The organism is Proteiniclasticum aestuarii, from assembly GCF_017368455.1.
In the GTDB taxonomy this organism is placed as follows: domain Bacteria; phylum Bacillota; class Clostridia; order Clostridiales; family Clostridiaceae; genus Proteiniclasticum; species Proteiniclasticum aestuarii.
Genome location: NZ_JAFNJU010000001.1, coordinates 230,685 through 461,370, shown reverse-complemented (window position 1 = coordinate 461,370; position 230,686 = coordinate 230,685). Strand labels below are relative to the sequence as shown.

Sequence of the window (230,686 nt, the reverse complement as noted above, 5' to 3'; positions counted from 1 at the left end):
ACAGGAGAATATTCAGGGAAGATATCTCCCGACGAAAATCACGAAAGTGGAAAAACAGGTTCTGATGGGCGAAATTCTTGCATAAATTAATGTCAGAATCATTCACTTTTTTACCGCTTAACGTGTATAATGGTTATAAATATAAACGGTAAAGGGGGGATAAGTTATGGATTGTCTGTTCTGCAGGATTATTGCCGGTGAAATACCATCTGACAAGGTGTATGAGGATGAAGATCTTTTTGCCTTCAGGGATATTGACCCGAAAGCACCCACGCATATCCTCGTGATTCCAAAAAAACATATTCAGTCTGTGAATGAGATAGACCAGAATAATGTAAATCTGATTTCAAAAGCCTATCTTGTGCTGAAAAAGCTGGCATTAGAAGAAGGGATTGCAGAGTCCGGATACCGTATTGTTGTCAATACCAATGAGGATGGCGGCCAGTCCGTCGGACATTTGCATTTCCATCTGCTGGGTGGAAGAAGTTTATCATGGCCACCAGGCTAAAACATTGACTGATGATTGATTTTATACTATAATTATCAGTGTGTTATTTTGCACTAAGGCTGATATTTATATTTTTAACTAGCGGAGGGAGGGATAATGAATGTCAGAAATCAAAGTTGGAGAAAATGAATCACTAGAGAATGCTCTTAGAAGATTCAAGAAGAAATGTGCCAGATCAGGAATTCTTGGTGAAGTAAGAAAGAGAGAACATTATGAAAAGCCAAGCGTGAAGAAGAAGCTTAAATCAGAAGCTGCGAGAAAGAGAAAGTTCAAATAGTAGCTATTGAAGAAGGTGTGATCATGACGATCAAGGAACAGATTCAGACTGACTGGAAGAATGCGCTGAAAAGTAAAGACAAAGAGAAGGCCAGTGTATTAAGCATGGCTAAGTCTGCTATACTTTATGCTGAAAAAGAATCAAAATCCGAGTTGTCTGAAGACAGAATCATAGAGATAATCGCCAGAGAAGTTAAAATGAGACGAGATGCTGCAGCGGAGTTTGAAAAAGGAAACAGAAGTGACCTGGTCGAACAAAGCAGATTTGAAATAGAAACTTTATTGAGTTATCTACCAAAGCAGTTAAAAGAAGAAGAAATAATTGAATTGGTTGAGAATACAGCTAAAGAAATAGGCGCAAATAACATGAAAGACATGGGGAAACTCATGGCAGCACTCAAACCGCTTACCACAGGTAAGGCAGACGGTAAACTTGTGAGCACTTTGGTGAAGAATTATTTAACGAAGTAGAATAAACTCATCTTGTATCCGAAAGGAGCAAGATGAGTTTTTTTCAGTGCCTGGAATCTGCCCTTTATTCTCTTCAGGAAAAAGGACCGAAATCCATGTATTGATATATATTACACAATAAAGTAAGATGAAGGTACGGATAAGGGGGAGAGTTCATGTGGAGAAAATATGGCTTGAATATTCTGGCGTTGATTATAGTACTGCTCATAAGAATCGTTATCGTTCCGTTTGCTTTGCCTAAAGAGTATGGAGCTTATCCAAGAATCATGTCGTATCAGATCCGTAGAGACTATCCGATGTATGACCTGGTCAATCTGAGAAACCTGGAAAGCGCGTCCAGTCGTTCAGGTTATTCCATGGAGACACTGATTGCCATTGATCTGCTGATGAAGAATGGCCTGGATCCGCTAAAAGCAATAGGTGGAATGGAAGAGGAGTTCAAAGAAATTCCGATGCCTGAAAACTTCAGAATGGATCTTTTATCTGATAGAATTTCTGAGATTCATGAAATCTATGACAGGTCGGTCAGGCTGATTTCAATATTGTTTGAGGTCACCATGGTGATCCTTTCGGCAACAATTTTCTATTATCTGCTTTTCTACATTGACTATCGAAGAAGGCAGAAGGGGAAAAGTCTGATGAGAGAATCCTATGAGCTGACTGGAAAAGAAAACAGAGTATAGAATAGGAAATCGGGTTATAATAGAGTGATGGTTATAACTCGTTTTTTTTATGTCGAGTGAAATGGAGGGACATTTATGAAAAATAAAGCGCTGATACTGAATCTGAAAGAGGATAAGTTTGGAGCAGAATATCTGGATGCGGACAGGAAACCGCTGGAAAAAGGAGAAGTGCGTGTGAAGACCGCTTTTTCAGGAATCAATTTCAAAGATCGTCTGGCTATGAAACCTGAAAGTAAGGTCGTACGGAAATATCCGATAGTGCCTGGAATTGATTTTTCAGGATATGTGGAAGAAACAGGCTCATCTCAGTTCGCTGTAGGAGATGAGGTTTTCGTCACAGGGCTGGGATATGGAACAGACCGGGATGGAGGGTTTTCCGAGTATGTGATCGTGAAGGAGGAGGATCTCTGCGTCGTTCCGGATGGATTGTCGCTGAAGGAAGTGATGCAGATCGGCACTGCAGGCTTTACAGCTGCATTGTCGGTGGATGCTGTTTCCAGAGGAGAGGCACTTACAAACCGGGAGATTCTAGTCACGGGAGGGACCGGTGGAGTCTCATCCTTTGCCATCATGCTTCTAAATAGCCTTGGAGCAAAGGTCACCGCAGCCACGAGAAGCCTTGACCATGAAGCTTATCTGAGGTCATTAGGCGCACATCATGTGATCTTGTTTGAGACTCTTCTCGAAAAGAGAAAGCCTCTATCCAAGGAAAGATGGGATGGGGTCATAGACGCCACGGGTGGTGAGGCTACAGGGAATCTGCTGACTGAAATTCGATACGGTGGTACTCTGGCGGTCAGCGGGAATCTGTCTGGTACTAAATTCAGTACAACAGTGTTTCCATTTATCCTGCGAGGAATCAGTCTTCAGGGAATAGATTCCGTTTATGTGACCAGAGAAAGAAAAATGGATCTGTTCAATAAGATGGCCCGGGAATGGAAAATGGAGAATCTGGACCGTGTCATTTATAAGGAAGTGGCATTTAAAGATCTGAAAGAGGAACTGCTTCGTGAATCCAATGGAACGGGGAGAGTTCTGGTGACCTTCAAGTAAGGTTCTTGTCAAATTGTAGCAATTCGTTCTGGAGTTTGATAAACTGATTATATGAAATAACATTCTGCATCGGGCTACTGATTCATCAGGGCCCTTCTGGAATGACTCTTTACTGTAAGGAGAAAATATGAAAATCGAAAGAATGAAGTGGTGGAGAAGAGGTTTATTCGCGTTATCCATCCTGATCACTTTTGGGATACTGGTAACCAGTATCGTGAATAAGAAATATGATTTGAAAGTGGGGGATATCGCCCCAGTGGATTTCAAAGCATCAGTGGATCTGGTGGATGAGATGACAACGGAAGCGCTGATAAGCGACGCTGTGGATTCTGTGCAGAACCAGTACAGACAGGAGCTCGAGGTCCGTAGAAGTGCACTGAAGGAAAATAATGATTTTTTCAACGGGATCATCAATGCGAGAAATCCGCTGGTGGAGACAGAAGAAATTGCTGAACTTCTTGCAAACCGGGGAACTTATGGCCTGACTTCTGCAGAATATCTTGCACTGCTCACTATAGACAATAGTGATCTGAGGTATGCCTTGAACACCATCAACAACAGCATCAATAAAATCTATGAGACTCCATTGGAGGAAGATGACGAGAGCAAAATCGAACGCTCCAGGGCTGAACTGATGGATGTCGTTGACAGCTTCAGTTTTAATGACACGGCTAAAGATGCCATTAAGCGCTTCGTAACGACTCTTGTGAAACCCAATTATTTCTTTGATCAGGAGGCTACTGAAAGTCTGAAAGAGGAAGCCAGAAATAGTGTGACGCCAGTCGTCATAAAGAAGAATCAGACCATCGTCAAGGAGGGGGATCCGGTCAATGCGAATCAGCTGGCAATCCTTTCGGAACTGGGTTATCTCAATGAAAGCGGATTCAATGCACTGCCTTTTGCAGGTCTTCTTGCTGCAGTGCTTGTGATACATAGTATCATTATCTATTATCTGAAGCGTTTCTACAAAGGTATTTATGAGGATCTCAAGAGAATCACCCTGATTTTTCTGCTTATGGGGCTGGTTCTGGCTTTGACGAGATTCATGGTCATCATCAATCCTTTCCTGGTGCCTTATACATTCCTGCCGATGCTGCTGACGATTCTGGTGAAGAAGAGAATCGGCCAGACACTGGCCCTATACAATGCGATCTTCATCAGCATCATCACCGGATTCAATGTTCAGGTGCTCATTATCCTGATGCTGACCTCTGTGCTGAGTGTAATCTTCATCAATAAAGTGGAAGAAAGAAATGACATCATCAAATCCAGTTTCTACATTGGTGTGGTCGCATTTCTTCTTTCCCTTGCCATGGGATTCCTTCTTTCCAATGCAGTGGCGGACACGTTCAGGAATTCGCTACTGGTTGCAAGCGGAGTTCTGCTTTCGGGCATTCTTGTCATCGGATTTCTGCCGCTTATTGAAAACACTTTCAATGTAGTCACGGAAATTAAGCTGCTGGAGCTTGCAAATCCCAATAATCCACTGCTCAAAAGGCTGCAGATGGAAGCGCCAGGCACGTATCATCACAGCATCATGGTAGGGAATCTGGCAGAAGCAGCTGCGGAGGAACTACATGCCAATAGCATTCTTCTGAGAGTGGCTGCCTATTATCATGATATCGGAAAACTATCGAGACCACAGTTTTTCAAGGAAAACCAGATCGGGTCCAAGAATCCCCATGACGAGATTACTCCGAATCTTTCCACGCTGATTATCATCAACCATGTGAAAATAGGGCTTGAGATGGCTGAAAAAGCGAAACTGCCGGAAGAAATCAAGGATCTCATTGCTCAGCACCACGGCACTACTTTAGTCAAGTACTTTTACCTGACCATGAAGAATAATGCGGAAGATCCAGACTCTGTCAAGGAAGAGGATTTCAGATATCCGGGTCCCAAGCCAAAGACCAGAGAAGCTGGTATCATGATGCTGGCGGACAGTGTGGAAGCGGCAGTCCGGAGTATTCCGGATCCCACTTCAGGCAAGGTGGAGGCTATGGTTTACAAGATATTCAAAGACAAGCTTGATGATGGACAACTTGATGAATGTGACATCACGTTCAGTGATGTATCAAGAATCAGAAAGAACTTTCTCAAGACATTCAGCTCGATCTATCATGAAAGAATAGAATATCCCGAAGACAAAAGAAAGAAACCGAACGAAAAAAAGACGGGTGAATGAAATGATCAATATTGAGAATGAACAGGATAAAGTTCATGTGAATGATGCGCTTCTGAAAGCCATCGATGATACAATAAACTACACGCTGAAAGATCAGAATGTTTCCTATGAATGTGATGTAAGTGTGCTTCTGGTGGATAATGAAACCATCAGAGACATCAACAGAGACAATAGAAATATTGATAAGGAGACGGATGTGCTTTCCTTTCCCATGATCGAATATGAAGAAGGGAAGACGTACAAGGATCTTTATGCAGACCATAAATTTGGTGTCGAATATTTTGATGGAGATGCACTGGTTCTCGGTGATGTGGTCCTGTCCATGGAAAAAGCGCTGGAGCAGGCTGAAGAGTTTGGTCACTCAGTGAAACGTGAAGCATGCTATCTTGTTGTGCACTCGGTTCTCCATTTATTGGGCTATGACCATATGAATGAGAAGGATAAGATCAGAATGAGAGCGGAAGAAGAAAAAATACTTCATGCACTGGATATAACAAGGGAGTAGGAAGGTGAACTTATGGATTTAAAGGGTCTACTTGATAGTTTCAACTATGCGATATCCGGGTTCATCTATGCTGTCCGCACCCAGAGAAATATGAAAATCCATATGGTGGCGGCCATACTCGTAATCATATTTTCACTCTTTACGAACATCACTAAAGTGGAACTTCTGCTGCTATGCATAGCCATCACCATGGTCATGTCTGCAGAGCTACTGAATACCGCCATAGAAAGTGCCATTGATGCAACAACGAATCACTATCATCCACTGGCGGAAATCGCAAAGAACGCTTCTGCTGCTGCTGTACTTTTAACCGCGGTAAATGCTGTCATCGTGGGATACTTCATCTTCTGGGAACAGATCACGACATTCACATTCAGAGGGGTGCAGCTCATAAAGCATTCTAGTCCCTATCTGGTGATTGTGGTTCTGATCATTGTGTCATTGTCTGTGATTCTCACGAAAGCGGTTGTGGGTGAAGGTACGCCACTGAAAGGGGGCATGCCTTCAGGACATGCTGCGGTTGCATTCAGTCTGGCAACAGTGATCAGCTATCTTTCTGATTCAACCATTGCAATCACACTAAGCTTTCTGATGGCGATCATCGTTGCGCAATCCCGTGTGGATTCAAAGGTGCATTCCCTGAAAGAAGTATTTGTAGGCGGACTCCTCGGATTTCTTGTAACCATACTGCTGTTCAGATTTTTCGGTTATTAGGAAAGCATCCAATGAGATATAAAATAATAAAAATGAGGGTTAAAAATGTATAAAGAATTAATTGAATCTGCTCTTGAAGCCAGAGAAAATGCATATGTACCATATTCGAATTTCAAAGTCGGTTCCGCGGTGCTCATGGAAGATGGATCCATATTCAGTGGATGCAACATCGAGAATGCTTCCTATGGAGCCACAAACTGTGCGGAAAGAACTGCGATCTTCAATGCGGTATCTCACGGTCATACAAAAATTAAAGCGCTTGCTGTTGTGGGAGATCCACATAACTTCACCTTTCCCTGCGGAATATGCCGACAGGTCATGGTGGAATTTGCAGAGAATAAAAATATTCCGATCATCATTATAAAGAACAAGGATGAATATGTGGTGGAAACCATGGAAGATATTCTGCCTGGTGCTTTCACTAAGATTGATCTGGATGCAGTAAAGGATGTTAAAAATGTTTAAATCAGGATTCATCACCGTGGTCGGAAGACCGAATGTAGGAAAGTCTACACTAATCAACCATCTTATGGGTGCAAAGCTTTCCATTGTATCCAATAAACCTCAGACGACAAGAAAGAATCTGAATGCCATCTATACGGATGAGGATGCTCAGATCATATTCGTGGATACACCGGGCATTCATAAAGCTCAGAACAAGCTGGGCGAGTATATGGTTCATGTGGCGAGAGAAAGCCTGAATCAGGTGGATCTGGTGATTTTCATCACCACAGCAACAGCTGGCGGGATTCACCCAGGGGATGCCAAAATCATGGAAGAACTGAAGGGCCTCAAGACGCCGGTGTTTCTACTGGTGAATAAGATCGATGAATTCGATCAGGATAAAGTGGCGAAAACTCTTGAAGCGTATGCGAAAGAAGTGGATTTCAAGGAGATCATTCCGATTTCCGCACTGAAGGGAAAGAATACGGAAAATATTCTGGATCTTGTGAAAGAACATCTTCCTGAGGGACCCATGTACTATCCGGAAGATATGGTAGCCGATGTCCATCTGAGATTCATGGCAGCTGAGACCATTCGAGAAAAAGCGCTGAAACTCCTCCAGCAGGAGATTCCGCACGGAATTGCTGTGGAGATTGTTTCCATGAAAGAAAAAGAGAACGGAAACTGGGATATTGAAGCAGATATCATATGCGAGAAGGATTCCCATAAAGGGATCATCATCGGCAAGGGTGGTCAGACCCTGAAAAGAATAGGCACCTGGGCCAGAGAAGATATGGAAGTCTATCTGGAAGGAAAAGTGAACCTCAAGACATTCGTCAAGGTCAGAAAAGAATGGAGAGACAATGACACACTCCTGAAGGAACTAGGTTATAAGGAATAATGCAGGTCAAAGTGAAAGGTGTTATTCTGAAGACCATGGACTATAAGGAAAAAGACAAGCTGATGTGGGTGTATACAGAAGAATTCGGGAAAATCTCTGTACTCTGCAAAGGGGTAAGGTCACAGAAAAGCAAGTTCCAGTCTCTGGTCCGACCGCTTCTATTTGGGGACTTTCTGGTCTACAAAGGGAAGTCGCTCTATAGCCTGAATGAAGGGAACATCATCAATTCCTTTTCGAAACTCTCCACCACACTGGAGCTTCTTACCTATGGGTCCTATTATGTGGAACTCGTAGACATTGTAAGCATAGATGGCGAGCCGCAAGCGACTCTATACAGAAATCTTGTAACAGCACTCTACCTTCTTGAGACCGATGCGCTGGATATGGAAGTGCTCACACTGGCCTATGAGATCAAACTCATAGGGCTTACAGGGTTTAGTGTGGGAAAAGAAATGGTTCCTTTTGAAATAAGTCAGGGGGCTGTAAAGACTGCAGAATTTCTGCAGAAGAGTGACTTTGCAAAAATTCATGTTCTCAAAGTGGATGAACGAATCAAGAAAGAGCTGCAGTCCGTGACTTCCTATATCATAAAAGAAAGCTATCAGAGGCGACCCAAGAGCTTGGATATGTTAAAATATATGTAATGAGCATTGCAATTATGAACAAGGAGGAATAACCCATGGAATCAAATCATGATTTACTCGCAAAAGTAGATGAAGTCAGAACACGGAAAAAGGTATCTTACGAAGAGGCGAAGAAAGCGCTGGAAGCTGCAAATTATGATACGCTGGATGCTGTGATCTATCTTGAAAACATGAAAGGTGAGAAGTACGAGGATCTGAAAGAATATAAAGACAAGACTTTCGACAGTATCAAGAGAACGAGCTCAGAGACCGTGGAGTTCTCGTATCAGGATAAGAAGTTCGATGCTCCACTACCGGTTGCGGTCATCGGAACGCTGCTTCTGGCAAGAAAGCCAAAATTACTTGCAGCGGCGGCGGCGGGAGTCCTCGCTTTTGGCGTGGATATCACGGTGAAGAAGGGAGAGAAGGAAACCAATCTGACGAAGCCTGTGAGAGAAAAAGTGAAGCATACGGCCAATGCCTTCGGACTTGAGAAAACGAAGATTTCAAGAAAAATTGAAGACCTTACGGAAAAGATTCATTTTAAAAAGGATCTGGAAGAGGAAGACGACTTAAAAGGATATTTTTCTCCTGATATCTACTAAGTTTTCATATTATTAATATTCCTATAAGACTTCTCTGTTATGATAGAGAAGTCTTATATTTTGTATTTTCTCATATTGAAGAAAACAGGTGTAATCGTATTCAATATTTGTACTAGGAATAATTAGTTAACAAACTAAAAACCATGTAGAAAGATTGTACAATTACATTAGTTCCTGTGATATAATATATGAGGATTTTGAATAGAATGATCTATTTTATCATGTGAACTCCCGGTTTTACCGGATTCAAAATATATGTGTCTAAGCATGAATTATTGAAAGTGAGGGAAATCTATGTCAAAGAAGTATGTATACCTTTTTAGCGAAGGTGACGCTACAATGAAAAACCTCCTCGGAGGAAAAGGTGCCAATCTGGCAGAAATGACAAACATCGGAATTCCAATACCAGCGGGATTCGTTGTTACAACTGAGGCTTGTAATAAATATTACGATGACAACAAGGTGATTACACAGGAAGTCATCGATGAAATCCATGCCACGATGGACAAGCTTGAAGAAATCACAGGCAAGTCTTTCGGTGGAAATGAAAACCCACTGCTTGTATCTGTGCGTTCAGGAGCGAGAGCCTCCATGCCTGGAATGATGGATACTGTTCTGAATCTGGGACTTACAGATAAAACTGTTGAAGTTCTGGCTAAAGAGACAGGAAATGAAAGATTCGCATACGATTCTTACAGAAGATTCATCATGATGTTTGCGGACGTGGTTATCGAAATTCCAAAGCATGAGTTTGAAGAAGTTCTTCATGCGATGAAGGAAGAAAAGGGTGTTGAACTTGATACTCAGCTTACTGCTGAAGATCTGAAGGAACTTGTTTTGAAATTCAAGGAACTTTACAAGAGCAAGCACGGTGAAGATTTCCCACAGGATGCAAGAGAACAGCTGATTGAAGCTGTAACTGCTGTATTCAGAAGCTGGGATAACCCAAGAGCCAATGTTTACAGAAGAATGAACGATATCCCTTCAAGATGGGGAACTGCAGTTAACGTTCAGGAAATGGTATTTGGTAACAAGGGTGAAACATCAGGGTCTGGTGTTGCGTTCTCAAGAAACCCTGCTACAGGAGAAAAGAAGATTTTTGCTGAGTATCTGATGAATGCACAGGGTGAAGACGTTGTTGCCGGTATCAGAACACCACAGCCAATTGAAGAACTTGATAAGCAGATGCCAGAAACTTACAAAGAGTTTGTTGACATTGTAAATAAACTAGAGAATCATTATCATGATATGCAGGATATGGAGTTCACCATCGAAGAAGGTAAGCTTTATTTCCTACAGACAAGAAATGGTAAGAGAACAGCCCAGGCTGCTCTTAGAATCGCTGTAGAAATGGAACAGGAAGGTCTTGTTTCAAAAGAACAGGCTATCCTTATGATGGATCCAAAGCAGCTTGACACACTTCTTCACCCTGCATTCGATGCGGAAGAAATGAAGAAGCATGAAGTGGTTGCAACGGGTCTTCCAGCTTCACCAGGAGCTGCTACAGGTAAGATCGCTTTCTCTGCCCTGGAAGCAAAGGAAAGAAACGAAGCTGGTGAGAAGGTAATTCTTGTAAGACAGGAAACTTCACCAGAAGATATCGAAGGTATGATCGCGGCAGAAGGTATCCTTACTGTTAGAGGTGGTATGACTTCCCATGCAGCTGTTGTTGCTAGAGGTATGGGTGCTTGCTGTGTAGCGGGTGCTGGTTCAATCAAGGTTGACGAAAAGAAGAAGACCATGACTGTCAATGGAAAAGTATATTCATCAGATGACTATATTTCTCTTGATGGTTCAACCGGTAATGTATATGAAGGCAAGATTGAAACTGTAGAACCAGAAATTTCCGGTCACTTCGGTACATTCATGTCCTGGGCTGATGAAATCAGATCCCTTAAGGTCAGAACCAATGCAGATACACCTCATGATGCGGCTCAGGCGGTTAAGTTTGGTGCTGAAGGTATCGGTCTGACAAGAACAGAGCATATGTTCTTTGCTGAAGATAGAATCTTCCCAATGAGACAGATGATCGTAGCCAGAACTGAAGAAGCCAGAAGAACAGCACTGGAGAAACTTCTTCCAATGCAGAAGAGTGACTTCAAGGGCATCTACAAGGCTATGGAAGGACATCCCGTAACCATCAGATTCCTGGATCCACCACTGCATGAATTCCTTCCAACTCAGGCAAAAGAAATCGAAGAACTGGCAGCAGAACTTAAGATTTCCGTAGATGAGTTAAATGGAGTAATCACAGATCTTCATGAATTCAACCCAATGATGGGACATAGAGGTTGCAGACTTGCGGTTTCTTACCCGGAAATTGCAGAAATGCAGACAAGAGCAGTAATTGAAGCTGCCATCGAAGTCAATGAAGAAATGGGCTGGAATATTGTTCCAGAAATCATGATTCCACTTGTTGGAGAAGTAAACGAGCTTAAGTTTGTCAAGAGCATCGTGAAAAAGACAGCGGATGCAATAATCGCTGAAAGAGGATCAGACCTTACTTACTTAGTCGGAACAATGATCGAAATTCCAAGAGCATGTGTAACAGCAGACGAAATTGCCAAGGAAGCAGATTTCTTCTCATTCGGAACAAACGACCTTACACAGATGTCCTTCGGATTCTCCAGAGATGATGCAGGAACATTCCTGAAGCATTATTACGAGAAGAAGATCTATGACTTTGATCCATTTGCAAAGCTTGACCAGACTGGTGTAGGTGAATTTGTGAAGATCGCAGTAGAAAAGGGCAGAGGCGTGAAGAACGCACTTAAGCTTGGTGTCTGTGGAGAACATGGTGGAGACCCATCATCCGTAAACTTCTTCCATGACAACGGTCTTGATTATGTTTCCTGCTCACCATTCAGAGTACCAGTTGCTAGATTAGCGGCTGCTCAGGCTGAAGTAAGAAACCCAAGAAAGAAATAGTATACCAATTATCGGTTAGCATAGGACGCTATGTGTAACAGATGAAAAGAATGAGGGCATCATCTTTATGATAAAGATGATGCCCTTATGTTTGTTGTAGATAGTTTCCAGAGTTCTCTTCCGAGTCTGAGTCGTTAAGTGGTTTGAAAGACAAATGAATCTATACTGTTTGATTCTCTGCATAGATCCGGCATAAGTAAACATTTACATTAACCGTTTTTATTTTGAAGATGTAACGGTTGCATACTTTTAGCCAGATCTGATCTTGTTTTTTCCTTAACAGGAGTCTTCTGACAGAATTTATTTCCTTATTATTATATGTCATTAAACAGTACATAGATAAGGAGGTTGAGAAGAAGGAGCATTGGAACGCCCAGGGTAAATTTAACATGCTTCGTCTTATGCCTCAATGCATACATTCCAACTAGTAAACCAATTGAGCCACCTAGAAAACCTAGAATCATTAAAGAGGACTCGGATACTCTCCATCTGTGCTTTCTTGCTTTGTTTTTATCAATATGCATAATGATAAGAGAAAATATATTGATGAACAGTATATATCCAAACAAGTAATTCATTATTATCAGCCTCCTGAAAACATTTGAGAGAATATGTATGTGCATATTTATATCAGTTTAATGAATAATAGTAGGTTTTTCAAGAATAAGCACCGATATTTGGTAAAGATCTTCATTTAAAAAAAGTATTTTATTGAAATCATCAGAAAAATATACTGTTATTTATCAATTAATACTGTATTGGTTCTGAATAATCGATAGAATTGTAATTAAGCACGGGTGGAATAAAGTTAATAATACCACATTTGTGAATATAGTATAAACAAAAAGTTTCTGTTTTTCATATGTTGTGGTAAAATAAGTGTAACCTTAATTGTTTAATTAAATTGAGCCTGATATATTACATTATTGAAAATGACAACTTTCGATAAGAGTGGTGGTAGGGGCTGATCGTTATTTGAAAAGTTAATATTTATGCCTGCAGAATCGAATTCGAATTTGCTAAAATTGTGCACAAGATATTTCCTCATCTTTATCTGATTGAGTGAAATGGGTGTACTGATTATGAAATCAATGATGAAAACGATATTATTTTAGTGCAAAATAAGGACATTATGAACTAAATTTAAAAATTAGTTGATAAATATGTCAATTTATAATAAAATGAATAATATCTTCAACAACTATTAACAAATCACAACATTCGGTTTTCAGTCGTTGGCAACAACGACTTAAAATAAAAGATTATTCAAGGAGGAAGAAAGAATGACAAAAAAGAGAATAGGCTTAATGCTTGCACTTACACTGGCAATGTCCGTTGTATTTACAGCATGTAGTCCTAAAGCAGAGGATCCTGCAGAGACACCTGCAGAAACTCCTGGACAAGAAGAACCTGCTGAAGGCGAAGAACCAACCGAAGAACCTGCTGCTGAACCATCAGGTACATTAAAAGTTGGTATCACTGAAGCGTCAGGTAACTTCAACCCACTTTATTATTCATCATCCTATGATGGATACGTAGTTGACCTGGTTTTCCAGGGATTATCTACACTGAACTTCGAAGGTGATGAATACGAGCCAGTAGTGGCTAAGGATTGGACTATCTCCGAAGATGGTAAGACAATCACATTCAACCTTAGAGAAGACGTAGTATTCTCAGACGGTACACCACTTACTGCTAACGACGTAGTATTCACATATAAGGTTCTAGCTGACCCATCCTACTCAGGTAGATACGGTTCAGTAGTAAAAGACCTTGAAGGTTACGAAGCATATTCAGCTGGTGAAACAGAAGAATTTGTTGGTGTTGTAGCTGAAGATGACTACACAGTAACATTCAATTTTGCTGATGGTAAGAGAACAAACTTTGCAAACACAACCATGTCCATCATGCCTGAAGCATATTATGGAGCTAACTTCACAGTTGGTGACACATCATCTATCGAAGCTTTATCAGCAGAACCTGTTGGATCAGGTCCTTACAAGCTTGATACCTATTCAGAAGCACAGTTCATTTTCTTAACAAGAAACGATAACTACAATGGCGAAGGCTACATGATCAAGGAAATCCTTCTTCAGTTCGTAGACCAGTCAACAGATATCGTTCAGCTTATGAACGGTGAAGTAGATTTACTTGCCGGTGTTATCGAACCTGCTAAGATCAAGGAAGCTAGAGACGGTGGATACTCCATCAACGAATATCCAAGATCAGGTTATGGATACATCAACTTTAATACAGAAGCAGGACCTACTGCTGAAGTTCCAGTTAGACAGGCTCTTACATATGCATTCGACACAGAAGCGTTTGTAAACAGCTACTACAAAGATCCTGATACAGGAATGGTTCTTGCAACTACACAGAACCACCCATTCTCACAGGTTTCATGGGTAATGAGTGATGAGCTGGTTGACTCACTGATCGACTACTCCTATGACATCGAAAAGGCTAAGTCAATTCTTGATGAAGCTGGCTGGGTAGTAAATGGCGATTTCAGAGAGAAAGATGGACAGGTTCTTGAACTTAACATCGCTGCAATGCCAGAACATGACATACTTGCTACTCTTATCCCAATGTGGGAAAAATCATGGGGCGAAGAACTTAACATTAAGCTTAACGTTTCATACCTAGAGTTCAACACAATTCTTGATTATGTAATCTACGATTCAGATGCTAATGTTGACAAGTGGAGCGTGTTCTTCCTGGCAACATCCATCACATCTGCTGACCCAGACTCCATCTATACTGAGTTCCACTCAAATGATGTAGGTACTGGTAAGGACAACACATCAAGATACAGCAATCCTGAAGTTGACAGACTTCTTGATGAAGCTAGAGCTATAATGGATCCAGAAGAAGCTAAGCCACTATACGCTGAAGTTGTTAAGATCCTGAACGAAGAAATGCCTAAGGTTGTTGTTTATGCTAACACATACTTCGATCTTTACAATCCAAAACTAAAGGATTTCAAAACAAGCTCACTATATGGTTGGGTAAAAGCTGTTAAGGATGCTTATATCGAAGAATAACAAGTGAATTCAATTTCATAAAAATTAAGGCAGTCTGATAAGGACTGCCTTTCTACTACTAAATATATAGGAGCTATGGGGAGTGAAATAATGTTAAAATATATAGCAAGGAGACTGCTGCATTTGATTCCTGTAATGATCGTTATATCCATAGCGATATACGGTATTATGGAACTCATGCCAGGGGACGCAGTTCAGGCCTATTTAGGTGTTGGATCTGGAGTTTCCGTTGAGCAGCAACAACAGATAAAAGAACAGCTTGGATTAGATGGTAATATTGTTGAAAGATATTTCAATTGGTTAGGTAGAACACTACAGGGAGACTTTGGTAGATCCATACTGAAGAGAGCACCAGTATCAGAAATCATTGGTGAGAGTGTCTGGAATACGTTCCTGATCAATTTCTTCGGAATGATCTTCGGATTTGGAATCTCTATACCGGTTGGTATTAAGTCAGCAGTAAATAAATACAGCAAATTCGATAACTTCTGGACGGTATTTTCACTACTTGGTGTTTCCATGCCATCCTTCTTCTTTGCGATGATTCTTATATTCTTTGTAGGTATACCTCTAGGACTGCCTCTGACGCTGATGCGTGATCCAATGAGTGTGGTAAGAGGATATCCAAGCCTGTGGGCTGAAATTGTAGATGTCGGCAGACATATGATCATGCCGCTCATCGTTCTTACAATCTCATCTCTTGCAAGTTTAACAAGATATGTAAGAAATGCAACACTAGAAGTAATCAATCAGGATTATATCCGTACTGCAAGATCAAAAGGTCTTTCAGAGAAGGTTGTAATTTACAAGCATGCATTCAGAAATGCTCTTTTACCTATTGTTACATTACTCGGCAGCTGGATTCCTTCATTATTCGGTGGTTCACTGATTCTCGAAACTATTTTCAAATGGCCAGGAATCGGGAATACACTCCATGAAGCTATTTTTAAGCAGGATACATCACTGGTAATGGCGATCAATATTTTCTACGCAATGCTTATGCTTGCTGGTAACTTACTGGCAGACATCAGTTACGCGCTTGTTGACCCTAGAGTCAAGGTTAGTTAGGAGGTTTTAATATGGAAGATAAGAAAAAGGCCTATGAAAAAACCCAAGCTACCAATATTGTAGGGCCATGGAGAATAGCTTGGGACCGATTCAGAAGAAATAAGACTGCCATGTTCGGTGGAATCTTATTCCTTATAATTGTACTGATGTGCATCTTTGTTCCGGTTTTTTCAAGATTCAGTATAAATGACTTTATCCTGGATCAGAAGAAACTCCCGCCTTCATCAGAATACTGGCTGGGAACAGATGAGCAGGGTAGAGATGTATTCCTGAGACTCTTCCTGGGTGGAAGAACATCACTCATGGTTGGAGCCATTGCTGCAGGATTTACTGTGGTTATAGGTGCTACCGTTGGTGGTATAGCTGGTTACTATGGTGGCTGGGTAGACAATCTGCTGATGAGATTCGCGGAAATCGTCTATTCCATTCCATTTACACCTACAGTTATTACAATTTCCGGTGCACTGATGTGGGTAGATTCAAAATACAAGATGTATCTTGTCATGTTCCTTATCGGTATTCTCAGCTGGCCAGGACTAGCTAGAATGGTCAGGGGACAGATCCTATCACTGAGAGAACAGGAATTCATGCAAGCTGCGGAGATTCTAGGTCTTTCTACCAGATCAAGAATCGCGAGACATCTCCTGCCAAACACATTTGCTTACATCATTGTAAGTGCAACACTGGGTATGGCTGGCGCTATTCTTACAGAAGCGAGCTTATCCTACCTGGGGCTTGGTGTAACACCACCAACACCTACTTGGGGTAACATGATTGAAAGAGCCAGAAATTCTGATGTATTCAGAAATATGCAGTGGCTCTGGGTACCACCCGGTATCATGATCATGCTGACAGTTTTAAGTATAAATCTGCTTGGAGAAGGGCTGAGAGATGCCGTTGATCCAAAGGAAATTAGGTAGGGTTGATTATGAAAAAAGTATTAGAAGTAAAGAACCTTAAAACACACTTCAACACAGATAAAGGTGTGGTTAAGGCTGTAGATGGTGTAACCTTCGACCTTACAGAAGGAAAGACACTTGGCGTAGTTGGTGAGTCAGGCTGTGGTAAGAGCATCACTGCGATGAGTGTAATGAGATTAATAGACAGAAACGGTAGTATTGTTGATGGTACCATCATGTATGATGGACGGGATCTGGCTAAGATAAAAATGGACGAGATGAGAAAAATCAGAGGAAATGACATATCCATCATTTTCCAGGAACCTATGACCTCATTGAACCCCGTATTCAGAATCGGCGATCAGATCGTAGAAGCCATTAAGCTTCACCAGGATTTATCAAAGGAAGAAGCCCATGACAAAGCTGTTAACATGCTGAAGCTCGTAGGAATTCCTCGTGCGGAGAGAGTGGTTTACGACTATCCTCATCAGCTATCCGGTGGTATGAGGCAGAGAGCCATGATTGCTATGGCCCTTGCCTGCGATCCTAAGATTCTGATTGCAGATGAACCAACAACTGCCCTGGATGTAACCATTCAGGCCCAGATTCTGGCACTGATGAACGACCTTAAGGAAAAGATGAATACAGCTATCATGCTGATCACTCATGATCTTGGTGTAGTTGCTCAGATGGCAGACGATGTCATCGTCATGTATTCTGGAAAAGTTGTGGAATCAGCTGAAGTCAAAGAACTGTATGCTAATCCTAAGCATCCGTACACACAGGGTCTTCTGGACTCCATTCCTGATGTCAAATCTGAGAAGAAGAGACTGAACAGTATTGAAGGTGTTGTACCTAATCCGATGGAACTTCCTAAGGGCTGCTATTTTGCACCAAGATGTAAGTTTGCCATGGACAAGTGCTGGGAACAGGAACCTGGTGTATATTTCATAGACAAAGAAAGAAATGGCGAGAACCATAAGGTGAAGTGTTTCTTGTATGAAGGAAATTAGGAGGGAAGTATGAACGAGAATAATAGAATTTTACTTGAAGTCAACGATGTAAAGAAATATTTCCCTGTTAAAGGTGGTCTCTTCACAAAGAAAACATATGTCAAAGCGGTTGATGGAGTCTCCTTTAAACTGAAAGAAGGGGAGACCATCGGGCTGGTTGGTGAATCAGGATGTGGTAAATCCACATTGGGAAGAACCATCGTGAGACTATATGAGCCAACAGCTGGAGATATCATATATCACGGCAAGGAGATCGATGGGGACATATCCACTTTAAAGGGGGATAAGCTGAAAGCGCTGAGACGCGAAATGCAGCTGATTTTTCAGGATCCATACAGCTCACTGAACCCAAGAATGAACGTAAGTAATATTGTTGGTGAGTCACTGCTTTCACATAATCTTGTGAAGCCAGGGGCAGAATACAAAGACAGAGTAATGGAAATCATAGAAATGTGTGGTCTTTCTCCATACCATATCTACAGATATCCACATCAGTTCTCTGGTGGACAGAGACAGAGAATCGGTATTGCTAGGGCACTTGCACTGAATCCTGATTTCGTTGTGGCTGATGAACCTGTATCCGCACTGGATGTATCCATTCAGTCACAGATTCTGAACCTCATGATGGATCTGCAGGAAAAGATGGGCTTATCCTATCTCTTCATTTCACATGACTTGAGTGTAGTTAAGCACATCAGTAATAGAATCGGTGTCATGTATCTTGGTTCACTGGTTGAACTGGCTGGTAAACATGAACTCTATGATACACCAGCTCACCCATATACAAGAGCCTTGCTGGCAGCTATACCAGTGCCAGATCCTACTCACTTAAGAAAAATGGAACCAATCATAGGAGAATTGCCAAGTAATATCAATACTCCACCAGGATGTAAGTTCCATACAAGATGTCCTTATGCTAAGGATATCTGTAAAGAGGAAATTCCTATACTTAGAGAGTATGATCCAGCAGGCCATCCAGAGCACTTTGTTGCATGTCATTTTGCTGGAGAAATATAACTAAAGTATTAACATGATCATATTCAAAGAAGGAGGGATAATAATGAATATTTTTGGAAACAAACATCGTTATGATGATGTAAAACCAGATATGGATGCTGATGTTGAACTGGAAAAGTTTGATGCCATGGCTCTTGCGATGGCAATGGCTTCCTATGTATTTCCAGTCATACTTGGAATCTTTGGATTCTTTGCCCTTCTGACCTGGATAGTATTCCGTTAATCACTGAGAAAGCACTTGTTGTAGCTTACTATGACAGGTGCTTTTTTTGTTGTAAATCATTCTGAAGAGAACTGGAATAATAAAGTATTTTGATAATATAATATAATTATGATATATAAAGAGAAACTGCAATTAAAGGGTTCGGGAAAGATTTGTAGAATAATATAAGTAGGAGGTGAAACCTTGACGATAAGAGAAAGAATTGAAAGAAATGAAGAACTCACCTTAATCAGGGAAGCGTGTTTTTCCAGAAATTCCAGGGGAAGAGAGCTATTTGAAGAACTGGATTCCTACAGAACATGTTTCATGCACGACCGCGATAGAATCATACATTCCAAATCATTCAGGAGACTGAAGCATAAAACTCAGGTTTATATCAAGACAACAGGAGACCATTATCGAACAAGGCTTACCCATACCCTGGAAGTTTCTCAGATTGCGCGAACCATAGCCAGAGGAATTGCTGTCAATGAAGATCTAGTGGAAGCAATCACCTTAGGACACGATATCGGTCATGTCGCATTTGCTCATAATGGGGAAGAAGTGCTGAATGAAAGATTGCCAGGTGGATTCAGGCATAATGAACAGTCTATACGCGTACTGAAAAAACTGGAGAAAGAAGGTAAGGGGCTAAATATAACTTATGAGGTACTAGATGGAATACTGCACCACAGTGGCCTAAAGAGTGGTGAGACTTCCAGCACACTGGAAGGACAGATAGCCCGATTCGCTGATAAAATTGCGTATGTGAATCATGATATTGATGATTCCATACGAGCTGGGCTGTTGAGGACAGAGGATCTGCCATCAGAATTTGTGGAAGTACTGGGAAAAACGCATAGCAGGAGAATTGATACATTGGTCAGGAATCTGGTGGATAAGACAAATGACAACATCCTTTCTGGACAACTGGTAGTTGCGCTACCGGATGATGTTTTTCAGGCACTCTATGGTCTAAGAGCATTTCTCTTCAAAAACATCTATAACGGAGAGCATCTCCGGGAAGAGAGAAATAAGGCGAAATTCGTTCTCGAAAAATTATTTGATTATTATATGGAACATGTTTCCGAAATGCCGGTTCTCTTCAAGAAAATTGCTTCTGAGGAGGGTACAGAGAGAGCGGTTGCTGATTACATCGCTGGGATGACTGATGATTATGCGATCATTCTATTCAATCAGATTTATGTACCAAAAATTGTTATCTACTGATCTTAATGGTATAATTAATGTTTGGACAATGGAAAAAAGGTGTGAAATAATTTGTATGTTGCAGAAGAGATAATTGAGAAAATCAAAGAAAGTAATGACATTGTTGATATTATCTCTGAGAGCGTTCCGCTGAAAAGAGTAGGACGGAATTATTGGGGACTGTGTCCATTCCATAATGAAAAAACACCCTCTTTCAGTGTAACCCGAGAGAAACAGCTCTTTAAATGTTTCGGTTGCGGAGAAGGTGGAAATGTCATTACGTTTGTGATGAAAAGCAAAAATCTCGAATTCAATGAGGCATTAAGGTTTTTAGCCGATCGAGCTAACATTACGCTTGAGGAAAGCGCAGAGAACAGGAAAAAGAATGAGAAGCTTGAAATGTATTTCAAGATGCATGTGGACGCTGCCAGATTTTTCTTCAGGAACCTTAAGGATTACAAGGAAATCAGAGATTACTTTTATAAAAGAGGCATTACGGATCAGACTATAAGATCATTCGGTCTTGGATTTGCGCTGAACTCATGGGATAGTCTGCTGAAATATCTCAAATCCATGAATTACAAGGAAGATGACATCGTAAGATGTGGCTTAGCCACAAAAAATGAGAAAGGAAAAGTGTATGACCGGTTTCGTAACAGGATCATTTTTCCAGTCTTTGATGTCAGAGGACGTGTTATTGCCTTTGGTGCTCGAGTCATGGATGACTCGAAGCCTAAATATCTTAACTCTCCAGAAACACCGATCTATAATAAGGGAACCCATCTTTATGGATTGAACTTTGCCAGAAAAAACAGCAAAGAAAAAAGCCTCATAATTGTAGAGGGATATATGGATTGTATCAGCTTGAATCAGGCTGGAGTGAAAAATGTGGTGGCGTCTTTGGGGACGGCATTAACGAAAATGCAGGCGCGACTGCTTAAAAGAAACTCAGAAGAAGTCTATATCTCATATGATGCAGATAATGCGGGTCAGGCGGCCACGGTCAGAGGATTGGATATTCTCAGTGCAGAGGGTATAGATGTGAAAGTCGTACAGATTCCGAAAGGAAAAGATCCGGATGATTACATACGTGCTGAAGGAGTGGAAAAGTTCCATGAACTGCTGAGTCATGCGCTGCCTTTAATTGATTATAAGATCCTGAAGGCCAAAGACGGACTGAACATAGGAGAAGATCAGGGTAGAATACATTATGCAAAACGGGTTGTATCAATTCTGAATAACCTGGATCCCATCGAGAAAGATGTGTATGTGCAGAAGGTAAGTGAAGACACCGGGATTTCAGAAAGTGCGCTGATGAGCCTTATGAAGGGTGATGAAGAAGCTGTTCGGATTATGGATACGTCTTCCATCGGGAAAGCTGTTCATATCGAATCTGCTCATGTAAAAGCGGAAAGAGCACTACTGAAGCTCCTGAGCGAGGGACCGTATCTGATTGAACGAATTCATCTTGATGATTTTGTTCTTCCAAGTCATAGAAAGATTTATGAAATCATCACAAAGTACGATGGACCGAAAGACAACATCAGATCTTTTGTGGAAAGTCACTGTAATGATATTGAAACCTCAAAAGAGTGGACAATCATCACGGAGCTTGTGGAGATACCAGATATTGATGTGGATATTCTGATTGATGATTTCATGAAGACAATCAAACATTATAAAGGGATATTAACGCAGAAGAAGCTTATGCTAGAAATCAGATCATTGGAAAAACAAGGGAGAACAGAAGAATCTCTTGAAATTGCGAAAAAACTGATTGAGCTTCAAAAGACTTTAGGGAGGTATTGAGATGGCAGCTAAAAAGAAAACAGCAAATGAAGATCTTACTGTAACAAAAGATATATTAGAAGAGGAGCATAAACCAGCAGTGAAAGAAAAAGAAGTCAAGACAACCAAAACAAGAAAGAAGCCGAAAGCGGACAAGGAAATCGTCGAAAGTGCTGAAGTGCTGGAAGAAACAGCAAAGGAAATCAAGGCACCGAAGACTAGAAAGAAGAAGAGTGTGGTTTCGAAGGAATCCATCAAAGACGAAGAAAATATGGACAATGAAGAAATTCTGGACGATGAGGATGGCGATATCAAAAAGGTTCATGACAAGGATTTCCAGATGTCAGTTGTCAGGAAATTAATCGAAAAGGGAAAGAAGACAGGTAGCATCGCTGAGAAAGAGATTCTAGATGAACTTCAGGAAATTGATCTTTCCCCAGAGCAGATCGATAAAATTTATGAGACCCTAGAAGCACTGAATATTGAAATCATCGGGGACGTTGAAGAAGAAGAGGAAGAAGAAGTGGATCTTTCTGTTCCAGAAGGGGTAGCCATTGACGATCCCGTTAGAATGTATTTAAAAGAAATCGGTAAAGTACCTCTGCTTACCTCAGAGCAGGAAGTAGCCCTTGCTAAGAGAATCGAAGCTGGTGATGAGCATGCAGCGAAAGAACTTGCAGAAGCGAATCTGAGACTGGTTGTATCGATCGCCAAGAGATATGTGGGTAGAGGGATGCTCTTCCTGGATCTGATTCAGGAAGGTAACCTGGGGCTGATCAAAGCGGTGGAAAAATTTGATTTCACCAAAGGGTTCAAGTTTTCAACTTATGCCACCTGGTGGATCAGGCAGGCGATTACAAGAGCCATAGCGGATCAGGCACGAACCATAAGAATTCCAGTGCATATGGTTGAGACCATCAACAAACTGATCAGAATCGAAAGACAGCTGCTTCAGGAACTGGGACGTGCACCTCAAGCTGAAGAAATTGCGGAAATCATGGAAATGCCACCTGAAAAGGTAAGAGAGATCATGAAGATTGCACAGGAACCTGTTTCCCTTGAAACACCGATCGGTGAGGAAGAGGACAGCCATCTTGGTGACTTCATACCAGATGATGATGCATTGGCACCGGCAGAAGCAGCAGCATTCACCATGCTGAAGGAGCAACTTATAAGTGTTCTGGATACGCTGACGCCAAGAGAAGAAAAAGTACTGAGGCTGAGATTCGGGTTAGATGACGGACGTTCCAGGACCCTTGAGGAAGTGGGAAAAGAGTTTAATGTGACCAGAGAGAGAATCAGACAGATTGAAGCAAAGGCATTAAGAAAACTGAGACATCCTTCAAGAAGCAAGAAGCTGAAAGATTATCTGGATTAAGATCGTATTCACACAATGAAGAAGGCGGAAGCACAAAAAAGTTGCATCTGCCTTCTTTTCGCAGTATAGAACAGGAGATTCAGAGAATGGATAAAGTTAATTTAAGATCTATGCATATTAGTATGATATAATTAGTTTGGGTGATGATCATGAAATTCAAACCAGAAAAAGCACAATTCATTAATAAGCTGAGTACCATAATGGTAGCGGTAATTATTGTCATGTCACTTATTCTGGGATTGAGTGAGAATATCCTGACGAAGAGTCTGATGATACTGCTTCTTATACTATTTCTGATTTACAGCACCTATTCACTGGTTTTTCTGAAAACCTTCTATTACAAAGTTGAAGACGGAATTCTTTCTATTGAGAGTCTGTTCAGATTCACCAATAAATATATCAGACTGCAGAATATCGAATTCTTCACGGAACGGATCACGCTGCTGAACCATAGTGGTATTGCAGGCATGCTGAGCAAGAGATTTTCCATCGGGAAAGGGTATATTAAAGGACTCGGAAAGGTGGATATGTACATCACCAGTTCAAAGAAAACAATATTCTTCGGCACAAAAACAGGAAACTATGCCATTTCTCCTGCCGATATGGCAGGGTTTTCAGCACTTCTGAAGAAAAACGGAATCAAAGAGGAATTTGTCATGCGAGATGTACTGGAAAAGGATCTTCAGGAAAGTGAGGACAGGCTGAAGCACTTTTTTCTGCTTAATGCTGTGATTGTGCTGATTCTCATCGAAGTACCTATTGCGCTTCTTTACCTGGGCCAGCTGCCTGAGTATGTGTCAATCAGTCAACTTGATACATCAATGCTCTCTTATGTTCCTGCGAACGTCTATGTGGATAGTACTATATCCTATGGTATCATGGCTTTCCTGCTCTCAGTTGTTGCATATATCCTATCCAGAGTATATTCGAAAATTGATAAGATTTATTACTATAGGGTCATGCTGATTCCACTGGTCATCACATTTCTCATGCTGTTGAATCTTGCAAATACCCTCATTCCAATTTTCCTGTAAATCAGTGTTATAATAAATGTGAGAGAAAGAAAAGGAGTTATCATGGATATCAGTTCAAGATTGATGAAGATCGTGGAAATGGTTCCAGTCAGCGACACAGTGGCAGACATTGGAACAGACCATGGATACGTGCTCATTGAGCTTCTAAAGCGAAAGAAGATAAGAAGGGGTATAGCATCGGATAATAAGGCAATGCCTCTGGAGAAGGCCAGGAGGAACGCTGCAGCAGAGAATGTTGCGCATCTCATGGATTTCCGATTAGGAAGCGGATTTGAGACGATGAAAAAAGGCGAAGCAAACGGAGCCGTTATTGCCGGTATGGGTGGAATCCTCATAAGTGAACTGCTGGAGAGTGCCGCCGAGGTTATAAGAGGGCTGGATTTTATTTTACTTCAGCCAGCACAGAACCCTGAAATACTCAGAAAATACCTCTATGAACATCACTATAAAGTCATTGAGGAGGAGCTGGTACGGGAAGATCGAAGGTATTATGAATATCTGATGGTGAAATATGATCCAACCCAATCACTTCGTCTGGGGAATCATCTGGATTATGTGGTAGGTGATCTGCTTCTCAGGAAGAAGCATCCAATACTGAAAGAATATCTTACCAGTAAGATCACCGAACTGGAAGAGATAAAAGATAAGATTCAGCTGACTTCGGAAAATGCTAAACGCAAGAGTCAAGAGATTGATCAAAAAATCAATGAGTTAAGGGGTGTACGAGATGGCAGTACTGGTTAAAGATTTTATGAAGCTGATTGAGTCCCATGCGCCGGTTTCCTATAAGGAAGAGTATGACAATGTTGGACTAATGGTTGGGGACAGCAGAGCAGAGATCAGAGGAATTCTTTTTTCAATGGATACAACGCTTGAAGTGATACAGGAAGCGAAGGAGAACGATGTGAACCTCATCGTATCCCATCATCCGTTGCTGTTCATGAAGCCTAAATCCATAACAACGAAGACCCTTCAGGGGAGAAAGATCATTGAACTTATAAAGAATGATATCAATGTCTATGCAGCTCATACAAATCTGGACTCGGTGAAGGATGGGATGAATGATACTATTGTGAGAATGTTTGACTATCTGGATTTCGATATCATCGAGCAGTGTCCTTTTGACTTCGATTCCGGCATAGGACGCATTGTCTATCTGAGAAGATCCGTCAAACTGTCGGATTTCATCAGTAAAACAAAGAGAGTGCTAGGTGTAGAAACCATACGTTATACAGGAAACCTTGATCAGCAGATCAGACGAGTGGCCATCATCAACGGAAGTGGTCAAAGCTATTTCAAAAAGGCCATTGCAGAGGGGGCTGATTGCATCCTGACAGGAGATACCACTTACCACAATGTTCAGGAACTGGAAGAAATGGGGATTGCAGTTGTGGACCCGGGACACTACCATTCTGAGAAACTGGTCTATTATACAATCATGGAACGCATGGCCAAGGAGTTCAAAGCTCATTGTGATGTTCCAGTATATTTCAGCAAGAAAGAAAAGGATCCCTATAATTTCATCTGATATACCTGAAAGAAGAAGAAGGGGAAGTCAGCCTCTTCTGCTTCGGTTTACAAAAAACATTTATTCTGCTATTATAAGTAAGCAAGTAAGTCAGATAATCGCTGCTGACAATTGTCAGGAGAGGAAAGTCCGAGCTTCGCAGAGCAGGGTGCTGGGTAACTCCCAGTGAGGGTGACCTTAAGGAAAGTGCAACAGAGAGATACCGCCTCATTTATGAGGTAAGGGTGGAAAGGTGAGGTAAGAGCTCACCAGCGCATTGGTGACTTTGCGGCTATGTAAACCCCACTTGATGCAAGGCCGAATAGAGGGACATACAGGGGCTGCTCGTCCCGTCCCCGGGTGCGCCGCTTGAGCCATGTAGAAATACATGGCCTAGACAGATGATTATCTAATACAGAACTCGGCTTATAGATTTGCTTGCACCATTGAAAACAGCTCTTTAGGGGGCTTTTTCTTTTGCCCTGAAATGGTATTTCCATCTTCGGGAAGTGATTAAAATGATTCTTGTCTTGGTTTTAGTAATTACTTTGTCATTCACGAATCTGACCTGAATAGTATAATGATTTTATACAAGCAGTAGATGAGGGGAGAGGATAGAATGAAAAAAGGGATATATCTGATACTTGTGATCACACTGATTGCTGTAGGATATCTGATCTGGAATGGCAATGGAGCATCACAGGATGAACCGGAAAATGAGAATCCCATAACAAATGTGGAGTTCAGCGAGGACCTTATTGTAGAAGAAATCACTTATGATTCAGAGAAGAAGAGCCTGAGATATGTGGTGAAGAACAATACCGGGGAGACCCTTGAATACGGTGCCATGTTCACCATCATGAAGAGAAGCGGGGATACCCTGATGGAAACGGATCTGACTGATGATCTGGCATTTGATATGGCACTTCGAACAGTTGGTGCAGGGGATACGTTCAGCGACGAAGTTCTTTTCAAATTGCTGGAGAAGCCGATGGATTCGGGAACATATTATATCATCAGAGAATATATGGATTCCAATGGGAATGAATACATACCGGAAATCTATTTCACGAAGACAGGAGAAGTGATTCAGCCAGGCAGGTAGGTACATAACTCTTCATAAAAGATGGAAAGCACTATACTCAGATCTAGCGAACTGAAGTATAGTGCTTTGTTTTGTCTGATTTATCTTCGGCTGGACCTGGCCATCCTTCTGTAAGTATGTCTTCTACCGCGCATGGTGATGGAGAGCCTCATGATGTTTTCGGGTGGTGTCATACCAGACCCCCCTGCATCTCCTGTGTGCTGGATATCCGCTCCTGCCATCTTGGACATCTGTGCTACGCTCTCTATGTAGGACTCTGTGGAGCCCTCCTGACTTGTTCCGATGGTAGTCATGGCAAGAGCTCCCTCATCATGAATCGCATCGATGAATCCTTTCACAAGATCCACGGTGAATCCTGGAACCGTTCCGGGTGCTGGAATGAGGATCACATCCGCACCAGCCGAAACAAAGCCTTTGATGGTTTCGAGATCATAGATGTTACCTGCACCGGCTCCATGCATTTTGCCGGCAACAATAAGCGTATCCTCACCAAGAATGCTTCGAGCTCGTCTGATTCCTTCCAGAATACCTTCGCTGGTGACACCGGTGCTGGGATTTGCAGTGATCACGATATAGTCAAACCCAAGTTCCGCCACCTTCTTGAGATTTTTCTCGCTGCAACGCAGTCCTTCCGGATAAGTGCTACCATCAGGAACAGGTTCCAGATTCACCCCGAGAAATCGTCCGATGATCTTCTTGAAATTCTGAATATAATCAGGGTTTTCTCTGTTCCTCTCTACGATTTCGCTCAGAGCTTTCGCATAGGTTGGGATTCCGTGGTAAGGACTCACTTTTTCATCATCATATCCGAAGATGAAAGGTGCATCAAAGTTAAATGTATTAAGGGTTATCATGTCTGCGCTGAAGGCTGCGGCCGCTTCGGGGTTGGAGATGCCATCCAGAAGGGGGAAGGTGCTGATGATGGTTTCACACATCAGTGTACGGCCTTCACTGTCACGAATCGCATCGATCAGATCGCTTCTTTTCATTCTGAAATAATCTTCATAGAACAGGTCAAACATTCTCATGGGTTATCCTCCTCAATCCTCTTTTCTTCATTCTATCATGAAGAAAAGAGATGGACCAATAGAAATAGCCGCTGTCTTATACTCAGATAAAACAGCGACCTGAAAATCGTTATAAACTTGTAAATTATAACTGAATTTAAGTTATAATCATTACAAAGTATAATTGATATTGTATAATAGAAGAAATTAGATGTATGCTTTCTTTCTGAATTCCATGGGGGTCATGTTTGTCAGCCTTTTAAATGTGATGGTGTAGTAATTCTGGTTGGTGAAACCTACAGACAATGCGATGTCCAGCACTGACTTATTGTCTTTAAGCAGCTGACGCTTACTTTTCTCGATACGGATCAGGTTGACATATTGTGTGAAGGTGACACCGGTCTCTTTTTTGAAAAGGGTGCAGAAATAGCTTTTATTCAAGTCCAGATGACTGATCAATTTGTCTAAAGTGATGTTTTCCTTGTAGTGAGCCTGGATATAGTTCATTGCACGTTTCACATTCAGACTGTAACATCCGGCACATCCCTTCTTAGGGCAAAGATCCATAGTCTGATTCAGCGGTGCCATGTAGAGGTTGTTTGAGTAACAGATATCCAGACTGTTGATCCGCTCCAGATCCTCCTGATTGTAAGGACCCATAATAATAAATCCATCTTTCAGTCGGGTTTTGTTGATGAAATAGGCAGTATAATTATATTCTTTCTGATTGGTTAAAGTCAGAGATGTGTAACTCGTATCGGATGGGTTACTCATTTTCTTTAATAATTTATTTATAATATCGTAATCTCCAAATCTATAGTGGTCTCCACCGCTATACTGGATCTTACCATCATGGCTATAGGCGCTTACAGCGATAAATGTGCTGGCATAGAAGTCCTCGGCCACTTCTCTGGGGTTTCTTTCAATGAACAATAATGGACCTCTCCTTTCATTTGCCCAAATATAGTTATAAAAAAACAAATACTGAGTTAGATAACTGTTCTTATTTTTGCTACTATAAATGAGAATGATTATCAATTTCGTCATGTTAAATTATAGCAATTAATGAAGAGAGGTGTCAAACATAATGGGAAACATTTCCGTTATAAGATATGAAGAATAAACATTTAATGATCACAGCAATTATCTTATCCGTTGTTTCCTTATTTATTGGCGCAAAGAATCTTTCTTTCGAACAACTGATACAAGGTGGCGAAATGGAGATGCTGGTTCTTCTGCTAAGCAGAGTACCCAGACTGATCAGCATACTTGTAACAGGGATGGCTTTAAGCGTATCCGGTCTCATCATGCAGCAGATCACAAGGAACAAATTCGTGTCGCCCAGTACTGCTGCGACCATGGATTCAGCAAGATTTGGTATCATGTTTTCCATGATTCTGCTCCCTGGTCTGCATGTCATGGGTAAGATGGCCATTGCGTTTACCTTTGCGCTGCTTGGAACGTTTCTTTTCATGTATATCTTGAGAAAGATCAAAGTCAAGAACGTAGTAATCATTCCACTAGTGGGTATTATGCTCGGGAATCTCATCGATTCCATTACGACATTTGTTGCCTATCGGTTTGATCTGATCCAGAATATCAACTCATGGCTTCAGGGAAGTTTTTCCATGGTCACCAAGGGAAGATATGAGATCATCTATATCACTATTCCTCTAGGGCTATTGGCCTATTTCTTTGCTAACAAGTTCACCATTGCAGGAATGGGGGAGGACTTCTCAAAGAATCTTGGCCTGAACTATAATCTAGTGGTCAATATCGGACTGACCATCGTATCGCTGATTTCCAGTGCGGTTCTGGTCACCATAGGAAGCATCCCTTTCATTGGGCTTATTGTACCAAACATTGTTTCTATGATCCGCGGCGACAATCTGAAGAACAGTCTGGGGACCACAGCGCTGCTTGGTGCAGTGTTTCTTCTGTTCAGTGACATCCTGGGAAGAATCATCATTTATCCCTACGAAATATCCATATCCCTGACAGTGGGTGTATTGGGAAGCATCATATTCATCTATCTGATTTTCAAGGGGGTAAGGAAATAGAATGAAAAAGAAAATCCTTCTTCTTGGGCTTCTTCTGATCATCGGGATTCTGCTGTTTCTTTTTCTGGGCTTGAATCCGAAAAGCGCCAGCTATGCGCTCTCCAGAAGGATTCCTAAGGTCATCGCCATTGTGCTTACTGGGAGTGCCATAGCATATGCTTCGCTGGTCTTTCAGACTGTGACGGAAAATCGTATCCTTACCCCTAGTGTGCTTGGATTGGATGCATTATACGTCTTCATACAGACAGTTATTATCTTTCTCGTGGGATCGGAATCGATGGCGAAAGCAGATGGGAGAGTCAGCTTCATTTTTTCCGTAGTGCTCATGGTCGGATTCAGTGTCGGAATTCTCGGATTCATATTAAAGAAAGTGAAAGGGAATATCTATCTTCTTCTTCTGGTGGGGATCATAACAGGAACACTGTTCAGAAGCGGATCTTCCTTCCTGCAGGTCATCATCGATCCGAATGAGTTTCTCATTCTTCAGGGAAGTCTTTTCGCCAGTTTCAACAACATCAACACGGAGGTTCTATTCCTCTCATCCCTGTTACTGGTTGGTGCCATGCTGTTCGGCATGACAAAATCCAGGGAGCTGGATGTATTGTCTCTTGGCAGAGACCATGCCATCAATCTGGGGATCCATCATAAGAACCTGGTCAATATGATCCTCGTGATTGTGGCCATCCTGATTTCGGTTTCCACCGCATTGGTAGGACCCATCACATTTCTGGGGATTCTGGTGACAAATCTTTCACGGGAGCTGATGAAGACCTATAAACACAAATATCTTCTCGCAGGGGCAATGCTCATCAGTTCCACTGCACTGGTCTATGGTCAGCTGCTGGTGGAAAGGGTATTTGCATTCAGTACCCCGATCAGCGTAATCATCAACTTCATCGGCGGATTGTATTTCATTTATCTGTTATTAAGGGAGAATCAGTTATGATCAGTGTAAGAAATCTAACAAAGCGATATGAATCAAAAGAAGTGGTTAAGGATGTCACACTGAATATCGAAAAAGGCGTGATCACCTCCTTCATAGGGCCAAACGGAGCGGGTAAAAGCACCCTGTTGTCCATGATCTCCAGATTGATGGAGTCCAGCGGAGGAGATGTGCAGATTGACGGGATATCTCTTGAAAGCTGGAAGTCCAAGGATCTTGCAAAGAAGGTTTCGATATTAAGGCAAAGTAACAGTCTCAATGTGAAACTCACAGTGAGAGAGCTCATCGCCTTCGGGAGATTTCCCTATTCCAAAGGGAATCTTACAGAAGAAGACAACAGGCACATCGATCAGGCTATTGACTATCTGAAACTCGAGGATATTGAAGACCGATACATCAATGAGTTATCCGGTGGTCAGAAACAGAGAGCCTACATTGCCATGGTCATCGCTCAGAATACAGAATATATCCTGCTGGATGAACCGCTTAATAATCTCGATATGAAGCATGCTGTGGAAATCATGAAGATTCTCAGAAATATCGTGGATGAACTGGGAAAGACGGTTGTCATCGTCATTCACGACATCAATTTCGCATCCGTATATTCGGATCGGATCGTAGCGCTTCAGGACGGTAAAATCAAATATCATGATGACACAGATAAAATCATCAATGCCAAGGTGCTGAGCGAAGTGTTTGACATGGAGTTCAATGTGCATCATCTTGGCGGTAAAAAAATCTGTACCTACTATCAGGAAGGTCTCTGTGATTGTGAAGACAAGAGCTGCATACATAAAGGGAATCACTTGACCATCGTTCAGTGAAATAAATCAAATTGTAGATGATAATAATTAACAACATAAAATAACAACAAGAGGTGTAATAATGACAAAGAGAAAGAATATCGTTTTATCTAGTATTTTAGTGACAGCGGCCATGGTTTTATCCGCCTGTGGAAGCACCGCGAAGGCAGATACACCAGAAACAGAACCATCTGAAACACCGGCAGCTGCAGAAGAGATGACCATCAGCCATGAGCTAGGAGAAGTAACTCTTCCAAAGAATCCAGAGAACGTCATTGTTTTTGACTATGGTCTGCTGGATCTGATGGATAATATGGACATCCAGGTGGCGGGACTGCCTATGGGTAACATTCCTTCGTTCCTGGAGAAATATAATGACGAGGACATCTATACCAACACCGGCACGTTGAAAGAACCGGATTTTGAAACGATCTATGAGATGGAACCGGATGTGATATTCATTTCAGGCAGAACTGCTGCAGCCTATGAAGAACTTTCAAAGATTGCTCCGACGGTTTATCTGACGGTCAGCAATGAAGATTACATGAGTTCTGTAGAAGCCAATGCAAAGCTGATTGGAGAACTTTTTGGGAAAGAGCAGATTGTGGAAGAAAAGCTGGCTGGTCTGAGTGAAAAAGTGGATCTGCTGAAGTCCAAGGTGGAAGAGCTAGATGATAATGCACTGATCATACTTGCAAATGATGGAGCATTAAGTTCCTACGGTTCTGTATCCAGGTTTGGCATTCTACATAATACCCTAGGATTCAAGGAGGCTGACACGAATATCGAAGGTTCCACCCATGGTCAGAGTGTGACATATGAGTACATTCTCGAAAAGAACCCGGATCATCTCTTTGTGGTTGACAGAGCAGCTGTAGTCGGTGGAGAAATTGATGCATCAACTTCCATGGAAAACGACATTATAAAGGAGACTGAAGCCTACAAAGAAGGCAGAATTCACTATCTCAATGCAGAAGTATGGTACATCACGTCCGGTGGGTTCACAGGAACGGAAATGATGCTTGAGGAAGTAGAAGCCATGCTTAACAAGTAAGAGCAAACATAGCGCTAGAATCTTTACCAATAGCCACCCTTAATGAACGGCCTGAAAAAAAGATCAGAATTTCTGATCTTTTTTTGAGCCTGAATAGGGAAATCATCTATTGATGATACTGATCACTAACCAGAAAGAAGTTCCCTTCTTAATGTTCATCTTAGGCAGGAGGTGAGTTGTTCTGATTTACTCTGAGCTCTATAGATAAATACAAATATATATTATAGCGATATATACAAAGGAAGATATTTAATCAGAATTGAACAATATGGAGTCAGCACATAAGAATACCCCACAGTAAATCACTGTGGGGGTATCTGTGGTTACATGAATTCCTTCAGGAAGCCTTTGATGACTTCTGTCTCAACAGGAAGATCCACTAAAGTGGATTCCTTCAGGAAGGAAACTTTTTCGGTGTAGCTTTGTCTGTCTTCTCTGAAAATGACACCAGTAGGGATTTTATCTCCCCATTCCATGGCCTTGGCGAAGGCGGCGACTTTATCGGTTGGATTATAGCCTGCATCCTCATCCAGATTATACACTCTCTTCTTATACCATGCGAAGGTATTCAATTTATTGAAGCTGACGCAAGGCTGAAGAATATCCACAAGAGCATAACCGTCATAATTGATGGCTTCCTTCATGATGCTCTTCAGATGCTCCTTGTCACCACTGAATGCTCTGGCAACAAATCCGCATCCCAGACCGATGGCTGCCACCATGGGATTGATGGGGATTGTGTTTACACCTTCCGGAGTGAAGTCAGTGACATGACCCAGATCTGAAGTAGGGGAGGACTGACCTTTTGTGAGCCCGTAGATCTGATTATCATGGACAAAATGCGTCATATTGACATTTCTTTTGATGTTATGGATGAAGTGGTTTCCCCCTTCTCCATAGGAGTCTCCATCACCGGTATCGATGATTACCGTCAATTCATGGTTTGCGATTTTAGCAGCCGCAGCTGGTGGGAGAGCACGGCCGTGCAGACCCTCAAATCCGTTTGCATTGATGTACTGTGGGGTCTTGGCTGCCTGACCGATTCCACCGACCACCAGTACTTTATGGGGTTCTTTTCCCATTTCCTCCATGGTTTCCTTCAAGGCTTCAAGAATTGCGAAGTCACCACATCCTGGACACCAGGCGGTCTCGAATGTTACAAATTCTTTCTTTTTCATCATGATAATACCTCCAAAACCTTGCTCTTGATTTCTGTTGCTGATAGTGGACGACCATCATATTTCAGGACAGAATGGTCCACTCTTATTCCGGTCACTTCACTGATGAGGTCCGCAAGCTGTCCGGTATAATTCTGTTCCACATTGACCAGTACTTTGGCTTTCGCCTGATATGCTCTGAGCAGCTTCTCTGGCAATGGCCAGATGTCACCAAATACCAGTGCACCGAATTTCTTATCACCGGTGGCATTTAGCAGATCAATGGCTTCTGAAAGCTGACTGTGAAGGCTTCCCCATCCAAGCAGAAGTACGTCGGCATCTTCCTCGCCCATGAAGTCTGGTTCAAGGAGCTCTTCTTTGAGAAGTTCGAGTTTCTTTGCTCTTTTTTCAACCATATTTATTCTGACGTCACTGGCTTCTGTGATATTCCCAGCCTCATCATGTTCATCACTGTCGGAATTCACCATGGTTCCTTCTACTTTACCGGGAACCAGTCTTGGAGATATTCCGTTTTCCGTCAGTTCATATCGCTTGTACTCTTTTCCATTTCGATAGATCTCTTCATCTGCCAGATGTCTTTCGATGGTGATTTTGTCCAGATCGAAAGGCGTAACAGTTCTTACGGCATCCGCCATATACTGGTCTCCGAGAAGTATGATCGGAATCTGATACTTATCCGCAAGGTTAAATGCTCTGGCTGTCTGGTAGAATGCATCTTCCGGATGTCTCAGAGCGATGACCATCTTGGGGAACTCTCCGTGAGAAGAATTGATGACGAACTTCAGGTCACTCTGTTCTGTTCTGGTAGGCAGACCTGTTGCTGGTCCGGGTCTCTGTATTTCAGCAATGACCAGAGGTGTTTCCGTGATTCCGGCCATACCTACTGCTTCCACCATCAAGGAGTATCCACCACCAGATGTTCCCGTCATGGCTCTTACGCCGGCATAGGAAGCGCCTATAGCCATATTGATTGCTGCAATCTCATCTTCAGCCTGCTCTACGACCACTTTTGCCGGGATGGACTTTTTCACAAGATAGCTCATGATGGATGTGGCAGGGGTCATAGGATAGGCACTGTAGAACTTCATGCCTGCAGCAAGTGCCCCTAGTGCTATGCTTTCATTGGCCTGCACAAGCATAGTAGGTTCTTTACTGGTTTCAGGTTCCTCATAGCGAGCTGTTTCCAGGTCGTGGCCTTTTTCAAAAGCCTCGATGTTCTGATTCACGACCTTTTCGTTGAACTTCTTGGATAAAATGTCCTCCAGATGCAGTACATCCATTCCATAGATTTTCAGCAGAGCTCCCAGTATGACACTAGACTGCACTTTCGGATTGCCCAGCTCTTTTGCGATTTTCTTTGCAGGAATGGTGATGAGCCTTTTGTCATCGGATCTGACATCCTCATCTGCGATGATGAATCCGTCCGGATTCAGTCTACCAATATGAAGATCTACAGTTTCCTGATTCAGAGCAATAATCCCATCCAGATCATCACGATGTGTTTTGACTTCATTTTCCGAGAAACGGATCTGGAAGAAGTTGTGTCCCCCACGCACACGAGACATGTAGTCCTGCAGTGTGAAAAGATGATAACCTCTTCTCTGAAGTATTTTCGATAAGTTTGAACTTAAGGTTTCCATGCCTTGACCGGCAGCTCCACCAATTAACAGGTTAAAATTCATATACTATTCACCTCTTATAATTATTATGCCTCAATTATAACAAAGCATTTGGCAATATCTGAGTAGACATGGAAGTTTCAATCTTTATACATGATTTGGAAACATGGTTCACTTTGTGTTAAAAGAAAACCTTTAGATTTAGACAAAACAGACCCGAAGAGTGATATATCATTGATAAATCCTGTCAAAAAATCATAAGTTTGATTAATCTATAAGAATAATTTATTAGATTGTGAAACAAGTCTTGTTGATGATGATTTTAAGGCTGGGTGATTTCATCAAGGAAATGGATCTGTACTAAAAATGAAAAATGTTATTTTCACAAGTATATAGCTGAAATTGAGTGTATAACAATCTGTTTTCAGCTGTTTGAGGAAGAGTAAAAACAAAGATGGCGATTTGTAACAACGAAAATAATACTAACAGTTCAAACTAAAACTGAATACCTGTTATCAAATACTGAATATCTGTTAATTAAAATACTTGCTTGTGTTGTAAACTATTACAGTACGCTTATTGAATAACTTCAGAAAAATGCTTATTATAGTAGTGTAGATTAAAATGTGGTTAGGAGGTTCGGAATTGGATAATTTAAAAAGAACAGCGTTGGCGGATGAATACCAGAAATATGACGGAAAAACCGTGGATTTCGCCGGATGGTTTATGCCTGTTGAATTCGAAGGGATTCTTAAAGAACATGAGGCTGTCAGAAATAATGTTGGATTATTTGATGTCTCCCATATGGGTGAAATCACGGTCAGAGGAAAGGATGCCCTTGCGTTTGTCAATTATCTCATTACAAATGATCTTGAGAAGATTGTAGACAATCAGGTACTTTATACGTATTTATGCAGAGAAGATGGTGGAGTGGTTGATGATATCCTTGTCTATCGATTCGGAAAAGAAGACATTCTGCTCGTAGTGAATGCATCCAACACAGAGAAGGACTTTGAATGGGTGAAAAGTAACAAAGGTGATTTCGATGTCGAAATTGAGAATATTTCAGATGAAACCGCTCAGCTTGCTATTCAGGGACCCAATGCGGAAGCGCTCTTGCAGGTACATACAGAAACAGATCTTTCTGAGATCAAGTTCTTCTTTGCAAAGAGAGATGTCATGATTGACGGGAAAAGATGTATGGTCTCGAGAACCGGATATACAGGAGAAGATGGATTTGAGATTTATCTCTCCAATGATGATGTAGTTGAGCTCTATACGAACCTGATCGAAGATGGAGCACTTCCCATCGGTCTAGGAGCAAGAGATACGCTGAGATTTGAAGCCAATCTTCCTCTATATGGAAATGAACTGAGTGATGACTGGACACCTGTGGAAGCCGGATACGGTTTCTTTGTTAAGGTGGACAAGGAGAACTTCATAGGAAAGGAAGTTCTGGCAAAGCAGAAGGCAGAAGGAGTTTCCAGAAAGATCGTCGGGTTTACCATGTCGGATAAGAAAATTCCAAGACATGGCTACAAAGTGTTCAAAGATGATAAGGAAATCGGTTTTGTCACAACGGGATACAAATCTCCTACCCTGGGAGAGATCATCGGTCTTGCCATGGTAGATGCTGAGTTTACAAAAATCGGCACGGAACTGGATATCCAGATCAGAAACAAAATGTCTAAAGCGACTGTGAGAAACAGAAAGTTTCTAGTAAAATAGTAGTAGAAAGAATTTAAATATAAAGGAGATAGAATTATGTCAACAGTATTAGAAGGATTATATTACACCAAGGACCATGAGTGGGTAAGAGTCGAAGGGGAGAAGGCTTATATCGGAATCACAGATCATGCACAGCATGCGTTAGGTTCCATTGTATATGTGGAGCTTCCTGAAGTAGGAGACGAGATCGAAATGGATGATAATCTGGGCGTTGTGGAATCTGTAAAAGCAGCATCTGATATCATCATGCCGGTATCTGGAGAAGTGGTTGAAATCAACGAGGATCTGGAAGACAATCCGGAGCTGATCAACGAAGCGCCATATGACAATCATCTGATCATTGTCACCTTAAAGGATGACAGCGAACTGGAAGGTCTATTAGGGAAAGAGGATTACGAAGCATTCATTTCTGAGGAGGAGTAAACATGCATCCATACCTGCCAAATACGGATGAAGATGTCAAGAAAATGCTTGATGTCATCGGACTGGAATCAACCGAGGAACTCTTCAAGAGTATACCGGAGAACCTTAAACTGAAAAAAGGTCTGGATCTTCCGAAGTCAAAATCGGAGATTGAGGTCAGAGGAATCATGAATGGAATCGCTGCCAAGAATCAGAGCATAGATGAACTTGTATGCTTTTTAGGAGCAGGTTCTTATGATCACTATATCCCTTCAGTCATCAGACACATCGTATCACGTTCGGAATTCTATACCGCATACACACCTTACCAGCCTGAGATCAGTCAGGGTACTCTGCAGAGTGTGTTTGAATATCAGAGTATGATGTGTTCGCTCACTGGCATGGATGTATCGAATGTTTCCATGTATGATGGCGCGACTTCAGCATCTGAAGCAGCGATCCTGGCATCCGTCCAGACAAAGAGAAGTAAAGTTCTGGTTTCTGAAACCCTCAACCCTGAGTATAAGGAAGTGCTGAAATCTTACATGCAGTTCAGATCTGTAGATGTGGAATTCATCGCAGAAAAAGATGGTGTGACAGATTATGAGGAGCTTAAATCGAAACTGGATAAGGATACAGCGGGGGTGATTCTCCAGTATCCGAATTTCTATGGTGTCGTGGAGAATGTCCGGGAGATGGAAGAAGCGATTCATGAGAACAAATCATTGCTTATCATGAGTGCAGACCCTATAGCGCTTGGTATGCTGAAGAGTCCAGGTGAACTGAAGGCGGATATCGTCGTTGGAGAAGGGCAAGCCCTTGGACAGAACCTCAATTTTGGTGGTCCAGTATTAGGCTTCATGGCAGCAACCACAAAGCTTATGAGAAAAATGCCGGGAAGAATCGTCGGAGAAACTGTAGACAGAGACGGAAAAAGAGCTTATGTGCTTACGCTACAGGCAAGAGAACAGCACATCAGAAGATACAAGGCGACATCAAATATCTGCTCAGACCAGACACTGAACTCCATAGCTGCAGCTGTATACATGGCTACATTAGGAAAGCAGGGCATGAAGGAAGTTGCTGTGCAGTCTTTCAAGAAAGCTCATTACACCTATGAAAAGCTCATGGAAACCGGGAAGTACAAGCCTGTATTCGATAAGCCGTTTTTCAAAGAGTTTGCAATCCGCTGCCCGAAGAGTGTGGAAGAAATCAATAACAAACTGAGAAAAGAAGGTATACTGGGTGGATTCGATCTAAGTAAAGTGAACGACAAATTAGAGAATACAATGCTTGTGGCGGTTACAGAAAACAGAACCATGGAAGACATTGAAAAGTTTGTTAGAATCATGGAGGAGATGTAATGACTTACAATAAATTAATATTTGAATTGTCAAAGCCAGGAAGAAAGTCTTATGCTCTGCCAGAAGATACACTCAAAGACATGAATATCACGGATTATATCGGTGAAGAATATCTGAGAGAGGATGAGCTTGATTTTCCAGAAGTCAGTGAGCTGGAGATCATCAGACACTATACGTTATTATCCAAGAAGAATTACTCCATTGATTCAGGGTTCTATCCATTAGGCTCCTGTACCATGAAGTACAATCCTAAAATCAATGAGGATGTGGCGGCAAATCCTAATTTCGCAAGACTTCATCCATTCCAGCCGGAAGATACCGTTCAGGGTGCGCTTGAAGTGATGTATTCAGTTCAGGAGACCATCAAAGAAATCTCCGGTATGGATGCGGTGACGCTGCAGCCCGCGGCTGGAGCGCACGGTGAACTCGTAGGGCTGATGCTCCTGAAGAAATATCATCAGATGAGAAACGATACAAAGAGAACCAAGATCATCGTGCCTGATTCCGCCCATGGAACCAATCCTGCTTCAGTAGCAGTTGCTGGGTTTGATGTAGTGGAAGTGGCTTCTAATAAAGATGGATCAGTGGATATCGATTCTCTTAAGTCCGTGCTGAGCGATGAGATTGCTGGACTTATGCTGACCAATCCGTCCACTTTGGGGCTTTTTGAGAAGCATATCAAGGAGATTGCCGACCTTGTTCATGAAGCAGGAGGACTGCTGTATTATGATGGAGCTAACATGAATGCCATCATGGGTATCGTAAGACCTGGAGATATGGGCTTTGATGTTCTTCATTACAATCTGCATAAGACCTTCTCTACACCACATGGTGGTGGAGGGCCAGGTTCAGGACCAGTGGCCTGCAAAGCGAACCTGATGGAATACCTGCCGGTTCCGGTTGTGAATATGGAGAATGGACGATATTATCTGGACTACAGCCTGAAAGATTCCATCGGAAAGGTGAAGAACTACTTCGGAAACTTCGGCGTGATTCTGAGAGCGTATGTATATATGCTGACCATGGGGTCAGACGGACTGAAAGCGGCATCCACCAATGCGGTGCTTAATGCCAATTATATGAAAGCAAGCCTGAAAGATCATTATAAAGTTGCAGTGGATGAGACATGCATGCATGAAGTCGTATTTGCAGGGTTAAAGAAAAAGTCCGAAACAGTTTCCACACTGGATGTGGCAAAGCGAATCATCGACTATGGCTATCATCCGCCAACCATGTATTTCCCACTGATTGTAGAGGGAGCGCTTATGGTTGAACCGACGGAAACGGAAAGCAAGGAAACGCTGGATGCTTACATTGAGGTTATGAAGCAAATTGCAAAGGAAGCGGAGGAAACACCGGAGCTTCTGAAAGATGCACCACATGACACTCCTGTCAGAAGGCTGGACGAAGCACTTGCGGCAAGACAGCTGGTTCTGCATTGGACAAAGGAGTAGATATGGCTGAAAAAGTGATTATTATGGGTGGAGGACCTGGCGGCTATGTGGCCGCCATCCGTCTTAATAACATGGGTTTTGAGACCACACTCATTGAAAAGAACCGTATCGGAGGAGTCTGTCTGAATATTGGATGCATTCCCACGAAAGCTCTTTATAAGAGTGCTGAAGTATATAATCAGTTCAGCAAACTGGAAAGCTATGGGCTGGATTTGGAAGGTACAGTAAAGCCGAATGCATCTAAAATCAGAGAACGAAAGAATGATATTGTGGATACCTTAGTCACAGGAATTGAAAAGCTGCTTAGTTCAGCGGGGGTAGAAGTGATTTATGGTGAAGCAAAGATTACTGGCCCAAATTCACTGGAAGTCAACGGTGAAATGATGGAATTTGATCGCCTGATCATTGCAACGGGTTCATCCTCCTTCATCCCTCCAATTAAAGGCGTGGATCAGGAAGGGGTGATCACCAGCACCGAACTGCTGGATTTCACCGAAATTCCAGAGGAACTTGTAATCGTTGGAGGTGGTGTCATTGGCATGGAGTTTGCAGGAATATTTGCGAGCTTTGCTACAAAGGTTACCGTGCTGGAAGCTTTACCTGGGATTCTCCCTGGCGTTGATGGCGAAATCGTCAAAAGACTGAAGCCTCTTCTGAAGAAGAAGTCCATAGATGTAAAGACATCCATGATGGTGAAGGAAATAGTTCAGGAAAACGGAAAGCTGAAAGTGATTTCAGAAGGAGCGAAAGGACCCGTAGAGGTTTATGGAGACCAGGTGCTTATCGCAACAGGTAGAAAAGCGAACGTGAAAGGAATCGGTCTGGAAGAAGCTGGAATTACCGTAGGTAGAAAAGGGATTGAAGTGGATGAAAACTTTGAGACCAACATCAAAGGGATCTACGCCATTGGTGATGTCAATGGGAAATGGCTTCTGGCCCATGCGGCTTCAGCACAGGGGGAGTTTGTGGCGGAGAAGATTGCCGGAGAACATCCTGTCATAGGCAAGTTTGTTCCCGGATGTGTATTCCTGTTTCCTGAAATCGCCAGTGTTGGTTATACAGAAGAACAGCTGAAAGAGGAGAACATCGAGTACCTGACCAGTAAATTCATGTTTGGAGCAAATGGAAAAGCACTGACCATGGGTGAAGGAGAAGGTCTGATCAAAGTTATTTCAGATCTCGATTACAAAATCATCGGTGTTCATATCATGGGACCTCACGCATCCGATCTTATTCATGAAGGGCTCATCGCCTGTGAAAAAGGTCTTGTCGCAGATGATTTCAAAGATCTTATCCATGCGCATCCCACATTACCTGAGGCGTTTTTTGAAAGTGTCATGGGGCTGAAGGGTGAAGCAGTACATATGGTTAAACCAAGGAGAAAGTAATGAGATATATTATCAGCGAGAACACAGACGCATACTTCAATCTGGCTTCAGAAGAGTATTTACTGAAGCATACGGATGAGGAGATATTTTATCTGTGGAGAAACGACAATGCGATTATTGTAGGCAAGAATCAGAACACCTTGTCTGAAATCAATGTGGATTATGTCAAAGAAAAGAATATTAAAGTGGTCAGAAGACTCACGGGTGGCGGTGCTGTGTACCACGACCTGGGAAATCTGAATTATACGTTCATTGAAAACAAGAAGAAGAATTTCAATGATTTCAGAGGGTTTTGCGAGCCGATAACGACTGCACTGAATGAAATGGGTGTAGAAGCGGAATTTTCCGGAAGAAATGATATGACCATCGAAGGAAAGAAGTTTTCAGGTACTGCACAGTGCAAGTACAAGGACAGAGTGATGCACCATGGTACTCTACTGTTTTCCTCAGAGAAGGCGGATATTTCAGGAGCGCTGAAACCAAGGGAAATCAAGTTCAGTGGAAAGAGCGTCAAATCTGTTTCCTCAAGAATCACGAATATCAGTGAACATCTGGAAGGGGATATGGACGTCATTGAGTTCAGAAATCGAGTCATGAAATCTGTAGCAGGAGGAATGGATCAGGTGACTACTTTTTCAGATCAAGAGGTTTCAGAAATCATCAGACTCCGAGATGAGAAATATGCCAAATGGGAATGGAATTACGGGCACAGTCCAAAATTTGAAATGACCAGAGAAGGAAGATTTCCAGGAGGAACCCTTGAAGTGACTCTTGAAGTCAAAAAAGGAGTGATAGAGAAAATCAGAATCTATGGCGACTTTTTCGGGACTAGGGATATTTCAGCACTGGAAAGTGCGCTAACAGGAGTTGCCCATAATGAAGAGGCGATAGGTAAAGTGTTTCAAAACCTTGATATTCATGATTACATGGTTAATATCACGAAGGAAGACCTTCTTGGGCTTCTTATCTAAAAGAATAAAGCGAAAAGGATTTAAGCCTGGCTTAAATCCTTTTCGCTTTATGTGACTATAATTGCTATTTAAAATGCTGTGTAGCGTATAATGTGGGGAGTTTTCTGTCATATTTCGCGAAGTACTGGTCTCCTTTTAGTACGCCTGCCCCCATTCTGGTCACCCTGGAATCGAGTATGTTGGCTCTGTGCCCTGGTGAGTTCATCCATTTTGCGACAATGAACTCGGCAGAATATTTACTGGTGTCGCTTGAGGCGAGCATATAAATGTTCTCTGCCACTGCGTATTTCGTTGTATGCGCGAAGTTGTTCGTCTCAAACATAAGTCTTGTGTGACTTCTGGATGACTGATACAGCGAATCATCCCAGACCAGATTATTCAGCCCGTTTTCTCTTCTGTACCTGTTCGTAACTGTAAGAATCTCTTTTTCCACCTGACTTAAATAGGTGAATGTCTTTGTTTCCTCAACAGGAGGAGCTACTGGAGCAGGAGATTCCTTAGGGGGTTCAGGTTCTTTAACGGGTTCTGGTACTGGAGACTCTTTTGGTGGAGTGGTTTCTTTAACGGGTTCTGGAGCAGGTTTGGAAGCTACGGTTTCAGCTGGTGCAGCAGCAGGCTTCTTTGCTGGAGCTGATGGTTTTTGTGTGGCGGGTTTTACTGGCGCTGCGGATGCCTGTACAGCTGATTTTGTGTCTGATGTATTTTCTTTTTTTGCAACAGATTCCTGTTCTTTCTGAGCGGCAGCCTCGGCTGCTAATCTCTTTCTGTTTTCGGCAATCGCTTTTCTTTCTTCAAGGTGCAGTTCACCATGGATGATTTTCATTTTATCTGCAAGATCGAATGAGAAACCATCCTCGTATCTGGTCAGAACCCTTGGTGCTGGAGTATAAGTGATGATGGATTTCTCTTCTGAAAGCTGCTCAGCATTGGTCATTACAACCTCTGGCTGCTGCTTCGGAAAGCTGTTCATTTCGTTCTGTTTGAACAGAAACGAGGTCGAAAACAGTGTTGATGTGGCTAGGAATAGTAGGATCAGTTTCTTCATTACTCACCTCATACTTTCATGATATTTTTAATATAGTAATTCCAATACGTGTGAATAATATCATAACTTTTCTCATTCTACAATTGTTTGAGAAAACTGAACTTTATTATGATGATTAACATAATTCCAGCTCAAAAAATAGTACAGCGGATAATATTCGCGTGTTTATTGATGCTAAGTGAATTAAAGTCGAATGCATAGAATAAAAATATGTGCAATTTAAAAATTCGTCAAAAATACAATGAAGTTCAATGCTGTTTTTAATGAAAATTGTAGAAAAATAAATTTAAATATGTGATAGAATGTTAACAAAGAACAGAATACAGGTTATAGTTAGACACAAAATTGAATGAAGATAATATAAAACCGCCGGAGACACCCGGCGGTTTTATATTTCAAGGAATATTTGTTTCATTGAACTTCACCACTAGAATGACAAACATGGTCAAGTACGATCTATAATGAATGAGTGATTACAAAAATTTTTTCTGGATGTCCATTTCTCTCTGTACTAGCCATGGATTAAAGTCGTGAGCAATGGAATCTTCAGTAATGAATCTGACAACTGCTTTAAATACTTTCTTCATTTGGAACCTCCATGATTTATTGTTTTATTTTTCTCTCATGTACATTATTGCAAATCTGTACATGCAAGTCAACAGCTAATTGTTAAATAATAATGCAGGAATTCCTGCAAATATTAATAATGTAAAGGAAGCTGATGACATCTGAGTAAAATAATATAGTTTTCTCTTATATTAAAGAAAAATAGATTATTGAGTGGAATTATTATGAGAATGAAACATGAAGGATTAATTTAATCGTTTACAAATACAAGTTTCTGAAAGTAAATATGCGTTTTCTGCAAGATGCTCGATGAAATCATCCGGTTTTCTGATACAATATTTACATCAGAGTGAGGAGGTAATTTATAATGAAAAAAATCGCATTAGCAGGAGGCTGTTTCTGGGGCGTAGATGAGTTTTTCTCCAGAAAAGAGGGTGTCTTATATACCAAGTCAGGATACTCGAATGGACAGGTGGAAAATCCAACCTACGAACAGGTGTGTTCCGGAACTACGGGGCATGCGGAGACCGTTTATATTGAATATGATGAAAATCAGATTACTTTGAAAGAAATTCTTGAGAAGTTTTTCAAGGTGATTGATCCGACATCCCTTAACAGACAAGGGAATGATAAAGGAACCCAATACAGAACAGGAATCTATTACATTGAAGAAGGCGACAAGGAAATAGCAGAAGAATTCATAAGAATGAAAGCTCCGAAGTATGATAAGCCTATTGTCGTGGAAGTGGAACCGATGAGAAACTTTTTTGACGCAGAAGAGTATCATCAGGATTACCTGAAGAAAAATCCTAGAGGTTATTGTCATATAGACTTGAGCATAGATTAATAAGAAAGCCATGAACGATATAAGTCGGTTCATGGCTTTCTTAAATGAGGTTACTGAAAATAGATGAGTGCTGAAACAAGTAATGAGGATATTATGATATTGTACATGACACTGATGCCTTTATAGGCAAGAACAAGTGAAAACAGACCTCCAATCAGGCCGATATAAAAGGATCCACCGACACTGAAAACACCGGGAACGATAAGTGTCCCTAATGCTGCCAGGGGAATGCTTGCCAGAAACCTGGAAAAATACTTGTTCCTGATTGCTTTTCGACTTAGAAATGCCGGTAGGATTCTAGGGATCTGAGTAGCCAGAGACATACCGAGAATCGCAAACACATAATCATTCATGGTCATCATCTCCTAATAATGTTCCAGCCGATGCTCCGACAAGAATGGATACTAATATGGCAAGTCCACTACTTAGAAATGGAGTAATGATCGTATTTGTGACCATGCTTATAACAGGTACATAAAGCAGCTTTGGATTCACTTTCAAAGATGAAACCAATAGTGTGATGAACAGTGTGTAAATGGCTATTTCAAGTCCTTGAGATAGAATTCCAGGAAGGACATTTCCGAATAGAATCCCTGCTACTGCGCCCAGAACCCAAGACAGATACGAACCGAGCATTATTCCTTTGGCATAGGGGCCATTCAGGTTCTTGTCCAGTGATAGAAAGGCGAAGGTTTCATCTGTGAGACCTAAACTGGTTAAGATACGATCCCATTGGGAAAGTTTGATTCTACTCTGAAAGGAGAGTCCCATCACGACATGTCTGAAATTTAGTACACCGATTGCCATGGCCATTTCCCAGGGAGATGTACCCAGTGTGAAGAGATTAATGGCCATAAACTGACTTGCACCAGCATAGACAAAAATGCTCATGGAAATTATGACCCAGGCGGGGATTCCGGCTTGAATGCCGATCACACCATAGGCCATTGCGATAGGGATATATCCGGTCATGATCGGAAAACTGGATTTCAGACCCTGGTAAAAGTTTTTCTCACTACTCACTCAAAGCACTTCCTTTTCTAGAACAATATTAATATTCTATCAGATTTTATTCGGTTTTACCTCGTTTTAAGACAGTTTCTGCAAAAAGAAAAGTGTATTTTATAGATTGCAATTTCTTTGGCGTTTTTCCTGAAGTGGCCTCAGGAGCTGTCGTGTAGAGGGTTAACCTTTTAAACCCAGGAGAAATGGCCTATAATAGAAGATGTGAATAAGAATGTTGAGGTGCGAAATGATTGATATTCATTATGAAATTGGAAATCTGGTAGATTATGCTGTCAGAAAAAAGCTCATCGAGGAAGATGATCGTATTTATGCAACCAATGGGGTACTTGAAGTGCTGAAGGAAAATACCTATGTGCAAAGCAGGAAGAAGCCATCACAGGAACCGGTAGAGGAAATTCTGGAAAGAATTCGGAGGTGGGCAGTCGAAAATAATAAAGTTGAAAATGATGCCAATGAGTTTCTGGATTTACTGGACACAAGAATCATGGGGGTTTTTATCGCAAGACCTTCAATGTTCATTAAAGAGTTCTGGAAGCATTATCAGGAATCACCAGCGAAGGCTACTGAATTCTATTATGAGTTTTCGAAAAACGCCAACTATATTCGTCAGCAGAGAGTGGCAAAAGATGTGAAGTGGACCCATGATACACCCTATGGCTCTCTGGATATGACCATAAATCTATCTAAGCCGGAAAAAGACCCCAGAGCGATTGCGCTTGCCAGCAGAGGAGTTGTAGAGGGGCAGGACAAGTATCCGAAATGCCTGCTATGCAAGGAAAATGAAGGTTATGCAGGGAGAGTTGATCATCCAGCGAGGCAGAATCTGCGCATCATACCGCTGTCTCTGAATAATGAAGAATGGTATATGCAATATTCTCCATATGTTTATTTTAATGAGCATTGCATAGTCTTCAAGGGCAGCCATGACCCGATGAAGATAACAAAAGACACCATACAGAGACTTCTGGATTTTGTAGCTCTTTTTCCGCATTACATGCTGGGATCCAATGCGGATCTCCCGAGAGTAGGGGGATCGATTCTTACGCATGATCATTTTCAGGGAGGCGACTACACTTTTGCCATGGCCAAGGCAAAAGAATATGATGAAATCATCATCCAGGAAGCCGGCGTAGAAATGGTCAAGCTTTATTGGCCCATGAGTGTTCTCCGACTGAAATCAGACAGTATCGAAAAGCTTGTTGAAGCATCAGATCGGATGATCAGACAGTGGAAGAATTACACAGATATGAAAGTAAATGTTCGATCCCATACAGGAGAGGAAGAGCATAACACAATCACGCCTATTGTCAGATTCAGAAACGGTCGGTATGAGGTGGATCTGATACTGCGAAACAACCGAAAAGATGAACAGCATCCCTATGGTATTTTCCATTCCCATGAAAAATATCATCATATCAAGCGCGAAAATATCGGTCTCATTGAGTGTCTTGGGCTTGCGGTTCTTCCCTCAAGACTGAGAAATGAAATGCATGCGCTGAAAGATAAGCTGGTAGAGCGTGATATGGATGGCATCTATTCGGATGAAACGCTGAAGAAGCATGGTGATTTTGCCAGAAGGATTATCGAGGAGAATCAGTCCATAGATCAAGCCAATGCGTTGGATATTCTGTATAGTGAGATCGGAAAAGTCTTCCTGAATGTTCTTGAAAATTGTGGTGTTTTCAAAAAAGATGAAGAGGGAGAGCAGGCTTTTCAAAGATGTTTCGAGGTGATGTATGAAAGTATCAAAGCGTAGTCTGAATCTTGGTGAACATGAAGTTCATGAGATTACTTTGGAGAATGGAAATGGAATCAGTGTGAGTTTCCTGACCTATGGAGGAATCATCACGCGCGTGATGGTCCCTGATAAAGAAGGATGTTTGGATAATATTGTTCTCGCCTATGAGGATTACAGGGATTATCTGAATAATCCGGGATATCTGGGATCGATTATTGGAAGGACTGCGGGGCGAATCAGAGACGCACAGTTCACCCTAGACGGAAAGGAATATGTTTTAGCCAAGAACTACGGGGAGAGTTCAGGCCATGGGGGCAATCGCGGATTTGATAAGCATGTTTTCAGCTGTGAGGTCCTGAAATCAGAAAACAGAATAGATGCCCAGCTCTTCAGAATATCACCTCATCTGGAAGAAGGATATCCTGAAGAACTACAGGTAACAGTGAAATACTCTCTGAGTGAAGAGAATGTTTTCACGATTGAGTACCATGGAACCTCTTCTGAGAATACTCTTTTCAACATGACGAATCACAGTTATTTCAATCTTTCAGGTTCGTTCAGAGAGAGCATCAAATATCATGAACTTTTCATAGATGCGGATCACTTTGCTGAAATTGATGAAACCAAAGCGCCTACGGGTGTTCTGACCAGTGTTCAGGATACACCCTTTGATTTTCGCTTCATGAGAGAAATCGGGGAAGAAATGAGTACTGAAAACGAGCAGCTGAAAATTGCCAACGGATACGATCATGCTTTTCTGCTTAAGAAGAATCCAGGAACAAAGGTCAGGCTTGCCCATCGACATACAGGAAGGGTGATGGAAATCGAGACAGACAATCAGGCGGTGGTGGTGTATACACAGAACTACGCCCAAGGACAGATCATTCAGGATGGTTCAGTTCTGGAACCATGCAGATCCATTGCTTTGGAGGTTCAGAAGCTTCCCATCGGGGTAAATGAGGTCTTCAAGGAGTTTTCTGTGCTTCCTGCGAAGAGCCCTCAAGTGACAACCACAACGTTCAGATTTCTTGTGGAACAGCAGTAAATGTTGCTAACTGGTGATATTTAACATTTTTCTCGAGACAGATGAGGAGAATGGTTCTATAATTAGGGAGAAAAGAGTATTATATATAATAGGAAGAGATTCGCATAGATGAGAACGAATTGTTAAATTAATTGCAATAAATGATGAATAGGTTCACATTGTGAAAATAAAAGTAGAATATCTTTATTTTTACAATGTAATGGATGAGAAAAGTCATTTGTGATTTTTTGCGTAAATTGACTTCATTCTTAAAATATGTCACATTATATAGGTTAGTGTATTGGAACAAATGTGTTTTCAATGCATCTCTTTACGTTAAAAAATAGACTAATGGGGAGGAGGAGCATTATGAAGAAACTGATCAAGGAAATTGTTGAAGCGGATGAGAACGCAAGAGAAAGACTTCAGGAAGTCAAAGAAGAACGTGCGCAGGCGGCAGCGAAAGTTATGGAACTGCGACCGGAAATCGAAGCGCGTTTCAAGAAAGAGGCTGAAGACAGGGTTCATCAACATAGAATCAAACTGGATAATGAATATGAGAAGAAATCGCTTCAGTATTCAGTCCAGTACGAGAAATCTCTGGAACAACTCATTGATCGCTTCAATAAAAATAAGGAAACATGGGTGGAGTCGATTTATGACAGATGCCTTGATTCTTAACGGTTGAAGAGAAGGGAGTTAAACTGATGAGCAATATTAACAGTCCTGCTCTGGCAGCAAAGGCGAAAGCCATGTATGGGCAAAGACTGAAAAAAGAAGATTATGAGGAACTTCTCCGAAAAGGTTCTGTTGGTGAAATAGCAGGTTACCTGAAGAATGAAACAGAATACGGGTCAACCATGCGAGACATTTATGAGAATAGGATTCATAGAGGTCAGCTGGAAGGACTTATTCGTCAGAATATGTATGAAAAGATCGAGAAGCTTCTGAGATTTTCCATGCTGACGAAAAACAGATTTTATAGAATGAACATCGTGAAAAGAGAGATTGAAATCATTCTTCTTGCACTGCGTTCCATCATGCCAGACAAGATGGAAGATGATGAAACTTACGATGTGATGGTTCGAGATATCCCCATATCACTTTCGGATTATTTTTCTTTCGACGTGAATGAAATCTCTGAAATCATGACTTACGAAGATATACTGGATATATTAGGCAAGACACCCTATCAGAGAATCATACGACCCTATCAGGTGGAGAAAGGTGAAAAGATTGATTTTACTTCGATAGAAAGAGATCTTTACAGTTATTACTATAAATATGTCTTTGAGGTCATTGATGAGAACTTTTCAGGCAAGAAAAGAAAAGAGCTTACTGAAATCTACAGAACACAGATTGAACTGCTCAATATCATCAAGATTTATCGCTTCAAGAAATTCTTCAAGGTGACAAACGACCAGATCAGAAAATCCATGGTTAGGCTGAAATCCAGAATGAGCGATGCGTTCATCAATGAACTCATCGAGGAGCCTACAGCAGAGAGAGTTCTCCAGAGACTGGAGGAATCCAAGTACAACCTGTATGTGGATGATCTGGACTATACCTACATCGAGTATTATGCAAATGAAATCAGATATAATCTCGCAAAGCGGTATATGCATTTTTCCATTGAATCTCCTATCGTTTTCACTGTTTATTCGATTCTACTGGAGATTGAAATTACCAATATCATAAACATTGTTGAAGCAATTCGATATGACACTCCTAGAAGTGAAATCGAAAAACTGCTTATTTATTAAGAAAGGGGGGACCTGAATGGCCATCGCAAAAATGAAATTAATTAATATTGTGGCAGATAATGAATATCTGGATGAAGTACTGGCACGATTCATAGAGCTGGATGATTTTCATCCTGAACCGGCAAGTAAGCTTGCAGGTACAGTACATGGACTGACCACACTTTATTATGAGAATCCTTATCTGAAGATGCTGAATCGAATTAAGGAAATTGAAGCAGATATGGGGCTGAAAATTGATAAAAGGGAAGTCGATGTTCAGCAGTGTGATTTGGAGAGAATCAGCAGATTCATAGAAAGAACACATGATAAATTCGATCAGATCGACTCAAATATGAAAGAAATCAAACTTCTGATTCAGGAAGACGAGGATGCACTGAGGCAGGTGAAGAATATCGAATCCCTCGATATTTCGCTGGATGATCTGTTCTCCTGTCGTTATCTGAACAGCCGTGTGGGACGTCTTCCACTGGATAGCGAGGAAAAGCTGAGATTCTACAACAACAGACCATTTATATGGAATTCCTTCAGCAGAGACAACAACTACAGCTGGGGAATCTATATCACCAGTCAGGAATATGAAAGAGAAGTGGATAATGTGTTTTCCTCACTGTATTTTGAGAGAATCCATATTCCGGACTTTGTTCATGGTACTCCTGAAGAGGCCGAAGAAAACCTTGAACAGGAGATTGCAAGCCTGAAGAAGGACCTGAAGAAACTGGAAGAAAGCAAGAAGGAACTCCTCGAAAGAACAAGAGATCGGTATTCGATTTTCACATCTGTTCTGGAGCATGTGAGCAAGATATTCGAAGCAAGAAAGTATGTCATCGGACTTGGAGGAAGATTCTCCATCACGGGTTTCATGGCAAAGGATGATATTTCTGGACTGGAGAAGAAATTCGAAGATCTGGAAGCTGTGGAGATCGAAGTAAGACCTGCCAGCAATGACAAGAGACTGACTCCTCCGACGAAGCTCAAGAACGGCTGGTTCTCTGAACCATTCGGTATGTTCGTGGAGATGTATGGGGTTGCTAACTATAAGGATATCGATCCCACACCTTTTGTTGCACTGACCTACACACTGCTGTTTGGCATCATGTTCGGAGATGTGGGACAAGGACTGGTGCTCGCACTGCTGGGATGGTTCATGTATAAGTTCAAGGGAATGAAGCTTGGTGCAGTAGGCATAAGAATCGGTATCTCATCGGCTATCTTCGGACTGTTTTATGGCTCTGTGTTCGGAAACGAGCATCTTCTGGATCCGTTCTTCATTAATGTGCTGGGACTTTCAGGAAAGCCGATTCATACCATGGACCCAGGCTTCACCATGACGCTGCTGTTATCAGCCATCGCCATCGGTGCTGTGCTGATTATTGTGACGATTGGCATGAATATCTATACCAATTACAAGAGAAACCATATCGTGGAAATGCTTTTATCACATAATGGTATTGCAGGAATAGTTCTGTATACTTTTGCCATTGGTGGTGCAGGGCTCATGCTGAGCGGCATCGCAAATCTTTTCAACCCAGTTACAATCGCTCTATTCATTGTGTTGCCACTTCTCCTCATGTTCCTGAAGGAACCTCTGGAAAGAAGAGTCCATGGAGAGAAGATGTTCCCGAATGGCTTTGGAGGGTTCTTCACGGAAGCGTTCTTCGAACTCTTTGAGATCATTCTTTCCTACATCACCAATACCATGTCCTATATGAGAGTAGCAGGATTCGTCCTTTCTCATGCAGGTATGATGCTGGTGGTATCCAGTCTGATGGAAATGACCGGAAATGCAGGGCCAATAGTCTTCGTCTTCGGTAATCTCTTTGTTATGGCCCTTGAAGGACTGATTGTGGGCATTCAGGTGCTAAGACTTGAGTTCTATGAAATGTTCTCCAGATATTATACTGGAGATGGTATCCCATTCAAATCATTAAAAGAAACTTTATAGTGGAGGATTAAATTATGTTAAATATTATTGAATTACTTATCCCAATGGTGCTCATCGTTCTGATTTCATTACCACTCATCAAGGTCTTCAGAGGCAAGATCAGTGGACAGTCTGCCAAGACCAGATTAATCAGCCATATTGTCATGTTCTTTGTTGTGATTGTCGGTTCTGTGATCTTCTCCGCTGGTGATTTATCAGTACTTGCTGCAGAAGAAACAGCAACCGCTGCTAACGGAATCATGGGTACCAATGCACAGGGCCTTGGATTCATCAGTGCTGCCCTGGCTACAGGAATGTCAGCATTAGGTGCTGGTATCGCCGTTGCTGCTGCAGCTCCTGCTGCGATCGGTGCATTCTCAGAGAATGAAAAGAACTTCGGTAAGTCCCTGATCTTCGTTGCGCTGGGTGAAGGTGTTGCGATCTATGGACTGCTGATTTCCATCCTGATCATCAATAAGCTATAAAACTGACAAGGAGGTTTCCATGAAGTTTTTCCTGATAAGCGATAACATCGATACCCAAATGGGAATGCGTTTGGCTGGAATCGAAGGAGTTGTTGTCCATGAGCGACACGAAGTTCTGATGGAACTTGAGAAAGCGATGCATAATGAAGAAATTGCCATCGTGCTTATTACAACAAAACTCATTGAAACCTGTCCAGAGGTTATTTCCGAATTGAAATTAAGACAGCTCAAACCGCTGATTGTTGAAGTTCCAGATCGTCACGGGAAACACAAAATCGGTGAAACCATAGACAGATATGTGAGTGAAGCCATCGGCGTGAAATTATGAGGTGATAAGAATGCAGTATAATACGATTGAAGAGCTGGAAGAGTATTTTAAAGGCGAAATTGAGAGAGTTTCTCAAAATGAGATAAAGAAAATCCAGAAGGAAATTGAAAATATCAAGAACAAAAATATCAAGGAACTGGAAGAGACTGCCAGAAGCAATGCGGAAATCATTGTGAGTCAGGAAGTCAAATCCATGGACAGCGAACACGCAATCTCCCTGAGCAGAATGGCTGATGACAATCAGAGAAAGCTGATGAAGAAGAGGCAGGATCTGATCAACAACCTTTTTGTGGAAATCAGAGAGAAGCTTATAGGATATACAAAGACAAGTGACTATAAGGAAAAGATGAAAGAGAAGATCAGTCTGCTGAGCAGTCAGTATCATTCTGATGGGCTATTAAGACTAGCGGAAAAGGATATGAGTCTCGCAGATGAACTTCTTGAAAGCTTTGGTGGGCAAATTACGGTGAAGTCGGATGAAAGCATCGAAATTGGCGGGTTTATACTCGAATTTCATCAAGATAGAATCATTATCAATGAAACCTATGATGCAAGGCTGAAAGAAGAAAGAGAAATGTTTTATGCCAATCCTGAACTGATAATTGGTTAAGTTCACAGGGCATTGTATGAAATGCGAAGAGGTGATAATTTGAGTGATAATAAAATATATTCCATCAATGGTCCCGTTATTACGGTGAAGGATACCAAGGATTTCGAAATGCTTGAAATGGTTTATGTAGGACACAATGAGCTATTGGGAGAGGTCATCTCCATCAGCAAGGAGTATACTACAATTCAGGTATATGAGAGTACAACCAGTCTGAAACCCGGGGAACCGGTATTCACTACTGGTACACCAATCTCAGTAACACTGGGACCTGGTATCATGAAGAACATCTTTGATGGAATCGAGAGACCCTTAAAAGATATTGCGATGAAATCTGGAGCGTTCATTGAACCAGGAAGCAATGTGGAAGCTCTGGACCATAAGAAAATGTGGGACGTCACACTTAAAGTGAAAGTGGGGGATCAGCTGCTGCCTGGTCAGATTTATGGTGTGGTTCCAGAGACGAGACTGATTGAACATAGGCTGATGGTGCCGCCAACGGTTTCAGGAACTGTAATCGAGGTTGCTGAAGATGGGCAGTACACCATAAATGACTGTGTCGTTAAGATCAAAGATGAGAATGATGTAACTCATGAACTCACACTGATCCAGAAATGGCCGATCAAGACACCAAGACCTATTAAGAAGAGACTTCCGATCTCCATTCCTCTTATTACAGGACAGAGAGTCATCGACACTCTGTTTCCTATAGCTAAAGGGGGAACGGCTGCGATACCAGGAGGTTTCGGAACTGGCAAAACCATGACCCAGCATCAGCTGGCAAAGTGGTGTGATGCCGATATCATCGTTTATGTGGGATGCGGAGAGCGTGGTAATGAGATGACCCAGGTTCTTGAAGAGTTCTCAGAACTAATCGATCCAAAGTCCAACAGACCGCTTCTGGAAAGAACGGTTCTGATTGCAAACACATCCAATATGCCAGTGGCCGCGAGAGAAGCCAGTATCTATACAGGTGTAACTCTTGCTGAATACTATAGAGACATGGGTTATCACGTTGCCATGATGGCGGACTCCACATCAAGATGGGCGGAAGCATTACGTGAAATCAGTGGTAGACTTGAAGAAATGCCTGCGGAAGAAGGTTTCCCTGCATATCTTCCCAGCCGAATTGCGCAGTTCTATGAGAGAGCAGGATATGTTGAGAATCTGAACTTTACGGAAGGTTCTGTATCCATCATTGGGGCTGTTTCACCACAGGGAGCAGACTTTTCGGAGCCTGTAACACAGAATACCAAAAGATTTGTCCGATGTTTCTGGGCGCTGGATAAGCAGCTGGCTTATATCAGGCATTATTCCGCGATCAACTGGAACCAGTCCTACTCGGAATACATTGTGGATTTATCAAGATGGTACAACAAGAACATCAGTCCGAGATTCCTGGTAAACAGAAAGGAAATTACTACATTGCTGGCTGAGGAAAATAAGCTTATGGAAATCGTAAAGCTGATTGGTAGTGATGTCCTTCCGGACGATCAGAAGCTTGTCATTGAAATTGCTAAAGTTATCAGAGTCGGATTCCTGCAGCAGAATGCATTCCATAAAGATGACACATATGTGCCGCTGGAAAAGCAGATGAAGATGATGGACGTGATCTTGTATCTGAACAAGAAATCCAGAGAGTATCTGGTTTCAGGAAAATCACTGAACATGCTGCTCGGAACCGGTATATTCGAAAAGATAACCAGAATGAAATATGACGTGCCCAATGACGATATTGGAAAGCTTGATGATTATTTCCGTCTGATTGAGAATGCAATAGCCAAGGTATATTAAACTGAAAGGAGGAAATCAATTGAGCCTTCAATATTTAGGACTAAGTGAAATAAACGGTCCATTGGTCATTCTCGACAATGTTGAGAATGTGGGATTTGAGGAAATGGTAGAAATCTCGATGGATGACGGCACGAACAAAATGGGACGTGTGGTCCAGATCGAGGGAAAGAGGGTAGTCGTACAGGTTTTTGAAGGTACGAACAGACTCTCACTGAAAAACACAAAGACGAAATTTATAGGCAAACCTATGGAAATACCGCTTTCCAAGGAAGTGCTTGGAAGGATCTTCAACGGCTCCGGAAAACCCATAGATGGGCTTGGTAAAGTATTTGCCGATAAAACAGCGGATATCAATGGACTGCCGCTGAATCCGGTATCCAGAGTTTATCCAAGAAACTACATCAATACCGGTATTTCGAGTATAGATGCGCTGACAACTCTAATCAGAGGTCAGAAGCTTCCAATATTCTCCGGTTCAGGAATGCCTCATAATGAGCTTGCTGTACAGATTGTCAAACAGGCGAAGATTTCTGAAGGAGATGGAAAGAACTTTGCAGTTGTATTTGCTGCAATGGGTGTAAAGAATGACGTGGCAGATTACTTCAAGAGATCTCTTGAAGAAGCTGGCGTAATGGAAAATGTTGTGATGTTCATCAATCTGTCAGATGATCCCATCATCGAGCGTACCATCGCTCCAAGATGTGCATTGACAGTGGCTGAATATCTTGCATACGAGCATGATATGCATATACTTGTAATTCTTACAGACATGACATCTTATTGTGAAGCTTTAAGAGAATTTTCAAGCAGTAAAGGTGAAATTCCAGGAAGAAAGGGATATCCAGGATATTTATATTCTGATTTATCATCCTTATACGAAAGAGCCGGTATCATCGAGGGTGCAAAGGGTTCAGTAACCCAGATTCCAATCCTGACGATGCCAAATGACGATATTACGCATCCGATTCCGGACCTTACCGGGTATATCACAGAAGGGCAGATCGTGCTTGACAGAGAGCTTCATCAGATGGGGGTGTACCCTCCTGTAGGAATTCTACCATCACTTTCAAGACTTATGAAGGATGGAATCGGTGATGGATATACCAGAATCGACCATTCATCGGTGGCAAACCAGCTTTTCGCCTGTTATGCAAAAGTGCAGGATGCAAGAAGTCTTGCCTCTGTAATCGGTGAAGAGGAGTTAAGTGATGTAGACAAACAGTATATCGAGTTCGGTAAACTGTTCGAAGCTGAATTTCTTGCACAGGGAATGGAAAGCAATCGAGATGTCATAGAAACACTTGAACTGGGATGGGATCTGCTGTCCATTCTTCCTAAACCGGAGCTAGACAGAATCGACTCGGAAATCCTTGAAAAATATCACAATCGTGAACGAGCGTTCAAACGATTTGATCTGACTGAAAGGACGATTATCAAAGAGCTCGCAACGGATGGTGAGTAATTATGGCAAATAAGCAAGTTTTTCCTACCAAAGGAAATCTGATGGCGATCAAGAAGTCCAATGCGCTGGCGAAAGTCGGGTTTGACCTGATGGACAGAAAAAGAAACATACTCATAAGAGAAATCATGTCCAATCTGGATGACATCAAAAAACTGAGAGATGAGATATCAGTCGTATTCGGGAAAGCCTATCAGGCATTGCAGGAAGCGAACACGACACTGGGTATCATTTCAGATCTGACCAATATGGTTCCCATCGACGATGGAATTTCCATGAGCTATCGCAGTGTCATGGGTGTGGAAATACCGAAAGTCATCTATGAGAACAAGCCGTTGAAACTGACCTATGGCATGGAACGAGCCAATACAAAATTCGACTATGCTTATCGTATGTTTCACGAGGTGAAGCATCTTACGGTTGTTCTGGCAGAAGTGGAGAACAGCGTGTACAGACTGGCCAACGCCATCAGAAAGTCACAGAAACGAGCCAATGCGCTCCAGAATATTGTGATACCTGAGTTTGAAGAGAATATCAAATTTATTACAGAAGCTCTGGAGGAAAAGGAACGTGAAGAGTTCACCAGGCAGAAGGTAATAAAGATGAAGAAAGACAAGAAAACCAGATCATAAGGGCAGGGCCTGCAGCAGTGATGCTGCAGGCCTTGTTATTACGTTGCAGACCGAATAGAGAGGTTCTTGCAAGACCACTCAGAATCCTTGATGTATAAAATCATGGGAGATATCTATTCACAATGAATCAGGTGCATACTGTTAATATTCAGTTAATTCTGATATTTAGACTATTACCAAAATACCGTTTGGTATAAAATGTGAATATAAATGTGAAACTTATTAAGAAACCTTAATTTATCTCTTAAATTAGTGTAAAATGGCTTTATGAGTCAGGAGGTAAGTATGAAGAAGAAGATTGCAGCAGGTATTGTAGTATCCCTATTAATAACCACATCCGTTAACGTTTTTGCTACAGATACAACAAAATATAAGAACCAGATCAATGAGAACAACAGTAAACTCAATGAGCTTACAGAAGAGAAAAAGGAGATTCAGGATAGGAAAAGCGAGATCAACAGCGAACTGAAAAAAGTCATTGAGGAGATCAATGCGCTTTCCAATGAAGTGAGTCTTCTGAACAACAACATCTCAAACAAAGAAGCTGGTATCGCCCAGAAGGTTCTCGATATCCAGGCAATGGAAAGCAGAATCATCGAACTGGAGGAAGATATCAAGGTTCAGAATGAGGAAATCAGAGGACAGGAAGAAGAGCTTGCGATACAGGAGGGAATTCTCTCTGATCGTGTAAGAGCAGCATATAAGTTCAATTCATTCGGCAGCATCATATTCACTTTATTAGAATCTACTAGTATTGTGGATTTTACGGAAAGACTGATGTTCATTGAAAAAATGGCAGCGAAAGACCGTGAGGTCATGGATATCATAGATGGTATTATTCTTGATCTGGAAGAAAGAAGAACAGAACTGGAAGTAAGTAAGCAGGAATCTGAAGCTGTCAAGGTGAAACTCGACACTGAAAAAACCGAACTGGAAAATGAAAAGGCAGCATTGGAAAATGAAAAGGCAGCTGTGACAAACAAGCTCTCCGAGCAGAAGACTCTGGAAGATCAAAAGCGAAGCCTTATCGCAAATATGACCCAGGAAGAACAGGAACTTGCCAGCAGCATCGGGGACATCATGGACGAGAATGCAGCTCTGGAAGCGGAAATTCAGAAAGTGATCAGAGAAGCTGAAGAGAGAGCAAGAAGAGAAGAAGAAGCCAAGAAAAAGGAAGAAGCGAACAATTCCAGTTCAGGAAGCGTCGTATCTTCAAGCGGATATGTTCGCCCAACATCAGGTAGAATCAGTTCACCATACGGATACAGAATCCACCCAATCTATGGTGTGAGAAGAATGCATACTGGTGTGGACTACGCGGCTCCAAGCGGAACGCCGGTTGTTTCGATTAAGAGTGGAACAGTCATATTGAGAAAATACAATTCCAGTTACGGAAACTACATCATCGTGGACCATGGCGGCGGAGTATCCTCTCTATATGCTCATCTGAGTGGCTTTGCTATCAGTTATGGCCAGAGTGTGAAGCAGGGACAGACGATAGGTTATGTAGGCTCTACAGGGGCAAGCACAGGACCTCATCTGCATTTTGAAATCAGAATCAACGGTCAGCATACAAATCCCGCCAATTATGTAAGATAGAATGGAAGAGAGTGAAAGCTCTCTTTTTTCGTGCTAAAAAATCATAATTCTATTCACTTCTTACCAGAAAATTTCTTTCGTCAATGTTCAGAGATTTGTTTAGAATAATTCTCATAGGATTCAGAAATCATGACAGAGCCATCAAATCCTGGATTAATCATGAAAATCAGAAAGCACTTTGTTTAGCTGTAATCAATTCTGAAATGGCAAAAAATAATACAAATATATGAAAAAAACTGTTTCAGGGATTCTGATTGACAGTACAACAACAATGCTAAGATTTAATGCAAAAATAAATATATTTATAGTAATAATTTATGAAATCATTATATACATATACATTCTTTCTCTATGTCGACAGGTTCCTCTTGAGAAATTACGTAATACCCTGTAATTTAAGGACATATAGCTAGAAGGGAGTTGATTTCCATATATTGTAATGAGGAACTTATAGAGAAAATCAGGAAAGGGGATAAGATTGCCGAAGAAGAAATCATTGAAAACAACAAGGCACTGATTTACAAGATCATCAAGGATTATTATTATGCTTCGTCCAATCCTACGGATATGGAAGACGTTTTCCAGGCTGGGTGTCTGGGTCTGATCAAGGCTGTGAAAAATTTCAAGCCTGAAATGGGGAATAAGTTCATCACCTATGCATACTATCTGATCAGAGGTGAAGTGCAGAGGATGTATGAACACCATGCAAGAAGAGAAGTGACGATTTCGTCCATCCAGCTCAGAAATCGTGATGGCTATGTCATGGAATCCCAGGAAGAAATTGTGGAATACATAAGAAGTGACAGAGGAGAAGCGGAAGATGCCTGGAATCATCTCAAGGATACCCACAACAAAATACTGATCGAGAATCTCCTGGACCAGGTTACACCTCTTCAGAAGGAAATACTGGTCTACAGATACTATAAGGATCTTTCTCAGCAGGAAATAGGCGTTCTCATCAATAAATCACAGGTGTTCGTGTCGAGAGAGGAGAAGAGAGCGCGCAAGAAACTGCTGACGCTTATGGAGAAAAGCGAGTGCATGTACTAGTTCTGGCTGTAGGACTTTTCATCATCAGCCTGTATCTCCTATCTGTTCAGGCGTTCTGGGTCAATGGGTGCATAGTTCTTGTCCTTGCTGCAGGTGCGGTGAGATTCAGAAAAGAAATGCTTGCAGTGACCGTGCTGATGCCTCTACTTGCAGCAACTGCCCTTTCTCTATACTATAGACCGCAGATTCCCGAAGAAGTCAGAGTCGTCAAGACGTATAGCGGGTCAATAGTGGTACAGGAAGGATTCAGAAAGTACCTCATTAAAGGGGATCTCTTCGACTGCTATGAAGGGGACCTGGTTCGGGGAACCTTTCAAGTGGAGTTTCTCTCTCCAGGTGGAAGTGGATATGTGGGAAACCTTGTGGTTAGAGAACCACAGATCACTGCTGATTTCAGATCCAGGCTGATCTCCTTTAAGAAGAAAGTTGCGGATGAACTTGTACATCGATACGGATATGACAACGGCTCGCTGATGTCCTCACTGGTACTGGGGATCAAAGATGACATCAGCGAGAGACGGGAAGGTGACATGAAAAGCATGGGCATCATGCATATCCTGTCTATTTCGGGTTTTCATTTCGCTTTGCTGGAGATTCTGCTGAAGAAGATGAGGCTAGGCAGGAAAAATATCTTCTTCATGGGGCTTTATGCATACTTCATCAGCGGCATTCCAGGCTACAGGACCCTTCTGACCATTACATACAGAAGTTTGGGCTATTGCTTCAGAAGAGATCCGGATCCTGTCACAGGTTTATTCATTGCTATGTTCATCCAGACTTTTCTCAGTCCCTATATCATCTTCAAAATCGGATTTCTTCTTACGTATCTATCTACCCTGGGTATTCTTCTTTTTCATCAGAAAATAGTAAGCGCTATGCATCATCTGCCATCATCGGTCTCCCTATCCCTGTCGCTTACCCTGTCGGCACTTTCCTTATCCTTTCCGATCATCGTTTCTCTGTCTCCTGAATTCTCATTAGGCGTGTTCATCGGGAATATGATTCTTGTGCCTCTTTATGCAGTTTTTACATATCTCTCTTTTCTGGGGGTGTTACTGCTTCCTTTTCAGGGACTTGCATTTCTCCTCCTCCCGTTTGTAGACGTATTTTCGGATTTCTCCTTTCATCTTGGGAATTTTCTGAGTCAGTATATGCTGGCTCTGAATCTGGAAATGCTGGCTCATAGTTATGTGTATTTTGTCTTTCTTGTTGGAACAGCTTTCAGAAAAGGGGCCGTGAAAAGAGGGCTGCTTCTCGTGACTTTGATCTTGGTCCTGGGGCTCCCCTGGGGCACAACACTTGGGATCTATAATAATTTCGGAGCTCCTTTTATAAGGATTACGCAAAACTTCAAGAATTATGATATCATGGATTATAGGATTGCAGAGAGCGGCTATATCGTTCTTCGGAAAGAAGAGGAGCTGAGACTTGCCTCCATGAATCTCAAGATCAGACCATCGGAGAATGATCAGGAGATTCCTCATATTTTTGTGAATGAAAAGGAGCTTGCGCTGCCGAGAAGAATGGATTATTCTGGTGGAGTGAAAATCCTGCATAAATATGTATTCTGGAATGAAAGGGTTATGAAGGTAAAATAGTGGATTACTTGGAGTTAAAGGAAATAGTTAAAAAGGGACAGAAGAGAGCCTATTTTTTGTTTGCTCAGGATGAGCAGCTGATTTTTCAGGTCAGAGATGAACTGAGAAAGAGAGTGGTCGAGGAAGACTCGTTAAGTCATATCAAGCTGGATGGGAATCGCTGCACATATGAAGATATTCAGAATGCGATATCTACCTATTCTATGTTCAATGAGGATATTCTGGTGGAAATCTCCAACTGCCATTTCATGGATGGAGGCCAGAGTTCACCTATGAGAGAGCTTATTGAAGAATATCTGAAGGATCCGAGAGAGGATCTGTATTTCATCGGTTACTACAGGTATGAAAATGAGTTGAGCAAGAAGAACTTCTATCTGGACAGACTGAAGAAAAAAGTAAGCCCCCATACAATCATTGAAGGGATCGATTCGCTGAAGCCCAGGGGAATGGTGGGGCTGATTGAATCGCTTTTCGAAGAAAGAGGCGTCACTGTCAGCAAGAACATCGCGCCCTTTATCAGTGAGGTGTTCAGAGGGAATTCACTTCAACTGGAGAAAGAGATTGAAAAGCTCCTCGCCTATACTGCCGGAAGAGAAATCAGAAAAGAGGATATTCTGGCCATCATGGAAATTTCAGATGAGCGGCATGTGATGAATCTGCTTGATATGATCTTTACGGAAAGGGGTCTGGGAAGAAACATCAAGGACATTCTGAATCTCGTCAATGATCTCATCTATCGTGGAGAGAAAGCGGAAATGGTCATCGGACTGATCGGGTCCAGGCTAAGACTGCTCTTTAAGATTAAAATTCTTAAAGAGCAGAATGCTGCGACCCAGGATATCATGAAGCAGCTTAAGACAGGCAGTGCATGGTATGCCGACAGAATGACTAAAATTGCGACGGCAATATCTATCAGCGAATATCATAAACTTTTCAAAGTGCTGCTGGACCATGAGCTAATACTCAAGACAACTTCAGTGGATACCATGTCACTATTGGAGATGCTGATTTTATCAATGGTGAATGCAAGAGATACAAAATAGCGAAAAATATAGTCGTTTTACCGCTTCTATTCTGAGCGGTAAAGCGACTTTTGCCCCATAATGTTTTATCAGACATTTAAAGTGTGTGATGGTGGAATGGGATCAGGATTTTCAACAAAAACTCTATATAAAAGGTAAAAACCCGAGCAGTAAATCTCTTTACTCTCGGGTGATGATTATGCTAATTTGTTTAACTTAAGTGTAAGTCTGGACTTCTTTCTAGAAGCAACGTTCTTATGAATTATTCCCTTAGATGCAGCCATATCTATGGACTTAATTGCAGAACCCAGAAGTACCTTAGCTTCATCCACGTTACCTGCTTCAATCGCAGTTTCATACTTCTTGATAGAAGTCTTAAGTGCAGATTTCACCATTTTGTTTCTAAGTGTCTTGGTCTGTGTTACCTTGATTCTCTTCTTTGCTGATTTAATATTTGCCACTTTTTCACCCCCTCCAATAATATTTCGATAATGTCATTTTTCAACACTACCTAAAGGGTTAACTCTAGCAATTTGGGGAAATATGCTTGCGAGTCTTTAACATTGGTATTATATCATCATAAACATTTAGTTTCAAGCATTTAAAATGGAAATCGGAAAAGAAATAATCCAGTTCCAAGTCTCCTTATGGTATAATATATTTTGGGAAAAAGTTATGAGGTGAAAGTAATGCAGAGCGAAAGACAAAAGAAAATTAGAAACTTTTCCATCGTTGCACACATCGACCATGGAAAGTCGACCTTAGCGGATAGGCTAATAGAATATACGGGTACGCTTACCCATAGAGAGATGGATAAGCAGGTACTTGATAATATGGAGCTGGAACAGGAAAGAGGTATTACCATCAAATCCAAAGCCGTGAGACTGGTCTACAAGAGAGAAGACGGTGACTATATCCTCAATCTCATTGATACTCCAGGCCACGTGGATTTCAATTATGAGGTTTCCAGAAGCCTTCAGGCATGCGAAGGCGCGATTCTTGTGGTCGATTCCACTCAAGGAGTTCAGGCACAGACATTGGCGAACTGTTATCTGGCACTGGATAATGATCTGGAGATCCTGCCTGTAATCAATAAAATCGATCTGGCTTCCGCGCGTGTTGAGGAAGTAGTTAAAGAAATAGAAGATGTCATAGGCATTGAAGCGGAAAACTGTCCGAAGATCTCCGCGAAGACAGGCCTGAACATAGTGGATGTTCTGGAAGGAATCGTAGAGCACATCCCTGCTCCGGAAGGCGATGAAGATGGAACATTAAGGGCACTGATTTTCGATTCCACCTATGATTCCTACAAAGGAGTAGTGTCTTTCGTAAGAATCAAGGAAGGAACCATCAGACCCGGTACGAAAGTGAAATTCATGGCCACTGGAAAAGAGTACGAGGTGACAGAAGTCGGTGTATTCGTTCCGGAATACCTGCCGGTGGAAGAGCTGAAAGCGGGGGATGTGGGTTACATCACCGGAAGCATCAAAAATGTAAGAGATGCGCGAGTGGGGGATACCGTAACCACAGCGAAAAATCCGGCAACAGAAGCCCTTCCAGGCTACAAGAAAGCCGTTCCCATGGTGTTTTCGGGAATCTATCCTGTGGATGGTGCAGATTATGAAGAGCTGAAGGAAGCCCTTGAAAAACTGCAGATCAACGATGCGGCACTGGATTTCGAATATGAATCATCCATTGCTTTGGGATTCGGATTCCGATGCGGTTTTTTAGGTCTGCTTCATATGGAAATCATACAGGAGCGTATTGAAAGGGAGTTCAATATTCCCATCATCACTACAGCCCCATCTGTCATCTATAATGTATACAGAACAGATGGCTCATCTGTTCAGATCACGAATCCGACCAATATGCCATCTCCTACAGAAATAGACCGCATGGAAGAACCGGTGGTCAAGGCATCCATCATCACCCCATCAGACTATGTTGGCGCTGTCATGGAGCTGTGTCAGTCCAGAAGAGGCGTATATGTAAGTATGGAGTATGTGGAGCAGACAAGAGCGGTTGTGACGTATAAGATTCCGCTCAATGAGATCATCTATGACTTCTTTGATACCCTGAAATCAAGAACCAGAGGCTATGCCTCTCTTGATTATGAGCTTGCAGGTTATCAGGTCACAAAGCTTGTGAAACTCGATATCCTGCTGAATGGTGAAGTTGTGGATGCCCTATCCATGATTGTGCCAGAAGAAAGAGCATACGTGAAGGGTCGCAACATCGCTGAAAAGCTGAAGGAAGTCATTCCAAGACATATGTTTGAAATTCCGATTCAGGCAGCCGTAGGCTCCAAGGTCATTGCCAGAGAAACGGTCAAGGCCATGCGTAAGGACGTTCTTGCCAAATGTTATGGTGGAGATATCAGTAGAAAGAAGAAGCTGCTTGAAAAGCAGAAGGAAGGTAAGAAGCGAATGAGGCAGGTAGGATCCGTTGAAGTTCCTCAGGAAGCATTCATGAGCGTGCTGAAGGTTGAGTAGGTGATGAGGTTGAATACATACGGTCTGTATATTCATATTCCGTTCTGTGAGCAGAAATGCTATTACTGCGATTTCGCTTCCTACTCCGGAAAGGGAGCGTATGTAGAAAAGTATCTGAATGCGCTGTCTAAGGAAATAGCAGCCAAGACCCAGGGGAAGATCTTCGACACCGTATTCATAGGAGGTGGAACACCTTCTTATCTTTCTGCCGAAGAGCTCAGGATTCTTGGAGAGTGTCTCAGCCACCTGCAGCTGACTGATGCGTATGAATTTTCCATGGAATGCAATCCTGGAAACCTGACGAAAGAGAAGGCATACGTCATCAAGGAAATGGGTGTCAACAGACTGTCCATCGGATTACAGTCATCCAATGATCACATCCTTATGGACATCGGACGGATTCATACGTTCAATGAGTTCAAGGAGAATTATCTCATGCTTCGAGAACTGGGCTTTGACAACATCAATGTCGATCTGATCTATGGACTGCCCAATGAAAGCAAGGAGATCCTGCGAAAAACGCTTCTGGATGTGCTCAGGCTGAAACCAGACCATATTTCCTGTTACTCTCTGATCATTGAAGAGTTTACTCCGTTCTATTTCAGGCAGAAAAACAACGCGCTACATCTTCCGGATGAAGAAACCGAAAGAGAAATGAATCAGATGGTCATTGGAACCCTGAAAGAACATGGCTACGAGCGATATGAGATTTCAAATTACGCCCTTCCAGGCAAAGAGTGCAGACATAACATCAGGTACTGGGAGGGGAGAGATTATGTGGGCTGCGGCACATCGGCCCACGAGTACGTGCATGGAGAACGCCAGGAGAATGTGCGTACCATCGAGGGATACATCAGGATGATGAATACCGATGGCTCAGCCGCCGTCAGGGAGCATCAGAACACCTTTCAGGAAGATGTGGAAGAATATGTATTCATGGGCATGCGCATGATGAAGGGCCTTGATAAAGGAGATTTTAAGAAGCGATTCGACACCAGTATGGAAGATCTCTACAAGGAGAGCATCGACAAGCATGTTCGTGATGGGCTGCTGCTGGATTCGGAAGAGACTCTTCGTTTTACAGAAAAGGGAATCGAATTTTCCAATCATGTACTGAGTGATTTTCTTCTGAGCACATGATGTGTAAACAATGAAAATAAAACATCCCGCAGAGCTGCGGGATGTTTTCCTATTTCTGCTCTCTTGTGAAAACCAGTGTATTCCCTTCGGAGAGTGTTTCGTTAAATGCGTAGCCGCTGTAGTTGAACCCTTTCAGCTCTTCCACTTTCTCCACATTGTTCACAGCCATATACCGTGCCATTTCTCCTCGCGCGATTTTCGCATAGTATGCGATGATGGGATACTTGTCCTTCTTCTTTTCTCTGAATTCAATATCATATACAGTCAGATTGATTTCCCTGGGAAGAAAAACCTTTGAATATTCATTGGATGCCAGATTGATGAGGATATTGTCTTCCGCCTCTTTTTCGAGATACTTGCGGACCTTATCTCCCCAGAAAGCATAGAGATCCTTTCCCCTTTCATTTTCATGTTTCGTACCCATTTCCAGTCGGTAGGGTTTGATTTCGTCAAGAGGTTTCAAAGCTCCATAGAGACCGGAAAGAATGCGAAGATGACTGTTCAGATAGTCAATTTCATTTTCCTTCAGCGTGTCAATGTCGATCCCTCTAAATACATCTCCTCTGAAAAGATAGGCAGCTGGATATTTTTCTGCTTTTTCAAAGCCCTGAAACCGATCATAATTTAATGTGGCCAGATCGGTGCTGATATCCATAAGCTCCTCCAGTCCTGCCACATCGTACTTTTTCATATCTTTGGCCAGTACATTTGTATCTCGGATAAACCTGGGTCTTGTTGTTTCAATGTCTACTTTCTCTTCCTTCATGGTCTTAGAAGGAGATACCACTGCAATCATAAATTACCTCCAAAATGCATATTTCTATAAATAAATTGTATCACATCCGATAGGGATTGGTAGTGGGAGAGGGTTAAATCGGATGTTCAAATGGCTCAGAATAGGCTATAATTCAAGTATACGTATATAAAAGAGGGGGATTATGGATGGATCAGCATGTACTTACGATTTATGAAGATAAGGTCGAACGTCTGATAAAGAATCTGGAAAGCAACAACATGAAAGGAACCTATCTGAAAAGCAGGGAGGAGCTGACGGCTTATCTGAACGCACAGATTGAGGATGGCAGTCTGGTTTCCGTAGGCGGTTCCCAGACCTTGTTTGAACTGGATCTGATCACTTATCTGAGAAACCGGGAAATCAGGTTTCTTGACCGCTACAAGGGTGAACTGACAGGAGAGGAGAAAAAAGAACTATATAGAAAAAGCTTTTTTGCGGACTTCTATTTTTCGTCATCCAATGCCATTACGGTGGATGGTCATCTCTATAACGTGGACCATACCGGTAATCGCGTTGCAGCGCTTCTCTACGGCCCTGAAAAGGTGTTTGTGATTGTAGGCATCAATAAGATTGTGGACTCTGTAGAGGAGGCTATCGCCCGTGTAAGGGCTGTGGCTGCACCAGCGAACAATGTGAGATTAAACAGAAACACACCATGTGTGAAGTTCGGCAGCTGCGTGGACTGCAAGGTGGAAGATCGCATCTGCAATGAATATACGCTGATCAAGAGACAGGCTGAGAAGAATCGTATTGAAGTCATTATTCTGCCCTTTGAACTTGGATATTGAACCAGTGAACAAGAAAGAGCTTCCTGATTTTTTTCAGGAAGCTCTTTCTTGTTCAACACATGCATTTCCTTATTTACAGAAGGTAAGTGAGCATGAGGGTGGCAAATCCCAGGAAGAAGAAGAATCCCAGAACATCGGTCATGGTGGTGACAAAGACTGCAGAAGCCAGAGCGGGATCGATGCCCATTTTCTTCAGCAGCAGAGGGATGAAGAATCCTGAAAGCGCAGCGATGACCATGTTGAGGAACATGGCTACCCCGATCACAAGACCAAAGACCGCATTTCCTTCCCAGAGGCCGCCTAATATGGCGACGATCAGGCCTAGGGCTGCTCCATGAAGGACGCCTACCAGAAACTCTTTTCGGAGAATCTCTTTCTTATTCTCATAATCGATCTCTCCCAGTGCAATACCTCTTATGATCAGTGTCAGGGTCTGTGTGCCCGCATTTCCACCCATTCCTGTGACAAGTGGCATGAAGACGGCCAAAGCGACCACTTTACTGATGGTGGCATCAAAAAGGCTCACCGTTGCTGAGGCAAGTATGGCTGTGACCAGATTGACAAGAAGCCAAGGCAGACGGCTTCTGATGGAGTCCAGTACGCTGCCGTCAATTTCTTCCTCTTCATCCAGACCGGCAAGTCGATACATATCTTCGGTATGCTCATCGGAGAGAACTTCCATTATGTCATCCACAGTAATGATTCCGAGCATGACCTGTTCCTCATCGACCACAGGCATGGCCATATATCCGTATTTCTGGAAAATATTGGATACGTCTTCCTGATCCATGGAGGCGGGAATGGTTGCGACATTCTCGAGCATGACGTCCTTAAGAAGGACATCAGGCAGGGAAGTGAGGATGGCTCTGATAGGAACGATTCCCTTCAGAACATCCTGATCGTCAAGAACATAGATATAGTAAGGAGTTTCCGCATTGGGCGCGATGTCTCTCAGAAATTTCAGTGTTTCATCGATGGTCATGGTTTCCTTGACGGAAACGAATTCCGTGGCCATGATTCCACCAGCGGTTTCCGGGCTGAAGGAAAGGAGCTCTTCGATTTCCTCTCTATGTTCCTCTTCCATTCCTTCAAGGATCCTGCTTTGTGTATCTTCATCAATGTTACCAAGCATGTCGGCAAGTTCATCGGAAGACATTTCTGAAATGATCTCCTGCTTCTGCTTGGAAGGAAAGAGGGACAGGAGGATGAATTTCTCATCCAGCTCAGCCTCATCTATAACCATGGCGATGTATTCATCGGGGAATTTCTCCAGAAGCGCCTTCTGGTCTTCTTCGTATTCCTGCAGAACTTCCAAGAGATCCACTGGATGGAGCTCTTCTGTCAGGTCGAGGATTTCATTCAGCGAAGCCTGAAGGATGGTTTCTCGTAGCTTTTCTTCTCTATTCATAAAGCACCTGCTTTCTGTTTATCGGTAGTTCCATTATACAGGAAAACTGCATCAGGACTGAAGATGTTTATGATCCAGACAGGAAAACCCTTCTTCAGCTTTGTTGCTGAAGAAGGGTTTCAGAGTATTTTCATTTAGTCGTCATTGCCGTTGTTGCCATTGCCGTTCCCGTTGTTGCCTGGAGGAGTCGGTATAGCAGGTTCTTCGGGCTCTTCTGGAATCGGTTCGATCACAGGAGGTTCATAGGTATGAACATCACACACGGTTCTAGGCTGTGTGCCAGTGACGAAGAGATCAGATGAAACAGTTCCATCGATGTAGCACTGCTCATTGGGGATTCCGCCGGATTCCATACAGAAGGAAGCGGTGGTGAGGCCCTGAGGTCTTGAGATGTCTCTTACTTCATGACCTTCATTGAGATAAGCCATGATCTTACCGAAGGCATACTGGGTCACATAGGAACTGGCACCTCGGTTTGAGTCTCCATTGAGAATCTGGAGCGGTCTGTCAGAACCGAACCAGATGGCGGCTGAGTAGTAAGGGGAAAGTCCGGCAAACCACAGGTCTGTCTGCTCGTTGTCATCATTTGTCGCGGTACCTGTCTTACCCGCAATGGGCATGGATGTGAGCTTTGTACCCGGCACATTATTTCTGACGATGTCCTTCATGACATCATAGAGCAGATAAGCGTTCTGCGCAGATAGAATCTGCTCTGATTTCGGAATGTTCTCCAGAATGATGTTTCCTTCACTGTCTGTGACTTTGGTGTAGAGGATGTTCTCTGTGAATATTCCGCTGTTTCCGAACATGCCGTAGGCACCGGCCATGATCAGAGGATTGCCGCCATCCTTGTCATATTCGTAGTTTCCGCCCATGGCATATCCTACAGCACCTACGTTGCTTCTGTCTGCAAAAATCAGCCCGTATTTTTCGCCGAAATTTCTTACAATATCGACTCTGTCATTGCCGAGAGCATAGTAGGTTCTTATGGAAACGGTGTTATAGGAATTGACGATGGACTTTCTCACAGATGTATAGCCGGTGTATCTGAAGTTTACATTGTTCGGCCATTCGCTTCTAGTGGATGGTGCGTCAAGCTCTCTGAACATATCCGCTTCTGTTCGTTTACTGATCTGTTTATCCAGTGCAGGGGTGCCTAGTGTGATGGCTCCTGTTTCCAGTGCAGGCCCATAGATTGTGATGGGCTTGGTGGTGGAACCGATGGGTCTCAAGGAGCTGAGTGGAAAGGTAGGAGAGTAATAGGATCTGTTTGCGGTGGCTGAAGTGCTGTCATCTCTGCCTCCGATGAGCACTTTGACCTGTCCTGTCCTGTAATCCGTTGCGGCAAAGGCCGCTTCCACTTCTTTTCTCTTTGCCTCGTATTCACCAGTCACACGATTTTTTTCTGCCAGAGGGTCAATATAGGTCGCTTTGATGTTATCATAATCAGCCAGCACGGACTGGGCATATTCCTGTGCATCCCGGTCCATGGTGGAATGGATCACGAGTCCGCCATAGGCGAAGAGGTCTGCAATCTCCTCATCCGTGTATCCTTTTTCTCTCTTCAGATCGTCCTCCACCTGATCCAATACAGGTCTTGTGAAGTATTCATAGTTGTACTTATCGGACACGATGCTGGTCTGGGAAAACTGGATGCCTGATTCATCAAGAGATCGGGTATACAGTTCATGTTCTGCTTCTGTTATTTTCTCATTCTTCAGCATGGCATTTAATACAAGCTTTGTACGATTCAGGTACTTGCTGGGGTTCGCCATGGAGCTTTGTGAAAATGCGTAGTAGTTGCTGGGACTCTGGGTTGTTCCAGCGATGTAAGCCGCTTCCACAACGTTCAGCTCATTGGCGGACTTGTTGAAATACTGCCTTGCGGCGGCTTCCACACCATTGGCTCTGCCGCCCAGGAAAACGCTGTTCAGATACGTTTCGAGGATCTGTTCTTTTGTCAGCATTTTTTCCGCATGCAGCGCCATGAAGATTTCCTTGATTTTACGTTCGTATTTCTGTTCTCTGGAAAGGAAGGTGTTTTTGATCATCTGCTGCGTCAAGGTGGACCCACCCTGCATGTCTCTGTTTCCGGTGACCTGACCGACGATATCACGGATGGTGACACCGATGGTTCGTCTGTAATCCACACCCTTATGTTTTTCGAATCTTTCATCTTCTATGGAAATGAAAGCATCGATGATATTCTGTCCCATATCTTCCAGGGCAAGGGGGAATCGGACTTCATCTGTATGAATCAGATCCATCTGGTTGCCTTCGTTATCGAGCACGATACTGGGCTCATTCAGAGAGAGGAAACGGCTGACGTTCACCTCAGGAGCTTCTTCTGCGATTTCTAATACGATTTTTGCCACATACAGACTACCGACCATGGTGGCGATAATCAATGCGATCAAAAAGAATTTCATGAATTTAGCAAAAACAGTGAAAGAATTTGTTGTTGCATTCTTTCTTGTGTTCGGTTTTTGGATCATCTTTTTACCTCCGTAAAAATTTTTACTCTATGTATTATAGCATAAAAGATGCCCTACCTAGTAGTAGCGCATCTTTATTAACTCTTAAGATTACATGATATTTTAATCTTGGATCAGCAGGAGATAGGGGCTATTTCCAGTTGAATACATAGGGAACATTTCTGTAATGATCTCCATAATTCAGGCCGTAGCCTACAACGAATACATCTTCGATCTCAAAGCAGCAGTAATCGGGCTTGATATCCACGGTGCGTCTGGATGGTTTATCCAGCAGCGTGCAGGTCTTGACGCTGCGCGCACCCTTTTCTTTGACATAATTCACAACAAAGTCCATGGTGATTCCAGTATCGACGATATCATCCACGATGAGCACATCGTATCCTTCAATGTTATCAGGAACATCATTCACAACCTGGCAGGAACCCTGGGTGGTTTCGCTGTGTCCGTATGACGAAGTTGTCATAAATCCGATTGTGGTATTCACATCAATGGCTCTCACAAGATCCGCAGTGAATATGAAACTGCCTCTTAGAAGGGATAGGACATAGAGCTTTTTGTCTTCGTAATCCTTTGAAATATGGGCACCGACTTCCTTGACCTTTTCTCTTATCTCCTCTTCTGTTATCAGTATTTTTCTTTCTTTATCTTCCATCCGTCACTTCACCGTTTCCTTTCAAAGTATACATATTAAACTAAATAATATATAATTGATGTGAATATGTCAAGAACCTTGCGAAAAAGGAGGAAATCTTGTGATAACAGGTAATATAGACAGCGTAAGAAAGAGAATTCTCGAAGAATTAGAAGAAATATTTGACATCAGAACGGCAAAATATGCATTCATCGATGAGCGTATCATCGAGATCATGATCAAGGCGACCAAGGAACTGAATAGAGAAATCAGCGTACTGGTGGACCGAAAAGGAAAAGTGGCGGAGGTCACCATCGGTGACAGCAGTACCGTATCCATGCCGCTGGTGGATCTCAGAGACAATAAGCTTTCCAGAGTAAGAGTGGTCCATACCCATCCCAACGGCAACCCGAACCTTTCGGCACTGGACGTGTCTGCGCTGGTGAAGATGAAGCTGGACTCCATCATCGCAATCGGAGTCTCGGATCACCCTGAAGTTGTGATGGGCTTTCTCACGGTGGAAAATCAGAAGGTCCACGTAGAAGCCACAAGACCCATGTCCCTGGAAGATGCCCAGAGGTTCAACATCATCGACAGGATAGTCTATAATGAAGGGCTTCTATTAGAGGCGGAAGATCTGGAGGAAGAGGATGAACGGGCAGTGCTCATCGGACTGGATTCGGAAGAGAGCCTGGTGGAACTGGCTGAACTGGCCAATGCGGCGGATGTCACTGTAGGAGAAGTGGTTTTTCAGAACCGCGCTTCTCAGGATAATGCTTTTTATATCGGAAAAGGAAAAGTCGGTGAAGTCAGAGATGTGCTGCAGCTTACCAGAAGCAACCTTGTCATAGCCGATGATGAACTCACAGGTTCTCAGATCAGAAACCTGGAAGACGAGCTGGGTGTGAAAGTCATTGACAGAACCACGCTGATTCTTGAGATTTTTGCAAGAAGAGCAAGAAGCAGGGAAGCGAAGCTTCAGGTGGAGCTGGCACAGCTGAAATACAGAATGTCCAGACTTATCGGCCTTGGCACCGTCATGTCGAGAACCGGCGGTGGAATCGGAACCAGAGGGCCTGGAGAGCAGCAGCTGGAGATTGACAGACGAAAAATCAGAGATCGTGTCAACGATCTGAAAAATGAACTGAAGAAAGTCGTGGCCATCCGAAATGTACAGCGTGAGAATCGGAACCAGAATGAGATTCAGAGAATTTCTCTGGTCGGATATACGAACTCCGGAAAATCCACTCTTAGAAATGCACTGGCAGATATGGCTTCCAAAGATTCCATTGTGAAGAGCAAAGTACTGGAGAAAGACATGCTTTTTGCGACCTTGGATACAACCACCAGGGCCATCTCATTTGAGGACAATCGAGTGGTCACACTGACGGATACAGTGGGATTTGTGAGAAAACTGCCTCATGACCTTATCGAGGCCTTTAAGTCAACACTGGAGGAAGTGATCTATTCGGATCTTCTGGTGCATGTCATTGACGGCTCAGTGGACGACTGCTTCGCCCAGGCGGTGGCAGTGGATGAGGTTCTGGAGGAAATTGGTGCGGGCGGCACAGACAGAATCATAGCGATCAACAAGATTGATCTGGGGAAAAGCTATAGAACGGAAGATGTGGTAAAACTCTATGAAGGGAAATATCCTATTATAGAGATTTCAGCAAAAAACGGCACAAATCTGAAGAAACTCATGGAAGAGATGGCCTCAGCGCTGCCGGATAACCTCGTTGAGATCGAAGCAGTCATACCCTATGACATGCAGAGACTTGTTTCCCTGCTCCATGATAAGGGAACCGTGATCAGTGAGGAATACGAAGAGACGGGCACGAAAATCAGGGCAAAAGTGCCACAGAGGGAACTGCATCAGTATAAGGAATTCATCAAAGGAGGCAGCAATGCGGGATTTGATCATTGAGTATCAGAAAGTATATCAGCAGGTCACACAGAATATGAATGACACAAAAGAAATTCTTGCTTCATTTGTATTTGGCAGTATGGTTACTGGAGATCTCTGGGAGAATTCTGATATTGATTTCTTTGTTATTTATGAAGGAGATGAGAGAGGCATCCGGAATGTCTATTCCAGTGAGAATAGAGTACCTGTGCACTTCAAGGTCATGAGTAAAAAAGAGTTCATGGTGCTGAAAGGACTGGAAGTGAAGGGCAGCTTTCTTCACAGAATCTTCTCCTCTTCAAAAATGGTCTTTTCCAAAGATGCGGACATTACTGCAAGATACAACAATCTGAGATTCTATCCGGAGATGGACAGGAGAAAATGGACCTTGTCCTATCTGGGAAGACTGATCAAGAGTATAGACTCCACAGACAAGTTTCTGCACAACAGAAAGCTCTACGGAGCCTACAACAGTCTTCTGGATTCCATGGAGCTCTATGCTTCTATTTATGTGAACTCCAGAGGATATCAGATTTCCAAAGATACCATCAGCACGGCCACGGGCCTAGATCGGGAGTTCGAGGATAAATACCACTACCTTGTTTCAGGGGAAGACCTGGAAAAGAAGATTGCTGCAGTGAACAAATATCTTAAACAGACCATCGACCGGGAAATAAATGATGCTTCAGAAATCATACTTGCCTATTTCAGAGAAAAATCACACCCTATGAGTGCAAGGGAAATCACAGAAGATGACTTTTTCGCGAATTTCGAAATACAGATGGAAGGGATCCTGAACCTTCTGTATTCAAAAAATCTTCTGAAGAGGGAATTCAGAGCAGTGACGACCCCTCTTGGGAAAGAACTGATCAAAGAGAACGTATACAGTCTCTGATGGGATATAGAACAGTCGGTAACAGCACTCCGCGCGAGTTTACCGAGAAGAAATCCGTATTCATAGGCATAGCGAAAAGGGTATTCACGGAGGAAGAAGCAAAGGAATTTATTTCTGAAGTCAGAAGCAGGTACAAGGATGCAAGGCATCATGTTTTTGCTTATACAATCGAAGAAGATATGCATATACAAAGGTACAGCGATGATGGAGAACCCCAGGGTACGGGAGGAATTCCGATTCTTGATGTGATCAGAAAAAATGATCTGAGAAATGTCTGTGTAGTTGTGGTCAGATATTTCGGAGGAATACTCTTAGGGGCAGGGGGACTCACCCGCGCCTATGTCAAAGGGGCGGCAGACGCCATTCAGGCTGCCGGCGTCATTGAGAGAGTATCCGGGCATCAGATCGATCTCCTGCTGGACTACGATCTTTTCGGAAAACTGCAGTATTTTCTGAAGGAGAACCAGATAGAGATCAAAGACGTTGCATACACGGATAAAGTGAAGGTAAGTGTATATGTGGAATCCATACAGCTGAAAGCAATTGTCCAGGAAATGATGAATCTGACATCAGGCAAGGCAGAAATCGTAATTCTGGAAGAAGAACTTTTCTATAAAAGAGAGAAAGAACTGCTGAAGGAGTTTGAAGACCACGAGACGAAGTGATATAATTATTTCTTGGAAGAATTGGAGGGATCAAACATGTCAGGACATTCAAAATGGCATAACATTCAAGCGAAAAAAGGTAAGATGGATGCCAAAAGAGGTAAAATCTTTACAAAAATCGGAAAAGAACTGATGATGGCAGCGAAGGAAGGAACCAATCCTGATACCAACGCGAAGCTGAGAGATATCATCGCAAAAGCGAAAGCGGCCAACATGCCCAATGACAATATCGCAAGAGTCATAAAAAAAGCTGCCGGGGATACAGGCAGTGCGGATTATGAAGAAATCGTCTATGAAGGGTATGGGCCAAATGGAGTCGCAGTCATTGTGGAAGCCTACACAGACAACAAGAACAGAACTGCTGGAAATGTGAGGCATTTCTTCGACAAATACGGCGGGAATCTGGGTACTACAGGGTCCGTGACCTTCATGTTCAACAAAAAAGGTCAGATCATCATAGAGAAAACCGAGGAGCAGGATGAAGAAGAGCTGATGATGCTTGCTCTGGAGAGCGGGGCAGAGGATTTCATTTCCGAGGATACTGTGTTTGAAATCATTACTGAACCTGAGAACTTTGATGCGGTGAAAGCGGCCGTTCTAGAAGCTGGAATTGAGATTCTGGAAGGCGAAGTGACGATGATTCCGAATGTGACGACGAGTCTGGATCTCGAAACGTCCGAGAAATTCCAGAAACTGGTGGATGCATTGCTGGAAGATGATGATGTGGACAATGTCTATCACAATGCTGATTTTCATGAGGACTTTGAACAATAAAATAATACAGGCATGTAGGTGAGGATATGATCGAATTTCTAGAACGATTTGAACCGACAACGCAGGCGTTATTCGCCACACTTTTTACATGGGGCGTAACGGCACTGGGAGCCTCTCTGGTGTTTTTCTTCAAGACCATCAATAAGAAGGTCTTTGATACAATGCTGGGCTTTGCAGCAGGCGTCATGATTGCGGCCAGTTTCTGGTCACTGATCAGTCCAGGCCTCGCCCTTGCCGAAGAGATGGGCTATACACCTTGGATCGTAGCAGCAGCTGGATTCATGGGTGGAGGACTGTTTCTCTTTGTTGTTGATAAAAGCCTGCCACATATGCATCTGGGCCTTGCTCCGAAAGAGAAAGAGGGGCCGAAGACTTCCTGGCAGAGAAGTATCTTACTGGTTCTTGCCATTACGCTACACAACATTCCGGAAGGATTGGCTGTAGGTGTTGCTTTCGGTGCTGTTGCTGCAGGTATTGAATCTGCTACCCTCGCTGGGGCCATCGTTCTTGCTGTAGGCATCGGTATTCAGAACTTTCCGGAAGGAGCAGCGGTATCCATTCCTCTTCGAAGAGAAGGGATGGGACGGGGGAAGGCGTTCCTTTACGGTCAGGCATCAGGCGTTGTTGAACCCATCGCAGGTGTACTAGGCGCAATGCTTGTTCTAAGCATGAGAAGCATACTGCCCTTTGCATTGTGCTTTGCGGCAGGAGCGATGATTTACGTGGTTGCTGAGGAACTTATTCCGGAAGCGCAGTCCAACAAAAATTCAGATTATGCTACCATGGGTGTCATGATAGGATTCACGATCATGATGGTCCTTGATGTTGCCTTAGGATGAGCTGAAACAAATGAACTCGGGCATGCCCGAGTTCATTTGCTTTATCAAGGAAGCAGAGTGGTCATGTGGAAATTTAATGAAATATTAATCCTTTGAAAAGAATGGTATAAAGTGAACCATGTATAGTGAGTGTACAAGTAAGTAGGTGATGGATTGTGAAATGTTCAAATTGTGGGCATATTAATGTTGAAGGAAGCAGATACTGCAATCAGTGTGCTTTTCCGTTGAACTCCAGTAAAGTGAGTCTTGGTCAGTATGAACCTCATGACCAGGACGGTTATGACGCGGAAAAAAATAATGAGAGCAGAGTATACAGAAAAGACATCAGCCGTCCATTCTCGTCGATTTCCAGTGCGACGGATGGAACAGGTGAAATCATTTATGACAGGGAACATGTGGAAAGGGTGAGACGACCGGTGGTTCTGAAAATGACACTGGTGATTCTCCTGGCGCTCTTTGTTTTTGTAGGGTACAACGGGATCAAATTTGCTGTAGATGCTCAGCAGAATAGAATCAATCAGGCTGAAATCGAAAAGGCGCAGCAGGCACAGGCGGAAGAACTGAAGAAACTGGAAAACTATCGCGAAAAGTTCAATACGGTGATTCTGAGCTTCGAAGAACAGGGTGCAATCATCAATGAGAACATCAAAGGGTTGACTACACTGCGCATCAACAGATTTGCCAAGGGACTGGGGCTTGGTGATGTATTTGATAAGATCGTCAATACTGTGCTGGATGTGTCGAAAGTCAATGAAATGAAGAATAACAGCAATACACTGCAAGTGCTCGTAGATGAACTGCTGAATCCTCCCGAGACATTCGCCTCGAAATACGAGACATTGCTTACATTGAGGAGTACGGAGAAAAAGATCATTGAAACCATTTCAGGTGAGCTGACATCAGACTCGAAATCGGAACTGGAAGATCTTCATGAAGAATACAATAGGCTCCTTGTTGATCTGAACAGATAAAACCATGATTGCCATGACGGTGTGTCATGGTTTTTATTTTTGAAGAAAGTTTTTCAGAATCCTTGATTTTTTGAGAAATCACGCTTATAATATAAACATAAGTTAAATTAATAAGCTTTTGCTTAATGAAATGAGGTGATTATCATAACACAGAGAGAATTGGAAATTATTGAGATCATCAGGAATAATCCTTTTGTTTCTCAGCAGGAAATTGCAGATCTTCTGAAAATCACAAGATCATCTGTGGCGGTTCACATCACGAATCTCGTGAAGAAGGGAATCATCCGGGGCAGAGGATATGTGATTGATGAGCGGGATCATGTTTCAGTCATCGGCGGAGCCAATGTGGATATTGTAGGATACCCTTTTGAAGAGTTGAGAAAAGCGGATTCCAATCCGGGAGAAGTGAATGTGTCCATTGGCGGCGTCGGTAGAAACATCGCTGAAAATCTGGCGAAGCTCGGCAATCATACGAAGATGTTCACTGTGGTTGGAGAAGATGTCCATGGAGACAAAATCATCAATGAGTCCGAAGCGTCGGGGATCGATATGAGTCATGTAAGCAGAGTCTCAGAATATGGAACCGGAACTTATCTGGCGGTACTGAACAAAGAAAACGATATGGATGTGGCTATTGCCTCGATGAACATCTTCCGGAAACTGGACAGAAAGTATATTGATGAAAACAGACAGATCATTTCCAAAAGTAAAGTCATCGTATTTGATACGAATCTGGAGGAGGATGTGCTTCACTATGCAGTACAGTTGTTCAAGGACAATAAACTTTTTCTGGATACGGTCTCCCATACGAAAGCCATGAGAGCGAAAAAGGTCATCGGATACTTTCATACTATCAAGCCCAATCGCATGGAAGCGGAAGCCCTGTCAGGGATTACGATTTCCGGAAAAGAGGATCTCGAGAAAGTAGCGAAGTATTTTCATGATGAGGGGGTCATTAATGTATTCATTACACTGGGTGAAGACGGCGTATTCTACAGTGATGGCAGAAACAGCGGCCTGATGAAGGCTAAAAGAATCATACCTAAAAATGCAACAGGTGCAGGAGATGCGTTTCAGGCGGCTCTTGTACATGCAGAGCTCAATATGATGTCAATAGAAGAGAAAACAAGGTTCTCCATGGCTGCATCGATAATGGCCATGAGCGCCTATACAACCATCAATCCTGAAATGTCGGTAGAGAAAATCGAAGAAATAATGAAAAATATGGAGGAAAAATAATATGAATCAGTATGTAGAAACAAGTCAGGAAGTAAAAGAGGCCCTTGCAGCAGGTAAAGCAGTTGTCGCGCTGGAGTCCACAATCATTTCTCATGGAATGCCTTATCCTAAGAATGTGGAGACAGCACTGGAAGTGGAAAGAATCATCAGAGAGAATGGTGCAGTGCCAGCTACCATAGGAATCATCGGTGGCGTACTGAAAGCGGGACTCACAGAAGACGAGATCGATTATATGGGAAAGACTTCAGGCATCGCCAAAGTATCGAGAAGAGACATTCCTTATATCGTATCCGAGAAGCTTGATGGGGCAACCACTGTCGCTTCTACCATGATCATAGCGGAGATGGCTGGGATCCGAATCTTTGCCACTGGTGGTATCGGAGGAGTGCATAGAGGTGCTGAAACCACTATGGATATTTCGGCGGATCTAGAAGAGCTGGCTGGTACAGAAGTGGCGGTAGTCTGTGCAGGAGCAAAAAGTATTCTGGATATCGGTCTTACACTGGAGTATCTGGAAACAAAGGGCGTACCGGTCTATGGATACGGGACAGAGGAACTTCCTGCCTTCTACACAAGAAAGAGCGGATTCAAGGTGGACTACAGAATCGATGAGCCCAAGGAAATGGCTGAAGTGCTGAAAACAAAATGGGATCTCGGTTTAAAGGGTGGTGCACTGATCGCAAATCCCATTCCGGTAGAATATTCCATGGATGCTGCGTTCATCACGAAAGTCATTGAAGATGCGGTTTCCGAAGCCAATGAAAAAGGAATCAAAGGAAAAGATACCACTCCGTTTCTGCTTGCAAAGATCAAGGAAATCACAGGCGGAGATTCCCTGGAATCCAATATCCAGCTTGTTTACAGCAATGCGAAGGTAGCTGCGCAGGTTGCAGTGGAATACATGAATCTGTAATTCCTGTTTAATCCACGTTTAATCTTTATCCTTTAGAATGACATCATAAACAATAAATGATTTGATTGGAGAAGATGAATTCATGGGTGGACAGAGCTTTATAGGGGCAATCATTACAATGTTCATACTCTTTCTTGTAGTTAGTTTTGCCATAACATTACTGCCCTACATTCTTATAGGGATATTGATACTGTATATTTACAGAAAAATGATCAGACCTCTGTTTGCAGGAAGCAGTCAGAGAGAGAATTTCAGGGAAAACAACTATTATAGAACGAATGTGGAAAAAGAGGAAGAACCCCCTGTTGTCAACCAGGTGAAGAGCGTTCATGACGATGTGTTCTTCAGGCAGGACCATAAAGTCATTGATGTGGACTATGACGAAGAGGATAAATAAGGCTTCGCAGCAATAAGAGATTGGACGATGGTTCAGTCTCTTTTTTTGCTGAAGAGTTATTTCTAAATTACTGGGAAACATGATAAGATAGATAAGGAATAATTTATGGAGGTTTCAAATGTACGATTATATCAAGGGAAAGTTCAAAGGCATTTTCAAGGATTATGTTTCCATTGAAAATGGAGGCATTGGTTATAAGGTGTACACATCAGGAAACTCCATGGCCATGATGCCTGGAATAGATGAAGAAGCCACATTATATCTCACGCAGATTGTAAGAGAAGATTTTATCGGTTTATATGGATTTACATCGAGAGATGAGTTAGAATTGTTTTCTATTCTGATCACGATCAACGGGGTCGGTGCCAAAGCTGCGCTGTCTCTGTTATCCGCAAGCTCACCGGATAATCTCAAGTTCGCCATTGTGAACGAAAATGAATCCTTACTGGTCAAAGCGCCTGGTATAGGAAAGAAGATTGCCCAGAGACTGATTCTGGAGCTGAAGGGCAAGCTGAAGATTGAAGATTTCACGGGAATGGATGAAACATCCAAGAAAAAAGCCCTGTCGGAGAATATATCCAATGAAGCATTGGCTGCACTGATGACATTAGGCTATACAGAAAAAGAAGCAAAGACCGCTTTAAAACATGTGGAAGAGGATCAGAGTATTGAGCGCATCATCAAAGATGCCCTGAAATATCTGATGAATTAGGGGATAAGATATGGATGAAAGAATTATAACTTCCGAGTTCATGGAAGAAGATGTGCAAAGTGAATATTCTCTGCGTCCACTGAAACTGACTGAATACATCGGGCAGGAAAAGGTGAAGGACAATCTGAAGGTTTTCATTGAAGCGGCCAAGATTCGAGATGAAGCCCTAGACCATGTAATCCTGCATGGTCCTCCGGGATTGGGTAAAACAACCCTCGCAAACATCATTGCCAGAGAAATGGGGGGGACGCTGAAGATCACCTCCGGACCAGCCATTGAACGTGCTGGAGATCTGGCCTCGATTCTCACGACGATGAATGACAACGACGTGCTCTTTATCGATGAGATTCATAGACTTTCCAGAACTGTGGAAGAGATCTTGTACCCAGCCATGGAAGACTATTCCCTTGATATTGTCATAGGAAAAGGAGCCCAGGCTAAATCCATCAGGTTAGATCTCAGCCACTTCACACTGATTGGTGCAACGACAAGAATTGGCCTTCTGACCTCCCCGCTGAGAGACCGTTTTGGGGTTCAGCTTTCCATGGAATACTACACCCATGAGGAACTGGAGGAAATCATAACTAGAAGTGCAAGTATTCTTGATTTTGAGATCACCAAGGAAGCAGCGCTCTGCATTGCAAGAAGAAGCAGAGGCACGCCGAGAATTGCAAATAGACTGCTGAAGAGAGTCAGGGATTTTTCGCAGGTGAAAGGAGAGTCCGTCATTGATGAAGAGACGGCACTATCGGCACTGAAATCACTGGATGTGGATGACGAGGGATTTGATCGGATTGACCGCAAGATTCTGGATGCCATCGTTCATAACTTCAATGGAGGTCCGGTTGGTGCGGAGACCCTATCCTATTTCATCGGTGAGGAGCTGGATACCATCGTGGACGTTTATGAACCGTATCTGCTGCAGAAGGGGTTTATCGTCCGAACACCGAGAGGAAGAGTTGCCACAGACAGAACCTATGATCACCTGGGTGTGAAGCGCAGAACAGATGCCCAGCAGACCATATTCTAGAAAAGAGGTTACATTTTTGAGAGTAGAAGATTTTAATTTTGAATTGCCAATAGAACTCATCGCACAGCATCCTTTAAAGGAAAGAGATCAGTCAAGGCTTCTTGTGGTGGATAAGCACTCAGGTGAACTGGAACACAGGAAGTTCCATGATATTGTAGGCTATCTGAAAAAGGGTGATGTGCTGGTTTTGAATGACACAAGAGTGATTCCAGCAAGACTTCTTGGGGTGAAGAAAGAAACGGAAGGGAAAATCGAGTTTCTATTACTGAACAGGAAAAAGCTCGATACCTATGAATGTCTTGCTAAGCCAGGAAAACGAGCAAAAGTGGGTGCGAGATTCACCTTCGGCGAAGGTCTCCTGGAAGCGGAAGTCATTGAAGTGCTGGAGAATGGAAACAGAATCGTGCAGTTTCATTACGACGGTGTTTTTGAAGAGATTCTGGACCGACTAGGAGAGATGCCTCTTCCGCCCTACATCAAGGAAAAGCTGGAGGACAAAGAGCGGTATCAGACGGTCTATTCAAGATCCGAAGGCTCTGCGGCAGCGCCGACAGCAGGACTTCATTTCACGGAGAAACTTCTGAAGGAAATCAGAGAAACTGGTGTGGAAATCGCATTTCTCACGCTCCATGTCGGACTTGGCACCTTCAGACCGGTCAAAGTGGAATCGGTGGAGAATCATGACATGCATTCCGAGTTCTACAGCCTGGATGCGCAGAATGCGGAAATCATAAATGCTGCCAGAAGAAAAGGCGGAAGAGTGATTTCTGTAGGAACCACTTCCACCAGAACACTTGAAACCATAGCGGACGCAGACGGATATGTGAAGGAGGATTCCGGATACACGAAGATCTTCATCTATCCGGGTTATCAGTTCAAATGCATTGACTGCCTGATCACGAATTTCCATCTTCCGGAATCCACATTAATCATGCTGGTGTCTGCACTGGCAGGAAAGGAAAATATCATGAATGCCTATGAAACTGCAGTGAAGGAGAAATACCGTTTCTTCAGTTTCGGCGATTCCATGTTTATAAAGGAATAAAGTATGTATACATTATTGAAAAAAGAGAAAAGAGCAAGACGAGGTCGTTTTGAAACGCCCCATGGAACCATAGAAACGCCGGTGTTCATGAATGTAGGAACGCTGGGGGTCATCAAGGGTGCTGTATCCTCCATGGATCTGAAGGAGATCGGGTGCCAGGTGGAACTAAGCAACACTTATCATCTTCATCTGCGACCCGGAGACAAACTGGTCAATAAGATGGGGGGACTGCATAGGTTCATGAACTGGGATGGACCGATTCTAACGGATTCCGGAGGATTCCAGGTGTTCTCACTGGCGAAGATCCGAAAAATCAAAGAGGAAGGCGTTTACTTCAGTTCCCATATCGATGGCAGTCGAATCTTTATGGGTCCAGAAGAATCCATGAGAATCCAGTCTCATCTGGGTTCCACCATCGCCATGGCTTTTGATGAGTGCATCGAACTTCCGGCGGAGAGAGAGTATGTGGAGCGTTCCGTGGAGAGAACCACCAGATGGCTCGTGCGATCAAAAAATGAGATTGATCGCCTCAATGCCCAGGAAAACACCATCAACAAGAAGCAGATGCTGTTCGGTATCAATCAGGGCGGAACCTATGAAGACATCAGAATCCGTCATGCGAAAGAGATTGCCAAAATGGATCTGGATGGCTATGCCATAGGGGGCCTGGCTGTAGGCGAAACCCATGAAGAAATGTATAGAACCCTGGATGCGGTGGTGCCGCATCTTCCGGAAGACAAGCCGATCTATCTCATGGGTGTTGGAACGCCTGAAAATATTCTGGAATCGGTGGAAAGAGGTGTGGACTTCTTCGATTGTGTTCTTCCGGCAAGAAACGGCAGGCATGGACATGTATTCACGGCGAGAGGAAAGATCAATCTGAACAACAAGCGCTTCGAAATGGATGAGAAACCCATCGACGAAGGCTGTCAGTGCCCGGCCTGCAGACACTATACAAGAGGCTATATCAGACATCTGTTCAAAGCAAAGGAAATGCTGGCTCTGAGACTCTGCGTACTTCATAATCTGTATTTCTACAACAAACTTATGGAGGATATCCGAAGGGCGATTGATGAAGACAGGTTCCATGAGTTCAAAGCTCAGAAACTGGCGGACTGGTCCAGAGGACAGGAACCTCATATTGAGAAATAGATGAGGGAACGTAGAAATGAATAAGATAGTAGGATGAATTTCCAAATTTATCTTTCTTATTCATAAAAAATTCACTATAATGATAGTATTAAACAATTGGAGGCATAATAATGGAAGATATCATAAGACAGGTTTTACCGATTATTCTATTTCTGGGGCTCATGTATTTCATGCTTTTCCTGCCTGAAAAGAAAAGAAAAGCAGCATTTCAGAAAATGATCAGTGAGCTGAAGGTGAACGATGAAGTGACAACAAGAGGGGGCATCATCGGCAGAATCGTAAAACTGGATGAAGAAACAATCACCCTGGAAACTGGTGCGGACAGAGTGAAGCTCAAGTTCGCAAAGAGTGCTGTGGCTACAGTAAGGACAGGTACAGCAGAATAAGTGTCTGTTCCAATTGAATAGGAAAAGATCAGGGGCAGTGCTGACGCTCTGCCCTTTGATTTGGCAAAATACAATGATCATCCTTATCAGCGGTAAATCAGACTGGTTCATGAAATTCAATGTAGTATAAGCACTAAATTAAACGGAGGTTATTTCATTATGAAGAAAAGAGGAAATATCACCATTTTCGTCATTATATTATTAGTATTATCCTTTCTTGCATACACAGGCATCAATGGATTGACACTTGGAAACTACAGATTCAAATCCTTTGGAGAAGTCATCAACAGAGGACTGGATCTTCAGGGTGGCGTTTCTGTAGTCATGGAGGTTCAGACGGATTCCCTGAAGGCGGAAGAACTCTCTTCCATAAAGACTCTTCTGGACTCTCGAGTCAACAAGATTGGAGTCAGCGAGACGGTTTCCGTCACAGAAGGGGAGAATAGAATCAGAATCGATATTCCTGGCGTATATAACTCCAGCGAAATCGTGACCAATCTTCAGACTACCGGAGAACTGACCTTTGAAGATCCGGATGGCAACATCATTCTTACAGGAAGTGATGTGACATCTGCATCTGCGATGCTGGATTCCACAAGTAAACCTGTGGTGTCACTGGTACTGAACGAAGTGGGGGCTGAGAAGTTTGAAGCAGCCACAACCGAGTTCAGAGGAAAGCAGATCACCATCAACATGGATGATGAAGAACTCTCAGCGCCTATGGTGAATGATGTCATCACAGGGGGAGAAGCGATGATCACAGGGATGTCTTCTGTGGAAGAAGCCCAGTATCTGGCTGGCATCATCAATTCCGGAGCACTGCCTTATCCCGTGGAAGCAATACAGGTCAAGACTGTAGGACCAAGCCTTGGAGCGGGCGTCATGGGAGATGTCATGAGAGCATCCGCCATTGGCCTCTCACTGGTCGTACTCTACATGATCCTGAAGTACAGAAGACCAGGTTTTCTAGCTTCTGTGGCACTGGGATTCTATGTATGGCTTCTGCTGTTTGTGTTCTACGGAATCAATGCCACACTTTCACTGGCAGGCATTGCAGGCTTCCTGCTGACCATCGGTATGGCAGTGGATGCGAATGTGCTGATTTTTGAACGAATCAAAGAAGAACTCCGGGGAACAAGCAATATCCACAAAGCCATTGAAGGTGGATTCTCCAATGCGATGAGTTCCATCATCGATGCGAATATCACCACGATCATAGCCGGGCTGGTCCTCTATTTTGTCGGATCAGGTTCTGTCAAAGGATTTGCTCTTACACTGATGATCGGTATCGTGATTTCACTGTTCTCGGCACTGTTTATAACCAAGCATCTGATGTGGCTTGGACTGAGAATGGGCTTCCTGTCCAAGCCGAAGGATTTTGGTGTGTCCGAACAGATTAAAGAGAGAAAGATCGACTTCATATCCGGCGCAAAAATATGGAGATTCATTGCAGCGGCAGTGCTGGCAGTAGGACTGTTCTTCATCGGCACGCAGGGGCTGAATCTTGGACTTGACTTTGCAGGTGGAACGAGACTCGTCATGGAAGTGGGAGAAGAGTTCGATAAAGCGGAAATGGATGAAATCGTTAAAGTCTATGATGCTGATGCAGTGACGCAGAAGGTGGATGAGACTCAGATTGAAGTAAGAAGCCAGGCTCTTTCCACGGATACCATTGATGATCTGGTGAACAGCATCAAGGAAGAGTATTCTCTGGAGGATGACAGCATCATTACACTGGATGAAATCGGTGCTTCCGTAGGGAAGGAACTGACTGAAGGTGGAATTAAGGCAGTGATCCTGGCAGCAGTCTTCATGCTTGTCTACATTTCGCTGAGATTCAAGAAGAACTACGGATTTGCCGCCATCACAGCGCTGGTCCACGATATCATATTCCTTGTGGCGGTGTATGCTGTACTGAGAATATCAGTCAATACACCATTCATTGCAGCGATACTGACGATTCTGGGTTACTCCATCAATGACACCATCGTTGTATTTGACAGAGTGAGAGAAAACAGAAAACTGCATCCTGGAATCTCTTCCAAGGCTCTGGTGAACCTGTCCATGAATGATGCCTTCACCAGATCTGTAGGAACACTGCTGACCACTTTGTTCACGATTCTTTCGGTAGCGATCTTTGTACCACAGATCAGAGACTTCGCACTTCCGATTTCCATCGGTGTTGTGGTAGGTGGATTATCCACTTTCTTCATTGCAGGGCCCACTTGGATTTATCTGGAAGACAGAATGAAAAAGAGAAAGTAATAGTATAGACAGATCAATTGAAGTAAGGCTGCTTGAATGAGCAGCCTTATGTCTGTTTTGCGTCGGCAATGTTCATGGATTCGTTGTGATGCGAAAGGATTTGTATTATAATAAGAATTGTTTCAACAGGTGAGGGATGCGTATGGTGACTACATATTTAAGGGCGATATTCAAGGGTGCAGACACGATCAGCACACCGAAATACACCCATAAGACTATTTTCAGAATCATGAAAGCAGTCAACAATCGAGAGAAGATACTTATTTATGGAAGAGGGAATCGCGAAGGGATCTGCAGTATCGCTACGCTGATTCTTGTGCTCAGATATTTCAATGCAGACTTTGACTATTTCCTGATCCCCAAGGGAGGAAATCGCGAGAGTCTTGTTGCTGATGCCAAAACTCATCTGAACTTCTTCAATCCTGGTGTTATGCTGTCTTTAAATGAGACCTTCACCGAAAGTGTCCATGATGCTCTGGATGACTGCGAGACAGACCTGGTGTCCATCGGACATGGGGAAGACCAGATCGACTACGGGTTCAGCTCAGGAGATGACACATTGCTGAAGAATGTATTCGTCTTTGCCAAAGACCTGTCGATCAATTATGACACCAGAAACATCTTCAGGTATATTGACCTGGTTTATCTTGGGTCTGACGAAGAAGATGTGGAAGCCGATGAAGTACTGAACATGGGACTGAATCGTCTTAAGATTTCAACCAATTACGGCATTGAATCACTGAAGAAGCTGAAACCCTGTGACGAGAAGGATCTCAGAAAACTGATCACCCCTAAAGAGAATCCCTGGTCCATGGTGGATAATGCACGAATCATCATAGAACTGCTGACGACAGAAGATACAAATCGGGCAGAGCAGATCGCCAAGTATCTTATCAATAGCTAAAATAGAAAGTAACTTTGGAGGTTAACATGGATTTTAAAGAAAAAATCGCCATTATTCAGGATTTTCCCAAGGAAGGTATCAGTTTCAAGGATATCACGCCACTCATCGGTGACGGACCAGCCTTCAAGGAGCTCATAGATACTATGGCTGAAAAGCTGAGAGCTCAGGGCGTGGATTATATCGCAGGACCGGAAGCCAGAGGATTCATTTTTGGCGTTCCTCTTGCCTATGCACTGGGTATCGGTTTTATTCCAATCAGAAAACCAGGCAAACTGCCACAGGAAACAGTATCCATCACCTATGATCTGGAATACGGTTCTGATACACTGGAAATCCACAAAAATGCATTCAAAGAAGGAGACAGAGTAGCTCTGGTAGACGATCTTCTGGCTACAGGCGGTACCATATCCGCATGTGCGAAGCTGATTGAACTGGCAGGCGGAGAAGTGGTTTCCGTGGATTTCATGATCGAACTCACCGAACTTCATGGAAGAGACAAACTGGAAGGTTACAATGTCAATTCCATGGTTCAGTACGACATATAGACAAGTCTAGAAAGATAAAATATAATGGTTGAAAAGGCTGGTGATATACCAGCCTATACGTTATTCATAGATATATTTATTTGTGATGGAAATGAGGAAGACAAATGCTGTACGATTTAATGAAGAAGATTGATAAAGCAGGGAACATTAACAAGGAACTTGTCATAAAAGCATATAATCTGGCTGCAGAAGCCCACGGCGACCAAAGAAGGATATCAGGAGAGCCCTATGTGACTCATCCTGTGGAGGTTGCGTCCATTCTGGTGGATATGGGTATGGATACCAATACTGTAGTAGCCGGGCTTCTTCATGATGTCATCGAGGATACGAAATATACTTATGAAGAGATCAGTGAGATTTTCAATGAAGAAATCGCAGAACTTGTCGATGGTGTGACGAAACTTGGTAAAATCAAGTACAAGTCCAAGGAAGAAGAACAGGCGGACAATGTCAGAAAGATGCTTCTGGCCATGGCAAAGGACATCAGAGTCATACTGATCAAGCTGGCGGACAGACTGCATAACATGAGAACGCTGCGATATATGCAGCCGGAAAAGCAGAAGGAGAAATCCAAGGAGACTTTCGATATCTATGCTCCTCTGGCCCATAGACTGGGTATGTTCCGAATCAAATGGGAACTGGAAGATCTGGCATTTCGATATATGTATCCCACAGAGTATTACGATCTGGTCAATCAGATTGCGGAGAAAAGAAAGGAACGTGAATCCTATATCTCCATGATCATGGATGATATCGTTGATAAGCTGAAAAATGCAAGTATCGAATGTGATATCGACGGCAGACCGAAGCATTTCTATTCCATCTATAAAAAGATGATGGCCCAGAACAAGAACATCGATCAGATCTTCGACCTTACAGCCATCAGAGTGCTGGTGGATTCCATCAAGGACTGCTATGCGGCACTGGGCATCGTTCATACGATCTATAAACCGATCCCGGGAAGGTTCAAGGATTATATCGCCATGCCGAAACCGAATATGTATCAGAGTCTTCATACAACCGTCATCGGACCGCAAGGGAAGCCCTTTGAGATTCAGATCAGAACCTATGACATGCACCGAGTGGCAGAATACGGCATCGCTGCCCACTGGAAGTACAAGGAAACAGGTTCTTCCAAGGAAGCGCCCAAGGATACCATGGACCAGAAGCTCATCTGGCTGAGAGACATGCTGGAATGGCAGAAGGAGACTTCAGATGCGGAAGAATTCATGGAAGCTTTCAAAATCGATCTTTTCGGGGATGAAATCTTCGTATTCACACCAAAAGGAGAGGTCATCAATCTTCCGAACAAGGCGACCCCCATTGACTTCGCCTACAGAATTCATACGGATGTAGGAAATCGGACCATCGGCGCGAAGGTCAACGGGAATATGGTGACACTGGATTATAAACTGGCTACTGGCGAAATTGTGGAAATCATTACTTCCTCCAAACCCAAGGGCCCCAATATCGACTGGCTGAACATCGCGACGTCCAATCAGGCCAAGACCAAAATCAAGGCGTGGTTCAAGAAAGAGAAGAGAGAAGAGAACATCCAGAGAGGGAAAGAACTTCTGGAGAAAGAGGCAAAGAAGCAGGACAGAAACTTCGCTGACATCGCCAAGGGGGAAATGCTGGACAAACTGATCCGAAGATATCACGGGAACAACATCGAAGATCTGTATGTTGTCGTGGGTGCAAGTCAGGTGCTGCCCTCCACAATCGTTACGGCGCTCAAGGATGTCATAGAGGAAGAAAAGAAAGCGAAGATCAATGAGGACAACAAGGCTTCTTTATTGGAAGCGGAGAAAATGATCGATGCGCAGAGAAAGAAAGAGAAAGCCAAGAAGAAATCCTATTTCGGGGTAGTGGTTTCCGGCATGAGCAATGTGCAGGTCAGATTCGCGAAATGCTGCAATCCGGTACCGGGAGATGAAATCATCGGATTCATCACGAACTTCAGAGGAATCAGCATCCATAGAGCGGACTGCTCCAACATCGAGTCCATGAAAAATGACAAGACCCATCGGATCGTGGATGTTCAGTGGGAAAAGGAGAGTCAGGAGCTTTATAGTGCACGGGTGCAGATCCACGCCATGGATAGACCGAACCTTGTTTCGGATATCATTTCACTTGTGAATGAACTGAAGATTCCACTGAATGCGATGAATGTGGAAACAAGAAAAGATAAATCAGCAGTGATCCATCTGTCTTTACTGATCAAAGATGTGAATCTGCTGGAAGAATGTCTAAAGAGATTAAGAAAACTGTCCAGTGTTACGGATGCGTTCCGAACGGGCAATGTGTAGGTGATAGTATGCGAGCAGTTGTACAAAGAGTATTATCTTCAGAGGTAATTGTAAGCGGAGAAACTGTAGGCAGGATCGGTAAGGGGTTTAATGTCCTTCTGGGAATCAAAGATGATGATACCTGGGAGGACATGACTTATATCGAAGAAAAGCTGAAGGGACTTCGAATATTTGAAGATTCGGAGGGGAAAATGAATCTGGCGCTGAAAGAGGTGCAGGGAGAAATCCTTCTGATATCCCAGTTCACGCTGTATGGGGATGCCCGAAAGGGGAGAAGACCCAGTTTCATTCAGGCGGCCAAGGGAGAAAAGGCGGAAGAGATCTATGAGACTCTGGCAAGGAATCTTCGTGACGGGGGATATCCTACGGAGACGGGAGTTTTCGGAGCGGAAATGAAAGTGCTCATTGAAAATGATGGGCCAGTGACGATTCTTCTGGACAGCAGAAAGAATTTCTAAGGGTAAGGTGGAAATATGCAAATCAATAAACTTGTTTTAGGTGCGTATCAGGAAAACTGCTATATTGTAATCGATGAGGACTCTAAGGATGCGCTGATCATTGATCCGGGCGATGAGGGTGAGGAACTGGTTAAGCACCTCAGAAAAATGAACATCAACCTGAAATATATCCTGCTGACCCATGGCCATGTGGATCATGTAGGGGCTGTGGATGCGGTTCGGGAAGCCTTTGACATTCCTGTGTATATTTCAGAAGCGGATATGAAATACATCGAGCAGAGAAAGATGGCCTTCGGCAAGATGAGAAGAGCGGACTTTTTCCTGAAAGAGGGAGATGATTTCAGTTTTGCTGGAAAGAGGGTCGGCATTTTTGAAACCCCAGGGCACAGCAAAGGGAGTCTCAGCTTTCTCATGGAAGGCATTCTGTTCTCAGGAGACGTTCTGTTTCAGAACTCTGTCGGAAGAACGGATCTTCCAGGAGGGAATATGGAAGAGCTTCTGCGCTCCATCAAGGATAAACTCATGAAGCTGCCCGAAAGCACAAGAGTGCTCCCGGGTCATGGTCCGGAAACGACTCTGGGTATGGAAAAAGCCTTCAACGGTTATTTAAGATAGGGGAAGACATGATAAAAGTTAGAAGCAACAATTCCCTGCGATATCACGTATATCATATCGTCACCCTTTTTTATCCGGCGGGAAAGATCGAGTATCTGGATGAAGCCGATTCTACTATAGCCGACATTGATGTCAACGTTAAGGAAGATGTGCTCACAGTAACGTTCTTCGGGACTCGCTTCGTGCACGACTATCCGGATAAGAACCTGAACATCATGAGAAGAGTTCTTTTCAGGCTGCTGGAAGAGAAAACAGAGAAGCATCTTCCCTGGGGCATCCTCATCGGGATTCGTCCTTCCAAGATTGTAAGAGAACTCATTGAAAAGAATCAGGAAAAGGAAGAGATTGTCAGGTATCTTCAGGCGGAGTATCTTGCAGACCGGGAAAAGATCGAGCTGGCCTATGAAGTGGCCCTGAAGGAATCGGATCTTCTCAGAAAAGTGGATACGGACCATTCAGTGGATATCTACATAGGAATGCCATTCTGTCCCTCCAGATGCCTCTACTGCTCCTTCGCTTCCAATGTATACAGAGGAAACCAGTATAAGGATACATACCTGAAACAGCTGAAAATGGAAATGGAAGAGATCAGAACGTATATAGACGAGAACAGGCTGAGCATCAACAATGTGTACTTCGGTGGGGGAACCCCTACAGCGGTTTCAGATGATGAGTTTGAAGAAGTGATGAAAAGCATCGATGAATGCTTCGTAAGAGGCAGAAATCTTCTGGAATTCACTGTAGAAGCGGGTAGAGTGGACAGCATCACCAGAGAAAAGCTTTTGAGCATGAAAAGACATCACACCTCAAGAATTTCCATCAATCCGCAGACGATGAATGATGATACGCTGAGGCTCATCGGCCGTAATCATGATCATGATAAGGTCGTGGAGATATTTCATTTGGCAAGGAGCTTAGGTTTTGATAATATTAATATGGACATGATTCTGGGGCTTCCCGAGGAATCCCTTCATGACGTGGAGAGAACCATAGAAGCGGTCAGAAATCTTTCGCCTGAAAGCATCACTGTCCATGGTCTGGCGCTCAAACGAGCATCCAGACTCTATGAGGATTTCCTTATGGAAAAGAAATATGCCCTGCCCAGACAGGATGAAATGAATCTCATGTATCAGAAGACTGATGAGATGGCCAGGTCTCTGGGTCTTCTGCCCTACTATATGTACAGGCAGAAGAACATGGTGGGCAATCTCGAGAATGTCGGTTATGCGAAAGAAGGCATGGAAAACCTTTATAACATGGTCATGATCGAAGAGGTTAAAACCATCATCGCCATCGGTGCAGACGGCGTAACGAAAAAAGTGAAGGACGGCAGAATCGAGCGGTTCGCCAATTTCAAAGGATTGAATGACTACACAGAAAGATTCCAGGAAATGATGGAAAAGAAGATGCGTTTCCTGACAGAATAAGGAGGAGAGAGTATGGACCTGCAGGCACCAAAAGGTACCAAGGATATGCTGCCCATGGAGGCGTATAAATGGCACCATATAGAAGATCATCTGAAAACAATCGCCCATGAATACGGGTTCAGGGAAATCAGAACGCCGATGTTCGAAAGTACGGAACTGTTCACACGAGGAGTAGGAGAAACCACGGACGTGGTGCAGAAGGAGATGTACACGTTTCTTGACAAAGGAGAACGAAGCATCACCCTGAAGGCGGAGGGAACTGCCCCAGCTGTCAGGGCATTCGTGGAATCATCCATGTATGCTGACGCACAGCCTACGAAGCTGTATTATTTCACGCCCGTGTTCAGGTATGAGAACGTTCAGAAAGGGAGACTCAGACAGCATCATCAGTTCGGTGTGGAGCTGTTCGGAAGTGAGGAACCTTCTGCGGATGCTGAGGTCATCTCCATCGCCATGAGTGCCTTTGAACAGTTGGGAATAACGGGACTGACGCTGAAGATCAATTCCATTGGCCATCCTGAATGCAGAATGGATTACAATGTGAAGCTGAAAGAGTTTCTGACACCCCATTATGAGGACCTCTGTCCGGTGTGTCAGGAAAGATTCCACAAGAATCCCATGAGAATTCTGGACTGCAAGGAAAGAAGCTGTCAGCTGATTGTTAAGAATGCGCCACTTATTCTGGATCATATCTGTGAAGACTGCAATGCGCATTTCACAAACCTGAAGAAGTATCTTGAAGCCATGGAGATTCCTTATGAGGTGGATAAGGGAATCGTAAGAGGTCTTGATTACTATTCCAAGACAGTTTTTGAAATCGTCAATAAAGATATTACGGTCTGTGGCGGAGGACGTTATGATTATCTGATAGAAGAAATCGGTGGTCCGAAGATGCCGGCTGTGGGATTCGGACTTGGTCTTGAGAGACTGCTCATGACCATGGCTGATGAAGGGGTGGAGATTCCAGAGCCCGTACGTTTCGATGTATTCATCGCATCCATGGGAGAGGAAGCGGCCTTGAAAGCGGCATCTGTAGCGCATAAGCTTCGCAGAATGGGGCTTAAGGTGGACATTGACCATATGGGCAAGAAGCTCAAAGCACAGATGAAGTATGCCAATAAAGTCGGTTCGAGATTCACCATGATTCTTGGTGAAGATGAACTGGCCAGAAGCACAGCTTCTCTGAAGAACATGGAGAGCGGTGAACAAGTCGAAGTAAAGCTGTCTGCAGAAGAAATCATGCAGATGGTTCATAGGGGTGAATGATAATGGGTGAAATGTTAGGTCAATTAAGAAGAACGCACATGGCAGGTCTTGTGGATGAGAAATTCATCGGACAGGAAGTCATTGTTACCGGTTGGGTAGCAAAAAGAAGAAATCTCGGATCGCTTATATTCTGTGATGTCCGTGATACAGAAGGGATTCTTCAGGTCGTATTCAGAGAGGAAGATTCCAGGGAAGCATACGAGAAGGCAGACAGACTGAGAAATGAATTCTGCATCCTTGTGAGAGGAACAGTGGCGAAGCGAGAATCCGTCAATGACAGCATTCCTACCGGTCAGGTGGAACTTATTGCGAAGGAGCTTAAGATTCTGTCTGAATCAGAAACGCCACCCATCTACATCAAAGAAAATCTGGATGCGGCGGAGAACGTCAGACTGAAATACAGGTATCTGGATCTGAGAAGACCGGATATGCAGAGAATATTCAAGATCAGAAGCAAAGCTTATATCTCCATCAGAAACTTCATGGATGGAGAAGGGTTCCTCGAAGTGGAAACACCGATCCTCAATAAGAGCACACCAGAAGGCGCAAGAGACTATCTGGTACCCTCAAGGAATTATCCTGGAAGCTTCTATGCACTGCCCCAGAGTCCTCAGATCTTCAAGCAGCTTCTGATGGTTTCGGGGTTTGATAAGTACTTCCAGATCGCCAAGTGTTTCAGAGATGAGGATCTGAGAGCCAACAGACAGCCTGAATTCACTCAGATTGACATCGAGATGAGTTTCATCGGGGTGGAAGACATCATCGATCTCAATGAGAGACTGGTGCAGAGAGTATTCAAGGAAGTGCTGGATAAAGATATCGCGCTTCCTTTTGAAAGACTCACCTATAAAGAAGCCATGGAGAGATTCGGATCCGATAAGCCTGATCTGAGATTCGGCATGGAACTGAAGAATCTGACGGATCTTGTGGAGAACTCGGATTTTGCGGTGTTCAAAAATGCCATTGAGCAGAAGGGCAGCGTAAGAGCCATCACTCTTTCCGGTGGAGCATCCATGGGCAGAAAAGACATCGACCGTCTCGGTGAGTTCGTGAAAACCTATCGTGCAAAGGGACTCGCATACATTCAGCTGAAAGAAGAAGGCATCAAGTCCCCATTGTCCAAATTCCTCAGTGAGGAGGAATTCAATGCAATTATTGAAAGGTCCGAAGCCAGAACCGGCGATGTGATTTTCATCGTCGCAGATAAGAATGAAGTGGTCTTCCAGTCCTTGGGCGCACTGAGACTGGAACTGGCGAAGAAGTACAATCTGCTGGAAGGTACAGAAGAATTCAAGTTCGCCTGGGTGACGGAATTCCCGCTGCTTGAAAGAGATGAGGAAGCAGGAAGGTTTGTGGCCCTTCACCATCCATTCACAAGCCCTATGGAAGAAGACCTGCATCTCCTGGATACAGATCCCGGAGCAGCTAGAGCCAAAGCCTATGACATGGTACTCAACGGGGAGGAGCTTGGTGGAGGATCCATCAGAATCCATGATTCCAAGCTTCAGGAAAAGATGTTCACTTTACTGGGATTCAGTAAAGAAGAAGCCTGGGAGAGATTCGGGTTCCTTCTGGAGGCCTTCAAATATGGTCCACCACCACACGGCGGACTGGCATTTGGTATGGACAGACTGGTCATGTTCCTGGCCGGTACGGACAACATCAAGGATGTCATCGCATTCCCTAAGAATCAGAATGCATACGATCCCATGTCCGAAGCACCGAACACCGTGGATCCGATTCAGCTCAAGGAATTGGGCATTGATGTGGTCAAGAAAACAGAAGAATAGATCTGCAACTGAAAAGAAACCTAGGTACAGCTGTCTGCTTAAACGGGACAGCTGTATTTTTGCGTGGAAATGTTTGAATATTCGCATAGTGATTGAGAGATTCTAAAATCAGAACTGAAAATAGGATGAAATAGTATGAGATTTTCAATCATCACTTTAATTTTAAACGATTTCATATTATTATAGAATTATCAGGAGGTTGAATATGGTAACTATAGAAAACGGAAAACTGACAATAGAAGAATTTATAAAGGTGGCCAGAGAAAAGGAGACTCTAACGCTCAGTGAAGCCACAAGGCAGAGGATCTTAGCGTCGAGAAGAATGCTGGAAAAAGCTGCAGCAGGAACTCAGGCTGTCTACGGAGTCAATACTGGATTCGGAAAATTCTCGGAAGTGAAGATCGGTAAAGACGAACTGAAGAAACTGCAGAGAAATCTCATCCTTTCTCATGCCTGCGGCATCGGAAATCCTATGCGGACGGAAGAAGTACGAGGAATGATGCTACTTCGAATCAACGCTCTGTCCAGAGGCTATTCAGGCATCCGGCTGGAAACCGTGGAGACATTGACGGAAATGCTCAACAAAGGGGTTCATCCGGTGATTCCGGAAAAAGGATCTTTGGGTGCATCAGGGGATCTGGCGCCTCTGGCACATATGGTGCTGACACTGATCGGAGAAGGAGAAGCTGAATACAGTGGGCGGGTCATTCCTTCTAGAGAAGCGATGAAGCTGGCCGGAATCAGTCCAATTGAACTGGAAGCCAAGGAAGGTCTTGCGCTGATCAATGGCACGCAGGCTCTCACCTCCATAGGTGCCCTTGCATTTTACGATGCCTATCGAGCGCTTAAGACAGCTAATCTGTCCGCTGCGCTGACCATGGAAGCCCTTAGAGGAATCACTACCGCCTTTGATGCCAGACTTCATGAAGTGAGAGGGCACAAAGGGCAGATTGATATTGCAAAGGAGATGCTGGATCTCCTTGAGGGTTCAACATCTGTAACGAGGCAGAATGACATCAGAGTACAGGATGCTTACTCCATTCGGTGCATTCCTCAGGTTCATGGAGCCATCAAGGATACCCTGGACTATGCCAGAGAAAAAATAACAATCGAAATCAATGCGGTGACGGATAATCCCATTGTACTCAACGAAGATGAAATCTATTCCGGTGGTAATTTCCACGGAGAGCCCATGGCGCTTCTATTTGATTATCTGGCCATTGCAGCCAGTGAACTGGCAAATATTTCCGAGAGAAGGCTGGAGAGACTCGTGAATTACCAGCTGAACGATCTGCCTGCTTTTCTGGCTCCTTCAGGCGGACTCAACTCAGGGTTCATGATCGCGCAGTACAGTGCAGCAGCCCTGGTTTCAGAGAATAAGGTGCTTTCTCATCCTGCATCAGTAGACTCGATTCCCTCATCCGCCAATCAGGAGGATCATGTATCCATGGGAAACACAGCTGCCCGAAAACTGAGAGACATCGTTGAAAATACAAGACGTGTGCTTTCGATAGAAGCCTTTGCAGCCTGTCAGGCCATGGACTTCCGTGAAAATCTGAAACTCGGTGCAAAGACTTCGGAATTGTATGAAAAAATCAGAGAAACGGTTCCATTTATTGAGGAAGATGTGATTATGTATGAGCAGATGAACAAAGTTTATGGTATATTGGACTCATACATATAGGAATTATAGTCAATAAATCTGGTTCATGTTAATAATATGATAATGTTTAATTAATATCTCGTGAGAAGCATGAAATTGCATTCTATAAGGTCTAAAATATTATGTAAGAGGTGAAAATATGTTAAGAGAATTAACCATCAATGATTTTACCAGCGTATTAGGTGAAGGAAAGGCGACTCCAGGTGGAGGCGCTGCAGCCGCATTAAGTGCATCTTTGGCCGCAGCACTTACATCCATGGTATTCAACCTAACCATTGACAAAAAAGCCGCAAAAGATTACCCGGAATCTGTGGTCACTTCCATGAAAGAAGCAAGAGAAGCTACTGACCGATTCAGAAACAGATATCTTAAGCTCATGGTGGATGATGCGGAGTCTTTTGACGGACTCATGGCAGCATTCTCCTTACCGAAGGAAACGGAAGAGGAAAAAGCCCAGAGAAAGAGCAGCATTGATTCCGCTAAGGAACGTGTTCTTGAAATCCCCTATCAGCTGGTCAAGGAATCCTTTGAGATGTATGATGCTTTGAAGATTGCAACGGAGTATGGAAACAAGAATGCCATATCTGATGCCGGTGTTGCGGCAATCCTCATTCACAGTGCCATCGAAGGTGCGGCGCTTAACGTATTCATCAACCTGGCAGGATCAGAGGTCAATGAGGAGAATATCAGTCTGAAAGCTCAGACAGACGACTATGTGGAGAAATCCAAGAGCTTCAAGGAAGATATTGTTGCCACTGTCATTGATAAAATCTATGGTCGTCAGTAATTATAATAGTTATAATATGTTTACAATTTAGACATATTTAACCCTTGTAAATTGCTGGTGTTTGTTGTACTATAGATACATAGTAAATAATAATCATTACAACTTAAAACTTGTTATAAATTATGGAGGTAGAAAAATGGCGAAAGCAAATTTAGAGAAGAAACTCAATCAGTACGTGGCGGATCTTATGGTGGCCTACACAAAGCTGCACAATGTACACTGGTATGTAGAAGGAAAGCAGTTCCATGCAATGCATGAACTTTTTGAAATGTATTATGACAAAGTCACAGAGGATATGGACGTGGTAGCTGAAAGAATGCTGCAGCTGGATATGAAACCAGTAGCTAGCCTCAAGGGTGCACTGGAAATCACAAAGATTGAAGAAAGAGAAGAAAGCTTTGGCAAGGATCTGGAATTCGTGGAGATCGTGAACAAGGACTTTGAGTATCTTCTCAAGCTGACTCTTGAAGTGAAAGAAGAGGCAGAAAAGGCTGGCGATGATCCTACAGTGGATATCATGAATGAGTTCACAGCCTATTATCAGAAACAGCTGTGGATGATCAAGGCGACATTGGCATAATTGAAAAACTTCTGGTAAACCCATAGAAGATGAACAGAAAAAATCAATAATTCTGATCGGATAAACCAGACAATATCTGTAGATCAAAGAATAGTAAGTCGTATGATTTGCAGATTACATAAAACAATGACACAAAACAGGAAAACGGAGGATGAAATTAATGACTAATCTAGAGAAGAAACTCAATCAGTACGTGGCAGACCTTATGGTGGCCTACACCAAGCTTCATAATGTGCACTGGTATGTACAGGGAAAACAGTTCCACAGAATGCATGAACTTTTTGAAGGTTACTATGATAAAGTGACAGAAGATATGGATGAAGTGGCTGAAAGAATGCTTCAGCTTGACATGAAGCCTGTGGCAAGCCTGAAAGGTGCCCTGGAGATTGCAAAGATCGAAGAGAGAAATGAAGAATTTGCCAAGGATATTGATTTAGTGAAAATCGTCAAGAAGGACTTTGACTATCTTCTTAAGCTGACGTTGGAAGTGAAGGAAGAAGCAGAAAAGGCTGGAGACGATCCTACAGTGGATATCATGAATGAATTCACAGCATACTACCAGAAGGAACTCTGGATGCTGAACTCCACATTAGCTTAACATAAGATTCAGGACCCCTCAGTAACATGAGGGGTCTGTTTTGTCTTCAGTAAATAGCAGTAAATAGCGTGAATGCGGTTTTCTCATGAAGTACCTTGATAAAAGGCTCATACATCTGTATAATTGAAAAGATGTAAATGAATGTGATAAAGTGAGGAATAGGTTAATGAAATTAGGAATAGTAGGATTGCCCAATGTCGGCAAAAGCACATTGTTCAATGCGATTACGAAAGCCGGAATTGAAGCTGCAAATTATCCTTTTGCAACAATCGAACCGAATATCGGCGTAGTATCTGTACCGGATGAGAGACTGGATCATCTGGAGAAGCTCTATAATTCAAAGAAGAAAGTCTTTGCCCATGTGGAGTTCTATGATATTGCCGGTCTTGTGAAAGGCGCATCCCAGGGAGAAGGTCTGGGAAATAAGTTCCTGAGCCATATCCGAGAAGTGGAAGCCATCATTCATGTGGTGAGATGTTTCGAGAATGACAATATCGTCCATGTAGAGGGTAGTGTAGACCCACTTAGAGATATCGAAACCATCAATCTGGAACTGATTTTCTCGGATCTGGAGACGCTGGAGAAAAGAATGGATAAAGCCATGAAGCTGAAACGTTCCGGAGATAAAACAGCTCAGGCTGAGTATGATCTGATGGAAAGAATCAAGGCACATCTTGAAGCCGGGAAGCCTGTTCGTACTTTGGAAGCGACTGAGGAAGAGAAGGAAGTGATCCGAGGGTTATTTCTTCTGACGTCCAAGGATGTTCTTTATGCGGCGAACATCTCTGAAGAGGATCTCATGTCTGGAGAAGAGAATGAGATGGTGAAGAAAGTGAAAGAGCATGCAGCGAATGAGCATTCAGGCCTGGTCACCATCTGTGCCAGACTGGAGGAAGAGCTTTCCGGACTGGAAGAGGATGAGAAGGTTGAAATGCTTGCTGAGTACGGTATCATGGAGACCGGTCTGGATCGACTGATCAAGGAAAGCTACAGACTGCTTGGCCTCATGAGTTTCCTCACAGCTGGCCCCCAGGAGGTCCGAGCATGGACGATCAAAGTGGGTACAAAAGCACCGGTAGCGGCTGGGAAGATTCATTCAGACATCCAGAGAGGGTTCATCAGAGCCGAAGTCATTTCCTATGATGCCCTGATGGAATCCGGTTCAGAAGCCCATGCCAAGGAAAAAGGGCTTTATAGAATCGAAGGAAAAGAATACATCATGCGTGAAGGTGACGTGGTCAACTTCAGATTCAACGTATAGAAAATGTTCATCTCCATACTGTAGTGGTATGGAGATTTTCTTTTTGCAAACATTATCTTTTTAGCACTGCATTTGCTATACTTAGAGTATATTGTTTATTTGACTATTATGGAGTCAGTAAAGAGAGTGGGAGGTTCCTTATGCCTGTTAGATTCGAAAAGATGAGTGTATCAAAATTCATACTGATGCTGGTGGCAGTCTTCGCGGTACTGATCCTATCTGTAGTCGCTTTAACTGTTACAGGAGGATCGCCTTATATTGTCTACTACATCCAGATCCTTTTCTATATCATCATGTTCATCGTCTACTATTATTTTGGCCTTACGGCAAGAGAGCGGAAACTGCTCATGGCCAAAGGACAGGAGAAGAAGCCGCTTCATCTGGCTGTCGTTCCATTTCTTGCGGGGGGTCTGATCACATTTCTCTATGTGCTGGCACTTCAGCAGTGGCTTCCAGGCATGTATGAATCCTATATGGAAGCTGCAGAGCAGATGCAGGGAATTTCTCTATTCTCAGATCCTCTGGAACTTGTATTGATGTTCATATCGGTTGTGATTCTGGCACCCATTGTGGAAGAAATCGTTTTTAGAGGCATTTTTTTCAATCTATTGAACAGGAAGAGAAGTACACTGGCAGCAATGATCATTTCTTCCCTGGTCTTCGGATTTCTTCATGCTGAAACCATGGTTCCTACAGCAGTCATCGGCTTTGTTCTCTGCTTTATTTATCACCGGACAGGAAGCCTGATCCTTGTGATGGCTGGTCATATGGTGAACAATCTCATCGCATTCTCCATGCCGCTTCTTATCGGAGATGCGGATCCGCTAGGTACTACACTGCAGATTCTTGGAGGAGTGCTGGTTCTTCTGTACGTGGTGGGATCTATATACTTCGTCTACTATGCTGTAAGAAACAGAAGCTTTCTTGCATTTGATGGTCCTATGCATCGAGCAGCCGGAGTGAAATCAGCCTATCGAAAAGACCATGAAGTTTCAGATCAGAATGCTCAGTATAGAGAGAAAAAAGTCATAGATATTTCTAAAACCCTCGAGGACGGTATGCCGGTGTATCCGGGAGACCCAGAAGTGAGAATACAGGAAGTCGCCAGCATTTCCGAGGATGGCTATGCGGTTCGAAGCATTCAGATGAACACCCACGCTTCAACCCACATGGACTTTCCCAGTCATTTCATTGAAAATGGCGCAAACCAGGATGATGTGGATCTGAGCCTACTATATGGAGACGTGTTTGTGGCTGAAAATGCCGAGGAGTTTCTTCCTGAAGGAACGGAAAGAGTGCTTTATAAAGAGGGGTATCTGACAGAAGAAAGGGCACAGGCGCTTATTCAAGGCGGCGTTAAAGTGGTGGGAACAGTACATGATTCCATCGAAGAACATGCGCCCTATGCAGTGCATCAAATGCTTCTGAATAGTGGTATAATCATTCTTGAGAACCTGAACCTTGCTCATGTGACAGGAAGAAGATACACTTTATGCGCATTCCCTCTGAAGATCAGTGGAGCGGAAGCTGCTCCTGCAAGGGTGGTGCTTATCGATGACCTGCGTAGGGACAGCTAAGCTTACGTTCCGGGTAAGCTATGTGCATTCTCTTAAGGAGAAAAGAAGCATTGTGAACAGCCTGAAGGCAAAAGTGAGAAGCCGATTCAATGTCTCCATATCGGAAACGGAGAATCTGGATCAGCACAAAAGCATCGTCATAGGAGTGGCCTTCATATCCAATGACAGAAGTCTGGTTGAAGGCACCATGAGAAAAGTTGCGGATTTTATCCTGAACAGTTTTGATGTGGAACTGATTCAGGAAGAAACATATATTGATAATTTTTAGGAGGCATATATGAAATTCAATGATTATAAGTATAAAAGACCTGAAATGACAGAAGTCAAGGACAAAGCACGGGATATTCTCAAGGCTATGGAGAATGCCCATTCCAGAGAATCTTTTCTCGAAAACATGGATGAATTCATCCAGCTGAGACTTCATGTGGAATCCATGTTCCAGCTGGTCTCCATCAGACACAGCATCGACACCAGAGATGAATTCTACGACAATGAATCAGATTATGTGGATATGGCCATGCCACAGCTTCAGGATCTGGTCACAAGTTTCTATCATGTGATTCTGGATACGCCTTACAGGGGAGACGTGGAAGACAAATACGGTAAGCATCTGCTAAATCTGGCTGAACTTTCCGTTAAAGCGTTCAAACCGGAAATCATTGAGGATATGCAGGAGGAGAACAAGCTTTCATCCGAATATTCCAAACTTGTGGCTTCCGCCAGTATCCAGTTTGAAGGAGAAGAAAGAAATCTTTCCGGGCTGATTCCATTCATGGAGAATCCGGACAGAACGGTAAGAAAAGCGGCGTATGAAGCCTATTCAGGCTTTTTCAGGGATCATGAAAAGGAATTTGACCGTATTTATGATGAACTGGTGAAAGTAAGACACAAGATGGCGAAAAAACTTGGATACGAAAATTATGTGCAGATGTCCTATGATGGCCTTCTGAGAACCGAGTATGGTCCAGAAGAAGTGAAAACATACAGAGAGGCGATTCTGAAGCATATCGTTCCACTGGTGGTCAAGCTTCGAGAAAGACAGGCCAGAAGACTGGGTCTGGATGAGCTCAAGTATTATGATGAAGCCATCGAGTTCACTACAGGGAACGCCACGCCTAAGGGGTCTCCAGAGTGGATCATAGATAATGGAAAGAAGATGTATGAAGAGCTTTCCGCTGAAACGAAAGAATTCTTTGATTTCATGGTGGAGCATGAACTGCTGGACCTTGTGACCAAGAAAGGGAAACAGGCTGGTGGCTACTGCACTTATATTCCGGATTTCAAATCTCCGTTCATATTTTCCAATTTCAACGGAACATCCGGTGACATCGATGTACTCACCCATGAAGCAGGACATGCCTTCCAGGTATTCTCTTCCAGACAATATGAGGTGCCTGAATACAGCTTCCCCACCTATGAAGCCTGCGAGATTCATTCCATGTCCATGGAATTCTTCACCTGGCCATGGATGGAGAACTTCTTTAAAGAAGAAACAGAGAAGTACAAGTTCTCACATCTTCAAGGAACACTGCTGTTCCTTCCCTACGGTGTAACGGTAGATGAGTTTCAGCATTTTGTTTACGAGAACCCTGAAGCGACACCTGAAGAAAGAAAACGCCAGTGGAGAGAAATCGAAAAGAAGTATCTGCCTTTGAAGAATTACGAGGACAATGACTTCTACAACCGTGGCGGTTTCTGGTTCAAACAGCTGCATATCTTCACCTCGCCCTTCTATTACATAGATTACACCCTGGCGCAGGTATGTGCACTGCAGTACTTCATCAGAAGCAGAAATGAAGGAAAGAAAGCCTGGGATGATTATGTGGCGCTCTGCAAAGAAGGCGGCAGCAAGCCATTCCTGGAACTGGTGGACCTGGCAGGCCTGAAGAATCCTTTCCTGCCTGAGACCATCCCATCCATTCTGCCAGAGATTGAAGCATATCTGGATTCTGTAGATGACACAAAATTATAGAAATCACTAGTTCAGACAGGTTTCTGTAAGAAGGATATAGCCTTCTATGGAAACCTGTTTTCTTTAAGAAGATTTTCAGGGGAAAATGTGATAATATATTTTATGCAACCAATTTAGGTTATGAACTGTACTTTCGTGTACAGACGTGGAGGAATAATGGATAACATTGGAATAATCAAAACTTTAAAATTCAAGAATAACGCGATCAGTCTGGTGGTTCCTGTCAGCCTGACCGAAAATGTCACGGGCTATAATGTACTGGCTCAGGTGCTTAAAAGAGGAACAAAATCTTTTCACTCTTCATCAGAGATCGCCAGATATCTTCAGGATATGTACGGAGCGAATTTCGATATCATGCTGAGCAAAATCGGCAATAAGCTTTTCGTGATCTTCTATGTGAGTTTCATGGATAATCGCTTCACCTTATACAAGGAAGATTTATGGGATAAGGCAATTCATCTTCTCGATGAACTGATCTACCATCCGCTGCTGAAAGAGGATGATTTCGATGATGAAATCATTGCACAGGAAATCCTCAATCACAGGCTTTATATCGAGTCCATCTATGATGATAAGGGGCATTACTCCATGAATAGAGTCATGGAGCTGGGCCTTAATGATTCCTATAGAATTCCTGAATATGGAACCATCGAAGAACTGGATGGGATTGACAGAAAGGCGCTGATCGGTCTCTGGGAGAATCTGAAAGAGAAAGAAGCCTTCTGCTATGCATCAGGAAATATCAGGAGTGAAGAAGAGGTTCTTGAAAAAGTGTCGTCCCTGAAGATTCTGGGAAACAGTAAAAACGGACACGAGCTCACTGCGTTAGAAGAAAGAAGCTTCAACCGAGAATGCGGGGAAGTCTTTGAGCAGATGAAAATCAATCAGGGTAAAATTTCACTGTTATATAATACGAACAACAGTATTTTCAATGGAGATTATTTTGCGTTGGTACTGTTCAATTCCATTTTCGGTGGTGGTGCTCATTCCAAGCTCTTCAATGAAGTCAGAGAAAATCATTCTCTAGCTTATTCCATTTATTCCAGCTTTGATAAATTTGCCGGCGTTCTGACCATAGGGGCAGGTACGGATTTCAAAAACTTTAGAAAAGCCAGAGCGCTGATCGATGAAGAACTAAATAAAATGAGAATCGGTGAATTCTCCCAGGAGGACATAGAAGTGGCAAGAACGAAGGTCATCAGTTCTCTGAATGCCATGAGTGATTCGATCTTCAATACGACCAACTATCTCATCGCTTTGCGGGTTTTCGGAATAGACTACACCATCAATCAGGTCATAGAGGAACTGAAAAAAGTGACGAAGGAAAGAATAATGAAAGTGGCAGCAGATCTTGAATTCATCTGTGCGCACTATTTAGAAGGGGAGGCCAAAGATGGGGAGCATGAAGGAGCTTAAATTCATAGATGAGAAAATCTATGAAACAGAAATCAATAGTTTAAAAGTGTACTACATACCAAAGAAAGGATTCGCGAAATCCTATGCGATACTTACATCAGACTACGGCAGCAAAGATGTGGAGTTTTCCATTGATGGAGGCAAAACATTTAAGCGATATCCAGAAGGGATTGCGCATTTTCTGGAACATAAGGTTTTTGAAATGCCAGGTGGAGGGAATGTATTCAACAAGTTCACTGAGCTGGGTGCATCTGTAAATGCCTTTACAAACAATCATCAGACATCATACTACTTCAGCACAACGGCCCATTTCATGGAGAATCTGAAGCTGCTTCTGGAGATGGTGTTCACACCACATCTGACAAAAGAGAATGTGGAAAAGGAAAAGGGGATCATTGCGGAAGAAATCAAGATGTATGATGATCATCCGGGATTCAGGGGGTACATTGTAGCAATGAAGTCCTTGTATCATGAACACCCTGTCAGAGAAGATATTGCCGGTAGTGTGGAATCCATTTACAGTCTTACACCGGAGCACCTCATTGAATGTTATGATGCTTTTTACAATCCGAGGAATATGATCCTCGTTCTGGTTGGCGATCTGGAGATCGATGAGGTGGAGCATCTGATAGCAGAGCAAGTAAAGCCTGGGAAACCATTGGATCTTGTAAAAAAGGTTTATGATGAACCCATGGAGTCCCTGAAGAAAGAGAGCATCCTCCATATGGATCTGCAGGTGCCCAACTACATATACGGACTGAAGGTGATCAGTCAGAAGAAGGATCTTCTTCTGGCAACCCTGACAGGATCTCTTCTCATGAAGCTGGTTTTTGGTTCTACATCGGATTTTTACGAAGAAAACATCCGTAACGGAAAAATCAACGACAGTTTCTCCACTGAAATCAGTCTGGATGAGGATCATGGTGAAATTTTCATCGGGGGAGAATCCAAGGAACCGGAGAAGGTCTTTACACTTATAGAAGACTATATCGAGTCCATCAAATCAGATGAGAACTTCTTTGATGATCTGGAAACGGATCTGGAACGCATCAAAAAAGGCATGACCGGAAACTTTGTCAATATCTTCAACTCCGTGGACCGGATTGGTGTCACCACCACTGGAATGCTTCTTCATCAGGAGGATATCTTCACTTATGTGGAAAAGCTGAAAAATATCACAGTGGATGATGTACGAAGCAAGTTTATGGAAGTTTTTCATCCTGAAAGAAGTACGAAGGTCATAATTCGATAAAACGTACGTTCTATACTGATTCGCGCATATTTATCGAAGTGGTTGAGTGTCAATTCAATTAATGAATTGAAAATAATGCTGCTGTCAACGGTTTTTAAGTGGATTCGTTTACATAGCATGGCGGTATTTTCTGACAATGGCGAAATGCGCTGAAAATCAAGGAAAATTAAATTATAGATATTCTGTGAATTTTAAATATATTTCGCTTATAACCCTTCAAGCTATTGAAGGGTTATTCTTTTTTGTGTAAAATGAACCTATAAGTGGTAAAAAGTGGTAGAAAGTGGTGAAAAAGGATGCTGATTGGTGAGTTTAGTCATGGAATGGATAAGAAAAACAGAATAATTATTCCATCTAAGCTCAGAGATGGATTGGGCGAGACATTTATCATGACCAAAGGTCTGGATTCATGTTTGTATATCTATCCCAAAAACGAATGGCAGATTTTTGAACAGAAACTGAAATCTTTGCCGCTTACTGACAAGAATGTCAGATCCTTCGTTCGATTCTTTTTCTCCGGAGCCAATGAAATGGAACCAGACAAGATGGGCAGGGTACTGATACCGCAATCTCTCTTAAGCTATGCGGGCATTGAAGGGGAAGTTGTTAGCGTCGGTATGATGGATCGTGTGGAAGTATGGTCTAAGGAAAAGTGGGAAGCGTATAACGAGAGTGAAATGGATATGGATGCGATAGCTGAGAAAATGAATGAACTGGGAATATAGGTGAATATATGGAATTTAAACATGTGTCTGTTCTACTAGAAGAATGTATAGAAGCGTTGAACATAAAAGAAAACGGAATTTATGTGGACTGTACCTTAGGTGGTGCAGGACATACAAAGGAGATCCTGAAAAGACTGCGAGATGGGAAGCTCATAGGAATCGATCAGGATACAGATGCTCTGAATAATGCCAGAGATATTCTGAAGGACTATGACAATGTGGTGCTGGTACATTCAAATTTTGAAAATATCGGAAAAATCATTGAAGAACATGCTCCTCAGGGAGTGGACGGGATTCTGATGGACCTGGGTGTTTCATCCTATCAGCTGGATGAAGGGGAGAGAGGATTCTCCTACATGAAGGATGCTCCGCTGGATATGCGCATGAACAGGGAAGATGTTCTATCAGCATATGATGTGGTCAATGGATATGAAGAAGCAGATATTGCTCGCGTCATCCGTGATTACGGGGAAGAGAAGTTTGCCAAGAGAATTGCAGGATTCATAGTGAAGGCAAGGGAAGAGAAGCCTATCGCTACGACCCATGAACTGGTGGATATCATCAAAGCTGCAATTCCGGCGAAGGCAAGAAGAGAAGGGCCCCATCCAGCAAAAAGAACGTTCCAGGCCATAAGGATTGAAGTGAACAGAGAACTGACGATCATAAGAGATACCATCCTGGATGCGGTGGAGGGATTAAAGCCTGAGGGAAGACTGGCGATCATCACTTTTCACTCCCTGGAAGACCGGATCGTCAAAAATACATATAAGGAGCTCATGTTTCCCTGTACATGTCCGACCAGTATGCCATGTATATGCGGAAAGACGGCAACAGTAAAGATTCTGACAAGAAAACCCATATTGCCTGGAGAAGAAGAGATAGAAGAAAATCCCAGGTCACGAAGCGCAAAACTCAGAGTTTTAGAGAAAATCTAGGTTACGGGATATATAGAAAGGTGTGATGATGATGGCACTACCCAACAGAGTTCAGTATTTGAATACTGTGGCGAATCCTGAGATTACAAGAGATAACAGAAGAGCTCAGGAAGAAGAAAAAAGAAGGCTGGAAAGGTCGAGACAGGAATTTGCGAAGAAGACTGCTGCAAGAAACAACAGAATGAAAATGAGTGCAGTACTCACCATATTATTTATGGCAACAGCTTTGTTTGTGACGATATTCAGAAGCGGAATGATTTATAACATGCAGAAGGAATATGTGGAGCTGCAGAATGAAACGCGCCTGACCTTAAAAAACAATGAGGCATTGCAGGCTGAGATCATCAAAGCATCATCCATTGGGGAGATTGCTGAGAAATCCATAGCCCTGGAACTTGTTTCAGTAGGTCAGGAAAGTGCAATTGCAGCTGATTTATCCAGGAATAATTTTATGGAAGATGAACCTTTGGTGGAACAGCCTAAGTTTACAGACAAAGTATTCTCTATGCTGAACTTGAATTTTTTCAACTGATAGGTCATAGAGGTGGGGTATGAACAACAAAAGATACATAGGCGTCACATTACTGACCTTAGTCCTGTTTCTGGGTTTAGGCGCAAGACTGTTCTATGTGACAGTCATAGCCAAAGATGAGATTTTTTCGAAAGCTCAGAATCAGATTGTCAGAGAAATCATAATTCCTGCAAAAAGAGGAGACATTTTGGATAGAAATGGCTCTCTTTTAGCATCAACCACTGAAGCATACAGAATTGATGCGGATCTCACTACCTTCAGAAGACTGATTGAATCAAAAGGGAAAACACCGGAAAGTTATGCGGCTCCACTGGCAGAGATTCTCGGAGAAGAAACCGAGTCCATTCTGGAGAAACTTACTTCAGAGCATAAAGGAATCATCATTAAGAGAAAAATTGAAAAAGATGTCATTGACAGGTTAAGAGCCTATATCAGTGAAGAAGGAATCAGTTTCCTTCTGATTGGATATGACAACATAAGATACTATCCCAACAACAGCTTTTTATCCCATGTTCTGGGTTCAGTGAATGTTGATGGGACGGGTGTCATGGGACTGGAGTACTGGTATGATGAAACACTGCGAGGTGTAAGCGGCATCAAGATTGCGGAAGTAGACAAACAGAACAGAGAACTTCCTTATTCGGCTGTCATTCAGACACCGGCAATCAATGGAAGTGATCTTACACTTACCATTGATGAGAAAATACAGTATTTCATTGAAAATCTGGCGGAAGAAGCCATGGAAAAACATGAAGCGGACAGCGTCACCATGATCGTTTCAGATCCCAGAACCGGCGGCGTCCTCGGCATGGTCAATCTCCCTGATTTTGACCCCAACAATCCAAGGGAAGATCGTACCCAGGAGGAGTTTGATGCGGTCACGAGAAATTTTGCTGTGAATGATTCCTATGAACCGGGATCCACATTCAAGATCGTCACGATTTCCTCCGCCCTGGAAGAAGGCCTTGTAGATGAGCACGATCACTTCAACTGTCCCGGCTACATCATGGTCAACGGAGTCCGAGTAAATTGCGTGAATCGCTCCGGTCATGGAGACCAGTCTCTACAGGATGTCCTGAAAAATTCCTGCAATGTGGGTACAATCCTCATTGCACAGAGACTTGGAGAAGAGAAATTCAATGCGTATGTGGACGAATATCTTTTCGGACAGAAAACAGGAATAGACCTGCCGGGTGAAACCACAGGAATTGTTTTCGACAAGGATGACATGAAGCCCATCGATCTGGCCACATCATCCATTGGACAGGCGCAGACAGTGAGTCCGGTGCAGATGATGAACGCCATCAACACCATTTCCAACGGAGGCGTCATGAAGCCTCTTCATCTGGCAGAGCAGGCAGTTCTGGAAGATGTCAACGGAAATCTGACTGTGAGAGCACTGGATACGGCAGAAGAGAATGAAGTGATCAGAGCAGATACGGCAGAGCGTATGCTCAATCTCCTATATGGAGTTGTAGGGGGAAATGATCGCAGCGCTGCCTACATCGAAGATATTCCTGTATACGGGAAAACAGGTACAGCACAGAAAATAATCACAGATGAAAATGGAAATCAGAGATATTCCGATGATGAGTTCATATCCTCATTCATTGGTGGAGCGCCCTATACGGATCCAAAGATTACAGTTCTTGTTATCGTCAATAATCCTAAAGATGCTATTTACGGAAATACGGTTGCTGCTCCATGGGCGAAAGAAATATTCCTGGAAGTGGAGAAATATCTGCCCTTGAACTGATCAGAAGTAGCATGTGAAATCACATGCTATTTTCCTATAATCACAGCAGAAACTGCCGGATTATGATATATTTGATAAGGAATTCAATGCTGATTCTGAAACTGGAATTGTAAGAAGAGATGAGGATATTATGAAAACTATACTTGTAAAAGAAATTGTGGAACATTTGGATGCAACTTTGTATGGAAGTGCTGAAGCTAGCTTTGACGCAGTGTTTATCGACTCCAGAATTGTTACGGAAAATGCGCTGTTCATCGGTATCAAGGGAGAGCATTTCAACGGCAATGAGCACTATATGGATGCTTTTCGTAATGGAGCCAGTGTGGCTGTTGTGGAAGAGGTGGAGATCGGTGAAATTCCGGAAGGGAAGGCTGTCCTGAAAGTAAAGAGTACCTACAGGGCAATTCTTGATCTGGCATACTACTACAGAAAAATGCTGAATCTGAAGATCATCGGAATCACAGGATCCACGGGGAAGACATCCACCAAGGATATCCTTCATGGCATGCTGTCGAAGAAATATAAAGTGTTCAAGACTTCAGGGAACTACAATAACGAACTGGGTCTCCCACTGATGATTTTTTCATTGGATGAGACCTATGACTATGCCATCCTTGAAATGGGGATGAGTGCTCCTCTTGAGATTCACAATCTGGCAAGGGTCGCCCAGCCGGATATTGCACTCATAACAAACATAGGGCTGTCCCATATTGAATTTCTGGGCTCTCAGGAGAATATTCTGAAGGCGAAAATGGAAATTACAGACTTTTTCGAAGAGGATTCACTTCTGGTGCTGAACGGTGATGATGAGTATCTGAGAAACATAGGAGACAAGCCATACAGAGTTGTATATGGAGGTCTAAGCAGAGGAGACTATATTGCCAGAAACATAAGCATTGCGGAAGATTATGTCGAGTTTACTGTAAACAGGAATAAAGAAATCATCCGCCTGGATATACCAGGAAAGCATAATGTTCAGAACGGAATCCTTTGCTACATCGTGGCAAAGGAATTAGGCATAAAAGACGAAGACCTTTCTCATGTCAGTATTCTCAAAAGCTCCATGAGGATGGATGTCATTCGCCTGGATCAACTGACGATCATTAATGACTGCTATAACGCGAACCCCGACTCCACGAAAGCAGCCATCGATTATCTGGCGAACTTTGAAGGAAGAAAGGTTGCAGTCATTGGGACCATGAAGGAACTCGGGGAGGAATCCCTGGCAGCCCATGAGTCGGTGGCCTATTATGCGAAAACAAGAGAGATCGATCTGTTTATTGCCATCGGAGAGTATATGGATGAAATGACTGCGGTCTATGGAGAGGGTGCAGTGGGTTTTTCGACCTTCGAAGAAGCGGAGCAGAACATAGGGAAGCATCTGAAACGCGAAGATGTCGTGCTCATCAAAGCATCCAGAGGGATGTATTTTGAAAGATTCATTCCAGTACTTGAACAATTCGGAGGGAAAGAATAATGGAATTTGCGCTTATTTCAATGGTCTTAAGTATTGCTACTGCAGTCATCATCGGACCATATATCATCAGTAAACTGAGGAGCTTCAAGTTCGGTCAGAATGTCAGGCTGGATGGACCGGAGTCCCATCTGACGAAGCAGGGCATCCCAAGTATGGGCGGGTTTATATTCCTGAGTGTGCTTACGGTCATGGGTTCCATTCTGTCAGGATTCAATGCCGAAATCCTCTTTATGATACTTGTAACGCTGAGTTTCGGTCTCATCGGATTCCTGGATGATTATCTGAAGGTGAAGAAAAAATCCTCAGATGGGCTTAGTGCAAAGCATAAGATGCTCTATCTTCTCATTTTCGGGCTTCTTGCTGGGAGTGTGCTGCATTTTGGATTAAACTACAGCAGCATCGTGATACCGTTCATAAACCAGGAGATCAGTCTGGGCATATTCTATCTACTCTTTGTGGTGATCTTCTTCGCTGCGGTGACCAATGCGGTGAATCTGACCGATGGAATTGACGGGTTATCATCCAGTGTGACCATCGTAGTGCTGCTCTTCTTCGTTCTGGTTTCTCTGGCTGCAGAGGATAAAGAAGTGCTGTTCTTCTCTCTGACACTGATCGGTTCCCTCATGGGGTTTCTATACTTCAACAGGTTTCCTGCAAAAGTGTTCATGGGAGATACCGGGTCCCTCGCCCTGGGAGGAGCGGTAGGAATACTGAGTCTACTGACTAAGACAGAACTGCTTCTGATTCTCGTGGGCATCATATATGTCATTGAAACCCTGTCTGTGATTATTCAGGTGGGATACTTCAAGAAAACCGGGAAAAGAGTGTTTAAGATGGCGCCCATCCATCATCATTTTGAAGCCTTAGGATGGAAAGAAACAAAAATCGTTCGCGTATTTTCCCTGGTGACTCTGATTATGGTAGTAGGTACATACTTACTGATGTAAGACCCAGCCGTTAAGCTTCGGGAGGTGGCTCATGAATTCAGCACAACAGAAGATAAGAACAGAGAGCTTGCCTTCAAAGAGCAAGAAGAGCAGGAAGTATAAGAAAAGAAGTAAATATAAGGTGAAATACAAAGAAGTGGATTTTCCGCTTCTTGCAGTAACCGTTGCTCTGGTGTTTTTCGGACTGCTCATGGTATTCAGTGCATCCAGCTACGAGAATGTGGTGAAAGGCTTTGCCGCCTATAAGGACCTGTTCCGGCAGGGCGTATTCGCACTCGGTGGAATGTTCATCATGATTTTCATCATCAGTAATTTCAACTACCATCGTTACACCATGCAGTTCACGAAACTCATTGTTTTTGTGGTGCTGATCCTCAATGTTGCGGTCATACTGTTTGACCCTACAAAAGGTGCCAGCAGATGGATCAGGATCGGTCCACTTTCTCTCCAGCCTTCCGAACTTGCGAAGTTCGCCATGGTCTTATATGCTGCCAATGTGCTGAAGCGCGTGGAGATCAAAAAGACAAGATCCTGGAAAGCATCCAGAAAAGTATTTCTCATGGCAGGCGTATTCGCGGGTATCATTATCGTGCTGCAGAGCAACCTATCCATCGGTGCAATACTCATGATCACTTCACTCATTATGATATTTCTTTCCGGAGTCCCTTATATGCAGGTTTTCTCCTATATCGGGGTAGGTGTATCCATGCTGGTCATTGCCATGATCAAGGAGCCCTACCGTATGAGAAGATTCCTGAACTTCGGCGATCCCTTTCTGGATGCACAGGGTGATGGACATCAGCTTGTCCAGTCTCTCTATGCACTGACCAGCGGTGGGGTTTTCGGTCGAGGCATTGGCATGTCCAGGCTGAAGGCTTTCTGGCTGCCTGAAGCCCAGAATGATTTCATCTTTGCGGTGGTTGTGGAGGAACTGGGGCTCATCGGCGGCCTGATTCTCATAGCCATGATCATGACGCTGATCTTTAGAGGAATAAAAATCGCCCTTGCCGCAGAAGATAATTTCGGAAGGCTTCTGGCCATAGGAATCACAGCTATATTTGCACTCCAGTCACTGATCAACATTGCTGTGGTGATAGGTGCTTTTCCGGTTACAGGTGTCACGCTGCCGTTCATCAGTGCCGGTGGAACATCTCTGGTTGTGAATCTGGCAGCGGTGGGGATCCTCCTGAATATTTCAAGACAATCCAGAAAGAGCAGGGTGCCTTCCGAGAGGAACTGAAGTGAACAGATCGTGATGATTAGAGGACGTGAGTAAAATGAGCTTGAAAGAAGTTCAAGATCGGATCAGAAAGAAGAAAAGGAAGAGACGAAGAAGAATCATGATCTTTCTTCTCGTTCTCATAATGATTTCAGCGGGGATATTTGTAACCCATGCTCCATTTTTTGATATACAGTCCATATCTGCTCAGGGAAATCATAAGATTTCGGATCAGCTCATCGCAAAAGAGACAGATCAGCTCATCGGAGAGAACATACTGTTATTCAGTTCGGAGCAGATAGAGGATTTTTTTGAAAATCAGCCTTATTTTGACCACATGAAAGTGAAAAGAATATTTCCTTCCACCATCGAAATCGTGATCCAGGAAAAGAAGGCGGAAGTGAATTATTATAAGGATGGGGTCATCAGTCTGGCCACAAGAGAAGGGATCCTTCTGGAAGTGGGAGCCAATGCGGTGGAAGGCGTAACCCTTACAGATGACATAGAGCTTCCTGAACTGGGGGGGAATATCTACGAGGCTTTTCCGGACAAGGTGAAGATACTGGAGGAATTCAGATATCTCCAGGAAAGAAATATCAGCGATATACGCTTCACAGAGCTGGATTTACGAGATATGACGAATATCCGAACCTTTTACAATGAGCTGGAAGTGAGGCTCGGATATCCCGACACACTGAAGGAGAAGCTCAATACGGCAATCAACATCATTATTGACGGCAATCTTGAGGACGTAAAAGGATATGTGGATCTGTCTTATGTGGAAAAACCGGTGGTATTTGATGAATCCAGAGTGAAAGAACAAACGGAAGAAGAGGAACTGAATGAAGAAGCACCTGAAAACGGTGATGGTTAAGAAGAAGGGTAAGCATGAAAAAGACAAATAGAAATATGCAATGGGTACTGGCACTGGTGTTTGTGCTTCTAGGGTTTCTCATGGCCTATCAGTACAAGCAGCTGCAGGATCCGGTGAAGAAACTGACGGTTCAGGAGACAGAAGATCTGTTCCATGAAATCGAAATGCTGAAAGAGGAGAAAGCAGCACTGATCGAAAACAACAATGAACTGACGGAGGAGCTCAAGAGCTATGAAATCGCGGCTTCCTCCAGCAATGAAGCAAATCAGCTTCTGAAAACAGAGCTGGATCATTCCAGACTGCTACTAGGCCTGGTGGATGTGAAGGGACCGGGACTTACACTGAGTCTCAAACCAACGGATCCCCTTCTGAACCCGCAGACATTCAGCTATCTCACGGATCTGGAACTGGTTTATATCATCAATGAACTGAAGTTTGCGGGGGCAGAAGCCATCAGCATCAATGAGAAGCGAATCGCCATTCAGACTGGAATCAAATCCAGTTCGAATAACAGCTATATACTGATCAATGACGAAAAGGTTTCCCCAAGAGAGGAAATCGTCATCAAAGCCATCGGAGACAAGAACAAACTGAACAGTGCAGTGGCTTTTCAGGGCGCCATGTCCTATAACGCGCTGGAATTTTACGACATACGGTTTCAACCCGTGGATGAGCTTTTCATAAGCAGATACGAGAAACCATTTTCCACATCATTCATAGAGGAGGCGAAGTAGAAGATGATTGTAATGATCGGACTGCTCATTGGTATTCTGCTTGGGCTTTTTCTGGATGTGAAGATTCCTGATGCCTATACTACGTATCTCACCATCGCTATACTGACCTGTCTGGATTCCGTGCTTGGGGCACTGAAGGCGTATCTAGGAAAGACTTTTGATAATATCGTGTTCATTTCCGGATTCTTCGGAAATGCCATCATCGCAGTGGCGCTGACGTTTTTAGGAGACAAGCTGGGTCTTCCCATGTATCTGGCGGCAGTGGTCGTATTCGGAGGGAGAATCTTCAATAACTTTGCGGTGATTCGAAGACTGCTCATCGACAAGTATTATAAGGGAAAGAGAAATGATGCACTTGAGTAAGGTTTTGACACTTCTTGGTGCTGTAATCATGGGAATCGGGATAGCCACAGGAGTGCAGCTGGCAACGGGTCAGGTGGATGTGATTCTTGTTCAGAGTGACTACAGTGATGCTCTGGAGTACAGTGCTAAACTGAAGAATGAAATTCATGTTTTAAAGAAAACGGAAGACGAAATGCTGAAGAAGCTCAGTGATTACAAGAAGGAAAGCACCGATTCCTTGCTTGTCATGGAAGACCTCACAGAAGAGTATAGCCGAAATGAGAAACTGCTGGGCTACGAAGATGTACGGGGAGCGGGACTGATCCTGACTTTGGAGGACGGTCTTCCTAAAGAAGGGGAGCTGGAAGGTTCCATAGACAGCTGGCTGAGAATCATTCATAATGAAGATATGCTTAAACTCATCAATGAACTGAAACTCAATGGAGCAGAAGCCATCTCCATCAATGGGCAGCGAGTGACAGAAACCTCAGAGGTTTACTGCAGCTGGGCATTCATTTCCATCAACGGTCAGAAGCTGCCGGCACCTTTTGTGGTGGAGGCCATCGGCGATAAAGCACTTCTGGAAGCCTATACGGAAACGGAGTTCAGCCAGATGAGAATCATGAAAAACAGGGGCATTCAGATAAGCCTTGAGAAAATGCCCATAATCGTTCTTGAAGGTTCGGTGCCACCAATTATGCCGGAGTATCTTCAGGAAGCTGAGTGAAAGGTTGTGACTATTTGAACAGCATCAGAGAAAACATCGAACATGTGAGGCATACCCTATTAGAGGGTGTGACCCTCATCGCCGTATCAAAAACAAAATCACCCGAAGAAATCATGGAAGCCTATGAGATGGGCATCCGGGATTTCGGAGAAAATAAAGTGCAGGAAATCGAAGCCAAATATGATGTGCTGCCGAAGGACATCAGATGGCATCTCATCGGTCACCTGCAGACCAATAAAGTCAGAAAGGTGCTGGGAAAGACCCATCTGATTCAGTCACTGGACAGATCGTCTCTGGCAGCTGAAATTCACAAGAGAGCAGAAAAAATGAATCTTACGGTGGATACACTGATCGAAATCAATATTGGAGAAGAACCTCAGAAAGCAGGGATTCTTCTGAAGGATCTGCCAGGGTTCCTGGATGAGCTGAAAAACCTTAATAGAATCCATGTCAAAGGACTGATGGCAATTATTCCACAGGGAACCCCTGAAGAAAACAGACAGTACTTCAGGAAAATGAAGGAGGTGTTCATGGAACTCAAACAGCATGAAAAGGAGCATTTCAGAATGGAGATTCTCAGCATGGGGATGTCTTCGGATTACGAGACAGCCATGCAGGAGGGATCTACCATGATAAGAGTCGGTACTGGGATTTTCGGATCCAGAAATTATTAGATTCATAAGGAGGAAAAATAATGGGTAAAATTATGACTTCATTCAAAAACATGATGGGCTTTGAAGACGAGGAAATGTATGATGATTATGAAATGGAAGAGCTGGAAGAAGAAGAGATCGCAGAGCCTAAAGAAAGCTACTCCATCCTCAGCAGAAGAAGAGAAACGAAGGAGCCAAATAAAGTGGTGAGTCTTCATGGGAATAATACGAAAGTCAATATCATCAAACCCAACACATTTGACGAGGCTCCACAGATCTGCGAGAGTCTGAAAGCGAATATGATCGTTGTGGTCAATACGTCAAGTCTTGAACCAAGGACGGCGCAGAGACTGCTGGATTTCATTGCAGGTGCAACCTATGCTCTTTCCGGCGACCTGCAGGAAGTGGAAAACGGTGTATACGTTCTATCTCCATCTATGGTTGAAGTGACAAGAGATCAGAAGGAAGAAAGCTCTATCAAAGGGTTTCTGAACTGGAAATAATGGATAGAAAAGGGTTCATCAAAACCTTTTCGGAAGAGGATTCCTATAGAATGGCGAAGCTCTTTGAGTCTTTGGAAAGAGCAAAGAGCTTCAGCTTCTTTTATCATACGGATGAATTCTATACGCCAGGAGTCTGGAACAGAATTCTGGCCATGAAAGAATACAGGGAAATAGAGGTGCTGGGGGAAGACTTTTTCGAGAGAAGAATTTTCGCCAATGGTCTGAACGGGGTTAACCCTTTGGCCATCGTGGAAATTGAGAATATTGATCATCAGACAGAGCTCTCTCATCGGGATTATCTGGGTGCGGTCATGAGTTTAGGCATTCTGAGAGAGAAGTTCGGCGATGTTTTTGTGAAAGAGGATCGGGCCTATCTGATCGTATTCAGAGACATGGCGGACTATATACTGAATAATCTCAATCAGATCGGCAGGTGCAATGTGAAGCTGACACTCCATGAGTATGAGGATAAAGTATTGTTTCTTAAGCCAAATCTGGTGAAAAGAGAGGCGGTCATCGCTTCCCTGAGACTTGATGTGGTTGTAGCTGAGCTTGCCAGAACATCCCGCAGCAAATCGCTGGAGATGATCCAGAAAGGGCTCGTGCTCTTGAATTACAATGAAACAAGAGATAAGGCTAAGGAAATAAGAGAGGGAGATACCATCACCGTCAGAAGAAAAGGAAAGTTTAAAATCGGAGAAATCATCGGGACGACCCAGAAAGGGAATCTGAGGGTCATATTTTATAAATTTGAATAATTTTCAGTATGGAGGAGGCAGAACATGAAGATCACACCCGTAGAAATAACCAATAAGGATTTCAAAAGAACCATGAGAGGCTACAGCACAGATGAGGTGGACGAATTTCTGGATGAGATTGTAGAGGATTTTGAAGCCCTCTATCGGGAAAATGCAAGTCTGAAAGAAAAGATTGAAGGTTTCAACGAGAAGATCGAGTATTATGCCAATCTTGAAAAAACGCTTCAGAGCACCCTGGTATTAGCACAGAATACAGCAGATGCCACAAAGAATCAGGCGGAGAGAGAAGCAGAACATATCCTTGAGAATGCGCAGGCAAAAGCCCAGGCCATTATTGAAAACACCAATAAGGACAACGAGAATTTAAAGAGAGAGTATGAGAAATACAGGATGGAATTCAGCAACTTCAAAATGAGAGTGCTGAACTTCATGGAAAGCCAGATGAGTTCCTTCACTTCAGCGTCTGAGGAGATTGAAAGAGGTACCCTGGGGACCAGTTCACTGAAAGTTGCGGGACTGTCTCCTCAGGAAGGTCTTCTGGAACAGAAGGGTTCCAGAGACAAAACCGTCTATGGCGACAGTGGTTTCAATGAGGAAGAAGTGGAAATAAAAGGCTGAATACAGGAGTTTGGAGAGAGACTTTTTAAGAGAAGTCTCTTTTCTTGTGAAGGGAGTCTCCATGTGATAAGATATCCTTTGAAAGGAAAATGTTATGGAAGAGAAACTGTTTTTCAATGAGAAAATTGAATTTACAGATGGATTGGATCGCACTTTTGTAAAGCTTCCAGAAGATGCGCTTTTTGTCGTGGACAGAAAACTTCTCCAGGTGACAGAAGAGCTGAAGATTTTTTTAGAAGGAAAGACGGTGTATCTTTTTGAGGCATCGGAGAAAAACAAGAACCTTCTGGAAGTGGAGAACATCTATGACTTTCTGCTTGAGCATCATGTGAGTCAGACCCTTGTCGCCATAGGCGGAGGGGTCACGGGAGACCTTGCAGGCTATGTCGCGGCTACCTTCAAAAGAGGCATTCCTTTCAACATGGTGCCAACGACGCTTCTTTCCATGTGCGACAGTTCCGTCGGCGGGAAGTGCGGCGTCAATTTCAGAGGCATCAAAAACTATATCGGCGCCTTCCGGAAACCGGAAAAGATCATCATCTGCCTGGACTTTCTGAAGACCCTGGAAGAAAGGGAACTGAAGAGTGGGCTGGGGGAGATACTGAAATATGGTCTGATCGGAGACCAGCAGATGCTCAAGGATCTTTCCGCAACTGAACGAGATCTCTTCCATCTACCCATGAAGGAGTACATCCTGTCTGGGCTCTGCATCAAAAGCGAACTGGTGCAGGCGGATTACGAGGACAAAGGGAAGCGGAATGCACTGAACTTCGGACACAATGTGGGTCATGCCATAGAAAGTGTCCTGGAAGGGACCCTGACCCATGGAGAAGCAGTGGCTCTGGGAATTCTTGCTGAGATTTACCTCAGCACCATGAAACTGGGACTGGATCCACAGGCAGATCAGGTGGTAAGAAAAATCATGGATAAATATGACCTGAAGAGAACAATCAGTGCCGAAGCGGAAAAACTTCTGGAGGCCATCAAAAAGGACAAGAAAAACGATGAGAATATGAGGTTTACACTCTTACGTGAGATTGGTGAACCTGAAATAAAGGTCGTGGTTCAGGAAGAGGAAATTCTTGAGGCTCTGACCGTGATATTGGAGTAGGACATGATACAAAAGACAATGGACCTGTCATTAGGCAAAGTGAAAATTGAAATCGGGAATAAAATCATCTCGGAAGACCCTGTGTTTTTTGCGGGACCCTGTTCTGTGGAAGATCTGGACACCATGAGAAACATCGCCAGGAATCTGAAAAGTTTGGGTGTGGATATATTAAGAGGAGGAGCTTTCAAGCCCCGAACATCACCCTATGATTTTCAGGGACTCAAAGGCGAAGGGCTTGAAATTCTCCGTGTGATCAAGAAGGAATTTCAGATGGTGATATCCACAGAAATTCTCGATGTGAGAGACATAGAGAAAGCCAAGGATGTGGTGGACATCATCCAGATCGGCTCCAGAAACATGTATAACTATGTGCTTCTTGAAGAGGTGGGCAAGCTTGGAAAACCAGTGATTCTGAAGCGAGGCTTCAGTGCGACGGTCAACGAGTGGGTCAGTGCTGCGGAGTACATCCTGAATACTGGAAACGATCAGGTGATTCTCTGCGAGAGGGGAATCAGAACCTTTGAGACCACCACGAGAAATACGCTGGACCTGAATTCCGTAGCGTACCTCAAGAAAAATTCGAGACTACCAGTAATTGTGGATCCCAGTCACGGCACAGGGGTGCGTGATCTTGTGAAGCCCATGGCTTTAGCAGGGATCATGGCGGGAGCGGACGGGCTGCTCATCGAAACCCACGTGGATCCCGATAAAGCCTGTTCCGACAGTCAGCAGACCATAGACATTCATACACTGGAAGAAATTATGCATCATACGAACGAAATTTGGAGGCTGAGATGATCTACGCAATTATTATCATAGGACTGGTTCTGGACTATTTCACAAAAATATGGGCAGTGGATACCCTGAAAGGAAAAGCAGATATCACGGTCATAGAAGGATTTTTTGATTTTTCCTACCTGGAGAACAGAGGGGCGGCTTTTGGCATCTTTCAGGGAAGAGCGTATCTTCTGGCTGCGGTGACCCTGGTCATCATGGGTGTCCTTCTGTTTAACTACTATAAAGCAAAGAAGAAGACCTGGCTTCTGACCGCAAGCACAGGCCTGATACTCACTGGTGCGGTGGGTAATCTCATTGACCGTGTGCGATTCGGTTTCGTGGTGGATTTCATATCCTGGCACTGGAAGGACGTCTACTATTTTCCTTCCTTCAATGTGGCCGATATATGCATCACCATCGGCACGGGACTTCTTGTAATCTATATTCTGAAGGAAGTGGATTAGCGTGGAAGAGCTGCAGTATATTGTAGAAGCAGAAGCACAGGGGAAAAGGCTGGATGTCTATCTCACGGAGAAACTCCCGGATCTCTCCAGATCCTACATTCAGAAACTCATTGAGAAAGAATGCATCACGGTGGAAGACAGGATCAGGAAGTCCTCCTACAAGGTGCAGGAGGATGAGAGCATCCTACTGGAGCTTCCTGAACTGGAAGAACTGGAAGTGAGCGCCAAGGACATTCCCATTGATATTCTTTATGAGGATGAAGATCTGGTGGTGGTCAATAAGGAGAAGGGCATGGTGGTGCATCCCGCCCAGGGGAATTATCATGATACCCTGGTGAATGCGCTTCTTTATCATGTGAAGGACCTGTCCGGAATCAACGGGATTCTAAGACCGGGCATCGTGCACCGTATTGACAAGGACACGACAGGCATTCTGGTGGTGGCGAAGAATGATTTCGCTCATGGATATCTTTCAGCCCAGCTGAAGGACCATTCCATGAAAAGGGAGTATCTTGCCCTGGTTCATGGCAATGTGAAAACAGACCATGGCACCATTGATGCCCCTCTAGGCCGTTCCAGAAAAGACAGAATGAAGATGGCCATCGTGGAGGATGGAAAGCGCGCAGTGACCCATTATGATGTCGTCAGAAGATATAAGGGCTTCACACTGATCAGGGCTAAACTGGAGACAGGAAGAACCCATCAGATCAGAGTGCATATGGCTTCGGTGCATCATCCGCTGGTGGGAGACTATGTATATGGGCATAAGAAGGAAACGATAAAAGGACAGCTTCTTCATGCGGCAACGCTTGGTTTCGAAACGCCTCATAAGGGATACATGATTTTCAGAACACCGGTGCATCAGGAATTCAAGGAATATCTCATGAAACTCCATCGTATGGAGAAGAAATAAAAACAAAAAGTGAATAATATTAACAAAATATGAACACATCCTAGCCTTATGCTGGGATGTTTTAGTATAATAAGATGATATAGAATGAATCGAAACAAGAAATATAGATGATAAAATAAACGGAAAAGGTGGTGTCATCCATAGAAGCAGGCTTCTATGGCAGCTTATGGAATTTAAAGCGGGACTCATGGACGAGAAGGCGATAGAAAGAGCCCTTGTAAGAATCTCTCATGAAATAGTGGAGAAGAATAAGGGAACCAAGGACATTGTTCTTGTGGGCATCAAAAGAAGAGGAGTACCTCTTGCAGAGAGAATACAGGAAAACATCAGGAAGTTTGAGGATGCCGAAATTCCTGTATCCAGCGTGGATATCACGTTGTATCGGGATGACCTGGAAGAGGATTATGAAACACCGATGATCAAGAACGCGCAGATTGATGTACCGATCAAAGACAAGAAGGTCATTCTTGTGGATGATGTGCTCTATACTGGCCGTACTGTAAGAGCGGCTCTTGATGCTGTAACGGAAAACGGAAGACCGAAAAGCATTCAGCTTGCTGTACTCATAGACAGGGGGCATAGAGAGCTGCCCATCAGAGCAGACTATGTGGGAAAGAATGTGCCTACTTCCAGAAATGAGCTGATCAAGGTCATGCTGGAAGAAGTGGACGGCAGAAACGCAGTGGATATATTCATAAAGGAAGGTAACGAATGAAGATAGTATCATGGAACGTGAACGGATTACGAGCCATCATGAAGAAAGGATTCAAGGAAAGTGTCATGGAACTGGATCCGGATATTCTTTTTATCCAGGAGACGAAGATGCAGGAGGACCAGCTGGTTGAGGAGATCTATCTCAAGGAGCTGGGTTATACCCTGACCATGCACTCGGGAGTCAGAAAAGGATATTCTTCTGTAGCGGTCTATACCAGAATTCCTGTGGATGAAATCATCAAAGGGTCAGGAATCGAGGAATATGATGCGGAAGGAAGAGTGATTCAGGTCAATGTGGGCGACTATGCGATTTTTGGCATTTACTTCCCCAATGGGGGCAGAGGAGAGGAAAGACTCGCTTACAAGATGAGATTCTATGATGATCTTCTTGTGAAGTTCGATGCACTGAAGGAATCAGGGAAAAAAGTCATTATCACAGGAGACTTCAATGTGGCCCACAATGAGATTGACCTTGCCAATCCGGAGACCAATCAGAAGACCTCTGGGTTTCTGCCGATTGAGCGAGACTGGTTCACGAAGCTCCTGAGCCATGGATATGTGGACGCATGGAGAGCGCGCAATCCGGAAGAAGTGAAGTACACCTGGTGGGATCAGAGGTTCCGTGCCAGAGACAGAAATGCAGGATGGAGAATAGATTACTTTGTCGTATCGGAAAACGTGCTGGAGGATGTGGATGATCTGACCATATACAACGACATCATGGGATCCGATCACTGTCCGCTCTCTTTGACACTTAAAGGAGAATAAAGAATGGATTACAGACTCATTGCCACCTGTGCCTTCGGCATAGAAAAAATACTCTCCAATGAACTGAAAGCTTTAGGATATGAGGATCTTAAGGTGGAAAACGGAAAAGTCGAGTTTGATGGAGATGAGATGGATATCGCCATCTGCAATATTCATCTGAGAACCGCTGAAAGGGTACTGATCAAGCTGGCGGAGTTTAAGGCCGTCACTTTCGAGGAACTGTTTCAGGGAACTAAGGCCATCGATTTCTGTGCGCTGATTCCCGTAAGCGGAAAAATGCACGTGGTCGGAAAATCTGTGAGAAGCCAGCTCCATAGTGTTCCAGATTGTCAGAGCATCGTGAAGAAGGCAGTGGTGGAGTCCATGAAGAGGACCTACGACCGTGAAATCTTTGCGGAAACCGGAGCGGTCTACAAGATTGAAATCGCACTTCTGAAGGACATTGCGACCATCACCGTGGATACATCCGGGGAAGGCCTGCATCGAAGAGGATACAGGGAACATTCCGGAGCAGCGCCTGTGAAGGAAACACTGGCCGCCGCAATGGTTCTGATCTCCGGATATGATGGAACAAGACCCCTCATCGATCCTTTCTGCGGTTCGGGCACCATCCTCATTGAGGCAGCGATGATCGCGCGCAATATCGCACCGAATGTGGACCGTAAATTCGTGTCAGAATCCTGGCCCGGGTTTCCGGAAGATGTGTACGATCAGGTGAGAGAAGGGGCCAGGAATCAGGTGAAATCCCTGAAGCTCTCCATCACCGGATATGACAATGACACCTACGTGCTTTCCACGGCAAAGATGAATGCCAAGAAGGCAGGCGTATTCAAGAATATCTATTTCAATCATCAGGATTTCATGAATCTGAAATACACAGACCGGAATGTGACAATCATCACCAATCCTCCTTACGGAGAGCGACTGGGTGAAAGAGAGAATATTGTGCGTCTCATGGAGAAGATGGGCCGTGACAAGGCGGTGAACGAGGATTTTGACATGTATATCCTCTCCGCACTGGATGGTTTCGAGAAAGCATTCGGAAAGAAAGCCCATAAGAACAGAAAACTCTACAATGGTAGAATTCTGACCTACTTCTATCAGTATTTTGCAGAGAAAAGAAAAGAGGAGTAGGAAGCGATGAAGAAGATTATTGTGATTTTTAACGGGGGTACCATTTCCATGAAAGTGGACCCTAAGATCAAGGCTGCTGTGCCTTCTCTAACCGGAGAAGAAATCATGCACATGGTCACCGGAATCGAAAAGCATGCGGAGGTCATCTCCTATAACTTCAGCTCTTTTCCCAGTCCCCATATGACGCTGGAGAAGATGATGGAGCTGAGAGCATTCACCCTGAAGGTGATCCAAGATGATCAGCCCGACGGTGTGGTCATCACCCATGGAACAGATACGCTGGAAGAGACAGCATTCCTGTTTGATCTGACCATCGATACGGAGATACCCATCGTATTCACAGGAGCCATGCGTTCCGGTTCAGAGCTCGGATATGATGGTCCATCCAATCTGGCTCAGTCCATAGTCACGGCATCCTCCAAGGAATCCAGAAATCGTGGAGTGCTTGTCTGTCTCAATGGGGAACTCAATGCGGCCCAGGAAGTAACTAAAACCAATTCACTGTCACTGAACGCATTTCGAACGCCGACTTTTGGTCCCTTGGGCATCGTGGACAACAATCGTGTCATCTATTACAGAAGCAATGACATCAGGCAGGTTCATGACATTGATCACCTGGTCTCCAATGTGGAGCTGGTGAAAACCGTGGCAGGGATGGACTCCTCCTATCTCAAATTTCTTGTGGATAAGGGAACGAAAGGGATTGTCATCGAAGCCTTCGGACGAGGTAATGTTCCGCCGCAGATGGTCGAAGGCATACGCTATGCGCTATCCCAAAAAGTCCATGTGGTCATTGTATCCAGGTGTTATGAAGGACGTGTCTTCGGCAGTTATGGATATGAGGGTGGAGGAAAGCATCTGAGAAACATGGGCGTCATATTCGGAGATGCACTGCCTGGTCAGAAAGCAAGAATAAAGCTCATGGTAGCCCTTTCCATTTACGATGATCCGGAAGATGTCAGAGAATGGTTTGAGAAGGATCTCTATCTGGAAGATTCGGATAATGCTTGATACACTGCACGGTAAAGCATATAATGAAGTGATAAATTGGAGGCTTATGATGATAAAAAGCATGACAGGCTTTGGAAGAGCCATGGTGGATGACGGAAAGAGAAGTTTTCTTGTGGAGATGAGAGGGGTCAATCACAGATATCTGGATATGAATATCAGGATGCCCAAGAGTCTCATGCCTGTGGAAGATCGTGTGAGAAAAGTGATTTCAGGGTATCTTTCCAGAGGAAAGGTGGATGTGTTCATCACATACAGAAATTACGCCAAGGAAGATACGGTGGTGAAATCCAATCAGTATCTGGCCAAAGGATATGTGGATATACTGAAGAACCTGCGGGATGAGTTTATGCTCGCAGATGATATTTCCGTTTCACTGGTCTCCAGATTCCCTGATGTGGTCTTCACGGAAGAGAAAGAGGAGAATATCGAAGAAATCTGGACCCTCATGGCAGAAGCGGTGAATGAGGCTGCCAGGAAGATGCTGGAGATGAAAGAAGTGGAGGGAGCATCCCTTAAAAACGATATGCTGGTCAAGGCGGATGAGATCAGAAAGATTGTGGAGAAGATCAAAGAGAAGGATAAGGAAGTCATACCGCTGTATAAGGAGAGGCTTGAAAACAGGATCACAGAGCTTCTGGAATCCGTACCGGTGGATGAATCCAGACTGGCTCTGGAAATCGCACTGTACACGGACAAAGCAAGCATCGATGAGGAGATTACTAGACTTCTTTCTCATATGGACCAGATGGAAAGATTTCTGGATGAAAGCGTACCTGTGGGCAGAAAACTGGATTTCCTTGCACAGGAGATGAACAGGGAAGCCAACACCATGGCATCGAAATCCGTGGATATCGAGATCACGAATCACGTGCTTCTCATCAAAAATGAGATCGAGAAAATCAGAGAACAAATGCAGAATATAGAGTAGGGGTGAGGTCATGAATATTAAACTTGTTAACATAGGTTTTGGGAATATCGTGTCAGCGAATAAGATTGTAGCCATCGTATCTCCTGAATCCGCTCCTATAAAAAGGATCATTCAGGAAGCAAGAGAAAGAGGCATGCTCATTGATGCCACATATGGAAGAAGGACAAGAGCCGTTGTCGTGACGGATTCGGATCATATCATTCTTTCTGCGGTACAGCCGGAAACTGTAGCGCACAGACTGGAGACGAAAGACGAAATTGTGGATGAGGTAGGTATAGATGAGTAGAGGATTACTCCTGGTCATATCAGGACCTTCAGGAGCAGGTAAAGGAACCGTATGTGATGCATACAAGAAAAACTGTGAAAATCATATATGGAATTCCGTATCCATGACCACCAGAGCGCCAAGAGCGGGTGAGGTCGAAGGAGAAAGCTATTACTTCGTGAGCCGGGAAGAATTCAAGGCCATGATAGAGAACGATGAATTTCTGGAATATGCCGAGGTATACGGGAACTATTACGGCACACCGCGTGCTGAGGTGGAGAAGAAACTCAGTGAAGGTACGGATGTGATTCTGGAAATCGATATTCAGGGTGCACTGAATGTGCAGGAGAATACCACGGAAGGGATCTTCATCTTCATACTTCCACCTTCCATGAACGAACTGAGAAACAGGATCATCGGCAGAGGCAGTGAAACACCCGAGTCGCTTCTGACCAGATTCAAGTCGGCGTATAACGAAATCAACTATGTGAACAAATACAACTATGCCATCACCAATCACACAGTGGAGCAGGCTTATCAGGATCTGATATGTATTGTCAGAGCTGAGAAATGCCGAGTCACTCGTGTTTCCAATGAGATATTAACCCTTAAGGAGGAAAAATTATAATGAGTTCATTAATCGATCCATCAGTAACAGAATTACTAAACAGAGTAGAGAACAGGTACAGACTGGTGACCATCACTTCCAGAAGAGCCAGACAGCTCATAGACGGACAGGAACCGCTTCTGCCAGGAACCAGCGTGAATCCGCTGTCCAGTGCAGTTAATGAAGTGAATGCAGGGCTTATAGAATACGAAACACTAAAAGATGGTGTGAAATAAGATGAAGAGTGTTGTGCTGGGCGTAACAGGGGGCATAGCCGCCTATAAAGCCCTTGAACTGGTTTCACGGCTGAAAAAGCAGAATATCGATGTGGATGTAGCCATGACAAAATCGGCACAGGAATTCGTCACCCCGCTCAGTTTTCAGAGTCTCAGCCAGAATCCCGTCATCACGGATATGTTCGATGAACCCAAGGCATTTGAGATTGCTCATATTTCCCTTGCTCAGAAAGCGGATGTGTTTGCGGTGGTTCCGGCGACGGCGAATATGATCGGAAAGATCGCAAACGGCATTGCGGATGACTGGATTTCAACTTCCATCATGGCCACTCAGGCTAAGGTTCTGATTGCACCTGCCATGAATACCCAGATGTATGCCAGTCCTATGGTTCAGGAGAACATCGATAAACTGAAGAAGCTTGGATTCACTTTTGTGAAGCCCGGCGCAGGCAGACTTGCCTGTGGGGATGTAGGAGAAGGAAAGCTTGCTCTGGTTGATGACATTTTCGAGGAGATCATGAAACTTCTTTATCCAAAGAAAGATTATGATGGTAAAAAAGTTATCGTCACTGCAGGAGGCACAGAAGCGCCTGTGGATCCCGTGAGGGTTCTGACGAACCGCTCTTCCGGAAAGATGGGCATCGCTCTTGCGGAAGCGCTTAGAGACCGTGGCGCGGAAGTGATTCTCATAACCGGGCATATCACATGCAGTGTACCTCAGGGCGTGAAACAGATCCAGGCACTTACCAATGAAGCCATGGACCGTGCAGTAAATGAGCACTTCGATTCCGCCGATCTGGTATTCATGGCTGCAGCGGTTTCCGACTTCAAGGTGAAAGAAGTGGCAAAGGACAAGATCAAGAAAGAGGAGTCTTCTCTGATACTGGAACTGGTGAAAGACAAGGATATTCTGAAAGGGCTGGGGGCAAAGAAGAAGAACCAGATCCTCATCGGTTTCGCTGCCGAATCCCAGGACCTGGAGAAGTATGCTGCAGACAAGCTCACCAGAAAGAATCTGGATTTCATTGCAGCCAATGACATTTCAGAGGGTAAGGTTTTTGGACAGGATCACAATAGGGTCATTCTGATCGGAAAGAGTGGTCTGAAAAAAGATCTGGGCGAATTGTCCAAGGAGGATACAGCCCACGGCATCCTGGATGCCATTATGGACAGCGTGACAGAATAAATATGGGCATGAAAAAATCATAAGTCAGCGTATGACTTATGATTTTTTTGAATTTTTTTTAGTTTTTCATTATAAAAATGAACCTTTTGCCATAAACTGGAGTATATATAGATAAAAGGAAGAAGCTGAAGGCGGGTGACGGAATGATTGATGCATGTATCGAAGAATACGGGAAAAGGCTTTATTATCTGTGCCTGAAGCTGGAGAGAGACCATCACAGGGCGGAAGAACTCTATCAGGAGACCTGGTTGAAAGTCCTGAAGGGAATAGACTCCTATGATCGGAAGCAGCCCTTTTACCCATGGCTTACAAAAGTCTGCGTCAATGTCTATCGCAGCCTGCTGAAAAAGCGGGCTGTGGAGCATCTGTTCTCTGATTTCGTATCCAATGAGCGCAAAGAGTATATTCTTGATCATGCAGAATACCGGCAGGAAGATCCAGTGCGGGAAGATCTCCTTTCAGCACTGAAGAATCTGGATCGCAGAAAGAGACTGATTGTCGTTCTGCACTATTATGAAGGGTATACAACAAAAGAAATCGCTGTGCTTGCCGGTATAAAAGAAGGGACTGTGAAGTCCAGGCTGCATGCGGCAAGAATAGAGTTAAGGAGGGAACTTACCAATGAATGAGCATAAGGATTTTGACCGGCTGATCAGAAATGCTTTTGATGATATGAGAGTTTCAGAGAAGCGGAAGGAGGTGTTCATCGTCGAGCCTTTCTACGACAGGAAGAAGCTTCTAAGGATCTCGAAAGAGAAGAAGGAAAGGAAAGTCATCATGGTCATGACAACTCTGGCTGTGATTCTTTTCAATTACGCCATGTCATTTCTACTAGGGGTCGCAGCTGCACTTCCACTATGGGCGGTGAATCTTACGGCTGTCCTCTTCATCATTGTTAGTCTATCCGTGATTATCCTCTTCTACGGATTAAATAAACTACACATCAACCATAAGGAGGCTCTTTACCCATGAGTATATTACTATCCACTATCCCACTGCTGATCATACTGCTTTTCATTTTCGTCATTCCCATCATGATTGGTGTCTATGTCTATCGGGATGCCAGCGAGAGAGGGATGAATGCACTACTATGGACCATCGTTGCTGTATTTGTGCCCTCACTTCTGGGGCTCATCATTTATCTTATTTTCAGAGAGAACTATTCCTCTCTATCCTGCGCCAACTGTGGAGAACGGGTCAGGCAAGAATTCATGACCTGTCCATCCTGCGGAGCGAATCTGAAGGAAAGATGCCCTGACTGCGGCACGGCGGTGGAGCCCCACTACAAAGTCTGTCCCAACTGCGCCAAAGAGCTGGATCATTACCAGGACAATCCCTATAGAGAGAGAACGGTCAAGAAAGGGAACAGGTCCCTCATTGCGATACTTGCCATAGCCGTACTCCTGCCATTCATCATAGTCGTGGTGCTGGGTTCTCTGTTCTATTCTGTGAAAACGGAGACGATTCACGAAGAATTCAATGTCCCGCAGGAGGAATTCTTTGATTTTGATGCATAGCGTCAGAATGGCAACCCATACACCTGACAGAGACTGGCATAGGGGCGCTTTGATGCAGATGCAACCTGTAATAACGACATGACACCGAATAAAATCGGACATGAAAGAAGACCGATGAGAGATTGATGAATCTCTTGCCGGTCTTCTTTCTATGCACCCAGATAGGCTTTCCTGACTTCTTCATTATGGAGAAGATCTTTAGAATTCCCTTGCAGGTCTATGATTCCGTTTTTCAGGATGTAGGCACGATCGGAAAAATTAAGTGCCAGATTCGCATTCTGCTCCACCAGAAGAATGGTGGTGCCGGTTTCATTGATGTCACGAAGAATCGTGAAGATTTCTTCCACAATGAGAGGAGCAAGTCCCATGGAAGGCTCATCCAGGAGGAGAAGTCTGGGCCTTGAAAGCAGTCCGCGTGCGATGGCGAGCATCTGCTGCTCTCCGCCGGATAACGTTCCAGCCATCTGATGTTTTCTTTCCAGAAGTCGAGGGAACAGTTCAAAGGAGCGCTTGAAGTCCTTTTGCACCCCTTCCTTGTCTTTTCTGGTGATGGCACCGACTTCAAGGTTTTCATAGACACTCATTCTGGGGAAGATTCTTCTTCCTTCCGGAACATGCGAAAGTCCCATTTTCACGATGTCAGAGGCGGGTTTTCTGGAAATATCCTTGTTTTCATAAAGGATATCACCGGAGGATTTTCTGACCAGACCGGAAATGGTGCGAAGGGTTGTGGTTTTTCCCGATCCGTTTGCACCGATGAGGGAGACCACTTCACCCTGATTGATTTCCATGGAGATGTTTCTTAGGGCCTGGATGGCCCCATAATGAACGGAAAGATTACTTAGCTTCAGCAACGTAATCACCTCCCAGGTAAGCCTTGAGCACTTGCTCATTGCATTGTATGCTTTCCGGATCTCCTTCAGCAATGAGATGACCGTAGTCAAAGACGAAAATCTTGTCGCATAATTTCATGACCAGTGACATATCGTGTTCGATGAGGATGATGGTAAGCTGGAATTCTTCCTGCACCCATTTAATGAGCTTTGTGAGTTCCTTTGTTTCATTGGGATTCATGCCCGCCGCTGGTTCATCCAGAAGAAGGATCTTCGGGTCTGCCGCCATAGCCCTTGCAATCTCCACCTTACGCTGGTCTCCATAAGAGAGATTCTTCGCCTTCTCGTCTCTTTTATCATAGAGGTGGAAGATCTTCAGCAGTTCATGGGCTTTTTCCATGGCTTTCTTTTCTTCTCTGAAATAGGAGGGAAGTCTCAGCACGGAGGGAAAAACGCCATAGGAAAGGTTGCAGTGATAGCCGAGAAGAACATTGTCTGTAACGGTCATTTCCTTGAACAGACGGATGTTCTGAAAGGTTCTTGCAATACCATACTTCGTCATTTTCTGTGGTCTCAGCATGCGACTGGTCACATCACCGTTGATGTGATAGATGATGTCTCCCGAACTGGGTTTGTAGATTCCCGTAAGGAGATTGAAAAAGGTGGTCTTTCCTGCACCGTTGGGTCCGATGATTCCGGTGATGGTGTTTTCTTCCACTTCCAGGTCCACATCTGTGACAGCCTTTACGCCGCCAAAGTTTTTTGTGAGTTTTGTTACGTTAAGCAGTGCCATTTCATGCCTCCTTTCTTACAAGTTTTCTGATCGGTTCCAGAATTCTCTGCGGCTTATAGACCATCATGATGAAAAGTATCACCGCATAGATGACCATCCTCAGTTCGGGAATGCCCTGAAGCGACAAAGACACCAGTGACAAAGCGATGGCGCTCAGGATGGAACCTCGGATGCTTCCCAGTCCGCCCAGTACGACGATGACAAGGATATCCACGGATTTCATGAATCCGAAGGAATCAGGCTTGATGAAATAGAAGTAGTTCGCATAGAGGGCACCTGCGATGCCTGCAAAGAGCGCACCGATGGTGAATACCAGTACTTTGTAGTAGTTTGTATTCACACCCATGGAAGTGGATGCGATCTCATCTTCCTTGATGGAGATGACAGCCCTGCCATTGTAGGAGGAAAGGAAATTGGAGATCACCACAACTGTCAGAACAATGATCCCGAAAAGCCAGGTCCAGTTGGTGTATCTGGGGATGTCATTAAGTCCCATGGCCCCTCCGATGTACTTCCAGTTGAGACCGATGATTCGGATGATCTCTCCGAATCCCAAGGTAGCAATGGCCAGATAGTCGCCTTTCAGTCTCAGTGTCGGAACGCCAATAAGCACACCTGCAAGGGCTGCAGCAAGGGCTGCGCCAAGTATACCCACAATGAAGGGGAGTCCCAGCTTCGCGGTGAGAATCCCGGATGCGTATGCTCCGATGGACATGAATGCAGCATGACCCAGAGACAGCTGACCGGTGAAACCGGTGATGAGATTGAGGCTCACCGCCAGGATGATATTGATTCCGATGCTGACGATGTTGAGAAATATATAGGAATCAATGATTCCTGCATTCATCATCAGGTACACGAGTAGATAGACGGCAAGAACCATCATGATCTTTATGATATTGTTTCTGCTGATTAATTCTTTCATCTTACCACCTATACCTTTTCCTGTTCTTTATAGCCCATGAGCCCTGTGGGCTTGATGAGCAGGACCAGAATCAGGATGAGAAAAGCGACTGCATCTTTATAAAGTGAACCACCGATGGAACTGACCAGCGTCTCGATGAGACCCAGAAAGAAACCACCGAATACGGCCCCCGGAATGATTCCGATTCCACCGATTACGGCGGACACGAAAGCCTTCAGCCCTGGCGTTGCGCCCATCAGGGGATTCAGCGTACTGTAATAGACGCCGATCAGCACGCCCGCAGCGCCTGCAAGTGCGGATCCGATGAAGAATGTATAGGAGATGGTTTTATTCACATTGATGCCCATGAGCTCCGCTGCATCCTTATCCTGAGAAAGGGCTCTCATGGATTTGCCGATTTTGGTTCTGTTTGTGATGTACATGAGAATGATCATGAGCATGACCGTGATGCCGATGATGTAGAAGCTTTTGATATCGATGACGGCACCAGTCCCCATGACGCTGATCTGGGAAGAGGGAAGCACTTCCTTGTAGGTTCTGCTTTCCGGCCCCACGAAATACATCATGCCGTATTGAAGAAACAGAGAGACTGCGATAGCGGTGATCAGATTGGAGATTCTCGATGCTCCTCTTAAGGGTTTGTAAGCCACCTTTTCAATGACCATACCCAGAATCCCGCAAGCCAGCATGGATGTGATCAGGGCAGGGAAGAAAGAAAAACCGAAAATGCCCGTCAGGGCAAACCCGATGTATGCGCCGATCATCAGTACATCTCCATGGGCGAAGTTGATGAGGTTTATGATTCCGTATACCATGGTATATCCAAGGGCGATGAGTGCATAGATGCTTCCGAGAGATACTCCGTTTATCAGCTGCTGTATGATTTGTTCCAAGATGAAACCTCCTTTAAATGGAGTAGAGGCTGCCTAAATACCAGGCAGCCCTATCCTTGTGGTCTGTTTTATGGTTGCTGCTTCATGAGGTAGGTTGGGACACCGTCTTTCACCTCAAGAATGGTCACTGCCTTGACAGGATTGTGGAAATCATCGATGGACAGTGTTCCTGTGATTCCTTCAAAGTTTTCGGTGGCTTCCAGAGCTTCTTTCAGTTTTTCGCGGTCCACTTCTCCAGCTCTTTCCAGCGCATCTGCCACCATATAGGCCATATCATAGCCTAAGGCGTTGAAAGCGTCTGGGTCTGCACCGAATTCCTTGTTGAAGGAAGTCTTGAATGCCACAACGTCTTCAGATGTATCACCGGAGGAATAGTGATTGGAGTAGTAGGTTCCGTTCAGATTATCCGCACCTGCGATTTCCAGAAGCTTCGGAGAATCGAAACCATCTGCACCAAGAACGGGCATATCCATGCCGAGCTCTCTGGCCTGCTTGATGATGAGACCGACTTCCTCATAGTATCCTGGTACAAACAGTACGTCTGGTTCGGATGCTTTGATGTTGGTCAGAAGTGTTTTGAAGTCTGTATCTTTTGCCTGATAGGCTTCCTCTGCCACAATTTCTCCGCCAAGTGAACCGTAAGTGCCCTTATAGGCATCGGTGAGTCCCTGGCTGTAATCCGAAGTGTTGTCTCTCAGGATGGCGGTCTTCAGAAGACCCAGTTCCTTTGCAGCAAAGTTTGCCATGGTGACACCCTGAAACGAATCGCTGAAGCAGGTCTTGAAGACATACTGCCTAACATTGCCGTTGGCATCTAAGGTGACATCATCGGCAGTGGCGGAGGCTGAAATCAGCGGCACCTTGTTTTCTTCCGCAGGTGGAAGTGCGGACTTTGTATTACCTGAAGTGGCAGGTCCGAGAATGGCTACAACCTTATCTCTCGTTGCAAGTCTGGATGAGACGTTGGCTGCTTCTTCTCCTGATGATTTGTTGTCCACTTTCACCAGTTCAATCTGCTTTCCAAGTACGCCTCCTTTTTCATTGATCTCCTTCACTGCGAATTCGATTCCGTTGACGAGGCTGGTTCCGTAGGTGGATACATTTCCGGACAATTCATAATTGAGGCCCAGTTTTACAGTATCGCCATCGCCTACAGATTCCTTGGCGCCGCATCCGGCAAGCATAAGTGAAGACAAGAGTCCTGCTGTGAATAATTTCATTCCTTTTTTCATTTGTGTTCCCTCCATCATTTTGATAATTTCTTTTGTATAAAAAAAACCTTTATTATGTAGAACATAATAAAGGTGCAAAAGCACGGTACCACTTTATTTCATGATGCCATCACTGACATCATCTCTTCAGGTTCGATCAAACCCTAACCCTATAACGCTGGTCAGCGTCATGACTTACTGTAAGTTCAGTCATGAAACTCGGAAGTGATGTATTGTCTGCAAGTTTCACATCGGTTCTCAGCTTGTCCGATTCTCTGTGGATCCACTAAAGCAGTTTTTTCTTCGTCAACATTTCTGTAATTTATTTATTAATTTTTATCTTGAAGTGATATTATCATTCTAATAAGAATAAGTCAATAATATTTTTACATCGATTATTTTAAAACCGATATGATGGTAAATGTTTACCATAGTGGCAATAGGGGTGATATATTACCATTTATCAATGAACATCGTTTACAAAACCGTCATAACTATAAATAATTGAATAACAATAGGGAAAATTCTTGATATCCATAATAATAAAAACTATGATGAAAGTACCAGAATCTGTGAAAAATGTCAGAAAAAGTTTCTGCATACTGAAAAAAGTGATGTGAAGTCGGGTGAAAATGATGAAAATGAAAAATACGATCATAGACCAGTTTCAGAAAGAAGCCAAGGTGATTTTTCTTGCAGAAGATCAGCTGCTTGTCAAACTACGAGCCAATCCCGATGAGGAGGAACTGGAAGAAATCATCCACGAACTTCGCATCCATATGAGAAAACTGATTTCTCTGCTGTTCTTTTATAAGCCTCTGCTGAGGAGGAAGAAGAGAAAGGCTCTGCTCAGCAGTCTCAAGATGCTTCTCAGGAATTTCGGTTCCTTGCGAACGAGGCATATGTATCTCAAAAGCGCAGAGGATTTCAGCAGACAGCTTTCGTCAGTAGAAAAGAAGCTATTTACAGAAATGAATGAGAGAGAACTGGATAAGTGCAGATTTCTTAAAGAGAAGAATGAGAAGATGGACCCCATAGAGTTCAGAATTCTCTACGAGGACACGCTGAAGATGCTACTTGGCTATGGGAAGAGGATCTTTAAAGCATCCGCCTGTGAGCTAAACATACAGAATGAAACATTCGTTGTGGACAGATATCAGGATCTTATGGAGCGGTACTTCGAGATGGAAACGAATCTTGACTTTGAATCGGTGAAAGAGGTGCATGATCTGAGAGTCCTTGCGAAAAACATCATCTACACACTGAAAAGCAAGGTGGACACGTTGGGGGATCTTGCAGTGAAAAGAGTGGAGCACCTGAAGAAAATACAGGATGTGGCGGGTAAGATCCATGATGCGGATGTGCACCATAAGATCTTGTCTTCCTTTGAGACTTCCGAAGAGGAAGACAACCTTCGAATCCGATTTCAGCATTTCATCATGAAGGAAAGGGAAGAGTCCACACACAAACTGAAGAAAGTCATCGAGGGATGAAAATTCTAGGTAGAACCGGGGCAGGTAAATGAAAAAGAGATCCGATGTTATGATTCATCAGATCTCTTTTTTTTCAGTTCTCTTCTATCTGGATGATCGAGGAAGCGGTCCCCTGCATGGGGTAGCTTTCTGCCAGCGGTCCATCGATGAGTATGCGTACGCTGCTTCCTTCAGAAAACAGCTGATCAGGTCCATGGGACTGATAGGCATTCTCCGGAACGCGGACATAGACTTCGCTGGAATCTCCATATCCGGTGACGGATCCCCTGACAAGGATGGTGAAACCGTCTGAAGCGCTTTCCGATATCTCCATCAGCTCACCTTCTATAAGAATATCCGTTGAAACTTCACGAAGGAGAATCACTCTGTCTGCATCCGCCTGGGCTGGATAACTTGTGCGAAGGACATCAGGTCCTTCGATCTTCACGAGGTTTCCCACTGCCAGCGTATCCAGATTACTTTCGGCATTATCGGCGATGACTCTTGTGTCTGCATCGATGAGATAGCTGATGATGGTGTCTGCGCCTCCATTTTCGGGCTGGTTCAGTCTTCTGCCGTCAACAAGAAGGGTAGCGGTCTCTCCGCTCGTATCCATACTTATGATGGTTCCTTCAAATACCAAGAGGGATTCATCCTTCAGAAAGATCTGATACAGGGAGATAATGGATGCAATGACGATAAGCAGACCCAAAATGATGTATTTTTTCGAATTTGATGATTTTAACATGGTAAATCCTCCAGAATGCGTTGTGGGTTTTAATTATTTATATCATGAAATCCATCTTCTAGTGTGACAGAATCCTTACAGCGCCGGATAAGGAAGAGCGGTGACAGGAAAGAAGGATACCTGAAACAGGTGAGAATGGAAGCAGGGGGAAATTGATGCTATAATTAATAGGTTATGAAGGTGGTGAGAAGATGTCTTATGCTGGTATAGTGGTGAACAACGAGGCGCTGTCCATGGATCGGATCTTTACTTATGGAATACCTCAGAACCTAACGGTTTCTGTAGGTCAGAGAGTCAAGGTTTCCTTTGGTCAGGGCAATAAGAGAATAGACGGATTTGTCATGAGGGTCACGGATGAAGCGCCTGAAGGAGTCTCCAGACTGAAAGAGATTCAAAGCGTATATCCCGAAACCTATTTTGACGAAGAGCAGGTGGCTTTCATAGAGGTCCTGAGAGAAAAGTATCTGGCATCCTATCTGGATGTGATCAAGCTTCTGATTCCAAGAGGCATTCTCAGCGGGATGAAATACAAGACCAGTGAAAAGTTATACTTTGTGAAAGAGGCTGAAGGAAGATACGATAAAGATCAATATAGATCCATACTTAGCTATGTGAAAGCAAATCAGGGAAAACTCATCAAAGCGGACCTGTCCAAGGCAGGATTTTCCGTAAGCTCCGTGAACACACTTCTGAAGCATGGATTCCTGTCGGTAATGAGTGAAAATGAGTATCGATACAACATAGAAGAATATGAAGAGTATAAGGCCAGAAATCTCAACGAAGAGCAGCTTCACGCTGTGGAAAAGATAAAAAGTGCTCCTGGAACCTATCTTCTTCATGGAATTACAGGTTCGGGTAAGACGGAAGTTTTTCTGGAACTGATCCGTCAGAACATAGAGAAGGGCTATGACAGCATTGTACTTCTACCGGAAATCAGTCTGACACCTCAGATGATTGAACGGTTCAAGGGAAGATTCGGGAAAGACATCACCATATTTCACTCCAGATTAAGTGATGGAGAACGATATGATGAATGGCACAGAGTGAAAAGCGGAAAAGTGAAGATCGCCATCGGCGCACGTTCGGCTCTGTTTCTGCCGTTTCAGAACCTCAGGCTTGTGGTCATTGACGAAGAGCATGAGAGTACCTATAAATCAGAAATGAATCCCAAATACAACGCCAGGGAAGTGGCGGAGCTTATGATGGAAAAACAGGATGGTCAGCTGGTTCTGGCATCCGCCACACCATCGGTGGAATCTTTCCACCGCGCGGAGAAAAAGGAAATTGAACTGATTACTCTGCAGAACAGAGCTACAAGGAGTGTGCTTCCCTCCATGGAAATTGTGGATATGCGGGATGAACTCATGAGCGGCAACCGGTCCATTTTCTCCAGAACACTTCTGGAAAAAATGAAAGAAAGGCTGGAGCGGAAAGAGCAGATCATCCTGTTTCTCAACCGCAGAGGATTTTCCACCTTTGTTTCCTGCAGATCCTGCGGCTATGTGTTTAAGTGCGAGAACTGCGATATCAGCATGACCCACCACAGAGACAATTCTCTCATGTGTCATCAGTGCGGAGCCAGAAAATATCTGCCCAAAACCTGCCCGGCATGTCAGTCGAAATACATCAAGCAGTTTGGAACGGGCACGGAAAAAGTGGAAGAGTCTGTAAGAAAGTTTTTCCCGGATGCCCGTGTCATGAGAATGGACAGAGATACCACCAGGCAGAAGAATTCCTATGAACTCATGTACAATGATTTCAAGAACAACGAATGTGATATCCTCATCGGTACGCAGATGATCAGTAAAGGTCTGGATTTCAAAGACGTGACACTGGTGGGCGTTCTGGCTGCGGATCTGTCACTGAACATGCCGGATTACAGGGCATCTGAAAAGACATTTCAGCTGATTACTCAGGTTGCAGGGCGTGCGGGAAGAGGGGATAAACCAGGTGAAGTGATCATACAAAGCTACAGTCCCGACAATTTCGCCATCACTTCCGCACAGTCCCATGATTACAAGGGGTTCTACAGAAGAGAAGTGGAAATGCGGCAAGCGCTGAACAATCCGCCATTCTCCAGACTTTTCTATCTGGTATTCACTTCGGAGAAGGAAGACCTATTAATCAAAAATATACAATCTATTGGTGGAGTTTTAAGAAAACATTTGACAAAATATGATAATATGATTTTACTAGGACCCAGCCCATGTATCATTTCAAAGATCAAAAACAATTACAGGTGGCAGGTACTGATTAAAGGAGAGATCCATGATGAAGCGGCACTGGAAATCAGAAACCTCATTCAGCAGGAGATGAAGCCCGTGTATAAGGACATCAAAGTCAGTATGGATCTGAATCCGAACAGTATGATGTAAATTTAGAAATAGGAGAAAAGAAAAGATGGCATTAAGAGAAGTAAGACTGGTACCAGATAGTGTACTGAGAAAAACAGCAAAACCTGTGAAGGAGATGACCCCGAGACTTCAGACTCTGGTGAAGGACATGTTCAACACCATGGACAGTGAAGACGGCATAGGTCTTGCAGGTCCACAGGTGGGCATCCTGAAGAGAATATTCACCGTCGGCATAGGAGATATCAGGCTGTGTTTCGTGAATCCTGAGATTCTGGAGACCAGAGGAGAATATCTGGATGTGGAAGGGTGCCTTTCCATCCCAGGAGAGACTGGTGTAGTGAAACGACCAGAATATGTCAAAGTGAAGGCCATGAATGAAAAGAATGAAGAGTTCGTCATTGAAGCGAAAAATCTTCTGGCAAGATGCATTCTGCATGAGCTGGATCACTTGGATGGTGTATTGTTTACGGATAAACTGGTGGAAGTGGATGAGGATTTTGAGCCTGAAGAGCAGAGTGAGGAACTTCTGGTAAGTCTCACTTACACAGAGAAGGAGTAATGGATTTGAAGATTGTTTTTATGGGCACACCGGATTTTGCGGTTCCTTCCCTGAAAGAGATTGATGATCACTACGGTGTAGACCTGGTGGTGACGCAGCCGGACAAGCAGAAAGGCAGAGGAAAGAAGCTTCAGTTCTCACCGGTGAAGGAAGAGGCGCTGAAAAGAAACATCAGAGTCCTGCAGCCGGTGAAGCTGCGCAATGACCGGGAAGTCATCGAGGAAATACGAAGTCTGGCACCTGATTTCATCATCGTTGTCGCATATGGCCAGATTCTCAGTGAGGAAGTTCTCTCCATCCCCAGATACGGCTGCATCAATCTGCATGCCAGTCTGCTTCCGAAATTAAGAGGAGCAGCTCCACTGAACTTCGCGCTCATTGAAGGGCATGCAGATAGCGGATCCACAACCATGCTGATGGATAAGGGGCTGGATACTGGAGATATGCTTCTGACAGACAAAGTCGTGCTGGATGATAAGATGAATGTGGAAGTCCTTCATGATCTGCTCAGCAGCCGTGGTGGGAAGCTGCTCATTGAATCCATGGAGGGGTTGAAAAGTGGAAATATCTCCCCGGTGAAGCAGAATCATGAAGCGTCCACCTATGCACCGCTGATAACTAGAGAAACCTGCGAAATCAGCTGGGAAAAGCCTGCAAGAGAGATCCATAACCTGGTGAGAGGATTGTCTCCTGTACCGGGAGCCTTCTCTTATATTGAAGAAAATAAAGTGAAAATACTGGAAACAGAGGTGCTCGAGGGACAAAGGAGTGAGCCGGGAACCATTCTTGAGGTTTCCCCGAAAGGGATTCAGGTGGCTACCGGGGACGGAATCCTTCTGATACTTAAGCTTCAGTATCCAGGAAAGAAACCTATGCTTGTGAGAGATTTTCTCAACGGGAATGAGATCACAGCGAAGAAATTTAAAAGGAGTGTTGAATAATGATAGTGCCTTATGGATTGGATCCGACTATTCTGCTGCTGATTCCGGCGATGATCTTATCGATCTATGCTCAGAGCAAGATCAAGAGCGCTTATAATATATACTCGAGAGAGGGGTTAAAAAGCGGCATGACTGGTGCTGAAGTGGCCAGAATGGTACTGGACCGCTCCGGCCTTCAGGATGTGTCCATTGAAAGAGTGGCTGGAAACCTGACGGATCACTACGATCCTAGAAAGAAAGTGCTGCGCCTCTCGTCAGATGTCTACGGCAGACCAACCATCGCATCCGCTGGTGTAGCAGCCCATGAAGCTGGGCATGCCATACAGGACCAGGTGGACTACGGACCGCTGAAGCTGAGATCCTTCATGGTGCCTTTCGCATCCTTCGGATCAAGGTTTTCCATGATCATCATCATCATCGGTCTGATATTCGGCTTTACAGGCATGATCAGCCTCGGTATCGTGCTGTTCTCTCTAGTGGTGCTGTTCCAGCTGTTTACACTGCCTGTGGAATTCAATGCGTCCAGCAGAGCGCTGGCTGTACTTGGAGAATATCAGATTCTGACAGCCGATGAAGTGCCCAAGGCCAAGAAAGTACTGGATGCGGCAGCGCTCACGTATGTGGCCGCAGCGTTCTCATCCATCATGACACTTGTAAGGTTACTGATCATTCGTGATAGAAGAAGATAGGAGATTACAATATGATTACCAACGCCAGAGAAGTTTCTGTGGATGTGTTAGGTAAAGTGCTGAATCAGGGGGCATATTCAAACATAGCTTTGGATCATGCCTTTTCTTCTGCAGATATCAAGGAAGAAGATAAGGGGCTTGTCACTGAAATCATCTACGGAACATTAAAGTACCTGCTTGCCATTGACCGGATCATTGAAAAGCATTCCTCCATAGCGCTGAAGAAGATCGAAGACGATGTGCTGAACATACTAAGGATATCCGTTTATCAGATGAAATACCTGGATCGGATTCCAACCTATGCCGTGCTCAATGAAGCGGTGGAGCTGACCAAGAAAAAGTCCAGGGGCGCTTCCGGATTCGTCAATGGTGTCCTGAGAGGATATGTGCGGAGCCAGAATGAAAAGATGGTTTTCGCCTCGACTCTGGAGAAGGACTCCTTCAACTTTTCCTTTCCGGTCTGGATGATCGAGCTTTTCAAAGAGCAGTACGGGAAAGCCTACAAGAAGATTCTAGCGGGTCTGAACGAAAGGCCGGTGATCACCTATCGGGTGAACACACTGAAGATGACCCGAGAAGAAGCACTGAAAAGGCTTCTTGATCTGGGCTATGATGCAAGAAAAACATTGATTTCACCCTATGGCATTGAGGTGAAAGGCGGGAAATCCGTTGCAGGCAATCCGTTGTTCCAGCAGGGTGTTCTCACGGTGCAGGATGAAAGCTCCATGCTGGTGGCTCCGCTTCTTGTGGAGGAGAGCAGAAATTACATGGATCTCTGCTCCGCACCGGGAGGAAAGACAACACATATTGCCGAGCTTTCAGATGACCAGGCTGAAATACATGCCTTCGATATCTATGAAGCCAAAGTGAAGCTCATCGAAGAGAACATGGAAAGACTGGGTCTGCACTCCATCATAGCGGAAGTGAATGATGGTCTGAATGATCTGCCTGCCTATCATGAAAGTGCTAATGTGCTTCTGGATGCACCCTGCTCGGGTCTTGGCATCATCAGAAAGAAGCCGGAGATCAAATACACAAAGAATCAGAAGGAGCTGGCGGAGCTTGTGAAGATTCAGCGCAGGCTCCTTGAAACAGCGGCAGCGTATGTGCCTTCAGGAGGAATACTCCTTTATTCCACCTGTACACTGAACAAGAAGGAAAATGAGGAGAATATCAGGTGGTTCCTCGATAATCACCCTGAATTCACCCCTCTGCCCGTCGAACTGGGAGAACAGGATCATTTCCAGTATACGGAAGAAGGGTTTCTCACCATTCTGCCAGGGAAGACCATGGACGGTTTTTTCATCAGCAGAGTAAGAAAAAAATAAATATTCACGACTTCTGCAGATGTTGTAAATGGCTGATGTAGAAGTCATTTTTCAAATACTAAGAATAATTTAAAGAAATTTAACATTTTTTGTGATAAAATGTCCATGTTTATAAAAACGGTATTGCAGAAAACGAACATGTTTCCAGGTGAGCGAAACGCTAGAAAAGGAAGTAACGATGGAATATATATTTGATTATTCTCTGGATGAACTGAAGGCCTGGTTCAAGGACCATGGGGAGAGTGCGTTCAGAGCAAAGCAGGTCTTTGATTATCTGTACAGAGGAGTCACAGAAATCGATGAGATGAAAAATTTGAATACCAGCGCCAGAGAGAAACTGAAGGAGCACTTCAGGGTCACACTGCCGAAAGTGCTGGACCAGAGAGTATCCAAAGATGGAACGGTGAAGATGCTGATGCTTCTTGAGGACCAGAACATCATCGAGACAGTGATCATGAAGTATCATTACGGGTACTCCGTATGCGTCTCGTCTCAGATTGGCTGCAAGATGGGGTGCACTTTCTGTGCCTCCACCAAAGATGGCATGGTGAGAAATCTCAGTGCGGGAGAAATTCTCTCCCAGGTGATCGCATCATCCGTACTGGTGGGGGAGCGGATTTCCCACGTGGTACTTATGGGTTCAGGGGAGCCTCTGGATAATTTCGATCAGGTGATGAAATTTCTCGATCTGATCCATGCAAAGGAGGGGCTTAACCTGTCCCATCGAAATATCACCATTTCCACCTGCGGCCTGGTAGACAAGATCATAGAGTTGGCAGACAGAAAGCTTCAGATCACCCTTGCCATTTCACTACATGAGACCACGGACGAGAAAAGAAGGCTAATCATGCCTATAGCAAATAAATATAGTATCCATGACATCTTAAATAGTGTAAAATATTATATGAGTAAGACAGGCAGAAGAGTTTCTTTTGAATATGCCCTCGTGAAAGGCTCAAATGATGGAGAAGAAGATGCGATTGCTCTGGCGAAGCTCCTGAAAGGGATGAAGATTCATGTGAATCTGATCCCTGTCAATACAATCAAAGAGATGCTGTATCTGCCTTCATCCAATGAAGCCATCCAGAGATTCAGGGATACTCTCATTGGACATGGGATCGAGGCTACAGTAAGAAGAGAGATGGGCTCTGACATAGATGCCGCCTGCGGACAATTAAGAAGAAGCTACATGGAGAACATGTAGTTTGAACAAGGAGACTGTTATGATAGAAAGGATTTCTGATATAGGAAATATCAGGGAACTTAATGAAGATACCTTTGGGGTTCTTGAAGGGAAATATTTCAATCTGTTCATCATCTGCGATGGTATGGGCGGGCATAATGCCGGGGAGGTTGCGAGCAGGATGGCAAAGGATACGATTCTTGATGCCATGGGACATGATCTTCATGACTCTCCCGTTGAAGCGCTCGTTGCTGCAATCAAGGATGCGAATCAGAAGATCTTTGAGTGCTCTGCATCCGAAAAGACCATGAGCGGCATGGGCACAACAGTTACAACGGCTGTATCCTATGACGGCAAGCTGGACATCGCCCATGTGGGAGACAGCTCACTCTATATCATCAGAGATAAAGAAATAAAAAAAATAACAAAAGATCATAGTTTCGTGCAGGAACTGGTTGATTCCGGAAGAATCACGCAAGAGGATGCGAAGCATCATCCCAACAAAAACATCATTACGAGAGCTGTAGGAACCAATGCTGAAGTAGCTGTAGACACATATAGACTGATAACCAGAAAGGATGACGTTTTCATCCTTTGTACGGATGGACTGACAGATTATCTTTCCGATGAAGAAATCCTGAATGAAGTGACTAGCCATGAAAACAAGAAGGATTCGATTGCTGCCTTGGCCGAAATTGCCAAGGAGAGAGGCGGAAAAGACAATATAACGCTAGTAATATTTGGAGGCGAAGCGCTTAAATGATAGGTAGAATTTTAGGTAGTAGATACGAAATTACTGAGAAAATCGCTCAAGGTGGCATGTCAGTAGTATACAAGGCTTTAGATCTGAACCTGAACCGTTATGACGCGGTGAAGGTGCTGAAAGAAGAATTTTCAACAAACAAAGATATACTGGAGAGGTTCAAGCAGGAAGCGAATGCGGTTGCTTTTCTTTCCCATCCCAACATCGTGAACATTTTCAATGTGGGCAGTGAAGGGAATATCCACTATATCGTCATGGAGTATGTGAAAGGAAAAACGCTGAAGGAAATCATCAGAGAACAGGGAAGTCTTTCCAACGAAGAGATTCTCAATTACTCCTATCAGATTGCAAGAGCGCTGGAATCTGCCCACAACAGCAATATCATCCATCGTGACATCAAGCCTCAGAACATCATCGTCACAAAGGATGATCTGGTGAAGGTGACGGATTTCGGCATAGCAAAGCATTCGGATTCCGCCACCATCACAAACTCCGGTAAAATCATCGGTTCCGCCCACTACTTCTCTCCTGAACAGGCGAGAGGGAACATGACAGACAGAAGATCGGATATCTATTCCTTAGGGATTGTGATGTATGAGATGGCCACCGGGAAAGTTCCCTTTGATGCTGAAAGCCCGATCACCATTGCGCTGAAACATATGCAGGAGAATCTGCCATCACCGAAGAAGGATAATCCGAAAATCAGTGATGGATTGGAAAAAGTGATTCTGAAAGCGACAGCCAAGAATCCCATTGACAGATATCAGAGAATAGAAGAGATGATGACGGATCTTCGCACACTCATGAATGGAGAGAGACTTGAAGCGGTTTCAAGTGACAATACAGAAAATACACAAGTTATGGGTGCGGTTGTACCAGAAAGGATTGCCATGAAAAACGATATTTATGACGATGAAAAGCCATCAAACAGTAAGAAGAAAGGACTCATTATCGGACTTGCAATGATCCTGGTTGTCGTTGCCGGTGCGCTCATTGGAGATGCTGTTTTCAGCCGTTCCAATGAAGACCCATCTGGAATTGTAGAAGAAGAGGAAGTGGCTGTTCCGGATCTTGTAGGAATGACCAGCACAGAAGCGGAAGCGGAACTGGAAGCGCTGGGGCTTGTTTACGAGATTCAGTCCACTGAAACATCAGATCAGCCCGTGGATACAGTTCTACGAAGTATCCCTGAAAAGGACACCATGGTGAAAAAGGGGGTTTCTGTTTCAGTGATTCTCAGCGCCGGGGAAGAGAAACTGTTTGTACCTGATATTACAGGCAGCACAGTGGAAGGTGCGGAAATCGTACTGGGTAACAACGGATTCATTCTCGGTACTGTAAATGAAGAGTACAGTGACACGGTTCCAAAAGGAGAAATCATCAGTCAGGACCCTATGGTCAATATGTCCATGCCTAAGGGAAGTGCTGTGAATGTTCTTGTTTCAAAAGGACCGGAAATCGTGATTTCCCTTGTGCCTGAACTCATCGGAAAGACAGAAAGAGAAGCGCAGGCGCTTCTGGAAGCGGTAGGACTATCAATCGGTACTGTAACGAAGCAGCCTACAGGAAATGAAGAGCAGAGCGGAAGAGTTGTAGAACAAAGCATTCCGAAAGACACTGAAGTGAAAGAAGGAACAAAGATCAACGTAACGGTCTATGAATACACGGAAGTGACCATACCATCTAACCTCATTGGAAAGACAGCAGGTGAAGTCGCGAACATCCTCAGAGGACTCAATCTGAAGCCTGAACTGGTGGATGGAACACAGAACGGCGATATCGTCGTGGATGTATCACCATCCAGTGGAAGCACTGTGGGGTATGGTTCAGCGGTGAAGATCTTAGGTGAACCGGAGCCAGAACCAGAACCAGAACCAGAGCAGCCTGAAGAACCGGTTGAAACACCGGCACCATAAGAAAATCAGCAGCCAGTGATAAGGGAATCTTCCCCTATCACTGGTTTTTCGCGCGCAAAATCATCTTTTCTTGAAACAATTCTGAGGAAATGGTTTATAATGGGGATAAGAAATAGGAAGAAATGAAAGGAATGATGCAATGGAAGGTATAATTATCAAAGGAATAGCCGGGTTCTATTATGTGAGAACCAGTGAAGGCGTTCTGGAATGCAAGGCTAGAGGAATATTCAGAAAGAATAATATCACACCCATGGTGGGAGACCGCGTAACCGTCATAGCCACGCCGGAAGGCAATACCCTCGACAAGATCCATGAAAGGTCATCAGAGCTCATGCGGCCTTTTGTAGCCAACATCAGCCAGGCTTATGTGGTTTTTGCCCTTCGAAATCCAGACATCAACGTTGAGCTGCTGAACAAGTTTCTTGTCTATCTGGAAATGAAGCATATTGAACCTGTGCTGGTTTTCAATAAAAGTGACCTAGCTACAGAAGAGGAAATGACGAATATCAGAGAAGACTTCAAGGGAACCGGATATCCGATCTACTTCATCGAAGCCAAGTCGGGGCTTGGACTGGATGATCTTTATGCGCAGCTGAGAAATCACATCACCGTTTTATGTGGTCCATCCGGAGCGGGAAAGTCCACACTACTTAATAAACTGTCCGGAAATGAGACCATGGAAACCGGAGATATATCAGTTCGTCTCAATCGAGGAAAACATACCACAAGGCATAGTGAACTCATTGAAATCAATGATGCGCTCCTGGTGGATACACCTGGATTCTCCACCATGGATTTCACCATGGAGGCGGAGGAGCTGAAGAACTATTTTCCTGAATTCTATGAGTATGAAGGGGAATGCAGATTCAACGGATGCAACCATAATCGGGAACCTGGCTGCAGGGTCAAGGCGGAAGTGGGGAAGACCATTTCTGAAGCGAGATATAACTATTATGTCAAATACTATAATGAATTAGTTGAGGAGAACAAGAGAAAATGGTAAAAATTGCACCATCCATCCTGTCGGCGAATTTCGCTGATCTGGGTAGAGATATTGAGAAAACGATAGAAGCCGGAGCGGACTGGATTCACATAGATGTTATGGATGGATCCTTTGTACCGAATATCAGTTTCGGCTTCCCCGTGATGAAGGCCATCAGACCCCTGACCGATAAATTGTTTGATGTTCATCTGATGATTGTGAATCCCAGCAGCTACATCGATGCTTTTGCGGATGCAGGAGCAGATCTGATCAATTTTCATTATGAGGCCGAAACACATATCGACAGAGCCATTGAGAAGATCAGAACAAGAGGACTGAAAGCAGGCATCACCCTGAATCCTGCCACACCGGTATCTGTCCTGAGCACCATTCTGCCTAAACTGGATATGGTTCTCATCATGTCTGTGAATCCCGGATTCGGAGGACAGAGCTTCCTTCCCTACACCCTGGACAAAGTTCGGGAGTTAAGGGAGATGGCGAACAGAATGAATCCGGATCTTCTTATTGAGATCGACGGAGGAATTGCGGAGGATACCATCCGAGCTGCTGTTGAAGCAGGTGTGGATGTTGTGGTAGCAGGTTCTGCGGTGTATAAGAATGGGGAAATCAGAAGAAATATGGAAGCTTTGAGAGAAGCGCTGAAATGAAGAAAGTGATCATCGTTTCAGGAGGAAGAAAACCCAGTCTGTCTCTGTATCGTTCCTTGTATGATTCCGAATGCAGAATCATAGCGGTGGACAGCGGAGCAGAGTTTTTCAGGGAGAATGGAATCCTGCCTCACATACTGCTGGGGGACTTCGATTCCATCACGGAAGAGACGCTGCATTATTTCGAAGAGAAGACAGAACTGATCCGATATGAGGAAGAGAAGGACTTCACAGACACGGAAGCTGCACTGGAAGAAGCCCTGAAAGAGAATCCGGATGAAATCTTTCTGCTGGGCTGTACAGGAAACAGGCTGGACCACTTCATCGGGAATCTGTCCCTTCTTGAGAAAGCACTTCATAGAGGAGTCAGGGCGTTCATTATGGATGATCATAACAAGATCTTCATGATGAAGAAGCCGGGTATCATCAGAAAAGATTTTGGAGACTACATCTCTTTTCAGGCCTTCAGAGGTCCTGTGAAAGGTTTTGGCGTCAAAGGGGTGAAGTACCCTTTATGGGACTATGAACTTGTCCTAGGGGACTCTATGAACGTTTCCAATGAATTCGTAGAGAAGTACATCTCCGTTACCTTCCGGGAAGGTATACTGATGGTTTTCATGACGAAAGACTAAGCTGAATGAAGAACTCGTGGTCTCTGTCCATCAGGATGTGGTCATGGGTTCTTCATTATAGGTAAAAAGCATAAAAAGAGTTACTATAAACTGAATTTCTTCAATCTATAGTAACTCTTTTTCAGAGTAAAATAGCCAGTCTGAAAGACCAGCTACGCTTCTTTGCTCTGTTATATTGCTCTTTCTACCTTACCGGAACGTAGACATCTTGTACAAACGTTAACTCTCTGGGGAGTTCCGTTAACAACAGCACGTACTCTTTTTAGGTTTGGTGCCCATGTTCTCTTAGATTGTCTGTGTGAATGAGAATACTGTACACCAGCTACTACACCTTTATTACAGATATCGCATTTTCTTGCCATTAAAATACACCTCCTCCTGAGAGATCAAATCATCTCAAAAGCTTTTCAAATTTATTTGTTTTGAACAGATACCATTCTATCATAACTGATGACGGTATTGCAACATAATTTTAGCCTTTATTTGTTTATATTGAAGTATGTTCGAAAATATAATATCATTATAGGGATAAGACCTTTGTTCGTCAAACGAATAAAGGAACTGGACATCCCGAAGGATCATATAAATGCATTAATGAAAACGCAATGAGGGAATGAGGAGGAAATTTCATGATAGGTTTAACGAATGAACAAGGACATATATCCTATTCAGAAGATGTAATCGCAAATGTGGTGGGGCTTTCCACTATGGAGTGCTATGGTGTTGTAGGTATGGCCTCAAAGAACACGAAGGACGGACTATGGGAACTCATCAGAGTGGAGCATCTGAACAAGGGTGTGAAGATCAACTCGAAAAATAATGAACTGTCCATCGATCTGTTTGTCGTTGTGGAATACGGCACTAAAATCTCAGTCATCGCCAACAATATCATCAAGAAAGTCAGGTATAATGTAGAGAACTATCTTGGACTGAAAGTGAATCATATAGTAGTGAATATTGAAGGAGTTCGATTCTAGCCGGAATTTCTTAAATTTTCTTAAGGATTTCTTGGAAAAATTTGATTTTGAGTTATCCGGTTTAGTATAATAAGGATTGGTTTAATATTTTATGAATAAAACCCTATTGATTAGGGTTTTATTAAAGTTTGATTTACTAAGTATAAATGGCGTGGGCATGCTTTGATATTGTCCATATTTTGCAGGAGGAATATCGTATGAAATACAATAAAATCGATGGACAGCATTTTCTGAATATGGTGACCAATGCGAGCATCAGATTAGAAAATGAAAAGGCATATGTGGATTCACTCAATGTCTTCCCTGTTCCTGATGGAGATACAGGCACAAATATGTCCATGACATTTACCGCAGCTGTTCAGGAGATCCAGAGCAGCAAATCTTCTTCCATCGGAGAAGTGTCCAAGATTATGGCCAAGGGCGCACTGATGGGTGCCAGAGGAAACTCCGGGGTTATTCTTTCACAGATCTTCAGAGGCATCGCCAAGGGTCTGGAAGGAAAAGATGAAGTGAATCCCTATGAATTCGCCCTGAGTATGCTGGAAGGTTCAAAATCAGCTTACAGAGCGGTCATGAGACCTACGGAAGGGACGATACTGACTGTTATAAGAGAAGTCGGAGAAAAAGCCACTGAATATCATACAGATGACATGACGGATCTCATGAGCAAGATTGTGGAATACGCGGATGATACGCTCCAGAGAACACCGGACCTATTGCCGCAGCTTAAAGCAGCCAATGTAGTGGATTCAGGAGGTATGGGTCTGCTGATCATTCTGAAGGGGATGTATGAAGCGCTGCAAAGCGGCTTCCAGATGGCGGAAAAGCTCGAAGAGAAATCCTTCGAAGAGTATGTGGCTGCCAGAGATACCCATACGGAAATCACCTTCGGATACTGCACAGAATTCATCGTTCTTGCAGCGCCTGATAATGGAGAGTTCAAAGAGTATCTGGAGACCATGGGTGATTCCATTGTCTATGTAGGATATGATGATATTACAAAAGTTCATATTCATACGGATAATCCGGGACTTGTTCTTGCTGAAGCGGGAAAACGTGGAGAGCTGACAAAGATCAAGATTGAGAACATGAGAGAGCAGCATAGAAATCTTCAGGAAACACCAGATGTTCATGAAGAAATGAAAGCAGAAGAAGTCAAGGTCAGCGAACCGAAGGAGAAGGAAAAGTATGCGTTCATTTCCGTTTCCATGGGAGATGGAATCAAGGATGTGTTCCATGATCTCGGCGTGAATTTTGTGATTTCCGGTGGGCAGACCATGAACCCATCCACTCAGGATATCGTCAAAGCAGTGGAGGAAGCCAATGCGGAGTATATCTTCATACTCCCGAATAACAAGAATATCATCATGGCAGCAAATCAGGCGAAGGAGATTTCAGCCAAGGAAGTTTATGTGATTCCCACAAAAACCATTCCTCAGGGCGTTGCGGCACTGACAACCTTTAATCCCGAAGCGGATGCGGAAGCCAACTATGATGCACTCATGGCGAGCCTCGAAACGGTAAAATCAGGTTCTGTCACCTATGCTGTGAGAGATACCGAAATAGATGGTAAGGAAGTCAAGCAGGGAGATTTTCTTGGACTCATTGAGAACAAGATCAAACTGGTGAAAAGAGAACTGTATCCACTTGTGGAAGAACTCATTGAGTCCATGGTGGATGAGGACAGTTCATCCATTACGCTGTTTTACGGTGAAGATGTGAAAGAAGAAGAGTTTAATGAACTTGTAGAGCTTCTTGAAGAAAAGTATGAAGACCTGGATGTGATGAGTGTCGACGGAAAACAGCCGTTATACTACTTCATCATCGCGGTGGAATAAATTTGAAGAAGGCTTCGGCCTTCTTTTTTTTGGAGGACGATATGGATATTTACGATTCCGTGGGTACCCTGAAAGGGGTTGGAGCAAAAACAAAAGAACAGCTGGAGAAAATGGGCATCGTGACGCTTCTGGATCTGCTTCTGTATTTTCCTCGAGCCTATGATACCTACCATGAGGCAGATGAAACCTACTTCAACGGAATGGATAAAGTGAAGCTGGAAGCGGAAGTGGTGCGTATCACCAAGCCTTTTCGAACCCGTACGGGAAAAACCATGACAACCGTCTATTTTTCCACAGCATTCGGACAGCTGAAAGCAATGTTTTTCAACATGCCCTATGTTTCCGGCAATTACAAAATCGGAGAGACTTACGAGCTCAAGGGAAAATTCACGAAAAAAGGGAAGAACATCGAATGCATCAACCCGGTGATCAACAAGGATACGGAAGAGATTGTGCCGGTGTATTCTGCAGAAGGAAAAGTCACTGGAACACTCATCAAGAAACTGGTCAGACAGATTCTTGCGCGTGTCATCATCAATGAGAATTTTCCGACTCAGATTCTGGAAGAGGAAGAGCTGATTTCCCTGGATGAAGCAGTGAGAAGTCTTCATTTTCCGGAGGATGAGCGGAAACTGGAAGATTCACTGAAACGAATGAAATTTCAGGAGATGTTTTCCTATTCCATGAAAATCATGCTGTCGAAAACCAGAAGAATGGAGAATGAAGAAGGAATTTCCTTCAGCATGAGCAAGAGGCTGAAAGAGTTGAAGGAAAGGATTCCTTTCAAGATGACGGAGGCGCAGAATAGAGTCGTCCGTGAGATTCTGAAAGATCAGAAGCGAACATTTCCCATGAATCGTCTTCTTCAGGGCGATGTGGGCTCAGGCAAGACCATAGTTGCGCTGATCGCCCTCTTCAATGTCATCGAGAACGGATATCAGGCTGCATTCATGGCACCAACTGAAATTCTGGCAAAGCAGCATTACGAGGAAGCAGTGAAGCTTCTGGAGCCACTAGGCGTTTCTGTGTCGCTGCTGACGGGATCAACGAAGAAGTCGGAACGACTGAAAATATCAGAAGATCTGGGGGCTGGTAAACCGCTTCTTATGATCGGCACCCATGCTCTTATCGAGGAGAATGTGAACTTCACGAAACTGGGTATGATTATAACAGATGAACAGCACCGGTTTGGCGTCAATCAGAGAGCCAAGCTTATTAACAAGAGCAAAACGGCTGAGGTGCTCGTCATGAGCGCGACGCCGATTCCCAGAACCATGGCGCTGACCATCTATTCCGATCTGGACTTATCGGTGATTGATGAACTGCCGAAAGGAAGGAAGGAAATCAGGACACTTCTAATGGATGAGGGGAAAAGGAAGGTCTGCTACAGCAAAGTGCTCGAAGAAGTGAAAAGCGGAAGACAGGCCTATATCGTCACACCGCTCATCGATCTGGATGAAAACGGAGAACTGAATTCCGTTGAAGGGCTCTATGAAGAGCTCTCCAAAGGTCATCTTAAGGGTATACGTATGGGGTACCTCCATGGTAAAATGACTTCAAAGGAAAAAAGTCGTGTCATGGAGTCTTTCAAGGATGGAGAGATTCAGGTTCTTATTGCGACGACCGTAATCGAGGTGGGCGTGAATGTGCCGAATGCCAGTGTCATGGTCATCGAAAACGCAGAGAGATTCGGCCTTGCTCAGCTGCATCAGTTAAGGGGAAGAGTCGGGCGAGGAGAATATCAGTCCTACTGTCTCATGATGGCGAACATAAGAAGTCAGGGTACAAGAGAAAGACTGGAAATCATGGTGAAAAGCAACGACGGCTTTTTCATAGCGGAAGAAGATCTGAAGCAAAGAGGAACCGGACAGCTCTTCGGGGTCAACCAGAGTGGACACTCCGGGCTGGTCTTATCCAATCTGGCCTTGGATTATGAGCTTTTCCTGAAAGCGAACAGCTATGCGAAAAAGGTATACAACGGGAAACTTCCCGAAGAAATCAGAATGAAGAATGAATTTCTGGAGAAGATTTCAAGAAGCATGAATTTTATCTGTCTGAACTAGAGGAGAATGGGAAATGAGAATAATTTCAGGTACTGCCAAGGGGAGAAAACTGCTCTCACCAAGGAATGAAGGCAGAATTACACAAAAAGGTGAACTTAGGGCTACAAGGCCGACCCTGGATCGGGTTAAAGTTTCCATGTTCAATATCATTCAGTACAAGATCTATGGAGCAAGAGTCCTGGATATGTTTGCCGGCACGGGGAGTCTCGGACTGGAATGTGCAAGTCGAGGAGCGCAGGAAGTCATTCTCACTGAAAAGTTCAAAGAGACCTATGACATTCTGGTGGAAAACATCAATCTGCTGGGATTCAGAGACTCATGTTCCGCGTATTTCAAAGACTGTTACGAATTCATAAAAAGTTCAGGGTCTAAGGGAGAAAAGTTCGATATAATATTTGTAGACCCGCCTTATCTGAATAATATGGTGGAAGAATCCATCAGGCTCATCGAGAAATACGATCTCCTATCTGAAAATGGTGTGATTGTATCAAAATATGATATAGATGAAAGTGTTTACCGGCCGGATGGAAAATATGAACTGACAGATGAAAGAAAGTATGGAAAGACCATACTGGGATTCTATCAGCTGAGAATATGAGGAGAAATTATGAAAATTGCGGTATATCCAGGAAGTTTTGACCCGATCACCCTCGGTCACATGGATATCATCACACGCTCATCCAGGCTTTTTGATAAGCTGATTGTAGCGGTGCTGAAGAATGTTGAGAAGAAAGGCCTGTTTACAATCGATGAGAGAGTGGATATGATTGGTAAACTGGTAGAGAAATATGATAATATTGAAGTAGTAAGTTTTGAAGGTCTATTGATCGACTTCATGAAAAGCGTTGATGCGAGAATAATCGTGAAAGGTCTTCGAGTGGGACTGGATTTTGATTATGAGCTTCAGATGTCTCATATGAATCGAAAACTGTCAAAAGACCGAGTGGAAACAATACTCATGATGGCGAGTACGGAGTATTCTTATATCAGTTCATCTTCTGTCAGGGAGATTCTGCATTTCAGAGGGGATATTTCCAATTTTGTACCAGGAGACATTGTTCAGGACATCTATAAAAAAGTTGGAATCGATGGAGGGGTAGTTTAATGAAAGAAAATTATGAAGTGACATCAAGAAGAATCGAAATTACCGGACTTGTGGAAGTGCTGCAGGAAATCATAGATGATGGCTCCAAAATGCCGTTTTCTAAGAAGGTCATGGTGGATAAGGAAGAGATTGTCAATATTCTGGATGAAATCGTGCAGGTCATTCCTGAAGACCTCAGAACAGCACAATGGGTCTTAAGCGAAAAAGATCGGATTCTCACAGAAGCGAAGACCGAATATGAAAGAACCAAAGCCGAAGTGGATCGTATGATGAGAGAAAAAGTGGACAATCATGATATTGTTAAGGAAGCGAACATCAAAGCCCAGGAAATCATCAATAAGGCTCAGACGGAAGCGAAACTTGTCAAGCTCTCTGCAAGAGATTATGCGGACTCACTGCTCTCTGATCTGGATTCCGAAATCAAGGAGAAAAATCAGCAGATGATGCATAATTTCAAGAATCTCTTTGAAGGGTTCGTTCAGGAATACAACAAGAATTTCAACGCAACCTCCAATACAATCAAAGAGAACATCAAAGAATTAAGAGAAATGAAATAACGGAAATATTTGGTTTCACAGCAGAAACTCCATGGAAAGATGCGGTTCTTTCCATGGAGTTTCTGTATTTCTGCAAGAGAAATTCTCTTGTGCAAATTTAAATGGTCTAAAACTTCATTTTTTTCACAAAATTTGATATAATAGTATTGTTGGGAGATAACACTAAAATACAGAATATATTTAGAATAACAATTTGATTGGTGAATGATATAAAAGCTTGTCCACTGAAATCTCTCCGATACGTTCTTTTGTGGATAGTAATATGGTCTGCAACCTGATGTTTTGCGCAAGGGGGTAATTTAATGTTCGAAATTAATGATTATGTCATGTATGGTTTAACTGGAGCCTGTAAGGTTACAGATATTCGACGTGATGAAGAAGGGTACAACAAGGAAAGAAAATATTACATACTCAGTCCTATCCGGGAAACAGACTCCATTATCATGATTCCCATCATGAATAAAGATATCAACATGAGAAAAGTCATTTCGAAGGAAGAAGCCGAAGAGCTTCTCAGTCATATGAAGGACAAGCAGATTGACTGGATTGATGACGCAAAGGAAAGAGCGCGTGAGTATAATGAACTCCTGAAATCCGGAGACAGTGAATCATGGCTTCTACTCATCAAAGCTCTGGCAGATGAGAAGCTGGAGAAAAAGGAAGAAGGGAAGAAGCTCTCCTCCAGTGATGACCTGATTCTGAAGTCAGCGACAAACCTTCTGAGTGGAGAATTCTCGGTGGCTCTGGATATGGATCTGGATGATGTGATTCCATATATCAAGAAATTTCTTTAATCATAATTAAGCGATCAAGAAGAACAAGCAGCCCTCTGAATGAAACGGAGGAGCTGCTTGTTTTATTTTCATCATCCTATGGATGGATCAGAGATTGGATAACTCGCGATCGATCTCCATCATTTTTGTTCGCAGCTGTTCACTGATGGTATGAAGCTCAGAGAGAAAGGTCTGGATATGATCGAGGTTTGAGCTGATTTTCCCTCGAATACTCCAGTCAGAAAAGATGTTATCGAAAGCGATATCAAAAAAGCGTTCGCTTCCTCCGATATGCTCCATCTTATTCTCTATAGCCAGATCCACATCCTGCAGCTCTTTCTGCATGAGCTCAGCTGCTGAGTTGATCTCCGCGATGTGCTGATTGGCTTCATCCAGCTTTGAGTATTTAACAAGATCACCGATGATGCCACCACCGAAAAAGGTGTCGTAGGTGGACCAGCTCTTTGCGCTGGATAGTTTATTCTCTGCCTCAAGGGACAGAGCGATTACAGCTTCCACTGCCCTGACTGCTTCCACGATTTCCTTTCTCACAAAGAAGAGTTCTTTCTTTTTCAATTCGATTTTCTGAGATAAAACAGCACCTTCCGGATAAGAGACAAGGATATGTGCCTTCAGCTTCGCATGGTCCTTTTCAAGCTCGCGGATTTCACTTTGCTGACGCTCCATTTCCTTCTTCAGATTCATAAGACTGGTATTCAATTCATCGTATCGGATTTTCGACAGAAGGTATTCCTCAGACTCTTTACTGAATTTTTCATCATAGGATCCGGAGATTTTTGAAAGGATCGAGGAAATGGAAACTCCTTCCAGCTGGTCCACATCTCTCTTTTCCTTCTTCATGATCTGCAGAAAGGATTCCAGCTGATTGTTCTTCTCTTCGAGCAGTTTCCGGTTGTCGCTGAGTTTGGATTTGAGCACCAGAATATCCTCCTGATAGCCTAGTAGTTTGTCATAAGCATCATTATAATTCATTCTTCATCATGGTGATAGATCACCTTTCCTCCTATTTATTATATGGTTAATTATACCATATAATAAAGTAAATGTAACTGATTATATATGTTTTTTCCGGAAAAGAAAAGGGAGCAGATCTCTGCTCCAGGATTTCAAGGAATTTCAGCCGTTTACAATCTCTCCGCCATTGATATGAAGGGTCTGGCCAGTCATATAGGTTGAACCGTCTGAAGCGAGAAAGACGTATGCCTCAGCAAGTTCAACAGGCTGACCGGGCCTGGCCAGGGGAACGTTCTTCCCGAAGTTCTTGACATCGTCTCCGCTGAAGGTGGAAGGAATCAGTGGTGTCCAGATGGGTCCTGGAGCCACCTGATTCACGCGGATTCTTCTTGAAGCAAGATTCAGCGAGAGGGAACGGGTGAAGGAGGAAATGGCGCCTTTGGTTGCGGAATAATCGATGAGTCTGGGGTTTCCGACAAAGGAAGTGTTCGAGTTCGTGTTGATGATGGAGGCACCCTCTTTCAGATGGGGAAGGGCTTCACGGATCAGATAGAACATGGCAAATATATTGGTTCGGAAGATCCGCTCCAGCTGCTCGTCGCTGATTTCCTCCAGAGAGTCCTTCGGGTGCTGCTCGGCCGCGCTGTTGACGATGATGTCGATTCGATTGAACTCTTCCAGTGTTCTCTCGATGATTTTCCTGGAAAAGTCACTCTTCCCGAGATCGCCTTTCATCAGTAAACATCTGGAACCGTAGTCTTCTATGATTTTCTTTGTTTTATCCGCATCTTCATTGGAATCGTAATAGATGATGACCACGTGGGAACCTTCTTTGGCGAAAGCAACCGAAATGGCTCGTCCGATGCCGCTGTCGCCACCGGTGACGATGGCCACTTTGTCCTTGAGTCGTCCATATCCCTTATGGGTCGGATTATCATATATGGGTTCAGGATCCATTTCGGATTCATCTATGGAATCCGTGTTCTGGTCTTTGATTTCCTCGTCACGGGGCATGTCATGATCTTTAAGTTCCTGTTTCATTTTCTACTCCTCCTTGGATCAGTTCAACATCTTTCGATGGGAACCTCATTCAGTATAAACATTGAATTCAATATAGAATGCAGTTATGAAGCAGGAGTTATATAAGCTTTAAGATTCTGTAAAATAACCGCCGGGCTTCCCCGATGGTTTTCTAGGGTTTGTTCTGAAAAGGATCTCTGAACCCTTTGAAATCCCATTGCGGATCATATGCATGATTTCTCATGGCATAGACCAGCGAGGATTTCTGATCGATTTTCTGGAACGGATCGGGTTTTCTGCCGAAATTATGTTCAAGTCCGATTTCCCTGTCTTTTCTAAGGGCTGCCAGAATCTCCTTACCTTTTTCGTTCAGGGCCAGGATCTTTACGGTCTCAGGGGTCTGCCTGCGCAGAGTTTCAATAGGTTCCAGATCAAAAGCCAGCAGAAACTGCATAAGAATTCTTGAAATTCTTGTGCGGGCATATCTTTTTGTTTTGATTTCATCAACAAAAGATGCCAGAGAACCTTCCTTCAGGTTCTGAAGGTGTGCCAGTATCCGGTTGTCGAGTCCTTCACTGGCTTCGGATATATTAATCAGTGAGTGGTTTTCAGTGATGAGTCGGTAGATCAAAAGATCCTTGAAGTCTTCATCCGATAGGAAGGGGTATTCCTCTTCCTTCAGTTTTTCTATGTATTCATGGATCTTCTCTGGAACAAACCCTTCAATGCTTATATTATTTCTGATTTCATTTCTCAATGCTGTAGCAGAAGCGTATTCTTCCTCGTTCAGCTCCAGATCGTGATAGCCTTTGCCCATCCGCTGGACCGTGAAAGGCTGGATTTTTGAGCCGGTTCTCTTCAAAGCTTTCATGTACTCCACACCCAGAATATTATTGGGGTTTTTGATGAAGTCCATATCCAGCTGAGGCAGAAGCTTCTTGAGTGCCTGATTTCTTGCTCTGGGAAAAGAGTGACCGTGGCTGAGTTCTTCCTTTAAGAGCTCTCTGTAGGCATCGGGTTCCGAAGCGAGTATTTCGGCGATGGCATTGAGGTTATGAAGGCTTCCTTCTTCAGAGCCGAAAGAAAGGAGATGAACGCCATTTAGCGCATTCAGTATTCTGATGGACCCTTCCGCAAAGAACTCCGCTGAAGAGAGGGCATAGACGGCGGGGAGCTCCAGTACCAGATCGGCACCTCCCAGTACAGCCATCTCTGCTCTTCTGTATTTGTCGATGATTGCAGGAAGGCCCCTTTGAACGAAATTACCGGACATGAGCGCGATGACATGGGTGGCTTTTCCTTCAGACCGGGTCCTTCTGATCTGATATTCGTGTCCCTTGTGGAAAGGGTTGTATTCAGAGATAATTGCTGCGATTCTCATTTGTACCTACTCCTAATTGTATTTCTATTTCATTTTAGCGCTTTCGACTTGAAAAGAACAGTTATAAAGATGTATTATATTATAAGGTATGTTGTTTAAAAAGTTATTTGAGATGAAAGGAGAATATTATGGATTTTGTGTCCAAGATGAAGGAACTTGCTAAAAGTGACCTGAAGAAAATTGTGCTCCCAGAAGGAAACGAGGAAAGAAACCTGAAGGCTGCTGAAATCATCCACTCTGAAAAGATTGCTGAGGTTATCCTGGTAGGAAACAGGGAGGAGATTGAGACCAACGCAAAGAAGTTCGGTGCCAATATCCAGGGAATCACCATTGAAGATCCTGCAACGTCAGAACGAACAAAAGGCTATGCAGAAGGCTTATATGAACTGAGAAAGAAAAAAGGTGTAACACAGTCCATGGCTGAAAACATCGTGCTGGATCCGATGTATTTCGCCACCATGATGGTGAAAAATGACGATGCACACGGTATGGTATCCGGCGCAGTGCATACTACAGGAGATCTCTTAAGACCCGGTCTTCAGATCATCAAGACCGCTCCTGGCATCAGTGTGGTATCTTCCTTCTTCATCATGCTGCTGAAGGACAAGAGTTTCGGAGAAGACGGTCAGATGCTTTTTGCCGATTGTGCCGTGAATCCCAATCCCAATGCGGATGAACTTGCTGCAATAGCTGTTGCTACAGCAGAATCAGCAAAGAGACTCATGAAATTCGATCCTAAGGTTGCGATGCTGTCCTTCTCATCTTATGGCAGTGCAAAGCACGAGCTGGTGACCAAAGTTGTGGAAGCAACGAAGAAAGCTCAGGAAATGAGACCGGATTTCATGATCGATGGAGAGCTCCAGCTGGATGCTGCCATTGTTGAATCAGTAGGAAAGAAAAAAGCCGCCTCTTCACCAGTTGCCGGGAAGGCCAATGTACTTGTTTTCCCTGACCTCCAGGCAGGAAACATCGGTTATAAGCTTGTGGAAAGACTTGCAGGGGCTGATGCCATCGGACCCATATGCCAGGGGTTCGCAAAACCGATCAATGATCTATCAAGAGGATGCAGCGTAGAGGATATTGTCAATGTTGTTGCAATAACAGCTGTACAGGCTCAGAACGCATAATTAAAATAAGATAATAAAGGATGGAATCGGATTAATGAAAATTTTAGTAATCAACTGTGGTAGTTCATCACTGAAGTACCAGCTTATAGACATGGAGAATGAAAACTCCTTATCAACAGGACTCGTAGAGAGAATCGGCATTGAAGGTTCAAAGCTGACACAGAAAGTGGAGGGCAGAGAAAAGTATGTGCTTACAGTTCCTATGAAGAATCATAAGGATGCCATCGCTCATGTGATCGATACATTGCTGGATGAGGTTCAGGGTGTAATCAAGTCTTCTGACGAAATCGGAGCGGTAGGTCACAGAGTGGTTCACGGAGGCGAGAAGTACAGCACATCCGTTATCATTGACGATGAAGTCATGAAGGATCTGGAAGAATTCTCTGTACTGGCACCACTTCATAACCCACCAAACATCATCGGAATCAATGCCTGCAAGGAACTGATGCCTGATACAACCATGGTGGCTGTTTTCGATACAGCATTCCATCAGACCATGCCTGAAAAAGCTTTCCTTTATGGACTTCCTTATGAACTGTACAAGGAAAATCATATCAGAAAGTACGGATTCCACGGCACAAGCCATAAGTACGTTTCTCAGAGAGCTGCAGAAATGCTTGATAAGGATCTGAAGGATCTGAAGCTCATCACATGTCATCTGGGTAATGGGGCTTCCGTATCAGCTGTAAGAGGTGGTGTATCCGTGGATACTTCCATGGGATTCACTCCGCTTGAAGGACTTCTCATGGGTACAAGATGTGGAGACATCGACCCTGCCATCATTCCTTACCTCATGGATGTGAAGGGATACAGCTATGATGAAGTGAACAACATCATGAACAAGAAATCTGGTGTTCTTGGTCTTTCAGGCGTATCTTCAGACTTCAGAGACATTGAAGACGCAGCCGCAGAAGGCAATGAAAGAGCCAAACTCGCTCTTGATGTATTCCATTACAGAGTCAAGAAGTACATTGGCTACTTCATGGCTGCCATGAATGGTGTGGATGCTGTGATCTTTACAGCTGGACTTGGCGAGAATGCGGTGGAGACCAGAGAAGAGATCATATCCGACATGGAATGGTTCGGCATTGAGCTGGACAGAGAAAAGAACAAAGTCAGAGGAAAAGAGAGAATTGTTTCCACTGATGATTCAAAGGTGAAGGTCATCGTGATCCCAACCAATGAAGAACTGATGATTGCCAGAGATACCCTGTCACTGGTAAAATAGTAAAATGAATAAAGTCTGCTGCGGATCTAAATAGGGTCTGCAGCAGACTTTTTGTTTTCAGAAGACAAGAGGGAAGACTTTTTCAATATATTCACTTGAAAAGTATCAAACAAAAGATTAATATACATATATATAAGCAAACGATGACAATAAATGTTTGAGAGGTGTAGGATGAAAAAGGAATTGAACCATCTGGATTTTCTTGTGGAATACTTTGAGGAAGAAGAGGCCTTTCGGTGTGCCTACTGCGGTGAGAGCTTTGAGAAAGAGCGTATCTATCCCTATGAAGAAAAGCTTTATTCTGGGAAGGGGATGCTGAAGAAGCATCTGCTCACCCACAACATGGTGGAGGAAATACTGAAACTGCCAAGAAGTGCAACGGGACTGACCGAAGTGCAGGCAACCCTGATTCCTATGCTGCATCAGGGGATGAAAGATCAGGAAATTGCGGACGCATTGAGGATCTCTTCAAGTACGGTAAGAAATCATCGTTTCAGACTCAGGGAAAAGGAAAAGCAGGCAAAGCTCTTCATCAAGCTTATGGAGCATCTTGAAATCAGAGGGGAAGAGCACATTGCGCCTCACAAGGGGGCCACCATGCTGGATGATCGTTATCAGATCACCAAGGAGGAGGAAGACAAAGTCATAAAGACCTATATGACAGAAGAAGGGGCTTTGAAGAGTTTTCCGGCCAGGGAAAAGAAAAAGATCGTTGTGCTCAGAAAAATCGCCCAGCAGTTCAAGGAGGGCAGACAGTATTCCGAAAAGGAAGTGAACAGGGTTCTTCTGAGAATCTATGAAGATCATGTGCTTCTCAGAAGATATCTCATTGAATACGGTTTTCTGGACAGAACACGGGACGGCGCTATTTACATAAGAAAATAACCGGTGTATACTGAATGAACCATATGATGAAGAAGTGAATGGAAGGAAGGATAGAAAAACCTTGACTTTTGAAAATTGACTTTATATAATTATATGTGTTTGCTTGAGAAGTATAACTCGACGGAAGCAGCATCTGCTTTTGCAGGTGAACAGGAGAATAAAGATGGAAATAGCACTACAGGATTCAAATGTAAAATCCATAACCAAGGATATTGATTTTACCTACCACAAAGAGAATCTTGTTTATAACAACGAGACCATTAAAATTCTGAAACCGATCCAAGTAAAGGGAAAAGTAGTGGTAAGCCAGGGGATTGCAGATGTTAAGCTATCTGTAGACACCAGGATGCTGCATACTTGTTCCAGATGTCTTGAACAATTTGAACAGGACCTGGAACTGAACGTGGACGAAAAGGTTTCTAAAAATGAACAGGAAGACGGGAATATCATCACTTTAGAGGAAGGAAATATTCTCGATTTAAGGGATGTTGTTCTCAATAACATCTATTTGGCATTGCCTATCAGAATTCTTTGCAAAGAAGACTGCAAAGGTTTATGTCAGACCTGCGGAGCCAACCTCAATCATGAGCAGTGCAGCTGTAGAAGTGACGAGGTGGATCCCAGGTTATCAGCCCTCAAGGACATGTTTAAGGAGGTGTAATAATGGCAAATCCAGCTAGAAAATCTTCTAAAGGTAGAAGAGACAGAAGAAGAGCATCAACATTCAAAGTAGGAGCACCTGGAATTGTTGAATGTCCACAGTGTCATGAAATGAAGCTTGGTCACAGAGTGTGCAAGCACTGCGGATATTATAACGGTAAGGAAGTTGTAACAACTGAGGTTGAATAGGGGAGTCTAGGACTTTCCTTTTTTTACCCGTTTTCTCTATGCATAGAGAAAACGGGTTTTTGCTTTCAGAAAGTGTTTCCTGAAAATGAATCTTTAAATTTTTCTTAAGAGAAATAGGTTATGATTCATCAGATGCATTATAATAGTATGATAAATACATTGGATGATAGTAATAACTGTTCCAGGCTGCATGCCTGAAACATAGGAGGAATTAGTTTTGAGAATCGCCTTAGACGGAATGGGGGGAGACTTCGCCCCGAAAGAAGCTGTTCATGGTGCTGTGCTTGCAGTGAAGGAGTATGGTGTTCATGTGACGATCACAGGCCCCATGGAAAAGATACAGGAAGAGCTTGATCAGTATGATTACGATAAAAGCAGGATCGATGTTCTGGATGCAAGAGAAGTGATAACGCTCAATGAATCCCCGGTCATGGCCATCCGAAGAAAGAAGGATTCGTCCCTTCGCAAAGCGATGGATCTTGTGAAAGAAGGGAAAGCCGATGCGGTGGTTTCCGCCGGGTCCACAGGAGCGATTCTGGCAGGCGGTCTTCTGGTCGTCGGAAGAATCAAGGGCGTCGACAGAGCGGCACTGGGTGCCCTGATGCCCGGGAAAAACGGCCATTTCATGGTCATCGATCTGGGAGCCAATGCGGATGTGAAGCCCCAGAATCTGGTTGAATTCGCGAAGATGGGAACAGTCTATTTCAAAGCACTGAAAGACACCAGCAATCCGAAGGTGGGCCTCATCAATATCGGTGCTGAAGAGGAAAAAGGAAATGAACTCACAAAAGCGGCCTATGGCCTGCTGAAAGAGGAAGAAAGCATCAACTTCATCGGGAATGTGGAGCCTAGAGACATCACCAGTGGAGATGTGGAAATTCTGGTCTGTGACGGATTCACAGGCAATGTGGTGCTGAAAATGTACGAAGGTGTCGTGAAGAACCTGATGTCCATGATCAAGGAAGCCATGATGAGCACGACAAAAGGGAAGATCGGCGGACTGCTTGTGAAACCCAGTCTGAAGGAGTTCATGCTGAAGAATGACTACAAGGAAGAAGGCGGTGCGGTGCTACTGGGTGTGGATGGCATCGTGGTCAAAGCCCACGGAACCTCAGATGCAAGGGCATTCAAGAATGCGGTGAGGCAGGCAAAAAGTTTTTATGACAGAAAATACCTTGAACACTTCAAGGAAAATCTGAAATAAGATATTTTACTGTTGCATCTGCGTGCCATTTCTAATATTATACAAATGATGGAGGTGATTGAAGATGATATTCGAAAAGTTAAAAGCAATTATCGTAGATAAACTAAGTGTTGATGAAAACGAAGTGACAATGGATTCCACTTTTGAGGATCTGGGAGCGGATTCCCTAGACATCGTTGAAATCGTCATGGCTCTTGAAGAGGAGTTTGACATTGAGATTTCCGATGATGAAGCTGAACAGGCAAAGAGTGTCGGAGATGTTGTAAACTATCTGACAGCTGCTATCGGCGAGGAATAAAAGTCATGTCCCGTATGAAAGGCTCAGCCTATATACGGGACTTTGTTTTTTTTGTATAATAAAAGGGATTATAAGTTTATTCGTGAGGCTAAAAGGTAGCTTGACGAATGAACTTCTAGAAAAGGAGTTTAACATGGAATTTGAACAAATCATAGAACAGCCGTTTAGTGATCCTGCACTTCTACAGACGGCATTGACACACTCTTCTTATGCGAATCAGCATAAGAATATGGAGTACAATGAAAAACTGGAGTTTCTCGGGGATGCAGTGCTTCAGCTGGCCATCACGGAATACATCTACAGGAATTTTCCCCAGAAGACCGAGGGGGAACTCACGAAGCTGCGTGCGCTGATCGTCTGCGAAGCTTCTCTTCATCAGGTGGCTATGGACTGGAATCTTGGCAGCTACATAAGGATGAGCAAAGGGGAAGAGCTTACAGGGGGACGTGAAAGAGCGGCACTCCTGGCAGATGGCGTGGAAGCGGTCATTGCGGCGGTATACCTGGATCAGGGTATGGAAACTGCAAAGAAGTTTGTCGTGAAGAGTTTCATGGAGATTATTGACATGGCAGACAGAAATGAGATCGTTCTGGATTATAAGACCAGTCTTCAGGAGATTCTTCAGGAGAACGGAGAAATCGATATCCGCTATGAACTGATTCGATACGAAGGACCGCCTCATAGAAGAAAATTCTATTCCAAAGTCGTCATAGACAGCATCACCATGGGAAAAGGTGAAGGGTTTTCCAAGAAGGAATCAGAACAGCTGGCCGCGAAAGATGCTCTGGGGAAATATGTGAAAGCTGAGGATACCCATGAATAAGCATCGGATCATCCCCATATTCATACCCCATGTGGGATGTCCTCATGACTGTGTGTTCTGTAACCAGGCAAAGATCACGGGACAGCTTCGGGCGGAGTATGATCAAATAACCGGTGAATCTGTGCGAGAAACCATAGAGCGTTATCTTGAAACCATAGACAGAAGTCAATCGACTGTCGAGGTTTCTTTTTTCGGAGGCACCTTTACAGCCATCAGTCTGAAGAAGCAGAAGGAGCTGCTTGCTGCAGCGAAGAAAGCGAAATCAGATGGATGTATAGACTTCATCAGGCTCTCCACCCGTCCGGACTACATCACTCTGCCCATCATGGATCACCTGAAAAGCTACGGCGTGGACATTGTGGAGCTGGGTGTGCAGTCCATGGATGAGGATGTGCTGAAACGATCCAGAAGAGGGTATGATAAAAAGGCTGTATATCAGGCTTCGAGACTCATCAGGGAGTTCGGGATGACCTTAGGCCATCAGCTCATGATCGGTCTTCCAGGAGACACCAGAGAAAAGGACTTTCTTTCTCTTCAGGAAAGCATCGCCATGAAACCGGATCTTGTCCGGATCTATCCGGCGCTGGTCATAAAAGACACAGAAATGGAAGAAGCATTTCTGCGTGGAGACTACCAGCCCTATGGACTGGACGAAGCCGTTGAGATCGCAGCGCTGATGATGCAGGAATATGAAAAGAACGACATCCGGGTCATCCGAATAGGACTGCAGCCCACAGAGGAAATCAATGAAAATGCGGACGTCATAGCCGGGCCTTTCCATCCGTCCATTCGAGAGCTGGCGGAATCCTATCTTCTAGCAAAGCGCATTCAGGAATCGATGTATGAAGAAATGGAAGTGGTCATCGGAGAAAAAGACCTCTCCAGACTTTATGCAGGTGGAAAAAGATATTTCAGACCGCTTCTTGAAGAAAAGAAAGTGCATGTGAAGGTTGTAGCCGAGAAATGTAAGAACATCATTGAAATCAGACCATATCAAGAAAGGGGTGTTTTGTAATGTATCTTAAATCCATTGAAATAAGAGGATTCAAATCCTTTGCTGACAGAACGCTCCTGGATTTCAACAACGGAATCACAGCGGTGGTGGGTCCCAACGGATCCGGCAAGTCCAACATATCCGACGCGGTCAGATGGGTGCTTGGGGAGCAGAAGGTGAAATCTCTTCGTGGAGGGAAAATGGAGGATGTCATCTTTGCAGGAACAGACTTCAGAAAACCCCTGGGATTTGCTGAAGTGACGCTGCTGTTGGACAACAGCGAGAAGAAACTGCCTGTACCCTATTCGGAGGTCAGCGTCACGAGAAAGCTTTTCCGGTCAGGAGAAAGTGAGTATCTCATCAACAACACGACCTGCAGGCTGAAAGATATTCATGAGCTTTTCATGGATACAGGTATCGGTAAAGAGGGGTATTCCCTCATCGGGCAGGGGAAAATCGAAGCCATCCTAAGCGGGAAGATGGACGATCGACGCGCGCTTCTGGAAGAGGCGGCAGGGATTGTAAAATATAAATCGAGAAAAGAAGAGTCAGAAAAGAAAATGGTCAATACAGAGCAGAATCTTCTGCGTGTCAATGACATTCTCAATACCTACGAGGAGAGAATAGGACCCCTTCAGAAGGAAAAGGAGAAAGCGGAGAAGTTTCTTGTGCTCAGCAAGGAGCAGAGAGAGATTCTCATTTCGCTCATTCTATCGGATCTGGAAGAATTTGATGCTGAAAAGACATCGCTGGATGAAAAACTTGCGCGTGTCTCCAGAAACTATAGTGAGATCGAAAGCAGAAGGTCTGAAGCGACCACATCCAGAGATCAGCTGGAGCTTGCCATGGAAGAGAAAAAGGCAGGAGAAACCGAACTGAAGGAAGCATTCTATCAGAAGAGAGAACGGAGCGAATCGATTTCCGGTGAAATCAAAATGCTTTATCAGCTCATCGAAGATCGCAGGAAGACCCTGGCGAAGAATGAAAAATCCATTGAAGCCACTATGGCAAGACTTGCGGAAGAAGAGGAGAATCAGGTTCAGCGGTCCCGAGAAATCGAAAAAGGACAATCGGAAATCAGTGAAGTGAAAAAATACCTGGATCAGAAAAGAGCGAGAAGGTCTCAGCTTTCTGAAAGCCTGAAACTCAGCGAGAATGCACAGAAAGGTCTTCGTGATGAAGATGAGGATACGGACCAGAAAATCAGAAGCATTCAGGATAAGGCCAAAGCCAGCTACAGTGATCGTGACACTCTGAAAGGGAAAGTTGAAAATATCATTTCCATGATCAGCAGCTACAAAGCCTCCTCCTCCATGAATGAGATGGCAAAGAAGGATACGGACAGAGAGATCGAGGCGCTGAGGGAAAAGATCGAGGAAGAAGAACAGCTGCTCCTGACGAGAAAGAACAGTGCGGGGGAAGTGCTGAGCGAACTCAACGGACTTGATGCAAAAATCAAGAACATGGATTATGAATTAAGAGGCCAGGAATCCCAGCTGAAGCTTCTGAAGAATCTGGAAGAGCACTATGAGGGATATACAAGATCCGTCAAATCGCTTATGACCCATCTCAAAAGTGCATCCCATAAACTGAGCAGTAAAGTCAATCTTGTGGGTGAAGTGATCAAACCCAATGAGGGTTTCGAGCAGGCGCTGGAGGTGGCACTGGGTTCACAGGTGAACAACATCATCACCCCAACAGACAATGACGCCAAGGAGCTCATAGGCATCCTGAGAGCGAAGTCCTATGGTCGGGCTACGTTCTATCCGCTGAATGTCATCAAAGGGTACAAGGCCAAGGATCCTGCCCTGAAAAAAGGGAAGCTCCTCGGCAATCTGTTCGACCTCGTCCATTTCGAGAAAAAGTATGAAGGCATCGCTGCGAACCTTCTGGGCAGAGTCTTTGTGGCATCCACTATGGATGATGCGCTCCTTGCAGCCAAGGAAATGGGCTACACCATGAGGATTGTGACGCTGGAAGGAGACATCATCAATGCGGGGGGATCTCTGACCGGAGGAAGCCTGTACAAGAAATCTTCCGGTATTTTCTCGAGAAAGAAGGATCTGGACGATTTAACAAAAAGTTACGCAGAGCTTCGAGAAAGTCGCGTGCAGGAGGTCTCAAAGAGGGCTGAAATCGAGAAGGCTCTTCAGGAGAAAACCAGAGAGGAAAGAGAGTGTTCCTATGCCATCAACAATTACCGGATGGAACTGGCAAAACTGTCAGAAAGGCGGGAAGGGTTCCAGAAAGATATGACAAGGCTTGAGAACATCATCACTGATGCGGAAAAGGATCTTTCCTCCAGGAAAATGGAGCTGGAGTCTCTTGAACAGATGATATCGCATCTGGATGATAAGATTCAGGAGCTGGTATCCCAGAAAGAAAAGAACAGGGATTATCTGAAGGAAATCAGGGACAAGAGAACAAGAGAGTACCAGGAATTTGATGAACTCACTGCCTTTATCATGGAGGAATCGGTAAAAGAGGGCAGACTTCTGGAAGCCCATGATGCAAGGAATAAAGAGCTTGCAAGGATTGCAGAGGACATTTCGGCGCTGAGACAGTCGCTTAAGGAGCTGCACGAAGAGAAGGAGGCCACAACGCTGGAAGTGGTCCAGTCAGAGAAGAAGATTGAAACCATGAAGGAAGAAGCTGAGGCGCTGCAGAATGAACTTTCTCTGATGGAAAAGAAGCTCGATGAGATTTCCATGGAAGAAGTGAAGGACAAAGCCACGTTTAAGGAGCTGCAGGGATTTGTCAGAACACTGGATGAAGAGTTCTATGTTCTGGATAAGGAACTTTACAAAGTGAAGGATGCCATTGAGAAACTTGACAAGGAGAAGACCGGTCTTCTGAACAAGATCAATGATGAACTGAATCTGACCCTTGCTGAAGCCAAAGAAGAGCGGATTCCGATTCCAGACAAGGATGCCTTCAGAAAAAGACTCAATGAACTGCGAAGACAGATATCATCGCTGGGCAATGTCAATGTGGCGGCCATAGAAGAATTCAGAGAAGTATCGGAACACAGCGCATTCTTGAGTACACAAAGGGATGATCTGGAAAAAGCGAAGCTGGAACTGAGAGAACTGATCATGGATATGACCCTTCGGATGAGAACGCTCTTTACCGAGAACTTCAAGGTGATGAACGAGAATTTCAACGATACTTTCAGGCGTCTGTTCCAGGGTGGTAATGCAAAGCTGATTCTTGGGGAAGGAGATATTCTGGAAGCGCCCATTGAAATCAGTGTACAGCCGCCAGGTAAGAAACTTCAGAACATTACGCTCATGAGCGGTGGAGAAAAGGTCCTTTCAGCCATCGCACTGACCTTCGCGATCCTGAGAATGAAGCCGACTCCGTTCTGCATCCTGGATGAGATCGAAGCGGCATTGGATGATGCGAATGTATACAGGTTTGCAGAGTTCCTTATGGAATTTGCAAGAGACACACAATTCATACTGATTACACACAGAAAAGGTACAATGGAAGCGGCAAATGCGCTCTATGGAGTGACCATGGAAGAAAAGGGCATTTCCAAAATAGTTTCCATGGATCTTTCCGTGGCAAGGAGTGAAAATGGCTAATTTTTTTGAAAAACTGAAAAGCGGATTAAGCAAGACCAGAGACAATATCACAGGCAAGATGAATGAGGTGCTGGGGCTTGCCATGACCATTGATGAAGATCTTTTCGAGGAGCTGGAAGAAGTGCTCATCACATCGGATGTGGGTTATGAGACATCCATGATTCTTATTGAGAAACTCAGACAGAAGATCCGGCTACAGAAGATCACGGAAGTGGATAAGGTATCCGGCGCACTGAAAGAAGTGATTTCCGAGTTCATGGAGGATGAGGAGAAGAAGTTCAAGGTGGAGAAACCCACCATCATTCTGGTCATAGGCGTCAATGGAGTGGGCAAGACCACATCCATCGGAAAACTGTCTCATAAATATAAAAAAGAAGGCAAGAAAGTAATCATGGCAGCGGCCGATACATTCAGAGCCGCAGCCATCGATCAGCTGGAAGTCTGGGCTAAACGGGCAGAAGTGGATATCGTCAGGCATCAGGAAGGTTCTGATCCTGCTGCAGTAGTCTTTGATGCTCTGCAGGCTTTCAAGGCGAGAAACGGAGATGTCCTGCTCGTGGATACAGCGGGAAGACTTCATAACAAGAAGAATCTCATGAATGAGCTGGAGAAGATCAGAAGAGTCATCGACCGGGAATATGGGGATGCCAACATCTATTCCCTGCTGGTGCTAGACGGAACCAGTGGACAGAATGCGGTGATTCAGGCCAAGGAATTCCAGAAGGTGGCGCAGCTCGACGGAATTGTTCTGACGAAGCTGGATGGCACTGCAAAGGGTGGTGTGGTGCTTTCCATCAAGGAGAGTCTGAAGATACCGGTTGTCTACATTGGTGTCGGTGAAGGCATTGATGACTTGCAGGACTTTGATGCCAAGGCTTTTGCGGAAGCGCTCATCTGATCGGAAGACTTCATTCCAGGCGAAGAAAACTTTTTAACGCTGTCAGGTAAAAGTACTTGACAGCGTTATTCTTTTTAGGTAAACTAATCCATGTGGTAGGTGAGGTTATGGAAGACAGAATTGAAATATCCTTGTTGATGGATTTTTATGGGAAGCTTTTGACAGATAAACAGAGAAATATTTTAGATCAATACTATAATATGGATTACTCTTTATCAGAAATCGCCGAGAATCAGAATACCAGCAGACAAGCAATTCATGACCTGATCAGAAGATGTTATAAGACCCTCAATGATTACGAAGATAAGCTTAGTCTTCTTAAGTCTTCCATCAAGGAAGAAGAAATCAAAGAGCGTATTAGAACACTTTTATTAGAGAAAAATTGTTACTGTAGTGAAATCGAAAAACTCCTGAAGGAGTTATAAGGAGGGATTACATGGCCTTCGACAGTTTAGCGGAAAGACTCCAGGAAGCATTCAAAAAGCTTCGTGGAAAAGGAAAGCTGACAGAAAATGACATAAAAGAAGCCATGAGAGAAGTACGGCTAGCCCTTCTGGAAGCTGACGTGAATTTCAAAGTCGTCAAGAACTTTGTGAAGAAAGTCAGCGAAAAGGCTACTGGCAGTGAGGTCCTTGAAAGCCTTACACCAGGACAGCAGGTTGTGAAGATCGTCAATGAAGAACTGACTGCACTGATGGGTGGTAGTGAAGCAAAGTTAAGCTTTGATTCCTCTATCACAGCATTCATGCTTGTGGGGCTTCAGGGTGCGGGTAAAACGACCATGGCTGGAAAGCTTGCCTTGCATCTTCGCAAGAGAAACAGAAAGCCGCTTCTTGTTGCAGCAGATATTTACAGGCCTGCAGCCATCAAACAGCTGCAGATTGTAGGCAAACAGATCGACATCCCGGTATTTGCCATGGGCGATAAAGTAAGCCCTGTGGACATTGCCAAAGCGTCCATGGAGTATGCCCGAAAAGAAGGCTGCGATGTGGTGATCGTGGATACCGCAGGTAGACTTCACATCGACGAGGAACTCATGAATGAACTGAAGAGCATCAAGTCCTCCATAAGACCTATGGAAACTCTACTCGTGGTTGATGCCATGACAGGTCAGGATGCGGTCAATGTGTCCGAGAGTTTCAATAATTCTCTGGATCTGACCGGTGTGATACTGACGAAACTCGACGGTGACACCAGAGGCGGTGCAGCGCTTTCCATCAGGGAAGTGACTGGAAAGCCGATCAAGTTCTCCGGTGTAGGCGAGAAAATGAGCGATTTGGAAGTGTTCCATCCGGAACGAATGGCCAGCCGAATTCTAGGCATGGGTGATGTGCTATCTCTGATTGAGCAGGCAGAATCAGCCATCGATGAGAAAGAGGCCAGGGAACTGGGCTCAAAAATGATGAGTAAGGAATTCAACTATGAAGATTACCTGAAAGCCTTTGAGCAGATGCAGAAACTTGGACCCCTAAACAAAATCATGGAAATGATGCCTGGAATGAACAGTAAGGAAATGAAGGGACTGAATCTGGACGACAGCGAAAAGGAAATGATGAAGACGAAAAGCATCATCCATTCCATGACCGCCAAGGAAAGAAGAAACCCGAAACTTCTTGAAAATGCGTCTCGAAAAAAGAGAATCGCGAAGGGTTCAGGCGTAACCATACAAGATGTCAACAAAGTCATCAAGGGTTTTGACAATATGAAGAAAATGATGAAACAGATGGGAAATATGCAGAAGGGTTCCAAAAAGGGACTGTTCGGTAAAATGCCCTTTTAACACAAAATAACCAGGAGGTGAAAGATAAATGGCAGTAAAGATCAGATTAAGAAGAATGGGTTCCAAGAAGGCACCGTTCTACAGATTAGTTGTTGCAGATTCAAAGAGTCCTAGAGATGGTAAGTTTATCGAGGAGATTGGTTTCTACAATCCAGTAAGCGTACCAAAGGAAGTCAAGATTGATGCTGAAAAGGCAACAGAATGGTTAAACAAGGGAGCACAGCCTACAGAGGTTGTTGCAAAACTATTTGACAAGGCTGGAATCAAGAAGTAATCGGAGGGAATGATATGAAAGAATTAGTTGAGTTCATCGCTAAGGAATTGGTAGATCACCCCGAAGAAGTTTCCGTTACAGAAGTGGACAACGATGGTTCCCTTACCCTTGAACTCAGAGTGAACGCTGAAGACATGGGCAAGGTCATCGGTAAGCAGGGAAAGATTGCCAAGGCGATCAGAACTGTGGTAAAAGCTGCTTCCATGAAGGAAAACAAGAAAGTACATGTGGAAATAGTAGAATAAACTATTTTTCTTAGCCTGCTTAGAAATAAGTGGGCTTTTAGACTATTTGAACGAAATGGCAGAGAATGAAGAAGAGGTAGATATGAAAAAATTTCTAACCATTGGTGAAATTACCAAACCCCACGGCTTAAAAGGGGAGGTCAAGGTTTTTCCTTTGACGGACGATATCAACAGGTTCAAGAAGCTTAAAAGAGTCTTCATTGAAGGAAAAGAAGTGAAAGTGCTGTATGTGACGGTTGGAAGCGATCGCGCAATCATGAAGTTTGAAGGCTGTGAAAGCATTGATGATGCTGAAAGATATCGAAGAAAGACCATTGAGGTACCGAGGGAGGAAGCGGTGAAACTGGAAGAGGATGCCTATTTCATTGAAGATCTCAAGGACTGCATCGTTTTTGACAGCGAAGGAAAAGAACTGGGACCGGTGGATGATGTGATTCAGACCGGTGCCAACGACGTATACTGGATCAGAAAGCCCAAAGAACTTCTTATTCCCGCCATCAGAGATGTGGTGATTGAAGTGAACATCGAGGAAGAAAGAATCATCATCAAACCTGTCAGGGAGTGGATGGATGAGGATTGATATACTGACGCTGTTTCCTGATATGTTCAGTCTGTTTAATGAGAGCATCATCGGAAGAGGGAAGGAGAAGGGCCTCTACAGCATCCATACAACAAATATACGGGACTTCTCCAAGGACAAGCATAAGAAGGTGGATGATTATCCCTATGGTGGAGGAAGCGGCCTTGTAATGACCGTTCAGCCCATTAGAGATGCCATACGGGAAATCAGGAAAGTGAATGAAGGCGCAGTGATTTTTCTTGGGCCAAAAGGGAAAACCTTCAATCAGAAAATGGCGGAAGAGCTTTCGAAGAAAGATGGTCTGATCTTTCTCTGCGGTCATTATGAGGGGATCGATGAAAGAATCTATGCAGACATCGATATGGAAGTCTCCCTTGGGGATTTCATTCTCACCGGGGGTGAAATGGCGGCAATCCCTATCATAGACAGTATCTTGAGATTAAGAGAAGGCGTCCTAGGGACAGATGAGAGTTCCGTGGAAGAGAGTTTCTCTGAAAATCTGCTTGAATATCCCCAGTACACTAGGCCTGAGGAATATGACAATCAGAAGGTGCCTGAGATTCTTCTGTCCGGACATCACGAGAACATCCGGCAGTGGCGAAGATACATGATGCTGACAACCACCAGAGAGAGAAGACCGGATCTCTATGCAAAGCATGTCCTGTCTAAAGATGATATGAAAATACTGAAAAAGTTTTCTGGAATGGAAGAAAAGTAGCAGATTCCACTTGTGCTTGGAGCATTTGTTGTGCTAAAATATAGTTTGTGCTAGTACGGGCGTTCCACTGGGAATGTAAGATTCTGTATGAACGTCAATTTATCTATAGGAGGGAATGCACTATGAACGAATTAATCAGAGCTATTGAAGCTGAGCAGATCAGAGAATCTGCATTACCAGAATTTAACGTGGGAGATACCGTTAAGGTACACGTTAGAATCAAAGAAGGCGAAAAGGAAAGAATCCAGGTATTCGAAGGCGCGGTAATCAAGATTCAGAACGGTGGAGTCAGAGAAAACTTCACAGTAAGAAGACTTGCATATGGTGTTGGCGTAGAAAGAACTTTCCCAGTAAATTCACCATCCGTAGACAAGCTTGAAGTTGTCAGAAGAGGTAGAGTAAGAAGAGCTAAGCTGTTCTATCTTAGAGACAGAGTCGGTAAGGCTGCTAAGGTTAAGAACGCTAGATAAGATGATGAAAAAGAGGCTTCGGTCTCTTTTTTGTTTTATAAGCTGAAAAAACAGTCCTGTTTCTAGGCAATTTGTGCACTTGACTGTATAATGATAGGGAAGAAAAACTGTCCCCAAGTAGAGAGACAGACCAGACAAAGCAGCTGATAAATGAGTACAGATAGATGTTACAACAGGAAGGAAGTGTACGAGATGGATATGAAAAAGATAAACTGGTTTCCTGGCCATATGGTCAAAACCAGAAGAGAAATTACTGCGAACCTGAAACTGGTGGATGCGGTCATAGAGATACGAGATGCAAGAATTGTTGCTTCTTCTCAGAATCCTGAGATTGATAAAATCGTTGGAGACAAACCGAGAATCATTCTGCTCAATAAAGCGGATATGGCCGAAGACCAGGTCACAAGGCGCTGGAAGAAAAGCCTGGAAAATGAGAATACGCTGGTGCTGGAAGTGAATGCACTCACAGGAAAAGGACTCAATGCCATCAAGCCTACGCTCAATGAACTGCTGAAGGATAAGATTGCAAGGAACAAGGAAAGAGGCATTGTCAACTATACCATTCGCGCCATGGTGGTGGGTATTCCCAACGTAGGAAAGAGCTCCTTCATCAACCGCATGGCGAAAAATGCCATCGCAAAAGTAGGGAACAGACCTGGCGTCACAAAGAACAAGCAGTGGATCAAGACAAAGGAAGGCATAGAGCTTCTGGATACTCCAGGGATTCTCTGGCCGAAGTTTGAAGAGGAGACTTCTCTTAATCTGGCTTTCACCGGTGCAATCAAAGACGAAATCATGGACACGGAAACGCTGGCCTTAAGGCTCATTGAAAGACTGTCACACCACTACAAGGAGCGGCTCATCGAAAGATACGCTCTGGAAGAATTTTCGGAGGATCCGCTGGAGAACATGGATAACATCGCAAGAAAAAGAGGCTGCATAATAAAAGGTGGAGAAATCGACTATATGCGTGTGGCTGTGATGATTCTGGATGAGTTCAGAAGCGCAAAGCTTGGAAAAATCTCTCTGGAGTGGCCGGAGGTTTCCGATGATTGAAAAGATCCTGACAGGGAGTGTCCCTGAAATCAGAGCCTATGTGAAAGAGAACAGAGAAGAGATTTTTACGGATAAGGAAAACTGCCTTGAAATCCTGCGCATGGATAAGAGAAAAAGTGTTCAGGCGCTGGCGGAGTATCTGGAATGCGAATACCTGAAGAAAGAGGCGGAAATACAGAGGGTCAAGGCACTCTATGATCACGATCTCTCCTATGAAAAAGTGGTGTGCGGGGTGGATGAGGTCGGAAGAGGGCCTCTGGCAGGGCCCATCGTTGCTGCGGCGGTCATATTGAAGCCGGACTCTGCGCTGGAGAATCTCATTCTAGGCATCAATGATTCCAAGAAGTTGTCGAAGAAGAGGAGAGAAGAACTGGATGTGCTCATCAGAGAGAAAGCTCTGGCTTATGGGATTTATGAGATGAGTAATCTCGACATAGACCGCCTCGGGATTTCTTACTGCAATCATGAGGTTTTCAGAGGTTCGATCCGAAGTCTTTCCATCATTCCGGAACTGGTTCTTTCGGATGGATACAAGGTGAAAGACTATGCAGGCGCCAATATTTCTCTCGTCAAAGGGGATACCTTAAGCGCTTCTATCGCCTGCGCTTCCATCATCGCCAAGGTGCACAGGGATAGACTGATGGAAAGGCTTTCTGCTTATTATCCGGATTACGGATTTGACCATAATGCGGGCTATGCAAGTCCGGATCATATCGAAGCCCTGAAAAGAAAAGGTGCCACGCCAGTCCATAGAATGAGTTTTATCAGGAACTTTGTGACGGAAGAATAGAGTCGGTTCTTGAAATGATACCTGATTAATAATCGGCCTCCGGTGAATAATGTTGCTATGAGAAATAGCGCATGGCACTGGAGGTTTTTATGTGCAATAAGATAATGTATGAAAGTATCAATCGTGAAATCAGACTTATGGCGGCGTTTCATGCCTGCGAATATAAAATATGTCACCGGTCCATGATGATGAACCGCAGAAGCTATGATGCTAAAGAAAAGAGGATTATTGCGAAGATGGCAGATGAGAACAGACGATATACCCTTATAGGGGATGAAGACTACCCGGAAAAGCTTTATGATATGGAGTGGCCTCCCCTTGCGCTATATTATGAAGGAGACCTGAAGCTTCTCAGAAGACCCTCCATCGGCATCGTCGGTGCCAGAAACTGCAGCGGGTACGGACGCAGAGTCACCATGGATCTGGCGAGATCTTTTGCAAGGACAGGATTTGTGATCATCAGCGGTGGAGCAAGAGGCATTGATACAGCTGCGCATAAGACGGTGCTTGATGAAGACGGTAAAACCGTCTGCGTTCTCGGCTGCGGTCTGGATATAAGCTATCCTGGCGAGAATAAAGATATGTTCTCCAGGATCAGACAGGAAGGGCTCCTTCTTTCGGAGTATCCCAGAGGGTTTTCTCCGAAAAAATGGACGTTTCCCATGAGAAACCGCATCATTGCGGCACTGTCTGATGAAATCATCGTGACGGAAGCGGCGAAGAAGAGCGGGTCTCTGCACACGGCTTCCTATGGAGAAGAGCTCAACAGACCTGTCCATGCGATCCCTCATGAGATGTATTTCGAAGGTGGTTCCGGTACCAATCTTCTCATTGAGATGGGAGGGCATATTATAATAAGTAAGGAAAATATTCTTGGAGACCTGCTCATGAAGAATCCAGACGTACTTCTATGGCGTATCAGAGATCTGAATCTTATGGATTTCAATCCAACCATGGATGAGCTGGAGAAGATTTTCTCCCTGAGCCGAATCAAAGAACCGTACTGGAAGGAAGCGCTGGGAAAAGCGCTGAATCGGCATTTCCCATGACAGAGTCTGATGCACCGTATGCACTGCAAGTCATAGCTTTCGAGCGTTCGAAAAGGATGATGTTGTCCTGGAATCTGCATCATCTGCCCTTTTTACAGATAAATAATATTTTGACATTTTAAAATCCTTAGTATAGAATATGGAATTAATTCAGAGATTTACCAGAACGGTAAATAGTTTGTGTGTTATCAGATATTATTTCATATCTATAATTCGACTATTTCAAGAAAATAGCAACAGCATCTCTAGAGAGATGAAACTGTAAAAAGGGAGAATTTATGAGTCAGAAATTAGTAATCGTCGAGTCGCCGGCTAAAGCGAAAACCATAAAAAAATATCTTGGTTCAGGGTACACCGTGGAAGCATCCATGGGACATATCAGGGATTTACCTAAAAGTCAGCTCGGTGTGAATGTGGAGAATGATTTTGAACCGAAGTACATCACCATTCGTGGGAAAGGAGATTTACTGGCGAAACTTCGGAAGGCTGCAAAGAAAGCGGATAAAGTCTATCTCGCGACTGACCCCGACAGAGAAGGAGAAGCGATCAGTTATCATTTATCGCATATCCTGAAACTGGACCCGGAGGAAAACATCAGAATCGAGTTCAATGAAATCACAAAGGATGCGGTGAAAAAATCCATCAAGAATGCGCGTCCCATCAATCTGAAGGTCTTTGATGCACAGCAAGCAAGAAGAATCGTGGATCGTCTGGTGGGTTATGAAATCAGTCCTATTCTATGGAGAAATGTAAAATGGGGGTTAAGTGCCGGAAGAGTTCAATCTGTTGCGCTGAATCTGATCTGCAACAGGGAAAAGGAGATTGAAGCTTTCGAGACCAAGGAATACTGGAGCATTGAAGCGGATCTTCTGAAGCAGAAGAAGACCATTAAAACCAAACTCACGCAGCACAAGAACAGGAAAATTGAAATCTCAACGGAAAAGGAAGCGGAGGACATCAAAAAGGAACTGGATCAAGGTGAATTCATTGTTTCCAGCATCAAGAAAGGCACCAAGACGAAAAATCCTCTAGCGCCTTTCATCACATCGACCCTTCAGCAGGAAGCTTCAAAAAGAATGAATTACCAGACCAGAAGAACCATGAGCATCGCCCAGAAGCTCTACGAAGGTATGGACATCAAGGGATATGGTTCCGTGGGGCTTATCACCTATATGAGAACAGATTCGACCAGAATCTCTGATGAGGCGCAGGCTTCCGCAAAATCTTATATCGAATCCGCTTTCGGTAAAGAATACTATCCGAAGACACCTCGAGTGTATAAGGGGAAGAAAAATGCGCAGGATGCCCATGAAGCCATCAGACCTACAGTAATCGAGCTGACTCCTGAAAAGGTCAAGGACAGCGTGAAGGCGGAAGAATACAAGCTATACAAACTTATCTGGGAAAGGTTCATAGCCAGCCAGATGGAGTCCTGCAAACTGAATACCATCAGTCTGGAAGTGCTAAATGGAGACTATAAATTCAGAGCGAGTGGTTCTTCCGTTGCCTTTGACGGATTCATGAAGCTATATGATTACAAGAATGAGGATGAAGAGGAGAATACTTCCATTCCCGAACTGGAAGAGAATGAAAAGCTGAAGAGCAAAGAGATACATCTGAATCAGCATTTCACTCAGCCACCGGCAAGATATACGGAAGCCAGCTTTGTCAAGACGCTGGAAGAGCTGGGGATCGGAAGGCCTTCCACCTATGCCCCTACCATCTCCACCCTGCTGAACCGCTTATATGTGGAAAGAGAAAAGAAGAGTCTGATGCCTACAGACCTGGGGAAGATCGTCAATGACATCATGGCTGAATACTTCAAGGATATCGTCGATGTGGAATTCACCGCTGATATGGAATCCAGACTGGATCTGATTGAAGAAGGAAAGGAAACATGGAAGGAAGTTGTGGGAAGCTTCTACAATCCGCTGAAGAAAGATATCGATATTGCAGAGAGCAAGGTTTCCAAAATCACCATAGAAGATGAGGTTACTGACGAAATCTGTGAAAAGTGCGGAAGTCATTTTGTCATCAAAAATGGAAGGTTCGGTAAATTCCTGGCCTGTTCCGGTTATCCGGAATGCAAAAACACCAAGGCCATTGTTGAAAAACTGGATGTGAAATGTCCCACATGTCATGAAGGGGATGTCATTCAGAGAAAGTCCAGGAAAGGCAAGAAGTTTTATGGCTGCTCGAGATATCCGGAATGCAAGTACGTAAGCTGGTATGAACCCGTCAAAACCCCTTGCCCTGAGTGCGGAAGTCTTATGTACAGGAGATATTCCAAGAAAGATGGAAGCTATCTTCTCTGTTCAAATGAAGACTGCGGTCATAAGATCATAGAAAAGAAAACGACAGAAGAAGAATAAAAAGGAACGTGCAGGTTTGCATAAAATGATCCCTGAATCAGATCATTTTAGTGAATCTGCACTTTTTCTTTGAACCAGTTGAGTTCTGACTGATGGTTCCATATAAATATTTATTTGCTTTCATGCATGAATGAAGATATAATGCAATATGTTGATTGACAAAGCAAGAATCAAGATGAGTTTTTCGATGAACCATGAGCATCTGTTTGAACGGATACTGTAAAATAGAATGGAACGATGAAAAACAGAGAATTATCAGTGGGAAAAAGTGCAGATAAAGCATTTGTTTCATTAAATATTTATGAGATATCATCTTTTTATTGTAATGATGTAGATTAATGTCAAAATTTAAAGGTACATTCAGTTGATTGAATTGTGCAAAATTATTGAATAATCCTAGAATTTATGCTATTATCTTGAAAGGATAAACAACAATTCGAAATATTCACAATATTACTATATAACAATTAATAGGGGGATGAACAATGTCATTACTTAATAAAACAAGAAAACTAAACAAGATTCTTCAAAAATCTGGGACTGAACCAGTTGTATTTGATGATATCTGTGAAATTCTAAGCGAAGAACTCAATTCAGATGTATATGTAGTCAGCAGAAGAGGGAAAATTCTCGGACACCGATTTATTCGTCAGTTCACACCGAAAGATGAATATGCTTATATTCTTGATGATATGAGATTCGATGATGAATACAATGAGGTCTTACTGAGAATAGGTGAAACGCTCACAAATCTGAAGTCTGATGAAAGATTCGTCCTGAATATAGAAAATGAATATGAAGATCAGAATAAGATCACGACCATTGTACCCATCAACGGTAACCGCGAAAGACTGGGTACACTGATTCTTGTATCACTGGATGGGGAATATACGGATGAGGATATTGTTCTGGCTGAGTATTCAGCGACCATCATCGGGCTGGAGATCCTACGATCCAAGCAGCTTGAAAGTGAAGAGGATCAGAGAAAGAACGATGTGGTGGATCTGGCTATCCACACACTTTCCTACAGCGAAAAGGAAGCAGTGAATCACATCTTCAGAGAACTGGATGGAAATGAAGGTCTTCTGGTAGCATCAAGGATTGCAGACAAGGTTGGAATCACCAGATCCGTCATCGTCAATGCCTTAAGAAAGCTGGAGAGTGCCGGGGTCATCAAATCCAGATCCTTAGGAATGAAGGGTACGAGAATTACCATTCTGAACGATAAGCTTCTGGAAAAACTGGAAATCAAAAAGTAAAGAAGGAATAAAATTCAGATTCTGCAAAAACCAGTTTTACAACTGGTTTTTGTTGCTATGTTCAGGTAACTGTGATATACTACTTTAGGATAAAAATAATCACATCCATTGATTTCAGTGAGGTTGCCTTGAATGGTTTCGCTGAGAGCTGACATGGGTGGAAGGTTAAAAACCAGGAGGTAAAAAAATGGCAGTAATTTCAATGAAACAGCTTCTAGAAGCTGGTGTTCACTTTGGTCATCAGACCAGAAGATGGAACCCTAAGATGGCTCCATACATTTTCACAGAGAGAAACGGAATCTATATCATAGATCTGCAGAAGACTGTGAAGCTTGTTGATGTGGCATATGACTTCATCAGACAGGTATCAGCTGAAGGTAAGGACGTACTATTCGTCGGAACAAAGAAGCAGGCTCAGGAAGCAATCCAAGAGGAAGCAACAAGAGCAAACATGCACTTTGTCAACAACAGATGGTTAGGCGGAATGCTTACAAACTTCGGTACAATCAAGAAGAGAATCGGCAGAATGGAAGAAATCCGTACCATGCAGGAAGATGGAACATTTGATGTTCTACCTAAGAAGGAAGTAGCTTCCCTGATGCATGAACTTGAGAAGCTTGAAAAGAATCTTGGCGGAATCCAGAACCTTGATGTGAACAACATCGGTGCGGTATTCATAGTAGATCCAAGAAAAGAAAGAATAGCAATTGCTGAAGCAAAGGCGCTGAATATTCCAATCGTTGCCATCGTGGATACAAACTGCGATCCAGACGAAATTGATTACATCATTCCTGGAAATGATGATGCAATCAGAGCTGTAAAGCTGATCACAGGAAGACTCGGAGATGCTATCCTGGAAGCAAGACAGGGCGAAGAAATAGCTGAGTAAGTAGAGAGAAAGGTAGGTGGTTTTCCATTTACCTTTTCTTATAGAATGGGATAACTTTATGAATAATATTTAGGAGGAATTTATTGTGATAAGTGCACAAGCTGTAAAAGAACTAAGAGACAAGACAGGCGCAGGTATGATGGACTGTAAAAAGGCATTGACTCAGGCTGAAGGTGATATAGAGAAGGCGATTGACATCCTGAGAGAAAGAGGGTTGGCATCCGCTGCAAAGAAATCAGGAAGAGTTGCATCTGAAGGTGTCATCGCGACATTCGTGACCGAAGACATGAAGAATGCTGCCATGATCGAACTGAACTGCGAAACAGACTTCGTATCATCCAATGCTGAATTCATCAGCCTTGCAAATGGAATCGCAAAAATTGTTGCTGAAAACAATGTGGCTTCCATTGATGATGTGAAGGTACTTCCATACGAAGGCGCTACCGTACAGGATGCTGTAACAAACCTGATCGCCAAGCTTGGAGAAAACATGAACCTGAGAAGATATGAAAAGATGGAAGCACCAGAAGGTCTTGTTTCTTCCTATATTCATATGGGTGGTAAGATCGGTGTGCTTGTACAGGTGAAGTCCGAAAACGTGAATGATGAGGTTGCAACAGTTGCCAGAGACGTGGCTATGCATGTTGCTGCTCTGAATCCTCAGTTCCTGGATAACACTTCCGTGGATGCAGATACAATTGAAAGAGAAAAGGAAATCTACAGAGTTCAGGCGCTGAACGAAGGTAAGCCAGAAAAGATCGTTGAAAAGATGGTTGAAGGAAGAATCAACAAGTTCTTCAAGGAAGTTTGCCTTGTAAACCAGATGTTCGTCAAGAATCCGGATCTTTCAATTCAGGCATTTGTTAATCAGGAAGCCAAGAAGCTTGGAAATATTGAACTTGTAAAGTTCGCCAGATTCGAAAAGGGTGAAGGAATCGAAAAAGAAGAAGTGGATTTCGCTGCAGAAGTTGCTGCTCAGATGGGTCTAAACAAGTAAAATTCGAAACTGGAATTCGAAAGAATTTAAAAGAGAACACCTTTGTGTTCTCTTTTTTTGAAATAATTGCTAGAATGGTACTATAAAAGTACATACGGAGGTTAATATGAACGAACCGAAATACAAAAGAGTCATGCTTAAACTGTCTGGTGAATCTCTTGCTGGAACATCTGGTTATGGTATTGATTTCAATGTTGCAAAAAGAATCGCAGAAGAAATCAAAGACCTGATTGATATGGGCGTCGAAGTTGGAGCTGTCATTGGAGCCGGAAACATCTGGAGAGGAAGAGAAGGCAGTGGTATGGACCGTGTGACTGCAGACAACATGGGAATGCTTGCGACATGCATCAATGCCCTTGCGCTGCAGAATTCGCTGGAGGACCTCGGTATTGAGACAAGAGTGCAGTCAGCCATCGAGATGCGTGAGATTGCGGAACCGTTCATCAGAAGAAGAGCGGTGAGACACCTTGAAAAAGGCAGAGTGGTCATTTTTGCAGCGGGATCAGGTAATCCCTACTTCACAACCGATACTGCCGCAGCCTTGAGAGCAGCGGAAATCGATGCGGAATGCATCCTTCTTGCGAAGAAAGTGGATGGAGTCTACGACATGGATCCTAATATTCATCCGGAAGCGATCAAGTATGACAAACTAACCTACAGACAAGTCATCGAGCAGGACCTGAAGGTCATGGATATTACAGCAATCACCCTATGCAAGGACAATGATATTCCGATCATCGTATTTGGGCTGGATGGAGAAGGCAATATCGTAAAAGCGATTACGGGTGAATCTAACGGTACCATTATTGACGGTAACGATATATAATTGAAGTAAGAATCAAATACGGGAGGATAGACAATGTTTAAAGATTTAATGAAAACACTTGAAGAGAAGATGGGTAAGACAATTCACAATCTTGAGGCCGAACTTGCCACACTGAAGGCTGGGCGTGCGAACCCTTCCATGCTGGACCGTATCGAAGTGGAATACTATGGAAGCATGGTTCCGATAAGCCAGGTGGGCAACATTTCCACACCAGAACCTAGGATCCTTATGATCACACCATGGGAAAAATCTGCACTGAAAGCCATTGAGAAGGCGATCAACATGTCCGATCTGAACCTTAATCCCAACAACGACGGATCGGTGATCAGACTGATCATTCCAGAACTAACTGAAGAAACAAGAAAGAATCTTGTGAAAGTGGTTCATAAGAAAGGTGAAGAGGCGAAAATTGCCATAAGATCCATTCGTAGAGATGTCATTGAAAAGATCAAAGCCATGAAGAAAGAGATTTCCGAAGATGAGATCAAAAAGGGCGAAGAAGATGTTCAGAAGAAAGTGGATGAATATGTCAAGAAGGTGGACAGCGTTCTGCAAGCAAAAGAAAAGGAAATCATGACTGTTTAGTTTCCGTTTCGAAAGAAGGTAAGGAATGTTTAATTTTTTTAAAAAACCGAAACCCATTCAGCAGAATACAGCTGTTCTTGATACGGAGCGTATCCCGAAACATATCGGAATCATCATGGATGGGAACGGTCGATGGGCAAAGAAGAAAAATCTTCCCAGAACCATGGGACACAAGGCAGGCGTTGAAACCATCCGAAAGATACTCAAAGAATGCAACAGGCTAGGGGTCAGATATCTGACCCTGTATGCTTTTTCCACGGAAAACTGGAAACGCCCCAAAGATGAAGTGAGCGCGCTCATGACCCTTCTAGTTGAATATCTGAAGAATGAGCTGAAGGAACTTCACGAAAACAATGTGGTGGTAAACTATGTAGGTAATATCTCGAAACTGCCTGAAGCAGCGCAGAAAGCTTTAAACGATGCAAAGGAAATCACCAGAAGCAATACTGGTGTCCAGATGAATCTGGCGCTGAACTATGGGGGAAGAGAAGAGATTGTGCATGGTGTCAGAGAGATTGCGGAAGCGGTTTCATCAGGTATGATAAGCTTGGAAGACATCACGGAAGAATCCTTCAAGGATTATTTATACACAAAAGGACAACCTGATCCGGAGCTGATCATCCGTCCCAGCGGTGAGCTGAGGCTATCTAATTTTCTGCTCTATCAGGGTGCTTACAGTGAACTCTGGTTCAGCAGCATCAACTGGCCTGATTTCAGTGAAGAGGATCTTAGAGTTGCCATTGCTGATTATCAGAAACGAGACAGACGTTTTGGAGGAGTGAAGAGTGAATAGCAGATATTTGGGTGCATTGGTACTGATTCCTATATTGGCTCTTCTGCTGGTAGGGGGATGGTTCCTGAAAATCACCGTACTGTTCCTGTCTATAAGAGCATTATACGAATACTTTCATGTGCTGGAGAAAAAGGGCCATAAACCGGTAAGAATCTTAGGCTATGCTGCATGGCTTGGATACTTTCTGGTTCTCTTATTCACCGACCAGCCCCAGAATCACCTGAGTGCGATTCTGGCGATTCTTCTGGCAGTCGGCTTTGTGTATATGGTTTTCAGCGAGGAAGTCTCCATTGCGGATATCGGCATTACCATTGCCGGTGTCCTATATACGGTTGTGCTCTTCGGATTTCTAGTTCTATTATCTGAAAAAGAGAATGGTCAGTATTATGTGTATTCCGTGTTCATCATATCCTGGGTATGCGATACATTGGCCTATTACAGTGGAAGGCTCTTCGGCAGACATAAACTCATTGAAAGGGTCAGCCCCAAGAAGACGGTGGAGGGCGCCGTCGGGGGGCTTTTCGGTGGAGCGGTGGGCGCATTTGTCCTAGGTACTCTGATTGCTGAGATCAGTGGTATATCACCTTGGCATTTTCTCCTCATGGGCTTCATGGGGGCCGTGTTCGGTCAGATTGGAGATCTGGCGGCATCGGCGATCAAGAGATATGCAGGAGAGAAGGACTATCCGAAAATCATACCAGGCCACGGAGGGATATTGGACAGATTTGATTCGATACTGTTTGTTTCCCTCATCGTGTACGTATATACATCTTACGTGATTTTCTGATAGAAATATGGAATCACTACTGAAATAAACAAGAACACCTGATAACAAAGAGTCATTCAAGTGAATGGCTCTTATTCATTTTAATAGAAGAAAGTTTATTATGTTCATAAGAAATTTAAATAATATATATTGTGTTATTGAAGTGGCGGGTATATATTATATACAACAGTAGTTTTATCATATAACTCAAGAGGAGGGAACATTTTATGAAGAAGGAACCTAAAACCAAGATCCTGTTTACATTACCTGTTGACCTGAAAGAAGAGTTATTAAAAGAAGCTGAGAAAGAAAACAGATCTTTAAATAACTATATTCTTACATTACTGCTCAAAAGAAATAAGTAATTGACATAGATGATGGACTTGAAGTATTCAGAGATCTGAGGTGTAAAGCTTCAGATCTTTTTATTTGAGTATTAATCAAAGCTTCTGCATGTCTTGCTTGGATTTCCTGTGGCCTGCTGATTGCATGAAAGGTCAGGCAGGATCTGCTTCTGTCCTGGAATCTCCATAGAAAAAAGCATGAACCCCTTCTGCAGAACCTTCCTGAGGATCGCACGATATAGCCTAAATAGAACAGAAATGCCTGAAGATTTGGACTGAATCTTCAGGGAATTGCTTCTGGGGTGAATGCAATATGAATGAACGGTAAACTGCTCTGGTCAGGATCGGAGAAATTAATTTTTAAATATTGTTAGATGATTCTATGATTTTCTTAATAATTCTTTTGTATAATAGGATGGTAAACAATGAAGAAAGGGGATAACCCATTGAAGAATATTGCGATTATCGGAGCTTCTGGCTCCATCGGAACTCAGACATTAGAAGTTCTTCGTAGTGAGAACGAACTCCTTCTGACAGGTGTTTCTGTGCATTCGAATCTGGAAAAACTGAAAGAAATCATCATGGAATTCAATCCAAGAGCGGTGGCGGTCACCGATGAAAGAAAGTATAAAGAGGCCATTGAGCTCACACAGGCACTTCGGTTCGAAGGAGAACTTTCCTTCGGTACAGAAGGGCTCATCCGCATTGCGACTTTACCTGAAGTCGATACAGTGGTCACGTCTCTGGTAGGTATGGTCGGCTTGAAACCTACGGTGGAAGCGATCAAGGCAGGTAAGAACATCGCTCTGGCCAACAAGGAAACACTTGTGGCTGCTGGTGAAATCGTGATGCAGCTGGCCAGGGAGCATCAGGTGAAGATCCTGCCTGTGGATTCGGAGCACTCCGCCATATTCCAGAGCCTGCAGGGCAGCAGCAAGGAAGAAGTCAGTAAAATCATTCTGACCGCTTCTGGAGGACCCTTCAGAGGGAAAGACAGATCTTTTCTGCAGACTGTGACGAAGGAAATGGCATTGAAGCATCCCAACTGGGTCATGGGCGCGAAAATCACCATCGATTCATCCACCATGATGAACAAAGGGCTGGAGGTCATTGAAGCCAGATGGCTCTTTGATGTGAACTATGATAATATAGAAGTCTACGTACATCCGGAAAGCATCGTTCATTCGATGGTTCAATTCTGCGACAACAGTGTGATCGCTCAGCTGGGCGCACCGGATATGCGCCTGCCTATTCAGTATGCACTGAATTACCCGAATCGTCATGAAGCTGTAGCGGATGAGCTGAATCTGCTTGAGATTCAGTCTCTTCACTTCATGTCACCGGACAAGGAGACTTTCAGAGCCCTTGAGCTGGCCTATATCGCCGGCAGAAGAGGGGGTCTTCAGACTGCTGTCATGAACAGTGCCAATGAGGAAGCGGTGGAACTTTTTCTGAAAGATAAGATCCGCTACTTTGAAATAGCGGAAGTTGTGGAAGAGGCAATGGAGCGCTACAGGAATCTAGGGGAAATCAGTCTTGACAAGGTACTGGAAACAGATATCGAGGTCAGGGAATATGTAAGAAGAAAGTTTAAAGAGGTGTAAAATGTATCTATTATTATCCATATTTGCCTTTGGACTACTGGTCCTCGGGCATGAATTCGGACATTTTATCATGGCAAGAGCAAACGGGGTCACTGTGGAAGAGTTTTCAGTGGGCATGGGTCCCAGAATCTGGAAGAAGCAGGGCAAAAACACGCTCTACTCACTGAAAGCCCTGCCCATAGGTGGTTCAGTAAAAATGTATGGGGAAACCGAAGACGAAGCAGGGGAAGGCTCCTTCTTTTCCAAAAGTCCCCTGAGGAAGATCAGCATCATCGCTGCCGGGCCGATCATGAATGTTATCATGGCCCTTGGTGTGCTTTTCGTGGTGGTTCTCTTCAACGGATACAGCAGCAATGTTGTAGGCGAGGTTCTGCCGGATTCTCCGGCTGAGGCTGCGGGTATCACTGCGGGAGACCGGATTGTGCGCGTCAATGAGGAGAAAGCCTACACCTTTCAGGATGTCTCGACCTATATCGCCTACAACGGGTTCAATGAAGTAACCCTGGAGCTAGAAACAGAGGAAGGAACCGTCATCAAGAAGATAACACCCATGGATTCGGAAGGTCGACCATTGGTAGGATTTGTCCCTGAATCAGTGGAGAAGCCCGGATTTTTCGAGTCTGTCGGAGAAAGTGTCAATCAGGCAAGATCCCTGATCACACAGACCCTGTTTTCACTGAAGATCCTGTTTACAGGTCGCGCAAGTCTGAACGATTTCGGAGGTCCTGTGACCATATTCAAAATCTCATCTGAAGTGGCCAGTGTTTCCTTATGGGGACTGGCATCCTTCGCGGCATTTCTGAGCATCAATCTGGCAGTGCTGAATCTGATTCCATTTCCAGCACTGGATGGTGGCTGGATTCTGATCCTGCTGGTGGAATTCATCACCAGACGAAGACTGCCGGATAAATTCGTAGGTGTATGGAATACCATCGGATTTGTGGTTCTCATGAGCTTCATGCTTCTGATTACCTTCAAGGATATCTTCTTACCAGGAGGATTTTAGTTCATGACGCGTAGAGGAACGAGAAAAATCAGAATCAAAGATATATATGTGGGTGGAGACAGCAAGATTGCAGTCCAGTCCATGACCAATACAGACACGAGAGATGTGGAAGCCACACTCCATCAGATCAGAGCTCTGATGGTAGCCGGATGCGATATTATCCGATGTGCTGTTCCTGATATGGAAGCGGCGGAAGCATTGAAGGAGATTACACGGCAGATTCCCATTCCCGTGGTGGCGGATATCCATTTCGACTATCGTCTGGCTCTGAAAAGCATTGAGAACGGAATCTCCAAACTGAGAATCAATCCGGGTAATATCGGAGGCAACGATAAGGTAAGGCTTCTGGCGGATGCCTGCAAGGAAAAAGGAATTCCCATCAGGATAGGGGTCAATTCGGGATCTCTTGAAAAAGATATTCTTGCAAAATATGGCAGAGTCACACCGGAAGGTCTTGTGGAAAGCGCCATGAGACATGTGGAACTGCTTGAAAGTCATAACTTCCATGACATCATCATATCCATCAAATCTTCCGATGTGATGACCATGATGAACAGCTACAGACTGTTATCAGATACGGTCGATTATCCTCTGCATCTGGGTGTAACCGAAGCAGGTACACCCTGGAGAGGGACCATCAAGAGCTCCATCGGAATCGGTGGGCTTCTTTCTGAAGGGATCGGAGACACGATCCGAGTATCCCTTACCGGTGATAGTATCGATGAAATCAAAGTCGGCAGGGAAATCCTGAAAGCGACGGGGCATCTGAAGGAAGGAATTGAATTTGTTTCGTGTCCTACGTGCGGAAGAACACAGATCGATCTCATTGGTATCGCCAATCAGGTGGAAGAAGCCTTGAAAGACAGCAAAAAGAACATCAAGGTTGCTGTCATGGGATGTGTAGTGAATGGTCCTGGAGAAGCGAGGGAAGCTGACATCGGAATTGCAGGAGGCAATGGTGTCGGACTGATTTTCAAAAAGGGACTGATCATCAAGAAAGTAAAAGAAGAAGAGCTTGTTGACGCTTTACTGGAAGAAATAGACAAGATGTAAGTATTTATGAAGAGAAAGGGGGAGGAATTTTTGGAGATACAGGAAATGATGAGCAAAGAATCCTCACTTACTCCATTTAAAATCGAAAATGTGCTGAAAGTCGAGTTTGCGAAGAAGATGAATCTGTTCCGGGTTTATCTCAAGTCACTTCATGTTCTGGATCCACGTGTGAAAGAGCCCATTTCGACTTTCCTGAATAAACTCATTGGTCAGAACTGCGATGTGTCGATCATCAACATCCTGGATGAAGTTCATGAGGAGAACATCCAGGATGTTCTCATGGGCATCTTTCTGACGGAGCCGCTGAAGTATAATTTTCTGAAGGACGCGAAGGTCAGTTTTGATGAGTCGAAACTCGTGATCAGACACTACAGCCCTGCACTGATCCGCAATTTTCAGATGAAAAATGCTGTGAAGCAGATGGAGCGCGTTCTGACATCCTTTTATCAGAAGGATATCCATATCGAGGTTCGGCTGGATGAAAGTCTGACGCCGGAAAAAGAGGAAATTGATGTAAGACATGAACTGAGTGTCATGAGAAAAGAAGCGGGTCTGAAAACTGAAGTGCCCGGGACGACAAAGCCTGTAGGTGTCCCTATGAAAGAGAAGGCTCCTTCAGCCGGAAAGGACAGCAAGAAATTCAAAGATGAGCGTATTCTGCTTGGAAAGTCCATCAAGGAACCGAGTATCCGAATCAGAGATCTGGATGATAATTCAGGGGTCAGTGTCATTGATGGTGAAGTATTCAAGACGGATGTAAGAAAGCTCAAGAACGGAAAGAATCTGTATCTGCTGTATGTGACGGATCACTCCAGCTCCATATCGGTGAAAGTCTTTACGAAAGAAGAGGAAGATCTACCCATCAAAGCAGGTGAGGTGTTCCGATTCAAAGGCAATGTCACCTTTGACATGTATTCAAAGGAACTGACGATGATTGCCAAGGACATCAATAGAATGGAAAAGATCAGGCGCAAGGATCTTGCCGATGAGAAACGAGTGGAACTGCATTTCCACAGCAACATGAGCAGCATGGATGGTCTTGCATCCGCCAAGCGTATTTTCAGCCAGGCAAAAGATTTCGGTCATAAAGCGGTGGCGATCACCGATCATGGTGTGGTTCAAGCCTATCCTGAAGCCATGGAGCAGTCTAAAGCAACCGGAGTCAAAGCGATTTACGGCATGGAAGCTTATGTGATCAATGATGAACTGAATATCGTAGAGAACATCAATCCTGATCTGGAGGAAATGGTGATATTCGATATTGAGACCACCGGATTCTCCTCGAAAAATGACAGAATCATAGAAATCGGTGCAGTGAAAGTGAAGGATGGCGTTGTTGTGGATGAGTTTTCCGCATTCGTCAATCCTCATCGGCCGATTCCCATGAAAATCACGGAACTCACAGGAATTACAGACGCCATGGTGAAGGATGCTCCTTCCATTGAACCTGTGATCAGAGCATTCTCAGATTTTATCAGAGATACGATTCTTGTGGCGCATAATGCCTACTTCGACGTGGGATTCATACGAAAGAATCTGGCGGATTTCGGCATGACCATAGACAATCCCATCATGGATACGGTCCCTCTATCCAGATTCCTCTACAAGGAGCTGAAGAGGCATCGTCTGGACACCATCGCAAAGCATCTTGGAATCGATATGGGGTCTCATCACAGAGCTGTGGATGATGCGAAAACCACACACAGAATTCTCATGAAATCCATGGACAAAATGGCGGACATGGGGATCCATTCCTTTGAAGAGCTGAACGAAAGAAGCAAAGAGGACATGGACTTCAAAAGGCTTCCCATGTTTCATACAACACTTCTGGTGAAGAACACTACCGGTCTGAAGAACCTTTATGAGCTTGTTTCAGAATCACATCTGAAAAGTTTCCACATGAAACCAAGAATCAGAAAAAGCCAGCTGGATAAGAAGAGAGAAGGTCTTCTTCTTGGTTCTGCATGCATCAATTCGGAACTGGTCAGATACATCATGGAAGGCAGAACCGAGGATGAGATTGAGAAGATGGCAGCCTATTACGACTATCTTGAGGTTCAGCCCATCGAAAACAATCTGGATCTCCTGAAAGATGGAAGAATCAGGGATCTGGAAGGTCTTCGGGATCTGAACCGCAAAATCATCTCCCTTGGGGAGTCCCAGGGGAAACTGGTGGCTGCAACGGGGGATGTGCATTACATCGACAAAGAAGACAAGCTCTACCGAAAGATTCTGCTTGGAGCACAAGGTTACAGTAATCAGAATGATGATCTGGATCTGTATTTCAGAACCACCGATGAAATGCTGGATGCCTTTTCCTATCTTGGAAAGGAGAAAGCCCATGAGATCGTCGTGAAGAACACGAATCTCATCGCCGACAGCATTGAAGCCTTCCTACCCATTCCAAACGGGACATTTCCACCTAAGATCGAAGGCGCAGACGAGGAAATCAGAGAGATGACCATGGCCGAAGCCCATAAGCTTTACGGGGATGTGCTTCCGGAGGTGGTGGAGAAACGCGTGGCGAAAGAGCTGAACTCCATCATCAGCAATGGTTATGCGGTCTTGTATCTCATTGCCCATAAGCTGGTTGCGAAATCTCTTTCCGATGGATATCTGGTAGGCTCCAGAGGCTCCGTAGGATCCTCTCTTGTGGCCACCTTTACCGGCATCACTGAAGTGAATGGCCTTCCTCCTCATTACAGGTGTCCAAGCTGCAGACACAATGAATTCTTCCTTGACGGAAGCGTCAGCAGCGGAGCGGATCTTCCGCTGAAGAATTGTCCGGAATGCGGAACGCCCTATGTGAGGGACGGACACGATATCCCATTTGAGACCTTTCTTGGTTTCGAAGGGGATAAGGAACCGGATATCGATCTGAACTTTTCAGGCGAATACCAGGCAGTGGTTCATAAGTATACGGAAGAGCTTTTTGGAGAAGGTTATGTTTTCAAAGCCGGAACCATAGGAACCGTGGCAGAGAAAACTGCTTATGCCTACGTGAAGAAATACCTGGAACAGAAGGAGATGAATCTTCCATCGGCTGAAGTGGAAAGACTGTCCCAAGGCATGGTTGGCGTGAAGAGAACCACCGGTCAGCATCCGGGTGGAATCATGGTTGTGCCAAGGGATAATGATGTTCATAACTTCACACCGGTACAAAGACCTGCAGATGACCAGACATCGGATATCACCACCACCCACTTTGATTATCATTCCATCTCCGGAAGACTCCTGAAGCTGGATATTCTGGGGCATGACGATCCTACCATGCTGAGGATGCTTCAGGATCTGACAGGACTGGATCCTAAAACCATTCCACTCAATGACGAGAAGGTGCTATCACTGTTCACCTCCACAAAAGCTCTAGGCGTAACGGAGGAACAGCTGGGTATCCCTTTAGGAGCATCTGGACTTCCGGAATTCGGAACGAAATTTGTCCGGGGAATGCTTCTGGACACGAAGCCCAGCACTTTTGCAGACCTTGTCCGAATATCAGGTCTCTCCCATGGTACCGATGTGTGGCTCAATAATGCCCAGTACTATATCAAGGAAGGGTTTACAACGCTAGGGGAATGTATCAGTACAAGAGATGACATCATGGTCTATCTTATCTATAAAGGTCTTCCTTCCAAAAAAGCTTTCACCATCATGGAAAGTGTCAGAAAAGGAAAAGGGCTGAAGGAAGATGATGAGAAAATCATGCGCGAGCATGACGTGCCGGAATGGTATATCGAATCCTGTAAGAAAATCAAGTACATGTTTCCCAAAGGACACGCTGTGGCATACTGTATGATGGCTATGCGCATCGCATATTTCAAGGTCTATCATCCTCTGGCTTATTATGCGGCGTATTTTTCCACACGAGCTTCAGATTTTGATGGTGAACTGATTCTTCAAGGGGAGCTGGCTGTGAGAAAACAGCTGGACGAGTACTACGAACTGGGCAACAATGCTTCTACAAAGGAAAAAAACATGATCACGATTCTTGAGATTGTCTACGAGATGTACAAGAGAGGATATACCTTTAAACCTGTGGACTTGTACAAATCACATGGAATCAAGTTTCTGATCGAAGAAGATGCCATAAGACCTCCATTAAGCTGCCTTGTGGGTGTGGGGGCGAATGCAGCCAACAGTATCTATGAGGAATCGAAAAGAGGAGAATTCATCTCCAAAGAAGATCTCAGACTGCGCTGCAAAGTATCCAAAACGGTTATTGAAACCCTGGACAACTGCGGTGCACTGGAAGGAATGGATGACACAAATCAGCTGTCTCTATTCAATCTGTAGTAGGGGTTGAAATTTCAGTAAATTTATGATACTATATAAAAGTAGAATAACTTGAACTTTGAGAGTGGGCAAAACCCGCTCTTTCGTTTTGTGTGGCGCAACTGAGATCTTGGTTGCGCTTTTCATTACCCGAAACCGGCAAAGGCTGAAAACATAGTGCCTAGAGCGGTTTCAGAATAGGATAAGAGGTGAAATGATGGCTAAACTAAATGACCTGGAAGGACTATTTACGCAAGAGATTGAAGCTTTGGGTTACAGACTTTATCACATGGAATATGTCCATGAAAGCGGAATGAATATTCTTCGCTTTTATATCGACCATGATAATGGAATTTCCCTGGAAGACTGCGAAAAGGTCTCAAGAAGATTGAGTGACATACTCGATGAGAAGGACCCCATTGCGGAGGATTACAATCTGGAGGTCTCTTCTCCTGGAATTTTTAGAATCCTCTTCACCAGAGCGCATATGCAGCAGGCGCTGGGTGAAAAGGTAATGGTCAAGACAAAAAAACCGGTGGCAGGTGCCAAGAAATTTGTTGGCGTACTGAAAGAAGTCCGTGACCATGAAGTTGTAATTTTAAAAGAAAAAAATGAACTGGAAATCACATTTGAAAATCTGAAATCAATCAATATTGAAGTTGATTTATAACAAGTACGAGGAGGAAAAAATGGCAAAGGCAACTGAAAAAAAGAAAGATGAAGTTATTCTTGCATTAAAGGCCATAGCAGAAGAAAAAGGAATCAGTGAGGAGATGTTGTTCGAGACCCTTGAAGATGCAATGATTGCAGCGTACAAGAAGAACTATGTCAACAGCGGGGCTCAGAATGTCAGAGTGAATATTGACAGGGAAACCGGAGAAATCAAAGTATATTCATTAAGACAGGTTGTAGAAGAGGTTATGGATCCGCAGGATGAAATCTCCCTGGAAGAAGCGAAGGAGATCAATCCAACCTACGAACTTCTGGATTTTGTGGAGAATGAAGTCACACCAGCGAATTTTGCCCGTGTGGCAGCGCAATCCGCAAAGCAGATAGTGACTCAGAGAATCAAGGAAGCGGAGCGAAGCATCCTATATAATCAGTATCATGAAAAGGAATTTGATGTCATCACTGGAACCGTTCAGAGAAAGGACAAGGGGAATGTTTACATCAGTCTTGGAAAGACGGAAACCGTTCTGACTCCTTCAGAGCAGATTCCGGGAGAACGCTATGAGTTCAATGACAAGATTCTCCTCTACATCGTAGAAGTGAAGCAGAATCCCAAGGGGCCTATGATTTCCGTCTCCAGAACGCACCCGGGTCTGGTGAAGAGACTCTTTGAAAAGGAAGTTCCCGAAATCTATGAAGGCATTGTTGAAATCAAAGCCATTTCAAGAGAAGCGGGTTCCAGAACAAAGATCGCAGTTCATTCCAACGACCCTGAAGTGGAGCCAATGGGAGCCTGTGTGGGGCCTAGAGGGACGAGAGTTCAGAATATCGTCAATGAACTGAGAAATGAGAAGATCGATATCATCAAATGGTCAAAAGATCCCAAGGAATTCATCGCAAATGCCCTGAGTCCTTCCAAGGTCCTGGATGTCATCATCATGGAGGAAGGAAACTCCTGCAAGGTTATTGTAGATGATAATCAGCTTTCACTTGCCATAGGCAAGGAAGGTCAGAATGTCAGACTTGCGGCAAAGCTCACTGGATGGAAGATTGATATCAAGAGCAGAAAACAGTATGAAGCTGAACTGGAAGCCAAAAAAGAGGCAGAAGAAGCCATGGCTTTGGAGGAAACGGAATTGACTGCAGACGTGGAAAATGATGATGCTGCCATAGTCGATGCGGATGACGTGTCCATGGAAGAAATTCAGGATGAAGATGCAGTGGAAACGGATGATGCAGACCTGTAGAAGGTGAACTGCTCAGCCTGAGATCAAAATGAAAGAGAGGTGTTTTATGTGAAGGTGAAAAAAATACCAATGAGAATGTGTACCGGCTGCATGGAGATGAAGCCTAAGAAAGAGCTCATTCGTGTGGTGAAGAATAAGGAAGGGGAGATCTCCCTTGACCTTACAGGCAAAAAGCCCGGTAGAGGTGCATATGTCTGCAGAAATGTGGACTGTCTTGAAAAGTCATTCAAGACGAAAAGGCTTTCCAGAAATCTGGAAACCAGCATCAGTCAGGAGATCTACGATGATCTTCGGAAGGCGGTGGAGGCTTGAATAAAATGCTGTCCTTCCTTGGACTTACCAGAAAATCTGGTAACCTGATTCTGGGATACAACAAAAATGAAGAAGCTGTTAAAACTGGAAAGATCAGCCTTATGATCGTTTCTAAGGAAGCTTCGGAGAACACAAAAGATAAATTCAAAAGTTACAGCGAAAAGTATCATGTACCTTTAATTGAGGATTTCACTCCTGATGAATTAGGATATGCATTGGGTTTAGAAGGAATTGCCGTTGTAGGCGTAACGAAGAAGAGCATGGCTAAGAAGTTACAGGAAATCTACAGCAGCATACAGGAAGAAGAATAAATACGGAGGTGGTCCTATTGTCAAAAATCAGAGTGTATGAACTTGCAAAGGAACTAGAAATAACGAGTAAAGAGCTTATAGCGATTCTAAAGGATGAATTTGGAATTGAAGTGAAAAATCACATGAGTGTGGTGGAAGAAGAAGATGCGGCACTAATCAAAGAGCTTCTGGGTGATGAGAAGAAGGAACCGGAAACGGAAACGGAAGGCAAAACCGAGAAGAGCATTGTGGATGAGTACGAGGAGATTCTGGAAGAAGAAGTCGTGAATCTTGCGAAGAAGAAGAAGAAATCCAAGAGAGAACTGGCTCAGGAAAAGATCGATGCGGAAAAGGCCAATGAAGTAACAGGAATCGAAATCGGTGAATTCATCACCGTCAAGGAATTTGCTGAAAAACTGAACAAGCCAGTGGCCGAAGTCATAAAGGCCCTGATCTTCACAGGCATTATGGCGGGAATCAACCAGGAAATTGACTATGAGACAGCTGAAAAAGCGGCGAAGAGCCTGGAAGTGGAAGTCGTCAAGGCAAAAGATGATTCATCAGGAATTTCTGATGATGATCAGGATGATGCGCTGGATGTGAACATGGAGAAGAGACCGCCAATCGTCACTGTAATGGGCCATGTTGACCATGGTAAAACTTCTCTGCTTGATGCGATCAGAAAAGCGAAGGTCACGGAGAGTGAAGCTGGTGGTATCACACAGCACATCGGTGCGTATACAGTCACTCTGAATGGTGAAAAAATCACATTCCTGGATACGCCTGGACATGAAGCCTTCACAGCCATGAGAGCCAGAGGAGCACAGGCTACCGACATCGTCATTCTTGTAGTTGCTGCAGATGACGGAATCATGCCACAGACCGTTGAGGCCATCAATCACTGTAAGGCTGCACAGGTTCCTATTATCGTAGCCATCAACAAGATTGATGTGGAAGGTGCCAATGTGGACCGTGTCAAGCAGGAGCTGACAGAGTACGGCCTTGTGGCTGAAGAATGGGGTGGAGACACCATCTGTGTGCCAGTATCTGCCAAGCAGAGAATCGGCATTGACGATCTACTTGAAATGGTTCTGCTCACAGCGGAAGTGGAAGAGCTGAAAGCGGACCCCAACAGAAAGGCAGCAGGAACAGTTGTTGAATCCGAACTGGATAAGGGAAGAGGCCCGGTGGCCACACTGCTTGTACAGAAAGGAACCCTGAATGTGGGAGATTCCATTCTTGTAGGGACCACCTACGGAAGAATCCGAGCCATGTTCGATGACAAGGGCAAGAAAATCAACAGTGCGGGTCCTTCCATACCGGTGGAGATTCTCGGTCTTTCCGAAGTGCCACAGGCGGGAGACAAGTTCAATGAAGTAAAAGATGAAAAAACTGCAAGAGGCATGGCTGAAGCGCGTAAAATCAAAGAAAAGAGCCTGCAGCAGAGCACCATGAGAGTATCCCTTGAGGATCTCTACAGCCAGGTGAAGGAAGGAAAAATCCAGGAACTTCCGATCATCATCAAGGCAGATGTCCAGGGTTCCATCGAAGCCCTGAAGAACAGTCTGGAAAAGCTTTCAACGGATGAAATCAAAGTCAGAGTCATTCACGGCGGTGTGGGTGCAATCACAGAAACAGATATCTCCCTGGCTGCAGCGTCCAACGCGGTAGTCATCGGGTTTAACGTAAGACCAGACAACAATGCACAGATTCTGGCGGAAAAAGATAATGTATATGTCAAGACCTACAGAATCATCTATCATGCCGTAGATGACATCAAGGCTGCTATGATTGGTATGCTTTCACCTGATATCAAGGAAGTTATTCAGGGTAGAGTTGAAATCAGACAGACCTACAAGGTATCAGCCATTGGTACCATCGCAGGGTGCTATGTGCTGAGTGGAAAGATCACCAGAAATTCACAGGTAAGACTTCTTCGTGATGGCGTGATCATTCATGAAGGAACCTTAGCATCACTGAAGAGATTCAAGGATGATGTCAAGGAAGTGAAAGAAGGATTTGAATGCGGTCTTTCTCTAGAAAAGTATAATGAAATTAAAGAAGGTGACATACTGGAAGCTTTCGTCATGGAGTCCGTGACAAGAAAGGAACTGTAGTCATCGCAAAGAAAAAGAAATGAGGTGGAAAATATGGCAAAATACAGAGCCGGTCGAATCAATGAAGAGATGAAGAAAGAAATTTCTGCGATCATCATGAATGGTTTGAAAGACCCAAGAATCACTGCCATGATAACCATAACAGATGTGGAAGTTACCTCGGACTTGAGATATGCCAAAGTATATGCAAGCATCTTCGGAACCAAAGAACAGAAGGAAGAATCCCTGGAAGGGCTGAAGAGTTCTGCGGGGTATATCAGAAGAGAAGTAGGCAAGAAGATTCAGATGAGATACGTGCCAGAACTGATTATTGTGGTGGATGACACCATTGATCGTGGAATGCACATCGATGAACTGATTCGGAAAGCCAACGAACAGAAGGACCAGTAGTCATGAATCTGAATGAAATCGCTGAAAAGATCTTGCAGACAGACAGAATTGCAGTAGTTACCCACGCTTCACCAGATGGTGATGCTGTGGGCAGCACACTGGGAATTACGCTTGCGCTAAGAGAGCTTGGAAAAGATGTTGTAGTGCTATCCAAAGAACCGGCACCACTCAATCTGTCCTTTCTTCCCTTCTATGAGGAATATGGTCTTGAGGCCACAATAGGGGAGGACAGAGAACTTCTGCTGGCTTTAGACTGCGGCAATAAAGAAAGGCTTTCCATGGAGAGAGATGGATTTGATGAGATATTCAAGATCAACATCGATCATCATGTGTCCAATGAAATGTACGGTAAACTGAATTATGTGGATTCTGACTCCGCATCCACAGCAGAAATCATATTCGAGCTGATGGAGGCCCTTGGGGTCATACCCGATCAGTCCATGGCACAGTGCCTGTATACAGGCATTGTATCGGATACGGGTTCCTTCAGGTTTCCGTCCACCACTGCGAAAACCCTTCGCATCACAGCGGAGCTCCTTGAAACAGGACTTGATTTTTCGTACATTCAACGTGTTTTATTCAGCACATCGGAATTCAAGAGAATCAAGCTTCTTGGAAGAGCCCTGATGACGCTGGAAAGTCATATGGACGGTTTTGTGTCCATTATGAACCTGGAGGCCAATGACTTCAATATCCTATCGATTTCTGACAGAGACTCGGGAGATATTGTGAATTATGGACTGGAACCGCCGGAAGCGGATGTCTCTGTTCTGCTGAAAGAGGCCGAAGGCTTTTTCAGGGTCAGCGTCAGAACCAAACTTCAGATCGATGCCTCTTCTCTATGCGGGAAGTTTGATGGCGGAGGGCATGTCAGAGCAGCCGGCTGCAACATTAAAGCAGAATCACTGGAAGAAGCGAAGCGTCTGATTCTGGAGGAAATAGAAAGGATGAGATCTGTTTGAACGGAGTAATCAACCTTTACAAAGAAAAGGGCATGACTTCTTTTGCTGCAGTCGCAGCTGTGAGAAGACTGTCAAAAATCAGGAAAGTAGGCCATACAGGCACACTAGACCCGGAAGCGGAAGGGGTTCTTCCAATCTGCTTAGGCAAGGCTACAAAACTTGTGGAATACATCATGGCCGGCAACAAGATATATCGGGCAGGGTTCAAACTTGGTAAAGTATCGGATACACTGGATGCATTCGGTGTAGTAGAGGATACTGGAAAGGCGATACCAGAAGAGCATCTGGTACGGGAAAAACTTGCGGAGTTTCTGGGAGAGTCCATGCAGCTTCCGCCTATGTTTTCCGCTTTGAAGATCAACGGGAAAAGACTGTATGATCTTGCACGGGATGGAATTGAGGTGGAGCGTGAAAAGAGAAAGATCCATGTACTGGACGTTCAGCTCACTTCTTTTCAGGAGGACGAGGGCGAAATTCTTCTTTCCTGCTCTAAAGGCACGTACGTCAGAAGCATCATTGATGATCTCGGACAGAAACTGGGCTGTGGGGCCATTATGACAAGCCTCATACGGGAAGGAACTGGAACGTTTTCCATGGAAAATGCGATCACATTGGACATGCTGGAAAAGCACGGAGTTGAAAAATATCTGATCCAGATGGATGACGTTCTCAGTGCCTATACTGACATCACCATTCCGGCCGGCTTTCTGAAACTGGTCATCAATGGGGTGAAGGTGAAAGACGGCAGACTGACCAGTTCAATTGACGAGGGGCTTTACAGAGGGTACTCTGAAGAAGGAGACCTATTGGGGATAGTGGAGAGGAAAGAAGATTTCCTTTATCTGAAAGTAAATCTTATGTGAGGTTTGAAATGATAATAATTGATGAAAATGTCAAGGAAGATTTTAAAGAAGGCACATACATTGCTTTAGGGAGTTTTGATGGTCTTCACAAGGGCCATATGACGCTCATAAACAAAGTAGTGGATGAAGCCATGGCTGATGGCCTGAAAAGCGCTGTCTATACTTTTAAGAATCATCCTCTGACTGTGGCGAAACCGGAGCTTGCACCGAAACTTCTGATGGACAACAAACAGAAGATCCATCTGCTGAAGGCCAAAGGTGTAGATGCTACAATATTTGTGTCGTTCACTATGGAATACATGCAGACTGAGGCGGAGGATTTCATACTTAGCCTGATCCATGACTTCAATGCCAAGGGATTTGTTGTCGGATTCAACTACAAGTATGGATATCAGAACAAAGGGAATGTGGACACCTTACGTGAAATGGCGGATAAATACGGGTTCAAACTCTTCGTCATGGATGCCGCTCTGAGCAATGATGATGTCATCAGCAGCACCAGGATCAGGAATCTGATTCTGAAAGGGGAGATGAAGGAGGCGAACAGGCTCCTTTTCGAACCCTTCATGCTACGAGGAACCATCATCGGTGGAAAGAAGCTGGGCAGAAAGCTTGGTTTTCCAACAGCCAATATGAGTTATGATACAAAGTATGTGATACCAAAGACAGGTGTATATTACACAAACATCATGATTGATGGGACACTTCATAAAAGTATCACCTCAGTCGGGTACAATCCGACTGTAGATGGGAAAAATCTGAGTATTGAAACCTACATTCTGGATTTTGACCGTGAAATCTACGGACAGGAAGTGAAGCTGTACTTTGTGGAGTATATGAGAGATGAAGAAAAATATGATACACTGGATGAACTTGTAGAGCAGCTGAAAAAAGACGAAAGGTATGCTTCAGAGCAGGAACTTTCTATGCTTTTATAATTGCAGTAAGGACTTCAGTGTGGTATAATACGTAACGAACCATGAACTATGTTATTAGGTTTGCTGTCTTTTAACATGGTCATAGGGGATAATTGATCAGGAGGTAAAGCAAATGGATAAGGCAAGAAAGCTGGAAATCATCCAGGAACACGCAAGACACGAAGGTGACACAGGTTCACCAGAAGTGCAGATCGCACTGCTCACAGAGAGGATCAACTCTTTGACAGGGCATCTTAAGATCCACAAGAAGGATCACCATTCAAGAAGAGGTCTTCTTATGATGGTTGGTCAGAGAAGGGGTCTTCTTAACTATCTGATGGCTGAGGATATTGAAAGATACAGAGATATCATAGCGAAGCTTGGAATCAGAAGATAATTAAAAAATGTACTCTGAGCCTGCTTTTCTGAAGCAGGCTTTTAGTATATACTGGATATAAAGCTTTTCATTAAGGCTTTTATTCAAGTCATGTAGTACAAAGCCCCATAAGTCGTTTCAATATAGAGATTCTTATCTGATGTTTTTTAAAAATCAAAGAATGCAATGTGTTGATTTTTTGATTTTTAAAAAATTTATCAGATCCAAGGACTCCTTTAGTTTTTGAAGGCTTGTGGAGGCAGAACAAAAAGGAGATGAATCAATGCAAATTAAACATGAAATCCAGGTTGCTGGAAGAAATTTCGGAATCGAATTCGGAGAAAGAGGAATGCTGTCTGATGCTGCAATTTTCATGAATTATGGAGATACAGTCGTCATGGTCAATGCGAATTCTTCGGAAAAACCAAGAGATGGGATCGACTTCTTCCCGCTGGCTGTGGATTATGAAGAAAAAATGTATGCTGTAGGTAAGATTCCTGGAGGATTCATAAAGAGAGAAGGAAGACCTTCAGAGAAGGCCATTCTTTCAGGAAGAGCCATTGACAGACCACTGAGACCTCTGTTCCCAAAGGGATACAGAAACGATGTGCAGGTTGTCTGCACCGTTCTATCTGTGGAGAATGACAATCTACCGGAAATTCTGGCCATCAATGCAGCAGCGACAGCTCTGCTTCTATCATCCATTCCTTACACAACGCCTCTGGCGGCGGTAATGATCGGATACATCGATGGAGAGTTCATTGTGAATCCTACGTCCAAGCAGAGAGAAGAGAGTGCACTTTCACTTACAGTCTGTGCGACGGATGAAAGAATCATGATGATTGAAGCCGGCGCTCAGGAAGTGGATGAAGATACCATGATCAAGGGAATCCAGTTCGGGTTTGAAGCCTGTCAGCCGATCATTACCATGCAGAAAGAACTCACAGAGAAATATGGTAAAGAGAAGAAGGTTCCTGTACTGTATACACTTGATGCGGAAATCGAAAAGGACGTCAGAGCATTCGCAGGAGAAATGGTTGCTGAAGCGATGCATATCGTGGACAAAGCGGAAAGAAGCGTTAAGCTTGATGAAGTGAAGGCCAAGGTTGCTGAGGAATTCGGGGAGAAGTATCCTGAAGGAAAGAGCGACATCGCGGAAACCTTATATCTGCTTCAGAAAGAAACCGTCAGAGACATGGCGATTCTGGAACATAAGAGAGTGGACGGAAGAAGATTCGATGAGATCAGAAAGCTTTCCTCAGAAGTTGCAGTACTGCCTAGAACCCACGGTTCAGGTGTGTTTTCCAGAGGCTCCACTCAGGTTATGGCGGTTACGACCCTGGGAGCAATCGGAGACATTCAGATACTGGATGGCGTAAGTGAAGAAGAAAGCAAACGTTATATCCATCACTATAATTTCCCATCCTACTCTGTCGGGGAAACCAGACCCATGAGAGGACCAGGAAGAAGAGAAATCGGACACGGTGCCCTGGCTGAAAAAGCCATTGAGCCACTGATTCCAAGTGAAGAAGACTTCCCATACACCATCAGAGTTGTATCTGAAGTACTCTCCTCCAATGGATCCACTTCACAGGCTTCTGTCTGTGCATCCACCCTCGCGCTGCTTGATGCAGGTGTTCCACTGAAGAGACCAGCAGCTGGTATCGCCATGGGACTGTTCACTACAGATGATCTTGTGAAAGAAGAAGTAGTGACCGATATTCAAGGGGTAGAGGACTTCTTCGGAGACATGGACTTCAAGGTGGCTGGAACAACAGAGGGAATCACTGCGATCCAGGTGGATACCAAGATTGCGGGACTTTCACCAGCTGTCATCGAGAAATCCATCAGGGATGCAAAGACTGCACGACTTGAAATCCTGAAAGTAATGGAGGGAGCCATCAAGGAAGCAAGACCAGAAGTTTCCCAGTATGCACCGAAGATCTTCACACTGAACATCAATCCTGATAAGATCAGAGACGTCATCGGATCCGGTGGTAAGGTGATCAACAAGATCATCGCAGAAACCGGCGTGAAGATCGATATCGATGATACCGGTAAGGTTTTCGTTGGTGGGTCAGACATCGAAATGGTGAAGAAGGCGATCTCCATCATCGAAGGAATCGTCAAGGAAGTCGTACCGGGTGAGATTTATCTTGGTAAAGTCATCAAGATCATGCCGTTTGGTGCATTTGTTGAAATTCTTCCGAACAAGGAAGGACTTGTCCATATTTCCAAACTTGACAAGAAGAGAGTCGAAAAAGTGGAAGACATCGTTGATGTAGGAGATGAAATCCTCGTCAAAGTATCTGAAATCGACAATCAGGGAAGAATCAATCTTTCCAGAAGAGATGCTCTTATTGACATGGAAAAGAAGGAACAGGCTGAAAAAGAACAGCAGTAATCAGAAAACGGGACAGCAGATGCTGTCCCGTTTTAGATTGCAAAAAATGCTGTTCAAGGAGAAACAACTTTGAATGCTACACCTTCTTTGTCATCTTCCATATGAATCGTGATGTTTTTTTCTTCATTGAAACTGAGTTCTACAGTTTCTGATAAAAGAACCTTTTTCTCCTCATCAAGTACCGAGAATAAAGCGCTGGTGTCTGGAGAGTCGAAATCAAAAAATAGACTCTCTCCATACTCTATAGGTGAACCATCAGCGTTCATACTTCCGCCACTGCTCAGGTTCTGCTTGAAATGGATTTCGGAAATGCGCTGCTCAGACATATTGATAAAGGTTACAGTATAGCTTGGCTCAGCTGAAATCGGAGCATCGTTACTGCTTTTACATCCAGTGCCTAAGACCAGAGCGGCGGAAAGCATGAAGAGAAGAAAGACGATATGTCTGGCTGATTTACTATAGTTCATAATCAAACCCCCTTTACTGTATTATAACATTTATTTATTGTTATTCAATAAATAAATAGTGTTTTTCAGAGGTTTTGTTAGATGAACAGGTGAAATTACGGAAAGAAGATCAGTATGGAAGATCCATTTGTGGCGTTATGACAGGTTTTCCATCCTTGTCCAGAAGGACAGTGAGACCACCCGAATAACCGGCAGCATGATAGATGTAGTTTACTCCGGTCTCCCGGTCCACCCAGATTTCCATAACAGTGACTCTTCCTTGTGTATATGTTTTGATGAATCGATTGTCTGCTTTCATTACAGCCTCCAGTTTTTGCTTACATTATACCCTAGAAATGATCATTTCAGAAGCAGTACAGGAACGGCAATGGACGGCTGGAACATCCGGCAGCTGCAGGTATGAGGCAAAAGCATGGCATCAAAGCTGATGCACTCCTTGTTTCAATTGATACTTAGAATGTGGTAGAATATAGATGTCATCTAATATATAGAGATTGTGGAGGTAGTTTTCTTGAAAGAAACAAGCAGTACAAAAAGGACCTCAACACGAAACAGCAATCGGTCCGCAGCGAAAACCAAATCATCTACTTCTGCTCGTAAAAAAACCAATGCAAAAGCTACCGGAAAAAGAGCTGGTAGCAGGACGGCCTCGAAAGCAGTAGAAGAAAAAAGGAAATATTTTTATCAGGAACTTATAGGACTGGCTTTCTTAGGGCTGGGTATTTTTTCGTTTATTTCCATGGTATCAGGAAGTGTAGGGATATTAGGGGAAAGCATTAAAGAGATTCTCATAGCGATTCTAGGGATGATGGCATACATCTTTCCCTTCATTTTCATGCTCATGGGTACGGCGCTGATTGTAAGGAGACCCTGGATTTTCTCGAATAAGAAAACCTATGGCGCACTTCTTGTGTTGCTCGTTACCGCAATGCTGTTATCACTGAATCGAATGGAAGCAGTTCACAGAGAAGGTTTCATGGTTACCCTGAAGAATCTGATGAATATCAATGACATCCAGCATGGAGGGATTCTGGGGCTTTCTATGGCTGTCCCGCTTTATCGACTGCTGGGACCTCTTGGAACATATATCATTGCCGGGTGCTTCTATGTTGTGGCAATCATACTTATATTCAATACTACGATTTATGATATGCTGAGAAAAAGCAATCAGGCACGGCTCGATGCAAAGGGTAAAATCGCTGTGAAAATCGAAGAAGCCCAGGCGCAGAAAGAACTGAAAAAAGACAATCCGGAAGAAAAGAAAATCCAGGACAAGCTGAAAATTCTTGAAATGATGAATCAGAGTGAAGAGGAGCCTGTGGAATCAAAGAAAGTGGAGACGCAATCTCCCTTCATCAACCTCGACCTGGAAGAAAATGACGGGCTTGAGCGTGTGCTGTCCAAAGAGGATGATATGTCAAGAGAAATACAGATTCTGGGGAAAAATGCAGAAACACCTGTATCGGAACTGGAAAAGGCTACACTGAAGAGCGGAAATAATGCAGGTATGGAGCAGAAAACCGCGAAAACTGAAGAGAGACCTCAAATCACGGAGGAGAAGCGTAAAGCGGACCATAGTGATTCTTTTGAAATAGAGGGAAGCCAGATCGGTCTGGATGACCTTGAAAAGCCTTTATACGAATTCCCTGAAATCGCACTGCTTAAGCAGAACATCAAAGGGATGCTGGCCAACGAAGATCGGAATGAGATCATCGAGAACGCAAAGAAGCTTGAAGAGACACTGATGTCCTTCGGGGTGGAAGCGAGAGTCATTAATGTATCCAAAGGACCTTCAGTGACGAGATACGAGCTTCAGCCGAAAGCCGGCGTCAAAGTATCAAGAATCGTGAATCTTTCGGACGACATTGCACTAGCCCTTGCAGCCAGAGGGGTCAGAATTGAAGCACCGATACCAGGCAAGGCGGCTGTGGGAATTGAAATTCCAAATAAGGAGACCACTCCAGTGTATCTCAGAGAAGTCATCGAAGATGCGAAGTTCCAGAAAAGCACGAAGAAAATTTCAGTGGCTTTAGGAAAAGACATCTCTGGAGAAGCGATCATTGGGGATTTATCCAAAATGCCCCATGTTCTGATTGCTGGAGCTACAGGTTCAGGTAAAAGTGTATGCATTAATTCACTGATCATTTCCATACTGTATAAATACGATCCGGAGCATGTAAGACTTCTTATGGTCGATCCTAAGGTAGTTGAACTGAATGTTTATAATGGCATTCCCCATCTGCTTATTCCTGTTGTGACGGACCCTAAGAAGGCAGCAGGAGCTCTGAACTGGGCAGTCAATGAAATGACTAGAAGATATCAGTCTTTTGCAGAGCATGGCGTCCGAAACATCGAAGGATTCAATGAAATTGCGAAAAAGAAAAAGGAGCTCCAGAGCCTGCCCTATATCGTCATTATCGTAGACGAACTTGCGGATCTTATGATGGTATCAGCCAATGAAGTGGAAGACTACATTGCGAGACTGGCTCAGATGGCCAGAGCCGCTGGCATGCATCTTGTGATTGCGACCCAGAGGCCTTCAGTGGATGTCATTACAGGGGTCATCAAAGCGAATATTCCATCCCGTATTTCCTTTGCGGTATCCAGCGCCATCGATTCCAGAACGATTCTGGATTCAGGTGGGGCGGAAAAACTCCTAGGGAAAGGAGATATGCTCTATTATCCTGTAGGAGAACAGAAGCCGAAGAGAATTCAGGGTGCATTTATTTCGGAAGAAGAAGTGGAAGCCATTGTGTCCAGAATCAAGGTGCATAAAGATAAACTGGCCTACGATGAGGAAATCATCAACCACATCGAAAAAGGGAAGGGGGATTCGGACCTAGGCGATGAGGGGGATGAACTCTACCGTGATGCAGTCAAGGTAGTCGTAGAGAATCAGCAGGCATCCACGTCCTTCCTGCAGAGGAAGATGCGGATTGGCTACAACCGCGCAGCGCGGATCATGGATGAACTGGAAGACCGGGGCGTCATTTCCGAAAGGGACGGATCAAAACCGAGACAGGTCCTTCTGAACGAATTCGATTTAGAAGAGTAGTTCTTCTTGTGAAAAAGGTAAGAATATGAGAAGATATTGATGTGGATTATACAGTCTTTTATTTTTCAGATTTAATTAAAGCGAATAGAAGCGATTTGGAGTGGATAAATATGAATTTACCAAATAAACTGACCTTGTTTAGAATGTTTTTAGTGCCAGTCTTTCTGATACTCATTTCAGTTGGACAGATCCCTTTCAATGTCACGCTGGCTACTATAGTATTCAGTATCGCGGCATACACGGATCATCTGGATGGCAAGATTGCCAGAAGGGATAACCTCATCACGAATTTCGGCAAGTTCATGGATCCATTGGCTGACAAGCTGCTGGTTACATCAGCACTTATCGCATTGGTGGAATACAATCTTATTGGTGCCTGGGTGGCTGTAGTGATCATTGCTCGAGAATTTGCGGTTTCCGGACTGAGAACCATAGCTGCCAATGAAGGCGTCGTCATTGCAGCAAGCATCTGGGGGAAGATCAAGACGACTACTCAGATCATCGCCATCATATCGATGCTGATTCATCTGATTTCCCTGAAGGAAGAGTATCTGATGGATTTATTCCAGAGGGTGCCATTCCTGGAGTCTTTCTTCAGTATATTCCCACCGGTGGTCATGTATGTGGCGGTGTTCTTCACCATCATGTCCGGACTGGATTATTTCAAGAACGGCTGGAAGTTTATTGACACCAATAAATAGTCACAAAAATGAATTTTAAATGCACCCTTTGGAGAAAGAATACTAATGCTCTTTAGGATGCATTGTTCTTTTACAGAGAGTAAATGGATAGGGTAGGAGAGGAGCAAATGAGGATTTATCGAAACATAGCACTGTTTATTCTGATTTATGGCGCTGCATCACTGGCATTATTTTTCAGCTCGGGAAACTTTCTGTTTCTCATGCTGGTCTGGAATGTCTTTCTTGCCTCCCTTCCTCTTGTGTTCGTGCAGTATGGAATGGATACCGAAAAAAAGTGGAGAAGGGCTGCATACCTGCTCTTGTGGCTTGTCTTTTTTCCCAATGCCATCTACATGATTACCGACATCATTCATCTGTCCAACGATCAGATGATCTGGAGTGTACCAGTAGAGCCTTATTCAAGCGAGAGTGGCACCAGATATTCCACTGAACTGTTTGCATGGAGTAAACTCCTTGTGATCGCTCTGGGGGCTTTTTATGGGCTGCTCATTGGAATGGAATCACTCAGCAGACTTTATGATCACATTCGACTTAAGAAGGGCATGCTCCTATCTGTTTTATCGGTGGTAAGCGTATCTTTTGTGGCATCTTTCGGTGTTTTCATCGGACGGTTTCTCAGATTCAACAGCTGGGACCTGATGAGACCGATGACCCTTGCCAAGGAGATTCTTCGATCACTGACAGGGTTCACCTTCGAATTTAGCCTGGTGTATATGGTGTTTGTATTAACCGCTTTTGTATTGTTTCGGTGGTTTCGTGCAGCTGATCCTATCAGAAGTGAGAAAGTTTCCTGATGATTTAAGTATCATTCAAAGAAATGCAAGGACTATAAATGTACTGGATATAACTAGAGTGTTAAAACACTGTGATTAAACTATGGCGTTTTTTTGAAGTATATGAATAGTTTAATGCAAATAAATATTACAGTGAAACAATGTGAAAACAGTTGCAAATAAAGGGTTTCAGCCGTTGACTACCTCTAATGTGAAAAGATATAATCAATACAAGAACTGATACATGAGTTCAGAAAACAAATCTTTATACAGGAGGTATTATTTTATGCCAGAAGTATCAAATATTATCGTATGGTTGATTCTAGGTGGTATATCCGGATGGATCGCCAGCATGATAGCAGGTAAGGATGCCAGCATGGGTATCGTCGCAAACATCATTGTAGGTATCATTGGTGCCTTCATCGGTGGATGGGTGGCAGGACTCCTTGGATTAGGACCAGCAACTGGGCTGAATATATGGAGTTTCATCGTGGCAATCGGTGGTGCACTGATTCTACTCTGGATCATCGCCCTGGTAAGAAAAAGGTAAAGCAATTCATTAAAAACCCAAATAAAAAGGAGCCTGAACTTTCATTGTTCAGGCTTCTTTTTGGCGTTCCGATATCAGTCCTTGAGGACAGGCATTTTTTCGGCGAAGGTGAGAAAATCCTTATAGCTTCCCACATGATCTGCCTTGATCTCAATCCCATTGCGGTTCAGGAGATGATCCGTGATCAGATAGGTGGTGATGCCGAGCTTTCCGGCGATGAGATCCTCCAGAGCATCGTTTCCGACCATCAGGCATTCCTCAGGACGCCTGTCTATGTGCTCAAGAATTTCTTCATAATATTCAAGATTCGGTTTGCAGTAATGATTCTTCTCAAAATAGCTGACATAGGAGAAGTCACTGCGGTCGATTCCACTCCATTCGATTCGCTTTTCGATGGCTTCCTTCGGGAATAAGGGATTTGTGGCGATGATCAGCTCATAGCCCTTGTTCTTCAGAATTTTAGTCGCCTTCTGCATTTCGGTGGTATCCAATACCGCTTCCTTGAGCACATCGAAATCCTTCTCGTAGTAACTGCTGAATTTTTCAGAATACAGACCCAGATCGTCCTTCACATGACTTCTCATGGCTTCCATAAAGACTTCTTCGTTGGTTCGGTGTTCGGTATTCTTCACCATGGTCACAACGGAACCATATAGGATCTTCATGAAATTCTCTGGTGGGATGATCTTTTTGAAGGATTCTGAAAGACTTCTGTAATAGATGTCTTCGAAATCCTTCATGTTGATGGAGAGCAGTGTTCCGTCCAGATCAAAAAGAATGGTATTTATAGTATTCAAAAGAGTTCCTCCTGTTATCTGCTGTTATATATAATCAGTGCGTTTTTCGTGCTGTCTTTTTCAGAGTATCTGACTTCGATGAGATCCTCTTCGGTGATGTGATACTTTTTCATGGTCAGTTCCACTTTCTCCTTGATGTCTTCATCGCGATTTGCATAGACCAGTTTAGTTCGTTTCATGAGTCCATCTCCTTTTCATGAGATAGTAGATTTTGATGAGTGTGAAAACCATGAGAATGCCAATGGCCAGCGCTCCGGAAGCCATTATGGTGGTGATGCCTTCTCGAAGGGCTTCGTTGTAATTGCCCGCCAGTGACTGGAGCATGGTTTTATAAAGACCGCCTCCCGGCACCAGTGGAATCAGGGCAGGTGTGATATAGCTTGTGACAGGGGTTCTGGTTTTTCTGGCCATGATTTCCGCATAATAGGAGAGTGCAACCGCACCCAGGAAATAAGCGATGTTCATATCATGGAACAAAGCGAGCCCCTGACTGTAGAACAGCCAGCCAATGGAGCCTCCGATGGCTGCAAGAAGTGCAGTTCTGCGATTGAGGTTGAATATGCAGGCGAAGCTCAAGGATGCGAGATAGGCCATGAGAAGTTCAATCATCATATCAGAACCCTCCCATCAGCGCAAGGCCGAATCCGGCGCCTATCGCGATACCGACCGCGATGAGAAATGCTTCCATTCCTTTGGATACACCAGAGAGATAATCCCCCATCAGTGTATCTCTGATGCCATTTGTGAATGCGATTCCCGGCACAAGAAGCATGATGGAACCGATGATGATGGTATCCTGGTCGGTTTCAAAAGGGATGAGCTTTGTGAAGATCGTTACAAGAATCGCCACCAGAGCACCACCGATGATATTGATGAAGATGGCGTTGAGTTTTATTTCTCTTGTCACGAGCTGAAGGAGCCTGACGGAAATGCCTATGAAGAGGGCTATGGATGCATCCACCAGACTGCCACCGAAAAGAACGGTGAATGAAAACCCGCATAGCGCTGCCATCAGCAGCTGAAATCTGATGGAATAGGGTTCTTTGTCTGAAATCTCTTTCAGTTTGATTTCAAGTTCATCAAGAGGGAGAGGATGAACCATCAGTTCACGAGACAAGGAGTTTACCAGTGCAACCTTTTCCAGATCCACAGTGCTTTTTGAAACTCTGTGAATCAGGGAGATGACATCGCCTTGCATGTCTGTAAGAGAAACCATGATACCGGTAGGCGTTACAAAACTCTCCGCATCTCTGATATCGTAGGAATTGAGGATTTTGTTTATGGTATCTTCCACTCGATAGATTTCTCCGCCAGACTCGAGGATGATCTGACCCGCTGATGTTGCGAGTTTAATTAATCTTCTGTTATCCATTGCATGTAATCTCCTCTTTTCAATATTCTCTCATTCCATTATAAAGGAAGGCCTGGTTTATTGAAATAGGCGATACGAATGGAAACGTTATACTGAATACGGAGATTTTCAAGAAATAAGGGCAGCACTGCGATATCTGACGTGAATAAATTCATGACGCAAGGTTTGAATTATTGAGAAAACCGTTACATTTCACGAGGAATTCCTCAAGGATGATAAATCGTCACTTTTTCGGACTTTTTAATATACAAAAAGTCTCAGGGTTGATATGATTAAAACATGTGGACAACAATCTGTTGTCAGTTGTTTATTAATAGGGGGTAGAAATGGACAGTAAATATTTGAAAAATGTGGACAGAGAGATCTTTGATCTCATCGAAGAAGAAGAGAAGAGACAGGAATATAACATTGAACTCATCGCGTCAGAGAATTTCACGTCGAAAGCGGTGATGGAAGCCATGGGCACTGCACTGACCAATAAATATGCAGAAGGGTATCCGAACAAGAGATACTATGGTGGATGTCACGTGGTGGATAAAGTGGAGACACTGGCCATAGAAAGAATGAAAGAGCTCTTCGGAGCAGAACACGCGAACGTTCAACCGCATTCAGGCTCACAGGCGAATATGGCTGTCTATATGGCAGTACTTGAACCAGGAGACAAGATTCTGGGGATGGATCTTTCCCATGGTGGTCATCTGACCCATGGAAGTCCTGTGAATTTTTCCGGAAAGCTGTATAATTTCGTTTCCTATGGAGTGGATCAGGAAACAGAAACAATCAATTATGAAGCATTAAGAGAAATGGCGCTGGAAGAGAAGCCCAAGATGATTGTAGCAGGAGCTTCAGCCTATCCAAGAAAAATCAATTTTGAAAAGATCGCTGAAATCGCCAAGGAAGCCGGCGCTTATTTCATGGTGGACATGGCACACATCGCTGGCCTTGTGGCAACAGGACATCACATGAGCCCGGTTCCATTTGCGGACTTTGTAACAACCACAACCCATAAGACACTGAGAGGGCCAAGAGGCGGAGCCATTCTCTGCAAAGCGGAGCATGCGAAAGCTGTAGATAAATCTGTTTTTCCAGGAATGCAGGGTGGGCCACTGGAGCATGTGATTGCAGCGAAAGCGGTCTGTTTCAAGGAAGCCATGGAAGAGGATTTCAAGACTTACATGGAACAGGTCCTGGTCAATACAAATACCCTTGCAGTGGAACTGACTAAAAGAGGGTACCGACTGGTTTCAGGCGGTACAGACAACCATCTGATTCTTGTGGACCTGAACAACAAGGACATTACAGGAAAAGATGCGGAAAAACTGCTGGATACCATCGGCATCACAACCAACAAGAACACCATACCATTTGAAACCAGAAGCCCTTTCGTTACATCAGGCCTTAGAATGGGCTGTGCTGCTGTGACCACAAGAGGATTCAAGGAAGAGGACATCAAGACTATGGTGGAGTTTATGGATTATGCCATCACGCACAGAGATGAGGATTTATCGGAACTGCGTGAAAAAGTGACAAAGCTCTGCAGAAAACATCCACTGTACTAGAGTCAAGAAATTAAATTGTGTAATCGCAAAAAGTCGGAAAGTATTGATTTTCAGGCTTTTTGCTTTTTTTATCAATCTAAAAATGTAAAAGAAAATGGTTTACCTTGTTGACTCTATAACTATAAAAGGTTAAAATGGAACAGGTAATATCAGATTAAAATGCTCAGAATTGAAGGAGAGTTACAATGGCAGAATTATTAAGAATTACTGGCCTGAAAAGCCAGGTTGAAGACAAAGAAATCCTGAAAGGTCTTGACCTTGTCGTAAACAAAGGTGAAGTTCATGTAATCATGGGACCAAACGGCGCGGGAAAATCCACTCTGGCTAACGTCATCATGGGTAGCCCGAAGTACGAAGTTACAGAAGGAACCATCCTGTTTGAAAATGAGGATATCACAGAGGATGCTGTGAATGAGAGAGCAAAAAAAGGAATCTTTCTTTCCTTCCAGGCCCCACAGGAAATTCCTGGAATCACCGTTGAGAACTTTTTAAGAACAGCGAAGGCTCAGATCACAGAGAAGCCCGTAAAGGCAATACAGTTCAAGAAAGAACTGACAGAGAAAATGAAGGAACTTGATATAGATCGCTCTTATGCACAGAGATATCTCAACATGGGATACTCGGGCGGAGAAAAGAAGAAGAATGAGATACTTCAGATGAGAATACTGAATCCGAAGCTTGCAATCCTCGACGAAACAGATTCAGGTCTGGACGTGGATGCAGTCAAGATTGTATCCAAGGGTGTGATCGACTTCAAGAGTGAAGATAACGCCATAGTAATTATCACCCACCACAACAACATACTTGATTACCTGAATCCTGATGTGGTTCATGTCATGGTAGATGGTAAGATCGTAGACACTGGAGATATATCCCTGGCCAATGAAATCAACAAGAACGGATATGTCAAGTACAGGGAAGCGAAAGGTGAGGCAGAATGGAAAAAAGAAATAAAACTTATATAGAAGATCTGGACAGAGGCGTATATGACATCAAGAATGAGTTCGAATACGACTACAAGTCCGAATCAGGACTTACGGAAGACATCATAAGAGAAATATCCGCGAAGAAGAACGAGCCTGAATGGATGCTGAATTATAGACTGGAATCACTGAAGGTCTATCATCAGCTGGATGTTCCTACCTGGGCACCGGATATATCTGATCTTGACATTGAAAACATTGTTACTTATGTCAAGCCGAAATCAAAGAACATGAATACTTCCTGGGATGATGTTCCAGATGAAATCAAGGATACTTTCGAGAGACTGGGTATTCCGGAAGCGGAAAGAAAGTCCCTGGCAGGTGTAGGAGCACAATACGACTCCGAAGTCGTATATCACTCCATCAAGGAGGAACTGGTGAAGCAGGGGGTAGTCTATACAGATATCGAAACAGCTCTGGTAGAGTATGAGGATATCGTGAAGCAGTACTTCATGAAGCTGATCCCCAATACCGACCATAAGTTTGCTGCCCTTCATGGAGCAGTCTGGTCCGGTGGATCCTTTGTATATGTACCGGAGGGTGTGAAGCTGGACATTCCTCTTCAGTCTTATTTCAGACTGAACGCACCAGGAGCAGGACAGTTTGAGCATACCCTGATCATCATTGAAAAGGGTGCTTACTGTCATTTCATCGAAGGATGCTCTGCACCGAAGTATTCCGTGAACAATCTTCATGCCGGAGCTGTTGAGCTCTATGTCAAGGAAGATGCTACACTGAGATACTCGACCATTGAAAACTGGTCGAAGAATATGTACAACCTGAACACCAAGAGATCTGTAGTGGACAAGAACGGTACCATTGAGTGGGTATCGGGATCCTTCGGATCCAAGGTGTCCATGCTGTATCCCATGAGTATTTTAAGAGGGGAAGGAGCAAGAGCTGAGTTTACTGGTGTGACATTCGCCGGTAAGGGACAGCTTCTTGATACGGGATCCAAAGTGGTCCATGCAGCACCAAACACCACATCCACTGTGAACTCCAAGTCCATCTCCAAATCAGGCGGACAGGCGATCTACAGAGGTCTTCTAAGAGTTGCTCCCAACGCACATGGTTCCAAGTCCACAGTGACCTGTGAATCTCTGATGCTGGACAATGAATCCAGATCAGACACTATTCCAGTCATCGACATCAACAATGATGATGTGGATCTGGGACATGAAGCTAAGATCGGAAGAATTTCAGAAGAAGCAATCTACTATCTCATGACCAGAGGAATATCAGAGGAAGAGGCAAAAGCCATGATCGTAAGAGGTTTCGTTGAGCCGATTTCCAAGGAACTGCCGCTGGAATATGCTGTGGAAATGAATAATCTGATCACACTGGAACTTGAAGGAACGATAGGATAGAGGTGGATGAATGAGCGCAATAAAAGAATCATATAATGTCCTGCCTAGACTGAGTTTTAGGTGGGTCAAGGCAAACGAGCTGCTTCTGAATGCCGTGGAAGTGAGCCTTGGAAAAGAATATACCTATAACTCCGTTGAGGGTGAAGGGTATATCAATCTGGCAAATGAAGATCTTCCTTTATCAGAAGACTTCAAAGGGGTCAACAGGGACATGGTCGGTATGGTGGAAGACCACCACAACGCGGGTCTTTATGTCCATGTGAAGGAGAATGAAGAAAAGAGTCTTCACATCTCTCATGTTCTCGGAAAAGAGAATGACACCCTTATTGAAAAGAACGTCATCGTACTGGAAAAAGGAGCTAAAATGAATCTCATCATGGACTATTCGTCTGATGATGCAGTGACATTCTCCAATATACTCAATAAAATCAGCGTGGCTGAAGGCGCAGAGCTGAACATCATCAAGGTTCAGAGACTCAATTCCTTCTCCAGACATCTGGAATCCAGATATTCAACCGTTCAGGAATCAGGAAAAGTGAACTACATTTCCGTTGAACTGGGTGGAAAAGAAGCTGTAGTGAATTATATGACAGACCTTCTGGGCGATGAAGCCGAAGGACATGTCAAGAGTGTTTATCTGGGATTCGGAGAAAGAGTCATTGACCTTTCCCACCACATGAACCACTTCGGAAAGAAGACCAATTCCGACATGATCTTCAAGGGAGCACTGAAGGACAAGTCGAAGAAGGCATTCCGAGGAACCCTTGACTTCAAGAAGGGATCAACCCATTCAGAAGGAAATGAGGAGGAATTTACCATTCTTCTCAGTCCAAAGGTCAAGTCCTATGCAATTCCCCTGCTGCTCTGCAGAGAGGATGATGTCATAGGTAATCATGCAGCGTCCAACGGACAGATTGATGCTGAAAAGCTTTTCTACATCATGTCCAGAGGAATGAGCGAAGCGGAAGCAAAGAAGATCATCATTGAATCACACATCAGACCGATCATCGATCTGATTCCCGTTGAATCCATTCAGGAGATTATCCTGGAGGCAGTAGAAAAAGAATTGACAGGTGAGTAATTTGAGAGATTTCAGAGAAGATTTTCCAATTTTAAATCAGGAAGTCCATGGCAGAAAGATCATCTATCTTGATAGTGCCGCCACTTCACAGAGACCCCAGCAGGTCCTTGATGCGGTGATGAAGTATGACCATGAGGCCAATGGGAATCCCCATAGGGGTTCCCATGCCCTTAGCATGCGTGCAACAGAAGCCTTTGAAAGTGTCAGGGAAAAGGTGAGAAGCTTCATCGGTGCCCGAAGCACAAAGGAGATCATATTCACAAAGAATGCCACAGAAGCGATCAATCTGGTGGCTTACAGTTACGCGCTGGAGCACCTGAAGCCAGGAGATCAGATCGTGATCACCATTGCGGAGCACCATGCGAATCTTGTGACATGGCAGCAGGTTGCGAAAAAGACAGGTGCACATCTTGTCTACATGTATGTGGACCCGGAGGGAAGACTTCCCCTTGGAGAACTTCAGAAGATCGATCAGAAAACGAAACTCGTTGCCTGCACGCACATGTCCAACGTATTGGGGAGTATATTTCCAGTGGACAAGGTGATACAAAGAGGACACGAAGTAGGAGCCAAAGTGCTTATTGACGGTGCTCAGGCAGTTGCCCATATGCCCGTAGATGTAGCGGAACTGGATTGTGACTTCTATGTTTTTTCCGGACATAAGATGTTCAGTCTCACTGGTGTGGGCGTTTTATACGGAAAAGAGGAAATACTGGAAAAGATGGAGCCGTTCCTGTATGGCGGAGACATGATCGAGTATGTCTATGAAGAGGAAACCTCTTTCAATGAGCTCCCTTTCAAATTTGAAGCCGGCACCCAGGGCATTGAGAGCGTGGTTTCATTGGGCGCTGCCATCGACTATCTGCATGAGGTCACATTTGAAGTGATTCATGAGAAAGAAATGGAACTGACTGAGTATGCACTCAGAAGACTTCAGGAACTTCCTTACATCCGTATTGTAGGGCCGAAAGACCTGAATCTCAGAGGAGCAGTCATCAGTTTTGTGGTGGAAGATGTTCATCCCCATGATGTTTCCATGATACTGGACAATTACGGAGTAGGCGTAAGAGCAGGACATCACTGCGCACAGCCGCTACTTCGATTCATGGAGGTATACACATGCTCTAGAGCCAGCTTCGCATTTTTCAATACCAAAGAAGAAATCGATGCACTGGTGGACAACCTGAACGAAGTAAGGAGGTGGATGGGATATGGATCTAAGTAATCTTTATACCCAGGTAATCCTGGAACACAACAAGGATACAAGAAACAGACGTGAAATCGAAGGCTATACCCATAAGGAAAGAGGCCATAATCCGAGCTGTGGGGATGACATCACCATAGAGGCGAAGATTGAAGATGGCATCATCAAGGATCTGGCCTATACAGGGCATGGCTGTTCCATCAGCCAGGCGTCAGCCTCCATGATGACGGATCTTCTTACTGGAAAGACAGTGGAGGAAGCTCTGGAAATCATTGAGATCTTTCTTGGCATGATTAAAAGAGAGATCCATGATATCGACTATCTTGAAGAGGTGCTGGATGAAGCATCCATACTGCAGGGGATTTCAAATCTTCCTGCAAGAGTGAAATGTGCTGTCCTTGCATGGCATACGCTGAAAGAAGCTGTTCAAAAAGAAGATTAGCATGGAGAGGCTGGGCATATTGCGTCCAGTCTCTTTTAACATATGAAAAGTCAGGAGGAGAAAAGTATGAAATACAAGAATATGCTAAAAACTGCCGCTGCACTGACCCTGATTCTGTCAGTGGGATGCGGTGCGAAGGACCCCGTCACTGAAGAAGAGAAGAAAAGCGAATCTGAAGTGCAGGTCATCTCTGTAGAGGAAGCAAAGAACATGATGGAGGAACAAGAAGTCATCATTGTGGATGTGAGAACAAGAGCGGAATTTGAAGAAGCACATATAGAGGGAGCGATTCTGCTGACGCTAGACACCATTCCGAATCAAGCGGAAGAGATTATTCCGGATAAAACTGCAACCTATCTCCTATACTGTAGAAGCGGAAACAGAAGCAATCAGGCTGCGAACCTTCTGGTGGACATGGGATACGAAAAGATATACGACTTTGGCGGAATTATAGATTGGACTTATGGAACCGTATCCGGAGCGGAATAGAGAAATAGGACCATTGCAGAGTCATAGGAAAACTTCATAAGAATTGTAGATTTTTTATTAATAATTATAAATTTTATACAATTGATTAGCCTATACTGTATAATGGAGACAGAATGAAATTTGGAGGGAATAGAATTATGGCAGTAGAATTTATAAGGTATCTGGACAAGAGCATCAAATATCTGCATAGACAGGGCGCTTTTCTTACAGTAAAAAAAGGTGACGAAGTCAATGTAAGCACAATCAGCTGGGGAAATATAGGTTTTGAATGGGGACGCCCCGTATTCACAATTCTTGTGAGAAGTTCAAGACACAATCATGAACTCTTACAGGATAATGATGAGTTCACGGTGTCCATACCTACGACCTCGACAATGAAAAAAGCCCTGAATAAAGTGGGCAGTCTCTCCGGCAGAGATACAAACAAGTGGGAAGAGGCGAACCTGACGCAATATAAGGCGAAAACCATGGATACACCAGTGGTCAAAGAAGCCAATATTTTCTATGAATGCAAGATCATCTACAATCACAAAGTAGATCCTAAGATGCTACGTGGAGATGTGGATGTGACAAGCTATATGGATGGAGACTACCATGAAATATTCTATGGAGAAATCATCACCTCTTACACAAAGGATGATCTCTAGGAGAAATACCTGAAAGAACTAAAGATGACAGGAAAAAGGAAGATATACAGATGATTTTTGATACACATATGCACACGGAACTTTCATTTGATTCCAGTGAAAAGATCACGCGGATTCTGGAGGAAGCAGATCTTAGGAATCTGGGTGTGATCACAACGGAACATAAAGATCTGAATTATTTGGAAGTGGGTGGATTTCCCATCGATTTCGACGTGGATGAATATTTCAGAAGATATGAGAAATATCGAAGTGATACCTATCTTATGGGTATCGAGCTTGGTCTTGACAGGAGATACACGGATAAAATCAGAAAAATACAGGAACAGTATGATTTTGATATGGTCATAGGCTCGATGCATACCATGGATGGCATCAATCTCTCATCTAGAAAATATTTCAGAGAGCAGGATGAAAGAGCATTCTACAGGACATACATTGGCTATGCGAAAGAAATGATTCAGGATAGCCCCTTCATCGACTCTCTGGCGCATTTTGACTATCCCACCCGATACTCAGGATTCTCGGAGCTTCGATATGAGGATTATGAGAAGGAATTCAGCGCACTGTTTAAAACCATGGTGAAAGAAGATGTGACACTGGAGATCAATCTCAAGAGGCCTCTGGTGGGAGATGTGTATCATTCGTTCAGAAGCATCTATAAAGGATATTATGAGAATGGTGGAAGGTATGTGACTCTGGCTTCTGATGCCCATGTGGCAGAAGACATTGGAAGAAATTTTGACGAAGCCATCAAACTTGCTGATGATATCGGACTGGATATCTGCTATTATAAAAATAGAAAGAGAGTCCTATGTGACCGATAATCATTGATAAACAGGAAGAAGGTGGAGCATATTAACCAGAGCAAGATAATACTGAATGAACTTTTAGTGAATCTATTCCATGATATTTTAGAGATTGAAGAAAAGTCGCTTCGTGATAATGGGAGTGATCTGACCATCACTGAGATGCATACAATCCATGCAGTGGGTGATGAGAGGCCCAGAACCATGACTGAAATCTCCAGGGATCTGAATGTCACCATGGGTACACTGACTACCGGTGTCGACAAGCTGATCAAGAAAGGATATCTGGTGAGAAAAAGAACAGAAGAAGACAAGCGAGTCGTTCTTGTGGAACTGACGGATAAAGGTCTGGGAGCTAAGAAAATGCATGATGCGTTCCATCAGGATATGATCACCAGTGTTATTGATACGTTGAATCCGGAAGAAGAATCCATACTGATACAGGCACTGGAAAAACTCATCGGATTTTTTGACGAAAAATACCACGCAGTAAAAGAATAAAAGTTAAATGGGGAAAAGCTCGCTTTTCCCTATTCTTATAGCAGGAGGGATTTATTTGGAAGTACTTTTTGTACGCCATGGCGAATCAGAAGCCAATGTGCTGGAGCTCATGTATGGCTCTAGTGATTACAGACTGACGGATAAAGGAAAAATACAGGCGCGAAAAGCAGGAAAGATCATTGAGAAAATGAGGTTTGCACCAGATGCGGTCTTCGTCTCCTCATTGACCAGAGCACAGGAAACATTGGAAAATATGGGGTACAGTCTAGATGAAGCCACTTCGGACAATAGACTGGATGAGAGGCATCTGGGCGATCTGGAAGGGGTGGAGTATCATATGCTCCACAAGGAAAACCCGGATCTTTTTGTGGAATGGAATGAGAACTGGCTTCATTATAAGCCGGGCGGTGGTGAAAGCCACTTCACATTTCAAAAGAGGATCGCTTCTTTTCTGGAGGATCTGGAGAAGAACTATACCAATGGCGAGCGTGTACTTGTGGTCTGTCATGGCGGGACCATGAAGACTATTTTTTCTCATGTGTTCATGCATGATGCGGATTCGTTTTTCAACATCGAAATCCATAACTGCTCCATCATGAGACTGAAAAAGTATCGTGACCGATTTGTTTTTGATGCACTCTATAACATCGACGATTATTATGATGAAGGTGGGGACAGGGAAGTATGAAGCCTCTCAAGATTGGAGACGTCCTTTTCGATGATGGGGCCTTCAACGTATGCATTACGTTGACCCCGGGTACAGTGGACGAACTGAGAAAGGATCTGTATAGCCTCAAGGGAAGAGTGTTCCGTATCATTGAATGGAGAGCGGATTATCTGCTTCTGACAAGCAGACTATCTGAAGAGATAGAAGCAGGCCTGAGACTGATTAAAGAAGCATTTCCTGAAAAACCTCTGATCTTCACCTATCGATGGAAAGAAGAGGGGGGGCAGACGTCGCTGGAACCGAAAGAGCTATACAGAATACGCAGAGAAATAGTGGAGCAGAATCTAGCTGACATTATGGATATTGAGATGTACTGGTTCCGGAATGCACAGAATGAAGAGAATCTGGATGCATACTTCAGCCTTGTGAAAGAGGCGAAGGGTAAAGGGATGAAAGTGCTGCTCTCTTGGCATGATTTTAGTACTACCCCGGATGAGGAGCAGCTGCTGCGAATCTTCAGAACCCAGGAGAAACTTGGCGCGGATCTGGCTAAGATTGCTGTGGCTGCAGTGGTGGAGAGTGATCTGGATCGACTTATGAAGGCTTCTTTCAGGACAGCGAAGTCTCTCGCCATTCCTCATATTGCGCTTTCCATGGGGGACCTGGGTAAGAAGTCGAGATACGACAGGAAGAAATCTATGAGCAGCGTCACTTTTGCGCCGGTTCATAATCCTTCAGCACCTGGACAGCTGCCTCTGGATGAACTTCAGGAAAGACTGAATGAAGAGCAGGAATAAAGTAAAGATCAAAAATAGTGGGGGGTGAAAATGGTGCTGAAATATCAGAGTCTCATCAGCAGCATGACTTTAGAAGAGAAGATCAGACTTACTTCAGGAAAAGACAACTGGAGAACCGTGGAAATGAAGCATCTGGAGATTCCAAAAATCACGGTCAGCGATGGCCCTCATGGATTGAGGCATCAGGAGGAAGGCCAGGATCATCTGGGCATCAATGACAGTAATCCTGCCACCTGTTTTCCATTGGCATGCCTTACCGCAGCATCCTTCGACGAAGATCTGCTTCATGAAATGGGCAAAGCCATAGGATATGAAGCGCTGTGCCAGAATGTGCAGGTTGTGCTGGGACCAGGAGTCAACATCAAGAGAAATCCTCTGTGCGGCAGAAATTTCGAGTACTTCTCGGAGGATCCGTGTCTTTCTTCAAGACTTGCCACTGCGTGGATCAGAGGCGTCCAGAGCATGGGGGTCGGAACCAGCCTGAAGCATTTCGCCATGAACAATCAGGAAAGCAACAGAATGAAGTCGGACAGCCTGGCAGACAGAAAGACCATGCATGATATTTATCTCAAGGCATTTGAAGGACCTGTGAAGGCTGCGAAGCCTTATACTGTCATGGCATCCTACAATCTCATCGATGGCATCTATGCCTGCGAACATCCGTATCTCTTAGGCGATGTGCTGAGAAAGAGATTCGGATTTGAAGGAGTCCTCGTGACAGACTGGGGTGCCATGAATGACAAGGTGAAGTCTCTACAGGCAGGACTTGACCTGGAAATGCCCGGAGGAGCCGTGTATTTCGATGAAGAAGTAAAAGAAGCCATACGCACAGAGAAAATGGATGTCATGGTCCTGGACCAGTCTGTAGACCGCATACTGGAGCTTATATTCAGAACCCGAAACAGCAGAGAGGAAATGCTGTCAGAATATGGTCCTCTGGATAAAGAATCCGTGGATCGGGAAAAGCACCATGAACTGGCAAGAAGAGTTGCCAGGGAGTCCATGGTGCTTTTGAAAAATGAAGAAGGCATCCTTCCTCTGAAAAAAGAAAATAAGGCAAGAATCCTCGTCACAGGTGTCCTGGCGGAAAAGCCCAGATATCAGGGGGCAGGAAGTTCTCATATCAATCCCTACAAAGTGACATCGCTTCTGGAAGGGCTGGATGGGCGTCATATCCCCTACAAGTATTATCAAGGGTACGCATTGACAGATGGGGTTCCGGATGAAGGTCTGCAGGAGGAGATTCTGTCAGCCATAGAAGAGGATGACATCATTCTGGTGGCTGCCGGCCTTCCTGACGAGTATGAATCAGAGGGGTTTGACAGAGCGCATATGAGGCTTCCGAAGCAGCAGGATGATCTGATTCTGAAGCTCACGAAGAGGAGCAGGAAAGTCGTCGTGCTGCTCTATGCAGGTGCTCCAGTGGAGATGCCCTGGGCTGATTCGGTGTCGGCGATCTTCAATCTCTATCTTCCTGGACAGGCGGGAGGAGAAGCGGCAGTGGATCTTCTCTTCGGAGAATACAGTCCCAGCGGCAAACTTCCTGAAACGATACCGTTTCGTTACGAAGATCATGCGACATCAGAAATATTCGGCGTAGATAATTATGAGGTTGAATACAGGGAAGGAATCTATGTCGGGTACAGATACTTCGACAAGGCAGAGAAGGAAGTTCTCTTTCCTTTCGGACATGGACTCTCCTATACATCATTTCAGTACCAGGATCTTTCTCTTTCACGAAAAGAAATCAGGATGGAGGAAGAGGATGAGGTGATTGTTTCGTTCAGACTCCGAAACACAGGACCAGTGGAAGGGAAGGAAACTGCCCAGCTCTATCTGGAGCGAGTGAATCAGGAAGGATATGTTGTGAAGAAGTCCCTGAAGGGGTTCAGAAAGATTTCCTTGAAACCAGGAGAAGAGAGGAACATAGAGATCAGGCTTCGAACAGAGGATTTCTGTGAATATGATCTGAACCTCGAGAAAGAGGTGCTTTATGAGGGAGGCTACCGCATTCATATCGGATCTTCTTCTCGGGATCTCCGATTGATGGCAGAAATAAATTCCATAGGCATCCATCCTGATAAGGAACCCGTTCCGGAATATTACAGGAAACCGGTAGAAAAACCGTCGAGAAGAGACTTTGAAAGGCTGAAGGGAACATGGGTCGGGAAAAAACAGAGTGGAAAGCCTTACACAGTAGATGATACACTCTATGAGATGAAGGATGCCCTACAGATGAGAATAGTCATGAGGATACTGAAGAGGGTGCTGACTGGTGCCACAGGGGTTAAGGATGAAAATGACAGTGCCTATAAGGTGGTCTATTCCATGTTCATGCATACCCCCATCAAAAGGCTGTCTTTGCTTTCTCCGGACAAGATGCCGAAGTATCTTGGGGAATCCATCGTTCATATTGCCAACGGGGAGTTTCTGAAAGCTGCGAAGAAGATGCGAGAGAAAAAATAACGTTCAGCCCGGTACCTTAGGGCTGAAAGGGAAAACCTGAAAGACGCATGCGCTCTTTCAGGTTTCTTTGTCCTTATTTTCGGATTCTTTCTGGGGCTGTTCTTGATCCCCACTCTGTTCCTGCTGGAACTTTCTGGCTTCTTTGGCCAGTTCCAACGCCTTTTGCCTTGCTTCCTTTGCTTTTCTGCGCCGTTCCTTCTGGTATTCGATATCCGGCTTGTAAACCAGGTAGAGACCCGAAACGATTCCAACGTAGATGAAGATTCCTGCAAGGAGTCCAATAATATATTTTGTTTCCATGTCATCACCCTGCCTTGATTCATTATACCACCTCTGCAGAAGCTTAAGAAGCTGAAAGAAGAAAAATCGGAAAACGTGGTATAATTTTAGATGGGTGATGAAAAATATGGAACCTTTAGCAAGTAAACTGAGGCCTAAAAATCTGAATGAAGTATTGGGCCAGAAACATCTTATCGGAGAAGGAAAAATCCTGTCCAGCATGGTGAAGAGCGGAAGCCTTATGAATATGATCTTCTATGGTCCTCCGGGCATCGGAAAGACCACTGTGGCAAGACTGCTGGCAGACCTGACGGACAGGAAGTTCATCAGTCTCAATGCATCGACGGATTCACTGAAAGACGTGAAAAACGCATTGGAAGAACTGAATATGTTCATGGGGCAAAAAGGACTTCTGCTCTACATAGATGAAATACATTTATTCAACAGACGAAATCAGCAGGTGCTTCTGGATTACATGGAGAACGGGAAGATCATTCTGGTGGGATCCAC

232 protein-coding genes, 1 other RNA gene and 1 other annotated feature (2 of these 234 only partly in view) are annotated in these 230,686 nt (G+C 43.9%); of the genes, 203 read left to right on the top strand and 30 right to left on the bottom strand.

The window, feature by feature from the left end:
* The 14 genes from mtaB to ppdK form a co-directional block, all read left to right on the top strand.
* A protein-coding gene (mtaB, locus tag J3A84_RS02275; RefSeq protein ID WP_207598371.1) for a tRNA (N(6)-L-threonylcarbamoyladenosine(37)-C(2))-methylthiotransferase MtaB crosses the window boundary here: on the top strand, positions 1-85 show its end. 1,214 nt of this gene lie to the left of the window's left edge; only the last 85 of its 1,299 coding nucleotides appear in the window; its start codon lies off the left edge, out of view; its stop codon occupies positions 83-85.
* 81 nt (positions 86-166) lie between these two features.
* Positions 167-508, top strand: coding sequence for a histidine triad nucleotide-binding protein (locus tag J3A84_RS02270; protein ID WP_207598370.1), 342 nt, complete (start codon positions 167-169; stop codon positions 506-508).
* Positions 509-608: 100 nt separating this feature from the next.
* Positions 609-785: a 30S ribosomal protein S21 gene (gene rpsU / locus J3A84_RS02265; protein WP_031573182.1), complete on the top strand. Its 177-nt coding sequence runs from the start codon at positions 609-611 to the stop codon at positions 783-785.
* Positions 786-808: 23 nt separating this feature from the next.
* The gene (locus J3A84_RS02260) at positions 809-1,255 is read left to right on the top strand and encodes a GatB/YqeY domain-containing protein (RefSeq protein ID WP_242693924.1); all 447 of its coding nucleotides are present in this window, start codon (positions 809-811) and stop codon (positions 1,253-1,255) included.
* 155 nt (positions 1,256-1,410) lie between these two features.
* Positions 1,411-1,938 (top strand): hypothetical protein, encoded by a 528-nt coding sequence (locus J3A84_RS02255; protein ID WP_207598369.1) that lies wholly within the window; start codon positions 1,411-1,413, stop codon positions 1,936-1,938.
* A 75-nt stretch (positions 1,939-2,013) separates the two neighbouring features.
* Positions 2,014-2,991, top strand: coding sequence for an acrylyl-CoA reductase family protein (locus tag J3A84_RS02250; protein ID WP_207598368.1), 978 nt, complete (start codon positions 2,014-2,016; stop codon positions 2,989-2,991).
* 127 nt (positions 2,992-3,118) lie between these two features.
* Complete coding sequence (locus J3A84_RS02245; protein ID WP_207598367.1) at positions 3,119-5,176, top strand: HD family phosphohydrolase; 2,058 nt, start codon at positions 3,119-3,121, stop codon at positions 5,174-5,176.
* Between the two features lies 1 nt (position 5,177).
* Positions 5,178-5,681: an rRNA maturation RNase YbeY gene (gene ybeY, locus J3A84_RS02240; RefSeq protein ID WP_207598366.1), complete on the top strand. Its 504-nt coding sequence runs from the start codon at positions 5,178-5,180 to the stop codon at positions 5,679-5,681.
* 12 nt (positions 5,682-5,693) lie between these two features.
* Positions 5,694-6,395 (top strand): diacylglycerol kinase, encoded by a 702-nt coding sequence (locus J3A84_RS02235; protein WP_207598365.1) that lies wholly within the window; start codon positions 5,694-5,696, stop codon positions 6,393-6,395.
* A 45-nt stretch (positions 6,396-6,440) separates the two neighbouring features.
* Positions 6,441-6,860: a cytidine deaminase gene (locus tag J3A84_RS02230; RefSeq protein WP_207598364.1), complete on the top strand. Its 420-nt coding sequence runs from the start codon at positions 6,441-6,443 to the stop codon at positions 6,858-6,860.
* Entirely contained in the window at positions 6,853-7,740 is an 888-nt protein-coding gene (gene era, locus J3A84_RS02225) for a GTPase Era (protein WP_207598363.1), read from the top strand. Before J3A84_RS02230 ends, era begins: the two co-directional genes overlap by 8 nt.
* An 11-nt stretch (positions 7,741-7,751) precedes the next feature.
* Positions 7,752-8,384, top strand: coding sequence for a DNA repair protein RecO (gene recO, locus J3A84_RS02220; RefSeq protein ID WP_207598362.1), 633 nt, complete (start codon positions 7,752-7,754; stop codon positions 8,382-8,384).
* A gap of 35 nt (positions 8,385-8,419) precedes the next feature.
* Positions 8,420-8,968, top strand: coding sequence for a UBA domain-containing protein (locus tag J3A84_RS02215; RefSeq protein ID WP_207598361.1), 549 nt, complete (start codon positions 8,420-8,422; stop codon positions 8,966-8,968).
* Between the two features lie 294 nt (positions 8,969-9,262).
* Positions 9,263-11,896 (top strand): pyruvate, phosphate dikinase, encoded by a 2,634-nt coding sequence (gene ppdK, locus J3A84_RS02210; RefSeq protein ID WP_207598360.1) that lies wholly within the window; start codon positions 9,263-9,265, stop codon positions 11,894-11,896.
* 314 nt (positions 11,897-12,210) lie between these two features.
* Here the strand turns inward: ppdK and J3A84_RS02205 are convergent, their stop codons facing one another.
* The gene (locus tag J3A84_RS02205) at positions 12,211-12,474 is read right to left on the bottom strand and encodes a DUF1294 domain-containing protein (protein WP_207598359.1); all 264 of its coding nucleotides are present in this window, start codon (positions 12,472-12,474) and stop codon (positions 12,211-12,213) included.
* Positions 12,475-13,179: 705 nt separating this feature from the next.
* Between J3A84_RS02205 and J3A84_RS02200 the strand changes: the two genes are divergently transcribed.
* The 14 genes from J3A84_RS02200 to J3A84_RS02135 all read left to right on the top strand — a co-directional run bounded on the left by J3A84_RS02200 (position 13,180) and on the right by J3A84_RS02135 (position 27,160).
* Positions 13,180-14,940, top strand: coding sequence for an ABC transporter substrate-binding protein (locus J3A84_RS02200; protein ID WP_207598358.1), 1,761 nt, complete (start codon positions 13,180-13,182; stop codon positions 14,938-14,940).
* 90 nt (positions 14,941-15,030) lie between these two features.
* Positions 15,031-16,008, top strand: a complete 978-nt coding sequence (locus tag J3A84_RS02195; RefSeq protein ID WP_207598357.1) for an ABC transporter permease — start codon at positions 15,031-15,033, stop codon at positions 16,006-16,008.
* A gap of 11 nt (positions 16,009-16,019) precedes the next feature.
* A complete protein-coding gene (gene opp4C / locus J3A84_RS02190) occupies positions 16,020-16,928 on the top strand; it encodes an oligopeptide ABC transporter permease (RefSeq protein WP_207598356.1) in 909 nt (302 codons plus the stop codon).
* A gap of 8 nt (positions 16,929-16,936) precedes the next feature.
* Positions 16,937-17,920, top strand: a complete 984-nt coding sequence (locus J3A84_RS02185) for an ABC transporter ATP-binding protein (protein WP_207598355.1) — start codon at positions 16,937-16,939, stop codon at positions 17,918-17,920.
* A gap of 9 nt (positions 17,921-17,929) precedes the next feature.
* The gene (locus J3A84_RS02180) at positions 17,930-18,937 is read left to right on the top strand and encodes an ABC transporter ATP-binding protein (protein WP_207598354.1); all 1,008 of its coding nucleotides are present in this window, start codon (positions 17,930-17,932) and stop codon (positions 18,935-18,937) included.
* Positions 18,938-18,980: 43 nt separating this feature from the next.
* On the top strand, positions 18,981-19,160 hold the full coding sequence (locus tag J3A84_RS02175; protein ID WP_207598353.1) for a hypothetical protein: 180 nt from the start codon (positions 18,981-18,983) through the stop codon (positions 19,158-19,160).
* Between the two features lie 183 nt (positions 19,161-19,343).
* Positions 19,344-20,369, top strand: coding sequence for a deoxyguanosinetriphosphate triphosphohydrolase (locus J3A84_RS02170; protein ID WP_207598352.1), 1,026 nt, complete (start codon positions 19,344-19,346; stop codon positions 20,367-20,369).
* A 51-nt stretch (positions 20,370-20,420) separates the two neighbouring features.
* Positions 20,421-22,157, top strand: coding sequence for a DNA primase (gene dnaG, locus J3A84_RS02165; protein ID WP_207598351.1), 1,737 nt, complete (start codon positions 20,421-20,423; stop codon positions 22,155-22,157).
* 1 nt (position 22,158) lies between these two features.
* Positions 22,159-23,514, top strand: a complete 1,356-nt coding sequence (gene rpoD / locus J3A84_RS02160) for an RNA polymerase sigma factor RpoD (RefSeq protein ID WP_425350709.1) — start codon at positions 22,159-22,161, stop codon at positions 23,512-23,514.
* Positions 23,515-23,714: 200 nt separating this feature from the next.
* Positions 23,715-24,548 (top strand): PH domain-containing protein, encoded by an 834-nt coding sequence (locus J3A84_RS02155; protein WP_207598350.1) that lies wholly within the window; start codon positions 23,715-23,717, stop codon positions 24,546-24,548.
* A gap of 42 nt (positions 24,549-24,590) precedes the next feature.
* Positions 24,591-25,292 (top strand): tRNA (adenine(22)-N(1))-methyltransferase, encoded by a 702-nt coding sequence (locus J3A84_RS02150; RefSeq protein ID WP_207598349.1) that lies wholly within the window; start codon positions 24,591-24,593, stop codon positions 25,290-25,292.
* A complete protein-coding gene (locus J3A84_RS02145; protein ID WP_207598348.1) occupies positions 25,276-26,076 on the top strand; it encodes a Nif3-like dinuclear metal center hexameric protein in 801 nt (266 codons plus the stop codon). The genes J3A84_RS02150 and J3A84_RS02145 overlap by 17 nt, the downstream gene beginning before the upstream one ends.
* A gap of 82 nt (positions 26,077-26,158) precedes the next feature.
* An RNA gene (gene rnpB / locus J3A84_RS02140) (RNase P RNA component class A) lies at positions 26,159-26,500 on the top strand.
* Positions 26,501-26,674: 174 nt separating this feature from the next.
* The gene (locus tag J3A84_RS02135) at positions 26,675-27,160 is read left to right on the top strand and encodes an immunoglobulin-like domain-containing protein (protein WP_207598347.1); all 486 of its coding nucleotides are present in this window, start codon (positions 26,675-26,677) and stop codon (positions 27,158-27,160) included.
* 80 nt (positions 27,161-27,240) lie between these two features.
* On the opposite strand, the gene J3A84_RS02130 is transcribed toward J3A84_RS02135, so the two are convergent.
* Complete coding sequence (locus J3A84_RS02130; RefSeq protein ID WP_207598346.1) at positions 27,241-28,188, bottom strand: DUF7916 family protein; 948 nt, start codon at positions 28,186-28,188, stop codon at positions 27,241-27,243.
* 186 nt (positions 28,189-28,374) lie between these two features.
* Positions 28,375-29,100, bottom strand: coding sequence for a helix-turn-helix transcriptional regulator (locus J3A84_RS02125; protein ID WP_207598345.1), 726 nt, complete (start codon positions 29,098-29,100; stop codon positions 28,375-28,377).
* A gap of 179 nt (positions 29,101-29,279) precedes the next feature.
* On the opposite strand from J3A84_RS02125, the gene J3A84_RS02120 reads away from it, so the two are divergent.
* From J3A84_RS02120 to J3A84_RS02105, 4 genes are all read left to right on the top strand, one after another.
* Positions 29,280-30,227, top strand: a complete 948-nt coding sequence (locus J3A84_RS02120; protein ID WP_207598344.1) for an ABC transporter permease — start codon at positions 29,280-29,282, stop codon at positions 30,225-30,227.
* A gap of 1 nt (position 30,228) precedes the next feature.
* Positions 30,229-31,173: an iron chelate uptake ABC transporter family permease subunit gene (locus J3A84_RS02115; RefSeq protein WP_207598343.1), complete on the top strand. Its 945-nt coding sequence runs from the start codon at positions 30,229-30,231 to the stop codon at positions 31,171-31,173.
* Positions 31,170-31,994, top strand: coding sequence for an iron ABC transporter ATP-binding protein (locus J3A84_RS02110; RefSeq protein WP_207598342.1), 825 nt, complete (start codon positions 31,170-31,172; stop codon positions 31,992-31,994). The genes J3A84_RS02115 and J3A84_RS02110 overlap by 4 nt, the downstream gene beginning before the upstream one ends.
* A gap of 61 nt (positions 31,995-32,055) precedes the next feature.
* Positions 32,056-33,027 carry a siderophore ABC transporter substrate-binding protein gene (locus J3A84_RS02105; protein ID WP_207598341.1) on the top strand — a complete coding sequence of 324 codons (972 nt, stop codon included), beginning with the start codon at positions 32,056-32,058 and terminating at the stop codon, positions 33,025-33,027.
* Between the two features lie 323 nt (positions 33,028-33,350).
* Here the strand turns inward: J3A84_RS02105 and J3A84_RS02100 are convergent, their stop codons facing one another.
* Positions 33,351-34,205 (bottom strand): 2-oxoacid:ferredoxin oxidoreductase subunit beta, encoded by an 855-nt coding sequence (locus tag J3A84_RS02100; protein ID WP_207598500.1) that lies wholly within the window; start codon positions 34,203-34,205, stop codon positions 33,351-33,353.
* Entirely contained in the window at positions 34,205-35,887 is a 1,683-nt protein-coding gene (locus J3A84_RS02095) for a 2-oxoacid:acceptor oxidoreductase subunit alpha (RefSeq protein ID WP_207598340.1), read from the bottom strand. The genes J3A84_RS02100 and J3A84_RS02095 overlap by 1 nt, the downstream gene beginning before the upstream one ends.
* A 582-nt stretch (positions 35,888-36,469) precedes the next feature.
* Between J3A84_RS02095 and gcvT the strand changes: the two genes are divergently transcribed.
* From gcvT to lplA, 6 genes are read left to right on the top strand one after another with little or no spacing between them, the layout of a single operon-like run.
* On the top strand, positions 36,470-37,552 hold the full coding sequence (gene gcvT / locus J3A84_RS02090; RefSeq protein WP_207598339.1) for a glycine cleavage system aminomethyltransferase GcvT: 1,083 nt from the start codon (positions 36,470-36,472) through the stop codon (positions 37,550-37,552).
* 36 nt (positions 37,553-37,588) lie between these two features.
* Positions 37,589-37,975, top strand: a complete 387-nt coding sequence (gcvH, locus tag J3A84_RS02085) for a glycine cleavage system protein GcvH (RefSeq protein WP_207598338.1) — start codon at positions 37,589-37,591, stop codon at positions 37,973-37,975.
* A 2-nt stretch (positions 37,976-37,977) separates the two neighbouring features.
* Complete coding sequence (gene gcvPA, locus J3A84_RS02080) at positions 37,978-39,318, top strand: aminomethyl-transferring glycine dehydrogenase subunit GcvPA (RefSeq protein WP_207598337.1); 1,341 nt, start codon at positions 37,978-37,980, stop codon at positions 39,316-39,318.
* On the top strand, positions 39,318-40,772 hold the full coding sequence (gene gcvPB / locus J3A84_RS02075) for an aminomethyl-transferring glycine dehydrogenase subunit GcvPB (protein WP_207598336.1): 1,455 nt from the start codon (positions 39,318-39,320) through the stop codon (positions 40,770-40,772). Before gcvPA ends, gcvPB begins: the two co-directional genes overlap by 1 nt.
* Before the next feature lie 2 nt (positions 40,773-40,774).
* On the top strand, positions 40,775-42,160 hold the full coding sequence (gene lpdA, locus J3A84_RS02070; RefSeq protein WP_207598335.1) for a dihydrolipoyl dehydrogenase: 1,386 nt from the start codon (positions 40,775-40,777) through the stop codon (positions 42,158-42,160).
* Positions 42,160-43,131 (top strand): lipoate--protein ligase, encoded by a 972-nt coding sequence (lplA, locus tag J3A84_RS02065; RefSeq protein ID WP_207598334.1) that lies wholly within the window; start codon positions 42,160-42,162, stop codon positions 43,129-43,131. Before lpdA ends, lplA begins: the two co-directional genes overlap by 1 nt.
* A gap of 64 nt (positions 43,132-43,195) precedes the next feature.
* Here lplA and J3A84_RS02060 read toward each other — a convergent pair whose 3' ends face one another.
* Positions 43,196-44,176, bottom strand: coding sequence for a CAP domain-containing protein (locus J3A84_RS02060; protein ID WP_207598333.1), 981 nt, complete (start codon positions 44,174-44,176; stop codon positions 43,196-43,198).
* A gap of 934 nt (positions 44,177-45,110) precedes the next feature.
* Here J3A84_RS02060 and msrA point away from each other — a divergent pair.
* Positions 45,111-45,590: a peptide-methionine (S)-S-oxide reductase MsrA gene (gene msrA, locus J3A84_RS02055; protein ID WP_207598332.1), complete on the top strand. Its 480-nt coding sequence runs from the start codon at positions 45,111-45,113 to the stop codon at positions 45,588-45,590.
* 50 nt (positions 45,591-45,640) lie between these two features.
* Here msrA and J3A84_RS02050 read toward each other — a convergent pair whose 3' ends face one another.
* Together J3A84_RS02050 and J3A84_RS02045 are read right to left on the bottom strand one after the other, a co-directional pair.
* Complete coding sequence (locus tag J3A84_RS02050; protein ID WP_207598331.1) at positions 45,641-45,943, bottom strand: AzlD domain-containing protein; 303 nt, start codon at positions 45,941-45,943, stop codon at positions 45,641-45,643.
* Positions 45,936-46,613, bottom strand: coding sequence for an AzlC family ABC transporter permease (locus J3A84_RS02045; RefSeq protein ID WP_207598330.1), 678 nt, complete (start codon positions 46,611-46,613; stop codon positions 45,936-45,938). The genes J3A84_RS02050 and J3A84_RS02045 overlap by 8 nt, the downstream gene beginning before the upstream one ends.
* A gap of 229 nt (positions 46,614-46,842) precedes the next feature.
* Between J3A84_RS02045 and J3A84_RS02040 the strand changes: the two genes are divergently transcribed.
* The 15 genes from J3A84_RS02040 (at position 46,843) to holA (ending at position 63,657) form a co-directional block, all read left to right on the top strand.
* Positions 46,843-48,372, top strand: coding sequence for a UDP-glucose--hexose-1-phosphate uridylyltransferase (locus J3A84_RS02040; RefSeq protein ID WP_207598329.1), 1,530 nt, complete (start codon positions 46,843-46,845; stop codon positions 48,370-48,372).
* Entirely contained in the window at positions 48,353-49,399 is a 1,047-nt protein-coding gene (locus J3A84_RS02035; protein WP_207598328.1) for an aldose epimerase family protein, read from the top strand. The genes J3A84_RS02040 and J3A84_RS02035 overlap by 20 nt, the downstream gene beginning before the upstream one ends.
* 348 nt (positions 49,400-49,747) lie before the next feature.
* Positions 49,748-50,059, top strand: coding sequence for a hypothetical protein (locus J3A84_RS02030; RefSeq protein ID WP_207598327.1), 312 nt, complete (start codon positions 49,748-49,750; stop codon positions 50,057-50,059).
* Between the two features lie 26 nt (positions 50,060-50,085).
* Entirely contained in the window at positions 50,086-51,141 is a 1,056-nt protein-coding gene (locus J3A84_RS02025; RefSeq protein ID WP_207598326.1) for a V-type ATPase subunit, read from the top strand.
* A gap of 16 nt (positions 51,142-51,157) precedes the next feature.
* The gene (locus J3A84_RS02020) at positions 51,158-53,083 is read left to right on the top strand and encodes a V-type ATP synthase subunit I (RefSeq protein ID WP_207598325.1); all 1,926 of its coding nucleotides are present in this window, start codon (positions 51,158-51,160) and stop codon (positions 53,081-53,083) included.
* A gap of 14 nt (positions 53,084-53,097) precedes the next feature.
* Entirely contained in the window at positions 53,098-53,547 is a 450-nt protein-coding gene (locus J3A84_RS02015; RefSeq protein WP_207598324.1) for an ATP synthase subunit C, read from the top strand.
* Between the two features lie 19 nt (positions 53,548-53,566).
* Entirely contained in the window at positions 53,567-53,875 is a 309-nt protein-coding gene (locus J3A84_RS02010) for a V-type ATP synthase subunit F (protein ID WP_207598323.1), read from the top strand.
* 10 nt (positions 53,876-53,885) lie between these two features.
* Positions 53,886-54,485: a V-type ATP synthase subunit E gene (locus J3A84_RS02005; RefSeq protein WP_207598322.1), complete on the top strand. Its 600-nt coding sequence runs from the start codon at positions 53,886-53,888 to the stop codon at positions 54,483-54,485.
* A gap of 39 nt (positions 54,486-54,524) precedes the next feature.
* Positions 54,525-56,276: a V-type ATP synthase subunit A gene (locus J3A84_RS02000; protein ID WP_207598321.1), complete on the top strand. Its 1,752-nt coding sequence runs from the start codon at positions 54,525-54,527 to the stop codon at positions 56,274-56,276.
* 19 nt (positions 56,277-56,295) lie between these two features.
* Positions 56,296-57,738, top strand: coding sequence for a V-type ATP synthase subunit B (locus J3A84_RS01995; protein WP_207598320.1), 1,443 nt, complete (start codon positions 56,296-56,298; stop codon positions 57,736-57,738).
* Positions 57,739-57,740: 2 nt separating this feature from the next.
* Entirely contained in the window at positions 57,741-58,367 is a 627-nt protein-coding gene (locus J3A84_RS01990; RefSeq protein WP_207598319.1) for a V-type ATP synthase subunit D, read from the top strand.
* A gap of 285 nt (positions 58,368-58,652) precedes the next feature.
* Positions 58,653-59,966, top strand: a complete 1,314-nt coding sequence (locus tag J3A84_RS01985) for a M23 family metallopeptidase (RefSeq protein ID WP_207598318.1) — start codon at positions 58,653-58,655, stop codon at positions 59,964-59,966.
* Between the two features lie 420 nt (positions 59,967-60,386).
* Positions 60,387-61,016 (top strand): sigma-70 family RNA polymerase sigma factor, encoded by a 630-nt coding sequence (locus J3A84_RS01980; protein ID WP_207598317.1) that lies wholly within the window; start codon positions 60,387-60,389, stop codon positions 61,014-61,016.
* Positions 61,004-62,614, top strand: coding sequence for a ComEC/Rec2 family competence protein (locus J3A84_RS01975; RefSeq protein ID WP_207598316.1), 1,611 nt, complete (start codon positions 61,004-61,006; stop codon positions 62,612-62,614). The genes J3A84_RS01980 and J3A84_RS01975 overlap by 13 nt, the downstream gene beginning before the upstream one ends.
* Positions 62,614-63,657 carry a DNA polymerase III subunit delta gene (holA, locus tag J3A84_RS01970; protein WP_207598315.1) on the top strand — a complete coding sequence of 348 codons (1,044 nt, stop codon included), beginning with the start codon at positions 62,614-62,616 and terminating at the stop codon, positions 63,655-63,657. Before J3A84_RS01975 ends, holA begins: the two co-directional genes overlap by 1 nt.
* Positions 63,658-63,833: 176 nt before the next feature.
* Here the strand turns inward: holA and rpsT are convergent, their stop codons facing one another.
* Positions 63,834-64,097 carry a 30S ribosomal protein S20 gene (gene rpsT / locus J3A84_RS01965; protein WP_207598314.1) on the bottom strand — a complete coding sequence of 88 codons (264 nt, stop codon included), beginning with the start codon at positions 64,095-64,097 and terminating at the stop codon, positions 63,834-63,836.
* Between the two features lie 228 nt (positions 64,098-64,325).
* Between rpsT and lepA the strand changes: the two genes are divergently transcribed.
* Positions 64,326-66,128, top strand: a complete 1,803-nt coding sequence (gene lepA / locus J3A84_RS01960) for a translation elongation factor 4 (protein WP_207598313.1) — start codon at positions 64,326-64,328, stop codon at positions 66,126-66,128.
* A 9-nt stretch (positions 66,129-66,137) separates the two neighbouring features.
* Positions 66,138-67,268, top strand: coding sequence for a radical SAM family heme chaperone HemW (gene hemW / locus J3A84_RS01955; RefSeq protein WP_207598312.1), 1,131 nt, complete (start codon positions 66,138-66,140; stop codon positions 67,266-67,268).
* Between the two features lie 49 nt (positions 67,269-67,317).
* Here hemW and yaaA read toward each other — a convergent pair whose 3' ends face one another.
* Positions 67,318-68,064: a peroxide stress protein YaaA gene (yaaA, locus tag J3A84_RS01950; RefSeq protein ID WP_207598311.1), complete on the bottom strand. Its 747-nt coding sequence runs from the start codon at positions 68,062-68,064 to the stop codon at positions 67,318-67,320.
* Positions 68,065-68,210: 146 nt separating this feature from the next.
* On the opposite strand from yaaA, the gene J3A84_RS01945 reads away from it, so the two are divergent.
* Entirely contained in the window at positions 68,211-68,852 is a 642-nt protein-coding gene (locus tag J3A84_RS01945; RefSeq protein WP_207598310.1) for a lactate utilization protein, read from the top strand.
* Between the two features lie 73 nt (positions 68,853-68,925).
* Here the strand turns inward: J3A84_RS01945 and mgtE are convergent, their stop codons facing one another.
* From mgtE to hpt, 3 genes are all read right to left on the bottom strand, one after another.
* Complete coding sequence (gene mgtE, locus J3A84_RS01940; RefSeq protein WP_207598309.1) at positions 68,926-70,260, bottom strand: magnesium transporter; 1,335 nt, start codon at positions 70,258-70,260, stop codon at positions 68,926-68,928.
* 134 nt (positions 70,261-70,394) lie between these two features.
* On the bottom strand, positions 70,395-72,677 hold the full coding sequence (locus J3A84_RS01935) for a transglycosylase domain-containing protein (protein ID WP_207598308.1): 2,283 nt from the start codon (positions 72,675-72,677) through the stop codon (positions 70,395-70,397).
* Between the two features lie 208 nt (positions 72,678-72,885).
* Positions 72,886-73,407: a hypoxanthine phosphoribosyltransferase gene (hpt, locus tag J3A84_RS01930; protein ID WP_207598307.1), complete on the bottom strand. Its 522-nt coding sequence runs from the start codon at positions 73,405-73,407 to the stop codon at positions 72,886-72,888.
* Positions 73,408-73,507: 100 nt separating this feature from the next.
* On the opposite strand from hpt, the gene hflX reads away from it, so the two are divergent.
* From hflX to J3A84_RS01610, 64 genes are all read left to right on the top strand, one after another.
* Positions 73,508-75,313 (top strand): GTPase HflX, encoded by a 1,806-nt coding sequence (gene hflX / locus J3A84_RS01925; RefSeq protein WP_207598306.1) that lies wholly within the window; start codon positions 73,508-73,510, stop codon positions 75,311-75,313.
* The gene (locus tag J3A84_RS01920; RefSeq protein WP_207598305.1) at positions 75,294-76,187 is read left to right on the top strand and encodes a nucleotidyltransferase domain-containing protein; all 894 of its coding nucleotides are present in this window, start codon (positions 75,294-75,296) and stop codon (positions 76,185-76,187) included. The genes hflX and J3A84_RS01920 overlap by 20 nt, the downstream gene beginning before the upstream one ends.
* The gene (locus J3A84_RS01915; protein WP_207598304.1) at positions 76,187-76,852 is read left to right on the top strand and encodes a YigZ family protein; all 666 of its coding nucleotides are present in this window, start codon (positions 76,187-76,189) and stop codon (positions 76,850-76,852) included. The genes J3A84_RS01920 and J3A84_RS01915 overlap by 1 nt, the downstream gene beginning before the upstream one ends.
* 36 nt (positions 76,853-76,888) lie before the next feature.
* Positions 76,889-77,626, top strand: coding sequence for a YebC/PmpR family DNA-binding transcriptional regulator (locus J3A84_RS01910; protein WP_207598303.1), 738 nt, complete (start codon positions 76,889-76,891; stop codon positions 77,624-77,626).
* 29 nt (positions 77,627-77,655) lie between these two features.
* Positions 77,656-78,465, top strand: a complete 810-nt coding sequence (locus J3A84_RS01905; RefSeq protein ID WP_425350715.1) for a ZIP family metal transporter — start codon at positions 77,656-77,658, stop codon at positions 78,463-78,465.
* Between the two features lie 224 nt (positions 78,466-78,689).
* Positions 78,690-79,436: a hypothetical protein gene (locus J3A84_RS01900; protein ID WP_207598301.1), complete on the top strand. Its 747-nt coding sequence runs from the start codon at positions 78,690-78,692 to the stop codon at positions 79,434-79,436.
* A gap of 135 nt (positions 79,437-79,571) precedes the next feature.
* The gene (locus J3A84_RS01895) at positions 79,572-80,675 is read left to right on the top strand and encodes a PfkB family carbohydrate kinase (protein ID WP_342590924.1); all 1,104 of its coding nucleotides are present in this window, start codon (positions 79,572-79,574) and stop codon (positions 80,673-80,675) included.
* A 1-nt stretch (position 80,676) separates the two neighbouring features.
* On the top strand, positions 80,677-81,588 hold the full coding sequence (locus tag J3A84_RS01890; RefSeq protein ID WP_207598300.1) for a pseudouridine-5'-phosphate glycosidase: 912 nt from the start codon (positions 80,677-80,679) through the stop codon (positions 81,586-81,588).
* A gap of 82 nt (positions 81,589-81,670) precedes the next feature.
* The gene (locus J3A84_RS01885) at positions 81,671-81,985 is read left to right on the top strand and encodes a hypothetical protein (RefSeq protein ID WP_207598299.1); all 315 of its coding nucleotides are present in this window, start codon (positions 81,671-81,673) and stop codon (positions 81,983-81,985) included.
* A 118-nt stretch (positions 81,986-82,103) separates the two neighbouring features.
* A complete protein-coding gene (gene ruvA, locus J3A84_RS01880; protein ID WP_207598298.1) occupies positions 82,104-82,697 on the top strand; it encodes a Holliday junction branch migration protein RuvA in 594 nt (197 codons plus the stop codon).
* 10 nt (positions 82,698-82,707) lie between these two features.
* Positions 82,708-83,727 (top strand): Holliday junction branch migration DNA helicase RuvB, encoded by a 1,020-nt coding sequence (ruvB, locus tag J3A84_RS01875; protein WP_207598297.1) that lies wholly within the window; start codon positions 82,708-82,710, stop codon positions 83,725-83,727.
* Between the two features lie 16 nt (positions 83,728-83,743).
* Positions 83,744-84,772 (top strand): tRNA preQ1(34) S-adenosylmethionine ribosyltransferase-isomerase QueA, encoded by a 1,029-nt coding sequence (gene queA / locus J3A84_RS01870; protein WP_207598296.1) that lies wholly within the window; start codon positions 83,744-83,746, stop codon positions 84,770-84,772.
* A gap of 3 nt (positions 84,773-84,775) precedes the next feature.
* Positions 84,776-85,924 carry a tRNA guanosine(34) transglycosylase Tgt gene (gene tgt / locus J3A84_RS01865; RefSeq protein ID WP_207598295.1) on the top strand — a complete coding sequence of 383 codons (1,149 nt, stop codon included), beginning with the start codon at positions 84,776-84,778 and terminating at the stop codon, positions 85,922-85,924.
* 110 nt (positions 85,925-86,034) lie between these two features.
* Entirely contained in the window at positions 86,035-86,310 is a 276-nt protein-coding gene (gene yajC, locus J3A84_RS01860; RefSeq protein ID WP_207598294.1) for a preprotein translocase subunit YajC, read from the top strand.
* 159 nt (positions 86,311-86,469) lie between these two features.
* Positions 86,470-88,575, top strand: a complete 2,106-nt coding sequence (gene secD / locus J3A84_RS01855) for a protein translocase subunit SecD (protein ID WP_207598293.1) — start codon at positions 86,470-86,472, stop codon at positions 88,573-88,575.
* A gap of 142 nt (positions 88,576-88,717) precedes the next feature.
* Positions 88,718-89,479, top strand: coding sequence for a DHH family phosphoesterase (locus J3A84_RS01850; RefSeq protein ID WP_207598292.1), 762 nt, complete (start codon positions 88,718-88,720; stop codon positions 89,477-89,479).
* A 26-nt stretch (positions 89,480-89,505) separates the two neighbouring features.
* Positions 89,506-90,024, top strand: coding sequence for an adenine phosphoribosyltransferase (locus J3A84_RS01845; protein ID WP_207598291.1), 519 nt, complete (start codon positions 89,506-89,508; stop codon positions 90,022-90,024).
* Positions 90,025-90,128: 104 nt separating this feature from the next.
* Positions 90,129-92,333, top strand: a complete 2,205-nt coding sequence (locus J3A84_RS01840; RefSeq protein WP_207598290.1) for a RelA/SpoT family protein — start codon at positions 90,129-90,131, stop codon at positions 92,331-92,333.
* An 8-nt stretch (positions 92,334-92,341) separates the two neighbouring features.
* Positions 92,342-92,791 (top strand): D-aminoacyl-tRNA deacylase, encoded by a 450-nt coding sequence (gene dtd, locus J3A84_RS01835; RefSeq protein ID WP_207598289.1) that lies wholly within the window; start codon positions 92,342-92,344, stop codon positions 92,789-92,791.
* Positions 92,792-92,806: 15 nt separating this feature from the next.
* On the top strand, positions 92,807-93,406 hold the full coding sequence (locus J3A84_RS01830; protein ID WP_207598288.1) for an MBL fold metallo-hydrolase: 600 nt from the start codon (positions 92,807-92,809) through the stop codon (positions 93,404-93,406).
* Positions 93,407-93,414: 8 nt separating this feature from the next.
* The gene (gene hemZ / locus J3A84_RS01825) at positions 93,415-94,833 is read left to right on the top strand and encodes a coproporphyrinogen dehydrogenase HemZ (protein ID WP_207598287.1); all 1,419 of its coding nucleotides are present in this window, start codon (positions 93,415-93,417) and stop codon (positions 94,831-94,833) included.
* Positions 94,834-94,845: 12 nt separating this feature from the next.
* Positions 94,846-96,099 (top strand): histidine--tRNA ligase, encoded by a 1,254-nt coding sequence (gene hisS, locus J3A84_RS01820; RefSeq protein ID WP_207598286.1) that lies wholly within the window; start codon positions 94,846-94,848, stop codon positions 96,097-96,099.
* Between the two features lie 2 nt (positions 96,100-96,101).
* Positions 96,102-97,889, top strand: a complete 1,788-nt coding sequence (aspS, locus tag J3A84_RS01815) for an aspartate--tRNA ligase (RefSeq protein WP_207598285.1) — start codon at positions 96,102-96,104, stop codon at positions 97,887-97,889.
* A 205-nt stretch (positions 97,890-98,094) separates the two neighbouring features.
* Positions 98,095-99,573 carry a histidine ammonia-lyase gene (gene hutH / locus J3A84_RS01810; RefSeq protein ID WP_207598284.1) on the top strand — a complete coding sequence of 493 codons (1,479 nt, stop codon included), beginning with the start codon at positions 98,095-98,097 and terminating at the stop codon, positions 99,571-99,573.
* Positions 99,574-99,691: 118 nt separating this feature from the next.
* Positions 99,692-100,339, top strand: coding sequence for a cyclodeaminase/cyclohydrolase family protein (locus J3A84_RS01805; protein ID WP_207598283.1), 648 nt, complete (start codon positions 99,692-99,694; stop codon positions 100,337-100,339).
* 136 nt (positions 100,340-100,475) lie between these two features.
* Positions 100,476-100,919 carry a Dps family protein gene (locus tag J3A84_RS01800; RefSeq protein WP_207598282.1) on the top strand — a complete coding sequence of 148 codons (444 nt, stop codon included), beginning with the start codon at positions 100,476-100,478 and terminating at the stop codon, positions 100,917-100,919.
* A 160-nt stretch (positions 100,920-101,079) separates the two neighbouring features.
* On the top strand, positions 101,080-101,517 hold the full coding sequence (locus J3A84_RS01795) for a Dps family protein (protein WP_207598281.1): 438 nt from the start codon (positions 101,080-101,082) through the stop codon (positions 101,515-101,517).
* Between the two features lie 166 nt (positions 101,518-101,683).
* Entirely contained in the window at positions 101,684-102,778 is a 1,095-nt protein-coding gene (gene ychF / locus J3A84_RS01790; RefSeq protein WP_207598280.1) for a redox-regulated ATPase YchF, read from the top strand.
* Between the two features lie 140 nt (positions 102,779-102,918).
* Positions 102,919-104,355 carry a CPBP family glutamic-type intramembrane protease gene (locus tag J3A84_RS01785; protein WP_207598279.1) on the top strand — a complete coding sequence of 479 codons (1,437 nt, stop codon included), beginning with the start codon at positions 102,919-102,921 and terminating at the stop codon, positions 104,353-104,355.
* Entirely contained in the window at positions 104,333-104,623 is a 291-nt protein-coding gene (locus J3A84_RS01780) for a DUF503 domain-containing protein (RefSeq protein WP_207598278.1), read from the top strand. The genes J3A84_RS01785 and J3A84_RS01780 overlap by 23 nt, the downstream gene beginning before the upstream one ends.
* 9 nt (positions 104,624-104,632) lie before the next feature.
* Complete coding sequence (locus J3A84_RS01775; RefSeq protein ID WP_207598277.1) at positions 104,633-106,327, top strand: M3 family oligoendopeptidase; 1,695 nt, start codon at positions 104,633-104,635, stop codon at positions 106,325-106,327.
* Positions 106,328-106,483: 156 nt separating this feature from the next.
* On the top strand, positions 106,484-107,743 hold the full coding sequence (gene yfmF, locus J3A84_RS01770; RefSeq protein ID WP_207598276.1) for an EF-P 5-aminopentanol modification-associated protein YfmF: 1,260 nt from the start codon (positions 106,484-106,486) through the stop codon (positions 107,741-107,743).
* Positions 107,721-108,995: an EF-P 5-aminopentanol modification-associated protein YfmH gene (yfmH, locus tag J3A84_RS01765; RefSeq protein ID WP_207598275.1), complete on the top strand. Its 1,275-nt coding sequence runs from the start codon at positions 107,721-107,723 to the stop codon at positions 108,993-108,995. The genes yfmF and yfmH overlap by 23 nt, the downstream gene beginning before the upstream one ends.
* Before the next feature lie 296 nt (positions 108,996-109,291).
* Positions 109,292-109,720, top strand: a complete 429-nt coding sequence (gene mraZ, locus J3A84_RS01760; protein ID WP_207598274.1) for a division/cell wall cluster transcriptional repressor MraZ — start codon at positions 109,292-109,294, stop codon at positions 109,718-109,720.
* Between the two features lie 8 nt (positions 109,721-109,728).
* Positions 109,729-110,655, top strand: coding sequence for a 16S rRNA (cytosine(1402)-N(4))-methyltransferase RsmH (gene rsmH, locus J3A84_RS01755; protein WP_207598273.1), 927 nt, complete (start codon positions 109,729-109,731; stop codon positions 110,653-110,655).
* A gap of 31 nt (positions 110,656-110,686) precedes the next feature.
* Positions 110,687-111,187, top strand: a complete 501-nt coding sequence (locus tag J3A84_RS01750; RefSeq protein WP_207598272.1) for a hypothetical protein — start codon at positions 110,687-110,689, stop codon at positions 111,185-111,187.
* Positions 111,188-111,206: 19 nt separating this feature from the next.
* Positions 111,207-112,943, top strand: a complete 1,737-nt coding sequence (locus tag J3A84_RS01745) for a peptidoglycan D,D-transpeptidase FtsI family protein (RefSeq protein WP_207598271.1) — start codon at positions 111,207-111,209, stop codon at positions 112,941-112,943.
* Between the two features lie 130 nt (positions 112,944-113,073).
* Positions 113,074-114,420: a UDP-N-acetylmuramoyl-tripeptide--D-alanyl-D-alanine ligase gene (locus J3A84_RS01740; RefSeq protein ID WP_207598270.1), complete on the top strand. Its 1,347-nt coding sequence runs from the start codon at positions 113,074-113,076 to the stop codon at positions 114,418-114,420.
* A complete protein-coding gene (mraY, locus tag J3A84_RS01735) occupies positions 114,420-115,367 on the top strand; it encodes a phospho-N-acetylmuramoyl-pentapeptide-transferase (protein WP_207598269.1) in 948 nt (315 codons plus the stop codon). Before J3A84_RS01740 ends, mraY begins: the two co-directional genes overlap by 1 nt.
* 31 nt (positions 115,368-115,398) lie before the next feature.
* Positions 115,399-116,607, top strand: a complete 1,209-nt coding sequence (ftsW, locus tag J3A84_RS01730) for a putative lipid II flippase FtsW (RefSeq protein ID WP_207598268.1) — start codon at positions 115,399-115,401, stop codon at positions 116,605-116,607.
* Positions 116,608-116,650: 43 nt separating this feature from the next.
* Complete coding sequence (locus tag J3A84_RS01725) at positions 116,651-117,460, top strand: cell division protein FtsQ/DivIB (RefSeq protein WP_207598267.1); 810 nt, start codon at positions 116,651-116,653, stop codon at positions 117,458-117,460.
* A gap of 14 nt (positions 117,461-117,474) precedes the next feature.
* On the top strand, positions 117,475-118,194 hold the full coding sequence (locus J3A84_RS01720; RefSeq protein WP_207598266.1) for a DUF881 domain-containing protein: 720 nt from the start codon (positions 117,475-117,477) through the stop codon (positions 118,192-118,194).
* A gap of 3 nt (positions 118,195-118,197) precedes the next feature.
* A complete protein-coding gene (locus J3A84_RS01715; protein ID WP_207598265.1) occupies positions 118,198-118,557 on the top strand; it encodes a small basic family protein in 360 nt (119 codons plus the stop codon).
* Positions 118,550-119,263 (top strand): DUF881 domain-containing protein, encoded by a 714-nt coding sequence (locus tag J3A84_RS01710; protein ID WP_207598264.1) that lies wholly within the window; start codon positions 118,550-118,552, stop codon positions 119,261-119,263. Before J3A84_RS01715 ends, J3A84_RS01710 begins: the two co-directional genes overlap by 8 nt.
* A 14-nt stretch (positions 119,264-119,277) precedes the next feature.
* A complete protein-coding gene (locus J3A84_RS01705) occupies positions 119,278-119,937 on the top strand; it encodes a YggS family pyridoxal phosphate-dependent enzyme (protein WP_207598263.1) in 660 nt (219 codons plus the stop codon).
* Positions 119,938-119,957: 20 nt separating this feature from the next.
* On the top strand, positions 119,958-120,419 hold the full coding sequence (locus J3A84_RS01700; RefSeq protein ID WP_207598262.1) for a cell division protein SepF: 462 nt from the start codon (positions 119,958-119,960) through the stop codon (positions 120,417-120,419).
* Positions 120,419-121,177 carry a YlmH/Sll1252 family protein gene (locus J3A84_RS01695; RefSeq protein ID WP_207598261.1) on the top strand — a complete coding sequence of 253 codons (759 nt, stop codon included), beginning with the start codon at positions 120,419-120,421 and terminating at the stop codon, positions 121,175-121,177. The genes J3A84_RS01700 and J3A84_RS01695 overlap by 1 nt, the downstream gene beginning before the upstream one ends.
* A gap of 24 nt (positions 121,178-121,201) precedes the next feature.
* Entirely contained in the window at positions 121,202-121,795 is a 594-nt protein-coding gene (locus J3A84_RS01690; protein ID WP_207598260.1) for a DivIVA domain-containing protein, read from the top strand.
* Positions 121,796-121,889: 94 nt separating this feature from the next.
* Positions 121,890-122,906 (top strand): 3-dehydroquinate synthase, encoded by a 1,017-nt coding sequence (locus J3A84_RS01685; RefSeq protein ID WP_207598259.1) that lies wholly within the window; start codon positions 121,890-121,892, stop codon positions 122,904-122,906.
* Positions 122,907-122,909: 3 nt separating this feature from the next.
* A complete protein-coding gene (aroF, locus tag J3A84_RS01680; protein ID WP_207598258.1) occupies positions 122,910-123,704 on the top strand; it encodes a 3-deoxy-7-phosphoheptulonate synthase in 795 nt (264 codons plus the stop codon).
* Complete coding sequence (gene lspA / locus J3A84_RS01675; RefSeq protein ID WP_207598257.1) at positions 123,701-124,147, top strand: signal peptidase II; 447 nt, start codon at positions 123,701-123,703, stop codon at positions 124,145-124,147. Before aroF ends, lspA begins: the two co-directional genes overlap by 4 nt.
* Position 124,148: 1 nt before the next feature.
* Complete coding sequence (locus tag J3A84_RS01670) at positions 124,149-125,060, top strand: RluA family pseudouridine synthase (RefSeq protein ID WP_207598256.1); 912 nt, start codon at positions 124,149-124,151, stop codon at positions 125,058-125,060.
* A 166-nt stretch (positions 125,061-125,226) separates the two neighbouring features.
* Entirely contained in the window at positions 125,227-125,775 is a 549-nt protein-coding gene (gene pyrR, locus J3A84_RS01665; protein ID WP_207598255.1) for a bifunctional pyr operon transcriptional regulator/uracil phosphoribosyltransferase PyrR, read from the top strand.
* Entirely contained in the window at positions 125,772-126,542 is a 771-nt protein-coding gene (locus J3A84_RS01660; RefSeq protein WP_207598254.1) for an exodeoxyribonuclease III, read from the top strand. Before pyrR ends, J3A84_RS01660 begins: the two co-directional genes overlap by 4 nt.
* A 3-nt stretch (positions 126,543-126,545) precedes the next feature.
* Complete coding sequence (locus J3A84_RS01655) at positions 126,546-127,676, top strand: THUMP domain-containing class I SAM-dependent RNA methyltransferase (RefSeq protein WP_207598253.1); 1,131 nt, start codon at positions 126,546-126,548, stop codon at positions 127,674-127,676.
* 6 nt (positions 127,677-127,682) lie between these two features.
* Positions 127,683-128,687, top strand: coding sequence for an asparaginase (locus tag J3A84_RS01650; protein WP_207598252.1), 1,005 nt, complete (start codon positions 127,683-127,685; stop codon positions 128,685-128,687).
* Between the two features lie 49 nt (positions 128,688-128,736).
* Positions 128,737-129,615: a YicC/YloC family endoribonuclease gene (locus J3A84_RS01645; protein ID WP_207598251.1), complete on the top strand. Its 879-nt coding sequence runs from the start codon at positions 128,737-128,739 to the stop codon at positions 129,613-129,615.
* A 10-nt stretch (positions 129,616-129,625) separates the two neighbouring features.
* Entirely contained in the window at positions 129,626-129,901 is a 276-nt protein-coding gene (gene remA / locus J3A84_RS01640; RefSeq protein ID WP_207598250.1) for an extracellular matrix/biofilm regulator RemA, read from the top strand.
* Positions 129,894-130,508, top strand: a complete 615-nt coding sequence (gmk, locus tag J3A84_RS01635) for a guanylate kinase (RefSeq protein WP_207598249.1) — start codon at positions 129,894-129,896, stop codon at positions 130,506-130,508. The genes remA and gmk overlap by 8 nt, the downstream gene beginning before the upstream one ends.
* Positions 130,508-130,723, top strand: coding sequence for a DNA-directed RNA polymerase subunit omega (gene rpoZ / locus J3A84_RS01630; RefSeq protein ID WP_242693922.1), 216 nt, complete (start codon positions 130,508-130,510; stop codon positions 130,721-130,723). Before gmk ends, rpoZ begins: the two co-directional genes overlap by 1 nt.
* A gap of 1 nt (position 130,724) precedes the next feature.
* Positions 130,725-131,909: a bifunctional phosphopantothenoylcysteine decarboxylase/phosphopantothenate--cysteine ligase CoaBC gene (gene coaBC / locus J3A84_RS01625; protein WP_207598248.1), complete on the top strand. Its 1,185-nt coding sequence runs from the start codon at positions 130,725-130,727 to the stop codon at positions 131,907-131,909.
* A 143-nt stretch (positions 131,910-132,052) separates the two neighbouring features.
* Positions 132,053-132,538, top strand: coding sequence for an RNA polymerase sigma factor (locus J3A84_RS01620; protein ID WP_207598247.1), 486 nt, complete (start codon positions 132,053-132,055; stop codon positions 132,536-132,538).
* A complete protein-coding gene (locus tag J3A84_RS01615; RefSeq protein ID WP_207598246.1) occupies positions 132,531-132,881 on the top strand; it encodes a hypothetical protein in 351 nt (116 codons plus the stop codon). Before J3A84_RS01620 ends, J3A84_RS01615 begins: the two co-directional genes overlap by 8 nt.
* Positions 132,878-133,426, top strand: coding sequence for a double zinc ribbon domain-containing protein (locus J3A84_RS01610; protein WP_207598245.1), 549 nt, complete (start codon positions 132,878-132,880; stop codon positions 133,424-133,426). The genes J3A84_RS01615 and J3A84_RS01610 overlap by 4 nt, the downstream gene beginning before the upstream one ends.
* A 149-nt stretch (positions 133,427-133,575) precedes the next feature.
* On the opposite strand, the gene J3A84_RS01605 is transcribed toward J3A84_RS01610, so the two are convergent.
* From J3A84_RS01605 to J3A84_RS01585, 5 genes are all read right to left on the bottom strand, one after another.
* A complete protein-coding gene (locus J3A84_RS01605) occupies positions 133,576-134,280 on the bottom strand; it encodes an ABC transporter ATP-binding protein (protein ID WP_342590923.1) in 705 nt (234 codons plus the stop codon).
* A complete protein-coding gene (locus J3A84_RS01600; protein WP_207598244.1) occupies positions 134,264-135,052 on the bottom strand; it encodes an ABC transporter ATP-binding protein in 789 nt (262 codons plus the stop codon). Before J3A84_RS01600 ends, J3A84_RS01605 begins: the two co-directional genes overlap by 17 nt.
* Position 135,053: 1 nt before the next feature.
* A complete protein-coding gene (locus tag J3A84_RS01595) occupies positions 135,054-135,977 on the bottom strand; it encodes a branched-chain amino acid ABC transporter permease (protein WP_207598243.1) in 924 nt (307 codons plus the stop codon).
* Between the two features lie 8 nt (positions 135,978-135,985).
* On the bottom strand, positions 135,986-136,870 hold the full coding sequence (locus J3A84_RS01590; protein ID WP_207598242.1) for a branched-chain amino acid ABC transporter permease: 885 nt from the start codon (positions 136,868-136,870) through the stop codon (positions 135,986-135,988).
* A gap of 68 nt (positions 136,871-136,938) precedes the next feature.
* On the bottom strand, positions 136,939-138,102 hold the full coding sequence (locus tag J3A84_RS01585) for an ABC transporter substrate-binding protein (protein ID WP_207598241.1): 1,164 nt from the start codon (positions 138,100-138,102) through the stop codon (positions 136,939-136,941).
* A 65-nt stretch (positions 138,103-138,167) separates the two neighbouring features.
* Positions 138,168-138,400 (bottom strand) — a binding site (T-box leader).
* A 316-nt stretch (positions 138,401-138,716) separates the two neighbouring features.
* On the opposite strand from J3A84_RS01585, the gene J3A84_RS01580 reads away from it, so the two are divergent.
* Positions 138,717-139,574 (top strand): CHAD domain-containing protein, encoded by an 858-nt coding sequence (locus J3A84_RS01580; RefSeq protein ID WP_207598240.1) that lies wholly within the window; start codon positions 138,717-138,719, stop codon positions 139,572-139,574.
* A gap of 73 nt (positions 139,575-139,647) precedes the next feature.
* Here J3A84_RS01580 and J3A84_RS01575 read toward each other — a convergent pair whose 3' ends face one another.
* Positions 139,648-140,301 (bottom strand): hypothetical protein, encoded by a 654-nt coding sequence (locus J3A84_RS01575; protein ID WP_207598239.1) that lies wholly within the window; start codon positions 140,299-140,301, stop codon positions 139,648-139,650.
* A 191-nt stretch (positions 140,302-140,492) separates the two neighbouring features.
* Between J3A84_RS01575 and priA the strand changes: the two genes are divergently transcribed.
* From priA to J3A84_RS01520, 11 genes are all read left to right on the top strand, one after another.
* On the top strand, positions 140,493-142,676 hold the full coding sequence (priA, locus tag J3A84_RS01570; protein ID WP_207598238.1) for a primosomal protein N': 2,184 nt from the start codon (positions 140,493-140,495) through the stop codon (positions 142,674-142,676).
* 25 nt (positions 142,677-142,701) lie between these two features.
* The gene (gene def / locus J3A84_RS01565) at positions 142,702-143,214 is read left to right on the top strand and encodes a peptide deformylase (RefSeq protein ID WP_207598237.1); all 513 of its coding nucleotides are present in this window, start codon (positions 142,702-142,704) and stop codon (positions 143,212-143,214) included.
* 5 nt (positions 143,215-143,219) lie between these two features.
* Positions 143,220-144,155 (top strand): methionyl-tRNA formyltransferase, encoded by a 936-nt coding sequence (fmt, locus tag J3A84_RS01560; protein WP_207598236.1) that lies wholly within the window; start codon positions 143,220-143,222, stop codon positions 144,153-144,155.
* Positions 144,155-144,844 carry a zinc metallopeptidase gene (locus J3A84_RS01555; RefSeq protein WP_207598235.1) on the top strand — a complete coding sequence of 230 codons (690 nt, stop codon included), beginning with the start codon at positions 144,155-144,157 and terminating at the stop codon, positions 144,842-144,844. The genes fmt and J3A84_RS01555 overlap by 1 nt, the downstream gene beginning before the upstream one ends.
* 11 nt (positions 144,845-144,855) lie before the next feature.
* Positions 144,856-146,172, top strand: coding sequence for a 16S rRNA (cytosine(967)-C(5))-methyltransferase RsmB (rsmB, locus tag J3A84_RS01550; protein WP_242693920.1), 1,317 nt, complete (start codon positions 144,856-144,858; stop codon positions 146,170-146,172).
* A gap of 178 nt (positions 146,173-146,350) precedes the next feature.
* Positions 146,351-147,376 (top strand): dual-specificity RNA methyltransferase RlmN, encoded by a 1,026-nt coding sequence (gene rlmN / locus J3A84_RS01545; protein ID WP_207598234.1) that lies wholly within the window; start codon positions 146,351-146,353, stop codon positions 147,374-147,376.
* Between the two features lie 19 nt (positions 147,377-147,395).
* On the top strand, positions 147,396-148,118 hold the full coding sequence (locus J3A84_RS01540) for a Stp1/IreP family PP2C-type Ser/Thr phosphatase (RefSeq protein ID WP_207598233.1): 723 nt from the start codon (positions 147,396-147,398) through the stop codon (positions 148,116-148,118).
* Positions 148,115-150,034, top strand: coding sequence for a Stk1 family PASTA domain-containing Ser/Thr kinase (pknB, locus tag J3A84_RS01535; protein ID WP_207598232.1), 1,920 nt, complete (start codon positions 148,115-148,117; stop codon positions 150,032-150,034). Before J3A84_RS01540 ends, pknB begins: the two co-directional genes overlap by 4 nt.
* Positions 150,035-150,173: 139 nt before the next feature.
* Positions 150,174-151,037 (top strand): ribosome small subunit-dependent GTPase A, encoded by an 864-nt coding sequence (gene rsgA / locus J3A84_RS01530; RefSeq protein WP_207598231.1) that lies wholly within the window; start codon positions 150,174-150,176, stop codon positions 151,035-151,037.
* The gene (gene rpe, locus J3A84_RS01525; RefSeq protein WP_207598230.1) at positions 151,031-151,684 is read left to right on the top strand and encodes a ribulose-phosphate 3-epimerase; all 654 of its coding nucleotides are present in this window, start codon (positions 151,031-151,033) and stop codon (positions 151,682-151,684) included. Before rsgA ends, rpe begins: the two co-directional genes overlap by 7 nt.
* Entirely contained in the window at positions 151,681-152,316 is a 636-nt protein-coding gene (locus J3A84_RS01520) for a thiamine diphosphokinase (RefSeq protein ID WP_207598229.1), read from the top strand. Before rpe ends, J3A84_RS01520 begins: the two co-directional genes overlap by 4 nt.
* Before the next feature lie 170 nt (positions 152,317-152,486).
* Here J3A84_RS01520 and rpmB read toward each other — a convergent pair whose 3' ends face one another.
* Positions 152,487-152,678, bottom strand: a complete 192-nt coding sequence (gene rpmB / locus J3A84_RS01515) for a 50S ribosomal protein L28 (RefSeq protein ID WP_207598228.1) — start codon at positions 152,676-152,678, stop codon at positions 152,487-152,489.
* 267 nt (positions 152,679-152,945) lie between these two features.
* Between rpmB and J3A84_RS01510 the strand changes: the two genes are divergently transcribed.
* From J3A84_RS01510 to J3A84_RS01480, 7 genes are all read left to right on the top strand, one after another.
* Positions 152,946-153,293 carry an Asp23/Gls24 family envelope stress response protein gene (locus tag J3A84_RS01510; protein WP_207598227.1) on the top strand — a complete coding sequence of 116 codons (348 nt, stop codon included), beginning with the start codon at positions 152,946-152,948 and terminating at the stop codon, positions 153,291-153,293.
* Between the two features lie 197 nt (positions 153,294-153,490).
* Positions 153,491-155,131 carry a DAK2 domain-containing protein gene (locus J3A84_RS01505; protein ID WP_207598226.1) on the top strand — a complete coding sequence of 547 codons (1,641 nt, stop codon included), beginning with the start codon at positions 153,491-153,493 and terminating at the stop codon, positions 155,129-155,131.
* 41 nt (positions 155,132-155,172) lie between these two features.
* On the top strand, positions 155,173-157,194 hold the full coding sequence (gene recG, locus J3A84_RS01500; protein WP_207598225.1) for an ATP-dependent DNA helicase RecG: 2,022 nt from the start codon (positions 155,173-155,175) through the stop codon (positions 157,192-157,194).
* 13 nt (positions 157,195-157,207) lie between these two features.
* Positions 157,208-157,792 (top strand): 16S rRNA (guanine(966)-N(2))-methyltransferase RsmD, encoded by a 585-nt coding sequence (gene rsmD, locus J3A84_RS01495; protein WP_207598224.1) that lies wholly within the window; start codon positions 157,208-157,210, stop codon positions 157,790-157,792.
* Between the two features lie 9 nt (positions 157,793-157,801).
* A complete protein-coding gene (gene coaD / locus J3A84_RS01490; protein ID WP_207598223.1) occupies positions 157,802-158,299 on the top strand; it encodes a pantetheine-phosphate adenylyltransferase in 498 nt (165 codons plus the stop codon).
* Complete coding sequence (locus J3A84_RS01485; RefSeq protein ID WP_207598222.1) at positions 158,299-158,856, top strand: ATPase; 558 nt, start codon at positions 158,299-158,301, stop codon at positions 158,854-158,856. The genes coaD and J3A84_RS01485 overlap by 1 nt, the downstream gene beginning before the upstream one ends.
* A 302-nt stretch (positions 158,857-159,158) precedes the next feature.
* Positions 159,159-159,650 (top strand): CarD family transcriptional regulator, encoded by a 492-nt coding sequence (locus J3A84_RS01480; RefSeq protein WP_207598221.1) that lies wholly within the window; start codon positions 159,159-159,161, stop codon positions 159,648-159,650.
* Between the two features lie 87 nt (positions 159,651-159,737).
* On the opposite strand, the gene J3A84_RS01475 is transcribed toward J3A84_RS01480, so the two are convergent.
* The 3 genes from J3A84_RS01475 to J3A84_RS01465 all read right to left on the bottom strand — a co-directional run bounded on the left by J3A84_RS01475 (position 159,738) and on the right by J3A84_RS01465 (position 163,005).
* On the bottom strand, positions 159,738-160,622 hold the full coding sequence (locus tag J3A84_RS01475; RefSeq protein WP_207598220.1) for a hypothetical protein: 885 nt from the start codon (positions 160,620-160,622) through the stop codon (positions 159,738-159,740).
* A 144-nt stretch (positions 160,623-160,766) separates the two neighbouring features.
* Entirely contained in the window at positions 160,767-161,645 is an 879-nt protein-coding gene (locus J3A84_RS01470) for an SDR family oxidoreductase (protein ID WP_207598219.1), read from the bottom strand.
* A 151-nt stretch (positions 161,646-161,796) separates the two neighbouring features.
* Entirely contained in the window at positions 161,797-163,005 is a 1,209-nt protein-coding gene (locus tag J3A84_RS01465; protein WP_207598218.1) for a nucleotidyltransferase, read from the bottom strand.
* Positions 163,006-163,133: 128 nt separating this feature from the next.
* Between J3A84_RS01465 and pta the strand changes: the two genes are divergently transcribed.
* The 45 genes from pta to J3A84_RS01240 all read left to right on the top strand — a co-directional run bounded on the left by pta (position 163,134) and on the right by J3A84_RS01240 (position 209,173).
* Positions 163,134-164,132 carry a phosphate acetyltransferase gene (gene pta / locus J3A84_RS01460; protein ID WP_207598217.1) on the top strand — a complete coding sequence of 333 codons (999 nt, stop codon included), beginning with the start codon at positions 163,134-163,136 and terminating at the stop codon, positions 164,130-164,132.
* A 34-nt stretch (positions 164,133-164,166) separates the two neighbouring features.
* Complete coding sequence (locus tag J3A84_RS01455; RefSeq protein WP_207598216.1) at positions 164,167-165,360, top strand: acetate/propionate family kinase; 1,194 nt, start codon at positions 164,167-164,169, stop codon at positions 165,358-165,360.
* A 171-nt stretch (positions 165,361-165,531) separates the two neighbouring features.
* Entirely contained in the window at positions 165,532-166,245 is a 714-nt protein-coding gene (locus J3A84_RS01450) for a DUF2087 domain-containing protein (RefSeq protein WP_207598215.1), read from the top strand.
* Between the two features lie 163 nt (positions 166,246-166,408).
* Positions 166,409-166,906, top strand: a complete 498-nt coding sequence (locus tag J3A84_RS01445; RefSeq protein WP_207598214.1) for a YceD family protein — start codon at positions 166,409-166,411, stop codon at positions 166,904-166,906.
* 2 nt (positions 166,907-166,908) lie between these two features.
* Positions 166,909-167,094, top strand: coding sequence for a 50S ribosomal protein L32 (rpmF, locus tag J3A84_RS01440; protein ID WP_207598213.1), 186 nt, complete (start codon positions 166,909-166,911; stop codon positions 167,092-167,094).
* Positions 167,095-167,311: 217 nt separating this feature from the next.
* Positions 167,312-168,298: a phosphate acyltransferase PlsX gene (plsX, locus tag J3A84_RS01435; protein ID WP_207598212.1), complete on the top strand. Its 987-nt coding sequence runs from the start codon at positions 167,312-167,314 to the stop codon at positions 168,296-168,298.
* Between the two features lie 64 nt (positions 168,299-168,362).
* On the top strand, positions 168,363-168,596 hold the full coding sequence (acpP, locus tag J3A84_RS01430) for an acyl carrier protein (RefSeq protein WP_207598211.1): 234 nt from the start codon (positions 168,363-168,365) through the stop codon (positions 168,594-168,596).
* A gap of 133 nt (positions 168,597-168,729) precedes the next feature.
* Positions 168,730-169,419: a ribonuclease III gene (gene rnc, locus J3A84_RS01425; protein ID WP_207598210.1), complete on the top strand. Its 690-nt coding sequence runs from the start codon at positions 168,730-168,732 to the stop codon at positions 169,417-169,419.
* On the top strand, positions 169,412-170,434 hold the full coding sequence (locus J3A84_RS01420) for an elongator complex protein 3 (protein ID WP_207598209.1): 1,023 nt from the start codon (positions 169,412-169,414) through the stop codon (positions 170,432-170,434). Before rnc ends, J3A84_RS01420 begins: the two co-directional genes overlap by 8 nt.
* Positions 170,434-174,000 (top strand): chromosome segregation protein SMC, encoded by a 3,567-nt coding sequence (smc, locus tag J3A84_RS01415; protein ID WP_207598208.1) that lies wholly within the window; start codon positions 170,434-170,436, stop codon positions 173,998-174,000. Before J3A84_RS01420 ends, smc begins: the two co-directional genes overlap by 1 nt.
* Positions 173,993-174,898 carry a signal recognition particle-docking protein FtsY gene (gene ftsY / locus J3A84_RS01410; RefSeq protein WP_207598207.1) on the top strand — a complete coding sequence of 302 codons (906 nt, stop codon included), beginning with the start codon at positions 173,993-173,995 and terminating at the stop codon, positions 174,896-174,898. The genes smc and ftsY overlap by 8 nt, the downstream gene beginning before the upstream one ends.
* 107 nt (positions 174,899-175,005) lie before the next feature.
* Positions 175,006-175,323 carry a putative DNA-binding protein gene (locus tag J3A84_RS01405; RefSeq protein WP_207598206.1) on the top strand — a complete coding sequence of 106 codons (318 nt, stop codon included), beginning with the start codon at positions 175,006-175,008 and terminating at the stop codon, positions 175,321-175,323.
* 11 nt (positions 175,324-175,334) lie between these two features.
* On the top strand, positions 175,335-176,678 hold the full coding sequence (gene ffh / locus J3A84_RS01400) for a signal recognition particle protein (protein ID WP_207598205.1): 1,344 nt from the start codon (positions 175,335-175,337) through the stop codon (positions 176,676-176,678).
* A 28-nt stretch (positions 176,679-176,706) separates the two neighbouring features.
* On the top strand, positions 176,707-176,952 hold the full coding sequence (gene rpsP, locus J3A84_RS01395; RefSeq protein WP_207598204.1) for a 30S ribosomal protein S16: 246 nt from the start codon (positions 176,707-176,709) through the stop codon (positions 176,950-176,952).
* Positions 176,953-176,966: 14 nt separating this feature from the next.
* The gene (locus J3A84_RS01390; RefSeq protein ID WP_207598203.1) at positions 176,967-177,197 is read left to right on the top strand and encodes a KH domain-containing protein; all 231 of its coding nucleotides are present in this window, start codon (positions 176,967-176,969) and stop codon (positions 177,195-177,197) included.
* Between the two features lie 82 nt (positions 177,198-177,279).
* Entirely contained in the window at positions 177,280-177,777 is a 498-nt protein-coding gene (gene rimM / locus J3A84_RS01385; RefSeq protein ID WP_207598202.1) for a ribosome maturation factor RimM, read from the top strand.
* Positions 177,767-178,495 carry a tRNA (guanosine(37)-N1)-methyltransferase TrmD gene (gene trmD / locus J3A84_RS01380; RefSeq protein WP_207598201.1) on the top strand — a complete coding sequence of 243 codons (729 nt, stop codon included), beginning with the start codon at positions 177,767-177,769 and terminating at the stop codon, positions 178,493-178,495. Before rimM ends, trmD begins: the two co-directional genes overlap by 11 nt.
* Positions 178,496-178,617: 122 nt before the next feature.
* Complete coding sequence (rplS, locus tag J3A84_RS01375; RefSeq protein WP_207598200.1) at positions 178,618-178,965, top strand: 50S ribosomal protein L19; 348 nt, start codon at positions 178,618-178,620, stop codon at positions 178,963-178,965.
* A 192-nt stretch (positions 178,966-179,157) separates the two neighbouring features.
* Complete coding sequence (gene ylqF / locus J3A84_RS01370; protein WP_207598199.1) at positions 179,158-180,021, top strand: ribosome biogenesis GTPase YlqF; 864 nt, start codon at positions 179,158-179,160, stop codon at positions 180,019-180,021.
* Entirely contained in the window at positions 180,014-180,811 is a 798-nt protein-coding gene (locus J3A84_RS01365; RefSeq protein ID WP_207598198.1) for a ribonuclease HII, read from the top strand. The genes ylqF and J3A84_RS01365 overlap by 8 nt, the downstream gene beginning before the upstream one ends.
* Positions 180,812-180,900: 89 nt before the next feature.
* Positions 180,901-181,860 (top strand): DNA-processing protein DprA, encoded by a 960-nt coding sequence (gene dprA / locus J3A84_RS01360; protein WP_207598197.1) that lies wholly within the window; start codon positions 180,901-180,903, stop codon positions 181,858-181,860.
* 278 nt (positions 181,861-182,138) lie between these two features.
* Positions 182,139-184,232 (top strand): type I DNA topoisomerase, encoded by a 2,094-nt coding sequence (gene topA / locus J3A84_RS01355; protein ID WP_207598196.1) that lies wholly within the window; start codon positions 182,139-182,141, stop codon positions 184,230-184,232.
* A 485-nt stretch (positions 184,233-184,717) separates the two neighbouring features.
* Positions 184,718-185,491, top strand: coding sequence for a GTP-sensing pleiotropic transcriptional regulator CodY (gene codY / locus J3A84_RS01350; protein ID WP_207598195.1), 774 nt, complete (start codon positions 184,718-184,720; stop codon positions 185,489-185,491).
* Between the two features lie 187 nt (positions 185,492-185,678).
* Complete coding sequence (gene rpsB / locus J3A84_RS01345) at positions 185,679-186,380, top strand: 30S ribosomal protein S2 (protein ID WP_207598194.1); 702 nt, start codon at positions 185,679-185,681, stop codon at positions 186,378-186,380.
* Positions 186,381-186,465: 85 nt separating this feature from the next.
* Entirely contained in the window at positions 186,466-187,377 is a 912-nt protein-coding gene (tsf, locus tag J3A84_RS01340; protein ID WP_207598193.1) for a translation elongation factor Ts, read from the top strand.
* A gap of 106 nt (positions 187,378-187,483) precedes the next feature.
* A complete protein-coding gene (gene pyrH, locus J3A84_RS01335) occupies positions 187,484-188,203 on the top strand; it encodes a UMP kinase (protein ID WP_207598192.1) in 720 nt (239 codons plus the stop codon).
* A gap of 33 nt (positions 188,204-188,236) precedes the next feature.
* Positions 188,237-188,788, top strand: a complete 552-nt coding sequence (gene frr, locus J3A84_RS01330; RefSeq protein WP_207598191.1) for a ribosome recycling factor — start codon at positions 188,237-188,239, stop codon at positions 188,786-188,788.
* Between the two features lie 25 nt (positions 188,789-188,813).
* Positions 188,814-189,581 carry an undecaprenyl pyrophosphate synthase gene (locus J3A84_RS01325; protein ID WP_207598190.1) on the top strand — a complete coding sequence of 256 codons (768 nt, stop codon included), beginning with the start codon at positions 188,814-188,816 and terminating at the stop codon, positions 189,579-189,581.
* Positions 189,574-190,368, top strand: coding sequence for a phosphatidate cytidylyltransferase (locus tag J3A84_RS01320; protein WP_207598189.1), 795 nt, complete (start codon positions 189,574-189,576; stop codon positions 190,366-190,368). The genes J3A84_RS01325 and J3A84_RS01320 overlap by 8 nt, the downstream gene beginning before the upstream one ends.
* A 206-nt stretch (positions 190,369-190,574) precedes the next feature.
* Positions 190,575-190,712, top strand: coding sequence for a hypothetical protein (locus J3A84_RS01315; RefSeq protein WP_207598188.1), 138 nt, complete (start codon positions 190,575-190,577; stop codon positions 190,710-190,712).
* 425 nt (positions 190,713-191,137) lie between these two features.
* Positions 191,138-192,295: a 1-deoxy-D-xylulose-5-phosphate reductoisomerase gene (locus tag J3A84_RS01310; RefSeq protein ID WP_207598495.1), complete on the top strand. Its 1,158-nt coding sequence runs from the start codon at positions 191,138-191,140 to the stop codon at positions 192,293-192,295.
* Between the two features lies 1 nt (position 192,296).
* Positions 192,297-193,301, top strand: coding sequence for an RIP metalloprotease RseP (gene rseP, locus J3A84_RS01305; RefSeq protein WP_207598187.1), 1,005 nt, complete (start codon positions 192,297-192,299; stop codon positions 193,299-193,301).
* A gap of 3 nt (positions 193,302-193,304) precedes the next feature.
* Entirely contained in the window at positions 193,305-194,354 is a 1,050-nt protein-coding gene (gene ispG, locus J3A84_RS01300; protein ID WP_207598186.1) for a flavodoxin-dependent (E)-4-hydroxy-3-methylbut-2-enyl-diphosphate synthase, read from the top strand.
* A 6-nt stretch (positions 194,355-194,360) separates the two neighbouring features.
* Positions 194,361-198,647, top strand: a complete 4,287-nt coding sequence (locus tag J3A84_RS01295) for a PolC-type DNA polymerase III (RefSeq protein ID WP_207598185.1) — start codon at positions 194,361-194,363, stop codon at positions 198,645-198,647.
* Positions 198,648-198,843: 196 nt separating this feature from the next.
* Complete coding sequence (locus tag J3A84_RS01290) at positions 198,844-199,296, top strand: ribosome maturation factor RimP (protein WP_242693918.1); 453 nt, start codon at positions 198,844-198,846, stop codon at positions 199,294-199,296.
* Between the two features lie 19 nt (positions 199,297-199,315).
* A complete protein-coding gene (gene nusA, locus J3A84_RS01285) occupies positions 199,316-200,542 on the top strand; it encodes a transcription termination factor NusA (RefSeq protein ID WP_207598183.1) in 1,227 nt (408 codons plus the stop codon).
* Positions 200,543-200,590: 48 nt separating this feature from the next.
* Complete coding sequence (gene rnpM, locus J3A84_RS01280) at positions 200,591-200,854, top strand: RNase P modulator RnpM (protein WP_342590922.1); 264 nt, start codon at positions 200,591-200,593, stop codon at positions 200,852-200,854.
* Between the two features lie 5 nt (positions 200,855-200,859).
* On the top strand, positions 200,860-201,165 hold the full coding sequence (locus J3A84_RS01275; RefSeq protein WP_207598493.1) for a ribosomal L7Ae/L30e/S12e/Gadd45 family protein: 306 nt from the start codon (positions 200,860-200,862) through the stop codon (positions 201,163-201,165).
* 17 nt (positions 201,166-201,182) lie between these two features.
* Positions 201,183-203,261 (top strand): translation initiation factor IF-2, encoded by a 2,079-nt coding sequence (gene infB / locus J3A84_RS01270; RefSeq protein WP_207598182.1) that lies wholly within the window; start codon positions 201,183-201,185, stop codon positions 203,259-203,261.
* A 33-nt stretch (positions 203,262-203,294) separates the two neighbouring features.
* Entirely contained in the window at positions 203,295-203,651 is a 357-nt protein-coding gene (rbfA, locus tag J3A84_RS01265; RefSeq protein WP_207598181.1) for a 30S ribosome-binding factor RbfA, read from the top strand.
* Positions 203,652-203,653: 2 nt separating this feature from the next.
* A complete protein-coding gene (locus J3A84_RS01260) occupies positions 203,654-204,613 on the top strand; it encodes a DHH family phosphoesterase (RefSeq protein WP_207598180.1) in 960 nt (319 codons plus the stop codon).
* Positions 204,610-205,476 (top strand): tRNA pseudouridine(55) synthase TruB, encoded by an 867-nt coding sequence (gene truB / locus J3A84_RS01255; protein WP_207598179.1) that lies wholly within the window; start codon positions 204,610-204,612, stop codon positions 205,474-205,476. Before J3A84_RS01260 ends, truB begins: the two co-directional genes overlap by 4 nt.
* A gap of 8 nt (positions 205,477-205,484) precedes the next feature.
* A complete protein-coding gene (locus J3A84_RS01250) occupies positions 205,485-206,414 on the top strand; it encodes a bifunctional riboflavin kinase/FAD synthetase (protein WP_207598178.1) in 930 nt (309 codons plus the stop codon).
* 112 nt (positions 206,415-206,526) lie between these two features.
* Positions 206,527-206,790 (top strand): 30S ribosomal protein S15, encoded by a 264-nt coding sequence (gene rpsO, locus J3A84_RS01245; protein WP_207598177.1) that lies wholly within the window; start codon positions 206,527-206,529, stop codon positions 206,788-206,790.
* Positions 206,791-207,052: 262 nt separating this feature from the next.
* Entirely contained in the window at positions 207,053-209,173 is a 2,121-nt protein-coding gene (locus tag J3A84_RS01240) for a polyribonucleotide nucleotidyltransferase (RefSeq protein ID WP_207598176.1), read from the top strand.
* A gap of 53 nt (positions 209,174-209,226) precedes the next feature.
* On the opposite strand, the gene J3A84_RS01235 is transcribed toward J3A84_RS01240, so the two are convergent.
* Complete coding sequence (locus tag J3A84_RS01235; protein WP_207598175.1) at positions 209,227-209,640, bottom strand: hypothetical protein; 414 nt, start codon at positions 209,638-209,640, stop codon at positions 209,227-209,229.
* Positions 209,641-209,749: 109 nt separating this feature from the next.
* Complete coding sequence (locus tag J3A84_RS01230) at positions 209,750-209,938, bottom strand: DUF6440 family protein (RefSeq protein ID WP_207598174.1); 189 nt, start codon at positions 209,936-209,938, stop codon at positions 209,750-209,752.
* Positions 209,939-210,151: 213 nt separating this feature from the next.
* Here J3A84_RS01230 and J3A84_RS01225 point away from each other — a divergent pair, with 213 nt between their 5' ends.
* The 4 genes from J3A84_RS01225 to J3A84_RS01210 all read left to right on the top strand — a co-directional run bounded on the left by J3A84_RS01225 (position 210,152) and on the right by J3A84_RS01210 (position 214,719).
* The gene (locus tag J3A84_RS01225; protein ID WP_425350706.1) at positions 210,152-212,695 is read left to right on the top strand and encodes an FtsK/SpoIIIE family DNA translocase; all 2,544 of its coding nucleotides are present in this window, start codon (positions 210,152-210,154) and stop codon (positions 212,693-212,695) included.
* 110 nt (positions 212,696-212,805) lie between these two features.
* Complete coding sequence (gene pgsA / locus J3A84_RS01220; protein WP_207598173.1) at positions 212,806-213,396, top strand: CDP-diacylglycerol--glycerol-3-phosphate 3-phosphatidyltransferase; 591 nt, start codon at positions 212,806-212,808, stop codon at positions 213,394-213,396.
* A gap of 107 nt (positions 213,397-213,503) precedes the next feature.
* Positions 213,504-214,190, top strand: a complete 687-nt coding sequence (locus J3A84_RS01215; protein WP_207598172.1) for a DUF1361 domain-containing protein — start codon at positions 213,504-213,506, stop codon at positions 214,188-214,190.
* A gap of 265 nt (positions 214,191-214,455) precedes the next feature.
* Complete coding sequence (locus J3A84_RS01210) at positions 214,456-214,719, top strand: GlsB/YeaQ/YmgE family stress response membrane protein (RefSeq protein ID WP_207598171.1); 264 nt, start codon at positions 214,456-214,458, stop codon at positions 214,717-214,719.
* Positions 214,720-214,793: 74 nt separating this feature from the next.
* On the opposite strand, the gene J3A84_RS01205 is transcribed toward J3A84_RS01210, so the two are convergent.
* Genes J3A84_RS01205 through J3A84_RS01190 form a run of 4 tightly spaced genes read right to left on the bottom strand, consistent with a single transcriptional unit; the run spans position 214,794 to position 216,888 of the window.
* Entirely contained in the window at positions 214,794-215,516 is a 723-nt protein-coding gene (locus tag J3A84_RS01205) for an HAD family hydrolase (RefSeq protein ID WP_207598170.1), read from the bottom strand.
* Positions 215,517-215,530: 14 nt separating this feature from the next.
* Positions 215,531-215,695, bottom strand: a complete 165-nt coding sequence (locus J3A84_RS01200) for a hypothetical protein (RefSeq protein ID WP_207598169.1) — start codon at positions 215,693-215,695, stop codon at positions 215,531-215,533.
* A complete protein-coding gene (locus tag J3A84_RS01195) occupies positions 215,682-216,128 on the bottom strand; it encodes a threonine/serine exporter family protein (RefSeq protein ID WP_207598168.1) in 447 nt (148 codons plus the stop codon). The genes J3A84_RS01200 and J3A84_RS01195 overlap by 14 nt, the downstream gene beginning before the upstream one ends.
* A gap of 1 nt (position 216,129) precedes the next feature.
* On the bottom strand, positions 216,130-216,888 hold the full coding sequence (locus J3A84_RS01190) for a threonine/serine exporter family protein (protein ID WP_207598167.1): 759 nt from the start codon (positions 216,886-216,888) through the stop codon (positions 216,130-216,132).
* Between the two features lie 326 nt (positions 216,889-217,214).
* On the opposite strand from J3A84_RS01190, the gene J3A84_RS01185 reads away from it, so the two are divergent.
* The 13 genes from J3A84_RS01185 to J3A84_RS01125 all read left to right on the top strand — a co-directional run bounded on the left by J3A84_RS01185 (position 217,215) and on the right by J3A84_RS01125 (position 229,897).
* Positions 217,215-218,447, top strand: a complete 1,233-nt coding sequence (locus J3A84_RS01185; RefSeq protein ID WP_207598166.1) for a serine hydroxymethyltransferase — start codon at positions 217,215-217,217, stop codon at positions 218,445-218,447.
* A gap of 185 nt (positions 218,448-218,632) precedes the next feature.
* Positions 218,633-219,412, top strand: coding sequence for a Fe-S cluster assembly ATPase SufC (gene sufC, locus J3A84_RS01180; protein WP_207598165.1), 780 nt, complete (start codon positions 218,633-218,635; stop codon positions 219,410-219,412).
* The gene (sufB, locus tag J3A84_RS01175) at positions 219,385-220,797 is read left to right on the top strand and encodes a Fe-S cluster assembly protein SufB (protein ID WP_207598164.1); all 1,413 of its coding nucleotides are present in this window, start codon (positions 219,385-219,387) and stop codon (positions 220,795-220,797) included. The genes sufC and sufB overlap by 28 nt, the downstream gene beginning before the upstream one ends.
* Before the next feature lie 10 nt (positions 220,798-220,807).
* On the top strand, positions 220,808-221,878 hold the full coding sequence (gene sufD, locus J3A84_RS01170; protein ID WP_207598163.1) for a Fe-S cluster assembly protein SufD: 1,071 nt from the start codon (positions 220,808-220,810) through the stop codon (positions 221,876-221,878).
* Positions 221,871-223,103, top strand: coding sequence for a SufS family cysteine desulfurase (locus tag J3A84_RS01165; RefSeq protein ID WP_207598162.1), 1,233 nt, complete (start codon positions 221,871-221,873; stop codon positions 223,101-223,103). The genes sufD and J3A84_RS01165 overlap by 8 nt, the downstream gene beginning before the upstream one ends.
* Positions 223,090-223,524, top strand: coding sequence for a Fe-S cluster assembly sulfur transfer protein SufU (gene sufU, locus J3A84_RS01160; RefSeq protein ID WP_207598161.1), 435 nt, complete (start codon positions 223,090-223,092; stop codon positions 223,522-223,524). The genes J3A84_RS01165 and sufU overlap by 14 nt, the downstream gene beginning before the upstream one ends.
* Positions 223,525-223,590: 66 nt before the next feature.
* Complete coding sequence (locus tag J3A84_RS01155) at positions 223,591-224,013, top strand: rhodanese-like domain-containing protein (protein WP_207598160.1); 423 nt, start codon at positions 223,591-223,593, stop codon at positions 224,011-224,013.
* A gap of 137 nt (positions 224,014-224,150) precedes the next feature.
* Complete coding sequence (locus J3A84_RS01150; protein ID WP_207598159.1) at positions 224,151-224,660, top strand: flavin reductase family protein; 510 nt, start codon at positions 224,151-224,153, stop codon at positions 224,658-224,660.
* Between the two features lie 50 nt (positions 224,661-224,710).
* Positions 224,711-225,484, top strand: a complete 774-nt coding sequence (locus J3A84_RS01145; protein WP_207598158.1) for a PHP domain-containing protein — start codon at positions 224,711-224,713, stop codon at positions 225,482-225,484.
* Positions 225,485-225,514: 30 nt separating this feature from the next.
* Positions 225,515-225,967 carry a MarR family transcriptional regulator gene (locus J3A84_RS01140; RefSeq protein WP_207598491.1) on the top strand — a complete coding sequence of 151 codons (453 nt, stop codon included), beginning with the start codon at positions 225,515-225,517 and terminating at the stop codon, positions 225,965-225,967.
* Positions 225,968-226,022: 55 nt separating this feature from the next.
* Positions 226,023-226,655, top strand: a complete 633-nt coding sequence (locus tag J3A84_RS01135) for a histidine phosphatase family protein (protein ID WP_207598157.1) — start codon at positions 226,023-226,025, stop codon at positions 226,653-226,655.
* Positions 226,652-227,431: a type I 3-dehydroquinate dehydratase gene (gene aroD, locus J3A84_RS01130; RefSeq protein WP_207598156.1), complete on the top strand. Its 780-nt coding sequence runs from the start codon at positions 226,652-226,654 to the stop codon at positions 227,429-227,431. The genes J3A84_RS01135 and aroD overlap by 4 nt, the downstream gene beginning before the upstream one ends.
* Before the next feature lie 30 nt (positions 227,432-227,461).
* Entirely contained in the window at positions 227,462-229,897 is a 2,436-nt protein-coding gene (locus tag J3A84_RS01125; RefSeq protein WP_207598155.1) for a beta-glucosidase, read from the top strand.
* Positions 229,898-229,954: 57 nt separating this feature from the next.
* On the opposite strand, the gene J3A84_RS01120 is transcribed toward J3A84_RS01125, so the two are convergent.
* The gene (locus tag J3A84_RS01120) at positions 229,955-230,197 is read right to left on the bottom strand and encodes a hypothetical protein (protein ID WP_207598154.1); all 243 of its coding nucleotides are present in this window, start codon (positions 230,195-230,197) and stop codon (positions 229,955-229,957) included.
* 106 nt (positions 230,198-230,303) lie between these two features.
* Between J3A84_RS01120 and J3A84_RS01115 the strand changes: the two genes are divergently transcribed.
* Positions 230,304-230,686, top strand: the 5' portion of a protein-coding gene (locus J3A84_RS01115) for a replication-associated recombination protein A (RefSeq protein ID WP_207598153.1). It continues 886 nt past the right edge of the window; only the first 383 of its 1,269 coding nucleotides appear in the window; it begins with the start codon at positions 230,304-230,306; the stop codon falls past the right edge of the window.

Bases quoted from the DNA above. Each gene is read 5' to 3' on its own strand.
- J3A84_RS02270 (WP_207598370.1), top strand. From the start codon at position 167: ATGGATTGTCTGTTCTGCAGGATTATTGCCGGTGAAATACCATCTGAC.
- rpsU (WP_031573182.1), top strand. From the start codon at position 609: ATGTCAGAAATCAAAGTTGGAGAAAATGAATCACTAGAGAATGCTCTT.
- J3A84_RS02260 (WP_242693924.1), top strand. From the start codon at position 809: ATGACGATCAAGGAACAGATTCAGACTGACTGGAAGAATGCGCTGAAA.
- J3A84_RS02255 (WP_207598369.1), top strand. From the start codon at position 1,411: ATGTGGAGAAAATATGGCTTGAATATTCTGGCGTTGATTATAGTACTG.
- J3A84_RS02250 (WP_207598368.1), top strand. From the start codon at position 2,014: ATGAAAAATAAAGCGCTGATACTGAATCTGAAAGAGGATAAGTTTGGA.
- J3A84_RS02245 (WP_207598367.1), top strand. From the start codon at position 3,119: ATGAAAATCGAAAGAATGAAGTGGTGGAGAAGAGGTTTATTCGCGTTA.
- ybeY (WP_207598366.1), top strand. From the start codon at position 5,178: ATGATCAATATTGAGAATGAACAGGATAAAGTTCATGTGAATGATGCG.
- J3A84_RS02235 (WP_207598365.1), top strand. From the start codon at position 5,694: ATGGATTTAAAGGGTCTACTTGATAGTTTCAACTATGCGATATCCGGG.
- J3A84_RS02230 (WP_207598364.1), top strand. From the start codon at position 6,441: ATGTATAAAGAATTAATTGAATCTGCTCTTGAAGCCAGAGAAAATGCA.
- era (WP_207598363.1), top strand. From the start codon at position 6,853: ATGTTTAAATCAGGATTCATCACCGTGGTCGGAAGACCGAATGTAGGA.
- J3A84_RS02215 (WP_207598361.1), top strand. From the start codon at position 8,420: ATGGAATCAAATCATGATTTACTCGCAAAAGTAGATGAAGTCAGAACA.
- ppdK (WP_207598360.1), top strand. From the start codon at position 9,263: ATGTCAAAGAAGTATGTATACCTTTTTAGCGAAGGTGACGCTACAATG.
- J3A84_RS02205 (WP_207598359.1), bottom strand. From the start codon at position 12,474: ATGAATTACTTGTTTGGATATATACTGTTCATCAATATATTTTCTCTT.
- J3A84_RS02200 (WP_207598358.1), top strand. From the start codon at position 13,180: ATGACAAAAAAGAGAATAGGCTTAATGCTTGCACTTACACTGGCAATG.
- J3A84_RS02195 (WP_207598357.1), top strand. From the start codon at position 15,031: ATGTTAAAATATATAGCAAGGAGACTGCTGCATTTGATTCCTGTAATG.
- opp4C (WP_207598356.1), top strand. From the start codon at position 16,020: ATGGAAGATAAGAAAAAGGCCTATGAAAAAACCCAAGCTACCAATATT.
- J3A84_RS02185 (WP_207598355.1), top strand. From the start codon at position 16,937: ATGAAAAAAGTATTAGAAGTAAAGAACCTTAAAACACACTTCAACACA.
- J3A84_RS02180 (WP_207598354.1), top strand. From the start codon at position 17,930: ATGAACGAGAATAATAGAATTTTACTTGAAGTCAACGATGTAAAGAAA.
- J3A84_RS02175 (WP_207598353.1), top strand. From the start codon at position 18,981: ATGAATATTTTTGGAAACAAACATCGTTATGATGATGTAAAACCAGAT.
- rpoD (WP_425350709.1), top strand. From the start codon at position 22,159: ATGGCAGCTAAAAAGAAAACAGCAAATGAAGATCTTACTGTAACAAAA.
- J3A84_RS02155 (WP_207598350.1), top strand. From the start codon at position 23,715: ATGGTAGCGGTAATTATTGTCATGTCACTTATTCTGGGATTGAGTGAG.
- J3A84_RS02150 (WP_207598349.1), top strand. From the start codon at position 24,591: ATGGATATCAGTTCAAGATTGATGAAGATCGTGGAAATGGTTCCAGTC.
- J3A84_RS02145 (WP_207598348.1), top strand. From the start codon at position 25,276: ATGGCAGTACTGGTTAAAGATTTTATGAAGCTGATTGAGTCCCATGCG.
- J3A84_RS02135 (WP_207598347.1), top strand. From the start codon at position 26,675: ATGAAAAAAGGGATATATCTGATACTTGTGATCACACTGATTGCTGTA.
- J3A84_RS02130 (WP_207598346.1), bottom strand. From the start codon at position 28,188: ATGAGAATGTTTGACCTGTTCTATGAAGATTATTTCAGAATGAAAAGA.
- J3A84_RS02120 (WP_207598344.1), top strand. From the start codon at position 29,280: ATGAAGAATAAACATTTAATGATCACAGCAATTATCTTATCCGTTGTT.
- J3A84_RS02115 (WP_207598343.1), top strand. From the start codon at position 30,229: ATGAAAAAGAAAATCCTTCTTCTTGGGCTTCTTCTGATCATCGGGATT.
- J3A84_RS02110 (WP_207598342.1), top strand. From the start codon at position 31,170: ATGATCAGTGTAAGAAATCTAACAAAGCGATATGAATCAAAAGAAGTG.
- J3A84_RS02105 (WP_207598341.1), top strand. From the start codon at position 32,056: ATGACAAAGAGAAAGAATATCGTTTTATCTAGTATTTTAGTGACAGCG.
- J3A84_RS02100 (WP_207598500.1), bottom strand. From the start codon at position 34,205: ATGAAAAAGAAAGAATTTGTAACATTCGAGACCGCCTGGTGTCCAGGA.
- J3A84_RS02095 (WP_207598340.1), bottom strand. From the start codon at position 35,887: ATGAATTTTAACCTGTTAATTGGTGGAGCTGCCGGTCAAGGCATGGAA.
- gcvH (WP_207598338.1), top strand. From the start codon at position 37,589: ATGTCAACAGTATTAGAAGGATTATATTACACCAAGGACCATGAGTGG.
- gcvPA (WP_207598337.1), top strand. From the start codon at position 37,978: ATGCATCCATACCTGCCAAATACGGATGAAGATGTCAAGAAAATGCTT.
- gcvPB (WP_207598336.1), top strand. From the start codon at position 39,318: ATGACTTACAATAAATTAATATTTGAATTGTCAAAGCCAGGAAGAAAG.
- lpdA (WP_207598335.1), top strand. From the start codon at position 40,775: ATGGCTGAAAAAGTGATTATTATGGGTGGAGGACCTGGCGGCTATGTG.
- lplA (WP_207598334.1), top strand. From the start codon at position 42,160: ATGAGATATATTATCAGCGAGAACACAGACGCATACTTCAATCTGGCT.
- J3A84_RS02060 (WP_207598333.1), bottom strand. From the start codon at position 44,176: ATGAAGAAACTGATCCTACTATTCCTAGCCACATCAACACTGTTTTCG.
- msrA (WP_207598332.1), top strand. From the start codon at position 45,111: ATGAAAAAAATCGCATTAGCAGGAGGCTGTTTCTGGGGCGTAGATGAG.
- J3A84_RS02050 (WP_207598331.1), bottom strand. From the start codon at position 45,943: ATGAATGATTATGTGTTTGCGATTCTCGGTATGTCTCTGGCTACTCAG.
- J3A84_RS02040 (WP_207598329.1), top strand. From the start codon at position 46,843: ATGATTGATATTCATTATGAAATTGGAAATCTGGTAGATTATGCTGTC.
- J3A84_RS02035 (WP_207598328.1), top strand. From the start codon at position 48,353: ATGAAAGTATCAAAGCGTAGTCTGAATCTTGGTGAACATGAAGTTCAT.
- J3A84_RS02030 (WP_207598327.1), top strand. From the start codon at position 49,748: ATGAAGAAACTGATCAAGGAAATTGTTGAAGCGGATGAGAACGCAAGA.
- J3A84_RS02025 (WP_207598326.1), top strand. From the start codon at position 50,086: ATGAGCAATATTAACAGTCCTGCTCTGGCAGCAAAGGCGAAAGCCATG.
- J3A84_RS02020 (WP_207598325.1), top strand. From the start codon at position 51,158: ATGGCCATCGCAAAAATGAAATTAATTAATATTGTGGCAGATAATGAA.
- J3A84_RS02015 (WP_207598324.1), top strand. From the start codon at position 53,098: ATGTTAAATATTATTGAATTACTTATCCCAATGGTGCTCATCGTTCTG.
- J3A84_RS02010 (WP_207598323.1), top strand. From the start codon at position 53,567: ATGAAGTTTTTCCTGATAAGCGATAACATCGATACCCAAATGGGAATG.
- J3A84_RS02005 (WP_207598322.1), top strand. From the start codon at position 53,886: ATGCAGTATAATACGATTGAAGAGCTGGAAGAGTATTTTAAAGGCGAA.
- J3A84_RS01990 (WP_207598319.1), top strand. From the start codon at position 57,741: ATGGCAAATAAGCAAGTTTTTCCTACCAAAGGAAATCTGATGGCGATC.
- J3A84_RS01985 (WP_207598318.1), top strand. From the start codon at position 58,653: ATGAAGAAGAAGATTGCAGCAGGTATTGTAGTATCCCTATTAATAACC.
- lepA (WP_207598313.1), top strand. From the start codon at position 64,326: ATGCAGAGCGAAAGACAAAAGAAAATTAGAAACTTTTCCATCGTTGCA.
- yaaA (WP_207598311.1), bottom strand. From the start codon at position 68,064: ATGATTGCAGTGGTATCTCCTTCTAAGACCATGAAGGAAGAGAAAGTA.
- J3A84_RS01945 (WP_207598310.1), top strand. From the start codon at position 68,211: ATGGATCAGCATGTACTTACGATTTATGAAGATAAGGTCGAACGTCTG.
- mgtE (WP_207598309.1), bottom strand. From the start codon at position 70,260: ATGAATAGAGAAGAAAAGCTACGAGAAACCATCCTTCAGGCTTCGCTG.
- hpt (WP_207598307.1), bottom strand. From the start codon at position 73,407: ATGGAAGATAAAGAAAGAAAAATACTGATAACAGAAGAGGAGATAAGA.
- J3A84_RS01920 (WP_207598305.1), top strand. From the start codon at position 75,294: ATGCGGGATTTGATCATTGAGTATCAGAAAGTATATCAGCAGGTCACA.
- J3A84_RS01915 (WP_207598304.1), top strand. From the start codon at position 76,187: ATGGGATATAGAACAGTCGGTAACAGCACTCCGCGCGAGTTTACCGAG.
- J3A84_RS01910 (WP_207598303.1), top strand. From the start codon at position 76,889: ATGTCAGGACATTCAAAATGGCATAACATTCAAGCGAAAAAAGGTAAG.
- J3A84_RS01890 (WP_207598300.1), top strand. From the start codon at position 80,677: ATGAATCAGTATGTAGAAACAAGTCAGGAAGTAAAAGAGGCCCTTGCA.
- J3A84_RS01885 (WP_207598299.1), top strand. From the start codon at position 81,671: ATGGGTGGACAGAGCTTTATAGGGGCAATCATTACAATGTTCATACTC.
- ruvA (WP_207598298.1), top strand. From the start codon at position 82,104: ATGTACGATTATATCAAGGGAAAGTTCAAAGGCATTTTCAAGGATTAT.
- ruvB (WP_207598297.1), top strand. From the start codon at position 82,708: ATGGATGAAAGAATTATAACTTCCGAGTTCATGGAAGAAGATGTGCAA.
- tgt (WP_207598295.1), top strand. From the start codon at position 84,776: ATGTATACATTATTGAAAAAAGAGAAAAGAGCAAGACGAGGTCGTTTT.
- yajC (WP_207598294.1), top strand. From the start codon at position 86,035: ATGGAAGATATCATAAGACAGGTTTTACCGATTATTCTATTTCTGGGG.
- secD (WP_207598293.1), top strand. From the start codon at position 86,470: ATGAAGAAAAGAGGAAATATCACCATTTTCGTCATTATATTATTAGTA.
- J3A84_RS01850 (WP_207598292.1), top strand. From the start codon at position 88,718: ATGGTGACTACATATTTAAGGGCGATATTCAAGGGTGCAGACACGATC.
- J3A84_RS01845 (WP_207598291.1), top strand. From the start codon at position 89,506: ATGGATTTTAAAGAAAAAATCGCCATTATTCAGGATTTTCCCAAGGAA.
- J3A84_RS01840 (WP_207598290.1), top strand. From the start codon at position 90,129: ATGCTGTACGATTTAATGAAGAAGATTGATAAAGCAGGGAACATTAAC.
- dtd (WP_207598289.1), top strand. From the start codon at position 92,342: ATGCGAGCAGTTGTACAAAGAGTATTATCTTCAGAGGTAATTGTAAGC.
- J3A84_RS01830 (WP_207598288.1), top strand. From the start codon at position 92,807: ATGCAAATCAATAAACTTGTTTTAGGTGCGTATCAGGAAAACTGCTAT.
- hemZ (WP_207598287.1), top strand. From the start codon at position 93,415: ATGATAAAAGTTAGAAGCAACAATTCCCTGCGATATCACGTATATCAT.
- hisS (WP_207598286.1), top strand. From the start codon at position 94,846: ATGGACCTGCAGGCACCAAAAGGTACCAAGGATATGCTGCCCATGGAG.
- aspS (WP_207598285.1), top strand. From the start codon at position 96,102: ATGGGTGAAATGTTAGGTCAATTAAGAAGAACGCACATGGCAGGTCTT.
- hutH (WP_207598284.1), top strand. From the start codon at position 98,095: ATGGTAACTATAGAAAACGGAAAACTGACAATAGAAGAATTTATAAAG.
- J3A84_RS01805 (WP_207598283.1), top strand. From the start codon at position 99,692: ATGTTAAGAGAATTAACCATCAATGATTTTACCAGCGTATTAGGTGAA.
- J3A84_RS01800 (WP_207598282.1), top strand. From the start codon at position 100,476: ATGGCGAAAGCAAATTTAGAGAAGAAACTCAATCAGTACGTGGCGGAT.
- J3A84_RS01795 (WP_207598281.1), top strand. From the start codon at position 101,080: ATGACTAATCTAGAGAAGAAACTCAATCAGTACGTGGCAGACCTTATG.
- ychF (WP_207598280.1), top strand. From the start codon at position 101,684: ATGAAATTAGGAATAGTAGGATTGCCCAATGTCGGCAAAAGCACATTG.
- J3A84_RS01785 (WP_207598279.1), top strand. From the start codon at position 102,919: ATGCCTGTTAGATTCGAAAAGATGAGTGTATCAAAATTCATACTGATG.
- J3A84_RS01780 (WP_207598278.1), top strand. From the start codon at position 104,333: ATGACCTGCGTAGGGACAGCTAAGCTTACGTTCCGGGTAAGCTATGTG.
- J3A84_RS01775 (WP_207598277.1), top strand. From the start codon at position 104,633: ATGAAATTCAATGATTATAAGTATAAAAGACCTGAAATGACAGAAGTC.
- yfmF (WP_207598276.1), top strand. From the start codon at position 106,484: ATGGATAACATTGGAATAATCAAAACTTTAAAATTCAAGAATAACGCG.
- yfmH (WP_207598275.1), top strand. From the start codon at position 107,721: ATGGGGAGCATGAAGGAGCTTAAATTCATAGATGAGAAAATCTATGAA.
- mraZ (WP_207598274.1), top strand. From the start codon at position 109,292: ATGCTGATTGGTGAGTTTAGTCATGGAATGGATAAGAAAAACAGAATA.
- rsmH (WP_207598273.1), top strand. From the start codon at position 109,729: ATGGAATTTAAACATGTGTCTGTTCTACTAGAAGAATGTATAGAAGCG.
- J3A84_RS01750 (WP_207598272.1), top strand. From the start codon at position 110,687: ATGGCACTACCCAACAGAGTTCAGTATTTGAATACTGTGGCGAATCCT.
- J3A84_RS01745 (WP_207598271.1), top strand. From the start codon at position 111,207: ATGAACAACAAAAGATACATAGGCGTCACATTACTGACCTTAGTCCTG.
- J3A84_RS01740 (WP_207598270.1), top strand. From the start codon at position 113,074: ATGAAAACTATACTTGTAAAAGAAATTGTGGAACATTTGGATGCAACT.
- mraY (WP_207598269.1), top strand. From the start codon at position 114,420: ATGGAATTTGCGCTTATTTCAATGGTCTTAAGTATTGCTACTGCAGTC.
- ftsW (WP_207598268.1), top strand. From the start codon at position 115,399: ATGAATTCAGCACAACAGAAGATAAGAACAGAGAGCTTGCCTTCAAAG.
- J3A84_RS01720 (WP_207598266.1), top strand. From the start codon at position 117,475: ATGAAAAAGACAAATAGAAATATGCAATGGGTACTGGCACTGGTGTTT.
- J3A84_RS01715 (WP_207598265.1), top strand. From the start codon at position 118,198: ATGATTGTAATGATCGGACTGCTCATTGGTATTCTGCTTGGGCTTTTT.
- J3A84_RS01700 (WP_207598262.1), top strand. From the start codon at position 119,958: ATGGGTAAAATTATGACTTCATTCAAAAACATGATGGGCTTTGAAGAC.
- J3A84_RS01695 (WP_207598261.1), top strand. From the start codon at position 120,419: ATGGATAGAAAAGGGTTCATCAAAACCTTTTCGGAAGAGGATTCCTAT.
- J3A84_RS01690 (WP_207598260.1), top strand. From the start codon at position 121,202: ATGAAGATCACACCCGTAGAAATAACCAATAAGGATTTCAAAAGAACC.
- J3A84_RS01685 (WP_207598259.1), top strand. From the start codon at position 121,890: ATGGAAGAGAAACTGTTTTTCAATGAGAAAATTGAATTTACAGATGGA.
- aroF (WP_207598258.1), top strand. From the start codon at position 122,910: ATGATACAAAAGACAATGGACCTGTCATTAGGCAAAGTGAAAATTGAA.
- lspA (WP_207598257.1), top strand. From the start codon at position 123,701: ATGATCTACGCAATTATTATCATAGGACTGGTTCTGGACTATTTCACA.
- pyrR (WP_207598255.1), top strand. From the start codon at position 125,227: ATGGAATTTAAAGCGGGACTCATGGACGAGAAGGCGATAGAAAGAGCC.
- J3A84_RS01660 (WP_207598254.1), top strand. From the start codon at position 125,772: ATGAAGATAGTATCATGGAACGTGAACGGATTACGAGCCATCATGAAG.
- J3A84_RS01655 (WP_207598253.1), top strand. From the start codon at position 126,546: ATGGATTACAGACTCATTGCCACCTGTGCCTTCGGCATAGAAAAAATA.
- J3A84_RS01650 (WP_207598252.1), top strand. From the start codon at position 127,683: ATGAAGAAGATTATTGTGATTTTTAACGGGGGTACCATTTCCATGAAA.
- J3A84_RS01645 (WP_207598251.1), top strand. From the start codon at position 128,737: ATGATAAAAAGCATGACAGGCTTTGGAAGAGCCATGGTGGATGACGGA.
- remA (WP_207598250.1), top strand. From the start codon at position 129,626: ATGAATATTAAACTTGTTAACATAGGTTTTGGGAATATCGTGTCAGCG.
- gmk (WP_207598249.1), top strand. From the start codon at position 129,894: ATGAGTAGAGGATTACTCCTGGTCATATCAGGACCTTCAGGAGCAGGT.
- rpoZ (WP_242693922.1), top strand. From the start codon at position 130,508: ATGAGTTCATTAATCGATCCATCAGTAACAGAATTACTAAACAGAGTA.
- coaBC (WP_207598248.1), top strand. From the start codon at position 130,725: ATGAAGAGTGTTGTGCTGGGCGTAACAGGGGGCATAGCCGCCTATAAA.
- J3A84_RS01620 (WP_207598247.1), top strand. From the start codon at position 132,053: ATGATTGATGCATGTATCGAAGAATACGGGAAAAGGCTTTATTATCTG.
- J3A84_RS01615 (WP_207598246.1), top strand. From the start codon at position 132,531: ATGAATGAGCATAAGGATTTTGACCGGCTGATCAGAAATGCTTTTGAT.
- J3A84_RS01610 (WP_207598245.1), top strand. From the start codon at position 132,878: ATGAGTATATTACTATCCACTATCCCACTGCTGATCATACTGCTTTTC.
- J3A84_RS01600 (WP_207598244.1), bottom strand. From the start codon at position 135,052: ATGGCACTGCTTAACGTAACAAAACTCACAAAAAACTTTGGCGGCGTA.
- J3A84_RS01595 (WP_207598243.1), bottom strand. From the start codon at position 135,977: ATGAAAGAATTAATCAGCAGAAACAATATCATAAAGATCATGATGGTT.
- J3A84_RS01585 (WP_207598241.1), bottom strand. From the start codon at position 138,102: ATGAAAAAAGGAATGAAATTATTCACAGCAGGACTCTTGTCTTCACTT.
- J3A84_RS01580 (WP_207598240.1), top strand. From the start codon at position 138,717: ATGAAAATGAAAAATACGATCATAGACCAGTTTCAGAAAGAAGCCAAG.
- J3A84_RS01575 (WP_207598239.1), bottom strand. From the start codon at position 140,301: ATGTTAAAATCATCAAATTCGAAAAAATACATCATTTTGGGTCTGCTT.
- priA (WP_207598238.1), top strand. From the start codon at position 140,493: ATGTCTTATGCTGGTATAGTGGTGAACAACGAGGCGCTGTCCATGGAT.
- def (WP_207598237.1), top strand. From the start codon at position 142,702: ATGGCATTAAGAGAAGTAAGACTGGTACCAGATAGTGTACTGAGAAAA.
- J3A84_RS01555 (WP_207598235.1), top strand. From the start codon at position 144,155: ATGATAGTGCCTTATGGATTGGATCCGACTATTCTGCTGCTGATTCCG.
- rsmB (WP_242693920.1), top strand. From the start codon at position 144,856: ATGATTACCAACGCCAGAGAAGTTTCTGTGGATGTGTTAGGTAAAGTG.
- rlmN (WP_207598234.1), top strand. From the start codon at position 146,351: ATGGAATATATATTTGATTATTCTCTGGATGAACTGAAGGCCTGGTTC.
- J3A84_RS01540 (WP_207598233.1), top strand. From the start codon at position 147,396: ATGATAGAAAGGATTTCTGATATAGGAAATATCAGGGAACTTAATGAA.
- pknB (WP_207598232.1), top strand. From the start codon at position 148,115: ATGATAGGTAGAATTTTAGGTAGTAGATACGAAATTACTGAGAAAATC.
- rsgA (WP_207598231.1), top strand. From the start codon at position 150,174: ATGGAAGGTATAATTATCAAAGGAATAGCCGGGTTCTATTATGTGAGA.
- rpe (WP_207598230.1), top strand. From the start codon at position 151,031: ATGGTAAAAATTGCACCATCCATCCTGTCGGCGAATTTCGCTGATCTG.
- J3A84_RS01520 (WP_207598229.1), top strand. From the start codon at position 151,681: ATGAAGAAAGTGATCATCGTTTCAGGAGGAAGAAAACCCAGTCTGTCT.
- rpmB (WP_207598228.1), bottom strand. From the start codon at position 152,678: ATGGCAAGAAAATGCGATATCTGTAATAAAGGTGTAGTAGCTGGTGTA.
- J3A84_RS01510 (WP_207598227.1), top strand. From the start codon at position 152,946: ATGATAGGTTTAACGAATGAACAAGGACATATATCCTATTCAGAAGAT.
- J3A84_RS01505 (WP_207598226.1), top strand. From the start codon at position 153,491: ATGAAATACAATAAAATCGATGGACAGCATTTTCTGAATATGGTGACC.
- recG (WP_207598225.1), top strand. From the start codon at position 155,173: ATGGATATTTACGATTCCGTGGGTACCCTGAAAGGGGTTGGAGCAAAA.
- rsmD (WP_207598224.1), top strand. From the start codon at position 157,208: ATGAGAATAATTTCAGGTACTGCCAAGGGGAGAAAACTGCTCTCACCA.
- coaD (WP_207598223.1), top strand. From the start codon at position 157,802: ATGAAAATTGCGGTATATCCAGGAAGTTTTGACCCGATCACCCTCGGT.
- J3A84_RS01485 (WP_207598222.1), top strand. From the start codon at position 158,299: ATGAAAGAAAATTATGAAGTGACATCAAGAAGAATCGAAATTACCGGA.
- J3A84_RS01480 (WP_207598221.1), top strand. From the start codon at position 159,159: ATGTTCGAAATTAATGATTATGTCATGTATGGTTTAACTGGAGCCTGT.
- J3A84_RS01475 (WP_207598220.1), bottom strand. From the start codon at position 160,622: ATGAATTATAATGATGCTTATGACAAACTACTAGGCTATCAGGAGGAT.
- J3A84_RS01470 (WP_207598219.1), bottom strand. From the start codon at position 161,645: ATGAAACAGGAACTTAAAGATCATGACATGCCCCGTGACGAGGAAATC.
- J3A84_RS01465 (WP_207598218.1), bottom strand. From the start codon at position 163,005: ATGAGAATCGCAGCAATTATCTCTGAATACAACCCTTTCCACAAGGGA.
- pta (WP_207598217.1), top strand. From the start codon at position 163,134: ATGGATTTTGTGTCCAAGATGAAGGAACTTGCTAAAAGTGACCTGAAG.
- J3A84_RS01455 (WP_207598216.1), top strand. From the start codon at position 164,167: ATGAAAATTTTAGTAATCAACTGTGGTAGTTCATCACTGAAGTACCAG.
- J3A84_RS01450 (WP_207598215.1), top strand. From the start codon at position 165,532: ATGAAAAAGGAATTGAACCATCTGGATTTTCTTGTGGAATACTTTGAG.
- J3A84_RS01445 (WP_207598214.1), top strand. From the start codon at position 166,409: ATGGAAATAGCACTACAGGATTCAAATGTAAAATCCATAACCAAGGAT.
- rpmF (WP_207598213.1), top strand. From the start codon at position 166,909: ATGGCAAATCCAGCTAGAAAATCTTCTAAAGGTAGAAGAGACAGAAGA.
- acpP (WP_207598211.1), top strand. From the start codon at position 168,363: ATGATATTCGAAAAGTTAAAAGCAATTATCGTAGATAAACTAAGTGTT.
- rnc (WP_207598210.1), top strand. From the start codon at position 168,730: ATGGAATTTGAACAAATCATAGAACAGCCGTTTAGTGATCCTGCACTT.
- J3A84_RS01420 (WP_207598209.1), top strand. From the start codon at position 169,412: ATGAATAAGCATCGGATCATCCCCATATTCATACCCCATGTGGGATGT.
- smc (WP_207598208.1), top strand. From the start codon at position 170,434: ATGTATCTTAAATCCATTGAAATAAGAGGATTCAAATCCTTTGCTGAC.
- ftsY (WP_207598207.1), top strand. From the start codon at position 173,993: ATGGCTAATTTTTTTGAAAAACTGAAAAGCGGATTAAGCAAGACCAGA.
- J3A84_RS01405 (WP_207598206.1), top strand. From the start codon at position 175,006: ATGGAAGACAGAATTGAAATATCCTTGTTGATGGATTTTTATGGGAAG.
- ffh (WP_207598205.1), top strand. From the start codon at position 175,335: ATGGCCTTCGACAGTTTAGCGGAAAGACTCCAGGAAGCATTCAAAAAG.
- rpsP (WP_207598204.1), top strand. From the start codon at position 176,707: ATGGCAGTAAAGATCAGATTAAGAAGAATGGGTTCCAAGAAGGCACCG.
- J3A84_RS01390 (WP_207598203.1), top strand. From the start codon at position 176,967: ATGAAAGAATTAGTTGAGTTCATCGCTAAGGAATTGGTAGATCACCCC.
- rimM (WP_207598202.1), top strand. From the start codon at position 177,280: ATGAAAAAATTTCTAACCATTGGTGAAATTACCAAACCCCACGGCTTA.
- trmD (WP_207598201.1), top strand. From the start codon at position 177,767: ATGAGGATTGATATACTGACGCTGTTTCCTGATATGTTCAGTCTGTTT.
- rplS (WP_207598200.1), top strand. From the start codon at position 178,618: ATGAACGAATTAATCAGAGCTATTGAAGCTGAGCAGATCAGAGAATCT.
- ylqF (WP_207598199.1), top strand. From the start codon at position 179,158: ATGGATATGAAAAAGATAAACTGGTTTCCTGGCCATATGGTCAAAACC.
- J3A84_RS01365 (WP_207598198.1), top strand. From the start codon at position 180,014: ATGATTGAAAAGATCCTGACAGGGAGTGTCCCTGAAATCAGAGCCTAT.
- dprA (WP_207598197.1), top strand. From the start codon at position 180,901: ATGTGCAATAAGATAATGTATGAAAGTATCAATCGTGAAATCAGACTT.
- topA (WP_207598196.1), top strand. From the start codon at position 182,139: ATGAGTCAGAAATTAGTAATCGTCGAGTCGCCGGCTAAAGCGAAAACC.
- codY (WP_207598195.1), top strand. From the start codon at position 184,718: ATGTCATTACTTAATAAAACAAGAAAACTAAACAAGATTCTTCAAAAA.
- rpsB (WP_207598194.1), top strand. From the start codon at position 185,679: ATGGCAGTAATTTCAATGAAACAGCTTCTAGAAGCTGGTGTTCACTTT.
- pyrH (WP_207598192.1), top strand. From the start codon at position 187,484: ATGAACGAACCGAAATACAAAAGAGTCATGCTTAAACTGTCTGGTGAA.
- frr (WP_207598191.1), top strand. From the start codon at position 188,237: ATGTTTAAAGATTTAATGAAAACACTTGAAGAGAAGATGGGTAAGACA.
- J3A84_RS01325 (WP_207598190.1), top strand. From the start codon at position 188,814: ATGTTTAATTTTTTTAAAAAACCGAAACCCATTCAGCAGAATACAGCT.
- J3A84_RS01315 (WP_207598188.1), top strand. From the start codon at position 190,575: ATGAAGAAGGAACCTAAAACCAAGATCCTGTTTACATTACCTGTTGAC.
- rseP (WP_207598187.1), top strand. From the start codon at position 192,297: ATGTATCTATTATTATCCATATTTGCCTTTGGACTACTGGTCCTCGGG.
- ispG (WP_207598186.1), top strand. From the start codon at position 193,305: ATGACGCGTAGAGGAACGAGAAAAATCAGAATCAAAGATATATATGTG.
- J3A84_RS01295 (WP_207598185.1), top strand. From the start codon at position 194,361: ATGAAGAGAAAGGGGGAGGAATTTTTGGAGATACAGGAAATGATGAGC.
- J3A84_RS01290 (WP_242693918.1), top strand. From the start codon at position 198,844: ATGGCTAAACTAAATGACCTGGAAGGACTATTTACGCAAGAGATTGAA.
- nusA (WP_207598183.1), top strand. From the start codon at position 199,316: ATGGCAAAGGCAACTGAAAAAAAGAAAGATGAAGTTATTCTTGCATTA.
- J3A84_RS01275 (WP_207598493.1), top strand. From the start codon at position 200,860: ATGCTGTCCTTCCTTGGACTTACCAGAAAATCTGGTAACCTGATTCTG.
- rbfA (WP_207598181.1), top strand. From the start codon at position 203,295: ATGGCAAAATACAGAGCCGGTCGAATCAATGAAGAGATGAAGAAAGAA.
- J3A84_RS01260 (WP_207598180.1), top strand. From the start codon at position 203,654: ATGAATCTGAATGAAATCGCTGAAAAGATCTTGCAGACAGACAGAATT.
- J3A84_RS01250 (WP_207598178.1), top strand. From the start codon at position 205,485: ATGATAATAATTGATGAAAATGTCAAGGAAGATTTTAAAGAAGGCACA.
- rpsO (WP_207598177.1), top strand. From the start codon at position 206,527: ATGGATAAGGCAAGAAAGCTGGAAATCATCCAGGAACACGCAAGACAC.
- J3A84_RS01240 (WP_207598176.1), top strand. From the start codon at position 207,053: ATGCAAATTAAACATGAAATCCAGGTTGCTGGAAGAAATTTCGGAATC.
- J3A84_RS01235 (WP_207598175.1), bottom strand. From the start codon at position 209,640: ATGAACTATAGTAAATCAGCCAGACATATCGTCTTTCTTCTCTTCATG.
- J3A84_RS01230 (WP_207598174.1), bottom strand. From the start codon at position 209,938: ATGAAAGCAGACAATCGATTCATCAAAACATATACACAAGGAAGAGTC.
- pgsA (WP_207598173.1), top strand. From the start codon at position 212,806: ATGAATTTACCAAATAAACTGACCTTGTTTAGAATGTTTTTAGTGCCA.
- J3A84_RS01215 (WP_207598172.1), top strand. From the start codon at position 213,504: ATGAGGATTTATCGAAACATAGCACTGTTTATTCTGATTTATGGCGCT.
- J3A84_RS01210 (WP_207598171.1), top strand. From the start codon at position 214,456: ATGCCAGAAGTATCAAATATTATCGTATGGTTGATTCTAGGTGGTATA.
- J3A84_RS01200 (WP_207598169.1), bottom strand. From the start codon at position 215,695: ATGAAACGAACTAAACTGGTCTATGCAAATCGCGATGAAGACATCAAG.
- J3A84_RS01195 (WP_207598168.1), bottom strand. From the start codon at position 216,128: ATGATGATTGAACTTCTCATGGCCTATCTCGCATCCTTGAGCTTCGCC.
- J3A84_RS01190 (WP_207598167.1), bottom strand. From the start codon at position 216,888: ATGGATAACAGAAGATTAATTAAACTCGCAACATCAGCGGGTCAGATC.
- J3A84_RS01185 (WP_207598166.1), top strand. From the start codon at position 217,215: ATGGACAGTAAATATTTGAAAAATGTGGACAGAGAGATCTTTGATCTC.
- sufC (WP_207598165.1), top strand. From the start codon at position 218,633: ATGGCAGAATTATTAAGAATTACTGGCCTGAAAAGCCAGGTTGAAGAC.
- sufB (WP_207598164.1), top strand. From the start codon at position 219,385: ATGGAAAAAAGAAATAAAACTTATATAGAAGATCTGGACAGAGGCGTA.
- sufD (WP_207598163.1), top strand. From the start codon at position 220,808: ATGAGCGCAATAAAAGAATCATATAATGTCCTGCCTAGACTGAGTTTT.
- sufU (WP_207598161.1), top strand. From the start codon at position 223,090: ATGGATCTAAGTAATCTTTATACCCAGGTAATCCTGGAACACAACAAG.
- J3A84_RS01155 (WP_207598160.1), top strand. From the start codon at position 223,591: ATGAAATACAAGAATATGCTAAAAACTGCCGCTGCACTGACCCTGATT.
- J3A84_RS01150 (WP_207598159.1), top strand. From the start codon at position 224,151: ATGGCAGTAGAATTTATAAGGTATCTGGACAAGAGCATCAAATATCTG.
- J3A84_RS01145 (WP_207598158.1), top strand. From the start codon at position 224,711: ATGATTTTTGATACACATATGCACACGGAACTTTCATTTGATTCCAGT.
- aroD (WP_207598156.1), top strand. From the start codon at position 226,652: ATGAAGCCTCTCAAGATTGGAGACGTCCTTTTCGATGATGGGGCCTTC.
- J3A84_RS01125 (WP_207598155.1), top strand. From the start codon at position 227,462: ATGGTGCTGAAATATCAGAGTCTCATCAGCAGCATGACTTTAGAAGAG.
- J3A84_RS01120 (WP_207598154.1), bottom strand. From the start codon at position 230,197: ATGGAAACAAAATATATTATTGGACTCCTTGCAGGAATCTTCATCTAC.